Raw genomic sequence first — 228,836 nt, forward strand, 5'->3', positions numbered from 1 at the left:
AGGGCGTTCCGGTGGGATGAACTACGCCGCGCTGGCCTCCCTCGGCATGGCGGCATTCCAGGCTTATCAAGCCTGGCAACGCCAGCAGGCCACCGCCCCGCAACAAGCCTTGCAGACGGTGGATCAGCTTGACGGTCCCGCAGCAGAGGCCCACAGCTACGCGGTATTGCGTGCCTTGATCGCCGCCGCCAAAGCCGATGGGCGTATCGATGAAAATGAGCAACAACTGATTTCCAGTGAGCTGGGCCGCCATACCGACGACCCGCAACTACAACAGTGGCTCGACGCCGAAGTCGCCAAGCCTCTGGATGCTGCGGACTTCGCCGAGTTCGCTAGTGATCCGGCCATGGCGGCCGAGGTGTACCTGGCCAGTGTGATGTTGGTGGACGATCAGCAGGACGCCGAGCGCAACTACCTGGATGCCCTGGCGGCGCAGTTGCAAATCGACCCGCAATTGCAACTGCACCTGGAACAACAAGCCAAGGCCTAGAACCGTAAGGTGGCCCCGGTGGTGAGCCATTGCGCGCGCTCGCCGATCAGGCTACGCCCGACCACCAGGTCCACGTCGACAAATTCGCCGACGTGAAACCTGGGCCCGGCCTGCCAGGCCTGGTCACCGCCGTCCTGGCCGTAACGCTCGGCGACCAGCGTCAGTGAGTGTGCCACTTGGTACTCAAGGCCGGTGCCCCAGGTCAGGCGGTGTTTTTGGTCGCCGTCGTTGTAGATGTGGGACCAACCGGCATTCACGCTCATGCGCAGGGGCTCAAGCGGCTGCCACGTCAACGGAATATTGAAGTCGGTGCCATCAAAGCCGTGCCGACGACCGTGTGCAAAGTGCGCACCGGCTGACACGGCCATTTCCAGTCCCAGATCTTCCCGCGACCATATTTGCGCCTTGACCTGCGGGTTCACCTGGGTTTCGCCCTTGTCTGCGCTGGTAGCGCGGGACAGGGCTGCGCCCCATTGCACCGAAGGCAGCGCGGCGAAGGTGCAGGCAGGCGACAGCGTTTCAGTGTGAGTGCTGCCATCGTGGCGGTTGGCGGTGTGCCAGGCGTCGACATTGCATTCGCCCGGCGCATTGATCGCGCCGTCATCGACCACGTACGAACCACCGGCCGCATTGGCCTTGGACAGCAAGGCAATCGTCAGCAGGATGCCCAGGGTCAGCCCGATAAAGATCAGGTTGCGCTGCAACGCGCGACGCTTGGCCGGTGGCAGCAGCAACAGAGTATGACGCGCACCTCGGTAGTGACGCGCACGGTATTTGGCGAATCCGTCCTGGCGTTGTGGGGTGTGTTTTTTGTGCATGATGCACCTCGCATGAATTCAGCTTTCTACGGTCAGCACCGAAATGCCGCTGGCTTTGGCCTGGCAGACCAGCTCAGAGGTGTCGTCCCCGCCGGGCAGGGCGATGACCACGTCTGGGCGGCTGTCGGTCAGCATGAAATGGTTGCGCTGGCGTTCCGCCTGCTTGCCGTGGCGTTGCCAGTTGGGCGGGTAGCGCACCACGTCGATGCCCAGTTCCCGTGCCCATTCCTCGACGTCGCTGCCGAGGAATTGGTTGCCGCCGTGGATCAATACCTGCACCGGGCGCAGGCGGTGGTAAGCGTCCAGCACTTGGCGGGACATTTTGGTGTCGGCGTAATGACGACCTGCACAGATCAAGACGCGCATAAGGTGATTCCTTGTGTTGCACGGTGGCGGCCGGGCGACCGCCACCGTTTAAACGGCGGGGGAGATCAGTACCACTGCTTGAAGCGGCGGATGTAGATCGTCTTCATAAGTTGGGCCACGCAGCAGTAGCTGAGCAGGGTGCCCACCAGCCATGGGAAGTACGCCAGCGGCAGCGGTTGCAGGCCCACCAGAGTACCCAGTGGCGAGAACGGCACGTAGATCCCCAGCACGATCACCACGCAGGTCATCATCAACACCGGCCAGGCGGCAGTGCTCTGGAAGAACGGGATCTTGCGGGTCCGTAGCATGTGCACGACCAGGGTTTGCGAGAGCAGCCCCTCGATGAACCAGCCGGACTGGAACAGGGTCTGCACTTCCACACTGTTGGCGGCGAACACGTACCACATCAGCGCAAAGGTGGTGATGTCGAAGATCGACGACGTCGGCCCGATCCAGATCATGAACCGGCCGATGTTCTTCGCATCCCACTTACGCGGCTTGGCCAGGTACTCCTTGTCCATCTTGTCCCACGGCAAGGCCAGTTGGGAGATGTCGTACATCAGGTTCTGCAGCAGCAGGTGGATCGACAGCATCGGCAGGAACGGAATGAACGCACTGGCCACCAGCACCGAGAACACGTTGCCGAAGTTGGAGCTGGCGGTCATGTTCAGGTACTTCATAATGTTGCCGAAGGTTTCGCGGCCCTTGAGCACGCCTTCTTCCAGCACCATCAGGCTCTTTTCCAGCAGGATGATGTCGGCCGATTCCTTGGCGATATCGGTGGCCGTGTCGACCGAGATACCCACGTCGGCATCGCGCAGTGCCGGTGCATCGTTGATCCCATCACCGAGGAAACCCACAGTGTGTCCGTTGGCTTGCAGCGCCTTGAGCACTCGGGACTTCTGCAGCGGTGTCAGCTTGGCGAACACGGTGCGTTCTTCCACACGGCGCAGCAGGGTGGCGTCGTCCATGGCTTCGATTTCAGCCCCCAGCAGCGGCTGGCCTGGATCGAGACCGACCTGACGGCAAATCTTGCTGGTGACCACAGCGTTATCGCCGGTCAGCACCTTGATCGCCACGCCGATCTGTTGCAGTGCAGCAATGGCAGGGCCTGCGGTTTCCTTCGGTGGATCAAGGAAGGTCAGGAAACCCTGGATCACCAGGTTGCGCTCATCGGCGGTGGTGTACTGCTGGCGCGCCATGGATTTAGGGATGTGGCGGGTGGCGACCACCAGCACACGGAACCCGTCTTCGTTGTAGTCGTTGGCAATCGCCAACAGCTCTTCACGGCGACGATCATCCAGCGGCACGGCGGCACCGGCCTCCATGACGTGGGTGGAAATGCTCAGCATCTCTTCCACAGCGCCTTTGCACACCAGCAGTTGGTCGTCGGCGGCATCCTTGACCACGATCGACAGGCGACGGCGCACGAAGTCGAACGGCAACTCATCGACCTTGCTGTAGGCGAACGGTTTCTTGAACTTCGGGTTCTGCTCCGAGAACTCCACCACCGCCTGATCCATCAGGTTCTTCATGCCGCTCTGGTGATGGCTGTTGAGCCAGGCCAGGGACAGCACGGCATCGTCACGTTGACCAAAGGCGTTGACGTGATGTTCGAGGATGATCTTGTCCTGGGTCAGGGTGCCGGTCTTGTCGGTGCACAGCACGTCCATCGAACCGAAGTTCTGGATCGCGTTGAGGCGCTTGACCACCACTTTGCGCTTGGCCATGGCGGTGGCGCCCTTGGCCAGGTTGGCGCTGACGATCATCGGCAGCATTTCCGGAGTGAGGCCGACGGCCACCGCCAGGGCAAACAGGAACGCATCGCCCCAGTCGCCCTTGGAGAAGCCGTTGAGCAGGAACACGATCGGCACCATCACCAGCATGAAGCGGATCAGCAACCAGCTGACGCTGTTCACCCCACGGTCGAACGCAGTTTGTACACGAGAGCCGACAATCGCCTTGGCCAGGGAGCCAAAGTAAGTGCGCGGCCCGGTGGCGACCACCACGGCTTTGGCGCGCCCGCTGACCACGTTGGTGCCCATGAAGCAGATGTTCGGCAGGTCCAGCAGGTTGCCCTGGTCGGCCACCACCGGTCCGGCGGATTTCTGCGTGACATTACCCAGGGTGTCGTACTTCTCCACCGGCAAGGCTTCGCCGGTCAGCACGGCCTGGCTGATGAACAGGTCGCGGGATTCGATCAAGCGGATGTCCGCCGGGATCATGTCGCCGGCCGACAGCTGCACGATATCGCCGGCCACCAGTTCGCGCATCGGCACTTCGCGCAGGGTGGGTTGCGAACCTACCTGCTCACGGCGCAACACGGTGGCCGTGGTGCGTACCATGGCTTTCAGGGCTTCGGCAGATTTGGCCGAACGGTGTTCCTGCCAGAAGCGCAACAGGCTGCTGAGCATCACCATGGTCATGATGATGATCACTTTGGTCGGGTCAGCGTCTTCGCCCTCCTGCATCGGCAGCCAGCAGTCGGTGAAGAAGCTGATGCCGCCCAGGGTCAACAGCACATAAATGAACGGGTTGTTCAGTGCGTGCAGGAACTGGACGATAGCGTGAGGTGGCTTGTCGTGGGCGACTTCGTTGTAGCCTTCGCGTTGCAGGCGAGCGGAGGCGTCCAGTTCGGTCAAGCCGTCCTGGGTGGCACGTACGTTCGCCAGGGTGGCCGACAGGCCGTTGTGGGCTTCGCGGGCGGCACGCATCGACAGTTTGGTGTCGGCGTCGGTGCCATTCTTTTTGTGCAGAGGCGGGTTTTTTACGGCGCTCATTGTCTGTACTCCTGTCGCCAATTTTCGACAAAACATACCCGGTACTTACCTGAAGACAGGCGAGCGAAAGCATGCCGAGTCGCTAACTTCGCGATCGGTTTAAATAAGGTGTTCACATAACTTCTACAGTGCCCGCTAACAGCGCGTTAGTTAACTAGCGCGCAGCGGGCTACTACTGGACGTGTTCATAAAGAACTCCAGAACATGGATCAGGAAGTTGCTGTTTCCAGCCGGGTCAGGCGGCGCGAGCGCTCACATAAAGACCGAGCATCAAGCTGGCCTGTGCCAAGCTGGAAACCTTGGGTCTCTGCGGGTCTTGAGGGTCGGCGTGATCCCAGTGCTGCACCAGTTGGCCGCTTTCCGGGCAGATACGCCAATGCGCCAGCGGGTAGGCTGGGCGCACTTGAGGGGAGGGTGCAGCAAACGCTGAGCGGGTAGGCGAAAAGCCTACGGGCTCACGGCACAGTTTGGCGCGCAGGGCGGCCGCTAGTGTGCGTACATCAGGCAAAACAAGGGCTTGGAAGGTCATAACACACCTCGGGACCGGACAGGCGACCGGCGAGGCAGTTACGGTGGAGCATCGAGCTCTAGCGCAGCTTACCGGACCGGGGAGGCGAGTCCTGTCATATTCTGGGTTTGGCGCCCGATGCCCGCGTAAGCGGTGCTCGGACAGCGACTAGATACTGTGTCCATTGGCTTCTTTTGTGAGGTTTAAAAAAGGCCCCAGTTGCGGGCATGGGCAATCTACTCAGACGGTTACAAAATGTCAACGCATGATTAATTAAATTGTCCGGTGTTCAGAGTTCATTCAGACAAGAGGCACTCGGAAGTTAGTGGGTATATAACTTCATATACCCTGTGCGGCCAGAATTGCCAGATAGATCAATACCACGCCGCACGCGCCATAACTGATACGTTGCCACAGCGGTGAAGCGTTCTGGCGCAACAGGTTGACCAGCCCTGCAATCAAAAAGCACGACAGCACCGAAGCGAGCATGAACCCGGCAAAGAACATCAGCGTCTGCCCGTGGCTGGGCGTGGTGCCGACGATGCCTGACAGCGCGCTGCCCAGCGCACCCCAGTAAACGATGTTTTTCGGGTTGGCCAGTGAAATCGCTGCGCCAACGGCGAGTGCATTCTGCCGGGTGCTGGCGGGCGCATCGTCTGATTCAGGTAGCTTCCAGGCGTCGATCAGGCTGCGAATGCCGAGCCAGGCCAGATACACCGCACACACCACCGTCAGCGGCACGCGCACGGCATCATGCTGGATGAGCAGGGCGATGCCGGTCAGGCCAATCACCGCCCAGACAGCGTCGCCCACCAGGGAGCCAAACTGCACCAGCAAGGCCGGTGTGAAGCCATGCAGCAAGCCACGGCGCAGGGTCTCCGCCAGCACCGCGCCGGGGGATAGACAAAACACAAAACCGAATACCAGCGCGTAAAAGAAGATCGTCAGCATGCCCGCGTCCTTTCAGGAAAGTGCGAGAGCATACGCTGGCAAGCAGGCTCAGATCGACCGTTGATTGACGCGGTGCGAAAGTTCGTCGGCACTTTCCTTGCGCTCCGAATAGCGGTCCACCAGGTCGGGGCGCTCGCGCAGCAGCAGGGTGAACTTCACCAGTTCCTCCATCACGTCGACCACACGGTCGTACAGGGCGGAAGGTTTCATGCGGTCCTGGTCATCGAACTCCATGAAGGCCTTGGGCACCGAGGATTGATTGGGGATGGTGAACATGCGCATCCAGCGCCCCAGCACGCGCAACTGGTTAACCGTGTTGAACGACTGCGAGCCGCCGGACACTTGCATCACCGCCAGGGTTTTGCCTTGGGTCGGACGCACCGCGCCAAGGGCCAGCGGCACCCAGTCGAGCTGTGCCTTGAACACCGCTGACATCGAGCCGTGGCGCTCGGGCGAGCACCACACCTGGCCTTCGGACCATTGCATCAGTTCCAGCAGTTCCTGGACTTTGGGGTGGTCACGCGGCGCATCGTCGGGCAGTGGCAAACCGCTGGGGTTGAAGATGCGCGTTTGCGCGCCGAAGTGCTGCAACAGGCGTGCGGCTTCTTCCACCAGCAGGCGGCTGAACGAGCGCTCCCGGGTCGAGCCGTAAAGCAGCAGGATGCGCGGTGGTTGTGCCGAGCCGTCCGGTTTTGACGGGAACAGGGACGGGTCCAGGTTGGGCAGGGTGGTCATGGGGCCTCCGATTACAGCTCGGCAATTCGAGCGAGTTCTGCCTTGAGTTCAGTTGGACTGAGCTCGGCAAACGGCAGGATGAAAAACGCCCTGCAGCGAGTGGCAATGGTCTTCAGCGTGGCGTCGAATGCCGCCTGCACGCGTGCATCGTCACCCTGCATATCCGATGGGTCTTCCAACCCCCAGTGCGCCTTTACCGCTGGCCCGAAATACACCGGGCAAGCTTCGCCGGCCGCCTTGTCGCACACGGTAATCACCACGTCCGGCGGGCTGCCTTCGAACGCGTCGTTGCCTTTGCTGTACAAGCCTTCGGTGCTGATACCGGCGGCCTGCAAGGTGCTCAGGCTGCGCGGCAGGACCTGGCCCTTGGGAAAGCTGCCGGAGCTGATCGCCTCGAAACCTTCCGGCGCCAGGTGGTTGAACATCGCTTCGGACAAGATGCTGCGGCAGCTGTTGGCGGTACACATGAACAGGACTTTCATGGAACGATCTCCTTTAGATACTCAGGCGTAAGGCAAGGGCGGCGAGGGTGATGAACAGCACCGGCAGGGTCAGCACAATGCCGACCTTGAAGTAGTAGCCCCAGGTGATGGTGATGCCCTTGCGCGCCAGGATGTGCAGCCACAGCAAGGTGGCTAGGCTGCCGATGGGGGTGATTTTCGGGCCCAGGTCGCTGCCGATCACGTTGGCGTAGATCATCGCGTCCTTGACCACGCCCACGGCATGGCTGGACTCGATGGACAGCGCGCCGATCAACACCGTCGGCAGGTTGTTCATTGCCGAGGACAGCAGCGCCGTCAGCACGCCGGTGCCCATGGCCGCGCCCCAGACGCCGTAAGTGGCGAAGGTATCGAGCCAGGTGGCCAGGTAGGTGGTGAGGCCAGCGTTACGCAGGCCGTAGACCACCAGGTACATGCCGAGGGAAAAGATCACGATTTGCCACGGTGCTTCTTTGAGCACTTTACGCGTGGAGATCTTGTGGCCCTTGGCGGCGATCACCAACAGGAGCACGGCGCACACGGCGGAAATCGCGCTGATCGGAATGCCCAACGGCTCCAGGGCAAAGCAACCTACCAACAGGATGCCCAGCACCCACCAGCCGGCACGGAAAGTCGCACGGTCGTGGATGGCACTGGCAGGGTCTGCGAGGTCGGCGGGGTCGTACGTCTGCGGGATATCACGGCGGAAGAACCACAGCAGCACCGCCAGCGTGGCCGCGACGCTGACGAAGTTCACCGGCACCATCACGGCGGCGTATTCGTTGAAGCCGATCTTGAAGTAATCCGCCGAGACGATATTCACCAGGTTCGACACCACTAGCGGCAGGCTCGCCGTGTCGGCGATAAAGCCCGCGCCCATGACGAACGCCAGGGTCGCCGCCGGGGAAAAGCGCAGCGCCAGCAGCATCGACATTACGATGGGCGTGAGGATCAGTGCCGCGCCGTCATTGGCGAACAGCGCCGAGACCAAGGCACCGAGCAGCACCATATAGGCAAACAAGCGTCGGCCACGCCCGCGTCCCCAACGCGCGACATGCAGCGCAGTCCAGGCGAAGAAGCCGGCTTCGTCAAGCAACAGGCTGATGACGATCAGCGCGACAAAGGTCCCCGTGGCATTCCAGATGATGTGCCACACCACCGGAATGTCAGCCAGGCTGATCACGCCGCAGGCCAGCGCCAGGACCGCGCCCATCGTGGCGCTCCAGCCAACGCCCAAACCTTTGGGCTGCCAGATGACCAGGACGATGGTGAAGATAAAAATGGCAATTGCGACAAGCATGAATAAAGGCTCCGATGGCTCAGCAGCAGGCGCTGGCCCGTTGTGGTCTGTCGCCCATTGCATCCAGACGCTGTGCGTCGCTGTGCAACCATGGCTGGTTGGCTTGCAGGGTGGTGTGCAGCACCTGCGTCACCCACTCGGGCAGCGCAGGATTGATGCGGTAGTAGATCCATTGACCCTGCCGACGGTCCTGGAGCAACCCGCAACTGCGCAGTTGCGCCAGGTGGCGGGAGATTTTCGGCTGGCTGTCATCCAAGGCATGGATCAGTTCGCACACGCAAAGTTCGCCTTCACGCAGGATCAGTAACGTCAGGCGCGCACGGGTGGCATCGGCCAGGCATTTGAAGAGGGTGGGTGGGGAGATGAGGTCCGACATGGCCAAGGCCTTTGTATATATGGTTATCCGAATATACGTATTTCCATATGTGTCAGTCAAACCCTGTTTCAATTGATATGGATCAAATGCCTTGAAATCCGCCACAAGTGTTTGAAATTAAAATGAAACACGAATGTCCTAAAGTGCCTGCCCATTGCTGATGAAGGAAGACCCCGCGTGACCCGTGCCACTCGCAACCTGCGCAAGACCCTCGATTCCGTCGCGGAAAATAACGAAACCGCTGCGTTCGACCTGATGCGCGCCGTCGAAAAACTCGGCGATGAAGTGCTGCGCCAGCGCTTGCTCAATACGATTCACCGGCTCAATCAGGATGCCTATGAGTTACGCGAAGCGCGTGATTCGGTGGAGCAGGTGTCGGTCAGGCTCGCCTGAGCAAGATCGTTCAAGACAAGCCCCTTATTGCGCTGGCATGCTTGTCGACTGTCTGTCGATGAGCCGTTTCCATGCCTACCGCCTTACCTCATTACGCCTTCGCTCGCGGCGCCATTGCCGTTATTCCTTTGTCCCTGGCCTGCGCGCCTTGGGGTCTGCTGGCCGGCTCCATGGCCATCGATGCGCAATTCAGCCCGTTGGAAGCCCAAGGCTTATCCGCCATCGTGTTTGCCGGTGCGGCGCAACTGGTCGCCATTGGCATGGTCAAGAGTGGCGCCAGCCTGATTTCCATCGTGCTGACCACGTTGCTGCTGACCTCCCAGCATCTGTTGTATGGCATGCATCTGCGGCCGGTCCTTTCACCCCTCAAGACCCGCTGGCGCATCAGCCTGGGCTTTCTGTTGACCGACGAATTCTTCGCCCTGGTCAGCCACTATGACCGCGAGACGTTCAACCGCTGGTATGCCCTGGGTGTTGGCCTGACGTTCTATATCGCCTGGAACCTGTTCACCCTCGCGGGCATCGTGCTCGGCAAAAGCATCCCCGGCCTCGATCAACTCGGCCTGGAGTTTTCCATTGCCGCCACCTTCATCGCGCTGATTACGCCCGTGGTACGGGATATTCCGACGGTGGTCTGCGTGGCCGTGTCACTGCTGTTTTCGGTGTGGTTGAGCTTCCTGCACTGGGAATCGGCGGTAGTGGTGTCCGGCCTGTTGGGCATGAGCGCGGGTTACGCCTGCAAGCGGTTGGGAGTAGGGCAGCCATGATTTTCCTGATGATTGTGATAATGGGCCTCGCGGTCTTTCTCAACCGCTACCTGTTTATCGAGCCGCGCCTGCCGGTGCGCCTCAACCGTGGCGCACGGGAGTTTCTTGGGTTTGCCGTGCCCGGCATGCTCACGGCGATTTGCGGGCCGATCATTTTCCTGGCGGACCATCATCTGAACCTGAGCCCGGCCAACCCTTACCTGTTGGCGGGTATCAGCGCAGTGGCGCTGATGTTCTGGACGCGCAATGTGCTGGTCACCGTGTTGCTGAGCATGGCGTTGTTCTATCTGTTCCGCTGGTTGCTCTAAAGCCCAGGCGAAAAAAAGCCCGCGGGAGGGCGGGCCGAAGGGAGACTTCTAAAAATGAGCGTGGCCACTATAGGCCGCGCCTTCTCCCTTTACAGTGAAACAAAGTTTATGCAGCCGTCGGTCCAGCCCGCGGCAATGGTACAGTCGCGTTTTTTTCTAACGGAGCAATGGCATGCACAAGGTGGTAATTGGCGCACTGGTACTGGCGGCCCTGGCCGGTTGCGCGGGTTCGAAGATGAAAGAAGCGCGCGCAGGCACGCCCTACAAGACCCTGGCTTCGGACAAGGCCACCTTGGTCGTTGCCGAATGCGTGCAGTTCGGCTGGCAGGACGAAAGCGTGTTCGGCGTTGATGCCGGCGGCTTCAAAGAGCCGATCGCGGCGGGCGGTTACACGGTCTACACCACTGCTGGCGATTACTTCGTCGACGTGCAAAGCGCGGGTGCCGGTTCTTCCATCAAGTACTATGCCGCAGAAGACAACATGCCCGCCAAGCGTCGTTTGGCCGCACTCGCGACCTGCCTGTAATCCATTGCCTTAGTCGATTTAGGAAATGCCTGGCACGACAGCCGCCGGGCATTAGCTTATGATTCACCCGCTCGCCCGGCATGATGGCTCTTTACCAGTACACGGACGTCGAGGCTTAAACGTCGGGCGAGCATCCTTCCTTTTCTTCAACGCGGCATGTAACCCAGGTGCCAGCGACGGGGAATCTTCAGTGACACCAACCCCAACAACCCCGCCAGCACGCCGCTGACCATCAGCGCCTTCAAGCCCATCTGCTGCTCCAGCAATGCGCCAATCACCGCCCCCACGAACATGCCTGCCCAAGGGATCAACTGCACGCGCCAGCCACTGCGTCGCTCTCCGAGCAACCAGCGCCCCAGCCCACGACCAAAACGCGAAAGTGCGCCAGTGACGTAAGTCAGCCCCACCGGCAAACCGTTGACCTCTTCCACAGCCGCATTCAGCATGCCCATCGCAATGATCGCCGCCAGCAGCGCGGGCAGCGCATCCGCGAAAGGCAGCCATGCCGCGCCGCACAACAACGCCGCAATGCACAGCAGCAACGGCAAGGCGTGACGACGGCTCATTCGACTGACCACCACCCCCAACGCGTTGCCGACCACGAATGTCGCGACCAGCAGCAACAGTCGCCCGGTCAGCCCAAGATCACCCGCGCTGATCGCCACCGCCAGACGCGTGGTGTTGCCACTCATGAACGAAACGAAGTCACCGCTCGCCATGAAGCCGATGGCATCGGTCATCCCCGCCAGCACCGACAGACTGGCCACCAGCATCAGCCCGACCCGGCCACGCCAGCGTTGCCGGTGGGCGAGTGCAGCATTGGCGTAAGGCTTGCGGGGCGAAGGCAGCATAGGGCCGGGTTCCTCGATGAGATTATCCGGCCACTACCGTAGGACGCTTTACGCGCCAGTGCAATGACCTCAGACAGGCTCCAGCGACCAACCTGTGTCGTGCCAATCCAGGAAGTGGGTGGGCTTGATCGATTGAATGAACGCCGCGTCATGGGAGACCACCAGCATCGCCCCGTTGAAACCTTGCAGCGCCTGCTCGAAAGCCATCACCGACTCCAGGTCCAAGTGGTTGGTCGGTTCGTCCAGTAACAGCAGTTGCGCCGGCACGTCGCGCCACAAGGCAATTGCCATCGCGGCCTTCAAGCGTTCGCCACCGCTGAGTTGCCCGGTGGGTTGGGTGACGCGCAAGGCATCCAGTTGCAGCAAGGCCAGGCGTGTACGCAATTCGGCTTCGGCCAGGGGAGTGTCGAGCAGGTTGAGTTGTTCGACGATGGAGCGCTGATCGTCCAGCAGCGCAAGGTGCTGATCAATGTAGGCGCAGGGCAGATGCACCCTGCATTCACCCGCGACGACCTGCCATTTACCGGCCAGCACCTTCAGCAACGTGGACTTGCCGCAGCCGTTCGGCCCACGCACGGCAACGCGCACCGGACCTGCGAGATGCACATTCAGACAGGTCGACGGCAGCCACGGCAACTGTGCGTCCACCAACGACAGCACCTGTCGCCCGTTGGGCACCGCTGAGGCGGGCAATGCCAACAAGGTCGGCGTTTCATCTTCGACCCGTTCATAAGCCTGGCGCACCTGGGCATCCAGTTCGTGTTTATGTTGCCAATGCGCGCTACGCACGGTGCTGACGATCTCGGTGGCGGCACCTTTCCAGCGCGCCTTGGTGAAGCGGTCGACGTTGGCGGTTTCTGCTTGCTTGCGTGAGCGCGCGGCGTTGCGTTGCAGGCTGTCGTGGTCTTTTTGCAGGCGGCGCCGTTCGCGGCTGCGCTCCAGGCGTGCATGATCCAGCGCGGCGATGGCGGCCTGTTGTTCGGTATCGCGCTGCAGGCGGTAGGCATCGTAGTTGCCGCCATAGACGTTCACGCCGAGGGGCGACAGTTCAATGATGCGCGCCATGGCATTGAGCAATTGCCGATCATGGCTGACCACCACCAGGCCACCACGCCAAGCGCCGAGCACACGCAGTAGCCAGGCGCGGCCTTCGCTGTCGAGATGGTTAGTGGGCTCATCGAGCACCAGCAGCGGCGGCGCGGCCAGCAGCGCGCCGATGATCGCGACCCTGGCCAACTGGCCACCGCTGAGTTGGTCGGCCGGGGAGTCAAAAGCCAGCTGCGACAGCCCTGCGCCGTCCAAGGCACTGCGCAAGCGTTCGGCCAGGTCCCAGCGGTCGTCGATCAATTCCAGGTCTTCGACCTGTGCGGCGCCTCGGGTCATGCGTTCAAGGGCGGACAATATCACTGCGGTGCCGGTGAGATCGGCGACCGTTTCCCCTGGCGCAACCGCGATGATCTGGGCAACGTAGATCACTCGGCCCGGGCCATTCAGCGAGCCAGATGAGGGCGCCAGCAGCCCAGCGATCAAGCGGGCGAGAATGCTTTTACCTCGACCATTGCGCCCCACAATGCCGGTAGGTGTGTGATCGATGGACAGGGTCAAGTCATCCAGCAGGGTTTCGCCATTGGCGAACTGGAAGCTTAGGTGTTGCAGGGAAACAAGGACGGGCAGCCGGTTGACGTCAGTCATCAGCACCTCCAAAAAAATGTCGGACAGGCCAACAAGCGCGCCAGGCGGCTCGTTGCAGATACATTTTGGAAGGCTTAGTGGTTCACGTCGGCGGTCGTCCTGCGGATCAGAAGGGAGGCAAAGCCTAACCCGTCTTGGCTTTTTTCGGCAAGTCTGCCGCCAGTTGCTCCAGGAACATCGCCAGGGCTACTTCTTCGGCCTTGAGCCCTTTGCGCAGGCGCGGCTTGGGCAACCTGGAAAGTTCGCCGAGGCTGAAATGCTCCAGCACGGCAGGGTGGATGTAACACTTGCGGCACACCGCCGGGGTGTTGCCCAACTGCTTGGCGACATCCTTGACCATTGCCACCACGTGCCGTTTGGCATCGGATTCGGGCTGCCACTCCAATTCGCGCAACACCGCCAGAGCCATGGCGGTGCCGGCCCAGGTGCGGTAGTCCTTGGCGGTGAAGTCGGCGCCGGTGAGGTTGTGCAAGTAGTCATTCACGTCGTGGGAGCTGACGGTGTGCCGCTCGCCATCCTCATCCAGGTACTGGAACAGGTTCTGGCCCGGCAATTCCAGGCAGCGTTTGACCACTGTCGCCAGTCGTCGGTCCTTAACGCTGATTTGGTGCTCGACGCCGCTCTTGCCGCGAAACTGGAACTTGATTTCGCTGCCTTTTACATCCACATGACGGGTGCGCAGGGTGGTCAGCCCATAGGACTTGTTGTCGCGGGCATACTGGGTATTACCGACGCGGATCAGCGTAGCGTCCAGCAGCGTCACCACGGTGGCCAACACCTTTTCGCGGGTAAATCCGGGCTCGGCTATTTGCGCTTCGAGCTGTTTGCGCAATTTCGGCAGTGCACTGCCAAATTCCTGCAGCCGCGAGTACTTGTCCGTGTCCCGCACTTCGCGCCAGCGCGGGTGATAACGGTACTGCTTGCGGCCACGGGCATCGCGGCCGGTAGCTTGCAGATGGCCGCGCGGGTCGGCGCAGATCCACACATCGGTGTAGGCCGGCGGGACGGCGAGGGCATTTAGGCGCTTGATCTCGTCGGCATCCGTGATGCGTTCGCCCTTGGGGTCGACATACTGGAACTTGCCGCGCAGCGTCTTGCGGCGGATGCCGGGCTGGGTGTCGTCAACGTAATGCAGGTCGCGGGGCAGCGCAGAGTCGGACATGGGGCGGGTTCCTTGGCAACAAATCAGGCCGGTATGTCTGATGGACCGCAGCGGTGTGCGGTCGTGCCAAAAGGTTGCTCACGCCAGTACTGCGACCGCCTTGATCTGTGCCCACAGGCTCTGACCGGGGTGCAGTTGCAACTGGTCGCGGGAGAACCGCGTGATGCGCGCCAGCAATGGCGTACCACCCGCGTCCAGGCGCACCAGCACATGCGCGCTGTTGTCCGCCGAGATTTCCTGGGTGACCGTCACCGGCAGGCGGTTGAGGATGCTGCTGTGTTCCTCCGCTTGCAGGCTGAGGCTCACATCCCGCGCCTGCACCTTGATACGCAACGCTTTGCCCACGGCCAACGGCGCATGGGCTACACGCATGTGCAAGGCGCTGGCGGGCAATTGCAGGGTCAGCAACTGATAGTGATCGTCATAGGCACTGACGCTGCCGTTGATCACCACGCCGGCATCGTCGCCCAGCGCCAGGGGCAGGTCGAGCCGCGCCAGCGTTTCGCCGATGGGGCCGCTGGCCAGGGCCTTGCCGTCGCTGAGCAAGACGATGTGATCGGCAAGGCGCGCCACTTCATCCCTGGCATGGCTGACATACAGCACCGGGATATCCAGTTCATCGTGCAGGCGTTCCAGGTACGGCAGGATCTCGCTTTTGCGCTGGCTGTCGAGGGCGGCCAGGGGCTCGTCCATCAACAACAGACTGGGGCTGGTGAGCAAGGCGCGGGCGATGCCGATGCGTTGGCGCTCACCGCCGGAAAGATGCTGGGGATGGCGATCCAGCAGGTGGCCGATGCCCAGCAACTCGGTGGCATGGGCCATATCCACATGGCGCTGCTGACGGGGAATGCGCTTGAGGCCGAACTCCAGGTTGGCCCGCACCGACAGATGGGGGAACAGGCTGGCCTCCTGAAACACGTAGCCCAGCGCGCGTTTATGGGGCGGTACGAACAACCCTTTGCGGCTGTCTTGCCAGACTTCATCATTGATCTGGACAAAGCCGTCTTCGGCGCGCTCCAGCCCGGCGATACAGCGCAGGCAGGTGGTCTTGCCTGAACCGGAATGCCCGTACAGCGCCGTCACACCGCGACCGGGCAAGTGCAGGTCCACGTCCAGGGCAAAACCCGAATACTTGAGTTGCAGACGTACATCAATCATCGACTCAACTCCAGCCCATCTTGGTTTTACGGCTGGAATACAGCGCCAGCAACACCAGGAACGCGAACACCACCATGGAGCCGGCCAGCCAATGGGCCTGGGCATATTCCATGGCTTCCACGTGGTCGTAGATCTGCACGGACACCACCCGGGTCTTGTCCGGAATATTGCCGCCAATCATCAGCACCACGCCGAATTCACCGACGGTGTGCGCAAAACCCAGGATGGAGGCGGTGATAAACCCTGGTCGCGCCAGGGGCAAAATAACGGTGAAGAACGTGTCCCAAGGATTGGCACGCAAGGTCGCGGCCACTTCCAGCGGGCGCGTGCCGATGGCGGAGAAGGCGTTTTGCAACGGCTGCACCACAAACGGCATGGAATAGATCACCGAGCCAATGACCAGCCCGGCGAAGCTGAAGGTGAGGGTGCCCAGGCCCAGCCATTGGGTGAACTGGCCGAAGTAGCCATTGGGCCCCATGGTCAACAGCAGGTAAAAGCCGATGACCGTCGGTGGCAACACCAACGGCAAGGCGACGATGGCACCAATGGGGCCGCGCCACCAGGATCGGGTGCGTGACAACCACAGGGCAATCGGAGTGCCGATGATCAACAGGATCACGGTAGTCAGTGACGCCAGTTTGATGGTCAACCAGATGGCGGAAAAATCGGCACTCGATAACGGCATTTACTTGGCCAGCTCGTAACCATAGGACTTGATGACGGCAGCGGCTTTAGGCCCCTTGAGGTAGTCGACCAGCGCCTTGGCTGCGGCGCTGTCCTTGCCCTTGTTGAGGATTACCGCGTCCTGTTTGATCGGGTCATGCATGGCGGCGGGAACGATCCAGGCCGAACCGCTGGTGACTTTGCCGTCTTTGTAGATCTGCGACAAGGCCACGAAGCCCAGCTCGGCGTTGCCGGTGGACACGAACTGGTAGGCCTGGGTGATGTTCTGGCCTTCGACGATCTTGTCTTTGACCTTCTCGGTCAGACCTTCCTTGGCCAGCACTTGGGTAGCGGCAAGGCCGTAAGGCGCGGCTTTCGGGTTGGCGATCGAAAGGTGCTTGAATTCGTTTTTCTTCAACACCTCGCCTTTGGCGTCGACGTAACCTTCCTTGGCCGACCACAGCGCCAGGGTGCCGACGGCGTAGGTGAAGCGCGAGCCTTTGACGGTATCACCTTCGGTTTCAAGTTTTTGCGGGGTAGTGTCGTCGGCGCTCAGGAACACTTCGAACGGCGCGCCATTCTTGATCTGGGTGTAGAACTGGCCGGTGGCACCGTAGGCTGCGACTAGTTTGTGGCCGGTGTCTTTTTCGAAGTCGGCGGCAATCGCCTGGATCGGTGCGGTGAAGTTGGCGGCGACGGCCACCTGGACTTCATCGGCATGGGCCGAACCGAAGGCGAGGGCAGCGACCAGGATGGCCAGGCGTGAGGCGTGAATCTTCATGAAGCAGCTCCTTTGAGGGTGTACGGCTTGTTATAGGTAGAAGGCTTAACCGCTATGTATGGGAATATATAGCGGTTGGCCATTGCCGGTACAGTGCAAAGTTGCCACAGGTTCTACGGGTTGAGTTTGGCCAAGGCCTGCTCCGCCAGTTCGCGCGTCAGGTCATAGGTGGTGGTGTCTTTGCCCAGGCGCAGTGCCTGGCCAGACCATAGGTTACTGAAACCCGCTTCATCCTTGGCCTTGAGCGGTATCAATGCGCCGCCGGAGGTGGGGAAGGCCGGAGCTGCTGGGTTGATTGCACCCAACTCACGCATTACGCGGTTGACGATGCCCCGTGCCGGGCGGCCGGTAAACAGGTTGGTCAGCGCGGTTTCGCTGGCCTGGGCATGGCGCAGTGCGTGGTGGTGCGAAGGCGTGACATTGGCTTCAGGCGTAAACAGGTAAGCCGTGCCGATCTGTACCGCCGAGGCGCCCAGGGCAAAGGCCGCGACAATCCCGCGTGCATCGCCGATCCCCCCGGCGGCAATCACTGGCACGCTGACGGCGTCGACCACTTGCGGCAGCAGGGCGAACAGGCCGATCTGGGTATTGAGGTCATCGCTGAGAAACAAGCCACGATGCCCGCCCGCTTCACTGCCCATGGCGATGATCGCGTCGCAGCCGTGCTGTTCCAGCCAGATCGCTTCTTCCACGGTGGTGGCCGAGGACAACACTTTCGCACCGGTGGCTTTTACCCGATCCAGCAGGGCTTTTTCCGGTAGGCCAAAGTGAAAACTGACGACTTCGGGACGGAATTCCTCGATGACTTCGCACGCCGCTTCATTAAACGGTTCACGGTTGGACACGGGCGTCGGCGCCTCAAAATCGGCACCCAATTCACGGTAGTAGGGTTCCAGCAAGTCCTTCCAGCGCCGATCACGCGCCGCGTCGGGGGCTGGCGGCTGGTGGCAGAAGAAATTGACGTTGATCGGGCGTGGGCTGGCCGCACGGATGGCGGTCAGCGCTTCGCGCAGTTGCGCAAGACTCAGTGCAGCCGCCGGCAATGAGCCCAGCCCGCCAGCTTTATTGGCCTCGATGACCATGGCCGTGGTGGTGCCCACGGCCATGGGCGCCTGGATGATGGGCAATTCGATCCCCAGCAGGTCGATAATGCGGGTGTCTGGCCAGGTGCTCATGGGATGTCTCTCCAGCGTTAGTGAGGCTTTGCCCTGTTTTAACAGGGCCCATGACACCCGGCCACTCTGTTTTATTCACTGGACGAACGGCACGTTTCGTGGTGTGCCATCAGTTGATGGCGTCCCCCAGCACCGCGTGAATCCGCTCGGCGATATGGGCCGCGTGGGTTTCCAGGGCGAAGTGGCCGGTGTCGAGCAGTTCCACCACCGCGTTAGGGTTGTCGGTTTGATAGGCGTGTGCACCTGGCGGGATGAAGAACGGATCGTTCTGGCCCCAGATCACCAGTGTTGGCACTTGCTTGGCCTTGAAGAAGGCCTGGAACGCCGGGTACAGCGTCAGGTTGTTGCGGTAGTCGAGGAACAGGTCCAACTGGATCTCGTCGTTGCCGGGCCGTTGCATGAGCAGTACGTCGAGCATGTAGGACTCCGGCGCAACCCGTTCGGGTTGATTCACGCCGTGCAGGTACTGGTAGCGCGTGCCTTCCAGGCTGATCACCGCGTTGCGGATCACCTCGCGGTTGGCCTGGCTCGGTTCGGCCCAATAGGCGCGAATCGGTGCCCAGGCGTCCCCCAGACCTTCCAGGTAGGCGTTACCGTTTTGCGAGACCAGCGCGCTGACGCGTTCCGGGTGTGCCACTGCCAGGCGTAGACCTACGGGTGCGCCATAGTCGAAGACGTACAAGGCGTAACGCGTCAATTCCAGCGCATCGACAAAATGTCCGACGGTGATCGCCAGGTTATCGAAGCTGTAGGGGTAGTCGCGTTCGGCCGGTACCTCGGTAAAACCGAAACCCGGCAAATCCGGCGCGATCACCCGAAAGCGCGTGGCGAGCAAGGGGATCAGGTCTCGGTACATATGCGACGAACTGGGGAAGCCGTGCAGCAGCAAGATGACCGGCGCCGAGGGGTCGCCGGCTTCGCGGTAGAACATGCGTACGCCGTCGGCATCGACATGGCGGTAGTGAACGACGGAGGTTGGAAGGGTCATGATAAAGTCGCCTTTGTAACTTGATTGAGTTCGTATACGGGTTACCGTTTTCAAAAACTGCGCCGAAAAAAGTAACCTGTCAAATTATTTATAACGGTTTCAAATTCATTTCTTGTAACTATCCATATGGCTGGATAGCGGTTACTATATCGACGCCCTGAAGAGGAATGACCATGACTATCCCAGCTCCGCTTGAGCCTTATGTACTCGCCGATGATCCGGTGTTGGACATGCTTAACACGCGCGCCAATGTTGACGCGCAACCCCACGACTTCTGGCAGTCCGATGCCGATGTCGAGCGTTGGCTGGTGCGCCTGGGGTGGGTAGAGGAGGGGCAGGTGCCGGCATTTGAACCGGGTGCGCTGCTGCGGGCGGGCAGGGAGCTGCGCGAGGTGATCCGTGTGTTGCTGGAAGCGCGCAAGGACGCAACCCAGGGTGATCCAACCGCCCTCAATAGCTTTTTGCGCAAGGCGGTCAGCCACACGCAATTGGCTTGGCTGGCACCGGGTGAGTTACGCATCGACCGTCAACGCAAGCAGCAAACTCCGGAGCAATTTCTCTCGATGATCGCTGAGGCTGCAGCGCGTTTACTGGTGGAGGGCGATTTCAATTTAATCCGCACCTGCGAACATCCCGAATGCGTGTTGTGGTTCTACGACCGCACCAAGGCTCATAAACGTCGTTGGTGCAGCATGGCGCTGTGTGGCAACCGGCATAAAGTCGCCGAGTTTCGCAAGCGCAAGCTGGGTTAAGCCTTGTTTTCCCGCTCCAGCAACTGCTGTTTGCGTTCCACACCCCAGCGGTAGCCTGAGAGCTCGCCATTACTGCGCACCACCCGGTGACAGGGGATCGCCACCGCGATGCTGTTCGCGCCACAAGCCTGAGCCACCGCACGGAATGACTTCGGCGCGCCGATTCGCTCGGCAATCTGCGCGTAGCTGGCCGTGCTTCCCGCTGGAATTTCGCGCAAGGCTTGCCACACCCGTTCCTGAAATGCAGTGCCGCGCAGGTCCAGAGGCAGGTCCAGGCCGAGCCCAGGCGCTTCGATAAAGCCCACGACCTGCGCGACCAATTGCTCGAAGCGCTGGTCGGCGCCGACCAGTTCGGCCTTGGGAAATTGATCCTGAAGATCGCGTACCAGCTTGTCAGGGTCGTCCCCCAGCAGAATAGCGCACACGCCACGAGCGCTTTGCGCCACCAGAATCGCCCCCAGCGAGCACTGCCCGACGGCGAACAGGATCGCCGAGTTAGTCCCTCCGGCTTTGTAGTCGCTGGGTTTCATGCCGAGAAGTTGGTCAGCTGACTCATAAAAGCGGCTGTTGGAGTTGAAGCCAGCGTCATACAACGCGTCCGTCACCGAGTGCGAGCCTTTGAGCCCATCGCGAACCTTGCGTGAACGGTGCGCGGTGGCGTAGCCCTTGGGCGTCAGGCCGGTGACGGCTTTGAACACGCGGTGAAAGTGGAACGGGCTGAGGCTGGCTTGCGTGGCCAGCGCGTGCAGGCTGGGCGCAGTGTCAGCCTGTTCGATATATCGACACGCGTCCGCCACCAGTTGCGCGTGGTGCGCAACCAACTGGGTCTGGTCTGCGGACGCGCGTTTGCTGGCGCGATACCCTGCGGCTTCGGCCTGCGCTGGCGTGTCGAAGAACTCGATATTTTCCGGGCGTGGCAAGCGCGAAACGCTACTGGCGCGGCAGTACACACCGGTGGTTTTCACACCGTAGACGAACAACGTATCGGCCTTGGGGTCTCGGGCGAGGACGGCTGCCCAGCGAGGATCTTGTTCGGTAGTCATGGTCGGCACTCTTGACGGATCCAGGCCAGATTAATCGCGCGACACGCGCCTGACACTCTGAAGCTTGCGATCAAATCAGCCAGCGGCGCGAAACGTGAGATTAATTCGTTGCGGGCCCATGACCGGATGTACGCCTTCCTTGATCGGCATCACCCCGTGAAAGCGCAGGCGATCCACGCCGCCCCAGACCACTACGTCGCCATGGAACAGCGAGACTTTACGGGTTTTGTCACTGCGTTCGTGCCCACCAAACAGGAAGATCGCCGGCAGGCCAAGCGACACTGACACAACCGGTTCGCTATACCGGCGTTCGTTTTTGTCTTGATGCAGGGACATTTTGGCGCCGGGAACATAGCGGTTGATCAGGCAGGCGTCGGGGGCAAAGTCGGCAAAACCGGTCTCTGCCGCCGCCAGTACAGCCAATTGACGCAAGATGTCTGGCATTTGCGGCCACGGCTGCTGGCTGCGTGGGTCAAGCGGGGAGTAGCGGTAACCGGACGTGTCGGTGGTCCAGCCCAAGTCGCCGCAACTGCTCAATGCCGCCGACATGGTAAAGCCGCCAGGTGTGACCATTTGCCGAAACGGTGATTGAGCCAGCACCCGTCGCAGCTCCGGCAGAAGGCGCTCGATCCAGGGCAGGGCGTAGCCCCGTAATACGTAGGACTGTTCGCCAATCTGCTCACGCCCTGCGGGTTGTTGCAACGCGTCGTCGGCGAACAGGTCAGCGGTGGGGCCGGGCATTGGCTTACAGCGCCTTGCTCACATTGATGTCGGTGATTTCATCACTAGCATCATGAATTTTCGCCAGGGCTTGTTTAGCTTCTTCCACACTGTTGGTCTGCAGTTGAGCGAACTCAAAGCGGCGTTCACCGTTGAGTTTGTACTTGATCACGTATTTGGTAGTGGTGTTCACGGCTATTTCCTGTGAAGTGTGCGGATCAGCTCAGCTTGGAGCTGGTACGACGCACAATGCGGATCTTGTGGGACAGCGCGGGTTTGCGGGTCACGCTGATTGCGCGACGCGTGACCACGTCCAGTGTGATGTTCCAGAACCCAGTGCTCGGTGCGGTGATTTTGGCGGGGAACTTGTCGAAGGCGCCGCCGTGATAGGTGTGACGGCCGCCATTCTTGAAGCTGCGAAAATTCGCATCGCTCATCAGACGGATATTACAAGTCTGCGAGCATTCGATGACGACAATATCGCCCTCGTTGAGGTGCTCACGCTGGTGGATGAATTTCATGGGTGGGGACTCCAGAAGGGCTTTTTCTGAAAAATCAGAATGATACGTAGGTTAAGATGGAGTTTATCAGCCCCAGCGCGTTTATTATCGGCCCGTCTTCAACGACGTCGACAATTTAAAACAGTTATTTACCGAGTTATCAGGGATAAATCCTACGTGGGCGGGAGAAAATTACCATCCCCGCTGTCGTAGGGTCTTTATCGGAGGTTTTAGTATGAAATGGAGTGTGTTGGTTCTGGCCCTGGCGATTGGTGGGTGTGCTTCGGTTGCAGATATCAAGCAGACCCCTCCGACTTTGGCGGTCATTTCCGGGAAAAAACCCCAGGAATACGCCGCATGTGTGGTGAAAAAGTTGTCGACTACCCGCCGGCCACCGCAGATCGAGCCGCATAAGGACGGCGGCGTGCAGGTGATTGTGCCGCAAAAATTTTCGGCTGACCCTTCGGCGATCTTCGAGATCGACGAGCGTTCCAGTGGCAGTAGCATCAAGCTCTACGAGAGCATGTCCAATGTGCCGATCCGTCCGGGTGACGTGAAGAAGGCTGGCGAGGACTGCATTTCCGGCTGAAATGGCCCGCTTCATTTTGCGACCTCCAATCCGATAAAAAGCCTGGTCCCGTCATTGCACAGCCGGGCTTTTTTTGTGGGGACGCGACGATGCGGGGCATACAGCCTACCCTTTGGAATGCGTGCCGAATGGGCAGGGCATCCGTTAAACTGTTACCCGATCAATGCAAAAATGCCGCGCAAACCCTCGGTTTGTGCGGCATTTGTCTTTTTGGGAAGTCTTTCATGAAGCGTGAACACGTCAGGGCTCGCCAGGCCGAAGGCCAGATAACGGCGACGCACATCATCCAGAACCCGGCTGACTTGGGTGAGTGGATCGTATTTTTCAAGAAAAGCGGCGGCCGCAGTTTTTTCCTGGTGGACGATCAGGACGAAGTCGAGTCGTTCGCGCGCCTGGATGATCTGGTGGAGACCATTCGCAGTCTGGGTATCAAGTTTGCTGACATTCAGTTGTAAGCCTGAAGCTTACTTGCAAACCACCACGACGCTGCGACTCTTGTAGTTGCCCACGTCCTGCCCCAGGGTCTTGTCGCTTTCCTTGAGCGACGGTGTTCCTTCGGTACCGACGATGCGGTAGCCGGTGCCGGCACACGAGGCGTCAGCCTTTTCGTAACAGTTGGCCCAGGAATTGGCTTCGCCTGAGCAATCGATGGTCAGACCTTGTTCACCGTTTTTCAGGTAGACGTCAGAAGTGGTAGTGCAGCCGGCGAGCGCCAGTACCGCAGTCAGTGCCAGAATCTTGTTCATGTGTGTTCATCATCGAGGGTGTTGGAAGGGCGCTGACACTGTCGTGGGGCGTTTCGGCGAGATTATAGCGATCTGCCATGTACGTACAGACAAACACAAAAAAGCCCCGATCAACCGGGGCCTTTGCGCAGCGCTTGGACGCTTACTTGCCTTTCGGCCGTTTGCTCGATGCGTGGCCCGCTTCATCCACAAACACTTCAGCCACCGCGATAGCCTGGCTTTCGCTCTCGAATACCCCGGCGACGCTGTCACCGTGGAAGTTGATCAAGTGCCAACCGTCCGCTCGTTTGGTGATCAGGTAGCCGTTCACGCCTTTTGGTTCTGACATCTATCAAGTATCTCGTGGTGTGGTTCAAGGCCCTTATGATAGCGCCAAACACCTCGATCCAGCGCAAGTTATTCCAGGTCAGTGTTCTCGTTGCCAAAGCGTGCTAAAAAGGGTCCAGCCCTTTGAAACGTTGAGGCGCAGACGTTTTTTGCCATGGCGGCCGGAGCTCGCTCCGTAAGACCAGCGGAACTTACGCCGAGATTTTTTCTCTATGATGACATCGCAACGCCAGCAGGACCCATTGTAAGGTGACTGCGGCCTGATTAGACTGCGCCGAATTCCGTACGCACAGCCCTTTGTAAGGACTCATATGATCAAGAAATGCTTGTTCCCAGCAGCCGGTTACGGCACTCGCTTCTTGCCAGCGACCAAAGCCATGCCCAAAGAGATGCTGCCGGTGGTGAACAAGCCACTGATTCAGTACGGCGTCGAAGAGGCTTTGGATGCCGGTCTGAACGAGATCTCAATCGTCACTGGTCGTGGTAAGCGCGCGCTGGAAGACCACTTCGACATCAGCTACGAGCTGGAAAACCAGATCAAGGGCACCGACAAGGAGAAATACCTGGTCGGCATCCGCAAACTGCTGGACGAGTGCTCGTTCTCCTACACCCGTCAGACCCAAATGAAAGGCCTCGGCCACGCGATCCTGACTGGTCGTCCACTGATCGGTGACGAACCGTTTGCCGTGGTACTGGCGGATGACCTGTGTGTGAACCTGGAAGGCGACGGCGTGCTGACCCAGATGGTCAAGCTGTACCAGAAATACCGTTGCACCATCGTTGCCGTGATGGAAGTGAACCCGACTGAAACCAACAAGTACGGCGTTATCGCCGGCGACGACATCGGCGATGGCCTGATCCGCGTGCGCGACATGGTTGAGAAGCCGGCTCCGGAAGATGCGCCGTCGAACCTGGCGATCATCGGTCGTTACATCCTGACGCCGGACATCTTCAAGCTGATCGAGGAAACCGAGCCAGGCAAGGGCGGCGAAATCCAGATCACCGACGCCTTGTTGAAGCAAGCCAAAGACGGTTGCGTGATTGCCTACAAGTTCAAGGGCCAGCGTTTCGACTGCGGCGGCGCTGAAGGCTACATCGAAGCGACCAACTTCTGCTACGAGCACTTCTACAAGACGGGCAAGGCTTACTGATTCATGCGGTAAGCGGCCTGTTCCAAAAAAGCCACCTTCGGGTGGCTTTTTCGTTTTTCAGCCCCACGTAAGTCGGTATGCTGATGTCCTGCCGAGGAGAGTGAAATGGCCTACGATTTTGACCTATATGTGATTGGCGCCGGTTCCGGCGGTGTTCGTGCGGCCCGTTTTGCCGCAGGCTTTGGTGCCAAAGTGGCCGTGGCGGAAAGCCGCTACTTGGGTGGCACCTGTGTCAACGTCGGCTGCGTGCCGAAAAAACTGTTGGTGTACGGCGCACACTTTGCCGAAGATTTTGAGCAAGCCAGCGGGTTTGGCTGGTCTCTGGGCGAGGCTGATTTTGATTGGGCCACCCTGATCGCCAACAAGGACCGCGAGATCAATCGCCTCAATGGCATTTACCGCAACCTGCTGGTCAACAGCGGTGTGACCCTGCATGAAGGGCATGCGCGCCTGGTGGATGCGCATCAGGTCGAGATCAATGGCGAGCGCTTTAGCGCCAAGCACATCTTGATCGCAACGGGTGGCTGGCCGCAGATTCCGGAGATTCCAGGGCGTGAACATGCCATTGGCTCCAATGAGGCGTTCTTCCTCAAGGAATTGCCGAAGCGTGTCCTGGTTGTCGGTGGAGGCTATATCGCGGTCGAATTCGCAGGGATCTTCCATGGACTAGGCGCACAAACCACGCTGTTGTATCGCGGTGACCTGTTCCTGCGCGGCTTCGACGGTTCGGTGCGTACGCACCTGAAGGAAGAACTGACCAAGCGCGGCCTGGACCTGCAATTCAATGCGGATATCGAGCGCATCGACAAACAGGCGGATGGCAGTCTCAAGGCCACGCTGAAAGATGGTCGCGTGCTGGAAGCAGACTGTGTGTTCTACGCCACTGGCCGTCGTCCGATGCTGGACAACCTTGGGTTGGAGAACACGGGCGTGAAGCTCGACAAGCGTGGCTTCGTCGAGGTGGACGATCTGTACCAGACCGCCGAGTCGTCGATCCTGGCCATCGGCGACGTAATCGGGCGCGTGCAACTGACACCGGTTGCGTTGGCCGAAGGCATGGCTGTAGCGCGTCGTCTGTTCAAGCCTGAGCAGTATCGTCCGGTAGATTACGCCATGATCCCGACGGCGGTGTTCAGCCTGCCGAACATTGGTACTGTTGGCCTGACCGAAGAGGAAGCGAAAGAGAAGGGTCATAAGGTGCAGATCTTCGAAAGCCGTTTCCGGCCAATGAAGCTGACCCTGACGGAGTGTCAGGAAAAAACCCTGATGAAGCTGGTGGTCGACGCTGACACCGACCAGGTCCTGGGTTGCCACATGGTCGGTCCGGATGCTGGCGAGATCGTCCAGGGCTTGGCGATCGCGCTCAAGGCGGGCGCGACCAAACAGCATTTCGACGACACTATCGGCGTGCACCCCACGGCGGCGGAAGAGTTCGTCACCATGCGCACGCCAGTGGCGGGCTGATCAGCTCTCGGGCGTTGCCTCTGGCGCCGTTGCAACGGCGGCCGCCAGTCGCAATGCCTCGACGCTGGCCTGGGCTTTGATCAGCTCCAATTCCAGGGTTTTGTTGGATTGCTGGTGTTCGGCCAGCGCTTCCTGGCGTGACTGGCTCTCCAGCACCGCCACTCGCAGGCGTTCCTGAAGCAGGGTGCGTTCGCTGTCGATCACGCCAACCTGTTCGCTCAACTTGAGTTGCTGGGCCTGATCCTTGCGAGATTGTTCCTGCAGTGCCGTCAGTTCTTTCATCGTTACCCGATGCTCGATCAACAGTCGCTCATTGTCGCGATGCAGTTGGGTGATTTCATCCTGACGCACCATTGCGCTTTGCTGTGCCTGGCGCAGTTCTGCCTGGACCTGTTGCAGTTGGCCTTCGTGACGACGCTGTTCCTGCTCACGCTGCTCCTTGATCGCATTACGGTAATGCTCCAAGGCATCCCTTGCGTGCAGGTGCTTTTCTTCCAGCGAGCGAATCTGTTCGTCCTTGTCGTTGATCCGTAATTCGTAATCGCTGCACGCCTGGCTCAGCCCGGCGTTACGGGTTTGCTCGGTCTGCAGGCTGGTGCTGGCTGTTTGCAGGGCCGCGCTTTCTTCTGCCAGGGCGGCGGCCTGGATATCAAATTGTTGCTTGAGTTGACCGTGTGTTTCCTCAAGGGCTTCCACTTGGGCGAGCAGGGCGGCTTTCTGTTGCTCGAACTGTGCCAGGGCCAGGTCGATAGGCTCCTGGGCTTTCTCCTTCAAACGTTGCGCCAGGCGCGCTACCAGTTCGCCAAGTTCGTCGTCGATCGGCGCCTCGGTGATGGTGACTCGGGTTTCGCTCTCATCCAGCTCCTTCAGATAGCGATGAATCGTGGTTTTCGAGCCGGTATTGCCCATTTCGATGCGTACGGCATCGATGCTGGGGTTTTCGCCGCGAGCGAGGATTGCCAGGCGTGCTGTTTGAACGACTGCTTTGTTGATGCCGCCACGAGCCATAGGGTCTCCGTCGATTTCATAATGTGGTACGTAACACGTATATACATACTATATCACGAATAAAAATTCGTTCAAATTCACGAATTAACAGATGGGATATTGGCGTATTATCCCGTGTCATAAGCATTTAATCCGCGAAAGTAACTGCCCGCAGTACGAATAGGCCTTTCATGAGTGATTTGGATCGTTACCTCAACGCCGCCACCCGCGATAACACGCGACGTAGTTATCGTGCGGCCATCGAGCATTTCGAAGTGAGCTGGGGAGGGTTCCTGCCCGCGACCAGCGACAGCGTGGCGCGTTATCTGGTGGCGCATGCTGGAGTCTTGGCGGTCAACACGCTGAAGCTGCGGCTGTCGGCACTGGCGCAGTGGCATACGAGCCAAGGTTTTCCCGACCCGACCAAGGCGCCGGTGGTGCGCAAAGTGCTCAAGGGCATTCGTGCCGTGCACCCAGCGCAGGAGAAGCAAGCCGAGCCTTTGCAACTCAAACACCTTGAGCAGGTGGTGGCTTCTCTTGAGAAGGAGGCGAAAGACGCAGCCCACGACCTGTCTCGGCTACTGCGCGCCAAGCGCGACACTGCATTGATCCTGCTGGGCTTCTGGCGCGGCTTTCGCAGCGATGAGCTGTGCCGCCTCGAGATTGAACATGTGCAAGCGACGCCCGGCGCGGGCATCAGCCTGTATCTGCCGCGTAGCAAAAGCGACCGCGACAACCTCGGCAAGACCTTTCACACCCCAGCGCTGCTGCGCCTGTGCCCGGTGCAGGCCTACAGCGAGTGGCTCAGCGCCTCGGCCTTGGTGCGTGGCCCGGTGTTTCGCGGCATCGATCGCTGGGGCAACCTGGGGGAGGAGGGGCTGCACCCCAACAGTGTGATCCCGCTGCTGCGCCAGGCGCTGAAGCGCGCCGGCATCCCCGCCGAGCAATACACCAGCCACTCATTGCGCCGAGGCTTCGCCACCTGGGCCCATCGCAGCGGCTGGGATTTGAAGTCATTGATGAGTTACGTCGGCTGGAGCGACATGAAATCCGCCATGCGCTATGTTGAAGCGACGCCCTTTCTTGGCATGACCCTGGCGACGCCACCGCTGCTTTGAGATTTCTTCTATTAATACAGTCACCTGATAGGGAAAACCAATCGTCAGCATCAGGTTTGCCAATGAGCCATCGGTCGAGAGAGTGGGTAGGATTCACTTCATCAACTTGCTAAGCCCTTCTACAAACCTGACGGAGAGTCAACGATGCCTATCATCAACAGCCAAGTAAAACCGTTCAAAGCTACCGCCTACAAAAACGGCAACTTCGTAGACGTGACCGACGCTGACCTGAAAGGCAAATGGTCCGTGGTGTTCTTCTACCCAGCCGACTTCACTTTCGTTTGCCCAACCGAACTGGAAGACCTGGCTGACAACTACGCCGAATTCCAGAAGCTGGGCGTCGAGATCTACAGCGTGTCCACCGACACCCACTTTGCCCACGCTGCCTGGCACAACACTTCGCCAGCTATCGGCAAAATCCAATACACCATGATCGGCGACCCAACCCTGACTATCTCCCGCAACTTCGACGTACTGATCGAAGAAGCTGGCCTGGCAGACCGCGGTACTTTCGTGATCAACCCAGAAGGTCAGATCAAGATCGTTGAGCTGAACGACGGTGGTGTTGGCCGTGACGCTTCCGAGCTGCTGCGCAAAATCAAAGCGGCTCAATACGTTGCTGCCCACCCAGGCGAAGTGTGCCCAGCCAAGTGGAAAGAAGGCGAAGCCACCCTGGCTCCGTCCCTGGACCTGGTCGGCAAGATCTAAGTCTGTGAAGTCTCAAGGGCGGTATTCCGCACTTAAGTAAGCTGCATCCGCCCCCAAAACGCCCGGGCGAGATTCGCTCGGGCGTTTTTTTGTCTGCAATAAACCGAATGAACAGGAAATCGCCCGTATGTTGGACGCCAATCTTAAAGCTCAGTTGAAGTCATACCTGGAACGGGTCACCCAGCCGATCGAGATCGTCGCCTCCCTCGATGACGGCGCGAAATCCCAGGAAATGCTTGCCCTTTTGCAGGATGTTGTCAGCCTCACGACGCTGATTACCCTGAAAACCGATGGTGATGATGCGCGTAAGCCGTCGTTTTCCATCAACCGCCCGGGTGCCGAGATCAGCCTGCGTTTCGCCGGCATCCCCATGGGCCATGAATTCACTTCGTTGGTGTTGGCCTTGCTGCAAGTCGGTGGCCACCCGTCGAAGGCCAGTGTCGAAGTGATTGAACAGATTCGCGCCCTTAAAGGCGAGTTCAGCTTCGAGACTTACTTCTCGCTGTCCTGCCAGAACTGCCCGGACGTGGTCCAGGCGCTGAACCTGATGGCCGTGCTCAACCCGAACATCCGCCACGTCGCCATCGACGGCGCGCTGTTCCAGGCTGAAGTCGACGAGCGCCAGATCATGGCGGTGCCCAGTGTTTACCTGAACGGTGTGAACTTCGGCCAGGGTCGCATGGGCCTGGAAGAGATCCTTGCCAAGCTCGACACCAGCGGCATCGAAAAAGCCGCCGAGAAAATCAGCGCCAAAGACGCCTTTGATGTACTCGTCGTCGGCGGTGGCCCGGCCGGTTCCTCAGCTGCGATCTACGCCGCACGTAAAGGCATCCGCACTGGCGTCGCTGCCGAGCGTTTTGGCGGCCAAGTGCTGGACACCATGTCCATCGAGAACTTCATCTCGGTACAAGAAACCGAAGGGCCGAAACTGGCCAGCGCTTTGGAAGCCCACGTACGCCAATACGACGTGGACATCATGAACCTCCAACGCGCCAGTAGCCTGGTGCCTGCGAAAAACGTCGGCGACTTGCACGAAATCCGTTTTGAAAGCGGTGCGACCCTCAAGTCCAAGACCGTGATCCTGGCCACCGGTGCCCGCTGGCGCGAAATGGGTGTGCCGGGCGAGCAGGAATACAAGGCTAAAGGCGTGTGCTTCTGCCCGCACTGCGACGGTCCGTTGTTCAAGGGCAAGCGTGTGGCGGTGATCGGCGGCGGTAACTCCGGCGTTGAAGCGGCCATCGACCTGGCCGGTATCGTCAGCCACGTGACCTTGCTTGAGTTCGACAGCAAGTTGCGCGCCGACGCCGTTTTGCAGCGCAAGCTCTACAGCCTTCCGAACGTTGACGTGATCACCAGTGCGTTGACCAGCGAAGTGAAAGGCGATGGTCAAAAGGTCACCGGCCTGGCGTACAAGGACCGTGACAGCGGCGAGTTCAAGACCATCGACTTGGAAGGGATCTTTGTACAGATTGGTTTGCTGCCCAATACCGATTGGCTCAAAGGCACGGTAGAACTGACGCCACGCGGCGAGATCATCGTCGATGCGCGGGGTGAGACTTCATTGCCGGGTGTATTCGCCGCCGGTGATGTGACAACGGTGCCGTACAAGCAGATCGTGATTGCGGTGGGCGAGGGCGCCAAGGCTTCCCTGAGTGCTTTCGATCACTTGATCCGGACTTCCGCCCCGGCGTAAATCCGCAGGCGGAAATGAAAAACCCCATGAGCAATCATGGGGTTTTTTCGTTACAGCGGTGCGGGCTGGATAATCTCGACCCAGTACGCGTCCGGGTCCTTGATGAAGGCCAGGCTCTTCATGCGGCCATCGCTCAGGCGCTTCTGGAAGTCGCAGCCCAGGGCTTCGAAACGTTCGCAGGCAGCGACGATATCCGGTACCGAGATGCAGATATGGCCAAAGCCACGCGGGTCGGTATTGCCATTGTGGTAGGTAAAGTCGGCGTCGTTTTCGGTACCGTGGTTGTGGGTCAGTTCCAAGATGCCTGGGATCGACTTCATCCACTGAGTGCGCTCGGCGGCGTCGGCCGGGATCTGGGATTTGTCCACCAGGGCCAGGAAGTACAGGCTGAATTCGGCTTCCGGAAAATCGCGTTTCTCAACCAGGGAAAAACCCAGGACGCGGGTGTAGAAGTCCAGCGACTTGGTGATGTCCTTGACCCGCAGCATGGTGTGGTTGAACACGAAGTTCGTGGTGGCGGTGTCAGGTTGGGCGGTAACGCCCGGGAAAGTGTTCAGTTCGTGCAGGCTCATGGGCCCTCCAGAAAAAATGGGGCAAACGCGGCTCTGAAATGTGAGCGGTTCCTTGGCTTGCGGCTGGCATCCGTGCAGCCGGCCCATGATACGCAAGGCTCGCCCCAGGCGCCAAATGAAAAAGCCCATGCAGGCCTTGCGACACAGGGGCGCCGAGGCTCAAACTTTGGCGCTTGAACCTTGGATATTTTTCGCAATGATCGCATTTCGTAAACCGCTGTTGAGCGCTGTGTGTTTGCTGGTGGGCAGTTCCTGCGTACTGGCGGCCGACCCCGAAATTCACTGGCCCAGTGGCTGGCAGGTAGAAGAGATTGTGCCGGATGGCGAAGCGCCTGCCAAACCCCAGGCGGTGTCGCGCCAGCGTGCAATCAAGAATGATGAAAATGGCACGACCTTGATGGTGATGGAGTTGACCGGTACGCCGATTGAAGCGGGGCATAAGGTTAATCTACAAGGCGTACTGCTGGAGATGCGCAAGTCCATCCAGAAAGATTTTGCCCTGGGTGGTTATCAAAGTGTGTGCAGCAAGATGCGCCCTACAACATTGAGCCGTCTTGAGGCGCTGGAAACTACTTGCGTGATAACCGAAAACGGGCGCCACGTGCTTTCGCAAACATTGGTGGGCGCGGTTGATGTCGATAAGGCGTATGTTTTTTCATACGCGGGGCAGGCGGATGCGTACGAAGCAAGCAAGGACGAAGTCAGCTCGGTGCGCGATAGCCTCAAACTTTAAGTGTGTAATCTTCGACGATTCTGAACATTATGAAACGTTATTTAAGTTCGATTCCGAACCGCCGAACTAAAAAAGCCCCGCATAAGCGGGGCTCTTTGTTAGTGCGGTGTGATCAGCCGCGAAGCCAGGAATCTACAGTGGCAGCGCCGTACTGTTCTTTCCAGGCCTTGAGGCCGCGGTGATTGCCGCCTTTGGTTTCGATCAGCTCACCGGTGTGCGGGTTATGGTAAACCTTGACCACGCGTGCGCGGCGCTGTTTTGGTGCGGTAGCGGCAGCAGCGCCGGACTTGCCCGGGTTTGGATCAAGGATCGAAATGATGTCGCGCAGGCCTTTGCCGTAGGTCTTCATCAGGCCCTGGAGCTTTTCTTCGAATTCGATTTCTTTCTTCAGGCCGGCATCGTTCTTCAGGGATTCCAGCTGGGCAAGCTGCTCTTGAAGGGCTTTTTCGGCTGCGCGAAATTCGGCGAGTCTGGACAAAATAGGTACTCCAATAGTGTGTTTGGCTGATATCAACTGCAGACAAAGCTATAAGCCAAGCGCTTTAAGGCGACTCAAGAAAGAAGCCGTCCCGCGAGTTCTGCACAGGCTGGAAAAATTGTAGTAGTTAATTTGCCACGAGTAAATCATGTCTTTTGGCTAAATAACATTATTTCAGCACAGGTAGTGCATGGCTATTCAATGGCGGGCCAGTGACTTAATAAATTCATCGCACGGCAACGGTTTTCCAAACAGGTAGCCCTGCAGGAAATCCACGCCTTGAGCGGCCAGGTAATCGGACTGTTCAGGCGTTTCCACACCTTCTGCAACGATGCCCAAATCGAGTTTGCCGGACAGTTCTATGATGCTGTCGAGAATATGCCGTGATAGTGCATCGGCACCGATCATGGCGACAAAACTCTGGTCGATCTTCAAGTAGTCGACATTGAAGTTACGTAAATAGCCCAGGCTGGAGTGCCCAGTACCAAAGTCATCAATCGCGATCATTACCCCCAGTTGATGCAGGGCGTCGAACAACTGGCGGGTGATGTCGCTGGGCACGATCAACTCGCGCTCGGTCAACTCCAGCACCAAGGTCACCTGGCCCACGGGAAACGCGGCGAGAAACTCACGGCAGTCATCCACCAAGGCCAAATCCTGGCAGTGGCGTGCGGTGATATTGACGCCGATATGAAACCCAGGGCTGAAGCGCGCCGCATGGGGCGCCAGCTGTGCGGCGGTCTGGCGCAACAGAGCGCGGGTCATCGGTACGATCAGGCCCGAATGCTCGGCCAGGGGGATAAACAGGTCGGGCCGCACCAAGCCTTCTTTAGGGTGTTGCCAGCGCATCAGCACTTCACATCCCGCCCACTCGCGAGTGTCACCCCGTACCACCGGTTGGAAGTACGGGATGAATTCATTGGCGCCCAACGCCCGCTGTAATTCGTGAGTCGGTGCCGAGGAGCGCTTTTGCAGCCAGTGCGCCAAAAGACCCGCCAGCACACCAAAAAACACGATCAGGCTGAACAGTGCCGGGTATCGGGCCTGCATGTAGCGCCACACCTCACCGACCGGCATACCCGCGTCGACGCTGTAGTGATAGCGTTCGGACGCCAAGTGATGGTGCGCGACTGCGAACGTCGGCACCACAGTGTCGTGTACCTTGCCATCAGCCCCAAGCCAGTTCGGACCCACTTGCAGCACCAGATGGGCGTATCGGCTGATCAGGCGCAGGGCGTTGGTCAGGTGGTAGCCATCAATCGACGCAAAAGCTGCTTTGTCGCCGTCAACCAATCGGTAGACCAGCAGCGCGGTATCCGGTGTCACTGGGTTGCCGTTCATCAGCCATAACCGGCCATCAACATAATCATCCGGGTTGACCGGCGATTCGTAGTTGCTGCCAAACAACGAGCTGCAATAGATGTTTTTTTGCCAGGACAGGGTGGTCGCACGCACAAACGGGCGCCGCGTGACTTGTTCGCGCAGGGCCAGTTGTGCGCCGTTATCACAGGGCAGCCCCGCCAGTGGCAGCAAGGCCTGGGCGGCGAGGGCGGTATTGTCGAGCATCAGGTCGAACTGGCGCACTGCCTCCTGGGCGGTCTGGGCTGTGCTTTGCTGCAGCGTGCGTTCGGCCTGCCAGTGCAGGATCACGACCCCGAGCGCAATCGGCAGCAGCGTACTCAAGGATGTGATCAGGTAGCGAGTGGCGCGTTTTCGCGGGCCGTTGACGGTCAGGGGCATGGAGTAAACGGCCTGTTGCAGGGGGCGGATATCAGTCGATGATAGATGGCCCGCCCGAAATAAGCTCGCGGCACCTGCCCATTTGGCCAGTACGCGGCATTATAAATCCACCCCCTGGGCAATTCGGATAAAGGCGAGCGCCGCCGGGGAAGACAGGCGCCGGTCCAGTACGGCAAGGCCAACCTGGCGTGGCACTTGTGGCGATAACGCCCGTTGCACGTAGCGAGGATCGCCCCCTGCGGGCAACGACGCCTGCGCCACCACGCTCACGGCATCGCCCCGACTGACAGTTTCCAGGGTGCTCAGCAGTTGCGAGCAGCGATAACGCACAGTCGGGGTCAGACGCGCCTCGTTGAACAGTCGCATCACCAGCTCAGTGGAACCGGCTTCAGTCAGCGCAAAAGGGTCGTTGCACAAATCCTTGAGACTAACGTGTTCACGGGCGGCCAGCTGATGTTCAGCCGGCAGCAGCGCCACCATCTGGTCCTCGAACAGTGGGAACGTGTCGAAGCGCTCCTGTTCCAGCACCACAAAGCCGATATCAATCCGGCGTTCGTCGAGCCATTGGATGACTTGCCTGTCCGGCCCTTCATCAACGTGTACCTCGATACCCGGATACTCCTGGCGGAATCGGTTGAGGATCTTCGGCAGCAGGTAGTTCGATGAGGTCGGGCCGAAGGAGCCGATGCGCAGCGTCCCGCGTTTCATGCCGCGGGCGTCTGCGGCTTCCTGTTGCAAGGTGTTCGCCAGGCCCAGCATGGCCCGAGCGCGCCCCAGTAACTGCGTGCCGATATCGCTCAGCTCGACCTGCGCCTGGTGGCGCCTGAACAACGCCACCCCCAGCTCCTGCTCCAGGCCTTTAATCGCGTGGGACACCGCCGATTGACTGATGCCGAGGCGGTGAGCGGCGCTGGTAAAGCCTTGCAGCTCGGCCACCAGTGAAAAGATTTCGAGTTGGGTCAGGGTCATGAGTAATCACTCATTTTACGATGACACCGTATTACCAGAAGAATGCGCACATCCTCAAGCCATTCGAGTTTTATCCCGTGCATTCCAGCTCAGATCGCATCACTTATATGAAGTTGGCCGCCGTCACCATGATCTGGGGCGGCACGTTCGTGGCCGGTCGCTATCTGGGCGGGACGCTCGACCCGTTGCTGGCAGCCAGCCTGCGGTTTGCGCTGGCCAGCCTGGCATTGCTGGTGTTTCTAGGATTGGCACGCATTCCGTTGGTCCGACCAAACCCGCGCCAGCTACTGCAACTGACGATGCTGGGTTTCTTCGGCATCTTTTTCTACAACCTGTGTTTCTTCTACGGATTGCAGTCTATCAACGCATCGCGCGCCTCATTAATCGTGGCGCTGAACCCGGCCGTGATCGGCCTGGCGTCCTGGTGGTTGTTCAAGGAGCGTCTGGGTGCCAGCAAGGTCGCGGGGATCGTGCTGTGTCTGGCGGGGGCCGCCATGGTCATCGTCAGTCGCAACCCCCAGGTATTGAGCGAAGCAGCCAACACGTGGCGTGGGGATGTGCTGATCTTCGGCTGTGTAGTGGGGTGGGGCATCTACTCACTGTTTTCCCGTGGTTTGAATCAGAGCCTGGGGCCGCTGCAGACGGTCACTTGGTCGATACTGCTGGGAACGTTGATGCTTACCATCACCACACTGATCATGGGGCGCTTTTCGCCGGAGGCGATGGGCCGCGTGCATCTCGCGCAAGGACTGAGCTTGATGTACCTCGGAGTATTGGGGTCGGCGCTGGCCTATATTGGTTATTACGACGGTATCCGACGAATCGGCGCGACACGTTCCGGCGTATTTATCGCGCTTAACCCACTCACCGCCGTGATCTGTGGCGCTCTGTTGCTGGATGAAACGTTGAGCCTGCCCATGCTCGCCGGCGGGGCAGTGATCCTGCTCGGTATCTACCTCTGCAACAAACCCCTTGCACGCGCCAGGGCAATGGGGATTTGATAAGAGTACGGACAAATACGGTTACGCTGTGTAGAATCGATTTACGCATACAAGAATATGGACTTGCGCTCACGCAAGCCTAAGCCGTCAGAGACTGATGACATCATGAAGCTACTCGGCTCCCCCCTCATCTTTGGTGACTTCCTCGCCCGCAGCGTGCGAGGGCTTTCCTGCGCGCCACCCTGCAACCTCATCCTTGCTCGCCACTAATACTGTGTCTATTACAAAAATGATGAGGTGCCACCATGGCAGATCTATACGAAAACCCAATGGGCCTGATGGGCTTTGAATTCATCGAATTCGCGTCGCCGACGCCGGGCACCCTGGAGCCGATCTTCGAGATCATGGGCTTCACCAAAGTCGCGACCCACCGCTCCAAGAACGTGCACCTGTACCGCCAGGGCGAGATCAACCTGATCCTCAACAATGAACCCAACAGCATTGCCTCCTACTTTGCGGCCGAACACGGCCCGTCGGTGTGCGGCATGGCGTTCCGCGTCAAGGACTCGCAAAAAGCCTACAACCGCGCCCTGGAACTCGGCGCACAGCCGATCCATATCGAAACCGGGCCGATGGAGCTGAACCTGCCGGCGATCAAGGGCATCGGTGGTGCGCCGCTGTACCTGATCGACCGTTTCGGCGAAGGCAGCTCGATCTATGACATCGACTTCGTGTACCTCGAAGGCGTGGAGCGCAACCCGGTCGGTGCGGGCCTTAAAGTCATCGACCACCTGACCCACAACGTTTATCGCGGCCGTATGGTCTACTGGGCCAATTTCTACGAAAAACTGTTCAACTTCCGTGAGGCGCGCTATTTCGACATCAAGGGCGAATACACCGGCCTGACCTCGAAGGCCATGAGCGCGCCAGACGGCATGATCCGCATCCCGCTGAACGAAGAGTCGTCCAAGGGCGCGGGGCAGATCGAAGAGTTCCTGATGCAGTTCAACGGCGAAGGCATCCAGCACGTGGCGTTCCTCACCGACGACCTGGTCAAGACCTGGGACGCATTGAAGAAGATCGGCATGCGCTTCATGACCGCACCGCCGGACACCTATTACGAAATGCTCGAAGGCCGCCTGCCGAACCACGGCGAGCCGGTGGATCAATTGCAGGCACGCGGCATCCTGCTGGACGGCTCTTCAGTGGCAGGCGACAAGCGTCTGCTGCTGCAGATCTTCTCGGAAACCCTGATGGGCCCGGTGTTCTTCGAATTCATCCAGCGCAAGGGCGATGATGGGTTTGGCGAGGGCAACTTCAAGGCGCTGTTCGAGTCCATCGAACGCGACCAGGTGCGCCGTGGTGTGTTGACGACTGACTGATCATTACAGCGTATGGCCAAGCCCGGTAGGACACTGTTTTACCGGGCTTTTTATTGTTAAGGGAATGGAACGGGACGTCAATCGAAGTGCACATAGAGGGCAAGGCAACAGGAATCCTCCTGCTTGCTGATGCAGTGAATGCCCACGTTGGGCCTTTGAAAAGGTACGTTCTATGCGAATCGATACATTGCATTCCCAAAACACGATTATTGGCGCAAATGCCGACCAAACTTCATCCGTACGTAGCGTGCGGTCAGCCGACAGCTGGGATCCCATTGACCGGGCGCGCCATACGTACACTCAGCGGGCGGAAGAGGAGTTTCTGGACGGTTCATTGAGTAAAGAAGGGCTGAAGCTGGCAAAGGCGACAGTTGCGCCGAACAAAGCCGGGGCGCCGGGTGTACAGGTTTCAACCTTTGCAGTCGACGGCATCCAGAGCAGTGACATCGTGCTGACCAAGCGTGTACCCGCTACGGACGAAGGGCCAAATTTTTTGCTGTATGTACCCGATGCCGATGGCCCGTCCTTCCATGAGTTCACAACCGCTGAGGAACTGACCGCCTGGGTCAAGGAGCAAGCCAGTGATCCAGAAAAACGTGACACGTTTGCTGCGCATTTCTCCCATGAGGCTATGCCCAATGGAGAGGCGAGAGTCAAGGACACGCTCGAACGGTTTGCCGAAGGTGATATCAACGCTGTGGTCGGCAGTTATGGTTACGAAAAGGGGGATATTTTCACGCGGTTGGGCAAAGATATCACCCGTCCACCTGTGCCCGTAAACGGTTTGACCGATACACACTTTTTCGGGTTCGACCGCCAGGGCAACCCCACCTATAAAGGGTATATGGCGGATGGACAGCAGATGCTTTACAAGTACGATGCCTACGGAAACCTGCACGGAGCCAGCGATAAAGACACCTTCTATTTTGTGCGAAACGGCCTGAACAACCATGAACCGCTCGTGCCGATGACATTGAAGCAATTCACCCGAGAAACGGCAGCCCAGAGCCTCGACAACGTCGGTGCCAATAACCGGAGTGGACTCTTTCACGAATTTATCCGGCACCTGCGAAACCCAGGGGAGGGGCTAGCAACTGCGTTGATGGTGTTTGGGGTGCCCTCCGACGTGGCGTATTCCGTCGAAGAAATTGCCAAAAACCCCGTCAAAGGCACCTTGGTGCAGTTGAACCATGACAACCGACTGGGCAAGGTTTTTGGCGTCGACAAGGAAACGATGGATCAGTACCTTGAAAAGGTTGGTGATGAGCTGCAAAGCCGTATATCCAATTACGGTACTACCAGGGAACGGTTGGATACCCTTGCAGACATTCTGGAGGAGTTCGGCCCGCCAGCGCCTGACACCGATACTCAGGTGACCGCGCGCTAAGTCCCGGGCTATTCACCCAGCGGGGTATGGACGCCCCCACGACAACCGCCTATCACGTCCTGCGCTGACGCACCAAGTGCTTGAAACCTTCGAATACCAGCACCATCACCGCCAGCCAGATCGGGATGTAGGTGAACCACTCGCCACCCTTGATCCCTTCCCCCAGGATCAATGCCACACCCAACAGCAGCACAGGCTCTACATAACTGAGCAGGCCAAACAGGCTGAAGGGCAGCAAGCGGCTGGCAACGATATAGCTCACCAGCGCCGAGGCACTGATGACCCCCAGTATTGGAATCAACGTATACAGTTTCGGATGAGTGTCCATGACGGCAAAGCCTTGTTCGCCGTGCTGCACAAACCACCAGGCTACCGGCAGCATCAGCGCCATATCCAGCCACAGGCCGCCCAAGTGATCAGTGGCCAGGTGCTTGCGCACTACAAAATAGATCGGGTAACCGATGATCACCACCAGTGTCGCCCAGGAAATACCACCCGCCTGGTACAACTCGTTGAGCACACCGAGCGCGGCAAAAAATACCGCGATCTGCTGCAGCCGTGACAAACGGTCGCCGTAAACCAGACGTCCGGTCAGCACCATGGTCAGCGGCAGCAGGAAGTAGCCCACCGACACATCCAGGCTGCGCCCATTCAGCGGTGCCCACATAAACAACCAGAGCTGCACACCGAGCAAGGCCGACGACAGCAACACACCGCCGATCAGCCGAGGTTTGGCCGCCAGTATGCTCAGCAGCTCTGCGACCCGCCGCCATTCGCCACTCACGATCATGAACACCGTCATGCACGGCACGGTGAGCAACATGCGCCAGCCGAAAATTTCCAGGCCGCTCAAGGGCGTGAGCAATGATGTGAAGTAATACATCACGGCAAACAGCACCGAGGCCAAGACCGATAAAACAACACCTTTAGACACACTGTCCTCGCGAAAATCGTTGATACAAAAGATGAGGGGATTATGGAGCTTTTGGCGGGAGAGGGTTGCGCTGTTTTGGGGCGTTTTTCAGGAAAATCCTGTAGGAACGAGCTTGCTCGCGAAGAACGTCAACGATTACGCAGCGCTAACAGGTAGCCCGTGGTGTCCTTGCGTTCTTCGCGAGCAAGCTCGCTCCTACAGGGTGGAGGGGTTATGCGCGTGGCACGCGACCGGAAACAAAGTGCCCCACGTCATTGAACCCCGGCGTAGACGAATGTCCCGGCGTCACCAGTGAATCAATAAACGCCTCATCGTCCGCGGTGATCTTCACCTCCAGCGCGCCAATATAGGCATCCCACTGCGCCTCGGTACGTGGCCCGACAATCGCCGAGCTGACCGCCGAGTTGTTCAGTACCCAGGCAATCGCAAACTCGACAATCCCCACACCACGCCCTTGGGTGTACTGCTGGATCTGCTGGGCGATGCGCAGCGATTCCACGCGCCATTCGGTTTCCAGGATGCGTTTGTCCTGGCGCGCCGCGCGGCTGCCGGCTTCGGGGGTAACGTCCGGGGCGTATTTACCACTAAGCACGCCACGGGCCAGTGGGCTGTAAGGCACCACACCCAGGCCGTAGGCGGCTGCCGCGGTGATCTGCTCCACTTCGGCCTGGCGGTTGACGATGTTGTACAACGGCTGGCTGATCACCGGCTTGTCGACGCCCAGGCGCTCGGCGACGCGAATCACCTCGGCGATGCGCCAACCGCGATAGTTGGACAGGCCCCAGTAGCGGATCTTGCCCTGGCGGATCAGGTCGCCAATCGCCGACACCGTCACTTCCAGCGGCGTGTTGTGGTCTTCACGGTGCAAGTAGTAGATGTCCAGGTAGTCGGTATCGAGGCGTGTCAGGCTGGCCTCCAGCGCGTTGAAAATGCGCTTGCGGCTCAAGCCGCTGCGGTTGGGCAAGCCGTCCACCGGGCCGATGCCAACCTTGGACGCCACCACCCAATCCTGGCGATTGCGCACAATGGCTTCGCCGACGATTTCCTCGGAGCGGCCGCCGGTGTAGACGTCCGCCGTGTCGATAAAGTTGATGCCCTGGTCCCAGGCCTTGTCGATGATGCGCAGCGAGTCCTCGGTGTTGGTCTGTTCGCCAAACATCATGGTGCCCAGGGTCAAGGCGCTGACCTTCAACCCGGACTGGCCCAATGTGCGGTAAATCATGGATAACTCCTCAAGGCGGGAAACGTCCCCATGCAATACCAGACTCAGCCGCTCTGGGACAAGCCCTGCGCGCGTTTCTTCACCTACTCAGTAACGTCTGGCAGCGCTGCTGTAAAAAACGGTGCAGCACCTTCACCCGCTCCGACACCTGCAAGCGGTGAGGGCACATCAGGTTGAACGGCGCCGGCTCCCCTTGCCAGTCTTCGAACAGGGGCACCAGGCGGCCGGCGGCGATATCGCCGATCACGTCGAGCCTGGCTTTATAGGCGATGCCGTGCCCGCCAAGCGCCCAGCGGCGGACGATTTCACCGTCATTGCTGAGGAAATCACCGGTCACTTCAACCTCCTGTAGCTGATCACCCTGGCGAAACCGCCACGTCTTGCTTACCTGGCCCTGGCGCATGTACCGCAGCGCACTGTGCGTGGACAGTTCCATCGGCTCGCGCGGTGTGCCGTGGCGCGCCAGGTAGGCGGGGCTGGCGCAAGCGACGCGATGGTGATCAGGCGCGATGGGCAGTGCCACCAGGCTGGAGTCCTGGGGCACACCGAAACGCAGGGCGATGTCCACGGTTTCGCGGAATAGATCGGCGTTACTGTCGTTCAACATCAATTGCAGGCGGATATTCGGGTGTTCAGCCCTGAATTCATCCAGCCAGCCCAGCACCACATTGCGCCCGAAATCCGACGGTGCAGCCAGTTGCAGCAACCCACTCAAGCCCTGGCTCTGCTGTTTGAGCGCTTGTTCGCCTTCGCTCAACGCCGCCAGTGCCACGCGCACGCTGTCGAGGTAACGCTGGCCTTCCTCGGTCAGGCGCATGCTGCGCGTCGAGCGTGCCAGCAAGCGGATACCCAGGCGGGTTTCCAGGCGTTTGAGGGCGATGCTCGCTGCTGCTGGGGTCAGGCCCAGGCCACGGGCGGCGGCGGACAGGCTCCCGGTATCGGCGGTGCGCACGAAGACTTCAAGGTCGAGGATCGAACTCATTTGTAAAAATCCTTTAAAGATCTTGTCGTTTTACCGGGATTTTTCGCGGATTGCCAAGCTGGGAAGATAAACGCTCACTTTTTCAAACAGGACTCTTCCCCATGACTTATTCCCTCAACGGCAAAACCGTCATCGTGATCGGCGGCAGCAGCGGCATCGGTGCCGCCGTGGCCAAGGCCGCCGCTGCGCGGGGGGCGCAGGTGGTGCTGGCTGGGCGACGCCTGGTGAGCGGCGTCGATAACGGCCTGCGCAGCGAGCCCGTCGACGTCACGGATGCGGCCTCCTTGCAACGCCTGTTCGAAGCTGTCGGGCGCTTTGACCACTTGGTCTACACCTCGGGGCCAAGCGTTCGCGCCAAAACCCTGATCGAAACCGACCTGGTCGAAGCCCAAGAAAACTTCAACGTAAAACTGTGGGGCTCACTGCGGGCGATCCAGTTGGCGCTGCCATTTTTGAACGAGCACGGCAGTATCAGCCTGACTTCTGGGCAATTGGGGCGTAAATCCGTGGCGGGGCAGTTCATCAAGACGGGCATCAACGCCGCGACCGAAGCGCTGGTCAAGCAATTGGCCAAGGAACTGGCGCCGCGTAGGGTCAATGCGATCAGCCCTGGCGTGATTGATACACCGGCCTATGCGGGGCTTGCAGAAGATCAGCGCTTGGCGATGTTTGCCAAGGCCGGTGGCGCGCTGCCGGTGGGGCGAGTGGGGCAGGCGGAGGAGGTTGCGGCGGGGTATGTGCTGGCGATGGAGAACGGCTTTATGACCGGCGCCGTCATTGATATCGACGGCGGCGGTCTGCTCTGACGGGATCTGTAGGAGCCGGCTTGCCGGCGATGGCGCCCGTTGGAGCGCCGTAAGGCTTCTGGGCCTCATCGCCGGCAAGCCGGCTCCTACCGGTGGCGGTTTAAGCCTTCAGGGTTCGCGTCATTCGCAGCGCCAACACACTGCCGGCAACGATCACCGCTGCCAGCAGGTACAGCGCCACATCCGTAGACCCGGTGGCATCCTTCACAAAGCCGACGATATACGGGCTGAGGAAGCCGGCCATCTGGCCCATGGAGTTGATCAACGCCAGCCCACCTGCTGCCGCGCCGGCACTGAGCATCGCGGTGGGCACTGGCCAGAACATCGGCAGGCCGGTGAGGGCGCCCATGGTGGCGATGGTCAGGCCGAGAATGGCAATGGCCGGGGTGGTGGCGAAGTTCACCGCGATCACCAGCCCGACAGCGCCCATCAACATCGGCACCACCAAGTGCCAGCGACGTTCCTTGCGCAAGTCGGCGGAGCGGCCTACCAGCAACATAAACACTGCCGCCAGCAGGTAAGGGATCGCACTCAACCAGCCGATCACCAGGTTATCGCTGAAACCCAGGTTCTTGATGATCGACGGCAACCAGAAGTTGATCGCATACACGCCGCTCTGGATGCAGAAGTAGATCAGGCCGAACGCCCAGATCGCCGGGTTCTTGAACACTTCCGCCAGGGAGTCGGTGGTGGTCTTTGGCTTGTTCGCCAGGTCGGTGGCCTGATCGGCTTCCAACACCGCACGTTCGTGGGGCTTGAGCCACTTGGCGTTGGCAAAGCTGTCGCTGAGCAGAAAGTAGGCGAGGGCGCCCAGCACGACAGTCGGGATGCCTTGCAGCAGGAACATCCACTGCCAACCCGCGAGGCCACCTTGGCCAGCGGCGAAGTGGTTGAGGATCCAGCCGGAGAACGGGCTGCCGAGCAAGCCGGAAACCGGGATCGCTGACATGAACAGCGCCATGATCCGCCCACGGCGGAAGGTCGGGAACCACTGCGAGAGGTACAGCACCACGCCGGGGAAGAAGCCCGCTTCGGCGGCACCGGTAAACAGGCGCAAGGTGTAGAAATGTGTCGGCGTGGTGACGAACAGCAGGCAGGTGGACAGCGTGCCCCAGACGATCATCATCAATGCGATCCAGCGCCGTGGACCGAACTTGGTCAACGCCAGGTTGCTCGGTACGCCGCACAGCACGTAGCCGATGAAGAAGATCCCGGCGCCGAGGCCGTACACGGTTTCGCTGAATTTCAACGCATCGAGCATCTGCAACTTGGCAAAGCCAACGTTTACCCGGTCGAGGTAATTGAACAGATAGCAGATGAAAATGAAGGGGATCAGGCGCAGGGTAATGCGCTTGTAGATGGCGTATTTATCGTCATCGTTGGCCAGTGGGGTCGTGGCGCTCTGTGACATGGCAGTCTCTCTTTATTATGATTTTTCGCGATGCGAGGGTAACGTTGATCGCCCACTGAGTCTCGGCCACCTGGCAGGCCGCTGTCTTTGTGCTTGCGCACAGCGAACCCGGCTTTGCGCTGTGCCGATGAACAACCGCGCTTTTTAAGGAATTTAACCCCATGTTCGAGCTGGATCATGACCTGGCGCAGGATATCGTCGATCGAACCATGGCGATCCTGCCTTATAACGTCAATGTCATGGACAGCCAGGGCCTGATCCTCGGCAGTGGTGAGCCCGAGCGTATCAACACTCGCCATGAAGGGGCACAACTGGTGCTCGCCAACGGCCGGGTGGTGGAAATCGACGGCCAGACCGCCAAGCACCTCAAGGGTGTACAACCGGGCATCAACCTGCCGCTGCTGCATGACGGGCGCCTGATCGGTGTGCTCGGCATCACCGGCGAACCGGAAGGCCTGCGCACCTACGCTGAACTGGTGCGCATGACCGCCGAAATGCTGGTCAGCCATCGTCACCAGCAGGCCGAGCAACAGTGGCGGCGCCAGCGCTGTGATGATTTGCTGGCCTTGCTGCTCGCTGAAAGCGGCGATTCGCCGCGCCTGGTGGACGAAGCCCAGCAACTGGGGCTCAAGCCGCAGCTGCCGCGCACACCGTACCTGTTCGAACTGGGCGCGGGGCAATCGGCGGAAGCCCTGAGTACGTGGCTGACCTCGCGTTATCCGGACAGCTGGTGTGTCAGCTCGGCGCAATACTCATTGCTGTGGTGCCGGCCGGCATCCGTGCAGGTCGACAACCCGCGCTTGCTGGAAAAACTCGACGGCCTCGGTTGGAACATCCTGCGCGTTGCCGTGGGTGGGCAAGCGGACGGTCTGGCGGGGCTGCGCCGTTGCTATCGGCGTGTCGGTGATCTGCTTGCCTATGGTCGTGATGTGTTGCCGCAGTCGCGCCTGCTGACCCTCAATCGCTATCGCTTGCCCGTTATGCTCTGGCGCCATCGCAATGACGACGCGCTCGATGAACTGCTCAACCCGCTGCGTAAAGTGCTGGCCAAGGACAGCAATGGTCAGTTGCAGGCGACGCTGCGCAGTTGGTGCGAATATGACGGGCAAAGCCAGGCCTGTGCGGACGCCTTGGGTATTCACCGCAACAGCCTGCGTTACCGCATGGAGCGCATTGCCGAACTCAGTGGCGTCGACCCACTGACTCTGGACGGCATGCTCGCCCTCTACCTGGGCGTACAGCTACTGCCCCAGGCTTTGTCGGAATGAACAACAAAGCGCCGCCGCACTTGTGCATCTGACCGGGGTCAGCAGCCCTGCCAACTGGCAGCATGGGCATCATAAAAACCGGAGAAAGCCCATGAAAATCATCATCGCCCCCGACTCGTTCAAGGACAGCCTGAGTGCCGAAGGCGTCGCCCAGGCCATTGCCGAAGGGTTGGCCCAGGTTTGGCCGGATGCACAGTTGATCCAGTGCCCGATGGCGGATGGCGGTGAAGGCACGGTGGATTCGGTGCTGGCAGCCTGCAATGGCGAGTTGCGTCACCACAGTGTACGCGGCCCGCTTGGCGCAGCCGTCGACGCACATTGGGGCTGGTTGGCCGACAGCCACACTGCAATCATCGAAATGGCCGAAGCCAGCGGTTTGCAGTTAGTCCCGCCGGGCCAGCGCGACGCCTGCAAGACCACCACCTATGGCACCGGCGAACTGATCCGCGCCGCTCTGGATGCTGGCGCCCAGCGCATCATCCTGGCGATTGGCGGCAGTGCCACCAACGATGGCGGCGCAGGCGCAATGCAGGCGCTCGGCGCGCAACTGTTCGACGCCGAACATCAAGCGCTACCCGCCGGCGGCCTGGCCCTGGCCCGGCTGGCGCAGATCAGCCTTGAACATCTGGACCCACGCCTGGCCCAGGTCCGCTTTGAAATCGCCGCCGACGTCAACAACCCGCTGTGCGGCCCCCACGGTGCGTCGGCGATATTCGGCCCGCAAAAAGGCGCAAATCCCGAGCAAGTCCAACTGCTGGACGCCGCCCTCAGACACTTCGCCGACCACTGCGCGAAGGTGCTGCCTAAAGATGTACGCGACGAACCTGGCAGCGGCGCTGCGGGTGGGCTGGGCTTTGCCGCCAAGGCCTTCCTGGGCGCGCAGTTCCGTGCGGGTGTCGAGGTAGTGGCCGAACTGGTTGGCCTGGACGCAGCCGTGCGCGGCGCCGACCTGGTCATCACCGGTGAAGGCCGCTTCGATGCCCAGACCCTGCGCGGTAAAACCCCGTTCGGCGTGGCGCGCATCGCCCAGCAACACAACGTGCCAGTCATCGTGATTGCCGGCACGCTGGGCGAGGGCTATGAGCAGATGTACGCCCACGGCGTGGACGCAGCGTTTGCCTTGCCTTCCGGGCCGATGAGCCTGGAACAGGCGTGCAGCGAGGCGCCACGCCTGCTCCGTGAGCGGGCCTCGGACATTGCGCGGGTGTGGCGACTGGCATCGTCCAAAGGCTAGTCAAGCATCTCGCTTGCCAGATGGTCGATCCATTGCTTCTGAAACGCCAGCAGCGCGGCCTTGGGCTGCTGCAGCTCGACCAGTGCGAGCATCGGATCGTCCACCGCCGTGCGCACACCCGACAACTCTTCCAGCGTCGCCAACCCGCAAAACGGTACATAGGCTTCGCTGTAGCCGCCTTCGTGCACCAGCACCAGCCGCCCCTGGCACAGGCGCTCGGCCGCCAGGCGTACGCAGCGTGTCATCAGGCGGAAGGATTCGCTGTGCAGCAACATGCGCGCCAGCGGGTCGACAGCGTTGGCGTCAAAGCCACAGGCGACAATGATCAGTTCCGGCTGGAAACGCTCCAATGCCGGGACCACGATCCGTGTCATCGCGTGCAGGTAAGCGTCGTGTCCACTGCCCGGTGGCAAGGGGATATTGATATTCGTCCCCAGCCCGGCGCCACGGCCACGGTCCTGCTCGCCGCTGTAACCGGGCGGATAGCAACCGTCCTGATGCAGCGAGATCGTCAGCACATCCGCACGCGCCTCGAAGATCGATTGGGTGCCGTTGCCATGGTGCACATCCCAGTCGATCACCGCGACCTTGCCCAGGCCGTTGCGCGCCTTGGCCGCTTCGATGGCGATGGCAATGTTGGCCAGGAAGCAGAAACCCATGGCGCTGTCCGCCAGGCAGTGATGGCCTGGTGGGCGTGACAATGAGTAAGCGTTATCCGCCAGGCCCTTGAGCACGGCGTCGACGGCGGCCATCGCCAGGCCGGCCGAAAGCCGGGCGATTTCATAGCTGCCCGGGCCTATCGGCGCCTGCGGCCCGAGGTCGCCACCGCCGGCATCGCTCAACGCCTTGAAACGCTGCAGGTACGCATGGCCGTGGACGCGCAGCAAGTCGGCTTCGCTCGCTGGCGCAGCGCTGTGCATGTGCAGGTGATGACCCAACCCGGACACATCCAGCAGGCTTTTCATGCGCCGCTTGGTTTCGGGTGATTCGGCATGCCCGCTGCCGGCCGGTGGCTGTACCCAACCGCCCACGGGCAAGGTCAATGCATGGGCGCTGGCGCTGTGCCAAAGGCTCATTTCATCAAAGAAAAACGCGGTGGTTCGGTTCATACAGGCTCCATTTCAACGACAGGTCCAGGACGGCTGGCAAGAATCAATACCAGCGACAGAAGGGTGATCACGGCGCCACCGACCAACAGCACGGCGAAGCCGCCGCTGGCCTCGATCAGCCGGCCGGCTATCGCCGGACCGATGGCCAGGCCACCGCCGATCACCAGGTTCGACGCGTTCATCAACTTGCCGCTGTGATCAAGGTCGGCCAGGCAAGCAAGGATCAGCGGCAAGATAAAAGTCCAGGCGAATTTGAACAGCAGCGCCGCCAGGGCAAAGCGCACCAGTGTGGGCTGGCCCAGCAGAAGCAGCACCGCTGCCGCCATTAACGCGTAGCCCGCCAGCAGCAATGACAGGCGCGGCAGGCGGGCGCCGATCAGTGACGCGCAGGCTGCGCCGGCGATGCCCATCACGGTCGCAATCGCCAGTATCTCGCCACTGTGTTGCGCGGAAATCCCGGCGCTGGCGCCGAGGGCACCGATAAACGTCCAGACCCCACCAAGGCTGATGTAAAAAGCCAGCACCGCAGCGACACCGAGCACGGCTTTCACTCGTGTGCCAGTCACTGCCGTCCTGATGGCCTGTGGCGCGGCGTGCGCGCAAGGAAAACCGCGTACCAGCGGCAGCAGCAGCGCCATCATTCCCGCCAAGATCAGGTAGCCGCTCTGCAGTCCATAACGTTCGAATAAACCTGGTAATACCGCGAGGCCCACGGCACCGACGATCAGCTGCCCCATCACCCACAAACCGTAGACACGGCTGGGGTTGGCGGTGGTTGCCGCGCTGGCCAGGCAGATGATCATCAACGAACCGCCCGCCAACGCACTGAACAAGCGCAGGATCAGCAGCTGGACGTAGGTGTCGGCCAGCGTCGACAGCAGGTTGGCGGCAATGAACAGCACGGCCGCGGCCAAGGCTGCCACTCGCCAGTTCACGCAGCGCAGCCACCAGAAGGCCGGCAGGGTCGCCAGGCTCATTGCGCCCAGTTCGACGGAAAACAAGTCGCCGATCTGCGCCGGGCTCAGTTGCCATTGGACGGCCAGTTGCGCGCCCACGGCTGGGGCGGTCATCAGGATGGTCGGCGTGATCGCGGCAAACAGCACGATAGCCGTCAGCCGCCGCCAGGGTGTAGGGGAGGAGTCGTGCATATTCAAGCTCCAAGACAGAGGTCAGAACACATGGACCAGGCGCAACAACGCGTCGGTTCCTGCGTAACCGTTGGTGGTGGCGACGTTTTGCGAAAGGCTGAACATCACTTGGTTTTGCTTATCGAGCCAATGCCCGACCTCGAACCCGACCTGGGTGTAGCGCTTGCGGGTGTCGTCGATCGACCGATTGTTGATACGCAATGCGCCGCCCGTGGCCTGGATCAGGCGCAGTGCGCCATAGGTGGCGGGCGTGAAGTCGTAGGAGGCAAAGGCTTGCAGGCGATACAGCGGGTCTTGCTTGAGCTCGCTGCCAAAATAATCGTCATTCTTGCCATACAGCTGGGCTTCGAGGTTGGCTTCCAGCACCCAGTTCTCACCGATGCCCTGGGTGTAGTTGTAGACAAAGGTCGCGCCCCAGCGATTGGCGCCGGGGGATACATCGGGGTTTGTGCTGTGGTATTCGCCCACCGGCAGGGTGATCAGGCTTAACAGGCCGCTGTAAGTGCGCGACGTCGGATCGTTGATTAAAAACAGCGTGCCACCCACTTGAGGGTCGCCAAACCCGCTTTCGCCGGTGCGCCGGCTCGCCCCTGGCAGGCGCGCATCAATGTCGGCAAAAGGCAGGATCAATTGTGGGGTGCACAGGGTGCCGCACGCGTCGGTGAAATACACCTGGCGGTAGGCCATGGCATTGACCTTGAGCTCGGCCTTGCCCGTGCTGTCGGCCGGGCCACGGAAGTCTTGGGCGCGCGTGGCCGGCAGGTACAACACGCCGAGGCTGGTGCCGGACGGTGCGCCGAAAAAGTCGCGGGCGTTAAGGTCGGCGGCCTGGCTGTCGAGGCACAGCAGCGTGCCCCCCAGCAGCAGCGGTAGATGACGCAGATGGGTGTAGGTCATGGCAAGGCGTCTCTTGTTATGGCGCAGCTGAAAACGGGCAAAAGCTGCCCGTGACCGTCAAGACGACGGTGTTAGAGCCAACGGGAAAAGCGCGGCGGGTCAGTCGGGCGGGGCGTGCATCAAGTGCGCGATATGCGCTTTGTCCTTGACCCCGAGCTTGCTGTAGATGGCGCGCAGGTGATGGCGCACCGTATTGGGCGACAAGCCCAGGTCGCGGGCGACTTCCTTGTAGGTCTTGCCCTCGCCAAAGCCTTGGGCGACGTCGTTTTCCCGCGGGCTGAGCTGGTGCAGTACACGCTGGCCCCGTGCCGCGAGCAGCCATTGATCACCCACCCCCCAGACCTGGAGATGGATGCGCTTGCCTTCATAGCCACGCTCGTCCACGGGCACGGGTAACGTCGGGCCACTCCAGCCCGGCCATTCACTGAGCAACAAATCGACAAAGCCGCGCTCGGTACATTGCAACACTCCCCGTGCATCGCAGACCGCCAGCGCCAGGTTTCGCGGGTGGGTAAGGGTTTCACGCATGGCCACCAGCGTGCGGATCTGGTTCGCCGACACGGCCGCCACCAGATGCAGCATCAGGTTATCGAGCAGCAGGCAGTCTTGCGCGGTAAACCCCAGGGCCCCCGGCTTGCGGTACAGGGTCAAGTGATCACTGAGGCAGGTGTGTGGGGCGATATGGATTACGCACAACAACTGACCGATTCCATGACGCTCTGCCAGCCAATTCAAACCCGCACCGTTGCCGGGGTCGCGCATATCAACGATCACAGCCTGCCCGGGCGTCGCATGGGTACGGCCGAAGGTCACATCCAGATGGCGGATCGATTGCCAGTCGGTCAGATAACCAGGCGGCAATTGATACAAGCAACTGCTGTGTTCTTCCGGCAGGTTATCGATCACCGCAGAGCGCCCCCACCAGGCGCAGTCGAAAGGCAATACCTGGCTGATACGCGCCAGAGCTTGCGGTTGGAAATGTTCGATCTCCTGGTGCTGGGCCAGTCGGTGCAGATCCAGGATCAACGTGCTGAAGGCCTGCAACAGACTTGTGGGTTCAAGACGGCGCATGAGCGTTCCTCTGTGGGACTTTCTTATTGTTGTGGTCACCGGGTTAGAGGCCGGTCGCAGGGCCCGGCCCAAGTATCGGTGCAGCAGAGGCTGGCCGCTATCGTTCAGATGCAGGATGCAGCCGATTGATAGGTGGGACGTTTCCGGGGTCGTCAGCGCGATGCTATTCCTCCTACACTGGCCGGCCACTTGTCTTTCAAAGGATGAAACACGATGCACACACCTGAACCCCATATCGTGATCCAGCGCTTCACCGAGGCCCACCTTGAAGGCGTCGCCGCGCTCTATAACGAACCGGCCGTGTGCCGTCAGGTGCTGCAAATGCCTTTCCAGTCGGTCGAGGCGTGGCGTAACAAGCTGGTGCAGGACAACGAGCGGCGGTTGCAGCTAGTGGCTGTGCACGGCGGTGAAGTGATCGGCCAGCTCGGACTGGAACAGTACCTGCGGGTACGCCAGGCACATGTCGGTTCATTCGGCATGGGCGTGGCGACCGCGTGGCAGGGCAAAGGGGTGGGCTCGCGTTTGTTGACGGCGGCGCTGGACGTGGCCGATAACTGGATGAACCTGCGCCGTGTGGAACTCACGGTGTACGCCGACAACGAAGCGGCACAGAGGCTGTACCGCAAGTTCGGCTTTGAGGTCGAAGGCGTGTTGCGCGATTACGCCCTGCGTGACGGCCAGTTTGTCGACACCGTCAGCATGGCGCGCCTGCGCCAGTCGGCTTAGCCCAGGGCAAACGCCACCGCAGCCTGCGCATGCAGCTCGGTGGTGTCCAGCAACGGCAGGTCGCTGTGCTCGGGCTTGATCAACAGGCTGATTTCCGTGCAACCGAGGATGATCGCCTGGGCGCCGCGTGCGGCCAGGGACTCGATCACGCCTTGGTAGACCTTGCGTGACGCATCGCTGATCACGCCGACGCACAACTCCTCATAGATGATCCGGTGCACGGCCTGGCGCTCGTCCGCCTCGGGCACCAGCACGGTCAAGCCCTGAGCCGCCAGGCGCGACTTGAGGAAGTCCTGCTCCATGGTAAACGCAGTGCCGAGTAGGCCGACCGTGAGCGTGCCGGCTTCCACGGCCGCCGCACCCGCGGCATCAGCGATGTGCAGGAACGGAATCGACACCGCCGCTTCAATGCGCGGCGCTACCAAATGCATGGTGTTGGTACACAGCACCACACACTCGGCGCCACCGGCTTGCAGACGGCGCGCGGCATCTTCGAGGATCAGCGCGGTGTCATCCCAACGGCCGGCGTGCTGGGCCTGTTCCACCGGGCCGAAATCCACGCTGTACATCAACAGTTGCGCCGAGCGCAGCGGGCCGAGCTGATCGCGCACGCGCTGGTTGATGATGCGGTAATACTCGGCGCTGGACTCCCAGCTCATGCCGCCGATAAGGCCGATGGTGCGCATGCGATGCTCCTGACAAGGAAAGTCGCTTCACCTTACCCATCGGCCAGGGATTAGTCATACGCAGTTGGCCGCGAAATGACCGGTGCAGTTTCACATGTCCAGGTTGACCCAACCCGGCTTGGCTTCCTCCGGCGCCACCGCGTTGATCCGCTTGCCAGTCGCCTGCTCCACGCGCCGCGCCACCTCCGGGTCATCGGCAAAGGGCATCAGGCTGGCGTCGTCCAGGCTTTGGTTCGACTGCCCGCGCAGGCAATACTCCACCGCGCCGTACAGGCACACCACCATCAGCAGGCCCCACACTTCAGGCGATCCGCGCATCGAGCTGCGCCATTTTCAAGTCCGCGACCCGCACAGTACGCCAGGTGTTGTAGGCCATCAGCACCATCCCCGTGAGAAAGAACACACCCCCGGCAAACCGCACCACAAACCCCGGGTGACTGGCCTGCAAGGCTTCGACAAAGGAGTAGGTGAGGGTGCCGTCATCGTTGACCGCCCGCCACATCAGGCCTTGGGTAATGCCGTTGACCCACATCGACGCGATGTACAGCACGGTGCCGATGGTCGCGAGCCAGAAGTGCAGGTTGATCAGCGGCACGCTGTGCATCTGCTCGCGCCCGAACACTTTGGGGATCATGTGGTACAGCGAGCCAAAAGTGATCATCGCCACCCAACCCAGGGCGCCGGCGTGTACGTGGCCGATGGTCCAGTCGGTGTAATGGGAGAGGGCGTTGACAGTCTTGATCGCCATCATCGGTCCCTCGAACGTCGACATCCCGTAGAACGCCAGGGACAGCACCAGGAACCGCAGGATCGGGTCGGTGCGCAACTTATGCCAGGCGCCGGACAAGGTCATCATGCCGTTGATCATCCCGCCCCAGCTCGGTGCCAGCAGAATCAGCGACATGGCCATGCCCAATGACTGCGCCCAATCCGGCAGGGCGGTGTAGTGCAGGTGATGCGGACCGGCCCAGATATACAGGGTGATCAACGCCCAGAAGTGCACGATGGACAGGCGATAGGAGTACACCGGGCGTCCGACTTGTTTCGGCACGAAGTAATACATCATCCCCAAAAAGCCAGTCGTGAGGAAAAACCCTACCGCGTTGTGCCCGTACCACCACTGCACCATGGCATCGGTGGCTCCGGAATACACCGGGTACGATTTGAACCAATCCACCGGGATCGCCAGGTGATTGACCACATGCAACATGGCGATCACCAGGATAAAGGCGCCGAAAAACCAGTTGCCGACGTAAATGTGTTGGGTTTTGCGCCGTACCACGGTGGTAAAAAACACAATGGCATAGGCCACCCACACCACGGCCATCCACACCGCGCCGGAGAACTCGATCTCGGCGTATTCCTTGGTGGTGGTGTAGCCCAGCGGCAAGCTGATCAGCATGATCATGATCACCGACTGCCAGCCCCAGAAGGTGAACGCCGCAAGGCCATCGGAAAACAGCCGTACCTGGCAGGTGCGCTGTACCGCGTAATAGCTGGCGGCAAACTGCGCGCTGCCGGCAAAACCGAAGATCACCAGGCTGGTGTGCAAGGGCCGCAAGCGGCCAAAGGTGGTCCAGGGCAAGTCCAGGTTCATTTCCGGCCACACCAGTTGCGAGGCGATCCACACGCCCATGGCCATGCCCACCACACCCCAGACGATAGTGGCGATAACGAATTGGCGGACGACTTTATAGTTATAGGCCTGCCCGATTGTTGCTGTGCTCATGCTCAGTCCTCCCACGGTTCCAAGTGGCGGCACTGTAGGAAGCGTGGGCAAAACAAAACAGGCTCAGAAAAACCTCATTGTTGCGGATCAGTTTTAAGCCGTACGTGCAGCGGCCGCATCTGCCATGATCGGGCTTCGCAACCTGGCTCACCCAAGGAGATCCGCAATGGACGATGTACAGCAACTGGGCGAGATGCTTCGTCATTACGCCGACAGCGAAGCGCATAAAAAACAGCAATTCGATCTGCAATCGTCCCGTTGGGCGCAGAAGCTCAGTGAATTGTTCGGCCAGATCGAGCAGTGGCTTGAGCCGGTAAAGACGATCGGGTTGCTGGAGGTGCATCGTGAAGCCTATGTCGCCAGCGGCCCCAGCGTGCCGGTGGAGACATCGACGTTCAAGACCGAGAAACTGACGGTGCAGATCACCGGCAAACCGGTGGAATTCGTGCCGGACGTGATGGGTGTGGGTGGATTGATCTCTGTGTCAGTCATGGGCTTGACCGCCGCACGGCACGGCAGTGTTTCGCTGGTGCTGCCGGCGGATAAAAACGATTGGCTGTGGAAGAAGACCAATGGCCTGAAAGACCCGGACACCTTTGGTTTCGACGCGAATTTCCTGGCGTCGCAGTTGCAGAGCCTGATTCCACGCGAGCGCATTTGAAACACACCTGTAGGAGCCGGCTTGCCGGCGAAAAATGCAAGGACGCCGCCGTTATCCTGATTTCTCGCGTTATCGTTGACGGCCATCGCCGGCAAGCCGGCTCCTACAGGGCTGGGTCGCTTGGGTTGAGCGCTTTCCAGCTCTGCATCACCTTCTGCGCCTTGGGCTCGTGTCCGTTTTCCAGGTAATACTGGATCAACGACAACCGCGCATTGCGGTTATACGGTTGGCGCTTGAGCAGGTCTTCCAATTGCTGGCAGGCTTCGTCGACATGGCCACTGTCATGCAACGCCACCGCCAGTACAAAAGCGAACTGACCGTTGGCAGGCTCCATGCGGGCGGCGTTGCGCAGATGGGGCATGGCTTTTGCCGTGTCGCCCGCGCGGATCAGCATCAAGCCTTGGGTGTGCTGCAATAGCGCGGCGTCTGGGTGCCGGGCCAACTCATCAGCAATCAGGCCGCGTGCTTCTGGCGTGCGGCCGTTGGCTTCCAGCCACTGCGCCAGGGTGACCAGCGCCGGGAAGAAGTCCGGATCGCGCAGCAGGGCCGTGCGCAATTGCGCTTCCACTTTGTCGCCACGGCCGCTGGCCTGGTAGAGCATCGCCAGGTTGAGGTTGGCTTCGGCGCGTTCCAGCAGGCTTGATTGCACCTGTTCGTATTCAGCGATGGCGCTGTCCCAGGCGGAGCCCTGGCCGGGGACGCTCAACAGGTCACGCGCGGCAAGGATCCGCACGGCGCGCACGGGATCACGGAGCAAGGGCGTGTAGAGGGTGACGCGTTCCGCTGGCGGCAGCAGGGCGCTGATGGCACGCACTGCACTTTCGCGCACTTGCGGGGCAGGGTGAGTGAGATCCTTTGTCGCCAGTTTCAACGCCTGTTCACTCGGATAGTTGGGCAGTTCCACCAGCAACGTCGCGCGTTGGATCGGCGGCAGATTGCTACGCGCCAACTGCTCATACAGCGCCTGGGCCGCACCGGCTTGGCCGCCGCGAATCAACACCATGCTCTCGGCGTAAGTCGGCGCTTTCAGCACATCGCGTGCCCCGGCGGGGATGCTGAAGCTGTGGTCATGGCGCAAGTCATTGCCCATGTAGACCTTGCCCGGCATGTGGCAGTCGACGCAGAACGAACCCGGCTGGCCGACAGGTTTGCCGGTGTGTTCAGGAGCATCATAATTTTTGGCCTGTAGCCCACGGCCATCCACCGTGGTAATCGGGGTTTTGCCTGCGGTGTTGTGGCATTGCAGGCACACCGCATTGCCCGGCGCCTTGAGTTCATTGCTGTGGGGGTTGTGGCAGTTGCTGCAACGCACGCCTTTTTCGGCCATTTTGCTTTGGGCGAAGGAGCCGTGTTCAAACACCTCATCCTTGATCTTGCCGTCCAGGGCATACAGCTCGCGGGTGAGCACGCTGGGCAGGTAGTCGTCCATCAGGCGTTTACCCACGGTAAAACCATCGCCCAGGGGCGCGCGCCGTGCGTGGCAGCGCGCGCAGGTTTCCAGTTCGACGGTGGCGTCCTTGTCTTTGAGGTCCACGGCAAAGCCTGCGTGCAACAGGTCGCCTTTTTTCGCCGCCCATTGCAGGTGGTTGGAGGCCGGGCCATGGCACGCCTGGCAACCGACGCCGAGGCTGTTCCATTGGCTGTCGAAAGTGTTGTTCTGCGCATCGAAGTTGCGCTTGTAGCCGGTGGTGTGGCATTCCACGCACATGAAGTTGGCGTTCTGGCTGGGGTTGCTCCAGTGCAGCGGGTTCTTGAAGTTCACACCTTGGCCGGGATACAGGTGAAACCAGCGGTTTTGTTGGGTATCCCAAGCCAGGCCGAGGGCTTGCAGGCGACCGCCACCGACGTCGATCAGGTACTGCTGTAACGGCGCGATGCCAAAGATGTAGGTCACCTTGAAATCGGCCACTTGGCCGTCACTGCCGGGCGTGTTGACCCAAAATTCATCGCCCCGGCGAAAGAACCGCGTGGTTTCGCCTTCACCGGCAAAGCTCGCGTCGTTGAAGTCCGCCGGTACGGTCTGCGGTGTGGCCAGTTGCATCGCCAGTTGATGGTGGGAGCCCTGCCAATCCTTGACCTGGGCTTGATGGCAGCCCTGGCACTGCTGCTCATCGACCATAGTTGCCGGGGGCATGATGACCGGCTTGGCGACCACCACCGGCGCCGGCAACCGAGGCGTACTGGCCTGCAGGAAGAACCAGGTCCCGGCCATGGTCAACAACAGCAACACAATCAAAATGGGGTACAGGTAGCGACGGGGTGAATCACGGTGAGGCGCGGCGTGTTCTTTTTTGGGCTTGGGCATTCCGACTTCCGTTGTCTTGATGCGTGGACGCTCTATTGGCGCGCTTAAGCTCTGTGCAGCTTTGACGCTGAGGGGAGGTCTGTCAAACAGGCCGCACAAATGAGGTTAATTCCCCAGGATTGGCTATACCTACAGCTCACTGTTTCGATGATGATCGCCAGGGAGTTCAATGATGAAACTAAGGCTAATGATCAGCACGCTGTGCGTGGCGTCGGTCGCCATGGCAGGTTGTGCCAGCAAGGTCACTTCACCGGATGAGTATTCCGGCTTTCTCTCGGACTACAGCCAGCTCAAGCAAGCCAAGTCGCCTTCGGGGGCCGAGGTGATGCGCTGGGTCGATCCCAAGCTGGATCTCAGCCGCTATCACGCGGTGTTCGTCGAACCGACCCAGTTCTACCCCAAGCCCCAGGCCACGGCGAAAATCCCGGAAAGCACCCTGAACGGCATCAACACCTATTACAACCAGGCGCTCAAGCGTGAGTTGGAGAAATCCCTGCCGCTGGCCAATGCGCCCGGGCCGGGTGTGATCGTGGTGCGGGCGGCGATCACCGCCGTGAGCAGCAAGACCGAAGGTCTCGCGCCGTATGAATACATCCCCGTAGCGCTGGTCGTCGCGACGGTCAGCACTGCGTCCGGCCATCGTGACCAGGAAACCACCTTGGGCACCGAGGCGCAGTTCCTCGACGGCGCAAACGGCAAGGTGATCGCTCAGGTGGTGCGCAAAGGCACTGGCAAGCCGCTGGCCAATGAGTCCCAGGTGATGAAGGCCGACGATGTGAAAAGCGTGATCGACGGTTGGGCGTCGGACCTGCATCAGTCATACGTCAAGCTCAAACACTAGAAAGTCCTTGAGGGGTGAGGGCCTACGCGCCCTCACCACCGCTTCACTGACCGCCAAACCAACGGAAATAGGGATTGGCGCCGTCCCCGCGTATGACCTCTCGCATATCCCGCCCCCAGGCATCCCGGTCGCCGTCGTAGGCATGCAGGCTGGCACGGTAGAACTGCATCAGGCGTTGTTGCTCGGCAGCCAGTGTGCGAGCGAAAGTCTCATCCGCATTGATCAGCGGCACGGGCACCCGCAGATCGAGCAAGGCCGGCAGTACACGGGTGATTTCCTTGCTGCGCACCCAGGGCGCGTATTCGATACGCGGTTGATCGTCGGTGACCGGTAATGCATCTGCGGCAAACCGCTCAAGGCCCTGGCGATCGGTGACCCAGGTCGCCAGCAAGGTCGCCGCCGAGTCGATACCAACGTCTGCCAAGGCGCCGCTTACGCCAGGTTGCTCGAAGCGCTGACGAATGCGTTCGGCATCCAGGCTGATCGGCTCAAGGGAGCCCACCAGCAGCATCTCGTGGAACTCGCTGGTCCACAGCGACGCGTACGGGAACACGTTGAGGAAGCTGCGCACCAAGGCGCGAGAGTCGTCGATGTTTTGCGTCGGCAGCGGTAACCATTGCGCGAGCAAGCCGTTCTTTTCCAGGCGCGAGGCCGCCAGTTGATAGAAGTCCTGGGAATACAGGTTCACCACGCCGGCAGCGGAGGGTGGCGGGGGTTCCAGGGTGATCAGGTCGTAGGCTTGCGGGTTGCGGAGCAGTTCCTGGCGACCGTCGCGCAAGCGCAGGTCAATACCGGGATCGCCAGCGGCGTTGTAGTTGCCTTTGAACAAGGGCGCGGCTTGCACCACCGCGGGCAACAGTTCAGCCACCACTCGATGTTCCAGGCCTGGATAGCGCAATAACGCGCCCGCCGTGATGCCAGTGCCAAAGCCGATCACCAGTGCGGACTTGGGCTCGGCGTTGTGAATCAGCAGCGGCAACAGCGCCTGGATCCGCATATAACGCAGCGACGGCATGGCGTCGCCGGTGTTGGAGACGCCCTGGATATACAGACGCTGAAAGGCCCGTACGCCCTGGCCTTGGGTAACCACCGCCACCGTCGCACCACGGCCTTCCTGGTAAAATGCCAGGCTGGCGTTGCGCGCACCGGGCAGCAACTTGGCCAGGCGATCCACGGGGGTCATCAGTGCGACCGCCAGCGACACCAGCCCCAGTGTAATCACTGCCTGACGCCGACCTTTTTTAACACCCTGGCCACGGCGTACCGCCAGATACCCGACGACGCCAGCCACCACGGCCAACACGCCCAAGGTCCGTACCAACCCCAACCACGGGATCAATACGAACCCGCACAGCATCACCCCGATAATCCCGCCCAAGGTATTGAATGCCACCACCGCGCCCACGTCACGGCCAACATGCCGATTGCCCACACTCAAGCGCAACGCCACGGGGAACGCCGCGCCCAGCAGTAAGGTCGGCACAAATACGATGCACAATGCCGCCACTGAAAAACGTGCGCTCATCCCCGGCAGCTCGCTTGCGCCCAGGCCCAGCACCAGCGCTTCGGCCTGGGTTTGCAGCAGTACCAGCCAGCGCCCCAACAGCGCGACTTCCAGCAACGCCACCAAACCTGCGCCCGCAATCAGCAGGCCGAACACGCCCCAGGGATCGCGAAGACGTTCTACACGACCTGACATCAACTGGCTGCCGATGAACAACCCGGTGAGGTAGGTGGCAAGTACCACGGCGAACGCATACGTGCGGGTACTCATGAATTGCACGATGGACTGCGACCACACCACCTCATAGCCGAGGGCAACGCCACCGGCGATGGCGTACAGCACCAACGCCAGTCGCGCCGGTTGCACAGGGCGCGTCGGCGCGATCTCAACAGGCGCTTGATGACGCACCGCCAACACTGCCCCCACCGCAGCGAGCAGATTCAGCATCGCCGCCACCAGCGCACTGCCGCGCACGCCAAACTGGGCAATCAATACAAATGCCGTGAACAACGTCCCGACAATCGCCCCGGCGGTGTTGGCCGCGTAGAGGCGTCCACCTGCCTGGCTCAAGCCCTTGGCGTCGACGCCCAGCGAGCGCACCAGTACCGGCAACGTGCCGCCCATCAACACCGCCGGCAGGCCGACCAGGGCAAACGGCAACGCCCAGGCCAGCAGGCCAATGCGGTGTTCCAACCAGGCAAACGGTTCGGCCGCCACGCCCAGGGCCAGCGTCGCGCCAACCCCGAGCAGGGCAACCAGTAATTCCAGACCTGCATACAACAACAGCGGCCGCGCAAAGCGGTCCGCCAACCGTCCGAACAGCCAGCCTCCCACTGCCAGCCCGGCAAAAAAGGCGCTGATACCCGTGGTAATTGCATACACCTCGACGCCCACCACCAGGGACAGCTGCTTGATCCATAGCACCTGATACACCAACGCCGCGCCGCCGGAGAGGAACAGGAGGAGGGCGGGGATCAGGATCGAGAAGGTTGCAGTGGTTTCAATGGGCTTGCTGGCGGTGCGTGAGGTCATTACCAAATTCCAGAGCATGCAGAGAACCGATGTAGGAGCCGGCTTGCCGGCGATCGCGGTGTATCAGATCAATCGCTATCGCCGGCAAGCCGGCTCCTACAAGGGATAGGTTGTGGTCGTTATGACGCGGGGTCTGCCTTCATCTTCTCTTCGATTTTCTTGTCCACCGCCTCGCGAATCTGGTCGATGCTGAAGCTGGCCGGTTTCTGACTGGGCGGATACTCGATAAAGGTTTCGAGGAATTTGGCCGATTTGGTCACCGCCACCGCGACCAGATAGACGTTTTTAGTGCTCCAGTCGTAATACTGATCGGAGACCACGTCAGCCCGCTCATAGGGGTCCATGCGCAGGTTGAGGATCTTCGGCACCCGCAGGCACACGAATGGCTCACTCCACACCTTGAACCCACCCGGTGCCCGCTGTTCGCAATACACCGCCTTCCAGTTGCCAAAACGCGCGGACACCAAGACCCCGTCATCGTTGAAGTAGTAGAACTCGTCGCGCGCCCCCTTCGGTTGCTGCCCGGTCAGGTAGGGCAGTTGGTTGAAACCATCCAGATGCACCTTGAAGTTGCTGCCTCCGGTCACGGGCGCCCAGCCTTTGAGCAGTTTGCTTTTCACGTCACTGTCACCGGCTGCGGCCAACAGTGTGGGGAACCAGTCCATGCCCGAGAACATCTCGTTGGACACCTCGGCGGGCTTGATCTTGCCCGGCCAACGAATCATCGCCGGCACACGATAGGCACCTTCCCAGTTGGAGTTCTTCTCGTTGCGAAACGGCGTGGTCGCCGAGTCCGGCCAGGAGAACTGGTTCGGCCCGTTATCGGTGGTGTAGACCACGATGGTGTTGTCGGCGATCTTCAGGTCGTCGAGGGTTTGCAGGAGTTTGCCCACGTCACCGTCGTGCTCCAGCATGCCGTCCGCGTATTCGTTGCCGGGCATGCCGCTCTGGCCCTTCATCGATTCGCGCACATGGGTGAACAAGTGCATGCGCGTGGTATTCATCCACACGAAGAACGGTTTGTTGGCTTCGGCCTGTTTCTTGATGAAAGCCTGGGCCGCCGCCGTGGTTTCATCGTCGATGGTCTCCATGCGCTTGGTGGTCAAGGCGCCGGTGTCTTCGATCTTGCCATCGGCAAAGCTATGGATCACCCCGCGCGGGGAGTTGGCCTTGACGAACTCCGCGTCGTCCTTGGGCCAATAGGGCCGTTCCGGCTCTTCCTCGGCGTTGAGGTGATAGAGGTTGCCAAAGAACTCGTCGAAACCGTGGTTGGTCGGCAGGTATTCGTCCTTGTCGCCCAGGTGGTTCTTGCCGAATTGCCCGGTGGCATAACCGAGGGACTTGAGTGCCTGCGCAATGGTGATATCGCGCTTTTGCAAACCCACCGATGCGCCGGGCGCACCCACCTTCGACAGGCCCGTGCGCAACGGCGTCTGGCCGGTGATGAAGGACGAACGCCCGGCGGTGCAGCTGTTCTCCGCGTAGTAGTCGGTGAACATCATGCCTTCTTTGGCGATACGGTCGATATTCGGGGTCTTGTAGCCAACCACGCCCATGGAATAGGCGCTGATATTGGTTTGCCCGATGTCATCGCCGAAGATCACCAGGATATTCGGCTTTTCGGCCGCCCAGGCGGATGCCGAGGCGCCGATCACCGAAACCGCCACCAGGGCGAGTTTCGGCAGCCACTTACGTATGCGAGTCATAAGACTTGCTCCTTTTAGGGCTTGAGTCGCATTGCCTGCGACCAACGTTTTTAACAGTCCATCGCGACGTCTTTTCTTATTGCACCTTCACTTGCACCGCTGGATCGAACGGATAGATACGGCCCCAGTCGCTTGCCATATCCACCACGGTCCAGTTCTGTTGCTTGGCCAGGTCCAGTGCCTTGTCCAGGTGCCCCACCTGAGAGTTGCGGTCGTAGGCCCATTCGCGCTGGGCGTCGGTGTGGTGCACCAGGCCCATCAAGCGTTTGCCAGGGCCGGCGGCGGTCCACTGCAGCATCTGCAAGTCGCCGTCAGAGTTGCCGAAAGCCAGGATCGGCCGACGCCCGATGATGGCGTCGATGCTTTCCGGTTTGCCTGGGCCGTCATCGTTGTGTGCCAGCTTGGCGGTGCGCAGCACGTGCGGCTTGCCGTCCTTGAGCTGGAATTGGGTGACGAAGTTGGAGCCGATCACCTGCTCGGGCGGTACGCCGTACACCTCTTCGGCGAAGGCACGCATGAAGGCGGTGTCGCCCCCGGAGACGATGTAGGTCTTGAATTGCTGGCTGCGCAGGTAGTCGAGCATTTCCAGCATGGGCTGGTAGATCATCTGGTCGAACGGCTTGCCGGTCTTGGGGTGACGGGCCTGTTTGAGCCAGTTCTTGGCGTTGTCGATAAAGGCTTCGGTGCTGACCCCAGTGTGGGTGGCGCCGATGATTTTCAACAGGCCGTCCATGCCGCTGGCGGCAAGCGCCTTGTGGTCGCCTTCGAGCACGGCCTGGAATGGCTGGGTGGTTTTCCATTCCGGGTGCTGTGGCGCCAGGCGCTTGACCTCGTCGAAGGCGAACAGCACTTCGAAGTACGCCGGTTGCTCGGTCCACAGCGTGCCGTCATTGTCGAACACGGCGATGCGTTCGGCGGGCTTCACGTAGTCCTTGGAGCCTTCGGCGGTCACCGCCTGGACGAACTCGATGATCTGCTTTTTGTTCGGGCCTTCGTTCCATGACGGCAGCGGATCGGCCGCCAGGGCAGGCAGGCTCAGGAGGAGGAGAAGGGGCAGGGCAGAACGCAGCGACGTCATGGGAAGTCCTTTTCGTGACGAGGGTTCAGTGGATTCAAGCGTAGTTGACGACAGGCCCAGCGCAATGCTGGCCATGCCTTTCGCCACCATGACCGCAGGCGCGGCCACAGGGCACGGATCAGATAGGCCGCCAGGATCAGAACGACGATGGCCACTATCCAACCCAACACATGCCGTGAGAGCTGCCAGCGCGCGTGCTGCCCGAGCGCCTTGAGATCGTCGGCGACGGAAAAGGTCGGCGTGTAGGCGCTGGTGACCTGGGCCTCAAACGTGAGTGCGGGCAACTGCGCGATTTGCAGGCGATGGTTGCGGCTGTCCCACCATTTCACCTGGAGGGCGGGCAGGGTGTAATGCCCGCCTTTTTCCACGCGATACACCAGGTGATCGATGCGTTGGCCACCCGTGACGGTGCCGCGACCGTCATCCAGGTTGCTGATGGCAGGCACCTGCGCATAGAGGCGCAACCCGTTTACCTCGGCGGTTGCCGGCGGCGGCAGTGACAGCCCTGGCGTGTTATCGGCTTGCAGGGTCACTGTCCGCGTCAGGCTGTCGCCAACCTTGAGGTCGCCGGCCGTTACGGTCTGGCTCAGGCGTAAGCCGCTGGCAACCAGCGCGGGTTCACCGGGCGCAAACCCCGGCGGCTGAGAGGCCTCAAAGGTCAGCGGCGCACTCTGCGCACTCAACGGCGCGCTGGCCTGGCCCGGTTGGGCACTGACCGTCAGCGCGGGCACGCTGAAGTGTTGCGCCATCGTCGGTGTGATCAGATAGGCGTAGCGCATCCCGTAGAAGGTTTGCCCGTCGATTACCTGAGTGGTGTGCTCGGCCTCGCCACCCGGTTGCTGTATGCGTGCGCCAGCCAGTTTCAGGTCCGGCAATGTCGCGGCGGCGGTGAACCAGGTGTCGGTCAGCACGTCCACTTGCACCTGCAATTGTTCACCCACCACCACTGAAGCGCCGGGGATCAACTGCACGTTCACCCGTAATTGCGGTTCGGCCGCCCATAACGGCCCCGACAACAACAGCAACACGCCCCAGTAGCGCTTCATGGTCGCGCCTCCTGGTCTTGCAGGCTGAATTTGCGGCGCAGGAAGTTGGCCGGCGACGTGGTCAGGTTCTGCAACCACAGGGCGTCATTATTCGCCTGTTGAGTCTGAATCGCTTTGCTCTGGCCCTTGCCTGGTGCCTTGTCGAAATTGATTTCGTCGGGCTTGACCTCGGGTGTGTTGTTCGCGGCGCTTTCGGTGTCTTTTTTCAGCGCAACCGCCAGGGCCAGGTTGGCGGTGGCTTCAGGGAAGTCGGGTTGCAACTGCAAGGCCTGTTGATAGGCCGCGATGGCGTCATCGAACTTGAAGCGACGCACATGGATGTTGCCCAGATAGAAGGCTGCTTGCGCGGTATGCATGGCGGCGAAGGTGGTTTGGGCCAGGTCGTAATCGGCGGCGTTGTAGGCGGCGATGCCTTTCCAGTAAGGCTCGGCGAACAACGCGGCGGCTTGCGGGTAATGATGGTGTTCGAAAGCCCAGCGGCCTTGCTGATCGGGCGTCATGAACGGGTTGGCCTCAGCCTGCGTCGGCGGTAGCAGCAGGCCGAGCAGCACCACCGCCGTCCAGTTCAAGCTCCAACCCTTGCGCACACCGAACAGCGCCAACAGCAGCAACGGCCAGCACAACCAATAGCCGGCGTCTTTCCATTGCAACAGGCGTTGCTGCTCGTCGACGTCCTGAAAGTGTTGCTGGGCGTGGAGTTCAATCCAGTCCAGGTCGTCGTCATTCAGGGTCAGGCTACCCAGCGGCGCCTCCAGGGCTGAGGCCAATGGTTTGAGTGTGGGACTGCTGCCGAGGGCCAGTATCAGGATTTGCAGCGCGTTGTCCTTGAGGCCGGGCAGTTGGGCGACATCGGCGCCGTCCGTCACCAGCAGCAAGGTACCGGGCGATTGCTGCAGCAGGCGCTTGGCCTGATCGATCACGCCGGCCACATCCTTGCCCGTCTTGCTGATCAAGTCCGTGCCGAGCGCCTGGATAAAGGTATCAAGCAAGGCCGGATCATCGGTGGGCGGCAACACCAGATGGGCACTGCCGGCATAGACCAGCAACGCGGTGCGTGCGCCTTTGCGGCGCTGGATCAGGTCGTGCAACTTGTGTTTTGCGGCAGTGAGGCGCGTGGGAGGCACATCGGCGGTGTCCATGGACGCCGACAGGTCCACGGCGATGATCAGCGGTGCACGGTTCTCCAGGAAGTCCGGACGGTCCTGCTCCCAGGTGGGTCCCGCCGCGGCGAAGGCACCGACCACCCATAACGCACTCACCAGGTGCACCGGCCGCAGGCGATGGGGATCGGTCGGCGTCAGCAGCAAGTACGGCAACAGATGCGGGGCGATAGTGCCGCGCAGGCGGCGCTGAAGGTCACGGCTGCGTTGCCACACCCACGGCAGCACCACGCCCAACAGCGCCAATAACAGCCAGGCAGGACGCAGAAAGTGGAAATCACTGAAGTCCATCTGCGTGCTCCCGTTTCCATCGATGCGGCCAAAGCGCAGCGATCAAGTGGTACAGCACCAGCAACGTCAGCGCCGCACACAGCGGCCACCAGAACAGGTCGCGCTTGGGTTGATGACTGAGAGTCTTCACTTGATGCGGTGTAATCTTGTCGAGCGTGGCGTAGACCTGATCCAGGCTGTTGCGGTCCTCGGCACGGAAATAACGCCCGCCCGTGGCGCTGGCAATGCCTTGCAAGGCGCTGAGGTTGACCTTGGCTTCGCCGCTGGCCTGCGGGTCGCCGATGCCGATGGTGTGGATGATCACGCCCTTGGCGGCCGCCATGTCGGCGGCGTGGTCCGGGGTGATGGCGCTGCTGGTGTCATTGCCGTCAGTGAGCAGGATCAACACTTTTTCCGGTTCATGGGCCTGGTCCAGCAGCTTGAGGCCAAGGCCAATGGCGTCGCCGATGGCGGTGTTCGGCCCGGCCATGCCGATGCCGCTGTCGTCCAGCAACAGCGACAAGCTGGCATGGTCGAGGGTCAAGGGTGCCTGGGGGTAGGCGCCGCTGCCGAACAGGATCAAGCCGATACGATCATCTTTGCGCTGCTGGATAAAGCCGTGCACCACCTGCTTGACGGCGGCCAGCCGGTCGATCTTGTGGCCGTTGGCGTCGGTAAAGTCCTCGGTTTCCATGGATTGGGAGATATCGATGGCCAGCATGAGGTCGCGCACCGGTTGTTGGCGTTCGAGGGGTTTTTCCACCCAGACCGGCCGGGCGACCGCCAGCACCAGCAACGCCCATACCACCAGATTGAGCAGCAACTGGCCGCGATTGCCACGGGCGCCGTCGGTAGACGATGAACCACCGACCGCCTGGCGCATGCCGCCAAAAAACGGCACCCGCACCGCACTGCGCGCTTCGTGATACACCGGCAGGTAGCGGTAAGCCAACCACGCCAGCGGCAGCATCAACAGCAGCCAGGGGTAGTCAAGCTGCCACATGGTGTTGCTCCACCCAGACCTTGCACTGGGCCAGTAGTTGCGGGTCCTGCGGCGCCGCGCCGTAGGCCAGTTCGGCCAGCCGTTGAGCGAGGTCGTCGGGAATCGGACCTGTGGCGTGACGTTGCAGGAAGGCTTGCCACTCGACGCCACGCAAGGTCGGGATACGTTGCTGTTCTTCCATGGGAAGTGGCATCGACAGTGCGACGCGCTTGAGCAGTTCGGGCAACTCGCGCAGGTCTTTCAAGGTGTCCAGACGGGCCAACGCCTCGCGCCGGTAGGCATCACGTCGCCAACGCAGCCACTTGCGGCCTGCCAGCACCAGCAGCGCCACCATCAAAACACCCAGCAACACGCCCCAGCCCCAGGTCTGCGGCCAGTAGCTGACCGGCGCGGGTAAGCTCAACTCCTTGAGTTGCTCGATGCTTGGCACATGACTGCTCACCGACGTTTCCCCAGTTCACTGCGCAACTGGTCGGCGGCGGGCAGGGCGGTGCTGATCATCAGCAGTGGCACTTGGCTGCGGCGCAGCAGCTTGGCGACATCCTTCAAACGTCCGCCGAGAAAATCCCCCAGGGGTTGGCGCACCTGACGTTTGTCCACCGCCAGTTCCACCTGCAACTGGCCTTGGGTAACCCGCAATTGCCCACGGCTGGGCACGTTGAGCGCCAAAGGGTCATACACCTGCAACGCGATCACGTCGTTGTGCGCTGACAGTTGCTGCATCAATTGCAACGTCCGTGACCCGGCACCGGCAAAATCACTGACCAGGCAGATCAGGTGATCGTGGCCTGCCACGGCCAGGCATTGCTGCAAGACTCTGTCCAACTGACCGTCGCCTTCGTAGTCGGGGTTGCTCGCCGTCAACGCGGCATTTTGCTGAACGATGCGACTGCACAAGGCTTCCACCCGTTTGCGGCTGCGCAAAGGCGCGACGCTGTCGATGCGTTGATCGTTGAACACCAGGCCGCCGACGCGATCCCCGGCGTTGAACACCATCCACGCCGCCAGCGCGCCCAGCTCTGCGGCCACGGCGGACTTGAAGCTGCGCACTGAGCCGAAAAACATCGACATGCGCTGGTCCACCACGATCAGCGCCGGGCGATCGCGCTCTTCGGTAAAGGTACGCACCACCGGTTTGCCAGTGCGCAGCGACGCACGCCAATCCAAGTGGCGCAGGTCATCGCCCGGCTGGTAGCGGCGTAGTTCATCGAAATTCAGCCCACGGCCGCGCAGGCGTGACGCATGGTTGCCAGCCAGGATGCTGCCCTGGGGCTGGCGCGCGACAAAGCTCAAGTCGCGGGCCTGGAACTGCAAGGCCATCAATTGCGCCAGGCTGACGTAGACAAAACCGTCGGTGTTCATGCCGGAATCGCTACTTTGCTGAGCAGCCGGTCGAGCACCTGATCAGCCGTCACGCCATCCGCCACCGCGTCATAACTCAATTGCAGGCGATGGCGCAGCACCGGATGGGCGACGGCCTGCACGTTGCTCGGCGTGACAAAGGCCTGGCCTTGCAACCAGGCATCGGCCCGCGCGCAGCGGTCCAGGCCAATGCCGCCACGGGGGCTGGCGCCTAGGCTGATCCAGCGTGCCAAGTCGGCGTCGTAGTCGGCGGGGTGGCGGGTGGCGTTGATGATGTCGATCAGGTAACGGTCGATAGCCGGCGAAACCTGGATCGCGCTGACTTCCTTGCGTGCGGCGAAAATCACCTCCTGCGCCAGGGTAAATCCCTGAACCGCTTGGGTAACTGCCGCCTGTTCTTCTTCACGCAACAGGCGCAACACCTGGCTTTCGTTGTCGGCGCTGGGGTAGTCCAGCAACAGCTTCATCACGAAGCGGTCCATCTGGGCTTCCGGTAGCGGGTAAGTGCCTTCCTGTTCGATGGGGTTTTGCGTGGCCACCACGATAAACAGTTCCGGCAGCGGGTGACTGGCGCCGGCCACGGTGATTTGCCGTTCTTCCATGGCTTCCAGCAAGGCCGCCTGGACCTTGGCCGGGGCGCGGTTGATTTCATCGGCGAGGATCAGGTTGCCGAACAGCGGGCCGGGTTGGAATCGGATCTGGTTCTGGCCATCGACCTGGTGCAGTACTTCGGCGCCGGTGATGTCGGAGGGCAGCAGGTCCGGAGTGAACTGGATGCGACTCATCTTGGCGTCCATGTGCCGGGCCAAGGCCTTGACTGTGCGGGTCTTGGCCAGCCCAGGGAGGCTTTCCAACAGCAGATGGCCGTTGGCCAGAAGGCCCAGCAGGATCTGGCGGATCACCTGGTCCTGGCCGAGCACGCTTTCGGCCATGCTCGCTTGCAGGGCGGTCAAATCGTTGAGTGCGGTCATGCCTTTCCTCCTTGAAGGGCATGAACGCACGCCCTTCGTTCCATGAAAGTCGGCCTGAAATCGAGGTTACGCGCCCGCGGGCACGTGGTGTTACTTGAGCGGGGTCAAGGGTGGCAGTTTCCATTGACCATTACCGACCTCAGGCTTGGGCAGGTAAATGCGCAATACCGCGTAGAACGGGCCCGGTGGGGCCGGTAACCAGTTGCTCTGTTCGGCTTTCGGTGGCTCGTGGTGCTGCAGCGCCAGAGTCAGGCCGCCATCGGCGTCACGCTTCAGGTGGGGCAGCATCCGTGAGTTGATCAGGTAGCGCTTCTTGTGGTTCGGCACCAGCAGTTTGGTCTTGGCGTCGTACATGGTCAGCGACCAGAACGCATCGGCGGGCGGCAGTTGGTCCTTGGCAAAATGCACGGTGTAGCTGTGGCGCGCGCCATTGGCCGGCTTGCCTTCGCTGTCGACGAAGTAGCTCAGGTAAGCGGCTTCATCGGTGGAGTTGCCGAAAATACCCATGTCCGCACCGGCGTAGCGGTACAGGTAGTTGTTTTTCAGGCGATCGCGACTGCCGAACAGGTCACCGCTGCTGACCTGGTGGGTGTCGACCTTGTCCTTCTTGAACGCGGCAAACTCAGCGCGGGCATCGGAGATACCGTCTTCCAGGGCTTTGCGTTGCTCGGCGGTCAAGTCCTTGAGCTTGAAGGGCGCGCCTGGGGCGATACCGATCTTGGCAAAACGCGCCAGCAGGTCTTTTTCGCTGTCCTGGGGCGCGGCGAAGGCCAGCATGAAGTTCAGGTAACGGAATAGCTGCGGGCCTTCGGTCATGGTTGCCATCGGCTTGGGCCATTCGATCTTCGGCGCCTTGGCCGGTGCCGCCTGCTTCACGTAGCTGCTCAGCGACTGCACTTTGTAGCCGCTCTGGATCTGCTTGACCTTGCCCAGGTCTTTGTCATCGAACAACTGCGTGCGGTACAGGGCGTAGGCGATATTGCTTTCGCTGTAGACCACGCGATCCACGTCCACCGGCTGCTGACCCTTCCAGTCCGGGCCGGCGATCATGTAGTGGCCGCCGTTGTTGCCGGTGCTGCGGGTGCCCAGGTAGGCGAAATTCTGCGTGTACAGGTCGATCAACTGCACCGAGTAGTAGCGGTTGTCCTCGATCTTGGGCAGGGTCAACACCAGCGGTTCGCGGCGCAGGTCCATCCAGACAAAGGAGTAGGGCGTGTCGGAATTGGGTGTGACGAACGCCGTGTCCTTGGGGGTGAACACTTGTGCGGTGTTGCCGATCTGGTTGAACGGCGCCTTGAAATTGGCACCGCCTTTGTCAACGGCCTGGGTGTAGAGCGTCTTGTACATCGCCACCACCGGAAAGCCGTACAGATAGGCTTCCTTGGCAATCGCCCGGGCCTCGCTCGGGGTGGCCGTGAAGTCGGCCCAGGCGCCGGTGCTCATGAGTATCGAGAGGCTCGCCAACAGCAGGCGCGTCGGTTTTCCAATCATGTTGTTGCGTCCTTCCAGAGATCTTTTTTGAGGGCGTGGGGTGAAACCGCCGAGTTAACCGGTTTATTTGCTGAACGTCACGTTAATCCCTGCGAACAAGGTGAACTGGGGCAAGCCGTCACCTTTGCGCGCTACCGTCCATTGTGGCTCGACAAAGGCATTGACGATGTTGCTCCCGGCTTTCCAGGCCTTGCCCGCACCCAACCCGATGGGAATGTAGTGGGTGTCGCTCTTCAAATCGAAGGTCCAGGTGCCCGTGGAACGCAGGTACCAGCCTTTCGGCAGGTTATGAATGATAAACGGCTGGAAAGTTGCACTCTCGACATGCGGGCGGTCGCGATCGCCGGCAAATGAGCTTTGGTATTGCACCAGCGCGCCCAATAATCCCCTGGGAGAAGCGTCGATGGCGATTGCCGCCAGGCCGGCATGCCATTTGCCGGTGCCGAGTTCGTCATGTTCAGCAGTGGGTGCGGTGATTTGCGGGCCGATGCCCAACTGCACGCCTTCGGTCTTGAGCAGGAAGATATCGAACAGGTTCAGGTCGCCAATGCCCGTGCTATAGCCGGTGTGGGGATCGGGGCGGGTGCTGAGGGGGAGTGTGGCGCGCAGCAACTGTGGTACGCCGATGAAGTCCGACGGTGCAATGGGCAGGGTGCCGCGCAGCAACAGGTCGTTGGTGTGGGCGTTGCTGTCGTACAGGCGCGGCGTGAAGTAGTTCTGCAGGTTGGCGCCTGGCGCCAAGTTAAGCGGGTTGTTGCTCTTGTTGGCCGTCTCGGCGTTGTCCGCCAAGGCTGGCATTGCGATAACAGCCAGCATCAATGCCGACGCGTACGGTGACCCGAACATGTGCGCTCCCCCATACCTGGGTGACTATCCCTTGTGATTAATACCTACAGGGCATGTCGGTTGAAGCTAGCAGCTAAATCCAGACGCGCTAGCCATCCAAACGAATTAGTTGCGGGGAGCGGGACGTTTCAGATGTGTGTAAAAGGCCGCAAATGGCCGCCCTGGCTGGGCGGCAGTGCGCGAAAGAGGGATCAGGCAGTGGGCAACATCGATTTGACTTTGTCGCGTAATTGATCGATCGAGAAGGGTTTGGCGATCACCTGCATGCCCGTAGGCACGTCGATGTTCTCGGCATAACCGCTGGCGAACAGAATGGGCAGCGCAGGGCGCAGTTCTCGCACCTTGGCCGCCAGTTGCTTGCCGTCCATGTCCGGCAGGCCGACGTCGGTCATCATCAGGTCGATCACCTGCGCGGTGTTTTGCACCCGTATCAGCGCCTCTTCAGCGTCGGCGGCCTCCAGGACGCTGAACTCCAACTCTTCGAGTACATCGACGATGAGCATGCGCACGATGGCGTCGTCTTCGACTACGAGGATGGTGGAGGAGGTGGCGGACATAAAGAAAATTCCCGAGAAGTGAAGGTGCAGGTCTTGTTCAGTTAAAAGACTGTCCTCTACTGAGTTGTCTCTTTCTCGGCAAGTTCCCGATACAGGAGGATATTGTGCAGGCAAAGGGGGGGAATGTCTTGTGATAGTACGAAGTCACCTTCAGGCACGCTTGCGTTGGCTACTTCAGGCTCTGGTTGGTTATCGCTGAAGAAACGACAGCCAACCAGACACCGATTTGGCCTGTTGTTGACCTAGATCTCCACTCGGTATAGATCGGAAACGTCGATGCCGGACGCCCGAGTCGACGCGTTCAGGTCCGCCGGATCAAACACCGAGATTTTATATTCGGGCACATTAGGGGTGTCGCCATAATGCTTGAATAGGTTCTTGGTGCGGCCGCTGTTCAAGGTGCTTTCCAGTGCAGAACGCATCTGCTGTTCGGTGGTAAACGTGGCTTTTCCAAAATTGGGGTCGAAGTAAAACCATTCCTTGTGATGTTTTATCGTTTCGATGCCGGCGACAGTCACTTTATAGGGCGTCACGATAATGCCTGCTGTAATGCCATGTTCAGGGCCGCGAATCAGAAGGGTTTTTGAACTGTTGGCCCTGGCAAGCTCGGTCAGTATATCGGTATAGGGAACTTGCCTTGCCTGCACACCATTGTGAAAATTGCTGCCTAATAGGCCCTGCAGTTTATCCAGCTTGTTGCGGAATCCGTTGATTTTATCTGCCTTGCGTTGTTCGAGAGTGGCTTTGACCGGATCAATTTTACGCAAGTCGTTAATCTCGTTGACACTCAGTGGAGAGTCCATCGAGGCGTACAGATTTTTGATAAACGTCTCTTGCTTGCCTGCTTGGGTAGCGGCGGCCATGACATTGGAGAGCGCCGCACACTCGCCTGCCGATAGCAACGAGGCTTGACTGAGGTAGAAGCCTTGCGGAAGCGCTATTGCCTTGCCGCCCGCAGCCGTTATCTCTGCGCTGAACACCCTGAAGTTCTCCTGGCTGACGGTAACTCTACGCCGCTCCATATACTTGACCAACTGACCCACCTCTTCGGGTGTTCGTCCGCGGATGATGGCAAGTTCTGCCAATTCGTTGAGCGTCAACGTGGGCGAAAACCCAGCGATGTTTTCTGGGTTTCCACCGCTATAGCCTTTTTTATAGGCATCAAGGTCAGCGGCTTTAGCAATCTCGCGTGCCGAGTTGAATCGTTCCGGAAGAACCTCCAGTTCATCTATTCGTTTGACCAGGCTTCCGAGTTCGGCGGGGCTACGGCGTTCGGCTACGGCCAGGCGTTTGAGATCATCAATATTCAGTGCCGTGGAGTAACCGTAGATCGCCTCTGGCCTGCCTGTGTTCTGACCTCGAATGTAGGCGGCGTTGTCCTCGGCTTTTACCCGGCTGATTGCATCTATAAAGTCTTTGCGGAACTCTGGATTGTCTGCTGCAGGCGCCAACACCGAACCGATCATCTTTCCTATCCAGCTATCAGTAAACGCTCGAACCTCCCCCTCCAAGGCCACGACCTTTGGCGTAAAGCCTACAAGTGGCGAGCCGTAAGGCCGCATTTTGTCGGCATCGAACGCAAACCATTTGCCATTTTTCAGGACGGCTGCGGATTCGATACTGTGCTCGCCAAGTTTCAGGCTACCCGTCGCGGCGGCGGTGTTGTTTAGGCTGACGGCTTTCAGTAGGTCATAACTGCCGGTAGCCCCCCTGAGTTTGTTGACCCCCTCAGCGAGCTTGTTGACCCCACTACCGATAAGCTTCCCACCGCCCCCGAGGAAACCAATCACACCATCCACGGGGTTGAGTTGCCCGAAAACAGCCGCGCCAATGACTTTGGTTGCCCGTGCCACTTTGGTCGCGGTGGACACCGCGCTACCGGCGATCTTCGTCAGCTTTCCGGCCGCGCCCACACCGGCGGTCAGGAAACCAAATATGTCCAGTCCGAGATCGACAATACCCTCGCCAATTTTTCCCTGACTAAAGTTCTTGACTGCCGAAACAAAAGGGATCAAGTCCAGCATGAAATGACCGACGGAATTGGCGGCTCCGCGATATTTATCGCCCGTGGTCTGCCCAAGCGCCTGTTTATGGATAGCGGGGTCATCGAGATTGATATGTTCAACAAAAGCGTCAGCGATAAGTTGAGTGCGCGTCGAAGCGAAGCTGTCCAGCCGCGGGTCGTTGGGCACTGATTGCTCGGTGCTCAGGCTGGCAGCGTTTAAAGAGGGCGTGAACGCTTTCTTTTCATACTCGATATTTGCCGTTTGCCAGGAACCCGTTGTTGCGTTACTTGCCGGCACCTTTCGGATAGCGCCCCCATTGAAGTCAATTTCATACGCAGCAGGCACCCCGTCACGCTCAATTCTTACCAGCAATTTCGGGTCTTTTGGTAGCTGCGTCTTATCAAAGAAACCCGTTCCCAGTTTTTGGGAGTGGGTTTGATAAAAACTGACCTTGCCATATTCAAAGTTTTCGCGATCTTGCAGAGGTAATTGAGAAATCAGGTGCTTGATGGAGGTACCGACCGCGCTCTTCTTTTCTTCGATGGTGTTTTTGAATTGCGATTCAAACGCAGCGAACACTCCAAACCCTGGGTTCTCGTTCAGTTGCGCCACGGGGGTGCGGGGGTCGGTAGAGGTGTACGTTGAGTTAGCGTCAGCGTACATCATGGTGACATCCAACAGCGAGTGTGGGCCGAACTCAGTGACCGCCCCATGAGGGAGCGCTGTGATCACTTTTTGTTCAAACATTGATTCCTGGCCCGGGAAGCGTTTTTTAAGCTCCGCCAGCGCCATTTCTTTACGGGAGGGGATGTCCTTCTCAAAGGCCTGTGCTGCCTGCGCCATTGACGATTGGCGGGTATTGAAGGTGGTCAGCAGCGTATTTAGTTCATCGGCTGAGTATTGATGGTCGTCTTTTTTTTCCAGCACACCATTGGCAACGCCCCAATCAATCAGTGCGCTACGTTGTGCTTCTTCAGTGACAGCAGGGTTTGCCAGGCTCGCGCCTTCGGCCTCAAGCATGACTTGGGCATAGGTCATGCTGGCCACCCGTCCAGGCGTTGCGGCTTCTATTGTTGCAGCAGCCACCGCGAGGTTGACCCAGGCCGGGCTGCCGTAGGTCACCCTGTCCGGGATGTCCTTGATCAGAAAAACCGGCGCGCGAGCGGCCAATAACAAGTGTGTAGCAGCATCCGCCATCTCGGGGCCAGCCTTGAGCGGGTCCGATAAGTGCGTTTTCAGGCCATTCACTATCTCGGACGCGGGCTTGCCCCAGTGGTTTTCGCTGGCCAGATCGAACCCGCCGAGGGTGTTGCGTTTAGGGACTCTGCTGGAGCCCGGATCGGGGTCATGGTCCAGTTGCAGTACCAGTGCAGCCAGCAGGTAGTCCAAGGTGCTTCTATCTGTAGGAACCCCCTTCATGTGGTCCCGAAATAATATACCCGCCTGTTGCGCCGTTGGAGAACTTACAAGCGCGTTCAGCGTGCTGACCGGGTCCCTCAGTGTCTGCGCGGTAAGCGTCATGTTGTCCCTCAAGTACTCCAACAGTCGTCCGCGATACCCTTCACTCAGCGCAAGCCGGCGGCCTATAGTTCGTAACGTTTTCTGCTCACCTTTGCTCATTGGCACCGGCCAACCAAGTGCTCCGTCCAAACTTCCCAGTGGGTGTTCCTGCGACCGGTTGATCACCGAGTCCGAAAGCCCGCCCAGAGAGAAGTGGTCGTGAGGCATACGCAAGCCAAGGTGGTTGATAAATGATTCAAGCGTAGTGTTCTCACCCAGCGCCGTGAAACCTGCCGAATCTGAATGAAGCGCCATGGGCGTTGTTTTCAGCGCGTGAAGGACTGCCGTTGAGGACGCGTCAGGGCCTAAACGATCAGCCACCTGGGCAAGCTTGCCTCCAAGAACCTTCAAGTTATGGTTATGACCCAACGCCTGGTTGAGATTGAAGGGGCGACCGAGTGCGCTGACGGCGAGTGGTTGCTCCGTTTGTTCAGACGCCTTGTCGCTAGACACTGGAGGCGCGGCTGGCGGAAGTTGGGCAGGTTCCGACGTCTGCAAGGAGAGGGCTGTGGGTGATGAAACGTGACGGGATTGCGAAGGAATAGTCATGCGCGTGCACCATGTAAGAGTAAAGGTGTGCGTCTATCACGCGGATCTTCCTTTTTCCCAGACGCCAAAGGTCTGTGGGAAAACGGTACTCTCGGGTTCCGAATGCGGTGCGGGCTAAATATAAGCAGATAAAACAGTGACTAAGTGTGATCGGTTCACTCAGGAACGATTCATCTCACGCGGACTTATGTGGCATAAAAATAGCGTTCAACAGCACCTTTGGGGCAAACTCCCGGTTTTTCCACACTTGGCCAAGGCATGCCCATGACTCCTGCGTCGTCCGTCGATGAAAAGAGCTTTCGTAACCTCCTGAGCCGAAATGTCGCGCTGCCCTTGGGTGTGGGCGTGCTCAGCGCGGTGTTTTTCGTCTGCCTGATCACCTACCTGCTGACGGTGATCCAGTGGGTTGAACACACCGACCGGGTGATCAACAACCTCAATGAGTCGTCCAAGCTGACGGTGGACCTTGAGACTGGCATGCGCGGCTTCCTGATCACCGGTGACGAGCATTTCCTCGACCCTTACGAAGTGGCCAAGCCGCGGATCATTGCGGATTTGCGCAACTTGCAGGAACTGGTGGCGGACAACCCACAACAGGTGGATCGCCTCAAGCGCCTGGAAGCCTTGCAAATCGAGTGGAACAAGTACGCCCAGTCGATGATTGATATGCAGCGTGAGAGCGGCGACTACCGGAGCGCAGTCAAGGCCGGTCGTGGGAAGCGCCTGACGGATGAGATTCGCAAGGAATACGACGACGCGGTGGCGATGGAGCAGCAGTTCCGCATCACCCGCAATGAAGAAGTCACCCGCACTACCGTGATCAGCGTCACCCTGTACCTGGCATTTGTGCTGGGTTTGAGCGGTTTCCTGGCGTATATCGGTCGTAAGAATTTAATTTCATTATCAGAGAGTTACAGCGAAAACCTCGCGTCGCAGCAGAAGATTGCGCGACGTCTGGAGCAACAGGCCTGGCTGCGTAACGGCCAGACTGAACTGGCCGAACAAGTGCTCGGCCAGCTCACCCTGAACATGCTCGGCCGCAATATCCTGCAATTCTTTGCCCAGTACATGGGCTCGGCCGTAGCCGCGCTGTACGTGCGTGAAGAGCATGGCGGCCTGAAGCGGGTCGCCACCTATGGCTTCTCCCGCGAGCAGGAGCAGAAGGAGCAATCGATCTACAGCGACGAGGGCATCGTCGGGCAAGCCGCCCAGCTGGATCGCCTGATTCGCCTGGACGACGTGCCGGTAGACTACTTCAAGGTCAGCTCCGGCCTTGGCGAAGGTTCAACCCGCAGCGTGCTGGTGATGCCGACCAGCGACGATGACCGCGTCAACGGCGTGATCGAGCTGGGCTTCCTGCGCCCACTGGAAGAGCGTGACGTCGAGCTGCTGGAGCTGATCGCCGGGAATATCGGCACCTCCATCGAGGCCGCCCGCTATCGCCAGCGCCTGCAGGAAGTGCTGGCCGAGACCCAGCAGCTCAACGAAGAGCTGCAAGTGCAGCAGGAAGAGCTCAAGACCGCCAATGAGGAGCTCGAAGAACAGTCGCGCATCCTCAAGGAATCCCAGGCCCACCTGGAAACCCAGCAGGCGGAGCTGGAGCAGACCAACGAGCAGTTGGCCGAACAGACCGAAACCCTGGCCGAACAACGTGACGCCATGGACCGCAAGAACGTTGAACTGAACCAGGCTCAACTTGAGCTTGAAGATCGCGCTGAAGAACTGCAACGTTCCAGCAAGTACAAGTCAGAATTCCTCGCCAACATGTCCCACGAGCTGCGTACACCGCTGAACAGCTCGCTGATCCTGGCCAAGCTGCTGGCCGAGAACCCCCAGGAAAACCTTAGCGCTGAACAGGTCAAGTTCGCCGAGTCGATTTACTCCGCCGGCAATGACCTCCTCAACCTGATCAACGACATCCTGGATATCTCCAAGGTCGAGGCCGGCAAGCTGGAAATGCGCCCGGAAAACTCCAGCGTGGCACGCTTGGTCGACGGCCTGCGCGGCATGTTCGAGCCGCTGGCGGCCGATCGCAAGCTGGGCTTCCAGGTGGAGGTGCAGGAAGGCGCGCCGGGCATGCTGTTTACCGATCGCCAGCGCCTGGAGCAGATCCTCAAGAACCTGCTGTCCAACGCGGTCAAGTTCACCGAGCAGGGCGAGGTCAGCCTGTCAGTGTCCCGCGCACCGGGGGAGGGCATTGCCTTTACCGTGCGCGATTCCGGCATTGGCATTGCGCCGGATCAGCAGGAAAGCATCTTCGAGGCATTCCGCCAAGCGGATGGCACCACCAACCGCCGCTACGGTGGCACTGGCCTCGGCCTGTCGATTTCCCGCGACCTGGCGACCCTGCTGGGTGGTTACATCAGCGTGACCAGCGAGCCGGGCAAGGGCAGTATTTTCACGCTGGTCCTGCCAGAGCAGTATGTCGAGCGCGAAGAAGACGCTGCACCCATCGAACAACCGCGCCAAGTGGTGGTTGCGCCTGCGCCGACGCCCGCAAAGGTGTCGCCATTGCCGATAGCCGACGCCACTCTGATCCCGCGCTTTGCCGATGACCGCGACAAAGCACCGTTCACCACACGCTGCATCCTGGTGGTGGAAGACGAGCCAAACTTCGCCCGCATCCTGTTCGACCTGGCCCATGAGCTGGGCTACAACTGCCTGGTGGCTCACGGCGCGGACGAAGGCTACAGCCTGGCCGAGGAATACGTACCCGATGCGATCCTGCTGGACATGCGCCTGCCGGACCATTCCGGGCTGACCGTGCTGCAACGCTTGAAAGAACACGCCAGCACCCGGCATATCCCGGTGCATGTGATTTCCGTGGAAGACCGCGTCGAAGCCGCCATGCACATGGGCGCCATCGGCTATGCGGTCAAGCCGACCACTCGCGAAGAACTCAAGGACGTGTTCGCGCGCCTGGAAGCCAAGCTGACCCAGAAGGTCAAGCGGGTGCTTCTGGTTGAGGACGATGACTTGCAACGCGACAGCATTGCCCGCCTGATCGGCGACGATGACATCGAAATCACCGACGTCGGCTACGCCCAGGCGGCCCTGGACTTGCTGCGCACGAATATCTACGACTGCATGATCATCGACCTCAAGCTGCCCGACATGCTTGGCAACGAGCTGCTCAAGCGCATGGCCACCGAGGACATCTGCTCGTTCCCGCCAGTGATCGTCTACACCGGGCGCAACCTGACCCGCGACGAAGAGGCAGAACTGCGCAAGTATTCGCGCTCGATCATCATCAAAGGTGCACGTTCGCCGGAGCGCTTGCTGGATGAAGTGACACTCTTTCTGCACAAAGTCGAATCCCAGCTGTCCCATGACCGCCAGAAGATGCTCAAGACCGCGCGCAGCCGCGACAAGGTCTTCGAGGGGCGTAAAATCCTGCTGGTGGACGACGACGTACGCAACATCTTCGCCCTGACCAGCGCCCTGGAGCACAAAGGTGCTGTGGTGGTGATCGGGCGTAACGGCCGTGAAGCCATCGACAAACTCAATGAAGTCGAGGATATCGACCTGGTGCTGATGGACGTGATGATGCCGGAAATGGACGGTTACGAGGCTACCGCCTTGATCCGCCAGGACCCGCGCTGGAAAAAGCTGCCGATCATTGCGGTGACGGCCAAGGCCATGAAGGACGATCAGGAGCGCTGCCTGGCAGCGGGCTCCAATGATTACCTGGCCAAGCCGATTGATCTGGACCGTCTGTTCTCACTGATTCGCGTCTGGTTGCCAAAGATGGAACGCATTTAAGTGGAGCGAAGTTTTTTGGAAAAAAGCAGCGATATTGAGCTGCGCCTGTTGATCGAGGCGATTTACCTCAAGTACAGCTACGACTTCCGCGATTACTCCGGGGCGTCGGTGAAGCGGCGCGTGGCCCACGCCCTGCGCCAGTTCGATTGCGCGACCATCTCCGCCTTGCAGGAGCGTGTGCTGCACGACCCGGCGGCGTTCATGCAGTTGCTGCAGTTCTTGACGATTCCGGTGAGCGAGATGTTCCGTGACCCGTCGCACTTCCTGGCGATCCGCCAGGAAGTGGTGCCGCTGCTCAAGACCTACCCCTCGATCAAGATCTGGATTGCCGGCTGCAGCACGGGCGAGGAGGTGTACTCCATGGCCATCCTGCTGCGCGAGGAGGGGTTGCTGGAGCGTACGATCATCTACGCCACCGACATCAACCCGGCGTCGCTGGACAAGGCCAAGCAGGGCATCTTTTCCCTCGAGAACGTACGCGCCTACACCGCCAACTATCAGCAGGCCGGAGGCCAACGTTCATTTGCCGACTACTACACCGCGGCTTACGATTACGCGATATTCGATAAAACGCTGCGCGAAAATGTCACCTTTGCCGATCACAGCTTGGCGACCGACAGTGTATTCTCAGAAACTCAATTAATTTCGTGTCGTAACGTACTGATTTATTTCAATAAAAAATTACAGGATCGCGCGTTTGGATTGTTTCATGAGTCGCTGTGCCATCGCGGCTTCCTGGTGCTGGGCAGCAAGGAAACCCTGGATTTCTCCGCGTACGGCAAGCAGTTCGAACCCTTGGTCAAACAGGAACGGATCTACCGCAAACTATGAATCAAGCGGCTGCCAGCCCGGCATCGGTCCGGGGCATAGAAGCAATCGTCATCGGCGCCTCCGCCGGTGGCGTAGAGGCGTTGCTGACGATTTTCGCTGAACTGCCTGCCGATTTCGGCTTGCCGATCATCACCGTGCTGCACTTGCCGGACGAGCGTCGCAGCCAACTGGCTGAAGTGTTCGACCGCCGCGTCGCGATGCCCGTGGTGGAAGCCCGTGACAAGGAAGTGATCAGGCCGGGCACCCTGTATTTTGCCGGCCCTGGCTATCACCTGTCGGTAGAGCATGACCGAAGCCTGTCCTTGAGCCAGGAAGACCGTGTGCACCATTCGCGGCCGGCGATTGACTTCCTCTTCGAATCCGCCGCCGATGTCTATGGCGCTGGCCTGCTGGCCATTCTGTTGACCGGCGCCAACCATGACGGCGCGCGCGGCCTGGCCCATGTCAAGCAACAAGGTGGAACCACTGTGGTGCAAGAGCCTACAGAAGCACGCGTTGCCGTCATGCCCCGTGCAGCCCTGGCGCTGCACACACCCGACCACATTCTGACGCTGAGCCACATTGGCTCATTGCTGGCTTCCCTGGAATATTCCCCATGTTAAGTACTGTCCAGGCCAAACTGCTGATCGTCGATGATCTGCCGGAAAACCTGCTGGCCCTTGAAGCGCTGATCAAGCGCGAGGACCGCCAGGTGTTCAAGGCATTGAGCGCCGACGAGGCCTTGTCCCTGTTGCTGGAGCACGAGTTCGCCATGGCGATTCTCGATGTGCAGATGCCCGGCATGAATGGTTTCGAGCTGGCCGAGTTAATGCGCGGTACCGAAAAGACCAAGAACATCCCCATCGTGTTTGTCAGCGCGGCCGGCCGCGAGCTCAATTACGCCTTCAAGGGCTATGAAAGCGGCGCCGTGGACTTCTTGCACAAACCGCTGGATATCCATGCGGTAAAGAGCAAGGTCAACGTGTTCGTCGACCTGTTCCGCCAAAGCAAGGCCATGAAGCAACAGGTCGAGGCGCTGGAGCGCAGCCGTCGCGAGCAGGAACTGCTACTGACGCGCCTGCAGGCGACCCAGGCCGAGCTGGAACAGGCCGTGCGCATGCGTGACGACTTCATGTCGATCGTCGCCCACGAAGTGCGTACGCCCCTCAACGGCCTGATCCTCGAGACCCAGCTGCGCAAGATGCACCTGGCCCGGGACAATGCCGCCGCGTTCACCCTGGACAAGATGCACGCCATGGTCGACCGCGATGAACGCCAGATCCAGAGCCTGATCCGCCTGATCGAAGATATGCTCGACGTCTCGCGCATCCGCACCGGCAAGCTGTCGATACGCCCGGCCCACTTCGACCTGACCCAATTGGTGAGCAATCTGGTGGAGAACTTCGCGCCCCAAGTGGCCGCGGCGGATTCGTCCATGACACTGGTTGCCGAAGGCCCGGTGGAAGGCAACTGGGATGAGTTCCGTATCGAACAGGTGGTGACCAATCTACTGACTAACGCCCTGCGCTACGGGGCCAAGAGCCCGGTGACGGTGCGCGTATACACCGAGCATGGCGAGGCGCGGGTGGAGGTGCGCGACCACGGGATCGGCATCAGCGAAGAAAACCAGAAGCGTATTTTCCAACAGTTCGAGCGCGTGTCCGCCAGCCAAGTGGCTGCGGGCCTGGGCCTCGGGCTGTTCATTTCCGAGCAGATCGTTGCAGCCCATGGCGGCACCATCGAGGTCGAGAGCCAGATAGGCGAGGGCGCCTTGTTCCGGGTATGCCTGCCATTACAGGCCGCGGCATGAATTCAATCGTCACCTCGACGCAACCTCTGCGTGACCCCATGGTCGTAATTGCAGCAACTGACCGGACTAAGGCTTCCCATGAGTGAAGATGCACAAGATGTCGTACTGATCGTCGAGGACGACGAATCCATTATGTTTGTGCTGGGTGAATACCTGGCTGGCCTGGGCTATCGGGTGTTGAAAGCGATCGATGGGGAGCAGGCCTTCGAAATTCTAGCGACCAAGCCGCACCTGGATTTGATGGTGACGGACTATCGTTTGCCGGGCGGGATTTCCGGCGTGCAGATTGCCGAACCGGCGATCATGCTACGACCGGAGTTGAAGGTTATTTTCATCAGCGGTTATCCGCAGGAAATTCTCGACTGCAACAGCCCGATCACGCGCAACGCGCCTATCTTGGCCAAGCCGTTTGACCTGGATACGTTGCAGGAGCACATTCAGCGGTTGTTGGCGTGACACGTCCTTGTGTCAACCCATGGACTCAGTCCGCGCGGTCAAATACCTCGGCCTTGGCGCGCGAATCAAGTACCTGAGGCAGATGCCCGCCTTCGATCAGGTCAAAAGTGCCATCCGGTTTGATATCAATGCCGGACGCGGTGGCGATCGTCGTGGAGGCGGGTTGTCGCTTCATGATATTCAGTAACACCGTCTCACCGTTATGACTTTGCCCTAGCGCACTGGCTAACCCGGTGGTTGACCGGCTGAGATCGCCTCCCACGAAAATTACCTTTCCGCCACCCGCCAAGGCTGCATCCAGTTCTTTGAGTACACGATATTGTTCTGTGCTGGGAACTCCACCTTGAAAGTGCATCAAGGTGCGCTTGCCGTAGATACCTTCCTTGAGGTCTGTAAGCACGGCAATTGCCGTGCAATCACTGATCCCCCTGGTGCGGATTATCGAGCTGGGATCGGTGGCTGTGACATTCGTATAGTCCGACATATGGACTTCGTGGAATGTGGCGGCGGGCGGAGTGTCACCTTGGGGCTTCGTAATCGCCGCGTCCCTTGTAGGGAGCCCATCCGGGGTGCTGGCCGGTTTCAACCCGATGATATGTTTGTCATAGAGCCCTTTGACGTTACGGGTGTCAAAGGTTGCCGCTCCTTTCCACGACGCGTCAAACTCACTGATCTTGAATTCAAGTTTGTTCTGATCGGCACTCTGGGTTTTATAGGGCGCCGGCAGTTTCTTGTCATTGAAAATTTTATCCAAGCCGCGACGCATCATCTTTTCGCTTGAGAACTCGGCAACGCCATAATTGGGATCGTAAAAAAAGAACGTTTTATTTGCTCCATCCGACCTTACACCGGCCAGCATTGCATGGTCAGGCGTCTCGATCATGAAGGTCTTATTACCGTCAGCGCTCGCCAGGTCTTTAACCATGTCTTGGTACGATACTTGGCGCGGTGCCTTGCCGATGTGGATCTTGTCCGGGTGGCCTACAGCCTGTTGTAGTTGAGCCAGCGAGCGTTTGAGTGTTCTTGATGCCTCTTCTGTGGGGTTGGCGGCTGCCGCATACAGATTGTCCAGGAAAATCCGCTCTTTTCCCTCTGCCTTGGCGGACGCGAAGGCGCGTGACATGCCTGCACACTGGCCTTGGGAAAGTGGGTTGGTCTGGCTGAGGTAAAGCGTTTGGGGAACCGGCGTGAATGTACCGCCAACAGAATTTACATGCGCGTCAAAGATCGGTGCCCCCTTGAACCCGTGCTGGACCGCCAATCTTTCCTGTTGTCGCACTAACGTACCGACTTCCTCTGCCGTTCGGCCGGGCCGTATTGCCAGCTTCATGACGTCTTCTGACTTCATGCCTCTGGTATAGCCTTCAATCAGTTCCGGATTGCCCTGATCGTATCCGCGCTTGAAGGCTACGGTTGGAGTCCCATTGCCTTGATGAGTATCCAGCAACCTGGCCCATTCTCTACGTGTTTGAATAGAAGCCGCTGAGGGGGTAGTCACTCTATTTTCCCATTCGCCAAGTTCACGTGCGCCCCCTTTAACGGACGGTTGGAAATCATCCAGCGCTTTGCCATAAGGACGTAGGGACTCTGTATCAAAGGCATACCATTTGTTGTCTTGCAGCACTGCGGTGCCCTTCGACACTGACCCGCCTGACGTGTAAGTTCCCATCGCAGCGGCATCAAATTTTTTGCTGGCGGCCACCAGGTCGTAGTTTTTCATGCCCCTGAGTTGCCGAATATCGTGGACCGCATCAGAGACGGCCCGTTTGCCGGCGCTTACCACGCCACGTCCACCGGCTCGCACTAAATCCACAGAACCGTCCAATGGGTTCAACAGGCTGACCGCGCCAAGTCCAACGGTTTTTGTGATGCGCAGCGCCTTGCCGCCCACCGAGGCGGTACTGGAGGCCACTTTCGCGACTTTTCCAACCGTGCCGGCCCCGACGGTCAGCAAGCCAAATATATCAAGGGACAAATCAATGATGCCTTCCCCGATATTGCCATTGCTGAAGTTCTTGATAGCTGAGGCGAACGGAATCAAGTTAAGCAGCATCTCACCCAGTTTTTTATAAAAGGGCACCTCGGACTCAAAGGTCGTGAGCCCGCGCGCTTCGGTTTCCAGTGTTTGCCATGCGCTGGTGTGTTTGGCCACCGTCGCGCCGATCAGCGAAGTTCTTTCGCTGGAGAAGCTATTCAAGGGGCCTCCCGAATCTGTGGTTTCCTGCCTCAAATCGTCGCGAATGGAAAGGGCGATGGGCTCCATGGACCGGTAAGGCGTATTAACGTTGAGTGGCTTGCCGTCATCAATATCAGGCCCGGGTTGAATGCCGGATGGAAAGTCACCCAGGTCCCGGCGTTTTTCGAGGGTGTTCTTCTGAACGTTGAGTTCATACGTATGGGACTCGCCATCGCGCATGACTTTCAACAGAACAGGCTTGCCTTCCTTGACAGGGGTTGGGACAGGCGTCCCTCCCATCAGTGTGGGCACACTTTTCATTTCCCGGAACGCCGAGATACTGCCGTATTCAATGTTCTTGCGGTCGTCCAGAGGCAACTGTGCAATCAACTGCTTGACCTGTGTGGCGACACTGCTGTCCAACGCGTGGCCAAAGGTTTTGAATTGATTCGAAAATTCGGTGTTTATGTTTTTCAGGGAGCTTGTCTTGCTCAGTACATCGTCAAGCGTGAAGTTGGGTGCGTTGGCCTCAGACCGGCCAGGGCCACGCCGTGGCGGAGTGTAGGGCTCTAGCATCCATTGGTTATAGCCGCGTGACTCATTGCCGCGCCGGGCAGGCTGGTAGGGCACCCGCGGCGGACTGTGCAACAGGTTTTCCATGTACAAGTCGAGTATCGAGTAGGGGCCTGGTCGATCCTTGTCGTAGGTGCCCAGCACGATGCATTTCAACTCCAGGCGTATGTCATCCCCCAGTACCTTGCGCAACTCTGCCAGTGCGATGTCCTTGCGAGAAGACGGCGCAAGCGTGCGCCGTGCTTCGGAGGCAGACCGTAACTCGGTGACTTGCTGGTTGTAGGCATCGGAGATGGTGTTCATGTCCGCCGGTGAAGTCACGCTCGTGACAATGCTGTTGGTGAGTCCCCATTCCTTGAGCGCCTCGTGCTGGGCGACATACTCGATCTTGCGCTGAGCATCAGAGACGGGCGCAATGTCACCCTGCATCATCACGTCGGCATAACTCATTGTCGCCGTTACACCAGGCGCCTGCGCCTCAAGGCGGGCCACCGCCGTGCTGAAGCTCACGTGAGCAGGGGAGCCGTGGGTGAGCGTCGGTGGAATGTCCTTCATCAGTAGCTCCGGCGCCTTGGAGGCCAACCGCAAATGCGCTTGGACCAGTGCCCGTTCGGGAGATGAGGCCTCACGTACGCTGAAGTACAAGTGATCGGCCACACGCTGAAGCGTTTCCGATAACGGCTTGCCCTTGAGTTGTTCGCCAGCCAGGTCAAAGCCCGAAATGTGTTTTTGCGGTAAAGCGCGCTGGGTAAGCGTATCGCCTGGGTTCAGGTTCAAGGCGGCCAATAACCAGTCATTGATGCTGCCTTTGACTGACAGTGCCTCGAACTTGGCCTGGATCGCAGCGCCCAGTGCCTGGCCTTTGGGTGACTGGATCAGTCGATCAAGCAGTTGTCGCGGGTTACGCAGCTCGGACGGTTCTATCGCAACGCCCCGCATCAATGCCTCCAGCACGCCGCCGGTGACCCCGATGTTCAGCTCACCCACATTGCCGTGCAGCAAGAAAGCCAACAACTGGCGCTGGTTGTCCGCATCAAGTGGCTGAGGCCAGGACATGGCACCCCCATAGTTGCCATTGACCGGGCCTTGGGGCGCAGGTGTCAGCAGGTACATTTTGAGGTTTTCTACTTCCTCAGCAGTGCCTGGAATGTTGATCCCGTGATACTCAAGAAAATCTTTGAGAGTGTTCAAGCCTGCGTCCGCGCGCGCCCAGTCCTGGGTGTATGAGGAGTCGGGATGAGCCTTGAAAGGGGTCTCACTCAAATACTGGGAAAGTGTGGATGCATCCTGCGTGCCTGACTTCATGTCTTCACTTAGCGCCCCTAACCCCTTGGCGGCCTCATGACGGTCGTGGGTATTACCCAACAGCGTTTTCTGGCGATTGAGTGCGTCCTCGCTGCGTTGCTCGTGGACGCTGGAAAACGTGGGCGGTTCAAGTGCCGAAAAAGTCCTGTCCCGTTCAAGTTCGGCGGCGCGTTGTTGGAACGCGGAGGGTGAGAGAAGCATCTGCTCAAAGTAAAACTGGCCAACCAGCCTGGCCGGCGCGCGGTTGATCTCCATGGGGTTGGGCGGACTGAAAGGCACGCCTTTATTGGAGATGATGCCGCCGGCGTCCATTAACGGCCCTCTGACCGCGCGCCACTTTGAACTCTCGTCTCCAGCCACATCCAGTGTCGCGATACCTGTGCCAAGGACCTTGATTTGAAAATTGATTTGCCCTGCACTCGGCAGTATTTTGATCGAATCGATCGCATTGTTGTCACGTCGCCACGCAATAAAATCCGGAGATTGCATGGCGTCACCCAACTGCTTCCACCACTGGCCGAACGTGGAGTGCGCCGGGACATCAACCATAATCGCATTGTCGTTGGCGGGGACGCCTGTAAAACCGCTCAACGCCTTGCCATAGTTTTGTGCCAGTAAACTATCGCCGTTGGCACGAGACGACCCATCGCCAGCCTGAGAGGGTACGTCTGCGCGTCTGGCTTCAGAGCGTGCTTGTGTTACGGGCGCCTCAGTATGAGTGGAGAGAGGCAACAGCGAGGTGCGCGATAAACTACTCGTAATCGTCATGGCATTTGGGCTCGAATTTGGGAACTGAGGTCCACTGGGTACAGATTCTGATTACCCGTGGTAATCCTGCGTACCGCTATCCCCTTGATCGATTCCGTTCCAATACGAAAACTCTATTACTCGTTGTTGCTTGGCGCCTGCAGAGGATCTGCCTCGGTGTTGTGCGCCCGTATCATTTCCCGCACCTTCGCCGTCAACAAATCAAAGGTAAACGGCTTGGTGATCAACTGCATCCCAGGGTCCAGAAAACCACCACGCACGGCCGCGTGTTCGGCATAGCCGGTGATGAACAGCACCTTAAGGTCAGGGCGGATCTGCCGGCCTATTTCGGCGAGTTGCCGACCGTTCATTCCGGGCAGGCCGACATCGCTGATCAGCAGGTCGATGCGTTGATCCGATTCGATGATCGGCACCGCAGTATCGGCGTCACCGGCCTCGACAAAGCCATAGCCCAACTCTTTGAGCACCGCGCTGACCAATACCCGCACGGCCGGGTCGTCTTCGACGATCAACACTGTTTCTCCTGCATTGGCGAAAGGCAGCAACGCCGCGTCAGCCGTCACATCGGCCACGATTTCCCCAATGAACCGAGGTAGAAACAGGCTGACCGTGGTGCCTTTGCCGACTTCACTGTGAATGGTCACGTGGCCGTGGGACTGACGGGCGAACCCATAGATCATCGATAACCCCAAGCCTGTGCCCTGGCCTATGGGTTTGGTGGTGAAAAACGGATCGAATACACGCCCCATCACACTTTCCGGAATACCGCAGCCCGTGTCGCTGACACTCAACTCGACGTAGTCACCGGGTTTCAAGGTGCCATAAGCCGCCGTGAACACGCTGTCGAGGTGGCGGTTGGTGGTTTCCACGGTGAGGCTGCCGCCGTTGGGCATGGCGTCTCGCGCATTGATCACCAGGTTGAGCAGGGCGCTTTCCAATTGATTGGGGTCGGCTTCGGCGGTCCAGAGTTGGCCGGTGAGGCGCATGTCCAGGGCGATGCTTTCGTTGATGCTGCGTTGCAGTAGCTCACCCATCGAGGTCACCAGATGGTTGATCTCCACGGGTTTGGAATCAAGGGATTGGCGACGGGAAAACGCCAGCAACCGGTGAGTCAGGCCGGCGGCACGGTTAGCGGAGGTAACGCCGAGGTCGATCAGGCTGTCGAGGTCGTCCAGTTTGCCCCGGGACACACGCCTTCGTAGCAGCTCCAAGCTGCCGATGATACCGGTCAGCATGTTGTTGAAGTCATGGGCGATGCCGCCGGTCAACTGGCCAACCGCTTCCATCTTCTGGGATTGGCGCAAGGCATCTTCGTTGTGTCGCAGTTGGGCCGTGCGTTCTTCGACCTGTTGCTCAAGGGTCTCCAGCGTGCGTTGCAGGCGCAGTTCACTTTCGCTCAGGTCGATCAGGCGGTCGCGTGCTTCGTATTGCCGACGACGCCCGCGCAGGGCGGTGCTGACCAGGCTGATCAGCGTCACCGGATGGAACGGGCGCTCCAGGAACGTCACGTTGCCCAGCAAGCCGCTGAACCGGGATGAACCGTTCTGTTCGCTGCCGCCGTGGTGGGTCATCAGCACGATAGGCAAGTCTGACCAGGCGGGTTGTTGGTGCAAATGCTCCAGCAGGGGGTCAAGGTCAACGCCGCGCAGTGCTTCGGCGGCGATGATCAGCAAGCCGCTGCCGTGCTCCAATGCCTCGCACAGTGTGCCCAGATCGCTGGCAATGATGCCACTGTAACCGGCCTCATTGAGCATCATCAGCGCCAGCGAACTGTCACGTCCCAGCGGCGCGAGGATGATCGCGCGCTCGGACACAGGTGTAACGACCGTCACTAGCCCATGTCCTTGAGCAGGGGCGAGCCGGCGCCCATGTAGGTGGGAATGCCGCGCAGGACACCCTGGAAGTTGTTCAACGGCTCGCCGACGGTCATGCCACGGCTGCCGATGCGGTACTCACGAATCGTCGACTCATGGGAGCCGGTACGTTTCTTGATAATCGAGATGGCGCGGCGCACCTCGCCGATTGCCTCGAAGTAACGCAGCAGAATCACCGTATCGGCCAAGTAAGTAATATCGACTGGCGCCTGCATGTCACCGACCAGGCCGTGCTGGGCGACGGTCATGAAGGTGGCTGCGCCTCTACGGTTCAGGTACAGCAACAGCTCGTGCATATGCAGGATCAGTGCGTTCTCTTCCGGCATTGCAGCCTGATAGCCGTTGATGCTGTCGATGACCACGGTCTTGATCCCGCCATCATCCACACAGCGCCGGACGCGGTGGGAGAACTCGCCGGGAGACAGCTCAGCAGCGTCCACTTGCTCGATCAGTAGATTGCCGGTGGCTTGCAAGGCTGCCAGGTCGATGCCCATATTTTTCATGCGCTCGAACAGCAGGCCCAACTCTTCATCGAAGATGAACAATGCAGCCTTTTCGCCACGGGCCACGGCAGCAGCGGCGAAAATCATCGAGATCAGCGACTTGCCTGTACCGGCCGGGCCGAGGATCAGGCTGCTAGAGCCGGTCTCGATGCCACCGCCCAACAACGAATCCAGCTCGCGGATGCCACTGGTGAGCGTCTCGCGGTTGTAGCCGCCACGGTGCTCGGCCGCCACCAGGCGCGGGAACACGTGCACGCCGTCTTGCATGATGGTGAAGTCATGGAAGCCGCCACGATATTTTTGCCCGCGGTACTTCACCACGCGTACCCGACGACGTTCAGCGCCGTAGTTGGGGGTCAGTTCCTCCAGGCGAATCACCCCGTGCGCGACGCTGTGCACGGTTTTATCCAGGGACTCTGTGGTCAGGTCATCCAACAGCAGTACAGTGGCGTCATAGCGCACGAAGTAGTGCTTGATCGCCAGGATTTGCCGGCGATAACGCAACGAGCTTTGTGCCAACAAACGGATTTCGGAGAGGCTATCGATCACCACGCGGGTCGGTTTGACCCGTTCGACCACTTCGAAAATCTGCCGCGTGGCTTCACCCAACTCCAGGTCGGAGGAGTACAGCAGGCTCTGCTGGTGCTCCGCGTTGAGCAGGCTTTCAGGCGGCGTCAGTTCGAAGATATGGATATTGTCGTCCAGGTCCCAACCGTGGGACTTGGCACCCTGGCGCAATTCTCGTTCGGTCTCCGACAGGGTGATATACAACGAGGTTTCGCCGTTTTTCGCGCCCGCTTGCAGGAAATGCAAGGCGACGGTGGTTTTACCGGTGCCGGGTTCACCTTCCAGCAGAAACAAGTGGCTGCGCGATAGCCCGCCCGAAAGAATGTCATCCAGACCTTCGATGCCGATGGCCGCTTTTTCACTGAACAGCTCGTTGGATGTAGACAAGGAGTGCCCTCAGGTCACGTACAAATAGAAGAGCGCGCCGCCTCGGGCGCGCCATATTCACTTGACCGTAGTGGCCTTTAGCGGTTCAACGTTTCGTAAAATTTGTACAACGGTGGCTTGGGTTTACAAGTTTTTAGCCTGGATCTACAGACCCTGTTGCAACGCCGGATCATCCGGATTCTGTTGCTCAAGCTGCGCCAGCAGGACCTGGACGTTCTGCAACTGACCGCTTTCCTTCCAGTAATTGATCAGCAACACCCGCGCTTTGCGATTGGCGGGGTGGCGCTGGATGATTTCTTCCAGTTGGCGCTGGGCCGCCTCCAGTTCTTCCTGGGCGTGCAGGGTGGTCGCGAGGTCGTAGCGATAATCCTGATTGTCCGGTTCAAGCTCTACCGCCTTGGACAGGCCGAGCAAGGCGTAGGGGCGCTCGCCGTGGTGCAGCAGCCACATGCCCAGGGCGTGTTGCAGGTAGGCTGACTCGGGGTGCGCAGCCAATTGGCGTGCCAGCAACTGGCGGGACTCATCGGTCTTGCCTTGTTTATCCAGCAACTCAATCTGCGCGACGACGGCTTGCAGGTTGTCTGGTTGCAGATGCATGGCTTGTTCCAGGGCATTCTGCGCTTCTGGCAACAGGGCGCTGTGGATGTACAGGCGCGCCAGTTGAATCCAGCCTTCGGCCGATTCGGGCTGGGCCTTGAGTTTCTTCACGAATTCGTCGAGGACCTGCTGCAAGGGCCCGAAGTACAGGCCCAAGGTATCGGGCGACAGGCCAAGCAGGGCATTGGCCGCGGCAAACCGCACGTCCTGCTCGGGATCGTCCAGTACCGGCCCGAGCAACAGCGTGCGTTGGCCGGTGGGCACCAGGCCGACAATGCTATGGATGGCGGCCTCACGTACCAGGGGCGACTCGCTGGCCAGGTCTTTGTCTGCCAGCTTCAGCGCTTGCGGGCTGGGATAGTTGGGCAACTCAGCATGCAACGCAGCGCGACGTTCTGGCGACAGGTCCGGTCGGCCCAGTTGCTGGTACAGCACACGCGCAGCACCCGGCTCGCCGTTACGCGCCTGTTTCAGGGCCTTGGAGTAACCATGGGCAATAGCGGGCGCTACCGCCACCGGGGTGGAGCGAGAGAAATACCAGGTGATCAGCACAATCAACAGCAGGGCGCACAGGCCGACGAGGGAGTAACGGCGTGACTTTGACATGCAGGCGTCCGAAAGCGTGGGCAGCAAAGTCGTCAGCTTCGGTCAGACCACGGCAGGTGTCAAACCCGCATCAGGTCAGTACGTATTCCACAGGCTCCAGGGGCGGCGGCAGGTCGGTTTCGCCGAGGGCCGCCAATACTTCACGCTCCAGGGTGCGCAGGAGGGCATTGCAGGGTAGGTCGTTTTCGTCAAAGCCGAACGGGTCTTCCAGGTCATCACCGATTTCATCGAGGCCGAAAAACGTGTAGCTCACGATGGCGGTAAACACCGGCGTCAGCCAGCCCAGTGGTTCGGCCATGGCAAATGGCAGCAAGATGCAGAACAGGTAAATGGTGCGATGCAGCAGCAGCGTATAGGGGAAGGGCAGCGGCGTGCTCTTGATCCGCTCGCAGGACGCCTGCACCTGGCTGAGGCTGACCAGGCGCGCCTCCCACTGTGTGTAGCGCCATTCACTGATCACGCCTTGCTCAGCTAATACGGAAAATCGAGCACCGACCTGTTGCAGCACGTTATCGGGCAAGTTGGGGTGGCTGGCCTGGACCTGACTCCACGGCTTGATGGCCAGGGCTTCATCTTCATGGCGCAGCCGGGCGACCAGGCCATGGGCGAAGCCGCACACGCTGCGCAGCAAACCCGCACGCTCGGCCGGATCCTGCAGCACCTGGGTTTCGCGAATCAACGAGCGCACGTCGATGATCATCTGCCCCAGTTGCTTGCGGCCCTCCCACCAGCGGTCATAGCAGGCGTTGTTGCGAAAGCTCATGAAGATCGACAGCGACAGCCCGAGCAAGGTGAACGGCGTGGCATTGACCTTGGAGAAATACGCCGGGTGCAGGGTTTCCACCAGCACAATCACCGAGGCCAGCAGCGTAACCAGCAAACTGCGCAGGGCGATGCGTTTGGCTATCGAACCCTTGAGGGAAAACAGGATACCCAGGAGGTTGGGTTTGGGTCGGACTATCATTCAGGGGCGGGCTTCTGGGATGGCGCAGCCCATCAGATTAGAAGCCTGCAGTGTGCCCGTCCAATCGCTTAGGCTGACCGGTTGATCGGCGGAGTCGATGACTGGCCAAACCAGTCAGGCAGGTTGAGGGCTTTGACCATTGCCGCGGTGGTGCTCTGGGGCGACTATTTCGACGATTCGGACTGTTAAAGAGAATAACAATGCAGATTGAAAACAAGATCTTCCTGGTCAGCGGCGGCGCTTCCGGCCTGGGTGCGGCCACCGCTGAAATGCTCGTAGCGGCAGGCGCCAAGGTAATGCTGGTAGACCTCAACGCCGATGCCGTGGCGGCCAAGGCCCAGCAGTTGGGCGAGAATGCCCGCAGCGCCGTGGCGGACATCAGCCAGGAAGCGGCTGCCGAAGCCGCCGTACAAGCCACCGTTGCAGCCTTTGGCGGGTTGCATGGGCTGGTGAACTGCGCCGGCGTGGTGCGTGGCGAAAAAATCCTCGGCAAGAACGGCCCCCACGGCTTGGCCAGCTTTGCCCAGGTGATCAACGTCAACCTGATCGGCAGCTTCAACCTTTTGCGCCTGGCGGCTGCCGCCATTGCCGAAACCGAGGCGAATGCCGACGGTGAACGCGGTGTGATCATCAATACTGCCTCTGTCGCCGCGTTTGACGGGCAGATCGGTCAGGCCGCGTATTCCGCGTCCAAGGGCGCTATCGCCAGCCTCACCCTGCCGGCCGCACGCGAACTGGCGCGGTTTGGTATCCGCGTCATGACCATCGCTCCAGGTATTTTCGAGACGCCGATGATGGCCGGCATGACCCCTGAGGTCCGCGATTCCCTGGCGGCTGGCGTGCCATTCCCGCCACGCCTGGGCAAACCTGCCGAATACGCCGCGCTGGTGCGGCACATCATTGAAAACAGCATGCTCAATGGCGAGGTGATCCGTCTCGACGGCGCCTTGCGCATGGCCGCCAAGTAAGGAGAACTTTCCATGACCGATCCCATCGTTATCGTCAGCGCCGTGCGCACGCCCATGGGCGGGTTCCAGGGCGACCTCAAGGGCCTGACCGCGCCGCAGTTGGGTTCCGCCGCGATTCGTGCGGCCGTCGACAGGGCCGGTATCGCCACCGATGCCGTGGATGAAGTGCTGTTCGGCTGCGTACTGCCCGCAGGCCTCGGCCAGGCACCCGCACGCCAGGCGGCGTTGGGCGCCGGGCTGGACAAGGCCACGCGCTGCACCACCCTCAACAAAATGTGCGGCTCGGGTATGGAAGCGGCGATCCTGGCCCATGATTCGCTGCTGGCCGGCAGCGTCGACGTGGTCATCGCCGGTGGCATGGAAAGCATGTCCAACGCGCCTTACCTGCTCGACCGCGCCCGCAGCGGCTACCGCATGGGCCACGGCAAGGTGCTGGACCACATGTTCCTCGATGGCCTTGAGGATGCCTACGATAAAGGCCGCTTGATGGGCACCTTCGCCGAGGACTGCGCCCTGCACAACGGTTTTACCCGCGAGGCCCAGGACGCGTTTGCCATCGCGTCGCTCACCCGTGCGCAGGAAGCGATCTCCCATGGCAGCTTTGCCGCCGAAATTGTCCCAGTGCACGTCACCGTGGGCAAAGAACAGAAAACCATCCTGCATGACGAACAGCCACCCAAGGCCAAGCTGGACAAGATCAGCAGCCTGAAACCGGCGTTCCGCGAGGGCGGTACGGTGACGGCGGCCAACTCCAGCTCGATTTCCGATGGCGCGGCGGCCTTGCTGCTGATGCGTCAGTCCGAGGCCGAGAAACGTGGCTTGAAGCCCCTGGCCGTGATCCATGGGCATGCGGCGTTTGCCGATGAACCTGGGTTGTTCCCGGTGGCGCCGGTGGGCGCTATCCGCAAGTTGATGACCAAGACCGGCTGGAACCTGAGTGAAGTGGATCTGTTCGAGATCAACGAAGCCTTCGCCGTGGTCAGCCTGGTGACCATGAGCAAGCTGGAAATTCCCCACGCCAAGGTCAATATCCACGGTGGTGCCTGTGCCTTGGGCCATCCGATCGGCGCATCCGGTGCGCGGATCCTGGTGACCCTGCTTTCGGCATTGCGCCAGAACGGCCTCAAGCGTGGCGTCGCAGCCATTTGCATCGGCGGTGGTGAAGCCACGGCCATGGCTGTTGAATGCCTCTACTAAGGAGTGACCATGCTGCCCAATGACGAACACCTGCAAATCAGCGACGCGGCCCGGCAATTTGCCCAGGAGCGCCTGAAACCCTTTGCCGCCGAATGGGACCGCGAGCATCGCTTTCCCAAGGAAGCCATCGGCGAAATGGCCGAGCTGGGGTTCTTCGGCATGCTGGTGCCGGAACAATGGGGCGGTTGCGACACCGGCTACCTGGCCTACGCCATGGCCCTGGAAGAAATCGCCGCCGGTGACGGCGCCTGCTCCACCATCATGAGCGTGCACAACTCGGTAGGCTGTGTGCCGATCCTCAAGTTCGGCAACGACCAGCAGAAAGAACAGTTCCTCAAACCCCTGGCCAGCGGCGCCATGCTCGGGGCCTTTGCGCTGACTGAACCCCAGGCCGGCTCCGACGCCAGCAGCCTGAAAACCCGTGCACGTCTGGAAGGTGACTATTACGTGCTCAATGGCTGCAAACAATTCATCACCTCCGGGCAGAACGCCGGGGTGGTGATTGTGTTTGCCGTGACCGACCCGATGGCGGGCAAACGCGGAATCAGCGCGTTCATTGTGCCGACCGATTCGCCGGGCTACAGCGTGGCGCGGGTCGAGGACAAGCTCGGCCAGCATGCGTCCGACACCTGTCAGATTCTGTTCGAGGATGTGAAGGTGCCGGTCGCCAACCGTCTCGGGGAGGAGGGCGAAGGCTACAAGATTGCCCTGGCCAACCTTGAGGGCGGCCGCGTGGGTATTGCGTCACAAGCGGTGGGCATGGCCCGCGCCGCCTTTGAGGCCGCCCGCGACTATGCCCGCGAGCGTGAAAGCTTCGGCAAGCCGATCATTGAACACCAGGCCGTGGCCTTCCGCCTGGCGGACATGGCGACCCAGATCGCGGTCGCCCGGCAAATGGTGCATTACGCCGCCGCCCTGCGTGACAGCGGCAAGCCCGCCTTGGTGGAAGCCTCGATGGCCAAACTGTTCGCCTCGGAAATGGCCGAGAAAGTCTGTTCGGCCGCCTTGCAAACCCTGGGCGGTTACGGTTACCTGAGCGACTTCCCCCTGGAGCGGATCTACCGCGACGTGCGGGTCTGCCAGATTTACGAAGGTACCAGCGATATCCAGCGCATGGTCATTTCACGCAATCTATAAGGAGCCGCTACATGAGTTACGAAACCATTTTGCTCGAAGTCCAGGGCCGCGTCGGGCTGATTACCCTCAATCGCCCGCAAGCCTTGAACGCCTTGAACGCGCAACTGGTCAGTGAATTGAACCAGGCGCTGGATGGCCTGGAAGCCAACCCGGAAATCGGCTGCATCGTGCTGACCGGTTCCAGGAAAGCCTTCGCCGCCGGTGCCGACATCAAGGAAATGGCCGAACTGACCTACCCGCAGATCTACCTTGACGACCTGTTCAGCGACAGCGACCGCGTGGCCAACCGCCGCAAGCCGATCATTGCTGCCGTCAACGGTTTTGCCCTCGGCGGCGGCTGTGAGCTGGCGCTGATGTGCGACTTCATCCTGGCCGGCGACGGCGCCAAGTTCGGCCAGCCGGAAATCAACCTCGGCGTACTGCCGGGCATGGGCGGCACCCAGCGCCTGACGCGCGCCGTGGGTAAGGCCAAGGCCATGGAAATGTGCCTGACCGGGCGTTTTATCGACGCCGTGGAAGCGGAGCGCTGCGGGATCGTCGCGCGCATCGTGCCGGCTGATGAGCTGCTGGAAGAAGCCCTGAAAGTCGCCACCCTGATCGCCGGCAAGTCGGTGCCGATCAGCATGATGGTCAAGGAAAGCGTGAACCGTGCGTTTGAAGTGAGCCTGTCGGAAGGCGTGCGCTTTGAGCGCCGGGTGTTCCATGCAGCGTTCGCAACGCAGGATCAGAAGGAAGGCATGGCAGCGTTCGTGGCCAAGCGCGCACCGGACTTCAAAGACAAATAACCCGCTCTCCCACCCGCCACAAACCTGTAGGAGCTGGCTTGCCAGCGATAGCCTCACCTCGGTGTAACAGATAAACCGAGGTGGCTGCATCGCCGGCAAGCCAGCTCCTACAAGTCGGATTTACAGTTGGTAGTGCTTGAGTTCCCTGGCAATCACCATCCGCTGAATCTCGCTGGTCCCCTCGTAAATCTGCGTGATCCGCGCATCCCGGTAGTAACGCTCCACCGGGTAATCCTCCAAGTACCCATACCCGCCATGAATCTGCATCGCTGACGAGCAGACCTTCTCCGCCATTTCCGAGGCAAACAGCTTCGCCTGGGAGGCTTCCGACAGGCAGGGCTTGCCGGCGCTGCGCAGTCGCGCGGCGTGCAGGATCAGCAAGCGTGCGGCATTCAGCTGTGTTTGCATGTCAGCCAGCAGGTTGGCCACGCTCTGATGTTCGATGATCGCCTTGTTGAACTGCACGCGATCACGCGCATACGCCAATGCTGCCTCAAACGCTGCACGGGCGATGCCCAGCGCCTGGGCGGCAATGCCGATGCGTCCACCTTCCAGGTTGGAGAGGGCAATCGCCAGGCCTTTTCCGCGCTCACCCAACAGGTTGGCCTCGGGCACTGTGCATTGGTTGAGGGTGACAGCGCAGGTGTCGGAGGCGCGAATGCCCATTTTGTGTTCGGTGCGGTCCACCACAAAGCCCGGTGTTGCGGTGGGCACCAGGAACGCCGAGATGCCTTTCTTGCCCAGTTCGGGGTCGGTGACGGCAAATACGATCGCCAGTTTGGCGCGCTTGCCGTTGCTGACGAATTGCTTGGCGCCGGTGATCACCCACTGGCCATCGCGCAGCTCGGCGCGGGTGCGCAGGTTGTGGGCTTCGGAACCCGCCTGGGGTTCGGTGAGGCAGAAGCAGCCAATCGCCTGGCCGCTGGCGAGGTCCGCCAGCCAAGTCTGTTTCTGCGCTTCGGTGCCGTAGTTGAGGATCGGCCCGCAACCCACTGAATTATGGATACTCATCAGCGCGCCTGTGGCGCCGTCACCGGCAGAAATCTCCTCCACGGCGAGGGCGTAGGCGACGTAGTCGACATAGGTACCGCCCCATTCCTCGGGCACGACCATGCCCAGCAGGCCCAGTTCGCCCATCTTGGCGACCAGGGCATCGTCGATCCAGCCGGCTTTCTCCCAGGCTTGGGCGTAAGGCGCAATTTCGCCACGGGCAAAGTCGCGCGCCATGTCGCGAATCATCACTTGTTCTTCAGTGTATTCAATGTCTTGCATGGCTTAGTTCGCAACCTTCTCGAAGTGATGAAAGAAGCTTTCCACATGGCTGAGGGCCAGCCCATGCAGGGTGGGTGGGTTCCAGCGCGGGGCTTTGTCCTTGTCGATGATCAGGGCGCGCACGCCTTCGATCAGGTCGCCACGTTCGAACCATTGGCGGTCCAGGTGCAACTCCAGGGCAAAACATTGCTCAAGGGGCAGGCGGCGGCCACGGCGCAGCATTTCAAGGGTAACAGCCATGGCCAGGGGAGAGCGGGTCTGCATCAGGTTGGCGGTGGTTAGCGCCCATTCGTGGCTGTCAGCCACGGTGACCTGTTGCAGTTGCTCGACAATGCTCGGCACATCCGGCAGCGCGAAGAAGTGGTCGATGGCGGGGCGCAAGGCGGCCAGGGGCGCATCGGGCAGTTGTTGCACGGCCAGTTTGGCGAGCACACCCTGCAGGTCCTTGAGTGGCGAGTCGTGCCATTGCAGGCGGTCAAGCTTCTGGTCCAAGTCGGTGAGCTTGTTGCTTTCGAGGTACCAGTCCGCCAAACCGCAGTAGAGGGCGTCGGCTGCGCGGATCTGCACCCCGGTAACGCCCAGGTAAATCCCCAGTTCACCCGGAATACGCGGCAGGAAGTAGCTACCGCCCACGTCAGGGAAGTAGCCGATGGCCACTTCCGGCATCGCCAGGCGGCTGCGCTCGGTGACCACGCGCAAGTCGGCGCCTTGCACCAGGCCCATGCCGCCGCCCAGGACAAACCCGTCCATGAGTGCCAGTACCGGTTTGCGGTAATGGTGGATGGCCAGGTCCAGTGCGTATTCCTCGACGAAAAAGTCCTGATGTAGCGTGTCGCCGTTCTTGAAGCTGTCGTACAGCGAACGGATATCGCCGCCGGCGCAGAAGGCTTTTTCACCGGCGCCGCGCAAGACCACGGCGTACACCAGCGGGTCGTCGGCCCAGGCCTGCAGTTGGGCCGTCAGGCCGCGCACCATGTTCAAGGTAATAGCGTTCAAGCCGGCGGGGCGATTGAGGGTGAGGTGGCCGATGTGGTTACGGACCTCAGCGAGGACTTCGTCCTGAAGTGTTGCTGCGTGGCTTGCCTCGGATGAAACCTGAGCAGTCATCGATAACTCCCTGCTTTTATTGTTCTTTATCAAGATGTTCGCGGACGAACCATCTCGCGATCGTACCAGTGCAAATTTGCCCAGTACAACCGTGAATCATGCAGGTTGTTTTTGCATTTATGCAGGGAGTGGAGGATGGCCTCAAGGCACCTGGCTGGCCAGGACCTCACCGATGCTGCGGCGTCGCGCGTGGGTTTCTGCGGCGTGGATCAATTGTTCCAGCGCCGTGGGCTCCACATCGTAGAACTGCTCCATTTCGGCCAGCGCCAGCTTCAAATCGGCGGCGGTGATTGCAGGGTCTTGAGCGGCCTTGGGGTTGCTCAAGATCGGAGCGGATGTTTCAGCCGCACCTTTTGGATAACGCGTGCGCGTCGCGTTGTTATAAACCAGTGCGCAGGCGAGCAAGGCTCCAGCACCGAGCAAGACCGCGCCCAACTCATACCACCCAAGCGCGGCAGAAGCAGGGTCGGCCAACACCAGCGTCATGGCCAGGCCACCAGCCGGTGGATGCAGGCAGCGCAGCCAGCACATCAGCACGACGGTCATACCCGCGGCCAGGCAGGCGCCACCCAGGGAAGGGCCAAGGACACGGGCGACGAGCAAAGCCACCACGCCCGCGCACAGATAGCTGCCGATGATAGACCAGGGTTGCGCCAGAGCGCCCGATGACACGGCGAACAACAACACGGCCGAAGCGCCCAGTGGACCGAGCAGGTGCAGTGCGACGTCCATGCCAAACACTTGTGAGCACAGCCAGACACTGAACAGCGTGCCCAGGGCCATGCCGATGGCGGCACGGCTCCATTCGGTAGGGCGGGTGTTTATAGCAGCGGGGAACCAGCGAGCGAGCATTGAAAGGGGATCCATAAACAGCGGGCAAAAAAAAGGCTTGTCTGGTTGCCCGGAAAAGCCCTTTGAAAGTTCCAACATTTGGGGGAAGGAACGCCTGCAGTGTGCCGCGCCCGAGAACAGCGCGCCAATGCATATTAATGAGGCTTGAGTGCAAAAAAAATGAAGTTGAGCGATCAGGGTTGTGGGCTTTTTTCCAAGTGCAGCAGCACATAAGGGTTGCGATCAAACTCACCGGCCAGGGTCGGGGTGATGGAGCGCAAGCGTGGGTCGGTCAAGCTTTCATAGTCCGACTCGCTCATCACCAGCCACGCGGGCCCCTGGAGTGGCTTGAGGTCGCCCGCATGCTGGGTGAACAACGGCACCTGGTCGCAATTGAGGTTGACCATGTACTTGATGGCCTTGGCGTCTTTGCCCAAGCCGTGCAACACCACCGGCGCCTTTTGCTGCATCACTTGCTCATGCACTTGCAGGGTAAAAGTACGGGTGTCGTAGACACTGCGCTCCAGCGGCTCGACCACCATGATGTAGGTGGCCCATACCGCCAGTACCGCGGCAAAAGCCGGCCCGACCGTACGCAGTTGCGTCTTGAACAGCGCCAGCAGTGCCACGACTTGCAGCCCCCCGAGCACAGCGAACACCCAGCCCAGATGGCTCAATTGCTCCGGATAGCGTGGCCGTGCGAACAGCAAACCGGCGATCAACAGGGTCGGTAGAAGGGTCCAGATGCCCAGCATCAACCCACGCAGCCCGGCAAACAGCCGACCATGCGCCACTTTGAACGGATACGCCGCAATGATCGCCGCCATGGGCAGCATCGGCAGTATATAGCGCGCCTTTTTGGCTTGAGGGATCGACAGGCCCAGCATCACCAGCAAACCTGCGGCGGCGCAGTACCACACCAGTTGCAACGCCGGCCCCGGCGCCCGGCGCCCACTGATCAGCATCGCCAGCAGCACCAGCACGGCCATCGGATACGCCAGGGCATAGTTGCCCAGGGAACTGGTGAAGTAATACAGCACGCCGCTGGAGCCTTCGCTGCCGTCCATGCGCCCGAGAAACTGCATGCGGATCACGTCCTGCATGAAGGTCTCGCCACCGCTTAGCTTGGCCATCAACAACAGCAAGCCGACACAGGCCACCAGTAACGCCAGCGCGAGCAAGCCGAAGCTGAACAGTTGCCGCCATTGACGGTTGATCAGGTAATAGCTGCACAACACGCCAGTGGGAATGACCAGGCCGATTGGCCCACGCACGGCAAAGCCGACGATCAGTAGCAGGTACAGCCAATGCAGGCGTTTTCCGGCGCCGAAGTGGTCATGGGCATACCCCAGATAGAACACCGCCAGGGCGATCGCGGCCAACATCTGGTCGAGGGACACCGCGCGGGTTTCGCTGATGAAGGTGCTGCTCAGCAACAGAATTGCAATGCTCAGCAGGCCCCAACGTTGCGAGTATGGCGCCGTCAGGCGATACACCAGCATGACGATCACCGCCGAGGCCATCGCCGTGGGCAACCAGGCCGTGAGGCTAGTGACCTGGCCGAACGGCAAGGACAACAGCCACGTCAGCAGTGTTGAAGTCGCCAGGTAATCCGCATAAGGCTGGCCGTAGGTGGTCGGGAAGAAACCAGGCCCGTGGCGCAGCATTTCCTGGGCAAACAGCACGAATCGGGAGTCGAAGCCGATGATTGCCTGGTGCCAACTGCCGGCGATGAACAGCAACAACGCCAGCAATCCCAAACCGAGGGATTGGCGGCGGACCGTTGGATTTAACAGGGACGGTTGAGCTTTGTTCACGTATCAGGCTTCCACGACCTGCGGCAACCATTGTTGCTGCGGAATCGGCAACTGGCAGGAGTCGCCACGGCCGATCGGGTAGTACTGGAAGCCTTTGCGCGCCAGGCGCTCGCCGTCGTAGAGGTTGCGGCCGTCGAAGATCACCGGGGTTTTCAGGCGTTGGTGGATCAGGTCGAAGTCCGGCGCCTTGAACTGCTGCCATTCGGTGCAGACGATCAGCGCATCGGCGCCGCCCAGGGTGGATTCCGGCGTGCCCATCAGCATCAGGCGTGGATCATCGCCGTAGATGCGCTGGGTTTCCTGCATGGCTTCGGGGTCGAACGCGCGCACGTTGGCGCCAGCGGCCCACAAGGCTTCCATCAGCACACGGCTGGGCGCATCACGCATGTCATCGGTGTTCGGCTTGAACGCCAGGCCCCACAGGGCAAAGGTCTTGCCGCGCAGGTCGCCCTTGAAGAACGCGTTGATGCGCTCGAACAGCTTGCTCTTCTGGCGCTGGTTGATGGCTTCCACCGCTTCCAACAGGTCGCTGGAGCAGTTGGCCTGCTTGGCGCTGTGGATCAGGGCACGCATGTCCTTGGGGAAGCACGAACCGCCATAACCGCAGCCGGGGTAGATAAAGTGGTAGCCGATGCGCGAGTCGGCGCCGATGCCAAGACGCACGGCTTCGATATCCGCACCCAGGTGTTCGGCCAGTTCGGCGATCTGGTTGATGAAGCTGATCTTGGTCGCCAGCATGCAGTTGGCAGCGTATTTGGTCAGCTCGGCGCTGCGCAGGTCCATGAAGATGATGCGGTCATGGTTGCGGTTGAACGGGGCGTACAGGTCGCGCATCACCTCGCGCACTTCTTCGCGCTCACAGCCGATGATAATGCGGTCCGGGCGGCGGCAGTCGGCCACGGCCGAGCCTTCCTTGAGGAATTCCGGGTTGGAGACGATATCGAACTCCAGGTGGCGCCCCGCCAAATGCAAGGCTTTTTCGATATGCGCGCGCAGGGTATCGCCGGTGCCGACAGGTACGGTGGATTTTTCCACCAGGATCACCGGCTCCTTGCGATGACGGGCCACGGCATCACCTACCGACAGCACGTACTTCAGATCCGCCGAGCCGTCCTCATCCGAAGGCGTGCCCACGGCGATAAACAGCACTTCGCCGTGCTCGACCGCGAGTTTCTCGTCATGGGTAAAGTGCAGTCGACCGCTTTCCAGGTTTTCCTTGACCATCGCCGCCAGCCCCGGCTCGAAGATCGTCACATGGCCTTTCTGCAAAGACTCGACCTTGTTTTTGTCAACGTCCATGCAGATGACATCGTGACCGACTTCGGCCAATACGGTGGCCTGCACCAGACCGACGTAACCACTACCAAATACACTGATTTTCATGGGGCATTCCTGGGACTTGTGGTGCTAGCACGACGAGAGTTGATAACCAGTACACCGAGGATGACCAAGGCCACCCCCAGGGTTTTTGAAACGGAAAAATGTTCGTTGAACACCGGCAGGCTGGCCGCCAGCAGGTACACCAGCGCGTAGCTGATGCTCAACAGTGAGTAGGCACGGCCCAGCGGCAGGTGCTTGAGCGCACCCAACCAGCAGAGCATCGACAGCGCGTAGGCCAGGATCGCCAGGCTCACCACGCCAAGGGCGCCGAGATCAATGCTGTTGTTGTTGAAAGCACTCAGCCATTCACTGGGCAGCGGCAAGCGCGTCATGCTCCAGCGCATGCCCAACTGGGCAGCACTGACCAGGCCGACACTGCCCAGGGCCAGGGCAAACCCTTGAACCCGGCTCATACGTGGCGCCCCAACAACACGACACCACCGATCACCAGCGCCACGCCCAGCCAATGACGGCTGTCGATGGGCTCATGAAAGACAAACCGTGCCACCAGCGTGACCAGCACGAAGTTCAGGCTAAGCATGGGGTAGGCAATGCCCACTTCCAGGCGCTGCAACACCAGCAGCCACACCAACAGGCCCAGACCCAGGCACATCAGCGCCGACCACAACCACGGTGAACGCAGTTTCAGCGCCCAGCCTTCGGGCAGGTCGCGCCAGCTTTCCACGGCAAATTTCTGCGACACCTGGCCCATGCAGGTCAGCAGGCAGGCAGCCAGTAACAGCAGCAGGGTGATCAAGGCGTCACCTGCGGGAAGATCAGGATCACGATATTGCCTTGCTCATAGCGCTTGCCGTCATTGGGCAGCAGCGCCACTTCAGCGATTTCGTCGTCACCTTTGACACGCATCACCACGCCGACCGGGCCTTTTTTACGCGCCTCGCTCATCCACTGCTGGACTTGGGTGGTGTCAATCTTGTGATGCGTGGCATCCGGGTAGGCCAGGCCGTATTTGACTTCGCCAACGGTGTTGTAAAGCGTCACGTCCGGGCGTGCCAGGCGCCACGACAGGGCAGATGCTGCGCCGAGATCGTTGCTCAACAGGGCCGTGGCCGGTTGCAGTTCCTGGAGGTGATCGATGATGAATTGGTCAGGCGTCTTGTTGTAGACCACCGAATGCGGCAAGGCGGCTGGCAACAAGGCAACCATCAGCCAACTGCCGAATACCGGCGCGGCCCACAGGCGTAGAGGTCGCGCGGCTTGCAACAAGTTGACCAGGATCCAGGCAAACAGGAAGGTGAACACCAGCACCAGGCTGAGGGTTTCCTGGCCGTGCTCATATACCGGCTTTTTCAGTTGGAACCAGCTCAGCGCCAGCAACATCACCACGCCCAGGAGCAGGTTCAACCAGCCATTGATACGCAATGCCCGATAGCGACCCTGCGCCAATTTGTCGGCCAGGGTATTGCCCATCAACAAGGCCAATGGCAGCAGGCACGGCACGATGTAGGAGGGCAACTTGCCCTTGGCCAGACTGAAGAACGCCAGGGGCATCAGCAGCCACAACAACACAAAGCCGACTTTTGCGCTGCGCTTGTCCTGCCAAGCCTGTTTGAGCGTGGACGGCAACAACGCCACCCACGGCAGACAGAACGCAACCAGCAGCGGCAAGTAATACCAGAACGGCTCCGCGTGCTGGGCATCGTCGCCGGCAAAGCGCTGGATATGCTCATGCCAGAAGAAGAAGTTCCAGTAGTCGGGCTCTTGCAGGTGCACGGCCAGCGCCCACGGCAGGCTGACGACAATCGCTACCACCACCGCCACCAGGCCGTAACCCAGTAATTCACGGAAACGCTTTTGCCAGATCGCATAGGGCAGGGCGATCAACACGGGGAGCAGCCACGCCAGGAAACCCTTGGTCATAAAGCCCATGCCGCAGGCAAACCCCAACAGGGCCCAGGCGCCGAGTCGCCCATTGCGGGTGTTGCTGTCGAAGCAAAACCACAAGGCCACGCCGGTCAGATTCACCCAGAAGGTGAACTGCGGATCGAGGTTGGCATAACCGCCCAGGGCCGCCACGCTGACAAAACTCATGTACAGCACGGTGCTGATCAGGCTCTTCTGAGGGGCATTCCACAGCCGACGTGACACCAGGTACACCAGCAGGATGCTCAACCCGGTGCTCAAGGCCGACGCAAAGCGCACGCCGAAGAGGTTCTGCCCGAAGATTGCCTGGCCCAGCGCGATCATCCAGTAGCCCGCTGCCGGTTTCTCGAAGTAGCGAATGCCCATGAAGTGCGGCGACGCCCACTTGCCGGTCAGCAGCATTTCCTGGCTGATCTGTGCATAACGGGTTTCATCCGGAATCCACAGGCCGTGAGTGGCCAGCGGCAGCAGGTAAAACACGCCGAACGCCAACAGGAGCAGGGGCAGGGCCCAACGGCGGATCATGCCTGCTGCACTCCGAGCCAACCCTCGCGGCCGGGCAAAGCGCCGCGCACCAACTGTTGCTGGGGCAGGGTGGTCAGGTCCGAGGGTAGCAAGTCGCCCAGCGGTTTGAAGTCGATGCCGCGCTGCCCTGCCTGGGCGAGCAACTGGCGGAAATCATTGGCCATCAGAATCCCTTCTACTTCAGCGTGGATCGTATAGACGTTGAGCTTCGACGCGGCAAAGCGGTCGAGAATGAACGTATTGAAGTCTTTGGCAGCCACCACCGGCCCGACGACTTCGTCGAAGGTCGGCAGGTCCACCGGAATTTGTGGGGTGCCCGCGGTGCCATCGGCCAAGGTTGGACGAAACAGGCTGGTGCCCCGGCAATCACTGTTGTAGCGGAAATTGAAGCCTTGCTTGGCTTGCACCACGCGCTCGTCGGCACGCCAACCGGCGGCAGCCGAACAGTCGATGCGCTCGCCGAGAATGTCATTCAGGGTGTCGACGCCACGGCGGATCTGTTCGACCAGCTGTGCCTCGCTCCAGCGGCCGGTGTTGGCCTGCCAGCCGTGGTGGTCCCACGCGTGCAGGCCCACCTCATGCCCGGCGGCCTTGGCCTGGCGCATCAAATGCCCCAGGTCACGGCCGATCGGCTTGCCCGGCCAGGCGGTGCCGGCCAGCAAGATATCCAGGCCATACAGCCCGACGGCGTTGGAACGCAGCATCTTCCACAGGAACTGCGGGCGGATGAGACGCCACAAGTGACGCCCCATATTGTCCGGCCCAACGCTGAAGAAGAACGTCGCTTTCACCCCCGCTTCATCCAGGGATTCGAGCAGCCGTGGCACACCTTCACGGGTGCCACGGTAGGTGTCGACGTCGATTCGCAAGCCTGCCTGCATTACTTTTTGTCCGCTATTTCGAGCATGGCTTCACGCAGGAAGAAATCCAGCGTGTTGCCAATGGTTTCGCTCATTTCCACGGTCGGCTCCCAGTTCAGCAGGCGCTTGGCGTTTTCGATGCTTGGCTTGCGGTGGGCGACATCCTGGTAACCGGTGCCGTAGAACGCCTTGCTCTCGACGTCGCGGAAACCAGCGAACGGCGGGAAGTTGCCACGCAGCGGGTGCGCTTCGAACTGACGCAGCAGCTCTTCACCCAGTTGACGGATGCTGGCTTCGTTTTCCGGGTTACCGATGTTGATGATCTGGCCGTTGCACGCGTCATTGTCGTTATCAATGATGCGCGCCAGGGCTTCGATACCGTCAGCGATGTCGGTGAAGCAACGCTTCTGCTCGCCACCGTCGAACAGGCGGATCGGCGTGCCTTCCACCAAGTTGAGGATCAACTGGGTGATGGCGCGGGAGCTGCCGATACGCGCCGAGTCCAGGCGGTCGAGGCGCGGGCCCATCCAGTTGAACGGACGGAACAGGGTGAAGTTCAGGCCTTTGGCGCCGTAGGCCCAGATCACGCGGTCCAGCAGTTGCTTGGAGACCGAGTAGATCCAGCGCTGCTTGTTGACCGGACCGACCACCAGGTTGGAGGTGTCTTCGTCGAAGTACTGGTCCTGGCACATGCCATAGACTTCGGAGGTCGACGGGAAGATCACGCGCTTGTTGTACTTGACGCAGTAGCGCACCAGCTTGAGGTTTTCTTCGAAGTCCAGTTCGAACACGCGCAGCGGGTTGCGGGTGTATTCGATCGGGGTGGCGATGGCCACCAGCGGCAGGACCACGTCGCATTTCTTGATGTGGTACTCGATCCACTCGGTGTGGATGCTGATGTCGCCTTCCACGTAATGGAAGTTCGGGTGGCTGCGCAGGCGCTCGATGGCATCGGAGCCGATGTCCAGGCCATAGACTTCGTAGCGGTCGTCACGCAGCAGGCGCTCGGACAGGTGGTTACCGATAAAACCGTTCACACCCAGGATCAGTACGCGGGTACGACGCGGCTTGCGGCCGGACTCGGCGCCGCGCAGCACGGAACCGTCGACCAGGCCCAATTCGTTGGCCAGGGAAGGACCGGCCAGATACAGACCGTTGTCGTTGCGCTGGCCGAACTTGACCACCAGGGAGTCTTCACCGCAGGCAATGCGCAGCGGGTTGACGCTGATCACACGGCCCGGCGCCAGGCCTTCGTTGCCCTTGACCACTTCGGCTTGCCACACGATCAACTTGTGCTCGCCCACGGCGCAGAAGGCACCCGGGTACGGCTGGGTGACGGCGCGGACCAGGTTGAACAATTCTTCAGCCGGTTTTTTCCACTCCAGCTTGCCATCGGCGGCCGTGCGGCGACCGAAGTAAGTGGCCTGGCTTTCGTCCTGGGCGGTTTCAGCCAGCTTGCCTTGGGCCAGTTGCGGCAGGGCGTCGCGCAGCAGGTTGCTGGCGGCGTCGCGCAGTTTGGCGTGCAGGGTCAGGCCGGTGTCGTTGCGCTCGATGATGACTTTCTGCTGGGCCAGGATCGCGCCGGCATCGGCACGCTTGACCATGCGGTGCAGGGTCACGCCGGTTTCGGTTTCACCGTTGACCAGTACCCAGTTGGCCGGGGCGCGGCCACGGTATTTCGGCAGCAGCGAGCCATGCAGGTTGAACGCGCCTTTGAGCGCAGTGGCCAACAGGGGCTCGCTCAGCAGGTTGCGGTAGTAGAACGAGAAAATGTAGTCAGGGTTCAGCTTGGCGATGCGCTCGATCCACAGCGGGTGGTTGGCGTCTTCCGGCGCGTGCACGGGGATGCCGTTACGTGCGCACAGTTGGGCAACGGAACCGTAGAAGTTGTTTTCCTTCGGGTCGTCGGCATGGGTGAACACAGCGGCAATTTCGTAACCAGTGTTGAGCAGCGCTTCAATGCCTGCACAACCAATGTCGTGGTACGCGAATACAACAGCTTTTGAACTCATGATTGGACCTGATCAGCCGAAGAAGTAGAGGTATGGGAAGACACCAGGCCGTCGACGACGACCACGGGAGCCGGTGCTGCCGGTTGGTTGCGCAGCACTTTTTCGATAAAGAAGCGTGGGCGGGCGCGCACATCGCTGTACATGCGGCCCAGGTATTCACCCAAGAGGCCCATGCCGATGAACTGGCCGCCAGTGAACACAAACAGCACCGCGAACAGCACGAACAAGCCGTCGCCGGCCCAGTCGGCACCAAAGGCCAGGCGCATGACGATCAACGCCAGGGCAAACAGAATGCCCAGGGCCGCCAGGCTGAAGCCGACGATGGAGAGCAGACGCAGCGGGGTGGTGGTCATGCACGTCAGCAGGTCGAACATCAGGCTGATCAGGCGCATGGCGCTGTATTTGGATTCGCCGTGTTCACGCTCGGCGTGGTGCACCAGGATCTCGGTGGTATGGCGGGCAAAGCCGTTGGCCAGGATCGGGATAAAGGTGCTGCGCTCGCGGCAGGCCAGCATTGCGTCGACGATAGTGCGGCGATAGGCACGCAGCATGCAGCCGTAGTCGGTCATGGCCACGCCGGTGGAGCGCTGCACGGCCAGGTTGATCAGGCGCGAAGGCCAGCGGCGGAAGGCCGAGTCCTGGCGATTGTTGCGCACGGTGGCCACCACGTCGTAGCCGAGGGCGGCTTGTTCCACCAGGCGCGGGATTTCTTCGGGCGGGTTTTGCAGGTCAGCGTCGAGGGTGATCACCACTTCGCCCCGGCACTGCTCGAAACCGGCCATGATCGCTGCATGCTGGCCATAGTTGCGGTTGAGGATCACCGCGACCACGTTGCTGCCGTCTTCAGCGGCGGCGTCTTCCAGCAGTTGGGCCGAATTGTCGCGACTACCGTCATCCACCAGGATGATTTCGTATTCGTAGGCCAGTTGCTTGCACGCTGCAGTGGTGCGACGCAGCAATTCAGGCAGGCTCTCTTGTTCGTTGTAGACCGGGATAACGATCGACACGCAATGAATAGGGTAGGGTTTCAAAGATTCATGACCTCGGGGTTAGAGCAACTTGGCGCGTGAAAACAGCAGCAATCATTAGGCGAAAGTCCAGGCCGCAGGCTAAAAAACGGTACCAAAGGTGAAGCGTAATCAAGAGGTTAGACGATATAGCGCGGTTTGCTATGAAGTGCTGTGTTCAAGATTAAGCGTAAAAATGTGGAACAGATATGAAAGGCAGATGAAAAACTCGTTTATTTGACAGGTAGACAGCTAGGGTTCAGCTAAGCAACTAACGGCCTCCCGGCTTTAGTTGGTGGGCGAAATAGGAACTGTTTGTAGGGCGTTTGGTTCAACTTGCCTGCCTACGTTCCACCCTCGAATGTTAGTGAAGAATCTTCTCTGCAATGCGCCCCAAGTGCCGGTAAAGTAAGCCGTCTCTTGCCAGGGTGATCGGATGAATAGCGTGCAGCTTTTACGTGGCCAGTTGCGGCCAGTGTTGATGGGGTTGTTGATGAGCGTGGCCTGTGTCACCACCGTGCAAGCCGATGACGGGGTGGCGCTCACGAGCATCGACCAGGTGCCGGACGGTGTCGAAGTGCGCGGCAAGCAGATCGCCGCTTACACCTGGGATGACAAGCAAGGCAAGAACCTGCTGGTGCTCGCCGAGCAGGTCAGCGAGCGTGACGACGACGGCACTCAATCTGCATTTGTGTACGCGGCCCAGTACCTGATCGATGGCAACCGCCCCAAACGCGTGTGGATGCTCTACGACGATGTACAGCACTGCGAATTCGACGCCTCGTTGCGCTTCGACCGCGCTGCGACCAAGGTCACCGACCTGACCGGCGATGGCATCACCCAGGCCACCGTGGGCTATTCGCGCACCTGCACCAGTGATGTCAGCCCCAATGAATTCAAGCTGATCATGCATGTCGGCAAGTCGCAGAAGTACCGTTTGCGCGGTGTCGACCGGGTCGGTGCGGCCTGGTGGGACGAGGAGGCCGGCGCCTTGCGCGGCATGCCGTTGCCCAAGGATTGCAGCGTGGCCGGGCAGCAGGCGCTGGTCAGCCAGTACAAGGAGCAGGGCACCGAGTTGCCGTTGCCCGGTTGCTACGGCGACGAGAAGGACTTTGCCAAGGCCCCCGAGGCCTACCTGACGTTCATGCGCCAGCATTGGTTCGCGCTGATGCAGAAGCAGGACAGCGACTGGAGCCAGGCCCAGGTCCAGCCGCAGGACGCTACCGAAGATGACGACACCGCCCCGTGATTTTGTGCCAGGGCCGGTCCTGGGTTAGACTCGGCCTTCGCCAATTCACTAAATACCTCGATTAATCAAAGGCTTGTTCGAGGTATTTAAGCCAAAGGCTGACATACCTTGACTGAGTCTATTCGCAACCCGCTGACCCTTTACCTCACCCGCCTGGCGCCCTCCAGCCAACTGACCATGCGCTACGTGCTGCAAGATGCGGCCGACCGCCTGGGCTTCGAGGACGTCAACCTCGAAGACATCGACTGGCACCTGCTGCAACCCGAACACGTGATCGCCCTGGTTGCCGCCTTGCGCGAGGATGGCTATGCGCCGAACACCTCATCGCTGTACGTCAATGCGGTGCGTGGCGTGATGAACGAAGCCTGGCGGATGAACCTGATCAGCCAGGAACACCTGTTGCGCATGCGTACTGTCAAGGCCGCACCGGGAACGCGCCTGAGCCAGGGCCGCAACCTGCGGCGCAGTTTGATTCGCGAAATGATGGAAGTCTGCGCCGCCGACCCTCGCCCGCAAGGTCTGCGGGATGCGGCGGTGATTGGCATTCTTTACGGTTCCGGCATGCGCAAGTCGGAGTCGGTCAACCTCGACTTGGCCCAGATCAATTTCGAAGAACGTAGCTTGCGAGTGATCGGCAAGGGCAACAAGGAGTTGATCAAGTACGCGCCGGATTGGGCATTCGCCAAGTTGCAGGCGTGGCTGGCGTTTCGCCGCGAACAGCTCAAGGAAGGCGAGCAGGACGACAGTTTCCTGTTCAACCGCATCCGCCGTGGCAGCCATATCACCCGCGAACGCATCACCAAGCATGCGATCTACTACATCGCCCGTCAGCGCGGTGAACAGGTAGGGGTAAAGATCATGCCCCATGACTTCCGCCGCTCGTTCATTACACGGGTGATCGAGGAGCATGACCTTTCGATTGCGCAGAAGCTGGCACACCACACCAATATCCAGACCACCGCCAGCTATGACGTGCGTGACGACAATGAGCGGCGGCGTGCCGTGGATCGGTTTGACCTTTAGCAGCCGGCTTGCCGGCGATGCTCGCCAACGATGACGCAGGGCATCAGGTTAAATGCGGCGGCCGTGCGTTTTTCGCCGGCAAGCCGGCTCCTACAGAGGGTCGGTGCAGGTTCAGAGGATCGGTTTGCCGCCGGTTACCGCATAGCGCGAACCCGAGATGTAGCTGGCTTCATCCGAGGCCAGCAGCACATAGATCGGTGCAACTTCCACAGGCTGGCCCGGACGGCCAAGCGGGGTTTCGCTGCCAAAGCTCTTCACGTCCTCATCCGTCATAGTCGCCACAATCAGCGGTGTCCAGATCGGGCCCGGCGCAACGCTGTTTACGCGAATGCCCTTGCTGCCAAGCAACTGCGCCAAGCCACCGGTGAAATTGGCAATTGCACCCTTGGTGGCGGCATAGGGCATCAATGTCGGCTTGGGCATATCCGAGTTGACGGACGATGTATTGATGATTGAACTGCCCGCCTTCATATGCGGCACGGCGGCCTTGCAGATGCGAAACATTGCCGTGATGTTGATATCGAAGGTCTTCACCCATTCTTCGTCTGAGATTTCTTCAAGGGTTTCATGGCTCATCTGGAACGCCGCGTTGTTGACCAGCACGTCGATACGGCCGAATTGCTCCACTGTCTTATCGACCAGCGCCTGGCACACGCTTTTCTGTGCTATATCACCGGGCAGCAGCAGGCATTGGCGACCGGCTTCTTCGACCCAGCGTGCGGTTTCCTGAGCGTCCTCATGTTCATCCAGATACGCGATGGCCACATCGGCGCCTTCACGGGCAAACGCAATCGCCACAGCGCGACCGATGCCGCTGTCTGCACCGGTAATCAGCGCGATCTTGTTGGCCAACCGCCCTGAGCCTTTGTAACTCTGCTCGCCGCAGTCCGGGTAGGGGTCCATTTTCTTCTGCGAACCCGGTACGTTCTGCGCTTGTGGGGCGAAGGGTGGGCGAGGGTAATCAGTCATCTCAATCTCCATAGATTTCCAAAGGGTCTATGGGGTTAGTAGTTGCCTGTCAGAACTTAGTTGTAGCGAATGCCCCTCAAGTCCGACGAATGGTTTGCCTTAAGCTTATGCATAAACAGTATTTCCACTCCCGCCGTTAGACTTCTTAAGATCACGTCATAACTCGTTATGACAAGTGGTCTTGATGAACGATTCCAGCCTTTCCCCCCTGTCCAGCATCCCCTTGCATGCGCAACTGCGTGACCTGTTGCGCAGCCGCATTCTCGATGGTGAATACGCGCCCAACACCCAGATGCCTTCCGAAAGCGAGCTAGGTGCGCGCTTCAAGGTCAGCCGCATTACCGTGCGCCAGGCCCTGGGCGATCTGCAGAAAGAAGGGCTGATCTATAAGATCCATGGCAAGGGCACCTTCGTGTCCAAACCCAAGGCCTACCAGAACGTCAGTACCTTGCAGGGCTTGGCCGAATCTATGACCGAACGCGGCTACGAAGTGATCAACCGCTTGCGCAGCTTCCGCTTCGTGCCGGCCGACAAGCAGGTGTCCGAGCGCTTGGGCGTGGAGGAGGGCACGGTCGTTGCGCAGATCAAGCGGGTGCGCCTGATCAACCGGGAGCCGGTGTCGCTGGAAATCACCTACCTGCCGCAACCCCTCGGCGAGCGCCTGGAAAAAGCCGACCTGGTTACCCGCGATATCTTCCTGATCCTGGAAAACGACTGCGGCCTGCAACTGGGGCATGCGGATGTGGCCATCGACGCCGTGCTGGCCGACAGCGACCTGACCCAGGCGCTGAATGTAGAGCCAGGCTCGCCGATCATGCATATCGAGCGCCTGACCCACACCGCCGACGGCCAGCCGGTGGACTTTGAACACCTGTATTACCGTGGCGACGCCTTCCAGTATCGCCTGCGCATCGACCGTGAACGAGGAAGCCGCCCGTGAGCCGCACAACCCTGGAGCTGGAATACGACATCGTGGTGATCGGCGGCGGTACGGCCGGGCCGATGGCGGCGATCAAGGCCAAAGAAGCCAACCCCGCGTTACGTGTGCTGTTGGTGGACAAGGCCAATGTGAAGCGCAGCGGTGCGATCAGCATGGGCATGGACGGGTTGAACAACGCGATCATCCCCGGCCACTCGACGCCGGAGCAGTACACCAAGGAAATCACCATCGCCAATGACGGCATCGTCAATCAGGCGGCGGTGTACGCCTACGCTACCCACAGTTTCGAGACCATCGAGCAACTGGACCGCTGGGGCGTCAAGTTCGAAAAGGACGAGACCGGCGACTACGCGGTGAAAAAGGTCCATCACATGGGCGCCTATGTGCTGCCGATGCCTGAGGGGCATGACATCAAGAAAGTGCTGTACCGCCAGCTCAAGCGTGCACGGGTGACCATCACCAACCGCTTGGTGTGCACGCGTTTGCTGACCGACAGCGAAGGGGCAGTCAACGGCGTGATGGGCTTCGATTGTCGCACGGCCGACTTCCAGGTGATCAAGGCCAAGGCCGTGATTCTGTGCTGCGGGGCGGCGGGCCGGCTGGGCCTGCCGTCGTCGGGCTACCTGATGGGCACCTATGAAAACCCCACCAATGCCGGCGACGGCTACGCGATGGCCTATCACGCGGGCGCCGAACTGGCGAATCTGGAGTGCTTCCAGATCAACCCGTTGATCAAGGATTACAACGGCCCGGCCTGCGCCTATGTTACCGGTCCGCTCGGTGGCTACACCGCGAACAACAAGGGCGAGCGCTTTATCGAGTGCGACTACTGGAGCGGCCAGATGATGTGGGAGTTCCACCAGGAGCTCGAAAGCGGCAATGGCCCGGTGTTCCTCAAGCTCGACCACCTGGCCGAGGAAACCATCCAGAACATCGAGACCATCCTGCACAGCAATGAACGGCCGAGCCGTGGCCAGTTTCATGCCAATCGCGGCACCGATTACCGCAGCGACATGGTGGAAATGCACATCTCCGAAATCGGTTTTTGCAGCGGGCATTCGGCCTCCGGCGTGTGGGTGAACGAGCGCGCGGAGACGTCGGTAAAGGGCCTGTATTCAGCCGGGGACATGGCGGCGGTGCCGCATAACTATATGTTGGGCGCCTTTACCTACGGCTGGTTCGCGGGTACCAACGCCGCCCAGTATGTGGTGGAAAAAGACTTCAGCGCGGTGAATGCCGAGCAGGTCGCCGCCGAACAGGCCCGTGTCTACGCGCCGCTGGACCGTGAAACCGGCCTGCCACCGGCCCAGGTCGAATACAAGCTGCGCCGCTTCGTCAACGATTACCTGCAACCGCCCAAGGTCACCCGCAAGATGGAAATCGGCTTGCAGCGCTTCAGTGATATCGAGCGCGACCTCGACCAGATGAAAGCCCATAACCCCCACGAACTGATGCGCGCCATGGAAACCAGCGTGATCCGCGACTGCGCCGAAATGGCCGCGCGCGCCTCGTTGTACCGCGCCGAAAGCCGCTGGGGCCTGTACCACCACCGCGTCGACCACCCGCTGCGCAATGACGCCGACTGGTTCTGCCATTGCCACCTGAAAAAGGGCGATGACGGGCAGATGGTCAGCTTCAAGAAACCCGTGGAACCCTACGTAATTCCGCTGGACGCCGAAGAAATGCAAGCCTACGACCGCCTGCGCGTCGGTGCTGATGCTGCCTGACCGCTCACTACAAAAATGCCCAGGACACCGTGAAATGGCCTACCAACCCCAGGAAATATTCTTTCGTTCCAACGCGCCGGTGACGATAGACGAAGACAAATGCATCGCCGAAAAAGGCTGCACGGTGTGTGTCGACGTATGCCCGATGGACCTGTTGGCGATCAATCCCGCGACGCAGAAAGCGTACATGGCGTTCGACGAATGCTGGTACTGCATGCCCTGCGAAAAGGATTGCCCCACCGGCGCCGTCAAGGTCGAGATCCCGTACCTGCTGCGCTGAGCGTATCGATCCAAAGCCATCCGCCATCACCGGACGCCACTGCCGTACCCCCTCGTTTCCCACCGTGCCTGATCACGGCGGAGACGATCCTATAACCATGATTCGAGGGGAAACACCCAATGTTCTTGCGCGCAACCTTCGCCAGCCTGGTGCTGGCTTCCATCAGCCTGTCGGTACAGGCACAAACCATCCGCGTCGCCATCGGCACCCAGGACACCACCATCAACTGCGCCGCCGGCGGCTTGCTGATCCGTGAGCTGGGCCTGCTGGACAAGTACTTGCCCCACGATGGCAAGTACAAGGACGCCACCTACGATATCCAGTGGAAGAACTTCACCAGTGGGGCACCGCTGACCAATGAAATGGTGGCCGGCAAGCTGGACTTCGGTGCCATGGCGGACTTCCCCGGCGCGTTCAACGGCGTGGCGTTCGAGGGGGCGGGTAAGCACAGCCTGTTTATCAGTGTGCTGTCGGGCAATATCAAGGGCAGCGGTAATGGCATCGTGGTGCCGACCGAGTCCAGCGCCCAGTCCTTGGCGGACTTGAGAGGCAAGACCATTTCGGTGCCATTCGCGTCCACCGCGCACGGTATGTTGCTGCGGGCCGTCGCCGCCCAGGGCTGGGATCCGCTCAAGGATGTAAACATCATCGCCCAGGCGCCAGAAGTGGCCGGATCGGCGTTGCAGGCCAATAAGATCGACGCGCATGCCGACTTCGTGCCGTTTGCCGAGCTGTTTCCCAACCGTGGTTTCGCCCGCAAGATCTACGACGGGTCGCAGTCCAACACGCCCACCTTCCACGGCGCCCTGGTGGATGAACGCTACGCCCGCCAGTACCCTGAAGTGGTGGTTGCTTACCTGCGAGCCAGTATCGAAGCCAATCAGTTGCTGACGGCAGAGCCTGAGAAATACAGCGAGCTGATCGAGAAAGTCACCGGCGTCGAGGCTGAGGTCAACTACCTGTTCCATGGCCCGCTGGGCGTGCAAACCCGTGACCTGAGCTGGAAACCTGAGTATCGCCAGGCCGTTGGCACCGCCATCGACACCCTCAAGCTGCTGAAAAAAGCCGACCGTGGCCTGGACCTCAATACCTTTATCGACGACCAGTACCTGCGCGCCGCCTTCAAGGCGTCCGGCCTGGACTATCAGGCACAGCTGGGCAACTACGCCCAGAGCCCGCTCAAAGCCAACGACGCGTTGACCGGCAAGCCGATCACCGACTGGAAACACGTGGCGCAGATCTGGGTGAAAGGCGAGCCCAAGGTGCGTGACTACGCGTCGGCTGAATCAGCCTTCAGTGCGTTGGCCCGGTTGAAGAAGGACGGCAAGGACGTGCGTGCGGTCTACGCCCAGGCCGAAGACAGCGGCATCAAGCTGCTCGCCAACCAGGCCTGGTTCGCCACTGATCGCCAGGGCAAATTGAGTGCATTCCTGCTCAAGGGCCAAGCCCAGCAATTCGCGGAGGCCCAGGGCGGCCAAGTGTTCGATTTCACCAACGCCGGCGCCCAGGCCGTGGCCGGTCGCTGATATGTCGACCTCTCGCTGGCTGCCGCGCGCGGTCTCATTGCTGGTGTGCCTGCTGTTCTGGCAACTCGCTGCCAGCCATCACTGGAACCTGTGGCTGGTGACCTTTGCCAACGTGCCGACGCCGGGCGCCGTGGTCTCGGCGGCGCTGGGCCTGGTGGATTCGGGCAAGCTGGCCCAGCACCTGAGTGCCAGCCTGACCCGGGTGTTCGAAGGCTACCTGGCGGCGGTACTGGTGGGCGTTGGCCTGGGCATCGCCATCGGCCGCTCGAAATGGGCTGAAGATGTGCTGCTGCCGCCCCTGGAAGTGATCCGCCCGATTCCGGCGGTGGCCTGGATACCTTTGGCAATCCTGATGTTTCCGTCGTCAGAGCTGTCCATGGTGTTCATCACCTTTACCGGCGCGCTGTTTCCGATCCTGCTCAACACCGTGCATGGCGTCGAAGGCGTCGATCCCCGGCTGATCGCGTCGGCGCGCAGCCTGGGGGCAGGGCGCGGCGCGATCCTGCTGGAGGTGATTGTGCCGGGGGCCGCGCCGAGCATCATCACCGGCCTGGCCATCGGCATGGGCACGTCCTGGTTCTGCCTGGTGACGGCGGAGATGATCTCCGGGCAGTTCGGCATCGGCTATTACACCTGGGAGTCGTACACCATCCAGAACTATGCCGACATCGTGGTCGGCATGTTGTTGATCGGCGTGCTGGGCATGGGCAGCAGTTGGCTGGTCAAGTGCCTGGGCGCCGTGTTCACCCCTTGGCATCGCCCGCGAGGTAAAGCCTGATGGAAGGTCGTATAGCAATCAGCGGATTGTCCATTGTGCTCGGCGAGCGTGATCAGGCATTCGAGGCGGTCAAGGCGTTGGACTGCAGCATCGAGCCGGGGCAATTTGTGTGCATCCTGGGGCCGTCGGGCTGCGGCAAGTCGACCTTGCTCGGCGCGTTGGCCGGGCATCTGGTGCCGAATCAGGGCAGCTTGCAGATGGATGGGCAGGCGGTGGCCGGTCCGTCCCCGCAGCGCGGCATGGTGTTTCAGCAGCACACGCTGTTCCCGTGGCGCACCGTGCGTGAGAACGTCGCGTTTGGCTTGAAAATGCGCGGCGTGAGCAAGGCTGAACGGCTGGCAGCGGCGGATGAGATCCTGGCGTTGGTCGGGCTGGAAGGCTTCGTCGAGCGTTGGCCGAACCAGCTTTCCGGCGGCATGCAGCAGCGGGTGGAAATCGCCCGTGTGCTGGTCAATCGACCGAGCCTGCTGCTGATGGATGAGCCGTTCGGCGCACTGGATGCGCTGACCCGCATGAAGATGCAGGCCCTGTTGCTGGATATCTGGACGCATATCCGCACCACCGTGGTGTTTGTCACTCACGATATCGATGAGGCGCTGTTCCTGGCCGATCGCATCCTGGTGATGAGCCCACGGCCGGGCCGCATCATCGAGGATTTCCAGCTGGATTTCCCACGCCCGCGCCACACTGAACTGATGACCACCCCCGAATTCACTCACCTCAAGCGTCATTGCCTGGCACTGCTGCACCATGAAGATGGCCGCCAGTTGCCACGCCTGAACCCGCTCGGGTTGCCCACCGATCATTCAACACCGCGATTTGCCATATGACCTATAACCTGGAAATAGAAGCCCTGCGCCCACGTCTGCAAGCCTCGGACGCCGGCATGCGCCGCATTGCCCTGATTGACCTGGCTGATCTTGAAGACCCCGACGGTGTGCAATGGCTGGTGGACAGCCTGCGCAACGACCCCAGCGTAGAAGTGCGCGCCCAGGCCGCGACCTTGCTCGAAGCCTGGGAAGACGGCGAAGTGGTACAGGCCTTGTGTGAAGCCCTCACAGATTCCGAGTACGCCGTGCGCGGCGCCGCGGCGCAAAGCCTGAGCGTATTGAAGACCACCGAGGCGGGCAGGGTGTTACTGCCCTGGACCGGGCACACCGATGTCAGCGTGCGCACCGCCATCTTCCGTGCTCTGCGCGAATTGCGCCTGGAAGCCGCTGCGCCGGCGGCCTTGCTGGCCTTGGTGGATGCTGATGCGGGTGTCCGCCGTGAAGCGGTGGGGGTGCTGGGTTGGCTCAAACATCTACCCGCGCTTGAGGCGTTGGCCGCCTTGGCCAGCAGTGATCCCGACACCGAAGTCCGCCGCGCGGCTACCGGCGCACTCGGCTTGGCGAGTGATGACCTGGTCTTACCGGCGTTGCACCAAGCGTTGCTGGACCCGGCGTGGCAAGTGCGCGAAGAAGCCGCGACCACCTTGGGCAAAGTCGGTAGCCGCAAGGCTGGAAATGCGCTGGTCGCCGCGCTGGCCGATGAGTATTGGCAGGTTCGTCTGCGTGCGACTCGCAGCCTGGGCCGGTTACGGTATTTACCCGCGCTGGACGCCTTGATCCAGACCCTGGGCCATAGCATCAGCAACCTGCGCAAGGAAGCAGCTCTGGCACTGGGTGAACTGGGTGATCGTCAAGCGCTGACAGCCTTGCGCAATGCCGCCGACGATGGCGATCCGGAAGTGCGCAAGGCCGTGCGGATTGCCTTGGCGCAACTACAATGACCGCCGCGCCGCACGCCATCGGCAAAGGCCGCGACGGCCGGTTGCGCCTGGAATGGGCGCAAGGCGCGCAGTGGATTGATCACGCACGCCTGCGTCGCGAATGCCCGTGCTCCCAATGCCAGGCGTTGCGGTTGCGGGGCAGCCAGCCGTTGGTGTCGGAAGCGGTGAGGGTGGTGCAAATCCACCCTCAGGGTTATGGCGTGCAACTGGTGTTCAGCGATGGCCACCAGCGCGGGATTTATCCCTGGGCGTATCTGGCCGCCATGGGCAATGATCAGGAGGAGGGCGGGGCGCTGGCCAAGTGAGCCGGCAGGCGCCTCAAGGTCCACAGCGTGGTGAGCATTGCGGCGATGGCGCACAACGCAATGCCAATCAGCATCGGCGCTGGCGTGTGATCGGCGAACACACCGATCACCGTCATGGACACGGCCGCCGTGATCATCTGGATCGCCCCGAGCAAGGCTGACGCAGAGCCGGCCACCGCGCCGTGGTCCTCCAGCGACAAGACACCCGCCGCCGGTAACAGCAGACCGAGAAAACCGAAGCCGATAAACAGCAACGTCATCATCAAGGCCAGGCTGTCGACCCACAACGTCGTGACCGCCAGCACTGCCATAACCGCCGCCACGGCCACCACCGACCAACGAATCAGCGGCGCCAGGCCAAAGCGTGCGCTGAGGCGTGCCGTGAGTTGGCTCATGGCGAAGAACGACGCGGCGTTTACGGCAAAACCCAGGCTGAACTGCGTGGGCGTCAGGCCGTAATGTTCGATGTACACGAATGGCGCGCTGCCGATAAACACGAAAAACGTAGCCAAACCGAACCCGCACACCACCGACAAACCGATAAACACCGGGTCACGCAGCAACGCGCCGTAGCTGCTGAAGGCGCTGCCCAGGGTCTTGCCCAGACGGCGTTCAGCCGGGTGAGTTTCCGGCAGTTGTACGATGGTCATCACCAGGCATGCCACCGCGAGCACCGCCAGCACGGCAAACACTTCACGCCAGCTCCACAGCGAGATCACCAGGCTCCCGGCCAACGGCGCGAGAATCGGCGAGACACTCATCACCAGCATCAGCAACGCCATGAGTTTCGCGGCTTCATGCCCGGTGTACAGGTCACGCACGATGGCGCGCGGAATCACCATCCCCGCGCACGCACCGAACGCCTGCAGGGCACGAAAGGCGATCAGTGATTCGATGGTAGGCGCCAATGCGCAACCGACACTGGCCACGGCAAAAATCACCAGGCCGGCATAAATCGGCGGCTTGCGCCCGAACACATCGCTGATCGGGCCGTAGAACAATTGGCAGACGCCGACGATGACAAAAAACACCGTGAGGCTCATCTGCACCAACGCTGGCGAGGCGTGCAGGCTCGTGCCCAGGGTCGGCAAGGCCGGCAGATAAATGTCGATGGCGAAGGGGCCGACGGCGGTGATCAAGCCCAGCAGCAGGGCCAGGCGGGCGATACTTCGAGACATGGGCAATTCCGGGCGGAGCAAACAAAGGTCGGCCAGCTTAAGGGATCTGCGCAGATCCGCAAACTTAGGCTTCAATAAGCAGTATGGATGGCCGATAACATGAGCAGCGGGGCTTCTACGGTTGGGTTCTCAACCGGCTGACCAGGCACGGGGATACCAGCATGACGATCAAACTGCGCTTGATGCTGTTGATAGCGACCGGATTGCTCACTGCCTTGATCATGAGCCTGGCCGGCTACCTGGGAAACACCCGGATGGGCAGTGCCGTACAGGACAACGAAGTGAGCATGACGGTGCTGCGCAACCACATGGAAGCCGACATGATGCACGACGCCCTGCGCGCCGATGTGTTATCGGCGATGCTGGTGGGCCTGGGTAAAAGCACCAGCAGCAAGGCCGAAGTCGACAGTTCTTTGAAGGAGCACGCCGAGCACTTTCGGCAGGTGCTGGCAGACAACCTCAAGTTGCCGCTGGACGATTCGCTCAAGGCAAGCCTGGAAAAAATCAAACCCAGTCTGGATAACTACATCGCCACCGGCGAGCGAATCGTCGCGCTGGCACTGGACAATCCTGAGGCTGCGCGCGGGGAACTGGGCACGTTCAATGCCGCCTTCAGCCAGTTGGAAGATCAAATGGCGGGCCTGAGCGAGTTGATCGAAACCAATACCCAGCAGACCAGCGTGGGTACTCGGCAGGCCATCAGCAACGCCAACTTGACCTTGGGCGCGGTGTTGATCGCCAGCCTATTACTGCTGTTGGCCCAGGGCCGCTGGGTGATCCTCAGTATCATGGGGCCCCTACAGGCGGCCAGCCGCATTGCCGCCAGCATCGCACGTGGCAACTTGAGTGAACCCATCATGGAACCCCGGCGCAAGGACGAAGCCAGCGCCCTGATCCGCAGCCTCGCGACGATGCAAAAGGACCTACGCGGCATGATCGACGTGGTGCGCAGCAACGCCCATGGCGTCAATGGCATGAGCGAGCAACTGAGCCGCGGCTGCCATGAAGTGGCCGGCAGCAGCCAGCAACAGAGCGCCGCCGCCAGCACCATGGCCGCTGCCGCGAGTGAAATGACCGCAAGCATCGAGGAAATCACCCGGCACGCCGGACGCGCACTGGACATGGCCAACCAGGCGCAAATCTTGGCCAAGGACGGCGGCCGGGTGATTCATCAGGTGGTCAATGACATGGATGGCATTGCCCGTTCCGCGCAGCAATCGGCCCACGTGATCCGCACGCTGGACAAGGAGTCCGAGGCCATTTTCAGCATTATCCAGGTGATCAAGGGGATTGCTGACCAGACCAACCTGCTGGCCCTGAATGCCGCGATCGAGGCCGCCCGTGCTGGCGAGCAGGGGCGCGGATTTGCGGTGGTTGCTGATGAAGTGCGCAACCTTGCTGGACGCACCAGCGCATCCACCCAGGAAATTGCCGCCATGGTCGGGCGTATCCAGCAGAACACCCGGGAAGCGGTGACCAGCATGGAGGAGGGCGTTGCTCAGGTGGACAAAGGCATGGCGGTCACCGCCGAGGTGGAGCGGGCGATTCGCGAGATTCTCCAAGCAACATTGAACACCACGGAAATGGTCAACGATATCTCCCGGACCATCGGCGAGCAGAGCCTGGCCAGCAATGAAATTGCGCACCAGGTGGAGATGATTGCGGGGATGTCAGAGAGCAATAGCCGAGTGATCGGGCAGACGGCGTCGACCACCGATGAACTGTCCAACCTGGCAGGAAAGCTGTCGCAGTCGGTTGATCGATTTCAGATGTAACTAATTGATTTAACTCAACTAAATAGTCATTTAGTTGAGTTGGCTCTCAGGGCAGGGGACTCAAGACTGGGAGAGGGTGGTCATACGCCGCTCGGCGATACGCTCAACGGTTTGCATATGCTCCGTGCCCCATTGGCACAGCGCGCCCAACGCAGTCGCCAAGGATCGCCCGAACGGTGTCAGCGAGTACTCGACCTTGGGCGGTATTTCCTGGAAATCCACCCGGAAAATGATCTCGTCACGCTCCAATTCCTTGAGTTGCTGGATCAGCACCTTATCGGTCACGCCGCCAATCGCACGCCTTAATTCCCCATATCGATGAACATTTTGCGCCAAGTTGAACAGCACCAGCGGCTTCCATTTACCGCCAATCACCGCCAGGGCGGCCTCGAGCCCGCAATTGAATGAGTGGTTGGCCATGATCCAGAGGACTCCGCATAGGGTACTTACTAAAAGGTGCATACTATTCAAAAGAATAGCGCAGATCTACAGTTGGGCCTCAACCTTATTCATCGGAGTTCACCATGAGCAGGCTCAACGGAAAAATCGCAGTCATTACCGGCGGCAACAGCGGCATAGGCCTGGCAACAGCCATTCGCTTTGCGGCGGAAGGCGCACACGTCGTCATTGTAGGACGTCGACAAGAGGAACTGGACAAGGCGCTGCAACTGATAGGTCCTGAAGCCATCGCCATACAAGGCGACATTTCAAAAATGGACGACCTTGATCGCGTGTTCACCCAAGTCAAAGCCGCCAAAGGCCGGGTCGACGTGCTGTTCGCCAACGCAGGCCTGGGGGATTTCCAGCCGATCGGCTCGATCACCGAGGAATCGTTTGACCGTACCTTCGGCATCAACGTCAAAGGCACGCTGTTCACCGTACAAAAAGCCTTGCCACTGATGAGCGCCGGCAGCTCGGTGATCCTCACAGGTTCGACCACAGGCACCATGGGCACACCGGCATTCAGCGTGTACAGCGCAACAAAAGCGGCGCTGCGTAATTTTGCCAGGAGCTGGGCGCTGGATCTGAAAGGTACGGGCATTCGCGTCAACGTACTTTCACCAGGGCCGATCTCGACACCGGGCTTGGACCTGGCGCTTTCAGGTACAGGCCAGAAAGACGCAATCATCGACGACATGACCGCGCAGGTTCCGTTGAGCCGAATTGGCAAGCCCGAGGAAGTTGCAGCGGCAGCGTTGTTCCTGGCATCGGATGAGAGCAGCTTCATGACCGGCAGTGAGATGTTTGTCGATGGAGGCTTTGCTCAGGTTTGAGTGAGATAGGGGTTTTGCCTGTTGAAATCTGATGGGCACTGCCCCTGATTACGCAATACGATATTACGCATAATGTATATTATGTTAAATCATATATTGCGCCTATCCTCCCCATGACCTCTCTAAGCCGCAGATTTGACAACATTGAGCCTGATCACTTCGCTGAGTGTGATCCTCTCCAAGCTACGGGAGCTACCTTCAAAAACTGCCGGAGTTCCACCAGCAGTGTTTCCATCGAATAGCCACTCGAACCTGATCCCTCGTATTTCAAGGCCGGCATGATGTTTTCAACGCCGCCGTAGCGCCACACACCCTGTTCTTTCTCATCCTGCTGCAATGCCCGAGCAAAGATCGACAGATCTCTGCGTGCCCGCGCAATACCCGAGATGCGTTCGACCCAACTCTCGTAACGCTGGCGAACTTCGAGGACAGTGCCGTGAACAATCGCGACGACGCCACATCGTGTTCTGTTGTGAAACGCAATGTTCGACAATCCCAAGTAAGGTCGTCGATGGTTCAATGGCGCGTGATTGATCTCGGCTGGAAGATGGAAAACCGCCAGGTCGATCTCCGGGTACTCCACCAGCATCATGTCCGGATGGCTCAACAATCGCTCGCTGCGCGCAAGATGATCCATCCCCTCGAGATAACAAGGCTCGTAACGCTCGGTGTGGTCCAGGACCTGCTCGACCATGGGTAAAACCGCTCTGTAACGATGCAACAACGCGGTGTCAGTATCGATCGTTCCTGGCAGTTTCACCTGTGCTGCCAAGCTATTGAATGCAAAGGCCGCTTTTAATGCTTGGGCTGATACCCCTCGCGAAAAGTCACCCAGCCTGGCGATGTCGATCAACAGTTGCTGATGCCGCATCGCATGGGACGGCGATAGAAAGGCATAAATCGAGGCCAGCCCATCCAGGTCAAAGTGGTCGCTGGTGACGATCTTTGCGCCTTCGACGATATCGCTTTGCTTGAGAAAACTGAAAACACTTTGCGTTGACAGATTGGCTTTGTAGGGCGCAGGTGTCTTGTTGGAAGGCCAGTGCGACAGCGTCAATAATGTTGAAGCATTATCAATGGAGTCCAGGGACACATTCGGCACTTGCGCGGTATGGCCTAACGGCAAGTACCCGTAGGGGCTCTCGCGGTTGATACGGACGGCCTCATTTTCGTATGAAGCAGGTGAAGCAGGCTTGCGCGGTGAGTGATCGCTCAGCGCCAGGTGGCAATCACCCGCCTGAATCGGTACATAGGCCAGTTCCCCACCGGTGTCCAACCCATAGCTCAAACGGCAAAGGTTTTCGCGACGGATGTCGGTGGGTTCTCCATTGATCAGGACTGCGCCCGGTCCTGCAATCGCACTCATCAAATCGATGAACTGGTTGTTGATAATCCCGATGGGACGCCCGCCCAGCACTTTTATCTCGAGATCTCCCACCTGTTTCTCAACATCGGGGTCAGTCAGAAACTCAGTGGCGCGCTGTGGCAAAACGGACAGTAGATTCATCGTCGGCTTCCCTTCGAGATCATGCAGGGTCAAACGTTGGTTGCTCGGCTTTTTTTCGAGTGACCGGCCTGACGGAGAAGAAGATCAATACCGACAGCGCCGCGTACACACCGAAGAGCCACGCTGCAGCGCTCGATGCACCGACGGCACCACCGGGTGAAGAGAACCCACCCAGATTGACGATCATGCCGGCTAATGCCGCGCCAATGGCTGTCGCGATCAGTTGTACGGTGGTGATCGACGCCCCCGCCAGCTCCTTCTCATCTTCGGACACACTTTCAAGTACGCGCGTCAGCAAATGCGGCCATGCCAGCCCGATCCCGGTACCGATCACCAACATCCCGGCACACACCCCCACGACATTGATGATTGACGGGCCGAACCGCGGTACGAAGATAAACGCCAGGATCAACCCACCGACAATGAAGAACGGCGCAATGCCAATTGCGCGGATCGCTGGGTTGGGCTTGAGCCCAGAGCTGTACAGTGCTCCCAAGGTCCAGCCTGCCGCCATCAACGCACTGATGTAACCCGCCAGCAGCGGTGTTTGCAGGTGCAGCACTTGCAGGAAGTACGGCACGAAGACTTCGCTGGTCATTCCGACCACCATCAAACCCATGGAGAAATACAACGGCAGCAGCGCACTGCGGGCAGTCAGCGCGCCCTTGGGTAATAACCGCAACGTTGAACGGACTTCCACCCGGTAAACGAAGTACAACAGTAAAAGGCCGACCGCCAGGCCCAGGACGCTATAGACCGCATCCGGCTTGATACTGCCGACGGATATCGCCAATACGACGCCACTCAAAAGCACCAGTTGCGCCAGCGGGACACCCATACGGCGTGGAGCCTCGGTGCTTTTCTTCGGCAGCAGTGCCCAGGCCAGCAACATGAATAATACGGTGACCGGGATGAGTGCCCAAAAAGCTGCGCGCCAGGCGTCGTACTCAGCGAAAACGCCACCCACTGCCGGCCCGATCAGCGTTGCCGCCCCCCACATGCCAGAGATCAGCGCCATGGCTCGCGGCCACAAAGGTTCGGCGAACACCAACCGAATCATGGCGTAGGGCAATGCGAACAAAAGCCCCCCACCCAGCCCTTGAATCGTTCGGCCCAGGATCATGACCGCCATGTTCGGCGACAGACTGCACACCGCGCTGCCGGTAGCGAAGATCACCCCCGCCCAGACGTAGGCGCCCCGCGCGCCCAAGCCGGTCAGGCATTTGGTCGACAGTACGGAGCCGATGATGGAGGCCACCACGAACAACGTGGTGTTCCAGGCGTAATAGTCGAGGCCGCCGATGTCCGCGACCACGGAGGGCAAAATCGTCGTCACCAGATAGACGTTGATTGCGTGCAGCGCAACGCCGCCCGCCAAGGCCGCAGATCGCAATCCGTTCCTTCCAAGTAGTAATGCCGACCACCCTGTCGTAGATCTCATCTCGATACACCAAGTCTGATTAACGTAAAACCACTCTATTATAAAAGCATTTACTTGTGTAATTATTTGTCCCCTATATTGCCTCTTCAACGACAGCCGATAACGCTGACTCACCGCCTAGGGGTTTTAACCGCAGGCGCAGGTCTCCACCCACCAGGCATTGCTCCACAATCGACAATTGCCGGGCCTCGGCCAATGACGTGAGCCCATTGATTCCCAGCAATGGGCGGGCATCACTGCCCAACAACAGGGGGGCGATATAGATCAGCCACTCATCCACCAGGCCCGCAGCCGCTAAAGCGCCGCACAACACCGCTCCGGCTTCGACCTGGACTTCGTTGCACCCCTCCTCCGCCAGGCATGCCATGACCTGATGCAGGTCCAGGCGCCCGTCCGACAACCCAACCTGGCGAAAGCGCACGCTGTCTGGCGGCACGCCCGGTGGTGTGACAGCCGGGCCATGAAAGATCAGGGTGGGCGCCTCGCCATCCCATACATGGGCGTCGGTGGGGCCTTTGAGATCCTGGTCCAGCACCACCCGCAGCGGCGCGACAAACGCCATCTGCGGATCCGCCAGGCGCACCGTCAAACGCGGGTTGTCCGCGTGCAGCGTGCCGCTGCCGGTGAGTACGGCGCAGGATCGGGCGCGCCAGGTTTGCACGTCCTCCCGGGACTGCGCCGAGGTGATCCACTTGGACTCCCCGGTGGCCAGGGCTGTGCGCCCGTCCAGGCTCATGGCCAACTTGATCCGCACCCAGGGCCGCTGACGCTCGATGCGTGAAAAGAACCCTTGGTTCAACTCCCGCGCCTCGGGACACGGCAGGTGTTCAACCACCACCCCTGCCGCCCTGAGCCGCTCGACGCCCTGATTCTCGTGCTGGGAGCGGTCGACACTGGCGACCACCACCCGCGCTATACCTGCATGGATCAACGCATCGACACAGGGCGGGGTACGCCCATGACCACCGCAGGGTTCCAGGGTGACATAGGCAGTGGCACCCCGCGCCTGATCGCCCGCTTCGCGCAACGCATTGACCTCGGCGTGTGCCTGCCCTGCCCTTGCATGCCAACCCTGTCCAAGCACTTCGTCGTGTTTGACAATCACGCAACCAACCCTGGGATTAGGCGCCGTGGTGTAGGCGCCTCGATCGGCCAATGCCAGGGCGAGCGCCATGAAATGGCGGTCGCACAACGGCACCCGGCTCATGTGCGAAGCAGCGCCAAGAGATAAACCGCGTCCCCATGTTGACGCTCGATCACCACCAGTTCCTGCCAGGTGAAGCCAAACCCTTCGAAGGTTTCGCGCACACCTTGCTCAGTGAAAAAGTAACCTTGACGCTGGTTGTCCATTGCTCGCCACCCTGGCGTCGGGTTGCTCGCGTCGACACCAAACACATTCAGCCCGATCAAGGCGCCCGGCCGGGCGAACTGTCGGATGTTTGCGAGGTAGGCCTCCCACTCGTCAGGGTGTTGATGATGAAAACAACCGTTGTCCAGCACGGCGTCGAACAGCTTGCCCGCAGGCGGCTGCCAGTCCTGCAGCGCACTGCATACCAGTTGCAGGCGCTCGCCCCAACGCTTGCGCAGCAGCGGCCAACTCGAGTTTTCGACAATATCCAGCCCCGTCACACGATGCCCTGCCTGGATAAACTCCGAGGCGTCCCGTGCCCGGCCGACGCCCACGTCCAGAATATGCTGATCCGGCGTCGCCCCCAGTAACTCGAGAAACACCCGGGCCGCCTTGGCCATGCCAATGTCCCACGACCATTCGTCTTCGCCATGACTGTAGCGGTGCACAAACGAGGTATTGAGTGCCCCGCGGTACGACGGTACGTCCATGAATTTCGCTGGTTTGCTCATGTCTGGAGATCCTTGGTTCAAGAGGCGCGACGGGTGGCGATACCGTAGATATGGCCGTCATAGGAGCTGGCCAGGAAATCATCGCTGGCAAGGCTGTGGGTGATACAAGAGATGCCGCTGGCCGTGGGACGCTGCACCTGCTGCCAGGAACGGCTGGGCAAGTCAAAGAGCGCGATGGTGCCGCTGTAGTTGGCGGTGGCAATGACCTCGCCGTCGGCGGAGGCACAAATGCACTTGATGGAATTGCGGTGTGGCGTGTCGTAGACCTCGTCCCCGCTGTCTAGCCACAGGCGCAACTTCAGGTCGCGGCCAATACTGGCAAAACCGCCTTCGACCCGGCAGCAACCGTTGGAGATACGCGTGTGGGCATTTTCGATATGCCGCGAACAGCTGAAGTCCTCGATCGAGTGCAGGGCTGCGGCCGCCGACGCGCACACGCTGAACAAGTGATGCTCATTGGCGGCCACGCCCTTGATTGCGTTGTCGTGCATCGGGATCGAGGCCACCCACTTCAGGCTGTTATCGCCATCGATGACAAAGACCAGGCCTTCACCCGTGTAGGTTCCGATCAGCGCATGGAGTTGGCCGTTGCGTTGGAAGGTGGTGCCACAATTGAGTGGCGAACGGTGCTGATACAGCAGGCGCCCGCTGAGGGCATCGAAGACCTGCCCCATCTGCCCGCCGGTCAGCAGCAACGGCCCGAACGGCAACAGGAAGTTGCAAAGGCTGCCAACGCCGCTCAATGGTTGGTTGTCGCGAAACAGCAAGCCGGCGTCACCGATGCTGTACTGTTGGCCATCGCGGGTGACCACGGCATTGATGCTTACCGCCGGCTGGATCCCTTCCACGGTCCACTGGTCGGTTTCATAATCCCAAGTGGCATAGCGTGAACCGAAGGTTGCGAACACCAGCGCATCACTGCCAACGAACGCGCAACTGCGCGGCCAGACAATGCTGGGCAGATTGGTGCTGCGCAGTTGCTCCAGTTGGATGCCATCAAAGCGCCAGAGGATCGCCAGGCGGTCATAACTCAAGGTCACCAGCAGTTGCTTTTCATCGTTCCAGACGATCCGTTTGATCCCCGCATCATGTGCGGCAATGGAGCGGATATCGCCCTGATGGATAATCGAGATGCGCCCTTCATCATCCCCGGCAAACACCACGCCGGCGCGAGTAATGGCAACGGTATCGGTCTCGACCCCACCGATATCGACCTCATCACATTGCTTGAAACTGGCGGTATCCCACTGGCGCACGGTGCCGTCGTCGCTGCTGGAAATCAGCCGCTTGCCGTCCGGCGACCAGACCACGGAAATCACATCAGCCTGATGCCCACGGCACGTGCCCTTGAGGTTGCCGTCCAAGTCGAAGAGGCGCAGTTGATGATCGCGTGAGCAGGTTGCGATCGACGTTCCGTCCGGTGAAAACACGGCCATTTCCACATCGTCGTCATGCCCCGATAGCACGGCCTTCAGGCGCATGCTCGGCACTTCCCAAACTCGGGCGGTGTAGTCGCTGCTGGCGCTGACAAGGAATTGGCCATCGGCACTGAACGCGCACTGGTTGGCCAGGTGGTCATGGCTGACACGGTGGATCGAATGCCCGGTGCGGGCGTTCCACAAGATCACTTGGTTGTCGTAGCCGGCGGTGGCGATGAACTCACCCGCATGGGCGGCGACACCACTGATAGGGCCTATATGTTTCATCGAAAAATCCTTTTCCTGGAGAATGAAATCAAAGCTTGATGGTGTGCCGCGACTTGCTGACTTTCGAGCGCAAGTAGTTGTGGTTCTGCTTGGTCAGGAACACCCCGGTGGGCACGGAACTGACCACGTCGATCCCGCCGTCGCGCAGTTGCTTGACCTTGTCCGGATTATTGGTCAGCAGCCGGCAGCGATTGACGTCCAGGGCACGCAGCATGGCGACCGCAGGGGCAAAACTGCGCGAGTCTTCCGGATGGTTGAGCTCCAGATTGGCCTCGTAGGTGTCCATACCCGCGTCTTGCAGCAGGTAGGTTTCAAACTTCGAATACAGGCCGATACCGCGTCCTTCCTGGCGCAGGTAAATCAAGTAGCCGCCTTGGGCATTCAATGCCCTGAGTGCTTCCTGCAACTGCGGGCCGCAATCGCAACGTTGGGAGCCGAACACATCACCGGTGATACATTCCGAATGCACCCGAACCAGCGGTACTTCGGTATCCGGCCGGCCCGCCCTGACGGCAAAATGCTCGTTGTGTTTGTCAAAGCCTTTGAAGCCGAAGAACTGTGCATTGACGGACCCACCAAGAATCGAGATGGGGACTTGCGTATGCAGCGTTACTGGAGTGTCCATGACTAAGCCTCTATGTGCGTGAGACGTTCTGGTCAACGTTGTTTTCCACTAAACGGAATCCCATGACATAGATGGGCCTTGGATAACGTCCATGTCGGCGCTGATTGCGCGCAAGATCCCTGAAACGGGTGAAGCTGCCTCCACGGGCCACACGGTGCCGACCGACATCCAGCACCAGGTCATCACTGATCACAGGCCCGCCCGGGTACGCCTGATAATCGTCGGCAACGTACTCTTCCACGTTGCCGGCCATGTCGAGCACGCCAAAGATCGAGGCTCCTTCAATAAATACCCCGACGGGTGTCGTGGTCAGCAGCCCCAATTCGAGGGTGTTGGCGTACTCGACATTGAATGTTTCGCCCCACGGAAACTGCGCGCGCTGCAGCCCTGCCGCGGCGTACTCCCACTGCGCTTCGCTGGGCAAGGCGAACGCGCGCCCGGTGCGAAGGCTCAACCATTGGGCGTAGGCGTCGGCATCGGCGTCACTGACGCTGTACACCGGGTGGTTGGCCTGGTGCTGGGGGAAACGGCCAAAGGCCCAACTGGTCGGCAAGAACGGATAACCGGTATCCAGCAGGAAGGCGCGGTATTCACTGTTGGTCACCGGGTACCGAGCCATGCGAAAACTCGCGAGGCTGACCCGATGGTTGGGGGTTTCCTTCTCGATCCAACTGCGGTCCAGGCCCAGACCCGCGTAGGTCTTCATGACCGTGTCGACGCGTTGCGGCTCCAGGCCAATTTCCACTTGGGCGGCGGGAATGTCGCGCAGGCTGGGATTGAATACATCGATACGCGGGTCGCCCTTGCAGCCCAGCACCTCACCGGCGGCAATTCGTCGGACCAAGGGTTCGGCAGCGGACTCGACCATCCGCAACAGTTGCTCGATGGGAGCACTCATCAACTGTCCGGTGGCGTCGGCGATCTGCCGGGTCAGTTCATATTCCACGTAAGCCGGCGGGTAGCCCATCAATTCCCGGTCAGACGTGTTTTTCGGCAAGGGGCTCGGTAGCGTTGGCCAATGCCAACCGTATTGATTTGTCATAGGTACACCTTTATTCCGAGCGAACAAATCCGCGACCGAGCGCAAATCCGCTCGGCGTGCGTTGATCAGTCAGGTATCAGAGTCGGTCGAGCAGCAACCTTCGATTGGTCTCGAGCATTTCGATTTCGGTGGAATACACTTCAACCACCAACCCATCGGGATCTTCGAAATACACGGCAGTGCGGACATTGTCCGGACCCTGGTGATAACCCGGGGATGGGCCATTGCCCTTGACCAGGGTAATAGTGTCGTCGGCAGCGACCTTGTCGGCGATGCGCCGGACATCCTCCGGCAGCGCCCGGATACCGATGTGATAGCCTTGCGGGTAAGAAAAATCGCTATTGTGCTCGATAAAGAAGTCGAATCCGTTCAGCTCCATGACCACTTTGCGCGGCCCCAGGTTGTAGCAATACCGCGCGCCGAAGATTTCGCGGTAGAACGCCTGGGAGGCCTCCAGGTCACGGGTCAGGATATTGATATGGGCCATTTGCGGCCGTTGGGATTCCTGGGCGGCCGCCGCGATGGACACCCCTTCCAGGGCACGCCACATCTTGATCGCCGCGGTGAATTTGGAGAAGCCGGCCAGCCAATGCTTGACTGTTTCCTGGGACACGTCCGCGTCATTATTGAGCGCAAGCGCATGGGGATAGACGAAACACGCGGCGTGCTGCAGCCATATCGCGCTCAGCGGTTCAGCAATCGGTTTGACCGCCGTGCCTTCGTGCAGGCGAATGACGCTGACCGCTTTGTTACGGTAGACGTCCACCAACGCCTTGAGGCGAGCGTCCAGTGCATCAGGGCTATCAGCGGCTGACACCAGCAGGATTAGCCCGTCAGCCTCAGGTAGCCGGGCATTCTCTACGGCAGCGCACAGTTCAAAGCCGGCAGTCTTGGCGCAGTTGTTCAATGCCCCAAGAAACGCGCTCATGCGTGCCGCCGTGTCAGCGGAGTACAGGGTGATAAACCGCAACATCAGCCTACCCTCCTCTCAGCACGACGACCCATCAGCAGGCTGTAGCGCCCGATAGGCTCTTGAGTCACCTCGAAACCCTGGGCAGCTATCTGCTCGGCGATCCAACGGGTGGGGTGCAATTCGCCATGCACCGTATTGACCATCATGTGCAAGGAGAAGTCTGCCGACAGTGCCGGATGAATCTCATCACTGTCCAGGGTCATGCTCAGCACCAGCAGTGAACCACCGTCATTCACCAGTTGCGCGGCCGAACGCAGCAACGCTTGGGTTTCTTCGCGAGTGAAGTAGTGCAGGCAGTCATTGACCATCACCACGTCTGCACGCTCGCCTTCGTAACGTGCCAGATCCAGCAAGTTGCGCTCCTTGAACGTAAGGCGCCCCGCCAACTGGTATTTTTCGAGGGTGCTTTCAGCCGACTGGCGTGTGGCTGCCAAGTCCCAGATCTCACCCTGGACCTGGGGGTGACGGCGTGCAATTTCAGCGATATAGGTGCCGTGCCCACCGGCCAGGTCGATGACCTTTTTAGCGCCGGCGAAGACCGGCAATGCTTTGAGTACATCGACCATGGGTTGGCTGAAGCGCACCATCGCATCGTTAAAGGCATCGCGGGCGGCGATGTCGTGCTTGAAGCGATTCTCTTGTTGGAAATCCATGGACTCGGCGCTGCTGAGGATCTCCCCCAGGCGCGGCCAGTTCTGCCACTGCAAGCGCTGGTGGTCAATAATCGGGCCGATGAACTCAACGCTGTGACTGACCAGAAAGCGCTGGGATAGAGGCTGATTGACGTAGGTGTCCTGGTTTTTTTTCAACAGGCCCAGGGCAACCAGGCCATTGAGGAAAATCTTTGTCTTGTTGGTGACCCAACCCATTTGTTGGCTGATGGCGAGGGCGGTGGCGGGTTGGGCTGTTTGATCGAAGATCCGCTGCGCTACGGCGAAGTGGAGGATGGCGGACTGCCGATACTGGTCGGAAAGCTTCACCAGATCGACCACGCTGTTGAGGGCCGTAATCTCTTCCGCGTGCTCATAAATAGTTGTCGGTTTTTGCACAGTCATACTGATTCTCTTCCTTGGGTATTGTTATTTTCACTGACGTCGGCAAGCGTTGGCGGCTTGGGCGCAGTGTGTATTTAACGGTCCGGAGTCGTATGCAACTGAACGTGTAGCCAGAGGCTTCCAAAAGCTCGCTACCAGCCTAGCCCTAAGAAACACAAAAGCAAGGAGAACCTTTTATAATTATTCGGAATCAGCAAGATAATACTTATTCTATTTATTAGTTATTTTCCTCGTCCGCAAAACTGACTATGCTCATCCCCTCTACCCTTACGCAATGGATGGCGCCAAAGGTCGACAAACTTCAGTGACGCGCTCACTCCCCATGGTTACACGCAATTTATGACCTCCAGACCCACTGACGACACCCAGTCATCCACTGCTGATCGCATTCTGTTTTTGCTCAAAACCCGTGGCCCGCTCAAAACCACCGAACTGGCTTCCTTGCTGGAGCTCACCTTTGAGGCCGCCCGGCAGCAAATCCAGAAATTGCAGACATCGGAGCTGATCGTCGGTGTTTCGGCGCCCACCCAAGGGGCAGGTCGCCCCTCCTTGAAATGGGCGCTCACCGACACCGCGCAAAACAAGTTCCCCGACTCCCACAGCGTCTTGACCCTGCACTTGATCGAGTCCATCGAGGGCGTTTTCGGCAGTGACGGTGTCGAAAAAATCATCACCAGCATGGAAGCCACCAATCGCCAGGAGTATGTCCAGGCGTGTTCGCACGCTTCGACTTTGGAAGAAAAGGTCGGCATTCTGGTGCGTATTCGCGAACTGGCTGGCTACATGGCGCATATGGAGCCCGAAGGCAAAGGATGGTTGCTCATTGAAAACCATTGCCCGATTTGTGCTGCGGCGCGTAAATGCCAGGGTTTCTGTCGCTCGGAGTTGCAGATATTCCGTGCAGCGATGGGCGATGACGCGAGTGTCGAGCGTTGCGAGCACCTGATCTCTGGCGACCGACGCTGCGTCTATAACATTCAGCCACTCACTTGAACTCGCTTGTTCTTAACGCTTCAGCAGCCCTTAAAGGAATAAGGCATGACGCCAACTCTCGACTTGCTCGCCAGCCATCGAAGTGAACGCAGCTACCACGCAACGCCCATCAGTGACGAGCATCTGAACGCTATTTTGCGCGCGGGCCACCAAGCCCCAACGTCATTCAATGCCCAGCATATTTCGGTGGTCGTCGTGCGCGATGCGCAGACTCGCCAGCGCATCGCAGACGTGGCCGGCGGCCAGCCCTGGATCGCCGCGGCGCCGGTATTCATCACCGTGGTGGTGGATTTTCACAAGACCGCCGTCGGCGCCGCACTCAATGGAAACGAACAGCAGATCCAGCGTCATCTCGAAGGCATGATCGCCGCCAGCACCGACGGCGGCATCGTGCTCAGCACCATGATGATCGCTGCACGCTCGCTGGGGTTGGGCGTAGTGCCCGTCGGAGGTATTCGCGCCAACGCCCTGGAAATGATCAAGATATTGGACCTCCCCCAGGATACCTTTGCCCTGTGCGGCATGGTCCTGGGGCACGTACGTGTACCCGCAACACAGAAGCCACGGATGTCCATCGACACGTTTTGTCATTATGAGCGTTACAATGGCGCTGCGCTGGGGCCGGCCATTGTTGCTTACGACCAACATCTCATGCGCCACTGGCAGATCATCGGGCGTGCAGAGGGTCAGTCCTGGTCCAGTACCATTGGCCGCACTTACGCGCGTAATTACCGTGCCGACCTCAAGGCTCAACTGCTCACCAACGGTTTGGCGGCAGACTGAGGCTCTTTGCGTCCCTTAACGACGGCGCCGATATGTGCGTTGTGCATACGCCATTCTCAAACGTCATAATCCTACGTTTTCCTACATGGTAATCTCACAAGCCTATCAATAGGCATTGATCGTATGTCGACAATGGCCCCAACCAGGAAAGATCATGCCAAAAAAGTCCCACAGCGCCCTGCGTCGTAGTTTCCGTGAATTGCTTGCAACGCCTGCATGTGTTGAAACCGCCTCCGTTTTTGACCCGATGTCCGCGCGTATCGCCGCAGACCTGGGTTTTGAAGTCGGCATCCTCGGCGGCTCCGTTGCATCGTTACAGGTACTGGCCGCGCCCGATTTCGCACTGATCACCCTGAGTGAGTTCGTTGAGCAAGCCACCCGTATCGGCCGTGTTGCCCAGTTGCCGTTCATTGCCGACGCCGACCACGGCTACGGTAACGCGCTGAACGTGATGCGCACCGTCGAAGAACTTGAGCGTGCCGGTGTGGCCGCGTTGACCATTGAAGACACGTTGCTGCCCGCGCAGTTTGGCCGCAAGTCCACCGACCTGATCTCCATCGAAGAAGGCATCGGCAAGGTCCGTGCTGCGCTGGAGGCTCGTGTTGATCCGGAGCTGTCGATCATTGCGCGGACCAACGCCGGCGTGTTGCCGACCGAAGCGGTTATCGAGCGCACCCTGGCGTATCAGAAAGCCGGCGCCGATGGCATTTGCATGGTGGGTGTGGCGGATTTCGAGCATCTGGAGAAGATCGCGGAGAACCTGACCGTGCCACTGATGTTGGTGACTTACGGCAATCCCAAGCTTAACGATGCCAAGCGCCTGGCGAGTCTTGGCGTGCGCGTGGTGGTTGCCGGTCACGGCGCTTACTTTGCCGCAATCAAGGCGACCTATGACAGCCTGCGTGCCCAGCGCCAGTTGACCCACAGCACCGATAACCTCAGCGCCACAGAGCTGACGCACACCTATACCCTGCCGGAAAACTACGTGGCGTGGGCTGAAGAATTCATGGACGTTAAAGAGTAAGACTCAATCCTGAAGAGGGGGATCCTCTCCCCCTCTTCACCTCATCACTGCCCCAGCGATGTGTAGTGCCGTGGCAGTTGCGTGGTGACGATCAACCATGAACCCAAAGCGCATAACACGATAACTATTGAGTGGATTATCCAGGGTAATGATTCGCCGTAACCTGTGCCCCTAGCGCAAGCACATTGCCTTGCGCAGCACATGAACGGAGCTTTCCATGACCTTATCCACTCCCCGCCAACTCGAAGGCAAAGTCGCACTGATCACCGGCGCCAGTTCTGGCATCGGCCGTGCGACCGCGATTGTCCTGGCGCAACGCGGCGCCAGGATCGTCGCCGCTGCCCGTCGCCAGAGCGAGCTGAACGAGGTGGTAGCCGAGATCACCGCCCAGGGCGGTATCGCTTCCTCCATCGTGGTCGACGTGACCCGCGAAGCCGACATCATTGCCATGGTCCAGTTTGCCGTGGACACCTACGGCCAGCTGGACATCGCCTTCAACAATGCCGGCACCGAAGGCGTGTTCGCGCCGCTGATCGAGCAGGACAACGCACGCTTCGACCTGGTGTTCGAACCCAATGTGCGCGGCGTCTTCAACTGCATGAAGTACGAGGCCAAGGTGATGCTGGAACAGGGTTTTGGCAGCATCATCAATAATGCGTCCATGGGCGGCGTGATCGGTTTCGAGAATGCCGCGCTGTACATCGGCACCAAGCACGCCGTGGTCGGCATGACCAAGACCGCGTCCATCGAGTGGTTCAAGCACGGTGTGCGGGTGAATGCGCTGTGCCCTGGGCTGATCGAAACGCCCTTCCACCATCGCGGGATCTGGCCGTCGGTAGACGCCCAACAGGCGTTCGCCGCCAGCACCCCGGCCAGCCGTTTCGGCACGGCTGAAGAAATGGCGACTGTCGTGGCGTTTTTGGGCTCGGAAGATGCCAGCTACGTGTCCGGTCATGCCCTGCTGGCCGACGGCGGCTACTCGGTGGCCTGACGGTTACGCGCCTGGAAGAAGTCGATAAATGCCCGGAGCTTTCCGGGCATTTGCGCACGGTTGGCGTAATACAGGTGGAAGGTCTCGGCGGGCGCCGCGTATTTTTCCAGCAAGGCTACCAACGCGCCGCTGGCGATGTCCGCCTGAGCAAATGGCCGGAACACCAGGGCCACGCCACAGCCCAGGCGCGCCGCCGACAAGGTGGTGCGCATTTCATCCAGTACCAGGCGTCCCTTCACCTGGATCTCGACATTGGCCTTGCCGATGCGAAACGTCCAATCCATCAGCGGCCCGCGACTGCTCAAGCGCTGGTGGATGCAGTCGTGGGCCAGCAGGTCTTCGGGTGTGTCCAGCGGCGCCGAGCGTGCCAGGTAGTCGGGCGTGGCCACGGCCACCATCGGCTGCGACGCCCCCAGCGGCACCGCGATCATGTCACGTTGCAAGGCCTGGCCCAGGCGGATGCCGGCGTCGAAGCCTGCACCGATGATGTCGCTCAAGCCATTGTCCATGGCGATATCCAGGGTGATGTCCGGGTACTGCGCGAGAAAGGCCGCCACATGCGGTTCGATCAGCGAGGCGTAGGCCACGTAGGAGCTGTTGATCTTCAACGCGCCATACGGGCGGCTGGCGGTGTCGTGTACCTGCTGCACCGAGAAGCGGATCTGCTCGAGGGCCGGGGCCAAGGTGTCGAGCAGTTGGCTGCCGGACTCGGTCAATGCCACGCTGCGCGTGGTGCGGTTGAACAGACGCACACCCAATTGCGCTTCGAGTTGCTTGATGGTCTTGGACATCGCCGTGGGCGTGACCTCCATCTCCGCCGCCGCCCGCGCGAAATTCATATGACGGGCCACGCATTCAAACGCGATCAAGGCTGGCAGGTGGGTGGATTTCGGGCTCATGCAGCGTCTCGAAGGGTGGATGCCAATGGTGTGGCGCAGCATAGGTGAGTTCAACTAACCCGGCCACGCAAAAAAATCCGCCGCAGAGTCTGCGGCGGCAACCAAAGGATTTTGTCGAAGCAGAGCGGCTAAGACAGCGTCTACGCTACACCCGCCGGCCATTAAAAATAGTGAAGTTTAATTAATCGAGTTTCATCCGGTAGCCCGCTGCAGGCCACGCAGACTGTGCTTAGAATCAACCCCGGCAACCACGCCGAACACAATAAAAAACCGTAACAGCTCACCTGCAAACATCTGCCCATTCAACTTTATGCGCCATCCAATCAGTGCGGTGTTTCTGTGCGCGCGTTCATTCTTCCGGGGAAGTCACAACATGATTAAACAGTCGAGTCTGTTAGCACTGGCGGTGTGTGCCGGTATCAGCCAGCTGGCGTTTGCCGAATCGGTCACCGACCAGGCGGACTCCAAGGGGTTTATCGAGGGCAGCAGCGTCACCGGGTTGTTGCGCAACTACTACATGAACCGTAATCGCCAAGGTGGCCGGGCCGATAACATCGACTGGACCCAGGGCGCGATGCTCAACTACACCTCGGGCTTCACCCAGGGCACCCTTGGTTTCGGCGTGGATGCCTACGCCTACGGCGGGCTGAAACTGGACGCCACCCACGCAGACGCTGGCACCGGCAACCTGCCGACCGACCGCCATGGCGACCCCGAAGATGCCTACGGCTCCGTGGGTGCGGCGGTGAAGATCAAGATCTCCAAGACCCAACTGAAATTCGGTGACATACAACCCACCGCCCCGGTCTTCGCCACCGGCGGCACCCGCCTGTTGCCGCAGACCGCCACCGGTTTCGACCTGACCAGCAGTGAAATCGCCGGCCTGGACCTGGAGGCTGGGCATTTCACCAGCACCAACAGCGGCATGACCAGCAACCATGACCACGATATCTATGCGACCTACGCCAATATCGCCGCCAACAGTGCAAGCTTTGTCGGTGGCAAATACACCTTCAGCCCGTCCCTGAGCGCGACCGTCTACGCCGGTGAACTGGAAGACATCTGGCGCCAGTACTACACCAACCTCAACTACGTGATCCCGCTGGCCCATGACCAGTCACTCGCGCTGGACGGCAACCTCTACCGCACCCTCGACACTGGCAGCGCCAAGGCCGGCGCGATCAATAACACCACCTACTCGCTGGCGGCGGCGTACTCGTTCCTGCAGGCGCACACGTTGACGCTGTCGTTTCAAAAAGTGCATGGCGACACGCCGTTTGACTACATCGGCACCGGCAACAATGGCGCGGGCGAAGGCGGCGATTCGGTGTACCTGGCCAACTCGGTGCAGTGGGGGGACTTCAACGGGCCGGGCGAACAGTCCTGGGGCATTCGGTATGACCTGAACATGGCCAGTTACGGCGTGCCAGGGCTGAGTTTCATGGGCCGCTACATCAACGGCTCGGACATCAATGGCACCCACACACCGGATCACAGCGCCTATGTGGGCGACTACGGTGCCGATGGCGCGCACCATGAAACGGACCTGGAGGCCAAGTACGTGATCCAGAGTGGCCCAGCGAAAAACCTTTCGCTGCGTGTACGCGATGCGATCGTGGCGTCGAACGCCGACCAACGCGATGGTGACCTGAATGAGTTGCGGCTGATCGTCGACTATCCGTTTACCTTGCTCTAGTCATTCCGGCATAGCCCCCAACCGCTGGCGCATCCCCGCGCTGGCGGCTGGGCCGGCTTGGATCGTGCACTGGTCCAGCGGCACGCACTGGCCTGCCGCGTTCGCCATCGTCGGTTGTACCGGCAGCCCTGTGGCGCGCTCCACCACTTCCACACTGTGGCCTTCTTCTGCGAAATGCCGGTTGCCCCAGGCCACCAGCGACATCAGCACCACGCTGAAGTCCTCGCCCTTGGCGGTCGGCACATATTCGTAGCGTGGCGGTCGCTCGCTGTAGGGCCGCCGCTCCAACATCCCCGCCTCCACCAGGCCATTCAGACGACGGGTCAGCATATTCGGCGCGATGCCCAAGCTGCGCGAGAACTCGTCGAAGCGGCGCAGGCCGTGCAAGGCGTCACGCATGATCAGAATGCTCCACCACTCCCCTACCCGCTCAAGGCTGCGGGCGATCGGGCATTCGTCGCTGATGAGGGACTTGCGTTGCATGGGGATTCCTGTGGGTCGGTGCAAATGTGCGTGGCGCCATGTTACTTTCATGATGATAGTGACGTCCATAGGGTCTGTTCCCTCACCGCAACCGGAGTCGATTGATCATGAGTAAACGCATCGTTGTGACAGGCATGGGCGCGCTGACGCCGTTGGGCGCTGACGTGGAATCCACCTGGCGCCGCCTGTTGGCCGGACAATCGGGCATCCGTCGCCTGCCGGAAGACTTGATCGGGGATTTGGCCGTCAGCATCGGTGGCCAGGTGCAGAGCGCTATCCAGGATCCTGAAGCCGGATTTGACCCGGACCGCCTGCTGGCAGCCAAGGAACAACGCAAGATGGACCGCTTTATCCTGTTCGCGCTGGCGGCGGCGGATGAAGCCTTGAAACAGGCGGGTTGGGCGCCGAACACAGTGGAACAACAGGAACGCACGGCGACCATTATTGCGTCGGGTGTCGGCGGTTTCCCGGCGATTGCCGATGCAGTGCGCACTACTGACAGCAAAGGCCCGCGCCGATTGTCCCCGTTTACCATCCCGTCCTTCTTGAGCAACATGGCCGCCGGGCATGTGTCGATCAACTACGGCTTGAAAGGCCCGCTGGGCGCGCCGGTGACGGCCTGTGCCGCGGGTGTGCAGGCTATCGGCGACGCGGCGCGGATGATTCGTGCCGGGGAAGTCGATGTAGCGGTGTGCGGCGGCGCCGAAGCGGCGATTCATCGGGTCAGTCTTGCCGGTTTTGCGGCAGCGCGAGCCCTGTCCAGCGACTTCAATGACAGCCCTGAGCGGGCTTCGCGGCCATTCGACCAGGCGCGCGACGGGTTTGTCATGGGCGAAGGCGCTGGCATCCTGGTCATCGAAGCACTCGAACACGCCCTGGCCCGTGGCGCGCAGCCGATTGCGGAGTTGGTGGGCTACGGCACCAGTGCCGACGCCTTTCACATGACGGCCGGACCGGAAGATGGCGATGGTGCGCGACGCGCCATGCAGCAAGCCTTGCGCCAGGCAGGAATCGAGGCGGCCCAGGTTCAATACTTGAACGCTCACGCAACTTCCACACCGGTGGGCGATAAAGGTGAACTGGCGGCGATCAGGACGGTATTTGGCGCTGACGGCAGCCCGGCGATCAGCTCGACCAAATCCGCCACCGGTCACCTGTTGGGCGCTGCGGGCGGTATCGAAGCGATCTTCACCGTTCTCGCCCTGCGCGATCAGGTCGCCCCGGTCACCCTCAACCTGGAAACCCCCGACGCGCTTGCAGATGGCCTGGACCTGCTGCGCGGTGCAGCCCGGCCGATGCCCATTGAATACGCGCTGTCCAACGGCTTCGGCTTTGGCGGCGTGAATGCCAGCGTGCTGTTCCGCCGCTGGGCGTAGTTTGCCCCTGCGGTATTTTTCGGGGACCATGGGCGCCTTTCTGAACCTGCCAACGAGAGGCGCCCATGGCTAACCACGACCTGCACTACACCCCGGATCCCGATGCTGACTCGATTTCTTCGGATGTGATCGGCTTCAACGGCATCCTGGTGTCCACCCAGATCCCGACCCGCGCCGATGGCAGCCTGGAGCTGGGCGATATCACCCTGCAAAGCGAATGCACCCTGCAAGCCTTGAAAGTCGCCCTGGAAAAGGCCGGCAGCTCCATGGACCGGGTGATGCACCTGACCATTTATCTGACGGATATGGCCGATCGCGCCGCCTTCAACGAGGTCTACAAGCGCTTCTTTGCCAAGCCCTGGCCCGTGCGTGCGGCGGTTGGCGTGGCCGCGTTGGCGGTAGAGGGCATGCGCGTGGAAGTCACTGCGATGGCCGCTCAAGCCTGAGTGGGTGCCGGTCAGGCATTTCACAGCTACAATGCGCGCCTCAACCGTGACAAGCCTGACTAAAAAAACTATGTCCTTGCCCAAGCATCACCTGGAATTGCTCAGCCCTGCCCGCGATGTCGCCATCGCGCGCGAGGCGATCCTGCATGGCGCCGACGCCGTGTACATTGGCGGCCCGAGCTTCGGCGCGCGCCATAACGCCTGTAATGACGTGAGCGATATCGCGTCCCTGGTCGAATTCGCCCGCCGTTATCACGCGCGCGTCTTCACCACGATCAACACCATCCTGCATGACAACGAACTGGAGCCCGCGCGCAAGCTGATCCATCAGCTCTACGACGCCGGCGTCGACGCGTTGATCGTGCAAGACCTGGGCGTGATGGAGCTGGATATTCCGCCCATCGAGCTGCACGCCAGCACCCAGACCGACATTCGTACCCTGGGCCGCGCCAAGTTTCTCGACCAGGCCGGTTTTTCGCAGTTGGTATTGGCCCGTGAGCTGAACCTGCAGGAAATCCGTGCCATTGCTGACGAAACCGATGCCGCCATCGAGTTCTTCATCCACGGCGCCCTGTGCGTGGCGTTTTCCGGGCAGTGCAACATCTCTCACGCACAGAACGGCCGCAGCGCCAACCGGGGTGATTGCTCCCAGGCCTGCCGTTTGCCGTACACCTTGAAAGATGACCAGGGCCGCGTCGTGGCCTTTGAAAAGCACCTGCTGTCGATGAAAGACAACAACCAGAGCGCCAACATTCGCGCGCTGGTCGAAGCCGGCGTGCGTTCGTTCAAGATCGAAGGCCGCTACAAGGACATGGGTTATGTGAAGAACATCACCGCCTATTACCGACAGCGCCTGGATGATGTGCTTGAAGACCGCCCGGACCTGGCGCGTGCTTCCAGCGGCCGTACCGCGCACTTCTTCCTGCCGGACCCGGAAAAAACCTTCCACCGTGGCAGCACTGACTACTTCGTCACCGACCGCAAGGTCGACATCGGCGCCTTCGACACTCCAACCTTCACCGGCCTGCCGGTGGGTGTGGTGGAAAAAGCCGGCAAGCGTGACCTGCAAGTGGTCACCCATGAGCCGCTGTCCAATGGCGACGGTCTGAACGTGCTGATCAAGCGCGAAGTGGTGGGTTTCCGCGCCAACATCGCCGAGCCTAAAGGCGAGTTCGAGGAAGATGGCGAGAAGCGCTATCGCTACCGCGTCGAGCCGAACGAAATGCCGGCCGGCCTGCACCAGCTGCGCCCGCATCATCCGCTGAACCGCAACCTGGACCACAACTGGCAACAGGCGCTGCTCAAGACTTCATCCGAACGCCGCATCGGCCTGACCTGGACCGCTCGTCTGCGCGAAGCACAGCTGGAAGTCACCGCCACCAGTGAAGAAGGCATCAGCGCCAGCGTCACCCTGCCCGGCCCGTTCGGCGTAGCCAACAAGCCAGAACAGGCGCTGGACACCCTGCGCGACCTGCTCGGTCAACTGGGCACCACCGAATACCATGCGACCGACATCCAACTGGATGCGCCGCAGGCGTTCTTCATCCCCAACTCGCAGCTCAAGGCCTTGCGCCGCGAAGTGATCGAAGCGCTGACCGCTGCCCGTGTGGCCGCGCACCCGCGTGGTGGTCGCAAAGCCGAAACCTCGCCGCCGCCGGTGTACCCGGAAGCGCATCTGTCGTTCCTGGCCAACGTCTACAACCAGAAGGCCCGTGATTTCTATTACCGTCACGGCGTGAAGCTAATCGACGCCGCCTTCGAAGCCCACGAAGAAACCGGCGAAGTGCCGGTGATGATCACCAAGCACTGCCTGCGCTTCTCGTTCAACCTGTGCCCTAAACAGGCCAAGGGTGTGACGGGCGTGAAGACCAAGGTCGCGCCGATGCAACTGATTCACGGCGATGAAGTGCTGACTCTGAAGTTCGACTGCAAGCCGTGCGAAATGCACGTGGTGGGCAAGATCAAGGGCCACATCCTTGGCTTGCCGCAGCCAGGCAGCGCAGTGGAGCACTTCAACCCGGAAAACATCATTTTCCAGGGTACGCACTGAGCCTCCGGGAGCGGGGCCACCACCAGCCCCGCTGCAACCCCGCCGCCGCCAGCAGAATTGCCGCCACACCCAGCCATTGCAGCCAGCCCAGGCGGTGCCCAAAGGCGATCCAATCGACGAAGATCGCCGCAATCGGGTATATGAATGACAGCGCGCCGGTAATGGCCGTGGGCAGTTTCTGGATCGCGCCGTACAGCAACACGTACATCAAACCGGTGTGCACCACGCCGAGGGTTACCAATGCCGCCCAGGCATTGGGGGTGGCCGGCAGACTGTTCCAAGGCACCATTGGCGCGAGTAACAGCGCGCCGGTGGTCACCTGGATCAACGCCATCAAATGCGGCGGTACTTCTTTCAAACGCTTGATGATCAGCGCCGCAATCGCATACAGGAACGCCGCGCCCAGCGCCAAGGCGATGCCGGTCAGGTAATCGTCGCCGGTCTGCTGGTCGCCATGGGCGGTGACAATCGCGAGCATGCCCAGGAACGCCACGCTCAGCCACGCCAGTTTCTGCACGGTGATTTTTTCGCCCAGGAACAGCGCCGCCAGCATTACCAGCATGAACGGCTGCACGTTATACACCGCCGTGCTGATGGCGATGGACGCGCGGGAATAGGATTCGAACAGCAGCAACCAATTGCCGACAATCGCCACGCCACTGAGCATCGCCAGGCCGAGCTTGGCCCAGGTCAGCAGGTCCAGGCGCAGGTAACCCAGCAGTGCGCAGACCAGCAACAGCGTCAGCCCGCCGATCACACAGCGCCAGAACACCACTTCGATCACCGACACGCCAGAGACCAGTACAAACCAGCCAATGGTGCCCGAGATCAGCATAGCGGCGACCATTTCCCACGACCCGCGACGGATGGATGTGTCCATGATTGAAGCTCCTCAAGTGAGGCTCAATTATGGCAATCTGCTCAGCAGCGGCTCCAGCGCCTAAAAAAGGCCAAACCGCTGGATTGCCTTTACTTATTAGGTGGACACCATGATTGACACCATCGACCAGCAACTCATCGCCGCCTTGATGGACGACTCGCGCCTGTCGCTCAAGGCCCTGGCCGGCATTACCGGGCTGTCCTCGCCCAGTGTCGGCGAGCGTCTGCGCCGTCTCGAAGAACGCGGCGTACTGACCCACTACACCGTCACCATAGACCCCAAGCATTTCGGCTACCTGCTGCAAGCCATCGTGCGCATCCGCCCCCTGCCCGGCAAATTGCAGGAGGTGGAGCGACAGATCCAGGCGATTCCCGAATTCACCGAGTGCGACAAGGTGACGGGCGATGATTGCTTCATCGCGCGCCTGCATGTACGCACCATGGATCATCTGGACAGCCTGCTCGATAGGCTCAATGCCTATGCCGAGACCAACACCGCCATCGTCAAGAAAACCCCGGTGAAACGACGCTTGCCGCCGCTGGGCGATTCGTGATTTTGAGTCAACAGCGCAATGCCTGGGATCAACAGGTGAAACGCTCATGTACGACCCATCGCTGATAACTGTGGGAGCTGGCTTGCCTGCGATAGCGGTGGATCAGCGACGCAAGTGTAAGCTGACAGTCAGCCATCGCAGGCAAGCCAGCTCCCACAGTGGGTCCGCATCGCCTATCCGTGCAGCGCTTTTGCCGCTGCCAGCAAGCCCTGGAACTTGCCGTATCGCACTGCAAGCACCGCCTGTTGCGAGGGATCCGGCGTATACCGTGCCTTCACCGGTATCCCCGCTTGCAACAACCCATCCCCCTGCCCGATCGACAGAAATCCTAGCTTCGCGGCACCGATACAGGCACTCAACTCACTGCCGTGCAACGTGAAGATCTCCCGCTGCAGGATATTGGCCAGCAGCTGCGCCCAGTATTCACTGCGCGCACCGCCACCCACCAGTGCACACGCACCGACGCGGGCACCTGCTGATTGCACTGCGTGCATCGCATCACGCAAACCGAACCCTACCCCTTCCATCACGGCATAACCAAGCATTGCGGGGGTGCAGTCGTGGCCCAGCCCCATAAAGCCGCCGCGCAGCAAAGGATCGTTATGCGGTGTGCGTTCACCCGCCAGGTACGGCAAAAACAACGGCGTGGCCACTGGCACCGGCTGCTCGATCGGCAGTTGCGCCTGCACCTGGTCCAGCAACGCTTGCTCATCCGCAGTGCCCGTCAGCCGTGTGACCCAACGCAGGCAACTGGCCCCGGCCAGCATGGCGCCCATGGTGTACCAACGGTTCGGCAGCGCATGGCAGAAGCTGTGCACGGCACTGGCCGGGTTCCCGGCGGCGTGGTCGGTAATTGCCACGATCGCTGCGCTGGTGCCAAGGGTGATGAATCCATCGCCTGCGTTGATCGCGCCGATACCGACGGCGGCCACCGGATTGTCGCCACCGCCGCCGGCAATCATGACGTCAGTCGACAGCCCCAGGTCAGCCGCCGTCAAACGCGCACTTGCTGCGCCGCCTTCAACCAGCCTGGGCATCTGTTCTGGCGCAAGGCCCGTAGCGCGCAGCATGGGGCCGAACCACTCACGGTGCGCCACGTCCAGCCACAACGTGCCGGCGGCATCGGACATCTCGCTGATGCGCTCGCCACACAAGCGCAAACGCAGGTAATCCTTGGGTGACAGCACACAATCGATGGCGTTGAATACAGCAGGCTCATGCTGCTTGAGCCACAATAATTTGGGCGCCGTGAGCCCGGCCATCGGCAAACTGCCGGTGACCTCGGCAAACTCCGCTCCCAGCAGTTGCGCCTGAGCGACAGCTCGAGAGTCGTCCCACAGAATTGCCGGATACAACACGCGGTTGTCAGCCCCCAGCAGCACCGCGCCGTGCATTTGCCCGGACAGGCCGATACAGGCAACTCGAGCAAATGCCTCATGCGTGCGCAACTGGGCCAGCGCTTGCAAACACGCCTGCCACCAATCCTGGGGGTCTTGCTCGGACCAGCCGCTATGACGCCGCGACACACTCAGGCGCACGCCGGCATGGGCCAGCACTGTGCCGTCGAGGTCCATGAGGATGGCCTTGAGTTCCGAGGTGCCGAGGTCGATGCCGAGGGAAACGGGGTTGCTCATACGGGGTCATTCCACTCCATTACAGCCACATGAATGACGCCATTGCAGCGTCGGCGCCAGGCGCACACTCTGGGTCGGTGCGCCGGGTGAAGCCATGCGTTGCAACAACAGGTTCACCGCCTGTGCGCCGAGTGCCTGCACCGGCTGCGCGATCAAGGTCAGGCGCGGCACGAAGAAATCCGCCCAGTCGAAATCATCAAAACCCACCAGCGCCATCTGCGCCGGCACGTCGATCTGCGCGTCACGCAGGGCCTGCATGGCGCCCAGGGTCATCAGGTTGTTGCCGGCCATGATCGCCGTCGGCGGTAACGCCAAGCCCAGCAGCTGCACCGTGGCCTGGCGTGCCGGCTCAGTGTTGGAGCCGCCATTGACCAGCAGATCCGGATCAAACGTCAGCCCCGCTCCCTGCAATGCGGCACGGTAACCGGCGACACGCTCATCGGTGGTGCTGAACCCCTCGCGACCGGCGATAAAGCCGATCCGCCGATGACCATGGCCGATCAGGTGTTCAACCAGCACTTGGGTAGGCTGGGCATTCTCCACCCCAACCTGATCGAAGTGCTCACTCATCATGCGGTCCACCAGCACCGCTGGAATTTCGTTGGTGCGCAGATAATCCAGGGCCTTTGAGCCGTTCGAAGGCGCCAGCACAATCCCATCGACCCGCCGATGATGCAGCGCCGTGACCACTTTCAGCTCCTGCTCCGGATCATCATGGGTGTCGACAAACAACATCATGTAGCCGTGTTGGGCGCACGCGGTTTCAATCGCGTGCACCGTCTCACTGAAATAGTGGTTGGACAACGCCGAGATCGCTACACCAATGGTGTTGGTACTCGACCGGGCCAGCGAGCGCGCCAGGGTGTTGGGGATGTAGCCCAACGCCTGGATCGCCTGCTGCACCGCCAGCACGGTGGCCGGGCTGACCTTGCGGGTGCCGTTCAACACGTGGGACACCGTCGACGTCGACACCCCCGCCCTGCTTGCCACGTCATCCATGGTGACCACGACGCTGTTCCTTCTCAGTGGATCAATGTTTGCTCGACCAACCGCTGTACGTAGCGACGTTGTCACGGGTGATCAGTTTGGGCGTGAGCAGGGTAACCGCTTCGGCCGGGGCTTTGTCATTGAGAATGTCATTGCCCACGTTCACCGCGGTCTGCGCCATGGCCCACGGGGCCTGGCTGGACGACGCCTGGATCTGCGAGTCGGTCTTCAGTGCGTTCTCGATATCCGGCGCGCCGTCCACCGAGGTGATGATGATGCCGCTGCGCTTGAGCTGCTTGGCGGCCAGGTCGCTGCCGATGGCTTGTGGGTCATTGATCGCGAACAGGCCGTCGATTTTCGGGAAACGCGTAAGGTAACCCTGCATCACGTTCAGGCCACCTTCGCGGGAGCCTTTGCCGTCCTGGTCGTCGGACAGCACCTTGATATCCGGCGCGGCGGCCAGTGCGGCCTTGCAGCCTTTGACGCGGTCAGTCACGGCGGTGACTTGCGGGCCATTCTGGATGATCACATTGCCCTTGCCAGAGAGCTTGTCCACCAGGTATTGGCAGGCCAGCTTGCCGGCTTCGACGTTGTCGGTCTGCACGGTGGCGTTCACGCCCTTGGCGTCCACATCTACGGCGACGACGACGATGCCGGCGTCACGGGCCTTCTTGATGGCCGAGGCCATGGCAGAGGGGTCGACGGCGTTGATCAGGATCAGGTCGACCTTGGACGAAATGAAATTGTCGATCTGCGAAAACTGCTTGCTCAGGTCGTAGTCAGCCGACACCAAGGTGACCTTGACGTTGGGGTTCAACTCCTTGGCCCTGGCGGTTGCGCCGTCGGCCAGGGTCACGAAATACGGGTTGCCCAGTGAGCCCATGCTGATGCCCAGGGCCTTCAACTCACGGGCTTCGACGGCCTGGGACATCAGGGCAGCCAAGGCAATGACGGGAAAGATACGTTTAAGGTTCATGCGGGTCTCTCTTGTGATTGTTGTAGGAATCAGGTCCGCGCACCGGACTGGCGATAACGATCCAGCGCCACCGCGCCAATGATCACGATGCCCTTGATGATGTATTGCCAGATATCCGACACACCCAGCAGCACCAGGCCGTTGGTGAGCACGGCGATGATCAGCGCACCGATCAACGTACCGCCGATGGTGCCGACGCCGCCGGTAAAACTGGTGCCACCGAGAATGACTGCCGCAATCGCATCCAGCTCGTAGGATTGCCCGAGTTGCAGGCCGTTGGCGGCGAACAATCGCGAAGCGCTCATCACCGCGCCCAATCCGGCCAGCGCACCGGACATGGCGTAGACGAACAGCAGCACTTTCCACACCTTGATACCCGACAACCGCGCCGCCTCCGGGTTGCCGCCCACCGAGTAGATCTGCACGCCCATCACCGTGCGGCGCAGGATGAACCACGACAGCGCCACCACGGCCACGGCAATGATCACCAGCCAGGGCACGCCGAGTAACGAGTCATTGCCGATAAAGGCAAACGGCAGGTCCGGGTTGAACACCGTCTTGTCATCCGCCAATAGCCGCGCCAAACCGCGCATGGCCGTCAGTGCGCCGAGAGTGACGATAAACGGCGGCAGGCGCATGAAGGCGATCAAGCCGCCATTGACCAGGCCGAGCAACAGCCCGAAACCGATACCGGCAGCAATCCCGAACATGCCGAACTGCGGCGACATCGACGCCTGCAATGCCACCACGGCTGAAGCGGCCAGGATCGCGCCCACCGACAAGTCGATGCCGGCAGTGAGGATCACAAAGGTCATGCCCGCCGCCAGCACCACATTCACCGACGCCTGCTGGGTGATGATCGACAGGTTCTGCACCGTCAGGAAGTTCTCACTGGCCAGGGCGAAGCCCACCAGCAGCAGGATCAGCACCGGCAACATGCCGACCGTGCGCATCAACTCGCGCGCGCGTTCCGCTTTACCTGTTGTTGCGATATTCAACTCAGCCATGGGCAACCACCTGATCGCCACCGGTGGCGAGGTCAATAATGCGTTCCTGGGAAATAGCCTGGCCGGAGGCGCCGCCGACTTCAGCGACGAGCTGGCCTTCGCGCATGATCAGCACGCGGTCGCAGGTGCCGATGATTTCCGGCAGCTCGCTGGAGATCACCACGATGCCGACACCGGCCTGGGCCAATTGATTGATGATGCGGTAGATCTCGGATTTGGAGCCGATGTCGACGCCACGCGTGGGTTCGTCGAGGATCAGCACGTGCGGCTTCACCTCCAGCAGTCGCGCCAACAGCACTTTCTGCTGATTGCCGCCGGACAGCGCGCCGACATTGACCTTGCCCGACGCCACGCGAATCGACAGTGACTTGATCGCATCGTTTGAACGCTGCAAGGCATGCCCGCGATCCAGCACGCCACCGGCATGGGCATCCGGCACACAGGCGCAGACGTTGATGTTGTCCGCCACGCTCATGTCGAGGAACAGGCCCTGGGCCTTGCGGTCTTCGGTGAGGTAGACCACGCCTGCGCGGATCGCGTCCGCCGGGGTGCGCAGCTGGGTGACGGTCTTGCCGACCACTTCCAAGGTGCCCGAGGTGCGGGGGTCGGCCGCAAAGATCAGCCGCGCCAGCTCGGTGCGCCCTGCCCCGACCAGCCCGGCAATGCCCAGCACTTCGCCGGCATGCAGGTCAAAGCTGCACTGGCGCACGCGCTTGCCGTCGGCCATGTCGCGCACGCGCATCACCACGTTGCCGGGGTTGTAGGCGGCGTGTTCTTTCTTGTAGAAGCCTGACAGGTCGCGGCCCACCATCATTTTCACCAGCACTTCGGCCGACAACGCGTCGCGGGTCAGTTCACCGATGTATTGGCCGTCCCGCAGCACCGAAACACGGTCCGACAGCTCGTAGATCTCGGCCATGCGGTGGCTGATATAGATGATCGCCAGGCCTTGGCTGCGTAGTTGCTTGATCAGCGCAAACAACCGGTCGGTCTCGCGGGATGACAACGGTGTGGTCGGCTCGTCCATCACCAGGATCTTGGCGTGGGCGTGCAGGGCGCGGGCGATCTCCACTAACTGGCGCTCGGCAATCGACAGGCTGCTGACCCGTGTCGCCGGGGTGAATTCGGCGCCGAGGCGTTGCAGCACCTCGATGCACCCCGCTTCCATGCCCTTGCGATCGATGGTCCAGCCACGCCGCAGTTCGCGGCCCAGGTAGATGTTCTCGGCCACGCTCAGGTTGGGGCACAGGCTCAATTCTTGATAGATAACGGCGATGCCGAGGGTTTTCGCGGTGGCGGGGTCGAAGCAGGCTACCGTTTGACCGGCAATGCGGATTTCACCGCCGGGGTCGGCTTGATAGGCGCCGGAGAGGATTTTCATCAGCGTGGACTTGCCAGCGCCGTTCTCCCCCATCAAGGCATGGATTTCGCCGGGGTAGACCTTCAGGCCGACATTCTTGAGCACGCGCAAACCGTTGAAGGTTTTGCTGATGCCCTGCATTTCAAGCAAGGGTTCAAGGCTCATGAATGAGCTCCTGGTTTTATTATTTTTGTCGTCAGTGGGCCGACTCTAATGTAGAAACATTTCTTTACGCAAGCGCTTGCCTACCTGTTTTTGTGCGTGAAGAAACGTTTCATCAAGCCAATTTATTGAATAGGCACACAAAGCATCGGTTTTACCGTTTGTCTGCTATTGTCCAAGTACCTCATCTCCTCCTCATCGCCCCCCAAGCGATCTTCTGTGAGCATGCTCTGCGCCCTTGTCGGCTGACGACGGCGGGCCTGAACGTCACGGAACGCACAAGCGATGGACACACCGTTACCCGAACAACCGCAATCGCGCGCCGAGAAAATCGTCGAGTTCAAACGGCAGAAAACCCTGCTCAAGACCGGCGCGCTGCAAGACGCCATCTTCAACAGCGCCTACTTCTCCAGCATCGCCACCGATGAAAAAGGCGTGATCCAGATCTTCAACGTCGGCGCCGAACGCATGCTCGGTTATGCTGCCGCCGATGTGGTCAACCGCATCACCCCCGCCGATATCTCAGACCCCGTCGAGCTGATCACCCGCGCCGCTGCCCTCAGCCTGGAACTGGATACGCCCATTACGCCGGGTTTCGAAGCCCTGGTGTTCAAGGCTTCCCGCGGCATCGAAGACATCTACGAGCTGACCTACATTCGCCAGGACGGCAGTCGCCTGTCGGCCATGGTTTCGGTGACCGCCCTGCGCAACCGGCATGACACCATCATCGGCTACCTGCTGATCGGCACCGACAACACCGCGCGCAAGCAGGAAGAAGCCGAGCGCAAAGGCTTCGAGCGTGCGTTGGAAGAAAAGAACCTGGAGCTGGAACACGCCAGCCACATGAAGTCCGAGTTCCTCGCCACGATGTCCCACGAACTGCGCACACCGTTGAATGCGGTGATCGGCTTTTCCGAGGCGCTTAAGGACGGCTTGGTCGGTGAAATGAGCGAGACCCAGCGCGAATACATCGGGGACATCTTCACCAGCGGCCAGCACTTGCTGTCGTTGATCAACGATATTCTCGACCTGTCCAAGGTCGAGGCCGGGATGATGGAACTGGAGCTGGAAAGCGTTGAACTGGCGGGCCTTTTGGCCAACAGCCTGCTGATCGTGCGGGAGAAGGCCGCACTGCAACGTATCCAATTGAAGCTGGAATGCCCCGACGACCTCGGCCACCTGGAACTGGACCTGCGCAAGACCAAGCAGATCGTCTACAACCTGCTGGCCAACGCGGTGAAGTTCAGCGAACACGGTAGTTCGGTAACACTGACGGTGCGCCAGGTCACCCGCGAACAGGTCGGGCAGATTCCCGGCGATTGGCCGGTGTATCGCTTTGCCTTGCCCGCGAGCCCTCAGCAGCAATTCCTGGAGTTGAGCGTCAGCGACACCGGTATCGGCATTGCCGAGGACGATATGGGCAAGCTGTTCAAGGCCTTCAGCCAGATCGACAGCAGCCTGGCGCGCAAATTCGAAGGCACGGGCCTGGGGTTGGCGATGGTCAAGCAACTGGCGGACTTGCAGGGTGGCAGTGTCGCGGTGGCCAGTCGCGAAGGCTGTGGCGCGCGGTTTGTGGCGTGGTTGCCACTGCACCGCGCGGCGGAGGCTCCATGGCCCACATCCTGATCGTTGAAGACAATGAAGCCAATATGCGCCTGGCGCGCCTGTTGCTGGTGAACGCCGGTCATACAACCGTGTGGGCGCCCGATGCCGAGACCGGCCTGACCCAGGCCCGCGAACAACAACCTGCGCTGATCCTGATGGATATCCAACTGCCCGGCATGGACGGCCTGGCCGCCACTGCTCTGCTCAAGCAGGACCCGCTGACGGCGCACATTCCGGTGATCGCCCTGACCGCCATGGCAATGAAGGAAGACCGTGAAAAGACCCGGCTGGCCGGCTGCGACGCCTATGTGATCAAACCCCTGCGTTACAAGGAGCTGTATCAGGTGATCGATACGCTGCTGCAAACCCACAACGACCCTCTCAGATGAGAATGCACCCATGGCCACGCTGCTGATCGTTGATGATGAACCTCAGGTGCGCAAGCTCCTGGAAACGCTGTTGCACCACGAAGGCTACCAGACCGTCAGCGCGAGCAGCGGCGAAGAGGCGCTGCAGGTCGTGGTGCAACAGGCGCCCGATCTGATCCTGCTGGACATCATGATGCCGGGGATGGATGGGTATGAGGTGGCCAGCCAACTGAAAAGTGACGACGCCACGGCGGGTATTCCGATCATCATGCTATCGGCCCTCAGTGATGCTGGCGCGCGCGTCAGCGGCCTGGAAAGCGGTGCCGAAGAGTTCATCAGCAAACCGATCGAGCGTATCGAACTGTCCCTGCGTGTGCGCAACCTGCTGCGGCTCACCGCCCACGGCGAGCGCGCAGATAGTCTGCGCCAAGCCCTGCAACCCGACGTCGACCGTCGGGACCTGGAAACCGCCCTGCGCCAGGCCGTGGAACGCAATGAATTCATCGTGCATTACCAGCCAAAAGTCGAGCTTGCGACGGGCCAGCTTTGCGCGCTTGAGGCCCTGCTGCGCTGGGACCGGCCGGGGCATGGCGCGGTGTCCCCGGCGGTGTTTGTACCGGTATTGGAAAGTCTGGGGCTGATCGTAGCGGTAGGACGCTGGGTGATCGAGGCCGTTTGCCAACAGATCGCGACCTGGCAACGCAGTGCCATTGGCGCTGTGGAGGTGTCGGTCAACGTGTCCGGCCATCAATTGATCGAGGGCGACCTGATTGCCGATATTGCGCGCATCCTGGCGCAAACTGGCGTCGAGCCGCACTGGCTGGAAGTGGAGCTGACCGAAGGCTCGTTGATGGAGAACACCCAGCACACCATCGCCAGCCTGCAACGTTTACATGCCATGGGCGTGAAAATCTCCATCGACGATTTTGGCACCGGCTATTCAAGCCTGGCGTACCTGCGGCGTTTTCCCATCGACACGCTGAAGATCGACATCGCGTTTATCCGCGAAGTCACCAGCAACCCCCAGGACGCCGCGATTACCCGCACCATCATTGAACTGGCCCACAGCCTCAACCTGCGGGTGGTCGCCGAAGGCGTAGAAACCCAGGCGCAATTGGCGTTCCTGAAGGACGCCGGCTGCGATCAGATCCAAGGCTACCTGTTCAGCCGGCCATTGCCGGTGGCCACCCTGGAACGGCTGCTGCTGGAGCGTTCAGAGACTCCGTGAAATCTCATCGCGCAGGCACTCGATCAATCCACGGTGAGTCGCGCTCAGGCGCTCGGCGCCGCTGACCAACGCCAGTTCCGACGGCGGCACAGGAGGAAGCTCGGTGCAGATGCGGTGGCTGGGCAGCACGGCACTTATCGGCAAGATACTGACTCCCAGGCCTGATGTGACCGCCGCCTGGATCCCGGTGAGGCTGTGGCTGCCAAACGCCACGCGCCAACTGCGCCGGGCCTTGTCCAAGGTACGAATGGCGCGCTGGCGGTAGATGCAGCCTTGGGGGAACAGGGCCAGGGGCAAGGTGTCGAGTTGCATATCCTGGCCCTGGCCACACACCCACACCAAGGGCTCCGGCCAGCTGGCGTGGCACTCACCGCTGCCGGCTTCGCGCTTGACCAGGGCGATGTCGATTTCTCCGCTGTCCAGTTGCCGACGCAGGTCGGTACTCATGCCGCTGACCGTCTCCAGTCGCGCCTCGGGGCGGGCGCGTACGAACCCCGAAAGCATTGACGCCATGCGCCTCGCGTCGAAATCCTCCGGCACGCCCAGGCGCACCGGCACTACGCTGGCCTCGGTATCCAAGGCATCGCGGGCTTCACGGGACAGGTTCAACAGGCGGCGCGCGTAATGGGTCAGCAGTTCGCCGTGTTCGGTGGCGCTGACTTGCTGGCCCGAGCGGTCGCGCACCAGCAACACCTGGCCGACGCTTTCTTCCAGCTTGCGAATCTGCTGGCTGACCGTGGACTGGGTGCGGTGCACGCGCTCGGCGGCACGGGTGAAGCTGCCTTCGTCGACCACGCAGACCAGGGTATGCAAGAGTTCCAGATCAAACATGGCGGCGGCCTTCTTATCGACAATTCAACTGTGATGCAGAGGTTAATTTAATTTCCTACTAAGAGCCAGGTTTCCTATGCTGCATCGACCACCCACTTTCCTGCAGGTGCACCATGCCGCTCGAACACTCCCCTCGCCCGCTGTGGCTGACCTTTGATTGCTACGGCACTTTGATCCAATGGGACGAAGGCCTGCGTGCCGCTGTCGACCACATCCTGGATCAAAAAGGCGAGCATCAGGTCGATAGAGAAACGTTGATCAGCGTGTACGACCATCACGAACATGCCCTGGAGCAAACCCCACCGCACCGCAGCTTCCGCACCCTCGCGGGGCTGAGCCTGCAACTCGCGCTCAAGGAGCTGGGCTTGCCTGCCAATGACCAGGATGGCGCAATCCTCACCGACAGCATCAGCGCCATGCCACCGTTTCCCGAGGTGGTGGGTACGCTCAAGCAATTGAAGGACCTGGGCTACAAACTGTGCATCGTTTCCAACACCGACGATGACGTGATCGCCGGCAATGTGGCGCAACTGGGTGGCCACATCGACCGGGTGATCACCGCCCAGCAAGCCGGTGCCTACAAGCCCAATCGACGCCTGTTCGACTACGCCCATGAACAACTGGGCGTGAACCTCGACGAGGTGGTGCACATCTGCGCCAGCCCGCACCTTGACCATGCGGCCGCGCGGGATATCGGCTTTCGCTGCATATGGATCGACCGCGGCACCGGTCGCCAATTGCTGGCCGACTACACACCCGACGCGATCCTGCCAACCCTCGACGGCGTTCCCGAACTGTTCAAGTCCTTGGGGTGGTGAACCATGGCCCATACCTTCACGCCGTCCTCCCTTGGCCCGCGCGCCGGGCACTTGAACCTCGATAGCCTGGCCGCCATCGAAGCCCGTGTAGAACTCGCAGCTTGCCTGCAACTGGCGGCGCTGCATGGCATGGAAGAAGGCATCTGCAATCACTTTTCGGCGACGGTGCCGGGGCATGACGATCTGTTTTTCGTCAATCCGTTCGGCTACGCCTTCGAGGAAATCACCGCCTCCCGTCTGCTGGTGTGTGATTTCCACGGCAACGTGATCGACGGCGACGGCACGCCGGAAGCCACGGCGTTCTACATCCACGCCCAGCTGCATCAACAGCAGCCGCGCATCAAGGCGGCGTTCCATACCCACATGCCGAATGCGACGGCACTGTGCCTGCTGCAAGGCCCGCCCTTGTTGTGGCTGGGGCAGACGGCGTTGAAGTTCTATGGGCGCACGGCGGTGGATGAGGATTACAAAGGCCTGGCGTTGGATAACGGTGAAGGTCAGCGTATCGCTGCAGCGTTGGGCGATGCTGACATTCTGTTCCTGAAGAATCACGGGGTGATGGTGGCCGCGCCGAACATCGCCGAAGCCTGGGATGATCTGTATTACCTGGAGCGTGCGGCCGAGGTGCAGTTGAAAGCCATGGCCAGTGGGCAGCCGCTCAAGCCGATCGACCCGGCGGTGGCGCAGGTGGCGTATGAGCAGATGCGTGAAGGCGACCCGGCGAGTGCGCGGGCGCATCTGGACAGTGCGATGCGGCGGTTGAAGCAGCGCGGTTCAGCGTTCGATCAATAACAAAATGGGGGCCTGGGCCCCCACTCTTTTGGTTACTGCGCGTTAGCCTTGGCCGCATCATTGATGATCGCCACCACCCGCGCCGGGTTCGACACCATCACCACGTGGGAAGCCCCCTTCACGTCCACGGTTTCCTTGGAGCCCGCACGGTCAGCCATGAATTTAAGCGCGGCCTCGGGAATATTTTTGTCCGCTGAACCGTATATGAAGTAGGACGGCACAGTTTTCCAGGCCGGGTCACCCGACGGTTCCTTCAGCGCGGCTTCGGTGATCGGGCGTTGGCCCGCCGCCATCAACTGGGCTTCCTTGGGCGCCACGTCGGCGGCGAACTGGCTGTTGAACTTGTCTTGCTGGATGTACAGGTCGGTCACGCCGTCCTTGGAGATCACGGGTTTGTCCAGGGTCGGGCCGAGGGTGCCGCCAGGGTAGCGGCCGGACAGCTCAAACGCGGTCTCGCCTTTTTCCGGGGCGAAGGCGGCGACGTAGACCAGCGCCTTGACCTTGTTGCTGCCGTGCACGGCGTTGGAGATCACCGAGCCGCCGTAGGAATGGCCGACCAGGATCACCGGGCCTTGGGTGTGCTCGACGATATCGGCCACATAGTCCGAGTCAGTCTTGACGCTGCGCAGCGGGTTGGCCACGGCGACCACCGGGTAGCCTTCGGCCTTGAGCCCGGCGATCACGCCGTTCCAGCTGGAGGCGTCGGCGAACGCGCCGTGCACCAGTACCACGGTGGCTTTCTGTGGGGCGGCAACACTGGCGGTGGCGACACCGAGGGCGAGTGCGCCGGTGATCAGGGCGGCGGCGACGCGGGAGAACTTGAAGGTTTTCATGAACGTTTGCTCCGTTGGGGTGGGCGCTCAAGGCGTTGAACGTGAGGCCATGATGCCGAAACGTGTTTTACAAATGGAGGCTAATAGTCGAAAATATGGCGCAGATCGTCTAAACAGATCGTTAATTGAAATCAGGTGAGTCATGGATCGTTTGTCCACACTGCTGGTGCACTTCGGCATCGATGCCGAGACCTTTCACAGCGGGCCGCTGCACGGCGCCCTCGACACCCGCGATCTGCAGCAGCGCGGCCGGGTCTACCTGCTCAAGGACGGCCAGGCCAGCCTGGAAATGCCCGACGGCACCCTGCGCATTCCCGAACCCAGTTTGGTACTGGTGCCGCGTCCCCTGCCTCATCGGCTGGTGGCGGCAAAGGCCGATCGCGCCGAGGTGGTAGCGGCTTCGTTGCGCTTTGATGGGGGCATCGATAACCCGTTGTCCGTGGCGCTGACCGACACCATCGTGATGCCGCTCAAGCAGATCCCGATGATCGCCGGCACGCTGGACTGGCTGTTCGATGAAGCCTTCGCCGAACACTGCGGACGCGAGGCAGTGATGAACCGGCTGTTCGAGCTGATGGTGATTCAGTTCCTGCGCCACATGATGGCCTATCACAGCATGACCACCGGCATGATGTCGGGCCTGGCTGACCTGCGCCTGGCGCGGGCCATGACCCTGTTGCACAACAACCCCGAACGCCCATGGACTGTGCAGGAAATGGCGATAGAGTCGAACATGTCTCGGGCCAGTTTCGCCGCGCACTTCCATAAAGTGGTCGGCCAGACACCGGCCGACTATGTGCTGAGCTGGCGCGTGAGCCTGGCGCAGAAACGTCTGCGTGAAGGTCGCCCCATCGCCCTGATCGCCGATGAAGTCGGTTACGAAAGCCCCTCAGCGCTGGCCCGTGCGTTCCGGCGCAAGATCGGCACCAGCCCCCGGGAATGGCTGCAGTTGCAGGCGCCGCTACGGGTCCAGCACGCCGCCGCTGTAGCTGTCGGATAAACGTGTACCGGTGAACTTGGCGACCACCGAGCCTTGCGCCACCAGGCGTTCGCGGTGGCGTGTGACTAGCCGCCCGGCCTGGGCGGCGTGCAGGGTCACTTCGGAGGTCGGGTCACCGAGGCGGCCGATAATGCGTGCGAAACGCTGGCCTTCTTCCAGGTCATCGCCCAGGCCCTTTTCGAACACCAGTACGCCGGCGCAAGGGGCAAGGACGGTTTCCATGCAGCCCATGTCAACCACGTCGCCTTGCCATTCAGCAATGTCGGCCACCTCGTCGATCACACCGTTGATGCACAGCCAGGCCCACAGCCCATCCGCGTCCTGTTGCGCCAGGGCGTCACTGACGTCTGCCTGCCCGCGCAGTTCAATAGTGGCGGCCAGTTGCGGTGAAGCGTGGTTGATGAGGGTTTCTTCAAAGGAGCCATCACCGCCTTCATCCCAGACAATCACCAGGTCCACCTGCAATGCTGCCGCCAGTGCCAGACCTTGTTCGGGCCAGAATCTGCGGTGGATGTAGAGGTAGGGCAGCGCCTCGTCGTCGGTGTGCAGGTCTAGAATCAAGTCGGCATCGGCGGCCAGTTGCACCAGGCGTTTCTGCCATTGCGCCAGGTTGCTCGCCGGGCGCGCCATGGCCAGCGAACAATCGAAAGCACGGTTGAAGTTCTGCCCGGTGGCTTCGTGGAAACGCCCGAGCAGGCGGCCCTGGCGAAACTGGCCGATGCCAAAGGGATTGGCTTGGGGCACCACCGTGACCGTGCCCTTGAGTCGGCCCTGCTCGGCGCACGCCTGCAAGCGCGGCAGCAGTTGATGCAGCACCAGCATCCCGGCGATTTCGTCGGCGTGCACACCGGCCTGCAGGTGCACCTTGGGCCCGCAGCCGTCGCCGTCGAAACGCCAGGCGCCGATGTGCAGCACATTGCCGGAATCGCCCGTTACCTGCCACGAAAGGTCTTTCGCCATGCCTTGCCCTCCTCTGATCAATTAATCGGTAGAGATTGAACACATGTTCAACTAACCTGAGCGCTGTGCTGTTCCATCCAAGGCCTGCCCATGACCCCCGAGCTGCCCAAACTGCGCCGTGCCGATCCCGACGAACGCCGGGACCTGCTGATTGCTGCCACCCTCACCTGCCTGGCGCGCGATGGGCACGCGGGGATTTCCGTGCGCCGTATCGCTTCCGAGGCCGGGGTGTCGGTGGGGTTGCTCAACCACCATTTCGGCAGCATCGACGCGCTGATTGCCGAGACCTACCACAAGCTGGCCAACGAACTGACCAGTGCCCTCTGGGCGCACGTGGAACAGGCCGAAGGCCCTGCTGCGCGCCTGGATGCATTCCTCAGCGCCTCATTCTCGCCCCGGGTCATGGACCCCGACCTGCTGGGCGTGTGGGTGGTGTTCTGGAGCCTGATCCGTCACTCGCCCCATGTGAACCAGTCCCACGAAAACAGCTACCACGCCTACCTGGCATTAATCCAACAACTGCTGGACGATCTGGCCCGCAGTGAAAACCTGGTGATCCACGACAGCCACCTGGCCGCCATCGGCTTATCGGCGATGCTCGACGGACTCTGGCTCGAGGGGTGCCTCAACCCCGGCACCTTCAGCCCCGCCAACGGCCTGCACATCTGCCGCTGCTGGGTACAGGGGTTGCGTCAGGGTGCATTCGGCGCCGACCACGTCCTGTGACACCGGATGCCGTGCGCTGAGCATGGCCAAGGTGCCGCTGATGGCGATCAGCACCGCGCCGATGATCAGCGAGCCATCCATCAATGTGCCCCACACCAGGCTCGACAGGAGGAACGCCCAGATCAGCCCGGTGTATTCGAATGGCGCGAGTAAGGTTGCCGTGGCGCGGCGAAAGCTGGCAAACAGCAGGAATTGCCCGATGCCGCCAACCAAGCCGGCCGCCAACATGCCCAGCCAGGCCGGCGCGGGCGCCGGTGTGTGAGTCCAAGGCAAGGTCACGCCCATGCACAGCACAAACACCACGTTGGTGATCAGCATTTGCTCCAGCACCGAGCTGCTCGGGTCGACCTGGCGCAACTGGATATAGGTAAACGCCCAGCACAACGCCGCGCCCAACGTCAGGGCGATGGGCCACGGGTCGAGCATATGCGTGGGACGGCAGGCGATGACCACCCCGACAAAGCCGATGATCAACGCGATCCATTGGCCCCGGCTGGCGCGCTCCTTGAGGATCAGCGCAGCCAGCAGCGTGACCATGATCGGCGCAGAAAAGTACAGCGTGGTCATTTCCGCCAGGCTCAGGTCCTTGGCCGCTGTGTAATACAGCAACCACGCGAGCAACGACAACAGCCCGCGAATGATCAGCAAGCGCCGGCTCACCGACGTCCAGGCACTGCGCACCAGGCCTATGCGCCCAGCGATCAAGCACGCGACCACTACCACCAGGCTGCGCCAGAACAGAATGGTGAACACCGAGTAATCGGCCACCAGCCACTTGACCACCGCGTCCTGCAACGCCAGGAACAAATAGGCCAGCGAACACAGGGCAATCCCTTGCAACGAGCGGTCCTGTTTCATCCGGCCGACCTGCGCAGCGGCGTACCGCGCCGTTCGGCGATGGCGTAGACCCCTTCGATGAGGAAGGTCAGGCACAGGTAGACCGCCGCCACCAGCAGCAACGGCTGGTAGATCTGCAAGGTCTGCGCGCGGACCACGTTGGCCGCGCCCAACAGGTCGACCACGGCAATGGTCGAGGCCAGCGCGGTGGACTTGAGCAACATCACCGTCTCCCCCGCCAGCGTTGGCAACAGCAAGCGCATCGCCCGAGGCAAACGCACGCGCAGCAGCGCCTGGCGTGGCGTCATGCCGAATGCCGAGGCGGCTTCCATTTCGCCCTTGGGCACCGCCAGCAGGCCACCGCGAATCACTTCGCCGACGTAGGCACCCACCGACAACACCAGGGCAAACACGATGTACCAGTAACCGTCACGCAAGTACGGCCACAGAAAGCTGCCGCGAATCATCGGAAACTGCGCAAACAGGCTGCCCAGCCCGTAGTAGAAAATGTAGATCTGGATCAGCAGCGGCGTGCCGCGCAACACGCTGGTGTAGGCCAGCGCGCCACGGGCCAGCCATTTGCGCCGCGACAAGCGCGCCAGCGCCACCAGCACCGCCAGCGCGAAACCCAACACCGCCGAGATCACCAGCAGCGACAAGGTGGTCTGCAAGCCTTTGGCGATCAGGCCGGCGTAGTAACTTATCCATTCAGGCATGGCTCGCTCACTCGACAACCGGCATCCAGCGACGGATACGTCGCTCCAGGCGCCCGGACAGGTAGTTGGAAGCCAGCGTCACCAGGTAATACAAGGCGGCGGCCGTGAGGTAGAACAGCAAATACTGACGGGTCGAGCCCGCCGCCTGCTTGGCGGTGTACAGCAACTCGTTGGTGCCGACCACGCTGATCAAGGCGCTGTCCTTGATCAGGTTGATCCACAGGTTGGACATACCGGCCAGGGCGAATGGCGCCATGATCGGCAAGGTCACGCGGCGGAACAGGCCAAACCCGCTCAAGCCAAACGCCCGAGCCGCTTCGATCTGGCCGTGGGGAATTGCCAGGATTGCCGCGCGGAAAATCTCCGAAGCGTACGCGCCCTGCACCAGGCCCAACACCAGGATCGCCACCAGCGGGCCGCTGATGTTCATCTGCTCAAAGCCCAGCCACAGCATCAGCGCATTGAGGCCCATGGAACCGGCGTAATACAGCAGCAGGATCAGCAGCAGTTCCGGCACCGCACGAAACACCGTGGTGTAGCCGCGCATCAGCAGCGCAATCGGGCGTGGCGCACTGAGCTTGGCGCAGGCCACCACCAGGCCGATCAGCAAACCCACCGCAAACGAGCCGGCGGATATTTGCAGGGTCATCCATAACCCTTTGAGCAACGCATTGCCCCACCCTTGTTCGCCGAAGCTTAAGAGGTCGAGCATTATTCGGTCTTCTGGGCGACTTGTTGATAGGGGGTGTCACAGGTCTTGCTGACAAACGCCGGGGTGTCGCCGCGCTTGCACGGGCTGACCGACAGGCCGAAATAGTGCTGCGACAGGTCGTCGTAGTCCTTGCTCACCAGCAATTCGCCGATGGCTTTATCCAGCCGGGCCTTGAGCGCAGTGTCTTCCTTGCGCAAGCCGGCGCCGACGCCACGGCCGATGATCGGGTCGTAAGGCACGCTGGCAATATGCGCCAGGCCGCTGGCTTCCGGGGTCTTGACCATCATGGCGATGGCGGTGTCGTCGGCCATCATGTAGTCGATACGCCCGGCAATCAGGTCGGCGTTGGCCGATTCCTGGGTGTCGTAGTACTTCAGGTCCGCGATGTTTTCGTAGTACTTCTTCAGGTAGTTGGCACTGACCGTGGAGATCTGCACGCCGATCAACTTGCCCTTGAGGCCCGCCGGGGAGATCTCGACTTCGCTGCCTTTAGGCCCGGCGACGCCTAACAGGGAATCATAGTAGGCGCGGCTGAAAGCGATCTGTTTTTCACGCTCATCGGTCACTGACATCGATGAAAAAATCACGTCGATCTTCTTCGCCAGCAACGAGGGAATAATGCCGTCCCACGCCACTTCCTTGATCTGGCACTCGGCTTTCATGCCTTCGCAGAGCTTGTGGATCAGGTCCACTTCAAAGCCGGACCATTGGCCGTTGCCGCCTTTAACGGTGAAGGGCGGATAGGGTTCCGCGGCGACCGCAAACACGATGGGCTTTTCCGCCGCCTGGGTGAAACCTGCAGCCAACATCAACACAGCACTGCTCAACCACGTTGCCATACGCTTGGATTTCATGATTTTGCCCCGTCTTTTTATGGAGTTAGCGAGTTTGATGCGCGTTGACGAACTGTCGACAACGTTCACTGCGTGGGTCGATAAACACCGCATCCGGCGAGCCGGTTTCTTCGATCATGCCTTGGTGCAGAAACGCCACTTTCGACGACACGTCCCGGGCGAACGCCATTTCATGGGTGACCAGGATCATGGTGCGGCCCTCTTCCGCCAGGGAGCGGATAACGCGCAGCACTTCGCCCACCAGTTCCGGGTCGAGGGCCGAGGTGGGTTCGTCGAACAGCATGACTTTGGGACGCATGGCCAACGCACGGGCGATCGCCACCCGCTGCTGTTGGCCGCCGGAGAGGAACGCCGGGTATTCGTTGCGCTTGGCGGCCAGGCCGACGCGGTCGAGCAAGGCTTCGGCGCGTTCGATGGCCTCGGCGCGGCTTTCGCGCAGGACCTGGGTGGGGGCTTCGATAAGGTTTTCCAGAACTGTGCGGTGCGGCCACAGGTTGAAGTTCTGGAACACCATGCCCAGGGTCGAGCGGATGCGTACCAGTTGTTTGGCATCTGCGACCAGGGGCGCGCCGGGCCGGCCGTAGTTGAGCTTGATGCTTTCGCCGTCCACATGGATGCTGCCCTGGTCCGGCACTTCGAGCATATTGATGCAGCGCAGCAAAGTGCTTTTGCCCGAGCCGCTGGCGCCGATCAGCGAGATCACGTCGCCTTCGTGGGCCGTGAGGGAAATGCCTTTGAGCACTTCGATATTGCCGAAGCGCTTGTGCAGGTCGATGACCTCGATCATCTTTTTGGCTGGGGCTGGCTGCACCACTTCGATCCTGGGCGTCGCCGCACTTCGCGGTTCACCGGCCAGCTTGGCGACAAATTGCACGATGCGTTGGCAGGCTTCGCTCAGGCGCTCTTCACCCAGGGTGAACGACAAGCGCACGAAGCCCTGGGCCGGCTCGCCAAAGGCGGCGGCGTCGAGTACCGAAACCCCAGCTTCCCGAAACAGGCGCCAGGCAAAGTCGAGGGAGCCCAAGCCGGTGCCGCGCACATCCACCAGCACAAACATCCCGGCTTGCGGCGTCTGCACCGTGATGCCAGGGCATGCACTGAGCCCCGCTACCACCAGGTCGCGTCGGCGCCGATAGATCTCGCGCATGCCCTGTGTCACCTCGTCATGGGCCAGCACAGCGGCAGTCGCGGCTTCCATTACGAAGCCCGGCAGCCCGTAGAGCATGCTGAGCACCAGGGTCTCGGCGTGGGCGACCATCTGCGGCGTGGCGATGATCCAGCCGATGCGCCAGCCGGTCATGGCATGGGACTTGGAAAGGCTGCCAATCACCACGCAACGCTCGGCCATGCCCGGCAACGCCGCGAGGCTGTGGTACTCACCGTCGAACACCAGGCTTTCATAGACCTCATCCACCACCACCCACAGGTCGTGGGCGATCGCCAGGTCGGCAATGACTTGTAGCTCGTGGGGGTTGAGCACCACGCCGGTGGGGTTGTTCGGGTTCGAGAAGAATATCGCCCGCGTACGCGGTGTGATGGCTGCGCCGAGCAACTGGGCATCCAGGCGAAAGCCGGACTCAGGCGAACAGGGCACACGGACCAGTGTCGCGCCGCTGGCCTTGAGCGTGGCCTCGTAGGTGACGTACATCGGGTCGAGCACCAGCACTTCATCGCCGGCCTGCAGCAGGCACAGGGAGGTCACGAACAAGGCGTTCTGTGCACCGGCCACGCTGATCACGTTTTCGACATTCAGTGGACGGCCCAGGGTCTGGCTGTAGCGTGCCGCAATGGCATCGCGCAATGCCGGGCGACCGGGAATTTCGGTGTAGTGGGTGTCACCTTCGCGCAAGGCACTTATGGCCGTGTCGGTAATGAAGGATGGCGTGGCAAAGTCCGGATCGCCAACGCTGAGGATGATGATGTCTTCGCCCTGGCTGGCCGCCTGGAACGCGGCGTGGTGGATGTCCCAGGCGGCTACGCCCTGCCCTGCAATTCGTTCGACGAAGGGGGAAAACCGCATGCCAGAGCCTCTCGTTCAAGAAGAAACAGCGCGAACCCGTTACGTGACAAACGGGTGGATGCGGTCAACATAGTTCAAACTGAACAGTCGTTCAATGGGTAAATCCACGGCCGTGTCGTTTATGCTCCAAAGAGGTCGTTGTGGTGATTTTTGTCGGTTTACAGTTGGCTCATCAGGCCGCAGCGATAGTCTTGCAGTTCGCCGGCTGAGCCGAGGTTCAGCTCGCTCAACGTGACATGGGTGCTCAGCAGCACAAAATTGCCATCGGCACGCGCTGCCATCAGCAGGCTGTACTGGCTCATCGAGTCGCCCTGGGCGTCTACGTAATCACGCAACACTGCCAGCGGATCACGCAGCCCGGCCTCGGTTGCCGACAGCAGCCGGGCGCTGTAGGTGTGTCCCATCAGTTGCACCGGCAGCGTCCGCCATTGCTCATCCAGCACTTGCTGATTGAGGGCGATGTAGACGTCCGGGCGCAGGCAGGCGATATGCACGTGCAACTGGTTCTGGGAGCGGCCATAGCGAGAGTTGATCGCCACCGACACGAACTGATCGTCAATCGGTTTTTTCAAGCCGTCAGACAACACCCGGCGATGTTGCCAGGCCTGGGTGAAGTAATGCGGCAGCAGTTCGCGGCCGAGAGCCGGGTCTTCAATACCGGTGACCTTGTCCGCCGGCATCAGCAGGTCATGCAGCGGGCCGTTGCGGTCTTTGTACAGGACGTACCCCCGGTCCAGGTCCACCGTCAGGCAAGGGTCGGGCTTGAGCTGCTGTTGCTGGTTGGGCACGCATTGCTGGCTGACGGTTTGCCACAAGGCATCCGGGTTGCCCCGCCACTTCCAGGCCCCCACGAGCACTAACCCACAGAGCAAACCACCAGTGATCGTGAATACGGAACCGCGTTTCATGCAAAACCTCGACGTACAGGGATGTTGTGTGTGTTGCTGGCGACATCCCTGTCGCAGGGTTAACGCTTGGGCGGGGCCATAAATTCCGGGCCGATCGGATCTTTTATCGTGTTGGCCAGGATACGGTCGATATGCGTCAGGTCTTCGGGCGTCAGGTGCCAACCGAAGGCTTCTTCGTAGCCCTTCAACTGCTCCGCCCGCCGGGCACCCCACAGGGCGATGGTCGGGCCTTGATCAAGCACCCAGCGCAGGGCCAGGGCCAGCACCGATTTGCCGTGGCACTCGCGGGCATACATATCCAGTGCGGCCACGGCGGCCAGGTAGTGTTCAAAACGCGGCGCCTTGAACTTGGGGTCAAGCGTGCGCACATCATCGCCGGCAAAGCGCGTGGCGGAATGCATGCTGCCGCTGAGCAACCCTCGGCACAGCGGACCGTAGGCCAACACCACCAGCGAATGCTGTTTGGCATAGGGCAGGATGTCGCTGTCGATGGCCCGTTCGAACAGGTTATAGGGCGGCTGCACCGTAGCCAGCGCGGTGTGCTGGCTGAAATCGTCCATCTGCGCGGAAGAATAGTTACTCACGCCGACCGCGAGGATCTTGCCTTCCCGGCGCAGGCGTTCCAGTTCATCGGCGGTTTCTTCCTGGGCCACCAGCGGGTCGGGCCAGTGGATCTGGTACAGGTCGATATAGTCGGTTTGCAGGCGTACCAGGGAGTCCTCGACTTCTTTGCGGATGCGCTGGGCCGTGGCGTTGCGCCGGGGGGTGCCGGTGTCCCATTGCAGCCCGGCCTTGGTCGCGATCACCGCGCTGTGGCGCACGCCACGCAGGGCTTTGCCGATCAGCTCTTCGGACAGGCCAAAGCCGTACACCGGCGCGGTGTCGATCAGGTTGATACCGATTGCCAGGGCATGGCGCAGGGTGCGGATGGCTTGTTCATTGTCCGCCCCACCCCACAGGTGCCCGCCCATGGACCAGGTGCCGAGGGCAATCCGCGAGACCGCTTGGTCGATGCCGACAATTCTGATGGTCTCAACGTGCATAAAAAAATCCCGTAGCGCGCAATAATGCTTAGAAAAACAATTACTCTAAGTCATCCACGGTTGAATCGGGCTCAACGCCGCATGCAGCCGAATTCCTGCTCAAGAGACTTGAAATGGCTGCTTTCAACCGTTCCGAATTGGCTGATCTCAACGTGTTCATGGCGATCATCCGCCGCCGCAGCTTCCGCCACGCCGCCCATGAACTGGGCGTGACCACCTCGGCGTTGAGCCACACCATGCGCAACCTGGAAACCCGCTTGGGCGTGAAGCTGCTCTACCGCACCAGCCGCGCGGTGGAACCCACCGATGCCGGCACGCTACTGGCGGAAAAACTCATCCAGGGGTTTGCCACCATCAAGGACGGCCTCGACACCCTGGAGCTGTACCGCGAGGCACCGATCGGCCGGCTGCGCCTGAATGTGCCACGGGACGCGGCGGTCTTGCTGTTGGCGCCGATTCTTGGGGATTTTTGCGCCGCCTACCCGCAACTGCGCCTAGACCTGATCGTGCAGGACCAGATGATCGATATCATCGCTGAAGGTTACGACGCGGGTATCCGCTACGGCGCCACCGTGCCCCAAGACATGGTCGCCGTGCCGCTGACCGGCGAGCTGCGCTGGATCATGGTCGCCTCCCCCGCCTATCTTGCTCGAAGCGCAACGCCGCAGGAGCCCAAAGACCTGCTGCAACACAGTTGCATCCGCATGTACCTGGGGGACAAGACCACCTATAAATGGGAATTGGGCAACGGCGCACGGCAACAACGCATCGACGTGCCCGGCCACTTCAGCGCGGCCGACACTGAAACAATCGTCAATGCCGCGCTGCAAGGGGTGGGGATTGCCTACTGCCTGTCCAACCGCGTGGAGCTGGAACTCAAGGAGGGGCGCTTGCTGGAAGTCATGCCCGACTGGGCCTGCATGGGCGAGCCGTTGTGCATGTATTACCCCAGCCGGCGCCAGTCACAGCCGGGGTTACGGCAGTTGATGGATATGATTCGCCTGAAGACCATCGGTTCGCAATTGATCCAATCACATTGAACCGGTGACGCGCCGCAGTCCTCCAAGCTGAACAGACCACGGCCCGGTACACGTTCGATGACTTTTATTTTGTGGATGGCCGTACTGGGCGCCGTGTTGCTCACGCTCGCCCTCACCTCTTCCTATCTGCGCTGGATGCCGGTCACGACCTCGGCGGTGTGCCTGCTGCTGGGCGTGGGAATTGGCCCCCTTGGCGTAGACCTGCTGCACCTGGACATCCAGCACTCCGCACGCTGGATGGAGCACCTCACGGAAGTCGCAGTGCTGTTTTCGCTGTTTGTCAGCGGCTTGAAACTGCGCCTGCCGCTCAAGCACCGTACCTGGCGCATCGCGTTTGGCATGGCCGGGCCGGTGATGCTGCTGACCATCCTGGGGATCAGCCTCGCGCTGCATTACCTGTTTACGCTGTCGTGGGGCGTGTCGCTGCTGGTGGGCGCGATACTGGCGCCAACGGATCCGGTGCTGGCAGGCCTGGTGCAGGTCAATAACGCTCAGGATTACGACCCGCTGCGCTTCGGATTGTCCGGCGAAGCGGGCTTGAACGATGGCACCGCCTTTCCCTTTGTGATTTTTGCCCTGATGTTCATGCAACACGGCGGGTTTGACGGCGATTGGCTGGGCGGTTGGGTGTTGAAGAACTTGTTGTGGGCGGTGCCCGCCGGGTTGTTGATCGGCTACTGGATGGGCCGGGGCATCGGCCGCGCGACGTTGTGGCTGCGCATCACCAACAGTGACAGCACGCTCTCGCCCAATGACTACCTGACCCTCGCTCTGATTGCGCTGGCCTATGTGGTCGCGGAGGCAGTGGGCGGTTATGGCTTTCTGTCCGTGTTTGCGGCCGGACTTGGTTTGCGCCAGGCGGAATTCCGCTCCACCGGACACTCAAAAACGCCTTCGGAGCATCTGGCGTTGCCGGTGGTGGGCCATTTGGAAGTCGAGCCGGACCGCGCGTTGCAAGGGGATGTGAGCGAACTGAAGGACACCCAGATCGCCGCTGGCGTCATGATGGGCGACATGCTGTCATTCGGCAGCCTGGTGGAGCGCTCGATGGAGGTGTTCCTGGTGACGGTACTGGGGATCGTGCTGATAAGCCACTGGGATTGGCGCGCATTGCCGATGGCGGCGCTGTTGTTTTGCGTGATTCGGCCGATCAGTGTGCTGGCGATGCCGTGGGGTCGCCTGATTGATCGTCAGCAGCGCAGCCTAATGGGATGGTTCGGCATTCGCGGGATAGGCAGCATTTACTACCTGTTTTACGCGCTCAATCACGGACTGATTGGCACCAGCAGCGCCGTGGCGGTGAACCTGACCTTGTCGGTGATCGCCCTGAGCATCGTCGTTCATGGCCTGAGTACCCAGCCTATGCTGATGTGGTATGAACGACGTGCTCGGGTGAATACTCAGTCTTGACGCTCGGTGTTACCCACATCCGCCGCTTCATCCAGATCGTTGAGCGGCACTTCTGCATCGTCCATCAATGAACCAGGGTCTTCATTACCGGGATCGTTGAGTTCATCGTCGAGTTCTTTGGACATGACCGTCTCCTCTAACCGCCTTGGGTGTCGATATCGGCATCGGTTTCAGGCTTGGGCTCAGGCTTGGGCTTGAAGTCTGGACTGTAGTCGTTTTCCTTGGCCTTGGGATCTTTTGCTGGCACCGGGTCTTTGGGCGCATCGGCACCGGTGGCGGGTTGTTTGTCTGTGCTCATGGCTTACCTCTCGGAAAATGTCGCCTGGGTAGAGTTAAGGTCATGCCCGGGGTGATGAAGTTCCATCGGCTTACGACCCTGGATTGTCGACCTGGATGTAGAACGAATAAGTGGCGAGCAATACCCAGAACACCATGAACAGCCACGGCGCGCGCATGGAGAACAGCAGCGACTTGCGGTAGCCCTTGTGCGACGACTCCATCTCGGAAAACAGCGGCGATTCGTCGTACGCCATGCCCATCACCGGCTCGCTGCGCAACAGCTCGCTTTGCTTGAAGTGCCAGTGATCGATGATGTCATACGCCGCGCGGATCCCTGGCCAGGCGTTGAGGGAGCTGAGGATGCCCAGCGCCGCGAGGAAGATCGGCACCACCACCGTGAACAACTTGCCCCACTCGGGGTTGAGGTTGCCCATGCCCGACACAAAGGCGATCACCAGGAACGACTGCGCGGTGAGGTAGGCGTCAGTGCGGTTGGCGAGGATGGTGGTTTCGTACTGGATTTCGCGCCGGTAAAAGTCGAGGCGGTCCTTGGGCGAGCCGAAGATCTTGGCGTTGTGCTCGCTGTGATCGGTCAGGCTCGATTCCGGGGTGTGCGGTGAGATGATTCTGGGCACGGCGGTGCTCCATGCGGGTTCGTGTGCCGTTAGAAGAATCAGGGGCGGTTGAAGTTCAAGTTTGTTCATGCACCAAATTGGAGCACGGGTAGCCCCATGAATGGGAGCACTGGCCTGTTTGAATGGGCCCCTGCCCAACAAATGGAGGGTTTGCGGTATTCCGGCACAAGCATTGCTTTATCCATTCATCTGCCCGGATACAGGAGCATTGGTTACCCCCCGACCCAGAGCCGACCCCATAAGAAAGTAAGGACCAGGCCCATTGGCACCCACCGCCACGGGCTCATAAAAAATGCGTTTTTTGAAACGGCAGTGCCACCCCTGTTCCTCTCGGCACTGACAAGGTACTGGAATGGCTCGATCTTTCTTTGATGAAATGAATGACGCAAACGGCGTATGCCGTGCGCATTACCAGGATTTTTCCCGCTGGCTGGCGAATACGCCGCCGGAACTGCTGGCCCAGCGTCGCCGTGAAGCCGATTTGCTGTTCCACCGCGCCGGAATCACCTTCACCCTGTATGGCGACGAGCAAGACACCGAGCGCCTGATCCCCTTCGACATCATCCCCCGCAGCATCCCCGCCAGTGAGTGGAGCGTGATCGAACGCGGCTGTATTCAGCGCGTCAATGCGCTGAACATGTTCCTCGCCGACATCTACCACGACCAGCGCATCATCAAGGCCGGGATCATTCCGGCAGATCAGGTGCTGGGCAACGAGGGTTACCAGAAAGCCATGGTCGGCCTGGACCTGCACCGCGACATCTATTCGCACATTTCCGGCGTGGACTTGGTGCGCGACGGTGACGGCACCTACTACGTGCTGGAAGACAACCTGCGCACCCCCAGCGGCGTGAGCTACATGCTCGAAGACCGCAAGATGATGATGCGCCTGTTCCCCGAGGTGTTCGCCAAGCAGCGCATCGCGCCGGTGGACCACTACCCCAACCTGCTACTCAAGACCCTGAAAAGTTCAAGCCGCCTGGACAACCCCAACGTGGTGGTACTGACGCCGGGCCGCTTCAACAGCGCGTTTTTCGAGCATGCGTTCCTGGCCCGTGAAATGGGCGTTGAGTTGGTGGAAGGCGCGGACCTGTTCGTGCAGGACCTCAAGGTGTTCATGCGCACCACCGACGGCCCCAAGCCGGTAGATGTGATCTACCGGCGTATCGACGACGCTTTCCTCGACCCCAAGGCCTTCAACCCGGAGTCGATGCTCGGCGTTCCCGGCCTGGTCGCCGCCTATTGCGCCGGCAATGTGGTGCTGGCCAATGCCATCGGTACCGGCGTGGCCGACGACAAGTCGATCTACCCCTATGTGCCGGAAATGATCCGTTTCTACCTGGATGAAGAACCGGTGTTACAGAACGTACCGACTTTCCAGTGCCGCAAGCCGGATGAACTGTCCCACGTGCTGGCCAACCTGCCGGAACTGGTGGTCAAGGAAACCCAGGGCTCCGGCGGCTACGGCATGCTGGTCGGTCCGGCCTCCAGCGCCGCCGAGATCGAGGATTTCCGCCAACGCATCAAGGCCAGGCCCCACGCCTACATCGCCCAGCCGACCCTGAGCCTGTCCACCTGCCCGACCTTTGTCGAAAACGGCATCGCCCCACGGCATATCGACCTGCGGCCCTTTGTGCTCTCAGGCAAGGAAACCCGCCTGGTGCCCGGTGGCCTCACCCGCGTGGCGCTGAAGGAAGGCTCGTTGATCGTCAACTCGTCGCAAGGCGGCGGAACCAAGGACACCTGGGTGGTGGAGGGCTGAGTATGTTGAGTAGAACCGCCGCAGATTTGTACTGGATGTCCCGTTACCTGGAACGCGCCGAGAACCTGGCGCGCATGCTTGAAGTCAGTTATTCCCTGTCGTTGATGCCCCAGGCCGGGCGCAGTGATGGGCTGGATGAGCTGGCCATGTCGTTGCTCAGCAGTGGCACCCTCGACAGCTACCTGGAACGTCATAAACAGCTGGACGCCGAGCGCATGCTGCACTTTTTTGCCCTCGACGAAGAGAACCCCGCCAGCATCTACAACTGCCTGCGTGCCGCCCGCGGCAATGCCCATGCGGTACGCGGGCGCATCACCGCCGACATGTGGGAAAACCTCAACGCCACCTGGCTCGAAATGCGCAGCATCGCTGCCGGCGGCTTGGCGCGGCATGGCATCAGCCACTTCTGTGATTGGGTCAAGCAGCGCTCGCACCTGTTCCGGGGAGCGACGTCGGGGACGATCATGCGCAATGACGCCTATCGGTTTATCCGCCTCGGCACCTTTGTCGAGCGCGCCGACAACACCCTGCGCTTGCTGGATGCGCGCTACGAAATGTTTGGCGAGGAGTCGGAAGAAGTCAGCGACTTGTCGGCACGCGGTTATTACCAGTGGAGCGCCCTGCTCCGCGCGTTGTCGTCGTTCGAGGCGTATACCGAGCTGTACCCCAACGCGCTGAATGCCCGCTCCGTGTCCGAGTTGCTGCTGCTGCGCAGTGATGTGCCGCGTTCGTTGCACGCCTGCATTGAGGAATTGAGCCATATCCTGGCCGACCTGCCCGGCAGTTATGGGCGTACGGCGCAGCGTCTGGCCGCTGAGTTTGAAGCGCGGCTGAGGTATACCGGGATCGATGAGATTCTTGAGGAGGGATTGCACGCCCGTCTAACGGACTTTATCGACACCGTGCGCGAGTTGGCGCGGGCGATTCACAGCTCATACCTGGAGATGGTCTAAGTGCGTTTAGGTCACTTATCTGTAATTTAGGGTGATTGACCCTGTTTGGATACCGCTCTTATGTTGGGCAGGTGAAATGCCTTCCCATCATAAGAACAGGTACAGAACATGTCCGAACTCACGCTCAACCCTGCGGCTGCACACACCCTGCAACGCTGGCACGCCATGTTGGCCAATCGTGACCTCAAGGCCCTGCCCGAACTGTTGGCGCCCGACGCCGTCTTCCGCTCGCCTATGGCTCATACGCCCTACCCCGGCGCGCCTGTGGTGTCGATGATCCTCAATACGGTGATCAACGTCTTCGAAGACTTCACCTATCACCGTGAACTCGCCACCGGCGATGGGCTGAGTGTGGTGCTGGAATTCAGCGCGCGCGTGGGCGACAAGCAGCTCAAGGGCATCGACCTGATCCGCTTCAACGAACAAGGGCAGATCATCGAGTTTGAAGTGATGATCCGCCCGTTGAGCGGGCTGCAAGCCCTGGGTGAGGAAATGGGCCGCCGCCTGGCGCCTTACCTGGCCAAGGCCAAAGGCTGATTACTGGTTTTTCACCAGCACCGGCTCGGCGCTGTATTGCTGTGGGAACAGCTTTTTCAGTTGCGCCACTTTTGGCAGGTCGTTGATCACGATGTAGGGGTAAGACGGGTTCTCGGTGAGGAAGTCCTGATGGTAGGACTCCGCCGGGAAGAACGCCTTACCCATTTCGATCTGGGTGACGATGGGTTTGTCGAAGGATTTAGCGGCATCCAACTGGGCGATGTAGGCCTGGGCGACTTTTTGCTGCTCGGCATTCTGCGCGAAGATTGCAGATCGGTATTGGGTGCCGGTGTCCGGCCCCTGGCGGTTGAGTTCGGTGGGGTTGTGGGCGACCGAGAAGTAGATCTGCAGCAGTTTGCCGTAGCTGACTTTACTCGGGTCGTAGGTGACGGACACGGACTCGGCGTGGCCGGTATCGCCTTCACTGACGGCCTCATATTGCGCGGTACTCGCCGCCCCACCGTCGTAGCCGGACACGGCGTTTTTTACCCCTTGCACGTGCTGGAATACCCCCTGTACACCCCAGAAGCAGCCGCCGGCGAACACGGCGGTTTGCAAGTTGCCTGAGGTTGCAGACAGGTCCAGGGCCGGTGGCGCGATGACGACGGCATCGTCGGAGGCGCCGAAGGAGAAGGCTGAGCTTTGGCCGACGAAGGCAGCGAAGGCCAGTGCGGGCAGGTATTTGAATACATTCATGACAGGCACTCCGGGTTAACCAAAGGTGAAGGCATACGCCGACACGTTGGGGTCGAGGAATTCGATGGTGAAGGTGCGGTCTTGCACGGCGCCCGGCTGACGCACAAGCTGATACAAGCGCTGTTCGGTGACGGTGCCGCTGCCATCCGGGGCCACGTCGGTGCCATGGGCGTCGGCTGGGGCCTGGCCATCGATCGTGACTTTGAAGCGCACCGGTTTTCCATCGGCGCCAGGACCGAGCACCAGATGCAGGTCACGGGCATGGAAGCGGTAGGCGATGCGCCCGCCGGCCTGGTCGAGGGTGGCTTGCTGACCACCGACGTTCCATTGGCCTTCCAGGGTCCAGTTGTTCAGGGCCAGGGGGCCGGATTTGACGAAGTTTTCGGCGCGCTGGGCGCCCAGGTAGGTTTCCGGCGACTGCACTTCGTTCATGTCCGGCGCTTGCTGCACGCCCTTGGCGTCGGCTTCGATCAAACCACCTGCAACGTGCTGGGCACCAGCTTCACGCAGCAACTGCTGGATCACCCGCTCCGATTCGGCATAGTCGCCTTCGCCAAAATGGTGATAGCGGATCTGCCCCTTGGCATCGGCAAAGTAATGGGCCGGCCAGTACTGGTTGTTGAACGCGCGCCAGACCTTGTAGTTGTTGTCGATGGCCACTGGGTAGTTGATGCCCAAGTCCTTCATGGCCTTGGTCACGTTGTTCACGTCGCGTTCAAAGGCGAATTCCGGCGCATGCACGCCAATCACCACCAGGCCCTGGTCGCGGTACTTGTCGGCCCAGGCTTTCACGTACGGCAAGGTGCGCAGGCAGTTGATGCAGGAGTAGGTCCAGAAATCCACCAGCACCACCTTGCCCTTGAGTGCTTCGGCGCTGAGTGGCGGGCTGTTGAGCCATTGCACGGCGCCGTCCAGGGGCGGCAGCGCACCTTCGATAGGCAGGGTGTCGCTGTGGTTGGCGGCGGCCATCATTGCGCCCCCCGCCATCATCGCCCCACCCTTTTGTTCCGGTTTGGTGCTGAACCTGTCCACCAGGCGCTGTTCCAGGCCACCGGTGGACGCCGTCGACAGCCGCGACAGCACGCCGGTGTCCAGGCCCAGCGCAATGGCGGCCACCCCGGCCAGCATCAACGCACCCAGGCCCCGGCGCAGCCATTCACCGGCGCCGAGGGACTTCTTCATGAAACCGAAGACTTTACCGCCGACCAACAAGGCCAGCGCGAGGGAGGTCGCAGCCCCGGCGGCGTAAGCCAGCAAGAGCAAGGTAGTACCGATGCTGGCGCCCTGCAGTGCAGCGCCGGTGAGCACCAGTCCCAGGATCGGCCCGGCGCACGGTGCCCACAGCAACCCCGTGGCGACGCCGATCAGGAACGAGGCGCCCGGACGCGGCCTGACGTCGGCCCCGGCGGCTTGCGACAAGCGACTGCCGGCGGCCACCAACGGACGCGTCAGACGTTCCGACAGTTGCGGCAACAACAGCGTTAAGCCGAACAGCGCAACGCACAGCAACGCGAGCCAGCGACCGTATTGATTGACTTGCACCACCCAGCCGCCGCCCACCGCCGCGAGCGTTGCCACCAGGGCGAATGTCACCGCCATCCCCGCTAACAGCGGCAAGCCACTGCGCAAAAACGGCTGCCCGGTGCGAGCGAAGACAAAAGGCAGAACAGGCAGGATGCACGGGCTGACGATTGTCAGCACGCCGCCCAGGTACGCGAGAACCAGAAGCCACATGGCAGGGAACCTTATAAGAGAAAGACATCGGCTTAAGCCGCCGTGAACGTCATGGCGGCGCCGTTCATGCAGTAGCGCAGGCCGGTGGGTTGCGGGCCGTCATCGAACACGTGCCCTTGGTGACCGCCACAGCGACGGCAGTGGATTTCCTTGCGCACCACGCCGTAGGACGTGTCCCTGCGACTGGCAACGGCGTTATCCAGCGGCTGCCAGAAACTTGGCCAGCCGGTGTGGCTGTTGAATTTGGTGGTCGAGGAAAACAGCGGCAGTGCGCAGCCGGCACAGGCGAAGGTGCCAGTACGGTGTTCGTCGTTCAGCGCACTGGTGTAAGGGCGTTCGGTGCCCTCCTCGCGCAGGATTTCGTATTGCTCGGCAGTGAGCAGGCTGCGCCATTGCGCGTCGGTGTGGCTCACTTCGAAGGTTTCGGCCGCTTCGGCTTCGGTGACCAGGTCGAGCTGTTTGAGCAGGCCACCGGCCAGGACCGCGACCCCCAGGCCGCCACCGGCCAGGAGTAATTGTCGGCGTGAGTACATGGGGCATTCCTCCATAAGCTTTGAACCCATGCTGAGCCCTGGCCGGTCGCGGAATCCTCACGCAGAGTTAAACAATTCGTGATAACTACACTGTTGCAAAACCCGCACAATGCGCGGACTACAAGCGAAGGTTTCTCTTACATGGATCAGCCAAAACGTGTCCTGGTGGTCGAGGACGACGCCCATATCGCCGACCTGATCTGCCTGCACCTGCGTGATGAACAATTCCAGGTGGTGCACAGCGCCGACGGCACCGAAGGCCTGCGTCTGCTGGAGCAAGGCGGCTGGGACGCGCTGATCCTCGACCTGATGCTGCCCGGCGTCGACGGCCTGGAGATCTGCCGCCGCGCCCGCGCCATGACGCGCTACACACCGATCATCATCACCAGCGCGCGCTCCAGCGAATTGCACCGCATCCTCGGCCTGGAGCTGGGCGCAGATGACTACCTCGCCAAACCCTTTTCCATGCCGGAACTGGTTGCGCGGGTGAAGGCATTGTTACGCCGGGTCGACGCCATGGCGCGCAACCTGAAGATGGATGCTGGCAGCCTTGATCTCGGCCAATTGTTCATCAACCCGCTGACCCGTGACGCTACCCTGCAAGGCCAGCGCCTGGACCTCACGCCACGGGAATTCGACCTGCTGTACTTCTTCGCCCGCCAGCCGGGCAAGGTGTTCTCACGCATGGACCTGCTCAATGCGGTGTGGGGCTACAGCCATGAGGGTTATGAACATACGGTGAACACCCATATCAATCGCCTGCGCGCCAAGGTCGAAACCGACCCGGCCAACCCGGCGCGCATCCTCACGGTGTGGGGTCGCGGCTACAAGTTTGCCGAGAGCCCACCATGAAGCTGACACTGACCCAACGCCTGTCGGTGGTGTTCGCCGTGTTGTTGCTGATCTGCAGCGGCACCTCGGCCTGGCTGCAAGTGCGTTCCAACCACATGCATGAACTGGAGGTGGTGCAAGGCCTGTCCCGCGACCTGGCGGCGCACATTGCCCGCGACACGCAGTTGATGGATGCCGATGGCCTCAAGCCCGACGCGGTGCGTAATCTGTTCAGCCAGTTGATGCTGGTCAACCCGAGTGTCGAGGTGTACTTGCTCGACATCGACGGCCGTGTGGTCGGCAACGCCGCGCCCAGCGGGCATTTGCTGCGCGAGCAGGTTGACCTCGCACCCGTGCGGCGTTTTCTTGCCGGGTTCATGCTGCCGATCCTCGGTGACGACCCGCGCAGCCTCGATGGGCGCAAGGTGTTCAGCGCGGCGCCCCTCATGGCCGGCGGCCAGCAGACCGGTTTCCTGTACGTGGTGCTGCTCGGTGAGGCTCATGACGCCTACGACGCCAAGGACGCCACCGGCATGGCGTTGAAGATCGCACTGTGGTCCATCGGCCTGGTCGCCCTGCTCTGCTTGATGGCCGGCCTGATTGCGTTCGCCTGGATCACCCGCCCGCTGCGCCAGTTGACCGATAAAGTCGGCCAATTCGACATCAATGGCGCACCCAAAGCGGCTGAACCCGCTGCGTCGGAACTCACCAGCGGCGATGAAATTGCCGTGCTCGACCATGCCTTCGTGCAAATGGAAAACCGCCTGGGCGAACAGTGGCGTGCCATCACCCATCAGGACCAGGAACGCCGGGAAATGGTCGCCAATATCTCCCACGACCTGCGCACGCCATTGGCCTCGCTGCATGGCTATCTGGAAACCCTGTCGCTCAAGGATGCCAGCCTCAGCCCCGAAGAACGCCGCCGTTACCTCGGCATTGCCCTGGACCAGAGCCGCAAGGTTGGCGGTCTGGCCCAGTCATTGCTGGAGCTGGTGCGTCTGGAACACGGTTTTGTCCAGCCGGTGATCGAAGGGTTTTCATTACCTGACTTGGTGCAGGACATCTTCCAGAAATTCGAACTGACCGCCGAAGCACGCGGTATTACGCTCACCGCGACCTTGCCGCCGCAGGTGCCCAGGGTGCTGGCGGACCTGGGCCTGATCGAGCGAGTGCTGACCAACCTGCTGGATAACGCCCTACGCCATACACCGGTGAACGGCGAAATTGAGGTGACGTTGTCGCCGGAACCCAGCGCTGTCGCCGTCACGGTCAGCGACAGCGGCCCAGGCATCGACGCCGAGCTGCGCGAAGGCTTGTTCCTGCGCGCCTTCACCATCGGCGGCGCCCGTCGTGACGGCGGCCTGGGCCTGCGTATCGTGCACCGCATCCTGCAATTGCATGGGCGCAGCATTCGCCTGGTGGATCAGCCCGGTCGAGGGGCGACCTTTACGTTTTCCCTAGAAAGCCGAGCATCAGTGCGTTGACCTGTTGGGCTTGTTCGTTCTGGATCCAGTGACCACAGTTGGCCAGCACGTGCGGCTCAAGCTGCGGCACTGAATCCGGCATGCGCTTGAGCGTGTGGGCTTCGAAGACCCCGACCGGGTCGCGGTCGCCGATCAGGAACAGTGTGGGTTGCAGCACTTTCTGCCCAGCGAGGAACTCGGTGCGTAGCCAGTTGCGTTCGAAGTTGCGATACCAGTTCAGTGGGCCACGAAAACCGTGCTCGGCGAAGGTGTTCACATAAACGTCCAGATCCGCCTGGGAACACCATTGCGGCAATGCACCGGGCGCTGGAACACCTTCAAGCAAGGTCGCGCTTGCCGGCTTCTGCTGTAGAAACACATCCTGGTCCTGCATGAATAAACGCAAGGTGCGCTCGATATCAGCCTCCAGCTCCTGTTCGGCAACGCCGGGTGCCTGGAAGTACAGGATGTAGTTGAAGCGCTCGGCGTACAGCTCGCGCATGATTTCGATCACCGGCCGACGGGCGCGCCCAGCGAACGGCACGGACATCGTGATCAAGCGTGTGACACGCTCAGGCTCAAGCAAGGCCAGGTGCCAAGCCACCACGGCGCCCCAGTCATGGCCGACCATCACCACCTGCGTATGGCCGAAATGGTCCATGGCCTGCTGGATATCGGCGCATAGCGTCAGCAGGTCATAGTCGGCAATTTCAGCCGGTGAACTGCTGCCCCCGTAACCGCGCATTTGCGGGGCAAACACCCGATAACCCGCCGCCACAAGCGCGGGAATTTGCTCGCGCCACGAGTGCCAGCATTCCGGGAAACCGTGAAGCAGCCAGATCGGCGCACCCTGTTCGGGGCCCGCAACATGAACACTTAACTCAATACCGTTGACGCTGATGAGGTGCTGGCGCATGGGCATGGCCTTTTGAAGGTTTTTCCCAGCGTGGACCATGGCTGCTCAAGCCGCCAGCATCATTGACGACAGGAATGACTCAAGCCATCGCCCACCAGCGCGGCAACAATTGACGTACCCGAGCTTCGCCAAATCGGTCATCGATCAGCATCACCACACCCTGGTCCTGCTGGCTGCGGATCACCCGACCCGCCGCCTGCACGACTTTCTGGATGCCAGGGTACAGGTAGGTGTAGTCGTAGCCCGCACCGAAGATCGCGCCCATGCGCACTTTCATCTGCTCATTGATCGGGTTCAACTGGGGCAGGCCAAGGGTGGCAATGAATGCACCGATCAAGCGGGTGCCGGGCAAGTCGATGCCCTCACCGAATGCGCCGCCCAATACAGCGAAACCGATGCCCTGGCTGTGCTCGGTAAACTGGTCGAGAAAGGCCTGGCGCTCGGCCTCGGCCATGCCGCGTGACTGTTGCCACAGCGTAATGTTTGGATGTTTCTCAGCCAGCAACTGCGCCACTTGTTGCAGATAATCGAAACTGCTGAAGAACGCCAGGTAATTGCCAGGCTGCAGGGTGTACTGGCGAGCGATCAGCTCGACAATAGGCTCCAGCGAGGCCTCGCGATGCACGAAGCGCGTGGAGATTGCATCGACGATGCGTACCTGCAATTGCTCAGCCTTGAACGGCGACTCCACATCGACCCACGCCGTATCCGTCGGCAGGCCCAGCAAATCCGCATAGTAATGACGAGGGCTCAGGGTCGCGGAAAACAGCACGCTGCTGCGGGCGGCGGTCAATCGTGGGCGGATGAACTCGGCAGGCACCACGTTGCGCAGGCACAGGGTCGAGCTGCTGCGTTTACCGCTGAACTGCCGCTTGCTGATATCGAAAATGAAGTGTTCGTTGAACAACTCGGCGACCTTGCCGAATTGCAGTACCTCGAAATAAAAGCTTTGCAGGTCGCCGCTCAGAGACTCTGGGTGATCGTTGAAGTATTCGCCCATGGCGCTGGCGCACAGGCTCAGGGCCTGCAGCAGTTTTTCGGGGCGAGCAGAGTAGGCCTGGTACGGCGCAAGTTGGTCCTTGTGCAGCGCGTTCCACTCACGGTTGAGGCGCTGCAAGGGTTTCTTCAAAGGTTCTGGGGCCGTGTCGCGCAGGGTCTTGAGGTGGTACTGGTCGAGGCTGGCGCTGTACATCGAACGGGCCCGTTCGACCAGGTTGTGCGCCTCGTCCACCAACACCGCCGCGCGCCATTGGTTGAGCTGGGCCAGGCCGAACAACATGGCGCCGAAATCGAAGTAGTAGTTGTAGTCGGCAACCACCAGGTCGGCCCAGCGCGCCATTTCCTGGCTCAGGTAATACGGGCAAACGTCATGGGCCAGGGCCACGTCGCGCAGGTTGCGTTGGTCCAGCAGCCGCACCTTGGCGGCGGCGATGCGGGCGGCGGGCAAGCGGTCGTAGAAGCCCCTGGCCAGAGGGCAGGATTCGCCGTGACAGGCTTTGTCCAGGTGCTCGCAGGCTTTGTCCCGCGCCACCAACTCCAGCACACGCAAAGGCATGTCGGGACTGCTGGCATGCAGCACTTGAGCGGCATCCAGGGCGAGCTTACGACCGGGGGTCTTGGCGGTGAGGAAGAACAGCTTGTCCAGTTGCTGGGGGCCCAGGGCCTTGAGCAACGGGAAGATCGTGCCAATGGTCTTGCCGATGCCGGTCGGCGCCTGGGCCATCAGGCAACGGCCGGTGCTGACCGCCTTGTATACCGATTCGGCGAGCGAACGCTGGCCAGGACGGAAACCGGCATGGGGAAACGCCAGGGTTTGCGCGGCGCTGTTGCGCGCTTCGCGGTGCGCCATTTCCTGCTCGGCCCAGCCGAGGAACAGCGCGCATTGCTGGTTGAAGAAGGTTTCCAGCTCGGTCGCTTGAAAGCGTTGGTTGAGCACCGTCTCGCCTTCGCCGACGATGTCGAAGTAGACCAGCGCCAGGTCGATTTCCGAGAGGTTTAGCTTCTGGCACATCAGCCAGCCATACACCTTGACCTGGGCCCAGTGCAGTTGCCGGTGGTTGGCGGGCTGGGCGTCGAGGTCGCCGCGATAGGTCTTCACTTCCTCCAGACGGTTGGCATCCGGGTCATAGCCGTCCGCCCTGCCCCGCACCTTGAGCTGCTGGTATTCGCCTTCAAGCGCGACTTCATTCTGGTAGTGGGCGCTGCGCCGTGAGGCGACGGTGCGGTGGCCGACAATGCCTTCCTGGGCGCTGGGCGACGGTGTGAAGCGCAGGTCGAGGTCACCAACCTTTGCCGTGAACTCGCACAGCGCCCGCACGGCAACGTTGTAGCTCAAGCGGATTCTGCCCAGCGCACATAGCAGACGGTCACCGGCATCTGGTATTCGCCGCAGAATTCCAGCCAGCGCAACTGGTTGTCCTGCAAGCGATCGCCAGGCCCTTTGACCTCGATCATGCGGTAGGTTTTTTGCGCCGGCCAGAACTGGATCAGGTCGGGCATACCGGCGCGGTTGGCACGGATGTCCAGCAGCAGCCGTTCAAACCAATAGCGCAGGTGTTCGGCGGGCAGGCAGGCCAGGGCCTGCTCCAAGAGTTCTTCGCTGAGCAGGTTCCAGAACACGAACGGTGACTGGATCCCCCACTTGTCGCTGTAACGCTGGCGAATGGTGGTTTTGTAGCGTTCGTCCTGCAATTGCTCGAAACACGCAGCGAACAGCGGTGCACGGCGTTGATGGAAGTCTTCGCTGTGCAGGTCCGCCGGGCCGCGTTGGAACGGGTGGAAAAATGAACCCGGCAGCGGTGTAAAGATCACGTCCCAGCACAGCAGGCCGAACAGTGAATTGATCAGCCCGTTTTCAACGTAGTGCACCGGCCCATCGGGCTCGCTGAGGTGAGCCTGCACGCAATACTCCACCGACATCAGCGGCTCGGGTAGCGCAAGGGCAAGGTCCAGGCGGGTGACCGGGCGTGGCTTCACTTTCGGCAAGGCCGGTACACCCAGTTTGCGGCGCAGGCGTGGCACGACACGCAATAAGTGCTGCTGCTCGGCGGCGCTTTCCGGCGCCTGTTGGGCGGCGCTCGCCAGGGCCATGGCTTGGCCGTAGTCCTCTTGACGTTCCAATACCCGGATCAACCGTGAGCGGGCACCGGGGTAGGCACAGTTGCGATAAATCTGTTCCGCCAACGCCAATTCGGCAATGCGCTCGCAATATTGACCGACCTGAAACAACAACTTGGCCCGGCGTTTTTCCAGCCAGGGGTTGTCGGTACTCAGGGTTGCGACCCGGGCCAGCACCGCCTCCAGCACTTCACCGGTTTCAAAGGCCTGCTGGCACTGGTGCAGGAACAGAAAGCCATGCACATCATCACGGCTGCGCAGGCCACGGGACTCTGCGCAGAACTCGACTTTTTCATAGGTGTAGATGCCCAGGTCAGCCAGCACGAATTCCGACCAATCCTGATGCAGGTTGCCAAAAAACATCAGGCGCAGGCGGTCGCACAACTCCATGACGGTAAGGCTGTACAGCGTGTCGGCAAGGTCGGGGCACCAACCGGCAAAACTGCGGCTATCGGTGAATTGTGCCGCCAGCCCGTCCAACCAATCGGCCTTCCTGCCCTTGGGCTGGTGGATCCAAGGCTTGAACGCGCCGAATATCTCGCCTTTTTGCAGCAAGCCGAACAGCGCTTCAAAGGCCAGCAGGGATTCATTGTCGACCCAGCCCAATGCAAGCAATGGCGCGGCAGCGGTGTGCGTGCAGCCGATCTCCACGTAATTGAGTTTGCTCGTCCGAAAGTGCACACCCTTGCGCATCACCATGCGCACCAAAAGCGCCTGGGACGCCTGCGGCAACCTGTCAAATTGCTGAATGAAATGCTGTTCGTCTGCATCGAGCAGATCGGCATAGCGTTGCCCCAGCCAATGCAGGACCTGGCGGAAGTTATGCAGGTAATAGAGCGGGTCTTCGAGGGTATTGGCCATGGTGTACAGCGATCAAATACTGGTTATGCATACAGAGTGCCGTCGCCAAGGCGAGGTTGCAATCGCTAATAGATAAATGGCGCCTGCAACTTTTTGCATAAAAGTGATCAGATGGTGAAGTCGATGGCGTAACATTTGTCGCCCGCGCCTCTGGCGTGGGACTTTTCAAGGTTAAGGTAAGGGTTATGAACATGAAGAATTTGGGTCTGCCGCTGGTTGCACTCACTTTTCTGGTATTGGCCGGTTGCGCGACGCAAACCGTAGTGACGCTGCAAAATGGCACACAGTATTTGACCCAGGACACCCCAAAAACCAAGACTGCCGATGGCTTCTACGAATTCACCGATATTGCCGGCAAGCGTGTACGGGTCAAGGCGGCTGACGTGGCCACCGTGCGCAAGGAAAACTAATGAATAATGGTGTGGGGGCCAGGCCCCCACACACCTCCCTCATGCGATAACCATCCCCTCCCCCGACCAGCCACTCACCCCCACAAGCGTTACCGAATCCCCGCCAACACTGATCACCGTATCCCCACCGTGCTCACGGTAGTCCACACTCCCCTGCACATCCTTGAACACCAGCTTGTCCGTCGGTTGATAGCCAATCACCCGGTCCTGGCCAAAATGCCCGCTGAACAGAAAGGTGTTGTGCCCGCTGTTATCGCGGATCGTGTCATTGCCCTTGCCGCCCTCGATAAAGTCCGCGCCCTTGCCGCCCTGGATCAGGTCATTGCCGTCGCTGCCGATGATGAAGGTGTTGCCCTTGTGCGGCTCGGCATTGCGGTTGAGGTCCTGCACCCAAGTGTTGGCCCGCGCCGGGTCGGACAGGTTGGCGACGATCACGGTGGAATCACGGGTCATCTGCTCGTAAAAACCCGATTCGAGCACCCGCGTCAGACCGTCGCCATAGCCCGTGGGCAGATGGGAAACCCAGGTCGGCAGGTTGACGATGGAGAACGGCAACACATTCCACAGCGTTGAGGCGTAGTGGTCGTTGAAGCTGACGATGTTGTCGGTGGTCGACTCATGGGGTTTGTCGTGCACGCCCAGGGACGACAGGTTGAAGGACGAACCATCCAGCGCACGGAACACCGGGTCATTCTCGTAGCCAATGTTCAGCACCTTGTCGCCGGCGCTCTGGGTCGGCGAGGCGTAGGCCACGTAGTTGGCGTCCTTGTAGAACCCCGCCCACTTGTTGTTGCTCAGGTCGGCCATGCTGTTGACGGCCAGCCCGCCCAGGCTGTGGCCGCTGACCACCACATCCTTGCCGGTCAAGCCGTGCGCACTGGCGTAGTCGGCGACGCTCTTGAGCAAGCCGCCAAAGGCCTCTCCAGCGTAATTCTTCGCGTAATCCTTGGGCCCAAGGGCCGCCAGCAGATCGCTGACCAGATCGCCGATGGAGTCGCTGATCAGGCTTTCACGAGGCCCTGAGGTACCGCGAAAACCAATGCCGATTTCCAGCAACTTGCCGGCGTCATCGTACTTGCCCAGCACCTCGACCTGGGCCGTGGTGTAGCCCGCCTTTTCGCCGAAAAACGTGCCCCGCGCATCGACCTTGCCACCATAGCCCAGCGCGCTGGCACTGATGGGCGTCCAACCGGCCTTTTGCACGGCCTCCAGGGCGGCCTTTTCTGAGTCCGGGTTCCAGGGAATGCCGGGGATCACGCCCTGGGAGTTGGTGCTGCCCAGCAGCGCACCGACCAACGTCGCCGGCAAGCCCAGCCCCAGGCCGTTATGTTGGTAACCCACGGCAAAGCCGTTATCCAGGTTGTGGTAGGAATACAGCGTGATCGCCATGGCATCGGCGAACAACGCTTTGGAGCCCTCGGTGCCGAGGTTTTTATAGTCAAAGATACCCATCGGTAGTGCCTCTCTGTTGTTGGACTTGTCGAGAAAGCCAAACCTGCGGGCACCGGTGGCGCCGACACCCGCAAAGGTCGCTAATCCATCAGAACGCCCAGTCCAGGCTCAAGCCCACCCCATGGACTTTTTCTTTGCTGGCCAGCAGGCCGTTGTAGTCGAAATTGACCCGCGCTTCCTTGCTCAACGCGAGGCTGACCCGTGCGCCAACCAAGGCCGCGTCACGCACCATCGGCGCACTTTCCACCGTAAACGACGGACCGCCCGAGGCAAATGCCAGGTGTTGCTCCGCGTCGGTGCTGCTGAGGTTGTGCTGCCAGCCGAGGGTGCCGGATACCTCCAGTTGCTGGTGGTCGTTCACGTTGAAGGTTTTCAAGGCACGCATGCCCAGGGTGCTCAGCACCAGGTCGCGGGTGTCATCACGACTTTTCAGCGCCGCAGCATCGCCTTTTTCGGTAAACCCATCGCTGTCCAAATGCACGTAGGCCAGGTTGGCGAACGGCTCCAGGGCCAACGGTTGCAGGTTGATGCGGTAGGCCGCTTCGGTGAACACCTGGGTGCTGCGCGCATCAACCTTGGCTTTTTGCTTGCCGGAGACGTCGCCGTATTGCAGGTCGCGTTTCACGTCTGCGCGGTGCCAGCTGTAAGTGGCACCACCGCTCAGGCGCCAGGCGCCGATCTCATGCCCGGCATAGGCGCCGAAGTGGTAGCTGTCGACCGAAGCACGGGAATGCGTGCCGCTGCCCATGTTCAGTGACGTGTCGCTGTACCCCGCGACCAGGCCGATGCGCGTGGACTCGTCGAGTGCACCGTCCACCCCGGCGAGCATGCCGCCGATGGACGTGGTGTAGCCGGCGGTATCGCTGCGGCTGTCAGTCTTGCCCCAAGCGCCCAGGGCCTTGACCCACACGTTGCCACGGCTGTCGAGCGTCTCGCTGGAGGCGCCCATCTCGCCATTGCGCAGGCGCTCGCCCACCGCTTCGCGCACGTACCGGCTGTCATTCACCAGAGCGGTTTCCAGGGCCGGGTAGATTTCCCCCGACAGTTGTTGGAAAGCACCTTGTGCCGACGCCGCATTCGGCGCCAACAGCAGGCTTTCATACACCGCGTTGCCGGCGCCCAATTGCTCGGCGGCGGCGGCCACGGCGCGCTGGTTGTCGGTGGCGCCCGCGCTGGCAAAACTGTTGGCGTTGCGCGCCACGTCCAGTTGCACGCCGTTGGCCGCGTAGTTCAGGTTGCCGCCGAGGAACAGGTAGTTGGGCAGCACCGCACCAAAGCTGCCGGTAATGCCACCTGCGGCTTGCAGGATGTTGTACTGGCGCCCGATCAGGCTTTGCGCCTGTGCGCCACTGAGCAGCGTCGGGCTGTTTTCCAGCGCGAGGGTCACCGTGCCGCCGTTCAAGGTGGCAGTGCCTCCCGCCACAATGCGGTCGCTGCTGGTGGGCGACAGCTCCACGGCATAGGTCGACCCGGCCTCAAACGTCACATCCCCTGCGACGTTCAAAGTGCCGATGGAGTTGCCCGGTGCCACGGTGCCGCCGTTTTTCGCCAGCAACGAACCGATTCGGCCGGAACCCCCGACTACCCCGCTCTGGCTGACGGTCACCTGCGAAGTGAGCGAGCCATTGATGGCCAGCAAGCCCTGATTGACCATGGTCGGGCCGCTGTAGGTGTTGGCGCCGGTGAGTACCAGCGTGCCGATGCCCTGTTTGGTCAGGCCGCCGTGCCCGGAAATGTCATTGCTCCACAGGTCCAACCCGCAGTGCACATCGTTGCAGAGGCGCTGCGTCGGCTTGCCGGCATCGACCACCGCGCCCACGCCCGGTAAATCCGCGACAAACTGCCCGCTGCCATAGGCGCCGTCGATGCGGAACTCGGCCGGAATATCCTCGGCCGTGACGAACATCCCCGGGCCATTGATCGCCTTGCCCAGGTTGATCATGCCCCAGCCGTACAGCGAGTCGATGCCCGGCGCGCCGAGGTCCGTAGCGGTGGTCTTGAGCAGTGTCGAGATCTGGTCGCCGCTCATGTACGGGAAGCGCTGCATCAGCACGGCCGCACTGCCTGCCACGTGGGGCGCGGCCATGGACGTGCCGTTGAAGTTGGCGTAGTCGCTGGTGAGGTTGTCCAGGTTGGTGCCATTGATGACAGAACTGTAGATCTTGGTGCCGGGCGCCGACACGCAAAAACTCGCCGCATAACCGCAACGTGAGGAGAACGTACTGATCACGTACGGATTGGCACTCGCGGTGTCCGGGTTCTGCTGCAACGCCGCGACGGAGAGCCAGTTGGGTGCGATCTCTGGCACAAAGTACGCCAGCCCGGAAATCGCGTCCGGATTGTTGCGGTTGTAGTCGTTGCCGGCGGCGAAGATCGTCAGCACGCCGCTGCGGGCCGCATCGATCGCTCCCTGGTAGGCGCCACCGGCAAGGGTTCCGAGGATCGGCCGGATGTTGTTGAACTGTGCCTGCGCTTCGTTGACCGTGAAATTTGGAAACGCTGGGTCGCGCCCGCCCTTGGCGTACTGCTCACCGATGCCGATGCCCCAGCTGTTGTTGATGATCCGCGCGCCGCTGGCGACCAATGCGTCCCAGCCGGCCTTGTACACCGCGCCATCGTTGCCGAGGATGATGCCGTCTTCGGGGCCCGGGTCACCGTTCTCGGCGCTGATGATTTGCGCATCGAAAGCCACGCCGTGCATGGGCCCGCCATCGCGATTGCCCGCTGCAATCCCGCCGACATGGGTGCCGTGGTTGCCCAGCTTGCCGTTGGAACCGAGCGACGGCGTGCCGTCGTAACGAAACGCATCGCCGGCCTTCACCGGAATGTACGGGTCGGTGTACTGACGGATGCCCTCGGTGACAATCGTCACCACCTTGCCGGGGCTGGCGAACTCCGGGTGCTGGGCGTACACCGGCTGGTCAAAGATCCCCAGCTTGACGCCCTTGCCGGTGTAGCCGGCGGCGTACGCGGTATCGGCATGCACGGCGCCCAGGCCCCAGTCGGCCTTGAACTCATTGCTGCGCCAACTGGCGGCATCGCCCAGTTTGCCGGTTTCCACATAGGGTGCGGCCTGGGCGGTTCCCAGGCTTGCCAGGCAACACAGCAACGCGCCGTATGGCGCGCTGCGGCTGGCCTTTAGCGGGTAGCCCAAGGCGGTGTGGATGGCGGTAGTTAACCCTGACTTGCGTGTTTTCACGGTGACCTTCCTTAGTTTTCTTATTGCACAGGTGTAAATCGCTTCAGAACTGCCAGTTGAGACTCAGCCCCACCCCCTGGGTTTTCTCGCGTCCGCCCAATTGGCCGCTGTAATCAAGGTTGACCCGTGTGGCCGGGCTCAGCGCCAGGCTGGCCTGCACGCCGACCAGCGCGGCATCGCGTAGCAACGGCGAACTGCGCACGGCAAATGACGGCCCGCCTGCGACAAACGCCAAGTGTTCTTCGGATTCAACAGCGGTGAGGCTGTGTTGCCACCCCAGCGAGCCGGAAAGCTGCAGTTGCTGGTGGTCATTGAGGGCAATGGTTTTCAGGGCGCGCATGCCAAGGGTGCTGAGCACGGCGTCCCGCTGATCGCTGCCACGTTCCAGGGCCGCGGCTTCGCCTTTTTCATGGAACCCATCACTGTCCAGGTGCACATAGGCCAGGTTGGCGAAGGGCTCCAGTGCCAACGGTTGCAGGTTGATCCGGTACGCCGCCTCGGTGAAAAGTTGCGCGGTGCGCGCCTCCAGCTTGGTTTTTTGTTTGCCACTGACAGCGCCGTATTGCAGGTCGCGCTTCACGTCACCGCGATGCCAGCTGTAGGCGCCACCGGCACTGACACGCCAATCGCCCAGCTCGCGCCCGGCGTACGCACCGACGTGATAACTGTCGATGGACGCCGAGGAATGCGTGCCGCTGCCCATGTTCAATGAGCTGTCGCTGTAACCGGCGACCAGGCCCACACGCGTTTGCTCGTCCAGCGCGCCATCGACGCCGCCCAACAGACCACCGAGGGATGTGGTGGAACCCGCCGTCTCACTGCGGCTGTCGGTCTTGCCCCAGGCGCCGAGTGCCTTGAGCCACAGGTTGCTTTCAGCGGCGACCGGCACCTGGCGCAAACGCTCGCCCACCGCGTCGCGCAGTTGCAGGCTGTCGTTGATGAGCATGGCGCCGATCGCCGGGTAGATTTCACCGGACAACTGCTGCAAGCCTTGTTGCGCGACCGCAATGGAATCCGATTGCAGCAGGCTTTCGTACACCGGGTTGCCCGCGCCCAATTGCTCGGCGGCCGCGGCTGCGTTGCGTTGGTTGCGCGTCGCCGCGACGCTGGCGAAGGTGGCGTCATTGCGGACCACGTCCAACTGCACGCTGTCGGTGGCATAAGCGAGGGTGCCGCCAAGGAATAGATAGTCGGGCAACACCTGGCCAAACTGACCCTGGATGCCGCCAGCCGCCTGGAGGATGCTGTACTGGCGACCGATCAGGCTTTGTGCCTGTGCGCCGCTGAGCAGGGTCGGGCTGTTTTCCAGTGCCAGGGTGACGTTGCCACCGCCCAGGATCGCCTTGCCGCCGGCGACGATACGGTCGCTGCTGGTAGGCGTAAGTTCCACCGCATACGTCGAACCTGCCCCCAGGTTCACGTCGCCCGCCACCTGCAAGGTGCCTACGGAATTGCCCGGCGCCACACGGCCGCCTTGGTTGACCGACAGCGCTGCAATCCGCCCGGAACCGCCCAGGGTGCCGCTGCTGTTGACGGTCACCGCAGACGCGAGCGAACCGTTCACCGCCAGCAGCCCGCCGTTGACGGTGGTCGCCCCGCGATAGGTACTGTCGCCGCTGAGTACCAGCGTGCCCGCGCCGGACTTGATCAGGCTGCCTGCATAGATCCGCGTCGCGGCCGCCTGATCGCGTGCCGTGCCGATGGCGTAGTCCGTTTGGTCTTGCTGGCTGGCAGTGGCGCCCACGCCGTTTTGCCAGCCCTTGTCGATCAGGGTCTGCTGCCAGGCGCTGTGCTCGGCAGTGTCTTCGGCCTGGCGCTGCAGCAAGGCCTGGTCGGAGATGCCGTTACTCCAGACATCGCCCTGCCCGGCCGCGAGGCTGACGTTCATCGGTCCGAGTAACTGCCCCGGGCCGTGCATCGCCCGTCCCAGGTCCGGTACGCCCCAGCCTATGCTGGTGGTGGGCGCCTGGGTGATGGAACCATCAAGCTGCGTGGCGGTGGTCAACAACACCTGCAATGCCTGCTCGTTGGTCATATAGGGGTAGCGCTCCATCACCAGTGCCAACGCGCCGGTAGCATGGGGCGCCGACATCGAGGTGCCGGATTTCACGCCGTAGCCGCCGTCGGGAATGGTGCTGTTGATCAGCGCGCCCGGGGTGGAAATGCACCAGTATTTGGCAATGCCGCACTGGTTGTATTTCTGGTTGTTGGCCTTGTCCAGCCCCGACACCGCCAGCCAGTGCCCTTCCAATTCCGGCTGGAAATACGGCAACGCCGAGCGCACGCTGGCATTCGCGTAACCACTGTTGCCGGCGCTGAAGACATTGATCACACCGGCCTTGGCCACGTCCGCCGCCGCATCCAGCCAGGTGCCCTGGTTGTAGTGCTGGGCGTAGGCCGCGTGCAGGTCGCCGAGGGTCCGGTAACTGACGTCCTTGGGCTGGCTGCCCCAGCTGTTGTTGATCGCCCGCACACCGGAGTCCACCAGGGCGCTGTACACCGCCTTGAAGTATTTGGGGTCGGGCGTCGGGCCAAACAGGAAGCTGTCGTTGGCGTTGGTATTGCCCACGTAGAGTTGCGCGTTGTACGCCACGCCGTGCATGCCCACGCCATCGCGGGCGGCGCCCATGGTGCCGGTGACATGGGTGCCGTGGGAGTCATTGTTGGGGTTCAGCGCACCGGTGGTGCTGAAGGGACGGCCATCCACGTAACTGCCGGTGGCGGTGACGGCGTGATAGCGGTCTTTGGAGGCTTCCGGGTGGTTGGGATCGAAGCCTGAGTCCAGCGCACCGATCTTTACCCCGCTGCCGGTGATGCCGGCGGCGTAGGCTTCATCGGCCTTCATGCGCCCCAATCCCCAGTCACTCTGGAATTCGGCGGAACGCCAACTGGCGGCGTTCCCCGGTTGACCGGTCTCGGTATAAGCCGCCTGCGCCGCAACGGACAACAGCAGCAAGGAACCCGCGGTAAAGGGTTTGAAACGGAGCGAATCGGTGATCATCGAAACCATCCTTATTGTTGTTATAGCGGCTTATTTCATGGGGCCAAAGGCCTCATCGACTTTTGCCAGGTCGGTGTCCCGCAGGTTGCCGGCGTAGTAATGCAACTTGGTCCAGGCCATCAGGTAGTCGTAGCGCGCTTGCGCGAGGTCGCGGCGGGTGCTGTAGAGCTGCTGCTCGGCGTTGAGTGCATCGAGGTTGACCCGCTCGCCGCCGAGGATGCTCTGCTTTGTCGACACCACCAGCGCCTCGGCCGATACCAGCGCCTTCTGGTACGCACGCAGCTTGCTCACCCCCGACAGGCAGGCACTGAACTGCCGACGCAGTTCGATCAGGGTTTCGCGGGTCTTGCCCTCCAGTTCGTACTCGGCCTGCTCCATGGCACGGCTGGCCTGGCGGGTGGATGCGGAGATGCCGCCACCGGCATACAGCGGCACGCTCACTTCAACGCCGATGGTGTTGGTGTCGTAGCGCTGGTTGTAGGTGTTGCCGCTGTCGGATTCCTGCTGACGGGAACTGGCATAGGCCGTGACCTTGGGCAAATGCCCGGCGCGGTTGCGCTCCACTTCATAACGCGCCACTTCCAGGGCCTGGCGCTGCGAGGCCAGCGTGGGGTTGTTGCTGATCGCCAGTTCGTGCCAGGTGTCGTAGTTGGCCGGGGTCAGGGTGAAGGCGGCAAAGCCCTGGTTCAGCGGGGCCAGGTCGTGGATGTTGACGCTTTGCACGCCGATCAGTGCGCCCAGCTCCCGCAGGGACGCGTCCTGTTCATCCAAGGCCTGGATCTCTTCGGCGGTGGCCAATTCGTAACGGGATTCGGCTTCCAGAATATCCGTACGAGTGCCCTCGCCTTGCTGGAACAGATGCTGGTTCTGCTGGAACTGCTGTTCGAACGCCTTCTTCTTCGCGCGGGCGATGTCGATCTGGTCCTGGGCGAACAATGCCTGGGTGTAATACGTCAGCACCCGCACCAGCAGTGCCTGGCTCTTGTCGCGAAAGCTTTCATCGGCAAACAGCGCCTGGGCCACGCCTTTGCGGTAGTTGGCGTAGGCCTCATAGTCGAACAGCGGCTGTTGCAGGCTGAAGGTGGAGCCATAGCTGTTGTAGTTGCGGTCGTCGCGATAGCTACCGCCGCGCCCATCGGGCAAGTGGGCCTCGGAATTGTTGCGCCCCTTGTTGTAGTTGTACGACAGCCTGGGCAGCAGGCCGGCGCGGCCGATGGCGCGGTTTTCCAGGCCGGCGTCGCGCTCCTTGATGGCGCCGAGGAACACCGGATCGTTGCGCAAGGCTTGCTCATACACATCGAAAGGGCCCATGGCGGCCTGGGCCGTGGTGCAAGTCAACAGCAAGGCGATAAACACAGGTTTCATGTCTATTCCTCGGTCAACGCGGAGCCGGCGCGGTCGAGCAGCGGCTTGAACAGGTAATTGAGCAGCGAGCGCTCGCCGGTGCGCACGAACATCTCGGCGGGCATGCCCGGCTTGATCACCAGCCCGTGAAGTTTTTCCAACGCCGCTTCGCTCACCGTAGTGCGCAGCACGTAGTAGGCCGCGCCGGTTTTTTCATCGAGCATCTGGTCGGCAGAGATCAGGCTGACCTCCCCCGGCACACGCGGTGTGCGGCTTTGGTTGAAGGCAGTGAACAAAATGTCGACCGGCAGGTGCGTGCCGACCTTGTCGACCAAATGCACCGGCAAACGCCCTTCCACTTCCAGGCGCGTGTCTTGGGGCACGATCTCCAGCAGGGTTTCACCCGCGCGGACCACGGCGCCTTCGGTGTGCACGCTGAGATTGACCGCAATGCCATCCGCCGGGGCGTTGATTTCGCTGTGTTGCAGGTCGAATCCGGCCGAGGTGAGTTGTTGTTCCAGAGTCAGGCTACGCAGCTGTGCGTCGGCCAACTGGCTGCGTACTTCCTTCTGGTACTCCTCACCATGCTGTTGCAGTTTCAGCCGCGATTCGAGGATGCCTTGTTCGACACGGCCACTTTCGCCGGTGTTTTGCGCCAGGTCCTGTTGCACCTGGGACAACTGCCGTTGGTAGTCCATCAGCCGGTTGCGCGGGATGTAGCCGTTGTCGGCCAAGGGTTGCAGGTTGCTCAGTTGATCACGCAGGGACTGGGCCTGGGCGGTCAAGTCGCTGCGGGCGCGGCGCATGCCGCCCAACTGCGCAGAGGCACCGTCGATATTGGCGCGGATTCCGGCCTGTTCGCGGGCAAAGGCTTCGCGACGGCTGCTGAACAATTGGCGCTGGCCTTCCAGCACCATTGCCAGGGCCGGGTCGGGATTGGCGCTGAGTTCGGTGGGAAAGGTGATGCTGGCCTGGTTGTCACGCTCGCTCTGCCAGCGCGCCACGCTGGCCCAGGCCATGCGGTATTGGGCTTGCAGGGATTGCACGTCGGCCTGGTGCTGGGTCTGGTCGAGGCGGAACAACGGCTGGCCTTGTTTTACAAGCTCGCCCTCCTTCACCAGAATCCGGCTGACCACGCCGGGGCTGAGGGTTTGCACCGCCTTGCGCTTGCCCGACACCACCACCGTGCCTTGTACGGGAATGCCCTGGTCCAATGGCGCCAGGCTGGCCCACAGGAAGAAGCCGCCAGCACCGACCACCGTCAGCAACCAGCCCATGCGAGCGAAAAAATTGGCGTCGTGTTCTTTGAAGCGGGGTTCAACAGTGATGCTGCTCATGCGCCTGGATTCCTTGCGGCCTGATACTGACGACTGAAACTCACGCCCGGTTTTTCCTTGGGAGCTTCCTGCTGACCGGACAACGCCCGCAGCACTTCCTGGCTCGGCCCGAATGCCTGCAGATGCCCTTCGCTGAGCACCAGCAGCTTGTCGGCCTGGGCCAGCGCCGACGAACGATGGGTGACCAACACCACACTGCTGCCCTGGGCTTTCATCTGCACGATGGCACTGGCCAGGGCGGCTTCGCCGACGGTGTCGAGGTTGGAATTGGGCTCATCCAGCACGATCAGGCGCGGCCCGCCGTACAGGGCCCGGGCCAACGCTACCCGCTGTTTCTGGCCGCCGGACAGGCCGCCGCCGTTGTCACCCAGCACCGTGTCGTAGCCCTGGGGCAAGCGCAGGATCAGTTCATGCACGCCAGCCTGCTGCGCGGCCTGCACCACCTGCTCAGGGTCGGCCTCGCGAAAGCGGGCGATGTTGTCGGCAATGCTGCCGCTGAACAGCTCGATGTCCTGGGGCAGATAGCCAATGTGGGGGCCGAGGTCATCGCGGTCCCAGCGATGAATGTCCGCGCCATCCAGGCGCACCGTTCCCGCCAGCGTCGGCCAGACGCCCACCAGCACACGGGCCAGGGTGGATTTACCGGAGCCCGAGGCGCCGAGCACACCGAGCACTTCACCCGCGCCCAGGTTGAAATTGACCTGATGCAAGGTCGCCACCCGCCGCCCTGGCGGGCCTGCACTGACCTGTTCGAAGCTGACCTGGCCTTTGGGCGCCGGCAGCTTCATCTGCTCCACCTCCGGGGGAAACTCGCGCAACAAATCATCCAGCCGCTGATAGGCCAGCTTGGCCGAACTCCATTGTTTCCACACCGCAATCAACTGGTCGATGGGGCTGAGCACCCGGCCCATCAGAATGGAGCCGGCGATCATCATCCCGGCGGTCATATCGCCTTTGATCACCAGCAACGCCCCCAGGCCCAGCACCAAGGATTGCAGACACAACCGCAGGGATTTGCTCAGGGAAGTCACCACGGAGCCGGTGTCACTGGCCTGGTTTTGCAAGCCGAGAAACTGTGAATGCACCGCAAACCAGCGCTGGCGCAGCGCACCAAGCATGCCCATGGCCTGGATGGTCTCGGCATTGTGCAAGTGGCTGGTGGCCAGTTGCGTGGACTGCTGGGAATAACCACTGGCTTCGCCCAACGGCTTTTTGGTCAGGTATTCATTCAGGCATGCGAGGGCGATCAACAGCACCGCGCCCGCGGTGGCCAGCACACCGAGCCACACGTTGAACAGGAAGATCACAAACAGATAAATGGGAAACCACGGCGCGTCGAAAAACGCGAACAACGCAGGCCCGGTGATGAATTGGCGAATATGGGTCAAATCGCCCAAGGACTGCCCGGCATGCCCTTGCCCGCGTTGCAGGTTGCGTTCAAACGCGGCCTTGTACACGCGCAAGTTGAAACGCCGCTCCAACTGGCTACCGATGCGGATCACGATAAAACTGCGGATCACCTCAAGCGTGCCAATAAACGCAAAGAAGCCCACCACCATCAGCGTCAACATCACCAGGGTGGTTTCATTCTGGGAGGACAGCACGCGGTCATACACTTGCAGCATGTAAATCGACGGCACCAGCATCAGCAGGTTAATCAATGCCGTGAAACAGCCAACACTGATCAAAATACTTTTGTACTCACCCAGCGCCTTGAATAACGGCGCGACGGCATGGGACTTTGCCATGGTTTCTGATCTTCCTTGAAGCAAATTGCGCGCAATAGTTGCCCCAGCCCCGAACAACGGAGCGGCCAACTAATACATTCAGTTATTAACTTATAACGACAACTAAGGTGTGCGTTGCAATACAACTTCCAGTCCCGTCGGCGTGCGGCCTTTATATTCGCCCGGCTGCTCTCGGTTGAGGTGGGTTATCCCGCTGCCCTCGGCATTCATCAGCCAGATGCCATCCGGTGTCGGCGTCCAGGTCAGGGGTTTTTCGCCGAGCCACTGTGCGACACAAGCGATGTCGCCGCCCACAGCATTCGCCTGCTCCAGCAGCTCCAGCGCGCACACCTGATCCTGCTGGTGCAACTGCCAATGCCCGGCCAACTGGGCGGTGGTGGGTAATACAAGACTGCTCGCCATGACGTGGGCTCCTGCCGACACGAACATCACCTGCAAGGCGCGGGTGATCACTGTGATAAAACGCTGCATCTTCACGCTCCATCGGTAAAGCGCGGCGCCGAAACGCCGCGCCCGTGCATTACGCCACGATGTCGCTGACGGCTGCCTGGCCGACGGTGGTGACGAGGAAGTCCGCCACGCCGTGCCCGGAGAAGTCCACTGCCAAGGTGCCCAGGTTGGTACCTGCGGCGTAGGTCAGCACAGCATCGCCGGCATGCCCGGTGAAGGCATTGACGAAGGTCAGGCCTGCGCCCTTGGTAATGCCCGACAGGTCGATCTTGTCCGAACCCGAAGTAAAGTCAAAGATCTTGTCCGCAGCGCCCGGCTTGGAGTCGGAACTGGCACCGAACACAAAGGTGTCGTTGCCCGCGCCGCCCCACAGTTGGTCCGCACCGCCGCCACCGTAGATGAGGTCGTTGCCGGCCCCACCCTTGATCACGTTGGCCGCGTTGTTACCAATGATCAGGTCATTGCCCGAGCCACCGAAGGCATTCTCGACAGTCACGCCCTTGGCGATGGACACGTTGCCCACCAGGCCGCCAACGTCGGAGAACGACGTTTCATTGAGGTTGATCTTCTGGTTCTGGGTGAAACCGGAGAAGTCCAGGGTGTCGTTGCCACCCCCGTCCCACACCGAGAACACCAGCTTGTCGGCGTTCGAGGTGGCGCTGAGGAAGTCACGCCCGGTGTTGGAGTTGAAGCCGTAGGTGGTGTCGCCGGCGCGGGTGTTGTAGTTGGCGCCGTAGAGCTTCTGGATCGCTGCGATGTCGTCGATCAGCGGGCCGGACGCGTAAGCCTCGACGCCGCCCTTGCTGAAGTTCTGGTTGGTGTTGCTCTCGCTCCAGTAACTCATGACGCTGTAGCCACGCGTGTCCTGTCCATAGTCCGCGTCTTTGTAGGAAGGGTTGCCGGTCCCGGCGTTGTAGTCGCCAGGGTGGTCCAGGCCCAGGGTATGCCCGATTTCGTGGGTCAGGGTCTGCCGGCCGTAGTTGTTCAGGTCCGGGGTCTTGTTCGGCGTGTAGCTGCTGTTGGTCAGGTACCAGGAGGTGCCGTCCAGGCCACTCTGGTGGTACTTGTCGTTGGTGCCCGGCAGGTAGGCAAACGCGGCCGCGCCGTCCTGGCCCCCGCTGTAGTTGCCAAAGGTCATGTGGAAGTCACCGCCCGAGGCTTTCTCGGTGAAGGTCACATTGGCCACATCCGCCCAGGATTGCATGGCCAGTACGGCCTGTGCTTTCTGCTGGGTGTTGAACTGGCTGAACCCGGTGATGCCATGTTTGTTCATGGTTGCCGAGGACGCCGAGGTGAGGAAGGTGTAGGTCAGATCGATCTTGCCGTTGCCATCCAGGTCACGATAGGCCGCATTTTCACGCAACAGGTGGTCAGCCGCCTGGTCCACGGAAAACGAGGGTTTACCGTTGACCGTGAGGTTGCCGCCACGGTCATACAGATGGCTGAAGCTATCGATTTGCGAGTAAGCGGTACTGGCTTGCGCCGCCGACACGATAGCCTTGTCTTTAACTTTTGACATAAACGTACTTCCTTGTTTGCAAGTGCATCAGTCTTTGTTCGATAGGAACCTCGCGGGCGAGATCGTCCTATCACTCGCCTCTTTTGAAGGCGTAAGAAAACTGACACAACTTGAAATCTTTCGTCTACATCTTTTCCTGCACTATAAGCGTGCAAATAAACAACTGAAACAAGTTCAGTGCCGTATTTATTGGCCGACATTGGCTTTCGCCCAGCAAAAAGGCTGCGCGATTATTTAAATATTAAATAGGACTAACGCCGCTCAAGTTGAGCGGCGCGGTTAATTAATGGATCCAATATATTGGCAGGGTGTCATTGGCAACATTAAACAGCCACTACTTGTATTAATAACTTCGCTTGCCCCCTATTGCCGGGACACACTCCAGCCAGTCTTGCGCAATACCTCCAGCACTGTTTCGCCCTTAAGGCCGGGTACCAGAACGCCGTGGTCAGTGAGCATGTCCTCTCCCGCCAGGATGGCATTGATGATCGCCTCTTCCACCGCTTCCGCCGCCGCGCTGAACAGCGGCGAAATGTGGTCGTTGTTGACCATCTGCAAGGTGCTGCTGAACGGCAGGCCCTTGCGCCCATAATCCGCTGGCGGCAGATCCTGGTTACCCGTGGCAAAGGCCAGGAACAGGTCACCACTGGAGTCCTCGGTGCCGCCACCGGTACGTGCGATGCCGATGGACGCACGTTGCGCCAGGCGCTGGCATTGGTGCGGCAACAGCGGTGCGTCGGTGGCCAGGATTACCACGATCGAACCCATGCCCGGCGTGCCTTGCTCGGCGAACGGTGAAGGAATCTCCATCAACTGGCGCCCCACCGGGTAGCCATCCACCCGCAGCTCCTGGCGTTTGCCATGGTTGGCCTGCACCAACACGCCGACGGTCCAGCCGCCCTGCTCGGCCGGCAGGCGCCGCGAGGCCGTGCCGATGCCACCCTTGAACTCATGGCAGATCATGCCGGTGCCACCGCCGACCGCGCCTTCCTGCACCGGGCCGGTTTCGGCATTGTCCACGGCTTCGCGCACATGCTCGGGGCCGACGTGCTGGCCCCAGATATCGTTGAGCAGGCCGTCATAGGTTTCCATCACCACCGGCATGCACCAGTACACCGCCGGGTCCGCCAGGCGCTCGCGCTCCAGGGCGATCAGGCTGTCGCGCACAATGCCGATGCTGTGGGTGTTGGTGATGGCCAGCGGCGTGGTCAACAGCCCTGCTTCGTTGATCCACTCAAGGCCAGTGGCGTCACCATTGCCATTGAGCACGTGGTAGCCGGCGAAGCACGGTTGCTGGCGGGCTTCTCCGGCGCGTGGCTGGATGACGCTGACGCCGGTACGCACGTGCTTGCCGTCGATAAGCGTCTTGATCGTGCTGTGCCCGACCCGAACACCGGGCACATCGGTGATGGCGTTCCACTCACCGGGCGTACCCAGCCCCAACGTGATGCCCAATTGACGTGCGCGCATAACCACTCCTTACAATTTCTGGAAGACCGGACTCAACCGGCCACTGATGCAATACAGAATCACCGACAGGGCCAGCAAGCCGATGATGATCATGATGTCGCGGATCGAAGCCGCCGCCACCAGCGTGACCAACAGATAACCCGCGCCCAGTACCGCAACCAACGCCGGCAGCGGCCACAGCGGCATGCGATAGGGATGCTCGCGATCACGCAGCAGCACCCGGCTCATCAACGCGCTCAACGCCACCACCAGATACACCAACATGATCAGCAACACGCTGAACGAGGTCAGGTCGGCGAGGTTGGAGCTGAAACTCAACAGCGCCGAAGGAATCGCCAGGAACAGCGTAGCCAACCAGGGCGAATCCCAGCGTGGGTGAATACGCGTAAACAGTTTGTTGATGCTCGGCGTCCACAGCGCATCACGGCCGCTGCTGAACACCACGCGGCCGATCTGGATCACGATGGCGACAATGGCATTGAACACCGACAGGAAGATTCCGGCGCTGACCAAGCGCGAGAGGGTTTCATTGCCATGGCTGGTCAACAGATAACCGATGGGGTCCGGGCTGCTGATCATCTCACTGAGCGATGGCGCACCGATCAACAATGCCGTGATCGGCACCAGTTCGATGATTACCACCAGCCCCAGGGACCACAGCACCGCCTTGTGCACGCCTTTGCCGCCGCATTTCATGTCTTCGGCCAGCAACACGGCTGGGCCATAGCCGTTGTAGGAAAACAGGCCGATGCCCACCGCGCCGATCACCAGGGCCCAGGGTGCCAGGTGCAGCACGCCGTTTTCGACGATCTGCGGCTGGAACAGCACGCTGGCCGGCTGTACCGGATTGCCGAAGCCGATCACTACGATCACCAGTAACGCCGCCACTTCAAGCAGCAGGCAGGTGCCGGTGATCCAGGCATTCAGCTTGATATTGAGGATGCCCAGGGCGTAGCTGCACACCACGATTACCAGGGCGACGGTCTGGGAGTCGAACTTCGTGCCCAAGGCGTTATTCAGATAAGTCGCCGCGCCTGTGGCGAGCACCGGCGGGATAAACAGCAACATCACCAGCACGGTCAGGAACGTCGCATAGCCCGCCATGCCACCAAACACGCGCTTGGCGTACACATACTCGCCACCGGCGCTGTTGTGGGCGCGGCCCAGTTCGGCGTAACAGAAGGCAAACATCAGAGCTAGCAGGCCGGCCATTACAAACGCCAGGAATACGCCGCTGCCAGCTTGCTGGATGGCAAATGGCGCGATCACAAATACGGAACTGGCCGGCGTCACCGCTGACACGGTGATGGCGACCACATCGAAGACACTCAAGGTGGGTTTCAGCACGCCGTCGGGCGTGGGGGAAGTGCTCATATCGTTATCCTCTGTCGTTGTTCTTGGTGTGAGGCAGAAACGAAAAATCTGATCATCGCGGGATATGTTTCCCGCTGAATGATGAGGACAATAAACACGACGTTCATGTCAGCCAATTCCCCTATTGGCGTACTCCCCTTGACGCCACCCGGCAAAAGCCGAACCCTTGGCCGATCTTTTGCGGTGGGAGCCTGTCATATGAGCCTGTTTCGAGAAGTCGGCATGCACGCCGGCCTGGGCCGCACCGTCGCGCACATCGGCACCGAGCGTTTCTGGAAACAGTTGGTGTTGTTGCTGCACCAGTGTCTGCCGTTCGATAACGCCCTGGCGATCTTCTACCCATTGGAGGGGCCGCCCCAGGCCCTGGAAGAATACGACGCCCAACCCAGCAGCAAGCCGGCGTCGATGCTGGTGTACCTCAATGGTTTGTATTTGCTCGACCCGTTTTTCCAGGCCTGTCGCGAAGGCTATGCCAGCGGCGTGTACCGCCTGGAGGAAGTGGCGCCGGATCATTTTCGCCAGAGTGAGTACTTCCTCAACTACTTCCACGACAACGTGCTGGAGGATGAGGTGCAGTTCATTCTGCAAGTGCCGGGCGCGGGGACGTTGTCACTGTCGTTGGGCATGCAACGGCGCTTCAGCGTTGAAGAGACTGGGCTGATGACCCTGCTGGCGGCCTGGGTGTTGCCGTTGATGCAGCAGCATTGGCAGCAGACTACACAACGTGCGGCACCGGCCATGGATAGCCAGATCCGCGATGCGTTGAGTCATTTCGGCAGCGGCGTGCTGTCGGAGCGTGAGCTGGAAATCGCCCGCTTGGTATTGCGCGGATTTTCGTCCAAGGCGATGGCTGAGCGTCTGAAGATCTCGCCGGACACAGTGAAGGTGCACCGGCGACATTTGTACGCGAAGCTGGATATCTCGTCACAGCCGGAGCTGTTTTCGTTGTTTATCCAGTCGCTGGGGCATGACCTGGAAAATCCATGAGCCCGAGGTTGTACTCGGTTTAAATATGGGAGCGGGCAAGCCCGCTCCCACAGGGGGGCGTGCGTCGCACTTACTTACCGGTGCGAATGGTGTTCCACACGCGCGTACGCACCCGGTCGATATTCAACGGCATCGCTTCCAACGCAAACAACTTGCCCATCATTTCCGGGCTCGGATAGACCTTGGTGTCAGACTTGATGGCTGGGTCTACCAGGCTGTCGGCGGCTTGGTTGCCGTTGGCGTAATGCACATAGTTGGTGATGCTGGCCATTACTTCCGGGCGCAACAGGTAGTTCATGAACGCATACCCGGCTTTTTCATCCGGGGCGTCAGCAGGCATGGCGACCATGTCGAACCAGATCGCGGCGCCTTCCTTGGGAATGTTATAGCCGATGTTCACGCCGTTTTTGGCTTCCTTGGCACGGCTTTCGGCCTGCAGGATGTCGCCGGAGAAGCCCACCGCCACGCAGATGTCGCCGTTGGCCAGGTCTGCGGTGTATTTCGAGGAGTGGAAGTACGCGACGTAAGGACGCACTTTCATCAGCAAGTCTTCAGCCTTCTTGTAGTCCTCAGGCTTCTTGCTGTGGTGCGGCAAGCCCAGGTAGTTCAGCGCAGCCGGCAGCAGCTCCGGGCCGTTGTCCAGAATCGCCACGCCGCACTTCTGCAGCTTGGCCATGTTCTCCGGCTTGAAGATCAGGTCCCAGGAGTCGACCGGTGCGTTGTCGCCCAGTACCGCCTTGACCTTGTCGATGTTGTAGCCGATGCCCGTGCTGCCCCACAGGTACGGGAAACCGTGGGCATTGCCCGGATCGTTGTTTTCCAGGGCCTTGAGCAGCACCGGGTTAAGGTTCTTCCAGTTGGGCAACTGGCTCTTGTCGAGCTTCTTCAGCGCGCCACCCTGGATCTGCCGGGCCATGAAATGGTTGGACGGAAACACCACGTCGTAGCCGGATTTACCGGTCATCAACTTGCCGTCGAGGGTTTCGTTGCTGTCGTACACGTCGTAGGTGAAACCAATGCCGGTTTCTTTCTGGAAGTTCTTGGTGGTGTCCGGCGCAATGTAGTCCGACCAGTTATAGATTTTCACCGTTTCGGCGGCCTGGCCGATAGAGGCCACCAACATCAAGGGCAACAGGGCAATGGCTTTCATGGTTCGATTTCCTGGCGGTTTTAGGGCTGTTTTTATGGCAGGCGATCAAGGATCAAAGCGTTACAGGATCAATACGTAGGTCTTGCGCACGGTTTCCTGGATGTCCCAGATGCCGGTGCTGTTGGCCGGCAACATCAGTGCATCACCGGCTTGGATGTGGACGATTTCACCGTTGTCTGGGGTGAAGGAGCAGCGGCCCTGGATAAAGTGGCAAAACTCCTGGGATTTGATCTGTCGACGCCAGACACCTGGGGTGCATTCCCAGATGCCGGTTTCGACGCCATCGTTGCGCTCGACGCTGAGGGTCGAGGCCACGGCAATGGGCTCGCCCAAGGGCACGGCGACGGGCGACGAGTCCGGCAAGTGGGCGTTCAGCGTGTCTTTGAATTGCGTGATGCTCATGGGGTTTTCCCGTGTGAGTGAAACGACTTAGTGCATGAAACCTTCCATGAACCCGGCCACGCCGGTCGCCAACTTGCGGCGCCAAGGGGCGGTATTGGGGTTGGCCAACACCTGGTCTTCATGGACGAAACTGCGAATGATCGCGTTGTAGCCCAGCCAGCGGCAGGGTTCGGGCTCCCAGGGCTTGAGCGCGTCCAGGCCGCGCTCGCGGATCACCCAGGGTTGATGGGTCAACGGCGTGTCGCGGCCCAGGATCAGGTCGGCCAGGGTACGGCCACCCAGGTTGGTGGCGCCAACGCCCTCCCCGCCATAACCACCGGACAATGCGATGCCGGTCTTGTGGTCACACAGCATGTGCGGTCGGAAACTGCGCGACATGCCCAGGTTGCCGCCCCATGAATGGGTAATCTTCACGTGCTTGAGCTGTGGGAAAAGCTCACCGAACAGGTAGCGACGCAGCTCCACTTCGCTGTCGGTCAGATCGAAGTTGTGGCGCAGTTTCCCGGCGAACTGGTAGCCACCACGGGCGCCGAACACCAGGCGGTTATCCGCCGACCGCTGGCCGTAGGTCACCTGGCGGCTGCTTTCGCCAAAGGCTTGGCCATGGCTCAGGCCGATTTCATCCCAGGTGCTGCCCGGCAACGGCTCGGTGGCCACGATCAGGCTTTGCACCGGCAGTTGATAACGGCCCAAAGGCGGCAAGGTGTTGGCGTAGCCCTCCACGGCCGGCACCACCCAGGCGGCACGAACACCAGCCTTCGCCGTGCGCAGGCCGCCGGATTGCCACTGAGTCACTGGGCTGTTTTCGTAGATCGCCACGCCCATGCTTTCCACTACGCGCGCCAGGCCGCGCACCAACTTGGCAGGGTTGATGGTCGCCACGTGCGGCGCATAGATACCGCCATAAGGCTTGGCGATACGAATCTGTTCGGCCAGTTGCTGCGGGGTGAGCCAGCGATAGTCGGCTTCGGTCAGGCCCTGGGCGTAGAGTTTGTCCAGGTAGCGACGCAGGCTGCCCTCCTGCTCGGGGTAACGCGCGGCGCAGTACAGCGCGCCGCCCTTGCGGTAGTCGCAGTCGATGCCTTCACGCGCCAGCACTTGGGCCACTTCATCGGGAATGGCGTGCAGCAGATCAAACGAGGCGCGCCGTTGTTCGGGGTTCAGGCCGGCCAACAGGCGGTCCTCGCCCAGCAGGTTGCCCATCAGCCAGCCGCCGTTGCGGCCGGAGGCGCCGAAGCCGGCGGTTTGCGCTTCGATGATCGCGATGTTCAGTTCGGGCGCCTGGCGCTTCAGGTAATACGCGGTCCACAGCCCGGTATAACCGGCGCCGATGATAGCCACGTTGACGTCCAGGTCATGTTCCAGCGACGGCCGCGCATGCAGCGGGTCATCCAACTGGTCCATCCATAAGCTGATGTTGCGCCATGCCGGCATGCCGGGTTCCCCTACCTCGTTTCGATAGGGTGGATCCTAGAGCGCAGTGTCAGGGGCTGTCTTGCGCGCGTGCACGCAGGGAAATTTGTTTGACGTAGGCCTTGGGTGACTGCCCTGTGTGCTGGCGAAACGCACTGTAGAACGCCGAGAGCGAGTTGAAGCCGGCGGCAAATGCCAGGTCATCGACCTTTATCGGCGGCAAGGCCTTGTCCAGCGCGGCCAGCAAGTGGTGAAGCCTGGCCTGGTTGACATAGCGATAGAAGCTTTGCCCCAGCACCTGGTTCAGTAAATAGGAAATCTGATTGCGACTGTAGCCACACTCCTTGGCCACCCGCTGCAAGTCCAGCTCCGGGTCCAGGTAAGGCTGCTTGCGTTCGAAATACTGCTGCAGGTCATTGGCCATATGCCCCAATTGCTGGGGCGACAAGCCTAAACGGCTAACCGAAGGCCGCGCGGCCTGGACGGGTTGCTCATGCACCAGGGAGGCGTACTCATTGACCCGCCAAATCAGCCCGTCGCGTACCGTGATGGCTTCGCTGGTGCGAAATGACACCAAACCGTGGCCGCCACGCAAGGTGATGCGGTACTGGATGAAGGCCGTATCGCCATCGGCGCGGATGCGATCGCTGTGTTCAATCGCTTCATCGGCCTCGCGCGGCATGCTGGCTTGCAGGTAATCACGCAGCTCGGCGTAACCGACGACACGGTTCTGGAAAAAGTCGTGGTACTGGATGTCCGGATGGTAGTAGGACATTACGCCCTCCAGGTCCCGATGGCGCCAACACAAGTGGTGGCGCAGCACCAACTCGCGGGTGGCGTGGGATTGCTGAGGCTCATCGTCTTGGGCGATGTCGGGCATGGAGGGGCTCTGCGGCGGGTAAACCCTGGAGATTGCCGAATTTTATCGGGGTCTTCAATGGCGAATTGGTACTTCTGACTAATGGCCTATTGCCCAGTCTTCAGTAGGACATGACCTACATCAAACTTATGAAAGACAACCGCCGAACGGGGCTCAAAAAGTCACCTTGCCTTTGCGAACGGATGCTATTTTTAAGCTCTTCGACGCCATGACCAGTGAAGGTCCTGGCCCCTGCCGCGAGCTAAAGGAAGCGCTCAATGAACAAGGTGGGCAACATGAACAAAGTGACGTTCCCCAACGCCTGCCAGCTGATGCGCTGGCATTTTCACCCGATGGGTTTCGAGGGCAGCATGGATGCGCCTGGCAGTATGATCGCCCGATTGTTCGACCGAGCCAGTGGCGAAACGCTGATCGCCATCGCCGGCATTCCTTGCGCCACCGTGATGAATGCCGCCGATGTGGAGCGCATCATCGAGGCCGTGGAGGATGAGCTGGAGTCGTTTGTGCCGCCGCAGTCCCTGCGGGCTTAAACACAATCTGTAGGAGCCGGCTTGCCGGCGATGAGGCCCATGGGTGTATCCGCGCCTTTGGACGCCATCACCGACAAGCCGGCGTCTACACAGAATCGCGTTGATCATCAAAGAAGGCTTTCTTGCCATCCACCCGCTCCGACGCTTTCGGCACATTCAGGGCCTGACCTTCGGGCTTTTCCACGTACCAATAGCAATGGCTCACGGCGCGGGTAATGCCCACATAGGCCAGGCGCAACACTTCGTCCTTTTGCGCATTGTCATAGGGCTCGCTGTCGCCAGCCTTGCCCAGACCCGCCATCCGGTACACCTGGTTTTTATACGGCGAGCTAGTGACATGCTGGCAATCCCCAAGCAGAAACACCGCGTCAGCCTGCAGGCCTTTGGCACTGTGATAGGTCAATTGTTTCAGCCTCCGCGCCTGGGGCGGCAAGCTAGAATCCACATTAACTACCGATTGAATATGCTCTTGAATCAATAGCTTATCGCTACCTTTTCGATAAAGCATCAATATCGAATCACCCTTCTGATAATGCTCCGACAACCGCCGCCCCAATGCCGCGTCGTCCCGCTCCAGCACCGCGACTGGTACCAACGCCTTGGGCGCGCCACTGGCTTTGGCTTTCTTGCCAGCAATCGCCGGCGCGGCGCGCACGATGTGCTCGGCCGCATCGATGATGTGCTGGTGGCTGCGGTAGTTCTCGCCCAACATCACGCGGGTGGTCGATGGCGATGGGAACTCCTTGTCGAATTCCATGAAGTACTTGGGCGAACTGCCGCGCCAGCCATAGATCGACTGCCAGTCATCCCCCACACACAACAGCGATGAGCGCTGGGCGCCGCGCCCCACATGCATGGCCGGACCACGGCTGCGGATCTCGCGCAGGCTGGCACGGATCCACGAGACGATCTGCGGCGAAACGTCTTGGAACTCGTCGATCATCAGGTGCGACAAGGGGCGCAGCAACGGATCGCTGAGCAGCTTGAGGTTTTCCGGGGTGTTTTCGCCAAACAGCGAGAACATCCGGTTATAGGTCATGATCGGTGGCGATTGGTCCAGCAGGTGATCTTCCAGGGCTTTCCAGAAGATGCTCAGGGCTTCGAAGAAGAAGCGGTCTGGGTCATCCTTGGCAAAGCTCATCTGCCCGACAGCGGTAGGCACGTCCAGGCCGAGGTTTTCGATGAATCCGGCGGCCATCACGAAACTGTCCAGCAGCGGCGCTGATGCCAACTCGCCTTTGACCTTGTAATCAAAGCCGGGGCCGGCCGTAGCATCACCGGCCAAACTGCTTAGCAAGCGCTTAGATGACTCGTAACTATCTAGCCATATCAATGGCTTACGACAGAAAGCTTGAAACAAGGTGCGCTTCACCGCCCATTCTGCGCGTACCGACAGCTTTGAGTGAGGTCGGCTGGTCTGCGCGTTTTCCCGCGAATCGAAGCCCAGTACCACCCAGGCGTCCAGTTCGGGAATGTAGCCATGACAGTGAAATTGCGCGCCGTTGATTTCCACGGTCTGGCGGCTGGGTTCAATCCCTTTGATCGGCCACGCGCCCGCGCGAAACCACAGGTCCTCGATCACATCGCAGAGTTCTTCATCACGCTTTGCGGCCAGCTCGGTCACGGCCATCCTTTTTTGCACATCCGGGTGGTCGCGCTCCAGCTCCTTGAGCTGCAAGCCGTGGCGCGCCAGCGGCGCAATCAGCTCACGGAATCGCGGGTGCTGCCCCTGCAGACGGTGATAGCAGGCATTCATCTGCTGGCGCTGGGCTTCGTTGATACGCAGGTCGAAGGGGTTACTGTCGGCGTCTTCAAAACCAGCATTCAGGTTCTCGAACGCTTGCAAGCGCTCAAAGCCCGGCAGGCTGCGCACCATGGGCAGGATGCGCGAGTGAAACGTACGCACCACGGCTTGCGCTTCTTTCATACCAAGGGGTTGGCCCCAGAGGTTGAGAGTTTCCATGAGCTTGTTGATGAAGTCCTTGCGCGACTCTCGGGTGAAGGTCACCACCGTCATCGAGCTCAGCTCAAAGCCCAGGTAATGGGTGAGCAGCAAAATGCGCAGTACCAGCGACGTGGATTTGCCGGCCCCGGCCCCCGCGATCACTGAGGTCGAGGGCGTCTCGCTGAAAATCATCTTCCATTGCGCCGCGCTCGGCTGGGCATGAGCCGGCAGCAATCGCGCGACATCGACCTTGATGCGTTTCTTCAGCTCGACGGTGAGCGGCAGGCGCCAATCATCGAACAGGCTGTCATCAACCCCCGGCGCACGGTGTTCATCCGGACGGAAGTCACGAATCAACAGCACCTGGCGACCTTCTTCGATGCCATCCGCCTTGCCTTCGCGATAGCCATACTCCACACCCGCCTCATGCCCACTGCGAAAACCGTCAGCCTGCCCGTGCAACCAGGAAAACCGATGCTGGGCGCGCAAACGGGTCAAGCCATGACCAAACAGGCGCGCAGCCAGGCGTTTGAATAACGGCATTTCAGCCAAAGGGCGCAGTTCGGGAGGAAGATCAGGCTTTTGTTGCGACACGCGGACTCCTGCGATGAGCTTGGATCAGACAAGTGCGCCATGGTCGCCGGAATCGTCGCTCAGTTCCAGCCAATTGCTTTGCCGTCATGCAGTTAGACGATGAACTGAAAGTCAAAACGCCACCAATCAATCTAATCGACTGATAGGAATCAGGCAGTTTTTACGCTTTTTATCGATCATGAGCTGCAGGATCATAGGGCCATTCACAGGAGACGATCATGCTTGAACTTCGACCTTTCAACTCCCTGGGCGGCGCCCACCACGGCTGGCTTGACGCTCATCACCACTTTTCGTTTGCCGAGTACCACGACCCCAAGCGCATGCACTGGGGCAACCTGCGGGTATGGAACGACGACATCATCGCGCCGGGCACGGGTTTTCCGCAGCACCCGCATCGCGATATGGAGATCATTACTTATGTGCGTGAAGGTGCGATCAGCCATGCCGACAACCTTGGCAACAAGGGGCGCACCGAGGCGGGTGATGTGCAAGTGATGAGCGCAGGCACCGGGATCGCCCACAGCGAGTACAACCTAGAAGACATGCCGACCAAGATTTTCCAGATCTGGATCATTCCGAACGAGGCAGGTTTACCGCCTTCCTGGGGCGCCAAGCCGTTCCCCAAGGGTGATCGCGAAGGTTTTGTGACGCTGGCGAGTGGCAAGGCTGGGGACACCGAGAGCCTGCGCATTCGTGCAGATGCACGACTGGTAGCGGCGAACCTGAAGGCTGGGGAAAGTGCCGAGTACCAGCTGGACAGCGGGCGTCGGGCTTATCTGGTGCCGGCGACTGGCATCATTGAAGTCAACGGCTTGCGTGCACAAGCTCGAGATGGTGTAGCGATTGAAGATGAGCAGGTGTTGCGGGTGACGGCGGTTGAAGACAGCGAGATTGTCTTGGTTGACCTCGCTTGACTTTGCAGGGGCCCGGCTTATGTGGCGAGGGAGCTTGCTCCCGCTGGGGTGCGAAGCGCCCCCCAACAGCCGACTCCAGCTGCGCTGTCGAGCGGGAGCAAGCTCCCTCGCCACAAAAGCCCGCCCCCCCCCCATTGTATACAGCGGGTTTTCAGTTAACGCTGATAGCACCGTCTACCAGCACCTGCGCCTCTTCCACCAATTGCTTGAGGTGATCCTCACCGATAAAGCTCTCGGCGTAGATCTTGTAAATATCCTCGGTGCCGGATGGCCGTGCGGCGAACCAACCGTTTTCAGTCATCACTTTCAGCCCGCCGATCGCCTGGTTGTTGCCCGGCGCGTGACTGAGAATCTGCTGGATGCTTTCCCCGGCCAATTCGGTAGACGTGACCTGATCTGGCGACAGCTTGCCCAGCAGGGCTTTCTGCGCCGGAGTGGCCTTGGCATCTACTCGAATCGCGAACGGTTCGCCCAATGCGTCGGTCAGGCCACGGTAGATCTGGCTGGGGTCCTGGCCTTTGCGTGAGGTCATTTCGGCCGCCAACAACGCCGGGATCAGGCCATCCTTGTCCGTGCTCCAGACACTGCCGTCTTTGCGCAGGAACGAAGCACCGGCGCTTTCTTCGCCGCCAAAGCCCAGCGAACCTTCGAACAGGCCATCGGCAAACCATTTGAAGCCCACGGGCACTTCGTACAGACGACGGCCAATGCGTGCGGCGACGCGATCGATCAAGCCACTGCTGACCACGGTCTTGCCCACGGCAGCGTCTGCGCGCCAGTCAGGACGGTTCTGGAACAGATAGTCGATGGACACCGCCAGGTAGTTGTTCGGCGCCAGCAGGCCACCGGACGGGGTGACGATGCCGTGGCGGTCGTGGTCCGGGTCGCAGGCGAAGGCCACGTCGAAACGCTCTTTGAGACCGATCAGGCCTTGCATGGCGAAGCTGGAGGATGGGTCCATGCGGATCTGGCCGTCCCAGTCAACACTCATGAAGCGGAACGTGGAGTCGACCTCAGTGTTCACCACCTCCAGGTTCAGGCGGTAATGCTCGGCAATTGCCGACCAGTAGCGTACCCCTGCTCCGCCCAGCGGATCCACGCCCAGCCGCAGGTCGGCGCTGCGGATGGCGTCCATATCGATCACGTTGACCAGGTCAGCCACATAGCTGTTGAGGTAGTCATGGCGATGAGTGGTATCGGCCTTGAGGGCCTGGGCGTGGCTGATGCGCTTGACCCCGGCCAGTTGGTTGGCCAGCAGTTCGTTGGCCTTGGCTTCGATCCACTTGGTGACGTGGGTATCAGCCGGGCCGCCATTGGGTGGGTTGTACTTGTAGCCGCCACTCTGCGGCGGGTTGTGCGACGGCGTAATGACGATGCCGTCGGCCAGGCCGCTGGTGCGGCCACGGTTGTAGCAGATGATGGCGTGGGAAATCGCAGGTGTCGGCGTGTATTCGTCGCCTTCGGCCAACATCACGTGCACACCATTGGCGGCCAGTACTTCCAGGGCGCTGGCACCAGCAGGCGTCGACAGCGCGTGGGTGTCCAGGCCGACGAACAGCGGGCCGTTGATGCCTTGGGCTTCACGATACAAACAAATGGCCTGGCTGATGGCGAGTACATGCCATTCGTTGAAGCTCAGTTCAAACGAGCTGCCACGGTGCCCAGAGGTACCGAACGCCACGCGCTGGGTGGAGATTGCTGCATCAGGCTGGCCCGTGTAGTAGGCCGTGACCAGTCGCGGGATATCCACCAGCAACTGGGCTGGCGCCGGCTTGCCCGCAAAAGGACTGATTGTCATGCATAAACCTCGGAAAGAAAGATTCGGGATAAAACGGCAGTTTACTGAGAGTTGGACTACTGCGCGACGTTATCGATCCTACAACAGCAAGAGAAACTTCATGCACTCATCCCGTCTGCGCCTGATGCAACGCTTCACCTAGCGCCGCCAGGAGACTGTCCAAATCCTGTTGCCCCTGAAAAGTGTGGCTCAGACGCAAATGTTGCTGATGCAGGCCGCTGACACTGAACAGTTCGCCAGGAGCAATCACCACTTGCCGGGCAAGCAGGCGCTGGAACACCTGGCGCATATCCACTGTTCTTGTGGAACCCAACCAGAACGCTGCACCGGCAGCGGGTGCACGATAGGCCACTTGGTCTCCCAGATGCCGGTCCAGGCGCTCGCACATTTCGTCCGCCCGCTCGCGTAACTGCAGGCGCAGCCCACGCAGGTGCAGGTCAATTCGTCCGCTGTGATAAAGGCGCGCAATGGCGCGCTGGCGGATCGGTGACAGACGAAACGAGCGCAACAGGAAATGGCGCTGCAGTTCGCTGCTCATACGCCGGGACAGCAGATAGCCATAGGGCGCTTCCGAACCCAGCACTTTCTCGAAAGAGGAAAACACTATCAGTCGTTCAGGGTTCACCAGCTCCCGCAGTGCGGCCTGCGGCTCGTCGAAACCCAACTCGCCAAAGGTGTCGTTTTCCAGCAGCCAGCAACCGTATTGGTCCAGCATTTGTGCCAGGGCCAGGCGATCCTGAAGGGGCATGGAAATCCCGGCCGGCACGCTGGCCCTTGATGACAGTAACACTAGATGCACCGACTCGACGCCCAGCAACTGGTCAAGGGTCACCAGGTCCAGGCGCCCCTCCGCTGTCCAGGGCAGCTCAAGAATACGCACCCCGGCATCCTGAAGCAGGCGCAGGACCAACCAATCGCAAGGTGATTCCACAATCACCGACCTCCCCCTCAGCCCCAAAACTTCGATGAGGATGTCCAGTACACTGCGCAGATCAGCACCGATGTAGACATTATCGGCCTGCCAGCAGCGAGTAGGCGACGACGTGTAACGCGCCGCCAGCGCTGCGCGCAGCTCCCAGACGCCGCAAGGCTGGGACCAGGGCTGCAGATACCGCGGATACTGGCGGACCAGCTCACGCTCCAGGCGCAACAGCGTGCCATCCAGAGAAGCCAGCAGCGCGGGCTCATCCCCGCTGAGCACCACCATTCCTGGACTTCGTGCCGCGGCGTAGAGCCGATCCAACAGATCACCGCTGGCACCTGCCAGCGGACTTGCGGAGAGTGGCCAGGCGTAATAGCCCGATTTGGCCACCGAATAGACCCTGCCCTCTTTTTCAAGCAACGAGTAGGCATATTGGACCGTCGAGATCGACACGTTCAAGCGCCCCGCCAATTGCCGCAGGGACGGCAGTTTTACCCGTGCGTCGGTACTGACCTCGTTGATCAGGTTGATCATGTAGCGATAGACCGCCTGATACGCGAAATCCGCCTGCCGTTCGCCGCGCAGTGTCATCGCCCGGACAATTGACAGGCTTGCGCACTGTCATAGGCCATGGCGCCAGCACTGTGCTGTTCGCCACTCGAGTAGCTCAGCGGGCGTTTGCGATAAAGGTGTTGCAACAAAGGCATGGATAAACCGCTGGTATCGGTGAGCCACTGTTGCAGCATGTCGGCGGACAGCTTGCCCTGCAGGGCTTTGTGCAGTTCCGGCAAGGCCACCAGCATGCCCGGATGACACTGTCGCAAATAGCCTTCCAGCCGTTCACCATGATGGATAAACGGGGAGAACAGCAGGCAAATCAACTGAGTCTCGTCCAGCCCAAAGAACTGCTGGGCATAGGTGCTCGACAGGGTGCGGCTTTCACGGGTTCCCAGCTGTTCGAACACGGCCTCGGACACGCAGCGTGTGGCCTGTCGGATAAAATCTTGCACGCCTTGCTCATAATCCAGGTCCCGCAGGCATTGGGCCTGCAGCCCACGCAGGTGGGCCATCAGCAGCGGGTTGGAATAGGCGGGATGACTGAAGCGAAAACCCTGCGGGTCAGGCGAGAGGGCCATGAACGCGTTGAGCATGGATGAGGATGGCAGGTCTACGTCGTCCAGCAAATCGGCGATACCGATGTAGGCCAAGTGACGATGGCTGGCCTTGCTAGGGTTTTGACTCGCTGCATACTGGTCTCCGTATACATCGCGGTAATAACCGGTACTCCATTCGTCCATGCGTGCGAACAGTCCGGTGAGCGACGACGGCCAATTCTCCGGTATCGCGATACCCGCACCGCGTGCTGTGTTCTTGAGCCAGGCGAGAAGCTGAGTCTGCTTGCGTGGCGAGTCACCGCTGACCAGCGCATGCACTCCGCCATTCCAGGAGGCGACGCGCTGGTAGAAATCCCCAAGCGCCAGGTAGGTATCACTGCACAACGTGGCGCGGCAGTCACCGGAACTCAGGTGACCGACCATTAACATGTTGCGCTGGCTGATTTCTCGTCCAAGGGTAGACGCGGGTCGCAAGTGGTTGAAAGGTATCACTTCCTGGTTTTCCACCATCAACAGCTCAACCCTTGGATCATCGTGTAGAAACAGCCCCCCATAACCCCGATTGAGATCCTCAAGCATGCTTTCGGTCATTCCGGCATGCCGCAATGTCGCGACGCGCAAATGAAAGGTTCGTGGGGCTCGTCCAGCGATGGTCAATTGAGCAGCCCGCAACAAGGCCAAGGTGTAGCTACTCACTTTGCCGCCGCCATGGGCCACCAGCACTTTGTAATCCCCCACTTGCTCCATGCCGCCTGCCGCCACCACGATCCGCTGGACCAATAACTGGAGTGCCGTTCGCTCTTCACGAGCAAAGTGCCCGATCAAGCGCTGTAAAACTTGCTGATAAACATAAGTCATAGCCTGTTCGTGAATAGTGCTCATCATTCTATTACCTGAGTTTGGATATCAGTTTCAAGCAACTGTTGGCAGTATTTGCTCGACCTGTTGCGCGTGTAAGAAATTCGCGCGCGGCCCCGTACGCCAATGACTAAACATTAGCACCACGAAACAAAATGACATCAGTTACATCGTAATGGGCACACGTCCTGAAAACGCAAAAAACGCCGTATGTACTGGCTTCCAGCAAGCAGGATCACGTCCCTAGGATGTTTCTGACAAACTCTTACACGCATCTGAACGACCACTTAAGGAAGGTTCTTACAAATGCCTACGACCAACTTTCCAACTTATTGTATTGAAACTTCTCGTGAGCACCTGAGTTTCCCTGGTGCCCTGCGCTGACCGCGCAATCAGTTTCAACTACTCGCGATAGTGGTATCGGATATTCAATCATTGCTCAGTCCTTGAGATGAAAGTGACGGCGCAATTATCAGTGCTGGAATAATGATTAATAGATACAGAACCCTGCCGAAAACCAGTGCAGATGAATAACAACAGGCCTATAAGTCACGCGCACACAAAGACGCCGCACTGGAATTCAGGGCGGCGTCAGGAAAAAGATCAGGTTTTAGGGGTTAAAGCGCCAATCTGGCAGCGGGTGGGCAGCACCCTTGCAGCCCTGTTAAATGGCGCTTTTGTCCCATGCAACAAGTGTAAGAAATGTTCTTTTTGAGAATATTCCTACACCCTAAACAGCTTCAACCTGCAATGCAACGCGCTCGCGGCACGGGCATTCGTCCATGTAGCGATGCGCTTCCACGAACTGATTGAACGGAAACACCGTGGTTTTCAGCGGCACCAGCACGCGGTCGGCGGTGAGTTGGTTGATATCCCTGAGCGCCCGCTGCAAGGCGACCTGGTCCTGGATGATGCCCAGCTCAGGCTTGCCAGTGAAGTTGCCGATGCAGTGCACAAAGAACTGAATGTTCTTCTGAAACGCTGCACAGGCCGGGAACGGTGTCTGGTTGCCGCCCTGCAAGCCATACAGCACCAGGCTGCCACGCGGCGCCAATACATCGCCGAGCAACGACATCTGCGGGCCGCCCAAACCGTCGAACACCACGTCGACACCGCGGTTATCGGTGAACTTGTTGATTTGCATCAGCAGGTCCTGTTCTTCAGTGACGATGACTTTCTCGGCACCAAGGGACAGCAGGTATTCACGCTCATCACTGTCTTTGGTCGCGGCAATCACCCGAACACCCAGGGCTTTGCCCAGTTGCACAAAGGATGGGCCGGCGCAGTGGCTGGCGTCAGTCACCAAGGCAAACTGCCCAGGTTTGACCCGCGCCAGATCAACGTAGGCAAAGTAGGCAATCAGCAGCGGCGTGTAGTGCACGCTCGCCTCGATAGGGCTCAACACATCCGGATAACGGGTCAGGGCCGAACGGGGCAGGACGATCTGTTCGCCATACACCGGATAATCATTAGGGCTCTCGGCCGGAAAACTGGCCACCTTATCGCCCACTGCCAAATCATCCACGCCATCGCCTACGGCGACCACCACACCGGCCATTTCATGGCCAAGGCCGGACGGCAAGCGTGCATGGGAAGACGCCAGGTTCTGGCGCCACAGAATGTCATACCAGCTGATGCCAATCGCTTCGACACGCACCTGCACTTCGCCCGGTGCGGGCTGCGCGGCTGCATGCTCTTCGCATTTGAGCACCTCGGCCGGACCAAACTTGTGAAAACGGATCGTGCGGGACATCGCAAACCTCGTCAAAGTAACCTCTAATGCCATGAACTCTATCTGGGCTTTCCGGGTAAGACCACCGGTCGCCATTAATAGTCGACATGCCTGTCATTGATTCCGCATGTGAGGAATAGACCTCAGCTATCGTAGGAAAACTCAATTATCCTGTGCAGAGTACCAGCCTTTCCCCGTAAGATTCATGCCGGTCATTGTTTACATATGGCCGCTCTCGTCAAGTTTGCTGACTCTTCCAGGACACAAGATGAACCGTAACGACCTGCGTCGTGTCGACCTTAACCTCTTGATCGTATTCGAAACCTTGATGCATGAGCGCAGCGTGACCCGTGCCGCCGAGAAATTGTTCCTCGGCCAGCCGGCCATCAGCGCAGCGTTGTCACGCCTGCGCGGGCTGTTTGATGATCCGCTGTTCGTGCGCACCGGCCGCAGCATGGAGCCATCGGCCCGGGCGGTGGAAATCTTCGCCCTGCTCTCCCCGGCCCTGGACTCCATTTCCACCGCCGTCAGCCGCGCCGCCGAGTTTGACCCGGCCACCAGCACCGCCGTGTTCCGCATCGGCCTGTCCGATGATGTTGAATTCGCGCTGCTGCCCCAACTGCTCAAACGCCTGCGTGCCGAAGCCCCGGGGATTGTGCTGGTGGTGCGTCGCGTCAACTACATCCTGATGCCAGGCCTGCTGGCTTCCGGCGAAATTTCCATCGGCGTCAGCTACACCGCCGACCTGCCGGCCAACGCCAAGCGCAAAGTGTTGCGCCGCAGCCTGCCAAAACTGCTGCGCGCCGACAGCGTGCCGGGCTCCCTGAGCCTCGACGACTTCTGCGCCCGCCCCCATGCGCTGGTGTCGTTTGCTGGTGACTTGAGCGGGTTTATTGACGAAGAACTGGAAAAACTCGACCGCAAACGCCACGTGGTACTGGCCGTGCCCCAGTTCAACGGGTTGGGTACCTTGCTGGCAGGCACGGATATTCTGGCGACCGTGCCGGACTATGCGGCCGAGGCGCTGACCTCGGCCGGTGGCTTGCGTGCGGAGGATCCGCCGTTGCCGGTGCGCAGCTTTGAGCTGCATATGGCGTGGCGGGGGTCTCAGGATAATGATCCGGGTGAGCGGTGGTTGAGGTCGCGGATTCAGATGTTTTTCGGAGACCCCGATAGCCTCTAGTAAATGCTTGACCTCAGCTCCATGCCGCACCCACCTGTGCGTCCAACGAAATCAGAGCGCTTAGGCACATCTTCGTTTACGACGCATTAATACCCAGTGATTTGCTCCTCCCGCCGTGCTTGAGCGTCGACGGGTTGATTCCGAACTGCTTACGAAACGCCGTCGCAAAATGACTGGCATTGGCGTAGCCCAGGTCCGAGGCGATGCGCATCACGGATTCATCGCCGCTCATCAAGCGGCTGCGTGCCTGGATCATGCGTGCTTGCTGGAATACGCCGTAGACACTGTTGAAAAACAGTTGCCGAAACCCGCGCGTCAGCTTGGGTTGGCTCAACCCGGACTCACGCGCCAACTCAGACAGGCTTGGCGCCTTGCCCAGGTCTTCAAGCAGACGCTCACGGGCACGCACCAGCCGTTGGCGGTCGGTGTTGCTGACGCGGCAGGTGCATTCGGCGTCCTGGCGTACTTCCAGGAACAAGCTCACCAGCGTAACGCTCTGCCCGTAAAGCCACAGGTTGCTGCGCGGCTGAGCTGTTGTCAGGCCAGCACCTTGGTCCATGGCGGCGCCTAGCAGGTGCGCAGTCGCGCTCATTTCGCCACTGCGGTGACCATCGAGAAAGCAATGGTCACACGCCAGTGCTTTGTTTAGCAGTGGGTCGAGTTTCAGTTCCCATTGCTCAAGCACTTCAGGACGAATCATCACGGTGATGTTATCGATCTCGCCGTGCTGGTGGTAAAGACCGTGGCGGCAACGACCAAAGCTGATGCTGCCCGCGCCCTCGTCAATCGCATAGCGCCGTTGCCGACGCCCCTCTTGAAAGCTGCACGAGGCCTTGCCTTTGAGCAGGTTGGTGAAGCTGAAATGGATGCAATCGCTGTCGTCCTGCAAGGGTAATTCGATTGGCTGATCGAAGGTGCTTTGCCACCGCACGATGTCCAGCCCGTCCTGCAGCGACACGCGGGTGACGCGACAGTGCGCCCCTGGCCCGAGGTCGCATCCATATCCTCCCGTAATGATTCGCGAGACCGGCATCGGCTCCCCTGCGCCTCCTTGAACGGCTGACATCGTAAATCTCCTGGCTGACCGGATACGGCTCGAATCAGATCACATCGGGGTGGAAGTGTGCAATTGATAATTATTAGCATCTGGCGCGCTGCACAGGCTCCGCCAAATCGCCGCTGCCACCCCGCAACGCGCGCCGATCAGAATCCTCAGTCAAGGTCCCATCATGTCTGCACGATGCAACACGACGGCTACCCGCCAATCTTGCTACAAACGTAATACTATAACAATAGCCATGAGTTTGACACTGGCCAATTCGGCGCTCGCCACCGCCACCAGCGAGCCTGTGCAACTGCCGGCCTCGACGGTGACTGCGCGCATGGAGCAGGAAGACCCGAAGGAAGTGCCCATCAGCCTCAGCGTGATCAGCGGCGAGCAACTGCGCACCCAGCGGCTCGACACGCTGGAAAGCGCACTGCGCAACACGTCCGGGGTCAGCGTCAATTCGTCCGGGGGGCCGAATGACTTCAATGTACTGATCCGTGGCGTCGGCTCGCTGTACCAGATGTCGATGGATGACAGCTCGGTGGCGTTCAATATCGACGGTGTGCCCGTGTCGTCGCGAAGCCTCGGTTTCGGCACCCTCGACGTCGATCGTATCGAAGTGCTCAAGGCGCCTCAGGGCACGTTGTCCGGTGCGATTGGCCAGGCGGGCGCGGTGAATATCACCACGCGCCAACCTACCCGCGAACTCGAAGGTTATGTGCGCGGCGAAGTGGGCCAGGAAGGCCAGTTCCTCACTGAAGGCGCCATCGGGGGTCCGATCAGCGACAGCCTCAGCGGTCGCCTGGCTGTGCGTCGTGCCGGCTATGACAGCTGGATCGACAACGACCAGACTAACCACCCCATCACCAAGCCGCGTAACGAAGCCTACCGAGGCAGCCTGCTGTGGGACCTCAACGATGACACCCATGTGTTAGTCAGCGCCGAACGCCAGAAAACCGAGCGCGCCACCAACTCCCTGGTGTTGCGCCCTTACGGCAGCGACCCCAGCCTGGACCTGACCCCAGGCCTGTTCGACGACAACTACAAGACCACCGAGCGCTATACGCTCAAGGTCGATCACGACTTCGCCAACAGTCGCCTGACCTCCACCACCGCCACCGGCACCGCCGACTTCGAAGGCCTGATCGCCTACGACAGCAAACTCATGGGCGCCCTGTACGGCACTCCCAGCGAATTCTGGGTGGTGGACAAATCCTTCGAGCGCAGCTGGAGCCAGGACCTGCACCTGAGCTCGCTGCCCGACTCCGAGGTGTTCTGGGTGGCGGGCCTCGCCGCCAGCCGCAACGAGCGCAGCTACGACACGCCGCGCAACACCTACGGCACCTCCGGCGCCAAATACCGTGACTTCACCACCACCACCTACGCCGGCTACGGCGAAGTCACCTTTCCCCTCACGGAGCGTCTGAAACTCACCACCGGCTATCGCCACTCCTGGGACCGCAAGACCTACGACGGCCAGTACTTCTCTGGCAGCAGTGCGGTGCAAGACTCCCGCAAGCTGACCGACGACTATGGCACCGGCCGCGTCGCCCTGAGCTACGCCGTCACGCCGCAAACCAACGTCTACGTACAACTGGCGCGGGGCTATAAATCCGGTGGTTTCAATGACTATGCCTCGCAGGTCACCGACAGCGAGCCCTACAAGGCCGCCGTCAGCAAAGCCGCGGAACTGGGCTTCAAGAGTGAAACCGAAGACCGTCGCGGCAGCCTCAACGGTGCCCTGTTCTTCACCCGCGTACACGACGATCACCTGCTCGGCTACGACGCAGCAACCTTCGCCACCAATGCCTTCAACGCCGACACCCGCACCCGTGGTGCCGAATTGGAAGGCAGTTGGCGCTTCGATTACGGCCTGACCCTGGCCGCCAGCGCCACCTACCTCGATGCCAAGATCACCAGCGGCGTGCAAGGCATCCAGGCCGGTGACGTGGCTGCCGGCAACCGCACCCCGGATGTTCCGCGCTGGAGCGGCAACTTCAACGCCAGCTGGAAACACCCACTGGGCACCTTCGCCAGCCTCGGCGAAACCACCCTCAACACCAGCCTGAACTATCACTGGGTGGGCGAGCGCGCAGCCGACCCGCAAAACCATTTCAACCTGGACAACTACGAGAAACTCGACCTGCGCGCGGGCCTGGAAAGCAAGTTCGGCGAAGTCTATGCCTTCGCCGACAACCTGCTGAACCAGACCTACGACACCTACGGTTTCTACAGTGACCCGGTGGCCTACGGTGCACCGGCACGCCGCCGTACCTTGGGCGTGGGCTACACCTATCAGTTCTGACCCCACCCCTCACTGTAGGAGCGAGCTTGCTGGCGAAGAACGCTCAGACACCGCATTTGTTCTGGATGCGTGCGTCATCGTTGACGCTCTTCGCGAGCAAGCTCGCTCCTACAGGGTCGGGACATATCTGGTACTACTGTTTAAACGGCAATAGACGCTGATGGCTCCTACCGTTTCTCTTCCATCCACAGAAGAGGACGAAGGAATGTCCACCCAGCAAAACGCACATCGCCTGCGCTTAGGTCGCTACTCCGAAAATGGCCGTATTTACCTGCTTACCGCTGTTACCCACCAACGACAACGAATCTTTCAGGATTGGCGCATCGGTCGGCTACTGGTCAGCGAATTCAGGCGAGCCCAAGTAGACGGCGAGGCAACTTCACTGGCCTGGGTCATCATGCCGGATCATTTTCACTGGCTGGTCGAGTTGCACAACGGTGATTTGCCGAGGTTGATGCGAATAACCAAATCGCGAAGTGCACGAACGATCAATGCAGTGAGGGGCTTCCATGGAGCGCTTTGGCAGAAGGGCTACTTTGATCGGGCATTACGTCGAGAGGACGACATGAAGGCCATGGCCCGCTATATCATCGCCAATCCTTTGCGCGCTGGTCTGGTCGAGCACATCGGTCAGTACCCATTGTGGGATGCGATCTGGCTCTAGGCGCGAGCTTGCTAGCCGGACAACCTGATATATCTTGGTGCCTGGGCGCTCTTCGCGAGCAAGCTCGCTCCTACAGTGTGAACGGGCAGCTCCCCTCTTGTAGGAGCGAGCTTGCTCGCGAAAAACGTCAACGTTCACGCGGGCAGCCAGATTACTAGCGGAGCCTGGGCAATCTTCGCGAGCAAGTTCGCTCCTACAGGTCGGTCAGAACTGGTAGCTATACCCCACGCCTGCCGACCGCCCGCGCCCCGGCATGCCAGTCAACACCTGGTCGGTGGAGTACGAGCCGTACAGGTCGTAGCGTGCATCCAGCAGGTTGTCGCCCCACAGGTAGACCTCCGAACCGCCACTCTCCAGGCCCAGGTGCAGGTCCAGTTTGGCGTAGCCCTTGAGGTCGTAGTGGTTCTGCGGGTCGGCCGGGCGATTTTTCTGTACGCGGTAATTGAGCAAGGTGTTCAGGCGTGGCGCCGGCAACCCGAGCAAGGCCCCCAGGTTTTTTTGCCAGGCGACGCTGAAGTTGCCGCTCCACAGCGGCACATCCGGCACGCGGCTGCCCGCTGCCACGTCACCGCCGGACACGCCCGGCGCATCCGACGTCACCACCGCATTGGTGTAGCTCACGGCACTGCCCAAGGTCAGTTCATCGGTGACGTGCCAGGTGGTCGACAGCTCGGCGCCCTTGCTGCGGGTGTCGGCATTCACCGCGCTGACCGCCAGGGTGTTGAAGTCGTAGCCCAGCAGGTGGTCGTCCTGTACACGTGTGATGAACAACGCGCCTTCCAGGCTCAACTCGCCCCCGGGGCTTTCATGCTTGAAACCCAGCTCGGCGGAATTCACCTTGGCGGCCTTGTAGGGCTCGCTGTCCTTGATCGACGTGGCGTAGTCGTTGAACCCCGCCGATTTGTAGCCCCGTGACAGCACCGCATACACATTGGTCTGCGGCGTCAGCGCGTAGCTCAGCGCCACGCGCCCGGTGCTGTAGTTGTCCTGCAAACGCCGGCTGTCGCTGACCTGTGCGCCACCACTGGAATAATCGGCACCATAGGTCTTGCGGTCCCAGGTGTGGCGCAGGCCAGTGGTGAGCTTCCAGTCTTCGGCAATCGGGTACGTCACCTCGCCATAGGCCGCATAACTGTTGGTGCTGAAATCGCGCATCTGCTGCGCGCCATTGGTGAAGTTGTTGGAATCGAAACTGCGCTCGGAGCGCGACAAGTTGAGCCCCGTCACCCAAAACACATCGGCATCCGCCAGTGATCCCAGACGCAGGTCCTGACTCCACACGCGCTCATGGGCCGAGTCTTCGATCAGGTATTCGAACGGGGAACCATACAACGCCCGCGTGATGTTGCGATCGTAGCCTTTGACGGCATTGAAGTCGGTGCTGGTGTAGGCGCTGATCGAGGTGATGCGCGACTGCGCCAGATCGTGGTTGAGTTCGAAGGAGTAACGCTCGTTGGTCTTCTGGTTGCCATCGAAGGTACCAGGCGTGTAGTCCAGGCTCGGGCGATTGCCAAACGGACGCAACAGCTCCAGGCCCGCATAGTGCTCGGCGCGCTGGCGCTCGGCGGTCAAAAGGCCGGTGGTGCCCTGGTCGTTGTCCCACAGCAGGCTGCCGCGCAGAGCGAGGTCCCGGGGTTTGGTCAGCGGGTCGCCGTCCTGTTGGTCATCGACCCAGTTATCAAAGCCGCTGCGCCGTACCGCGATACGCCCGGCCAGCGCGTCAGTCAACGGCCCGCCCACGGCGCCTTCCGTCATGAACTGGCCTTGGTTGCCGACTTCGCCGCGCACATACCCCTCCAGCTCGCGCGTCGGTTTGCGGGTGGTGACGTTGATTGCGCCTGCCTCGCTGTTGCGCCCCAGCAAGGTGCCCTGCGGGCCCTTGAGCACCTCCACCTGCTGCACGTCGAGCGTCGCCAACGCCGCATTGCGCACTGACATCGGCACGCCGTCCACATTCAACACCACCGAGCCGTCATCCATGCTCATCTGGTTCAGCGACCCGACCCCGCGAATACGCACATTGGCGTCATTGGCACCGCCCCAGGAGTTCATATCCACCCCCGGCGTGGTGCGCAGCGCGTCTTCCAGGGTGCGTAGGCGCCGGGTCTCGAGGGTTTTCCCATCGATTACCGAGAGGCCAAAGGGGATGTCCTTGGCACTCTCCTGACTCAGGCGCGCGCTGACCGTCAGCGGTGCCAGTTCGATGGCCTCCGCGGGGGCCTGCGGCTGATAGTCAGCGGCATAGGCCGTACACATCTGGCTGGACAAGCCCAGCGCCATGGCCTGGGTCAGGACGTTGGCCCGCCAGCCGAGGGGACGGCGCAGCGGTTGGATAAACAGTGCAGATGACATGACAAAGCTCCAAAAGGCAGGGATGGTTCGAATTCATTGCGCAGGGCCCCAGCGCTCAAGCGCAGCGGCAATCGCGTGAGGATCAGGCGCGCCCAACAAGGGCTGGATCGCAGCCGGCCATCCCTGGCCGTTTCGGATGGCGGCGGTCATTGCCGTCAGTTGTTCGGGGCTTTGTTCGGCGGTCCATGCCAGGCTTGCCAGCGCTGCATAGGTGGCGGCCCAGCCGTGTTCGCGGGCATCGGCCAGGGTGCCGACGGGTTCGCCGTCATTGCCCAGGGCACGGGTCAGGTCATCGGCCATGAGTTTCACCAGTGCCGCGCGCGCCTCAGGACCGTCTACATCCGCCACACACAGCAAGCCGATCGCGCCCGCCACGCCCTGGTTCAACCACAGGTAACCCGGCACTTGGCGCAGGTCGCTGGCGTCAATCAACACCCGGCGGGCAAGCAGTTCGGCAATATGCGCACGGCGTGCCGAACGCCCGACGCCGGTCGCGGCCACGTCCCAATCCGGCGATTGGGCGAGCAACAGCTGACCGTGGCTCAAGCGGCTGTCGCCCATGCCGGTCGGCCACTGGCTCACGCCCTCCACCACCGGGCGACTGCCCAGGCGTCGCGCCACACAGGCGCTCATCAGGTCCAGGTCTTCGCGCACTTCAACAGCCGTTTGCTGGCGACTGGCATCCGCCTTTGCCTGCACGCTGTAGGCAAAATCCAAGGGCGCCGCGCTGTGGCCGTTGAAGTCCTGTCCATCAATCTCGACCTGCCATTGCCAGTCGCCCGCCGGCGCGATGGCCTCCACGGCGACGGCGGAACCTGCCGCCAAGGTGGGCACGTCGGCTGCCAAACCGACCTCGCTGCGTTGCACCGGCGCACGCAGCAGCCGCTCGCTGTCCAGCCCCAGGCGCGGCATAACGCGGCGCGCTTGCAGCCACACACCGTGCGGCCCCAACCAGAACGCTTCGCCTTCCGACGGCCAGCCGTTGGCGCTGACCGTCCAGTTCAACTCCACAGTGCAGGCGTTCGTCGCACACGGTGCCAGAGGCACCCGCAGGTGCTCGGTCGCCTGTTCGAACGTGACCGGTTGCCCCATCACGCTCACCGCGGTCACCTGCAAGCCTGGCGGCAGCTCAGCATCCAATTGGCTGGCCAGCACGGCGTCAAGCGTCCACTGGCCCTCAACCTGACGCGCAGCAGAATCCACGCGCAGTTGCACGCGCCCGCCCGCCACCTGCCAGGCCGTTGCGCCGGGCAGCCAGCGCTGTTCCCAGGCGGCGCGTTCAATACGCTGCTCGGCCACCGATTGGTAGTCGCCCTGCTCCACCAGGTGATGGTGCAAAGACACGCCACTGCCCAGCAGACCCAAGGCGCCCAGGGCCAACACGGCGAGCGGCAACGGCTGGCCCACGTCAGCGAAACGGCGGCGCTCGGGACCGCGAGGCAACACCAGTGCCGCCACGCCGACCATCACCGCGCAACCCGCGAGTTTCCAGCCTGCCAGGGTGCCGAGATAGGGTAACCAGGGCGCCCAGCCGGCGAGTTGCGACAACGCCACATGCGCCGGTATCCCCATCGCATAGGCGGGGTAACTGACCAGCCCCAATTCGTGGTTGAGCACCAGGAAAAACGTCAGCAGCATCGACGTGGCGTACGCGAGCCCCGAGCGGCGAATCAACGCGTGCACCAACACCGTCAGCGCGGCCAGCTCCAGCAGCGGCGGCGCGAACACCAGCACTTGGTAGACCAGTACAAAGCCCGGCGCCAGGCTGTCGGGCGCAGCGATGGCACTGATCAGCAGGCTGGCAATGCCTGGCACCAGCGCCAAGGCCAGGGTCGCCAACAGCACACAAGCCGTGCGACCGAACAATCGCAGCCAGGTCGGTGCGGGGGTCGCCTGCAACATCGCCCCGAGGCCTTCGACGTCATCACGCCGACACACCAAGCCCACCAGCGCCGCGATAAGAAAGGCGATCACCAGGAACAACGCGCTCGACAACAGCGGCAGGGTCAGATCCGCCCGTGGCACCATCGGCCCGCGCGC

Annotated in this window: 203 protein-coding genes and 2 pseudogenes (2 of these 205 cut by a window edge); 75 read left to right on the plus strand and 130 right to left on the minus strand. The window is 60.6% G+C overall.

All coding sequences use genetic code 11. The annotated features are described in order from the left end of the window. A protein-coding gene (locus tag HX868_RS17620; protein WP_177003768.1) for a tellurite resistance TerB family protein crosses the window boundary here: on the plus strand, positions 1 to 490 show its 3' portion. 200 nt of this gene lie to the left of the window's left edge; 490 of the gene's 690 nt are visible here — the last part of the coding sequence; the start codon falls outside the window, past its left edge; its stop codon occupies positions 488 to 490. On the opposite strand, the gene HX868_RS17625 is transcribed toward HX868_RS17620, so the two are convergent. The 9 genes from HX868_RS17625 to HX868_RS17665 form a co-directional block, all read right to left on the minus strand. Next, positions 487 to 1,308, minus strand: coding sequence for a hypothetical protein (locus HX868_RS17625; RefSeq protein WP_177003769.1), 822 nt, complete (start codon positions 1,306 to 1,308; stop codon positions 487 to 489). The two genes, HX868_RS17620 and HX868_RS17625, sit on opposite strands and share 4 nt — an antisense overlap. Positions 1,309 to 1,326: 18 nt before the next feature. Further along, positions 1,327 to 1,674 (minus strand): DUF2493 domain-containing protein, encoded by a 348-nt coding sequence (locus HX868_RS17630; protein ID WP_025999705.1) that lies wholly within the window; start codon positions 1,672 to 1,674, stop codon positions 1,327 to 1,329. Positions 1,675 to 1,739: 65 nt separating this feature from the next. Next, positions 1,740 to 4,454 (minus strand): magnesium-translocating P-type ATPase, encoded by a 2,715-nt coding sequence (gene mgtA, locus HX868_RS17635; RefSeq protein ID WP_177003770.1) that lies wholly within the window; start codon positions 4,452 to 4,454, stop codon positions 1,740 to 1,742. Positions 4,455 to 4,689: 235 nt separating this feature from the next. After that, a complete protein-coding gene (locus HX868_RS17640) occupies positions 4,690 to 4,983 on the minus strand; it encodes a hypothetical protein (RefSeq protein ID WP_016975784.1) in 294 nt (97 codons plus the stop codon). A 318-nt stretch (positions 4,984 to 5,301) separates the two neighbouring features. Next, positions 5,302 to 5,913: a LysE family transporter gene (locus tag HX868_RS17645; protein ID WP_177003771.1), complete on the minus strand. Its 612-nt coding sequence runs from the start codon at positions 5,911 to 5,913 to the stop codon at positions 5,302 to 5,304. Positions 5,914 to 5,961: 48 nt separating this feature from the next. Beyond that, positions 5,962 to 6,648, minus strand: a complete 687-nt coding sequence (arsH, locus tag HX868_RS17650; protein WP_177003772.1) for an arsenical resistance protein ArsH — start codon at positions 6,646 to 6,648, stop codon at positions 5,962 to 5,964. A gap of 11 nt (positions 6,649 to 6,659) precedes the next feature. Continuing rightward, a complete protein-coding gene (locus tag HX868_RS17655) occupies positions 6,660 to 7,130 on the minus strand; it encodes an arsenate reductase ArsC (RefSeq protein WP_177003773.1) in 471 nt (156 codons plus the stop codon). A gap of 13 nt (positions 7,131 to 7,143) precedes the next feature. After that, a complete protein-coding gene (locus HX868_RS17660) occupies positions 7,144 to 8,427 on the minus strand; it encodes an arsenic transporter (RefSeq protein ID WP_177003774.1) in 1,284 nt (427 codons plus the stop codon). 19 nt (positions 8,428 to 8,446) lie between these two features. Further along, positions 8,447 to 8,803, minus strand: a complete 357-nt coding sequence (locus HX868_RS17665; protein WP_095016351.1) for a metalloregulator ArsR/SmtB family transcription factor — start codon at positions 8,801 to 8,803, stop codon at positions 8,447 to 8,449. A gap of 177 nt (positions 8,804 to 8,980) precedes the next feature. On the opposite strand from HX868_RS17665, the gene HX868_RS17670 reads away from it, so the two are divergent. From HX868_RS17670 to HX868_RS17685, 4 genes are all read left to right on the plus strand, one after another. After that, entirely contained in the window at positions 8,981 to 9,196 is a 216-nt protein-coding gene (locus tag HX868_RS17670; RefSeq protein WP_005788169.1) for a hypothetical protein, read from the plus strand. A 71-nt stretch (positions 9,197 to 9,267) separates the two neighbouring features. Further along, a complete protein-coding gene (locus HX868_RS17675; protein WP_177003775.1) occupies positions 9,268 to 9,963 on the plus strand; it encodes an AzlC family ABC transporter permease in 696 nt (231 codons plus the stop codon). After that, positions 9,960 to 10,271 (plus strand): AzlD domain-containing protein, encoded by a 312-nt coding sequence (locus tag HX868_RS17680; protein ID WP_016974806.1) that lies wholly within the window; start codon positions 9,960 to 9,962, stop codon positions 10,269 to 10,271. Before HX868_RS17675 ends, HX868_RS17680 begins: the two co-directional genes overlap by 4 nt. A gap of 172 nt (positions 10,272 to 10,443) precedes the next feature. Then, positions 10,444 to 10,797: a hypothetical protein gene (locus HX868_RS17685; RefSeq protein ID WP_061437008.1), complete on the plus strand. Its 354-nt coding sequence runs from the start codon at positions 10,444 to 10,446 to the stop codon at positions 10,795 to 10,797. Positions 10,798 to 10,943: 146 nt separating this feature from the next. Here the strand turns inward: HX868_RS17685 and HX868_RS17690 are convergent, their stop codons facing one another. The 8 genes from HX868_RS17690 to HX868_RS17725 form a co-directional block, all read right to left on the minus strand. Continuing rightward, a complete protein-coding gene (locus tag HX868_RS17690; protein WP_095016350.1) occupies positions 10,944 to 11,648 on the minus strand; it encodes a YoaK family protein in 705 nt (234 codons plus the stop codon). A 69-nt stretch (positions 11,649 to 11,717) separates the two neighbouring features. Next, positions 11,718 to 13,340: an ATP-binding cassette domain-containing protein gene (locus HX868_RS17695; protein WP_177003776.1), complete on the minus strand. Its 1,623-nt coding sequence runs from the start codon at positions 13,338 to 13,340 to the stop codon at positions 11,718 to 11,720. 124 nt (positions 13,341 to 13,464) lie between these two features. Next, positions 13,465 to 14,502: a DNA topoisomerase IB gene (locus tag HX868_RS17700; RefSeq protein ID WP_177003777.1), complete on the minus strand. Its 1,038-nt coding sequence runs from the start codon at positions 14,500 to 14,502 to the stop codon at positions 13,465 to 13,467. Between the two features lie 78 nt (positions 14,503 to 14,580). Continuing rightward, a complete protein-coding gene (gene modC, locus HX868_RS17705) occupies positions 14,581 to 15,660 on the minus strand; it encodes a molybdenum ABC transporter ATP-binding protein (RefSeq protein WP_177003778.1) in 1,080 nt (359 codons plus the stop codon). 4 nt (positions 15,661 to 15,664) lie between these two features. Next, the gene (gene modB / locus HX868_RS17710) at positions 15,665 to 16,345 is read right to left on the minus strand and encodes a molybdate ABC transporter permease subunit (RefSeq protein WP_016974800.1); all 681 of its coding nucleotides are present in this window, start codon (positions 16,343 to 16,345) and stop codon (positions 15,665 to 15,667) included. Continuing rightward, positions 16,346 to 17,104: a molybdate ABC transporter substrate-binding protein gene (gene modA / locus HX868_RS17715; RefSeq protein WP_068933083.1), complete on the minus strand. Its 759-nt coding sequence runs from the start codon at positions 17,102 to 17,104 to the stop codon at positions 16,346 to 16,348. 113 nt (positions 17,105 to 17,217) lie between these two features. Next, positions 17,218 to 18,279, minus strand: coding sequence for an NAD(P)H-dependent flavin oxidoreductase (locus tag HX868_RS17720; RefSeq protein WP_177003779.1), 1,062 nt, complete (start codon positions 18,277 to 18,279; stop codon positions 17,218 to 17,220). 109 nt (positions 18,280 to 18,388) lie between these two features. Further along, complete coding sequence (locus HX868_RS17725; RefSeq protein ID WP_177003780.1) at positions 18,389 to 19,267, minus strand: alpha/beta fold hydrolase; 879 nt, start codon at positions 19,265 to 19,267, stop codon at positions 18,389 to 18,391. Between the two features lie 173 nt (positions 19,268 to 19,440). On the opposite strand from HX868_RS17725, the gene HX868_RS17730 reads away from it, so the two are divergent. Further along, positions 19,441 to 20,019, plus strand: a complete 579-nt coding sequence (locus HX868_RS17730; protein ID WP_177003781.1) for a CGNR zinc finger domain-containing protein — start codon at positions 19,441 to 19,443, stop codon at positions 20,017 to 20,019. Here the strand turns inward: HX868_RS17730 and ada are convergent. The 4 genes from ada to HX868_RS17750 form a co-directional block, all read right to left on the minus strand. Continuing rightward, positions 20,016 to 21,062, minus strand: coding sequence for a bifunctional DNA-binding transcriptional regulator/O6-methylguanine-DNA methyltransferase Ada (gene ada / locus HX868_RS17735; protein WP_177003782.1), 1,047 nt, complete (start codon positions 21,060 to 21,062; stop codon positions 20,016 to 20,018). The genes HX868_RS17730 and ada overlap by 4 nt on opposite strands. A gap of 75 nt (positions 21,063 to 21,137) precedes the next feature. Continuing rightward, the gene (alkB, locus tag HX868_RS17740) at positions 21,138 to 21,803 is read right to left on the minus strand and encodes a DNA oxidative demethylase AlkB (protein ID WP_177003783.1); all 666 of its coding nucleotides are present in this window, start codon (positions 21,801 to 21,803) and stop codon (positions 21,138 to 21,140) included. A 4-nt stretch (positions 21,804 to 21,807) separates the two neighbouring features. After that, positions 21,808 to 21,975 (minus strand): hypothetical protein, encoded by a 168-nt coding sequence (locus tag HX868_RS17745; RefSeq protein ID WP_016974793.1) that lies wholly within the window; start codon positions 21,973 to 21,975, stop codon positions 21,808 to 21,810. Between the two features lie 25 nt (positions 21,976 to 22,000). Beyond that, a complete protein-coding gene (locus tag HX868_RS17750) occupies positions 22,001 to 22,303 on the minus strand; it encodes a DUF1883 domain-containing protein (protein WP_003191319.1) in 303 nt (100 codons plus the stop codon). Positions 22,304 to 22,517: 214 nt separating this feature from the next. On the opposite strand from HX868_RS17750, the gene HX868_RS17755 reads away from it, so the two are divergent. Continuing rightward, the gene (locus tag HX868_RS17755) at positions 22,518 to 22,871 is read left to right on the plus strand and encodes a hypothetical protein (RefSeq protein ID WP_016974792.1); all 354 of its coding nucleotides are present in this window, start codon (positions 22,518 to 22,520) and stop codon (positions 22,869 to 22,871) included. A 224-nt stretch (positions 22,872 to 23,095) separates the two neighbouring features. Beyond that, the gene (locus HX868_RS17760) at positions 23,096 to 23,326 is read left to right on the plus strand and encodes a hypothetical protein (RefSeq protein ID WP_016974791.1); all 231 of its coding nucleotides are present in this window, start codon (positions 23,096 to 23,098) and stop codon (positions 23,324 to 23,326) included. Positions 23,327 to 23,335: 9 nt separating this feature from the next. Here the strand turns inward: HX868_RS17760 and HX868_RS17765 are convergent, their stop codons facing one another. Together HX868_RS17765 and HX868_RS17770 are read right to left on the minus strand one after the other, a co-directional pair. After that, positions 23,336 to 23,617 (minus strand): hypothetical protein, encoded by a 282-nt coding sequence (locus HX868_RS17765; protein WP_177003784.1) that lies wholly within the window; start codon positions 23,615 to 23,617, stop codon positions 23,336 to 23,338. A gap of 142 nt (positions 23,618 to 23,759) precedes the next feature. Beyond that, positions 23,760 to 23,945 (minus strand): hypothetical protein, encoded by a 186-nt coding sequence (locus HX868_RS17770; protein WP_016974789.1) that lies wholly within the window; start codon positions 23,943 to 23,945, stop codon positions 23,760 to 23,762. 310 nt (positions 23,946 to 24,255) lie between these two features. Here HX868_RS17770 and galU point away from each other — a divergent pair, with 310 nt between their 5' ends. Beyond that, a complete protein-coding gene (gene galU / locus HX868_RS17775; RefSeq protein ID WP_003173830.1) occupies positions 24,256 to 25,095 on the plus strand; it encodes a UTP--glucose-1-phosphate uridylyltransferase GalU in 840 nt (279 codons plus the stop codon). Positions 25,096 to 25,200: 105 nt separating this feature from the next. Continuing rightward, positions 25,201 to 26,559: a glutathione-disulfide reductase gene (gene gorA / locus HX868_RS17780; RefSeq protein WP_016974788.1), complete on the plus strand. Its 1,359-nt coding sequence runs from the start codon at positions 25,201 to 25,203 to the stop codon at positions 26,557 to 26,559. Here gorA and HX868_RS17785 read toward each other — a convergent pair whose 3' ends face one another. Next, the gene (locus HX868_RS17785) at positions 26,560 to 27,567 is read right to left on the minus strand and encodes a DNA-binding protein (protein ID WP_177003785.1); all 1,008 of its coding nucleotides are present in this window, start codon (positions 27,565 to 27,567) and stop codon (positions 26,560 to 26,562) included. It abuts the gene before it with no gap. Between the two features lie 170 nt (positions 27,568 to 27,737). Between HX868_RS17785 and HX868_RS17790 the strand changes: the two genes are divergently transcribed. The 3 genes from HX868_RS17790 to ahpF all read left to right on the plus strand — a co-directional run bounded on the left by HX868_RS17790 (position 27,738) and on the right by ahpF (position 31,065). After that, complete coding sequence (locus HX868_RS17790) at positions 27,738 to 28,664, plus strand: site-specific integrase (protein WP_177003786.1); 927 nt, start codon at positions 27,738 to 27,740, stop codon at positions 28,662 to 28,664. 144 nt (positions 28,665 to 28,808) lie between these two features. After that, positions 28,809 to 29,372, plus strand: coding sequence for an alkyl hydroperoxide reductase subunit C (ahpC, locus tag HX868_RS17795; RefSeq protein WP_003173835.1), 564 nt, complete (start codon positions 28,809 to 28,811; stop codon positions 29,370 to 29,372). A gap of 127 nt (positions 29,373 to 29,499) precedes the next feature. After that, complete coding sequence (gene ahpF, locus HX868_RS17800) at positions 29,500 to 31,065, plus strand: alkyl hydroperoxide reductase subunit F (RefSeq protein WP_177003787.1); 1,566 nt, start codon at positions 29,500 to 29,502, stop codon at positions 31,063 to 31,065. 50 nt (positions 31,066 to 31,115) lie between these two features. Here ahpF and gloA read toward each other — a convergent pair whose 3' ends face one another. Then, positions 31,116 to 31,637: a lactoylglutathione lyase gene (gene gloA, locus HX868_RS17805; protein ID WP_177003788.1), complete on the minus strand. Its 522-nt coding sequence runs from the start codon at positions 31,635 to 31,637 to the stop codon at positions 31,116 to 31,118. A gap of 196 nt (positions 31,638 to 31,833) precedes the next feature. Here gloA and HX868_RS17810 point away from each other — a divergent pair, with 196 nt between their 5' ends. Continuing rightward, positions 31,834 to 32,370 carry a DUF4946 domain-containing protein gene (locus HX868_RS17810; protein WP_177004057.1) on the plus strand — a complete coding sequence of 179 codons (537 nt, stop codon included), beginning with the start codon at positions 31,834 to 31,836 and terminating at the stop codon, positions 32,368 to 32,370. 112 nt (positions 32,371 to 32,482) lie between these two features. On the opposite strand, the gene HX868_RS17815 is transcribed toward HX868_RS17810, so the two are convergent. The 3 genes from HX868_RS17815 to HX868_RS17825 all read right to left on the minus strand — a co-directional run bounded on the left by HX868_RS17815 (position 32,483) and on the right by HX868_RS17825 (position 35,557). Beyond that, positions 32,483 to 32,848, minus strand: coding sequence for a histone-like nucleoid-structuring protein, MvaT/MvaU family (locus HX868_RS17815; RefSeq protein WP_016974782.1), 366 nt, complete (start codon positions 32,846 to 32,848; stop codon positions 32,483 to 32,485). Between the two features lie 198 nt (positions 32,849 to 33,046). Next, positions 33,047 to 34,588, minus strand: coding sequence for an EAL domain-containing protein (locus tag HX868_RS17820; protein ID WP_177003789.1), 1,542 nt, complete (start codon positions 34,586 to 34,588; stop codon positions 33,047 to 33,049). Positions 34,589 to 34,687: 99 nt separating this feature from the next. After that, positions 34,688 to 35,557: a LysR family transcriptional regulator gene (locus HX868_RS17825; protein WP_177003790.1), complete on the minus strand. Its 870-nt coding sequence runs from the start codon at positions 35,555 to 35,557 to the stop codon at positions 34,688 to 34,690. Positions 35,558 to 35,634: 77 nt separating this feature from the next. Here HX868_RS17825 and HX868_RS17830 point away from each other — a divergent pair, with 77 nt between their 5' ends. The 3 genes from HX868_RS17830 to HX868_RS17840 all read left to right on the plus strand — a co-directional run bounded on the left by HX868_RS17830 (position 35,635) and on the right by HX868_RS17840 (position 39,267). Beyond that, positions 35,635 to 36,558 (plus strand): EamA family transporter, encoded by a 924-nt coding sequence (locus HX868_RS17830; protein WP_177004058.1) that lies wholly within the window; start codon positions 35,635 to 35,637, stop codon positions 36,556 to 36,558. A gap of 245 nt (positions 36,559 to 36,803) precedes the next feature. Beyond that, positions 36,804 to 37,880, plus strand: coding sequence for a 4-hydroxyphenylpyruvate dioxygenase (gene hppD / locus HX868_RS17835; protein WP_177003791.1), 1,077 nt, complete (start codon positions 36,804 to 36,806; stop codon positions 37,878 to 37,880). A gap of 172 nt (positions 37,881 to 38,052) precedes the next feature. After that, positions 38,053 to 39,267, plus strand: a complete 1,215-nt coding sequence (locus HX868_RS17840) for a dermonecrotic toxin domain-containing protein (protein WP_246355544.1) — start codon at positions 38,053 to 38,055, stop codon at positions 39,265 to 39,267. 52 nt (positions 39,268 to 39,319) lie between these two features. Here HX868_RS17840 and rarD read toward each other — a convergent pair whose 3' ends face one another. From rarD to HX868_RS17855, 3 genes are all read right to left on the minus strand, one after another. After that, complete coding sequence (rarD, locus tag HX868_RS17845; protein WP_177003792.1) at positions 39,320 to 40,201, minus strand: EamA family transporter RarD; 882 nt, start codon at positions 40,199 to 40,201, stop codon at positions 39,320 to 39,322. Between the two features lie 211 nt (positions 40,202 to 40,412). After that, complete coding sequence (locus tag HX868_RS17850; RefSeq protein ID WP_177003793.1) at positions 40,413 to 41,423, minus strand: aldo/keto reductase; 1,011 nt, start codon at positions 41,421 to 41,423, stop codon at positions 40,413 to 40,415. 79 nt (positions 41,424 to 41,502) lie between these two features. Then, the gene (locus HX868_RS17855; protein ID WP_177003794.1) at positions 41,503 to 42,405 is read right to left on the minus strand and encodes a LysR family transcriptional regulator; all 903 of its coding nucleotides are present in this window, start codon (positions 42,403 to 42,405) and stop codon (positions 41,503 to 41,505) included. Between the two features lie 101 nt (positions 42,406 to 42,506). Here HX868_RS17855 and HX868_RS17860 point away from each other — a divergent pair, with 101 nt between their 5' ends. Further along, the gene (locus HX868_RS17860; RefSeq protein WP_177003795.1) at positions 42,507 to 43,211 is read left to right on the plus strand and encodes an SDR family oxidoreductase; all 705 of its coding nucleotides are present in this window, start codon (positions 42,507 to 42,509) and stop codon (positions 43,209 to 43,211) included. 100 nt (positions 43,212 to 43,311) lie between these two features. Here the strand turns inward: HX868_RS17860 and HX868_RS17865 are convergent, their stop codons facing one another. After that, positions 43,312 to 44,622 (minus strand): MFS transporter, encoded by a 1,311-nt coding sequence (locus HX868_RS17865; protein WP_177003796.1) that lies wholly within the window; start codon positions 44,620 to 44,622, stop codon positions 43,312 to 43,314. Between the two features lie 161 nt (positions 44,623 to 44,783). On the opposite strand from HX868_RS17865, the gene HX868_RS17870 reads away from it, so the two are divergent. Then, positions 44,784 to 45,890 (plus strand): sugar diacid recognition domain-containing protein, encoded by a 1,107-nt coding sequence (locus HX868_RS17870; protein ID WP_177003797.1) that lies wholly within the window; start codon positions 44,784 to 44,786, stop codon positions 45,888 to 45,890. Positions 45,891 to 45,981: 91 nt separating this feature from the next. Continuing rightward, positions 45,982 to 47,124 carry a glycerate kinase gene (locus HX868_RS17875; RefSeq protein ID WP_177003798.1) on the plus strand — a complete coding sequence of 381 codons (1,143 nt, stop codon included), beginning with the start codon at positions 45,982 to 45,984 and terminating at the stop codon, positions 47,122 to 47,124. On the opposite strand, the gene HX868_RS17880 is transcribed toward HX868_RS17875, so the two are convergent. The 4 genes from HX868_RS17880 to HX868_RS17895 form a co-directional block, all read right to left on the minus strand. Then, complete coding sequence (locus HX868_RS17880; RefSeq protein WP_177003799.1) at positions 47,121 to 48,233, minus strand: class II histone deacetylase; 1,113 nt, start codon at positions 48,231 to 48,233, stop codon at positions 47,121 to 47,123. The genes HX868_RS17875 and HX868_RS17880 overlap by 4 nt on opposite strands. Continuing rightward, positions 48,230 to 49,381, minus strand: coding sequence for an MFS transporter (locus HX868_RS17885; protein ID WP_177003800.1), 1,152 nt, complete (start codon positions 49,379 to 49,381; stop codon positions 48,230 to 48,232). The genes HX868_RS17880 and HX868_RS17885 overlap by 4 nt, the downstream gene beginning before the upstream one ends. A 21-nt stretch (positions 49,382 to 49,402) precedes the next feature. After that, positions 49,403 to 50,278: a transporter gene (locus HX868_RS17890; protein WP_177003801.1), complete on the minus strand. Its 876-nt coding sequence runs from the start codon at positions 50,276 to 50,278 to the stop codon at positions 49,403 to 49,405. 99 nt (positions 50,279 to 50,377) lie between these two features. After that, positions 50,378 to 51,349 (minus strand): helix-turn-helix transcriptional regulator, encoded by a 972-nt coding sequence (locus HX868_RS17895; protein ID WP_177003802.1) that lies wholly within the window; start codon positions 51,347 to 51,349, stop codon positions 50,378 to 50,380. Positions 51,350 to 51,562: 213 nt separating this feature from the next. Here HX868_RS17895 and HX868_RS17900 point away from each other — a divergent pair, with 213 nt between their 5' ends. Continuing rightward, positions 51,563 to 52,075 (plus strand): GNAT family N-acetyltransferase, encoded by a 513-nt coding sequence (locus tag HX868_RS17900; RefSeq protein ID WP_038851527.1) that lies wholly within the window; start codon positions 51,563 to 51,565, stop codon positions 52,073 to 52,075. Here the strand turns inward: HX868_RS17900 and HX868_RS17905 are convergent. The 3 genes from HX868_RS17905 to ccoN all read right to left on the minus strand — a co-directional run bounded on the left by HX868_RS17905 (position 52,072) and on the right by ccoN (position 54,490). Then, the gene (locus HX868_RS17905; RefSeq protein WP_177003803.1) at positions 52,072 to 52,761 is read right to left on the minus strand and encodes an aspartate/glutamate racemase family protein; all 690 of its coding nucleotides are present in this window, start codon (positions 52,759 to 52,761) and stop codon (positions 52,072 to 52,074) included. The two genes, HX868_RS17900 and HX868_RS17905, sit on opposite strands and share 4 nt — an antisense overlap. 90 nt (positions 52,762 to 52,851) lie before the next feature. Continuing rightward, positions 52,852 to 53,079, minus strand: a complete 228-nt coding sequence (locus HX868_RS17910) for a cbb3-type cytochrome c oxidase subunit 3 (RefSeq protein WP_177003804.1) — start codon at positions 53,077 to 53,079, stop codon at positions 52,852 to 52,854. Further along, on the minus strand, positions 53,063 to 54,490 hold the full coding sequence (gene ccoN, locus HX868_RS17915) for a cytochrome-c oxidase, cbb3-type subunit I (RefSeq protein WP_177003805.1): 1,428 nt from the start codon (positions 54,488 to 54,490) through the stop codon (positions 53,063 to 53,065). Before ccoN ends, HX868_RS17910 begins: the two co-directional genes overlap by 17 nt. Positions 54,491 to 54,656: 166 nt before the next feature. Here ccoN and HX868_RS17920 point away from each other — a divergent pair, with 166 nt between their 5' ends. Continuing rightward, positions 54,657 to 55,151 (plus strand): hypothetical protein, encoded by a 495-nt coding sequence (locus tag HX868_RS17920; RefSeq protein ID WP_177003806.1) that lies wholly within the window; start codon positions 54,657 to 54,659, stop codon positions 55,149 to 55,151. A 103-nt stretch (positions 55,152 to 55,254) separates the two neighbouring features. Here the strand turns inward: HX868_RS17920 and HX868_RS17925 are convergent, their stop codons facing one another. Beyond that, positions 55,255 to 57,456, minus strand: a complete 2,202-nt coding sequence (locus HX868_RS17925) for a tetratricopeptide repeat protein (RefSeq protein WP_177003807.1) — start codon at positions 57,454 to 57,456, stop codon at positions 55,255 to 55,257. 172 nt (positions 57,457 to 57,628) lie between these two features. On the opposite strand from HX868_RS17925, the gene HX868_RS17930 reads away from it, so the two are divergent. Then, the gene (locus HX868_RS17930) at positions 57,629 to 58,297 is read left to right on the plus strand and encodes a DUF3313 domain-containing protein (RefSeq protein WP_177003808.1); all 669 of its coding nucleotides are present in this window, start codon (positions 57,629 to 57,631) and stop codon (positions 58,295 to 58,297) included. A 43-nt stretch (positions 58,298 to 58,340) separates the two neighbouring features. Here the strand turns inward: HX868_RS17930 and HX868_RS17935 are convergent, their stop codons facing one another. The 13 genes from HX868_RS17935 to HX868_RS17995 all read right to left on the minus strand — a co-directional run bounded on the left by HX868_RS17935 (position 58,341) and on the right by HX868_RS17995 (position 76,438). Further along, positions 58,341 to 60,833 (minus strand): fused MFS/spermidine synthase, encoded by a 2,493-nt coding sequence (locus HX868_RS17935; RefSeq protein WP_177003809.1) that lies wholly within the window; start codon positions 60,831 to 60,833, stop codon positions 58,341 to 58,343. Positions 60,834 to 60,952: 119 nt separating this feature from the next. Further along, complete coding sequence (locus tag HX868_RS17940) at positions 60,953 to 62,539, minus strand: arylsulfatase (protein WP_177003810.1); 1,587 nt, start codon at positions 62,537 to 62,539, stop codon at positions 60,953 to 60,955. A gap of 76 nt (positions 62,540 to 62,615) precedes the next feature. After that, positions 62,616 to 63,617, minus strand: coding sequence for an HAD family hydrolase (locus HX868_RS17945; protein WP_177003811.1), 1,002 nt, complete (start codon positions 63,615 to 63,617; stop codon positions 62,616 to 62,618). Next, the gene (locus HX868_RS17950) at positions 63,614 to 64,663 is read right to left on the minus strand and encodes a BatD family protein (RefSeq protein WP_177003812.1); all 1,050 of its coding nucleotides are present in this window, start codon (positions 64,661 to 64,663) and stop codon (positions 63,614 to 63,616) included. Before HX868_RS17950 ends, HX868_RS17945 begins: the two co-directional genes overlap by 4 nt. After that, positions 64,660 to 66,114, minus strand: a complete 1,455-nt coding sequence (locus tag HX868_RS17955; RefSeq protein ID WP_177003813.1) for a VWA domain-containing protein — start codon at positions 66,112 to 66,114, stop codon at positions 64,660 to 64,662. The genes HX868_RS17950 and HX868_RS17955 overlap by 4 nt, the downstream gene beginning before the upstream one ends. Beyond that, positions 66,101 to 67,096 carry a vWA domain-containing protein gene (locus tag HX868_RS17960; RefSeq protein ID WP_177003814.1) on the minus strand — a complete coding sequence of 332 codons (996 nt, stop codon included), beginning with the start codon at positions 67,094 to 67,096 and terminating at the stop codon, positions 66,101 to 66,103. Before HX868_RS17960 ends, HX868_RS17955 begins: the two co-directional genes overlap by 14 nt. Continuing rightward, positions 67,083 to 67,538: a DUF4381 family protein gene (locus HX868_RS17965; RefSeq protein ID WP_177003815.1), complete on the minus strand. Its 456-nt coding sequence runs from the start codon at positions 67,536 to 67,538 to the stop codon at positions 67,083 to 67,085. Before HX868_RS17965 ends, HX868_RS17960 begins: the two co-directional genes overlap by 14 nt. Beyond that, a complete protein-coding gene (locus HX868_RS17970; RefSeq protein ID WP_177003816.1) occupies positions 67,535 to 68,458 on the minus strand; it encodes a DUF58 domain-containing protein in 924 nt (307 codons plus the stop codon). Before HX868_RS17970 ends, HX868_RS17965 begins: the two co-directional genes overlap by 4 nt. Then, positions 68,455 to 69,429: an AAA family ATPase gene (locus HX868_RS17975; protein ID WP_177003817.1), complete on the minus strand. Its 975-nt coding sequence runs from the start codon at positions 69,427 to 69,429 to the stop codon at positions 68,455 to 68,457. The genes HX868_RS17970 and HX868_RS17975 overlap by 4 nt, the downstream gene beginning before the upstream one ends. A 90-nt stretch (positions 69,430 to 69,519) precedes the next feature. Then, complete coding sequence (locus HX868_RS17980) at positions 69,520 to 70,920, minus strand: DUF1254 domain-containing protein (RefSeq protein ID WP_177003818.1); 1,401 nt, start codon at positions 70,918 to 70,920, stop codon at positions 69,520 to 69,522. Between the two features lie 63 nt (positions 70,921 to 70,983). Next, entirely contained in the window at positions 70,984 to 71,766 is a 783-nt protein-coding gene (locus HX868_RS17985) for a hypothetical protein (RefSeq protein ID WP_177003819.1), read from the minus strand. Positions 71,767 to 71,957: 191 nt separating this feature from the next. After that, positions 71,958 to 72,323 carry a response regulator gene (locus HX868_RS17990; protein ID WP_177003820.1) on the minus strand — a complete coding sequence of 122 codons (366 nt, stop codon included), beginning with the start codon at positions 72,321 to 72,323 and terminating at the stop codon, positions 71,958 to 71,960. Positions 72,324 to 72,565: 242 nt separating this feature from the next. After that, a complete protein-coding gene (locus HX868_RS17995) occupies positions 72,566 to 76,438 on the minus strand; it encodes a hypothetical protein (protein WP_246355545.1) in 3,873 nt (1,290 codons plus the stop codon). Between the two features lie 264 nt (positions 76,439 to 76,702). Between HX868_RS17995 and HX868_RS18000 the strand changes: the two genes are divergently transcribed. The 5 genes from HX868_RS18000 (at position 76,703) to HX868_RS18020 (ending at position 83,276) form a co-directional block, all read left to right on the plus strand. After that, positions 76,703 to 80,200, plus strand: a complete 3,498-nt coding sequence (locus tag HX868_RS18000) for a response regulator (RefSeq protein ID WP_177003821.1) — start codon at positions 76,703 to 76,705, stop codon at positions 80,198 to 80,200. Further along, positions 80,201 to 81,031, plus strand: coding sequence for a CheR family methyltransferase (locus tag HX868_RS18005; protein WP_012724198.1), 831 nt, complete (start codon positions 80,201 to 80,203; stop codon positions 81,029 to 81,031). Next, positions 81,028 to 81,633 (plus strand): chemotaxis protein CheB, encoded by a 606-nt coding sequence (locus HX868_RS18010; protein ID WP_177003822.1) that lies wholly within the window; start codon positions 81,028 to 81,030, stop codon positions 81,631 to 81,633. Before HX868_RS18005 ends, HX868_RS18010 begins: the two co-directional genes overlap by 4 nt. Then, the gene (locus tag HX868_RS18015) at positions 81,627 to 82,820 is read left to right on the plus strand and encodes a hybrid sensor histidine kinase/response regulator (RefSeq protein ID WP_177003823.1); all 1,194 of its coding nucleotides are present in this window, start codon (positions 81,627 to 81,629) and stop codon (positions 82,818 to 82,820) included. The genes HX868_RS18010 and HX868_RS18015 overlap by 7 nt, the downstream gene beginning before the upstream one ends. Before the next feature lie 78 nt (positions 82,821 to 82,898). Continuing rightward, the gene (locus HX868_RS18020) at positions 82,899 to 83,276 is read left to right on the plus strand and encodes a response regulator (RefSeq protein WP_016974745.1); all 378 of its coding nucleotides are present in this window, start codon (positions 82,899 to 82,901) and stop codon (positions 83,274 to 83,276) included. A 25-nt stretch (positions 83,277 to 83,301) separates the two neighbouring features. Here the strand turns inward: HX868_RS18020 and HX868_RS18025 are convergent, their stop codons facing one another. The 5 genes from HX868_RS18025 to HX868_RS18045 form a co-directional block, all read right to left on the minus strand. Further along, positions 83,302 to 88,098, minus strand: coding sequence for a YopT-type cysteine protease domain-containing protein (locus HX868_RS18025; protein ID WP_177003824.1), 4,797 nt, complete (start codon positions 88,096 to 88,098; stop codon positions 83,302 to 83,304). A 116-nt stretch (positions 88,099 to 88,214) separates the two neighbouring features. Continuing rightward, positions 88,215 to 89,930, minus strand: a complete 1,716-nt coding sequence (locus tag HX868_RS18030) for an ATP-binding protein (RefSeq protein WP_177003825.1) — start codon at positions 89,928 to 89,930, stop codon at positions 88,215 to 88,217. Continuing rightward, entirely contained in the window at positions 89,930 to 91,429 is a 1,500-nt protein-coding gene (locus tag HX868_RS18035; protein WP_177003826.1) for an ATPase domain-containing protein, read from the minus strand. The genes HX868_RS18030 and HX868_RS18035 overlap by 1 nt, the downstream gene beginning before the upstream one ends. Positions 91,430 to 91,573: 144 nt before the next feature. After that, positions 91,574 to 92,632: a tetratricopeptide repeat protein gene (locus HX868_RS18040; protein ID WP_095016297.1), complete on the minus strand. Its 1,059-nt coding sequence runs from the start codon at positions 92,630 to 92,632 to the stop codon at positions 91,574 to 91,576. A 70-nt stretch (positions 92,633 to 92,702) separates the two neighbouring features. Next, positions 92,703 to 93,596, minus strand: coding sequence for a bestrophin family protein (locus HX868_RS18045; protein WP_177003827.1), 894 nt, complete (start codon positions 93,594 to 93,596; stop codon positions 92,703 to 92,705). A gap of 200 nt (positions 93,597 to 93,796) precedes the next feature. On the opposite strand from HX868_RS18045, the gene HX868_RS18050 reads away from it, so the two are divergent. From HX868_RS18050 to HX868_RS18065, 4 genes are read left to right on the plus strand one after another with little or no spacing between them, the layout of a single operon-like run. Further along, a complete protein-coding gene (locus tag HX868_RS18050; RefSeq protein WP_095016295.1) occupies positions 93,797 to 94,564 on the plus strand; it encodes an SDR family NAD(P)-dependent oxidoreductase in 768 nt (255 codons plus the stop codon). A 12-nt stretch (positions 94,565 to 94,576) separates the two neighbouring features. Then, positions 94,577 to 95,761 carry an acetyl-CoA C-acyltransferase gene (locus HX868_RS18055; protein ID WP_177003828.1) on the plus strand — a complete coding sequence of 395 codons (1,185 nt, stop codon included), beginning with the start codon at positions 94,577 to 94,579 and terminating at the stop codon, positions 95,759 to 95,761. Between the two features lie 9 nt (positions 95,762 to 95,770). Further along, the gene (locus HX868_RS18060) at positions 95,771 to 96,898 is read left to right on the plus strand and encodes an acyl-CoA dehydrogenase (RefSeq protein WP_177003829.1); all 1,128 of its coding nucleotides are present in this window, start codon (positions 95,771 to 95,773) and stop codon (positions 96,896 to 96,898) included. 11 nt (positions 96,899 to 96,909) lie between these two features. Further along, positions 96,910 to 97,683: an enoyl-CoA hydratase gene (locus HX868_RS18065; RefSeq protein ID WP_177003830.1), complete on the plus strand. Its 774-nt coding sequence runs from the start codon at positions 96,910 to 96,912 to the stop codon at positions 97,681 to 97,683. A gap of 120 nt (positions 97,684 to 97,803) precedes the next feature. On the opposite strand, the gene HX868_RS18070 is transcribed toward HX868_RS18065, so the two are convergent. The 11 genes from HX868_RS18070 to arnC form a co-directional block, all read right to left on the minus strand. Further along, a complete protein-coding gene (locus tag HX868_RS18070; RefSeq protein ID WP_028616177.1) occupies positions 97,804 to 98,955 on the minus strand; it encodes an acyl-CoA dehydrogenase family protein in 1,152 nt (383 codons plus the stop codon). Positions 98,956 to 98,958: 3 nt separating this feature from the next. Continuing rightward, positions 98,959 to 100,062, minus strand: a complete 1,104-nt coding sequence (locus HX868_RS18075) for an enoyl-CoA hydratase/isomerase family protein (RefSeq protein ID WP_177003831.1) — start codon at positions 100,060 to 100,062, stop codon at positions 98,959 to 98,961. 141 nt (positions 100,063 to 100,203) lie between these two features. After that, positions 100,204 to 100,914 carry an HPP family protein gene (locus HX868_RS18080; RefSeq protein WP_177003832.1) on the minus strand — a complete coding sequence of 237 codons (711 nt, stop codon included), beginning with the start codon at positions 100,912 to 100,914 and terminating at the stop codon, positions 100,204 to 100,206. Positions 100,915 to 101,087: 173 nt separating this feature from the next. Beyond that, positions 101,088 to 102,710 (minus strand): glycosyltransferase family 39 protein, encoded by a 1,623-nt coding sequence (locus tag HX868_RS18085; protein ID WP_177003833.1) that lies wholly within the window; start codon positions 102,708 to 102,710, stop codon positions 101,088 to 101,090. Between the two features lie 3 nt (positions 102,711 to 102,713). Continuing rightward, positions 102,714 to 104,093, minus strand: coding sequence for a UDP-glucose dehydrogenase family protein (locus HX868_RS18090; protein WP_177003834.1), 1,380 nt, complete (start codon positions 104,091 to 104,093; stop codon positions 102,714 to 102,716). Further along, the gene (arnF, locus tag HX868_RS18095; RefSeq protein WP_177003835.1) at positions 104,090 to 104,503 is read right to left on the minus strand and encodes a 4-amino-4-deoxy-L-arabinose-phosphoundecaprenol flippase subunit ArnF; all 414 of its coding nucleotides are present in this window, start codon (positions 104,501 to 104,503) and stop codon (positions 104,090 to 104,092) included. The genes HX868_RS18090 and arnF overlap by 4 nt, the downstream gene beginning before the upstream one ends. After that, positions 104,500 to 104,847 carry a 4-amino-4-deoxy-L-arabinose-phosphoundecaprenol flippase subunit ArnE gene (gene arnE / locus HX868_RS18100; RefSeq protein ID WP_028616171.1) on the minus strand — a complete coding sequence of 116 codons (348 nt, stop codon included), beginning with the start codon at positions 104,845 to 104,847 and terminating at the stop codon, positions 104,500 to 104,502. The genes arnF and arnE overlap by 4 nt, the downstream gene beginning before the upstream one ends. Further along, a complete protein-coding gene (gene arnT / locus HX868_RS18105; RefSeq protein WP_177003836.1) occupies positions 104,844 to 106,499 on the minus strand; it encodes a lipid IV(A) 4-amino-4-deoxy-L-arabinosyltransferase in 1,656 nt (551 codons plus the stop codon). The genes arnE and arnT overlap by 4 nt, the downstream gene beginning before the upstream one ends. Continuing rightward, positions 106,496 to 107,380, minus strand: a complete 885-nt coding sequence (arnD, locus tag HX868_RS18110) for a 4-deoxy-4-formamido-L-arabinose-phosphoundecaprenol deformylase (RefSeq protein ID WP_177003837.1) — start codon at positions 107,378 to 107,380, stop codon at positions 106,496 to 106,498. The genes arnT and arnD overlap by 4 nt, the downstream gene beginning before the upstream one ends. After that, a complete protein-coding gene (gene arnA, locus HX868_RS18115) occupies positions 107,380 to 109,371 on the minus strand; it encodes a bifunctional UDP-4-amino-4-deoxy-L-arabinose formyltransferase/UDP-glucuronic acid oxidase ArnA (RefSeq protein WP_177003838.1) in 1,992 nt (663 codons plus the stop codon). The genes arnD and arnA overlap by 1 nt, the downstream gene beginning before the upstream one ends. After that, positions 109,368 to 110,402 (minus strand): undecaprenyl-phosphate 4-deoxy-4-formamido-L-arabinose transferase, encoded by a 1,035-nt coding sequence (gene arnC / locus HX868_RS18120; RefSeq protein WP_028616167.1) that lies wholly within the window; start codon positions 110,400 to 110,402, stop codon positions 109,368 to 109,370. The genes arnA and arnC overlap by 4 nt, the downstream gene beginning before the upstream one ends. Before the next feature lie 412 nt (positions 110,403 to 110,814). Between arnC and HX868_RS18125 the strand changes: the two genes are divergently transcribed. Together HX868_RS18125 and HX868_RS18130 are read left to right on the plus strand one after the other, a co-directional pair. Further along, positions 110,815 to 111,627 (plus strand): M949_RS01915 family surface polysaccharide biosynthesis protein, encoded by an 813-nt coding sequence (locus HX868_RS18125; protein WP_016975661.1) that lies wholly within the window; start codon positions 110,815 to 110,817, stop codon positions 111,625 to 111,627. 108 nt (positions 111,628 to 111,735) lie between these two features. Then, complete coding sequence (locus tag HX868_RS18130; protein WP_177003839.1) at positions 111,736 to 112,650, plus strand: site-specific integrase; 915 nt, start codon at positions 111,736 to 111,738, stop codon at positions 112,648 to 112,650. Between the two features lie 111 nt (positions 112,651 to 112,761). On the opposite strand, the gene HX868_RS18135 is transcribed toward HX868_RS18130, so the two are convergent. Next, positions 112,762 to 113,619, minus strand: a complete 858-nt coding sequence (locus HX868_RS18135; protein ID WP_177003840.1) for an SDR family oxidoreductase — start codon at positions 113,617 to 113,619, stop codon at positions 112,762 to 112,764. A 184-nt stretch (positions 113,620 to 113,803) separates the two neighbouring features. Here HX868_RS18135 and HX868_RS18140 point away from each other — a divergent pair, with 184 nt between their 5' ends. From HX868_RS18140 to HX868_RS18175, 8 genes are all read left to right on the plus strand, one after another. Next, on the plus strand, positions 113,804 to 114,559 hold the full coding sequence (locus HX868_RS18140; protein WP_177003841.1) for a GntR family transcriptional regulator: 756 nt from the start codon (positions 113,804 to 113,806) through the stop codon (positions 114,557 to 114,559). Beyond that, complete coding sequence (locus HX868_RS18145) at positions 114,556 to 116,286, plus strand: fumarate reductase/succinate dehydrogenase flavoprotein subunit (RefSeq protein WP_122685052.1); 1,731 nt, start codon at positions 114,556 to 114,558, stop codon at positions 116,284 to 116,286. The genes HX868_RS18140 and HX868_RS18145 overlap by 4 nt, the downstream gene beginning before the upstream one ends. A gap of 34 nt (positions 116,287 to 116,320) precedes the next feature. Further along, positions 116,321 to 116,566: a 4Fe-4S dicluster domain-containing protein gene (locus HX868_RS18150; protein ID WP_028616162.1), complete on the plus strand. Its 246-nt coding sequence runs from the start codon at positions 116,321 to 116,323 to the stop codon at positions 116,564 to 116,566. Between the two features lie 119 nt (positions 116,567 to 116,685). Further along, positions 116,686 to 118,092 carry an ABC transporter substrate-binding protein gene (locus HX868_RS18155; RefSeq protein ID WP_177003842.1) on the plus strand — a complete coding sequence of 469 codons (1,407 nt, stop codon included), beginning with the start codon at positions 116,686 to 116,688 and terminating at the stop codon, positions 118,090 to 118,092. A gap of 1 nt (position 118,093) precedes the next feature. Continuing rightward, positions 118,094 to 118,870, plus strand: coding sequence for an ABC transporter permease (locus HX868_RS18160; RefSeq protein ID WP_177003843.1), 777 nt, complete (start codon positions 118,094 to 118,096; stop codon positions 118,868 to 118,870). Continuing rightward, positions 118,870 to 119,700: an ABC transporter ATP-binding protein gene (locus HX868_RS18165; RefSeq protein WP_177003844.1), complete on the plus strand. Its 831-nt coding sequence runs from the start codon at positions 118,870 to 118,872 to the stop codon at positions 119,698 to 119,700. Before HX868_RS18160 ends, HX868_RS18165 begins: the two co-directional genes overlap by 1 nt. Then, positions 119,697 to 120,641 carry a HEAT repeat domain-containing protein gene (locus HX868_RS18170; protein ID WP_177003845.1) on the plus strand — a complete coding sequence of 315 codons (945 nt, stop codon included), beginning with the start codon at positions 119,697 to 119,699 and terminating at the stop codon, positions 120,639 to 120,641. Before HX868_RS18165 ends, HX868_RS18170 begins: the two co-directional genes overlap by 4 nt. Next, entirely contained in the window at positions 120,638 to 120,946 is a 309-nt protein-coding gene (locus HX868_RS18175) for a DUF971 domain-containing protein (protein WP_177003846.1), read from the plus strand. Before HX868_RS18170 ends, HX868_RS18175 begins: the two co-directional genes overlap by 4 nt. On the opposite strand, the gene HX868_RS18180 is transcribed toward HX868_RS18175, so the two are convergent. Beyond that, entirely contained in the window at positions 120,916 to 122,124 is a 1,209-nt protein-coding gene (locus HX868_RS18180; protein ID WP_177003847.1) for a multidrug effflux MFS transporter, read from the minus strand. The two genes, HX868_RS18175 and HX868_RS18180, sit on opposite strands and share 31 nt — an antisense overlap. A 161-nt stretch (positions 122,125 to 122,285) precedes the next feature. Here HX868_RS18180 and HX868_RS31265 point away from each other — a divergent pair. Next, positions 122,286 to 123,041, plus strand: a pseudogene (locus tag HX868_RS31265) (MCP four helix bundle domain-containing protein); the annotation flags it as partial. 132 nt (positions 123,042 to 123,173) lie between these two features. After that, a complete protein-coding gene (locus tag HX868_RS31270) occupies positions 123,174 to 123,899 on the plus strand; it encodes a methyl-accepting chemotaxis protein (protein WP_425504232.1) in 726 nt (241 codons plus the stop codon). A gap of 60 nt (positions 123,900 to 123,959) precedes the next feature. Here HX868_RS31270 and HX868_RS18190 read toward each other — a convergent pair whose 3' ends face one another. Then, the gene (locus HX868_RS18190; protein WP_177003849.1) at positions 123,960 to 124,319 is read right to left on the minus strand and encodes a winged helix-turn-helix transcriptional regulator; all 360 of its coding nucleotides are present in this window, start codon (positions 124,317 to 124,319) and stop codon (positions 123,960 to 123,962) included. Positions 124,320 to 124,423: 104 nt separating this feature from the next. Between HX868_RS18190 and HX868_RS18195 the strand changes: the two genes are divergently transcribed. Further along, positions 124,424 to 125,173: a glucose 1-dehydrogenase gene (locus HX868_RS18195; protein ID WP_177003850.1), complete on the plus strand. Its 750-nt coding sequence runs from the start codon at positions 124,424 to 124,426 to the stop codon at positions 125,171 to 125,173. 154 nt (positions 125,174 to 125,327) lie between these two features. Here HX868_RS18195 and HX868_RS18200 read toward each other — a convergent pair whose 3' ends face one another. From HX868_RS18200 to HX868_RS18240, 9 genes are all read right to left on the minus strand, one after another. Continuing rightward, positions 125,328 to 126,680: a DUF6687 family protein gene (locus HX868_RS18200; protein ID WP_177003851.1), complete on the minus strand. Its 1,353-nt coding sequence runs from the start codon at positions 126,678 to 126,680 to the stop codon at positions 125,328 to 125,330. 19 nt (positions 126,681 to 126,699) lie between these two features. Further along, on the minus strand, positions 126,700 to 128,121 hold the full coding sequence (locus HX868_RS18205; RefSeq protein WP_177003852.1) for an MFS transporter: 1,422 nt from the start codon (positions 128,119 to 128,121) through the stop codon (positions 126,700 to 126,702). A gap of 73 nt (positions 128,122 to 128,194) precedes the next feature. Next, the gene (gene ribD / locus HX868_RS18210; RefSeq protein WP_246355547.1) at positions 128,195 to 129,328 is read right to left on the minus strand and encodes a bifunctional diaminohydroxyphosphoribosylaminopyrimidine deaminase/5-amino-6-(5-phosphoribosylamino)uracil reductase RibD; all 1,134 of its coding nucleotides are present in this window, start codon (positions 129,326 to 129,328) and stop codon (positions 128,195 to 128,197) included. Beyond that, the gene (locus HX868_RS18215; protein WP_177003853.1) at positions 129,325 to 129,981 is read right to left on the minus strand and encodes a class I SAM-dependent methyltransferase; all 657 of its coding nucleotides are present in this window, start codon (positions 129,979 to 129,981) and stop codon (positions 129,325 to 129,327) included. The genes ribD and HX868_RS18215 overlap by 4 nt, the downstream gene beginning before the upstream one ends. 17 nt (positions 129,982 to 129,998) lie before the next feature. Then, positions 129,999 to 131,687: a WD40 repeat domain-containing protein gene (locus HX868_RS18220; RefSeq protein ID WP_095016253.1), complete on the minus strand. Its 1,689-nt coding sequence runs from the start codon at positions 131,685 to 131,687 to the stop codon at positions 129,999 to 130,001. Between the two features lie 28 nt (positions 131,688 to 131,715). Further along, complete coding sequence (gene ribA / locus HX868_RS18225) at positions 131,716 to 132,312, minus strand: GTP cyclohydrolase II RibA (protein ID WP_177003854.1); 597 nt, start codon at positions 132,310 to 132,312, stop codon at positions 131,716 to 131,718. A gap of 10 nt (positions 132,313 to 132,322) precedes the next feature. Next, a complete protein-coding gene (locus tag HX868_RS18230; RefSeq protein WP_343048288.1) occupies positions 132,323 to 133,354 on the minus strand; it encodes a formylglycine-generating enzyme family protein in 1,032 nt (343 codons plus the stop codon). 76 nt (positions 133,355 to 133,430) lie between these two features. Then, a complete protein-coding gene (locus tag HX868_RS18235) occupies positions 133,431 to 134,327 on the minus strand; it encodes a VOC family protein (protein ID WP_177003855.1) in 897 nt (298 codons plus the stop codon). After that, positions 134,327 to 135,382: a methyltransferase gene (locus HX868_RS18240; RefSeq protein WP_177003856.1), complete on the minus strand. Its 1,056-nt coding sequence runs from the start codon at positions 135,380 to 135,382 to the stop codon at positions 134,327 to 134,329. The genes HX868_RS18235 and HX868_RS18240 overlap by 1 nt, the downstream gene beginning before the upstream one ends. Positions 135,383 to 135,721: 339 nt before the next feature. Here HX868_RS18240 and HX868_RS18245 point away from each other — a divergent pair, with 339 nt between their 5' ends. The 4 genes from HX868_RS18245 (at position 135,722) to HX868_RS18260 (ending at position 139,173) form a co-directional block, all read left to right on the plus strand. After that, positions 135,722 to 136,375, plus strand: coding sequence for a helix-turn-helix transcriptional regulator (locus HX868_RS18245; RefSeq protein WP_095016248.1), 654 nt, complete (start codon positions 135,722 to 135,724; stop codon positions 136,373 to 136,375). A gap of 45 nt (positions 136,376 to 136,420) precedes the next feature. Further along, entirely contained in the window at positions 136,421 to 137,158 is a 738-nt protein-coding gene (locus HX868_RS18250) for a nitroreductase family protein (protein WP_177003857.1), read from the plus strand. Between the two features lie 154 nt (positions 137,159 to 137,312). Next, entirely contained in the window at positions 137,313 to 138,182 is an 870-nt protein-coding gene (locus HX868_RS18255; RefSeq protein WP_016975727.1) for an isocitrate lyase/PEP mutase family protein, read from the plus strand. A gap of 217 nt (positions 138,183 to 138,399) precedes the next feature. Beyond that, positions 138,400 to 139,173 carry an SDR family NAD(P)-dependent oxidoreductase gene (locus HX868_RS18260; RefSeq protein ID WP_177003858.1) on the plus strand — a complete coding sequence of 258 codons (774 nt, stop codon included), beginning with the start codon at positions 138,400 to 138,402 and terminating at the stop codon, positions 139,171 to 139,173. Here the strand turns inward: HX868_RS18260 and HX868_RS18265 are convergent. Further along, positions 139,158 to 140,072 (minus strand): LysR family transcriptional regulator, encoded by a 915-nt coding sequence (locus tag HX868_RS18265; RefSeq protein WP_177003859.1) that lies wholly within the window; start codon positions 140,070 to 140,072, stop codon positions 139,158 to 139,160. The two genes, HX868_RS18260 and HX868_RS18265, sit on opposite strands and share 16 nt — an antisense overlap. A 373-nt stretch (positions 140,073 to 140,445) precedes the next feature. Between HX868_RS18265 and HX868_RS18270 the strand changes: the two genes are divergently transcribed. Beyond that, complete coding sequence (locus HX868_RS18270) at positions 140,446 to 141,768, plus strand: OprD family porin (protein WP_177003860.1); 1,323 nt, start codon at positions 140,446 to 140,448, stop codon at positions 141,766 to 141,768. Here the strand turns inward: HX868_RS18270 and HX868_RS18275 are convergent, their stop codons facing one another. Further along, entirely contained in the window at positions 141,769 to 142,251 is a 483-nt protein-coding gene (locus HX868_RS18275) for a winged helix-turn-helix transcriptional regulator (protein WP_177003861.1), read from the minus strand. 107 nt (positions 142,252 to 142,358) lie between these two features. On the opposite strand from HX868_RS18275, the gene fabF reads away from it, so the two are divergent. From fabF to HX868_RS18290, 3 genes are all read left to right on the plus strand, one after another. After that, positions 142,359 to 143,627 carry a beta-ketoacyl-ACP synthase II gene (gene fabF / locus HX868_RS18280; RefSeq protein WP_177003862.1) on the plus strand — a complete coding sequence of 423 codons (1,269 nt, stop codon included), beginning with the start codon at positions 142,359 to 142,361 and terminating at the stop codon, positions 143,625 to 143,627. Between the two features lie 65 nt (positions 143,628 to 143,692). Beyond that, a complete protein-coding gene (locus HX868_RS18285) occupies positions 143,693 to 144,073 on the plus strand; it encodes a RidA family protein (protein WP_025854722.1) in 381 nt (126 codons plus the stop codon). 70 nt (positions 144,074 to 144,143) lie between these two features. Further along, complete coding sequence (locus HX868_RS18290; protein ID WP_177003863.1) at positions 144,144 to 146,123, plus strand: peptidase U32 family protein; 1,980 nt, start codon at positions 144,144 to 144,146, stop codon at positions 146,121 to 146,123. Here the strand turns inward: HX868_RS18290 and HX868_RS18295 are convergent. Further along, complete coding sequence (locus tag HX868_RS18295; protein WP_177003864.1) at positions 146,101 to 147,003, minus strand: DMT family transporter; 903 nt, start codon at positions 147,001 to 147,003, stop codon at positions 146,101 to 146,103. The two genes, HX868_RS18290 and HX868_RS18295, sit on opposite strands and share 23 nt — an antisense overlap. A gap of 109 nt (positions 147,004 to 147,112) precedes the next feature. On the opposite strand from HX868_RS18295, the gene HX868_RS18300 reads away from it, so the two are divergent. Then, positions 147,113 to 147,556 carry an Lrp/AsnC family transcriptional regulator gene (locus tag HX868_RS18300; protein WP_177003865.1) on the plus strand — a complete coding sequence of 148 codons (444 nt, stop codon included), beginning with the start codon at positions 147,113 to 147,115 and terminating at the stop codon, positions 147,554 to 147,556. Between the two features lie 173 nt (positions 147,557 to 147,729). On the opposite strand, the gene xylB is transcribed toward HX868_RS18300, so the two are convergent. The 5 genes from xylB to HX868_RS18325 are packed head-to-tail and all read right to left on the minus strand — an operon-like array spanning position 147,730 to position 153,685. Next, the gene (gene xylB, locus HX868_RS18305) at positions 147,730 to 149,190 is read right to left on the minus strand and encodes a xylulokinase (RefSeq protein ID WP_177003866.1); all 1,461 of its coding nucleotides are present in this window, start codon (positions 149,188 to 149,190) and stop codon (positions 147,730 to 147,732) included. A 6-nt stretch (positions 149,191 to 149,196) separates the two neighbouring features. After that, the gene (locus tag HX868_RS18310; RefSeq protein ID WP_177003867.1) at positions 149,197 to 150,198 is read right to left on the minus strand and encodes a substrate-binding domain-containing protein; all 1,002 of its coding nucleotides are present in this window, start codon (positions 150,196 to 150,198) and stop codon (positions 149,197 to 149,199) included. A 22-nt stretch (positions 150,199 to 150,220) separates the two neighbouring features. After that, positions 150,221 to 151,153, minus strand: a complete 933-nt coding sequence (locus HX868_RS18315; protein ID WP_177003868.1) for an ABC transporter substrate-binding protein — start codon at positions 151,151 to 151,153, stop codon at positions 150,221 to 150,223. Positions 151,154 to 151,182: 29 nt separating this feature from the next. After that, complete coding sequence (locus HX868_RS18320) at positions 151,183 to 152,160, minus strand: ABC transporter permease subunit (RefSeq protein WP_177003869.1); 978 nt, start codon at positions 152,158 to 152,160, stop codon at positions 151,183 to 151,185. Beyond that, the gene (locus HX868_RS18325) at positions 152,153 to 153,685 is read right to left on the minus strand and encodes a sugar ABC transporter ATP-binding protein (protein ID WP_177003870.1); all 1,533 of its coding nucleotides are present in this window, start codon (positions 153,683 to 153,685) and stop codon (positions 152,153 to 152,155) included. Before HX868_RS18325 ends, HX868_RS18320 begins: the two co-directional genes overlap by 8 nt. A 282-nt stretch (positions 153,686 to 153,967) precedes the next feature. Here HX868_RS18325 and HX868_RS18330 point away from each other — a divergent pair, with 282 nt between their 5' ends. From HX868_RS18330 to HX868_RS18340, 3 genes are read left to right on the plus strand one after another with little or no spacing between them, the layout of a single operon-like run. Then, the gene (locus HX868_RS18330) at positions 153,968 to 155,308 is read left to right on the plus strand and encodes a sensor histidine kinase (RefSeq protein WP_177003871.1); all 1,341 of its coding nucleotides are present in this window, start codon (positions 153,968 to 153,970) and stop codon (positions 155,306 to 155,308) included. Next, positions 155,293 to 155,676 (plus strand): response regulator, encoded by a 384-nt coding sequence (locus HX868_RS18335; RefSeq protein WP_177003872.1) that lies wholly within the window; start codon positions 155,293 to 155,295, stop codon positions 155,674 to 155,676. The genes HX868_RS18330 and HX868_RS18335 overlap by 16 nt, the downstream gene beginning before the upstream one ends. Positions 155,677 to 155,686: 10 nt before the next feature. Next, a complete protein-coding gene (locus tag HX868_RS18340) occupies positions 155,687 to 156,883 on the plus strand; it encodes an EAL domain-containing response regulator (protein ID WP_177003873.1) in 1,197 nt (398 codons plus the stop codon). Here the strand turns inward: HX868_RS18340 and HX868_RS18345 are convergent. After that, a complete protein-coding gene (locus HX868_RS18345; protein WP_177003874.1) occupies positions 156,869 to 157,714 on the minus strand; it encodes a LysR family transcriptional regulator in 846 nt (281 codons plus the stop codon). The two genes, HX868_RS18340 and HX868_RS18345, sit on opposite strands and share 15 nt — an antisense overlap. Positions 157,715 to 157,827: 113 nt before the next feature. On the opposite strand from HX868_RS18345, the gene HX868_RS18350 reads away from it, so the two are divergent. After that, positions 157,828 to 158,532: a haloacid dehalogenase type II gene (locus tag HX868_RS18350; RefSeq protein WP_177003875.1), complete on the plus strand. Its 705-nt coding sequence runs from the start codon at positions 157,828 to 157,830 to the stop codon at positions 158,530 to 158,532. A 3-nt stretch (positions 158,533 to 158,535) separates the two neighbouring features. Continuing rightward, complete coding sequence (locus HX868_RS18355; protein WP_177003876.1) at positions 158,536 to 159,324, plus strand: aldolase; 789 nt, start codon at positions 158,536 to 158,538, stop codon at positions 159,322 to 159,324. A 32-nt stretch (positions 159,325 to 159,356) separates the two neighbouring features. Here HX868_RS18355 and HX868_RS18360 read toward each other — a convergent pair whose 3' ends face one another. Further along, a complete protein-coding gene (locus tag HX868_RS18360; protein WP_177003877.1) occupies positions 159,357 to 160,157 on the minus strand; it encodes an alpha/beta fold hydrolase in 801 nt (266 codons plus the stop codon). A 142-nt stretch (positions 160,158 to 160,299) separates the two neighbouring features. On the opposite strand from HX868_RS18360, the gene HX868_RS18365 reads away from it, so the two are divergent. Beyond that, positions 160,300 to 161,157 carry an AraC family transcriptional regulator gene (locus tag HX868_RS18365; RefSeq protein ID WP_177003878.1) on the plus strand — a complete coding sequence of 286 codons (858 nt, stop codon included), beginning with the start codon at positions 160,300 to 160,302 and terminating at the stop codon, positions 161,155 to 161,157. Here HX868_RS18365 and HX868_RS18370 read toward each other — a convergent pair. Then, positions 161,119 to 162,117 (minus strand): M14 family metallopeptidase, encoded by a 999-nt coding sequence (locus HX868_RS18370; protein WP_177003879.1) that lies wholly within the window; start codon positions 162,115 to 162,117, stop codon positions 161,119 to 161,121. The two genes, HX868_RS18365 and HX868_RS18370, sit on opposite strands and share 39 nt — an antisense overlap. 90 nt (positions 162,118 to 162,207) lie before the next feature. Here HX868_RS18370 and HX868_RS18375 point away from each other — a divergent pair. Next, a pseudogene (locus HX868_RS18375) lies at positions 162,208 to 162,747 on the plus strand (TetR/AcrR family transcriptional regulator); the annotation flags it as partial. Here HX868_RS18375 and HX868_RS30820 read toward each other — a convergent pair. From HX868_RS30820 to HX868_RS18405, 7 genes are all read right to left on the minus strand, one after another. Then, positions 162,703 to 163,701 carry a DMT family transporter gene (locus HX868_RS30820; RefSeq protein ID WP_246355548.1) on the minus strand — a complete coding sequence of 333 codons (999 nt, stop codon included), beginning with the start codon at positions 163,699 to 163,701 and terminating at the stop codon, positions 162,703 to 162,705. The pseudogene HX868_RS18375 and the gene HX868_RS30820 overlap by 45 nt on opposite strands. After that, positions 163,698 to 164,396, minus strand: a complete 699-nt coding sequence (locus HX868_RS18380) for an ABC transporter permease (protein ID WP_028616125.1) — start codon at positions 164,394 to 164,396, stop codon at positions 163,698 to 163,700. The genes HX868_RS30820 and HX868_RS18380 overlap by 4 nt, the downstream gene beginning before the upstream one ends. A 7-nt stretch (positions 164,397 to 164,403) precedes the next feature. Beyond that, positions 164,404 to 165,108 (minus strand): ABC transporter permease, encoded by a 705-nt coding sequence (locus HX868_RS18385; protein WP_095016212.1) that lies wholly within the window; start codon positions 165,106 to 165,108, stop codon positions 164,404 to 164,406. Continuing rightward, on the minus strand, positions 165,108 to 165,962 hold the full coding sequence (locus HX868_RS18390; RefSeq protein WP_177003880.1) for a transporter substrate-binding domain-containing protein: 855 nt from the start codon (positions 165,960 to 165,962) through the stop codon (positions 165,108 to 165,110). Before HX868_RS18390 ends, HX868_RS18385 begins: the two co-directional genes overlap by 1 nt. A 25-nt stretch (positions 165,963 to 165,987) precedes the next feature. Then, positions 165,988 to 167,982 (minus strand): aminotransferase class I/II-fold pyridoxal phosphate-dependent enzyme, encoded by a 1,995-nt coding sequence (locus HX868_RS31035; RefSeq protein WP_177003881.1) that lies wholly within the window; start codon positions 167,980 to 167,982, stop codon positions 165,988 to 165,990. Between the two features lie 158 nt (positions 167,983 to 168,140). After that, the gene (locus HX868_RS18400) at positions 168,141 to 168,890 is read right to left on the minus strand and encodes a CDP-diacylglycerol diphosphatase (RefSeq protein ID WP_177003882.1); all 750 of its coding nucleotides are present in this window, start codon (positions 168,888 to 168,890) and stop codon (positions 168,141 to 168,143) included. A 59-nt stretch (positions 168,891 to 168,949) separates the two neighbouring features. Further along, entirely contained in the window at positions 168,950 to 169,933 is a 984-nt protein-coding gene (locus tag HX868_RS18405; protein WP_177003883.1) for an aldo/keto reductase, read from the minus strand. A gap of 113 nt (positions 169,934 to 170,046) precedes the next feature. On the opposite strand from HX868_RS18405, the gene HX868_RS18410 reads away from it, so the two are divergent. Together HX868_RS18410 and HX868_RS18415 are read left to right on the plus strand one after the other, a co-directional pair. Beyond that, positions 170,047 to 170,973: a LysR family transcriptional regulator gene (locus HX868_RS18410; RefSeq protein ID WP_177003884.1), complete on the plus strand. Its 927-nt coding sequence runs from the start codon at positions 170,047 to 170,049 to the stop codon at positions 170,971 to 170,973. 57 nt (positions 170,974 to 171,030) lie between these two features. Next, positions 171,031 to 172,383, plus strand: coding sequence for a cation:proton antiporter (locus HX868_RS18415; RefSeq protein WP_177003885.1), 1,353 nt, complete (start codon positions 171,031 to 171,033; stop codon positions 172,381 to 172,383). Here the strand turns inward: HX868_RS18415 and HX868_RS31040 are convergent. The 3 genes from HX868_RS31040 to HX868_RS18425 form a co-directional block, all read right to left on the minus strand. Next, positions 172,374 to 172,508, minus strand: coding sequence for a hypothetical protein (locus HX868_RS31040; protein ID WP_256578575.1), 135 nt, complete (start codon positions 172,506 to 172,508; stop codon positions 172,374 to 172,376). The two genes, HX868_RS18415 and HX868_RS31040, sit on opposite strands and share 10 nt — an antisense overlap. Positions 172,509 to 172,519: 11 nt before the next feature. Continuing rightward, complete coding sequence (locus tag HX868_RS18420) at positions 172,520 to 172,681, minus strand: hypothetical protein (protein WP_010210501.1); 162 nt, start codon at positions 172,679 to 172,681, stop codon at positions 172,520 to 172,522. A 70-nt stretch (positions 172,682 to 172,751) separates the two neighbouring features. Beyond that, positions 172,752 to 173,297 carry a hypothetical protein gene (locus tag HX868_RS18425; protein WP_177003886.1) on the minus strand — a complete coding sequence of 182 codons (546 nt, stop codon included), beginning with the start codon at positions 173,295 to 173,297 and terminating at the stop codon, positions 172,752 to 172,754. A gap of 352 nt (positions 173,298 to 173,649) precedes the next feature. On the opposite strand from HX868_RS18425, the gene HX868_RS18430 reads away from it, so the two are divergent. From HX868_RS18430 to HX868_RS18440, 3 genes are all read left to right on the plus strand, one after another. Beyond that, entirely contained in the window at positions 173,650 to 175,059 is a 1,410-nt protein-coding gene (locus HX868_RS18430; protein WP_028616117.1) for a circularly permuted type 2 ATP-grasp protein, read from the plus strand. A gap of 2 nt (positions 175,060 to 175,061) precedes the next feature. After that, positions 175,062 to 176,012, plus strand: a complete 951-nt coding sequence (locus HX868_RS18435; RefSeq protein ID WP_016975680.1) for an alpha-E domain-containing protein — start codon at positions 175,062 to 175,064, stop codon at positions 176,010 to 176,012. Between the two features lie 108 nt (positions 176,013 to 176,120). Further along, complete coding sequence (locus HX868_RS18440; protein WP_177003887.1) at positions 176,121 to 176,549, plus strand: nuclear transport factor 2 family protein; 429 nt, start codon at positions 176,121 to 176,123, stop codon at positions 176,547 to 176,549. Here HX868_RS18440 and msrA read toward each other — a convergent pair whose 3' ends face one another. Genes msrA through msrB form a run of 3 tightly spaced genes read right to left on the minus strand, consistent with a single transcriptional unit; the run spans position 176,550 to position 179,512 of the window. Further along, positions 176,550 to 177,245, minus strand: a complete 696-nt coding sequence (gene msrA / locus HX868_RS18445) for a peptide-methionine (S)-S-oxide reductase MsrA (protein WP_177003888.1) — start codon at positions 177,243 to 177,245, stop codon at positions 176,550 to 176,552. Between the two features lie 15 nt (positions 177,246 to 177,260). Continuing rightward, a complete protein-coding gene (locus HX868_RS18450) occupies positions 177,261 to 178,979 on the minus strand; it encodes a cytochrome c biogenesis protein DipZ (RefSeq protein WP_177003889.1) in 1,719 nt (572 codons plus the stop codon). 32 nt (positions 178,980 to 179,011) lie between these two features. Next, positions 179,012 to 179,512: a peptide-methionine (R)-S-oxide reductase MsrB gene (gene msrB / locus HX868_RS18455; RefSeq protein WP_016975676.1), complete on the minus strand. Its 501-nt coding sequence runs from the start codon at positions 179,510 to 179,512 to the stop codon at positions 179,012 to 179,014. Between the two features lie 141 nt (positions 179,513 to 179,653). Between msrB and HX868_RS18460 the strand changes: the two genes are divergently transcribed. Continuing rightward, the gene (locus tag HX868_RS18460; RefSeq protein WP_016975675.1) at positions 179,654 to 180,364 is read left to right on the plus strand and encodes a response regulator transcription factor; all 711 of its coding nucleotides are present in this window, start codon (positions 179,654 to 179,656) and stop codon (positions 180,362 to 180,364) included. Next, complete coding sequence (locus HX868_RS18465; RefSeq protein ID WP_177003890.1) at positions 180,361 to 181,827, plus strand: sensor histidine kinase; 1,467 nt, start codon at positions 180,361 to 180,363, stop codon at positions 181,825 to 181,827. The genes HX868_RS18460 and HX868_RS18465 overlap by 4 nt, the downstream gene beginning before the upstream one ends. Here the strand turns inward: HX868_RS18465 and HX868_RS18470 are convergent. From HX868_RS18470 to HX868_RS18480, 3 genes are all read right to left on the minus strand, one after another. After that, positions 181,790 to 182,722, minus strand: a complete 933-nt coding sequence (locus tag HX868_RS18470) for an alpha/beta fold hydrolase (RefSeq protein WP_177003891.1) — start codon at positions 182,720 to 182,722, stop codon at positions 181,790 to 181,792. The genes HX868_RS18465 and HX868_RS18470 overlap by 38 nt on opposite strands. Before the next feature lie 79 nt (positions 182,723 to 182,801). Continuing rightward, positions 182,802 to 185,057, minus strand: a complete 2,256-nt coding sequence (locus HX868_RS18475; protein WP_177003892.1) for an ATP-dependent DNA helicase — start codon at positions 185,055 to 185,057, stop codon at positions 182,802 to 182,804. After that, a complete protein-coding gene (locus HX868_RS18480; RefSeq protein ID WP_177003893.1) occupies positions 185,054 to 186,700 on the minus strand; it encodes a VRR-NUC domain-containing protein in 1,647 nt (548 codons plus the stop codon). The genes HX868_RS18475 and HX868_RS18480 overlap by 4 nt, the downstream gene beginning before the upstream one ends. 185 nt (positions 186,701 to 186,885) lie before the next feature. Between HX868_RS18480 and HX868_RS18485 the strand changes: the two genes are divergently transcribed. Next, positions 186,886 to 187,110: a YgdI/YgdR family lipoprotein gene (locus HX868_RS18485; RefSeq protein ID WP_177003894.1), complete on the plus strand. Its 225-nt coding sequence runs from the start codon at positions 186,886 to 186,888 to the stop codon at positions 187,108 to 187,110. 39 nt (positions 187,111 to 187,149) lie between these two features. On the opposite strand, the gene HX868_RS18490 is transcribed toward HX868_RS18485, so the two are convergent. From HX868_RS18490 to HX868_RS18535, 10 genes are all read right to left on the minus strand, one after another. Further along, the gene (locus tag HX868_RS18490) at positions 187,150 to 188,562 is read right to left on the minus strand and encodes a polyurethane esterase (protein ID WP_177003895.1); all 1,413 of its coding nucleotides are present in this window, start codon (positions 188,560 to 188,562) and stop codon (positions 187,150 to 187,152) included. A gap of 88 nt (positions 188,563 to 188,650) precedes the next feature. Next, the gene (locus tag HX868_RS18495) at positions 188,651 to 191,761 is read right to left on the minus strand and encodes an autotransporter domain-containing protein (RefSeq protein WP_177003896.1); all 3,111 of its coding nucleotides are present in this window, start codon (positions 191,759 to 191,761) and stop codon (positions 188,651 to 188,653) included. A gap of 43 nt (positions 191,762 to 191,804) precedes the next feature. After that, positions 191,805 to 194,762, minus strand: coding sequence for an autotransporter serine peptidase EprS (eprS, locus tag HX868_RS18500; protein WP_177003897.1), 2,958 nt, complete (start codon positions 194,760 to 194,762; stop codon positions 191,805 to 191,807). 30 nt (positions 194,763 to 194,792) lie between these two features. Continuing rightward, positions 194,793 to 196,127 carry a TolC family outer membrane protein gene (locus tag HX868_RS18505; RefSeq protein WP_016977612.1) on the minus strand — a complete coding sequence of 445 codons (1,335 nt, stop codon included), beginning with the start codon at positions 196,125 to 196,127 and terminating at the stop codon, positions 194,793 to 194,795. A gap of 2 nt (positions 196,128 to 196,129) precedes the next feature. Further along, on the minus strand, positions 196,130 to 197,443 hold the full coding sequence (locus tag HX868_RS18510) for an HlyD family type I secretion periplasmic adaptor subunit (RefSeq protein ID WP_177003898.1): 1,314 nt from the start codon (positions 197,441 to 197,443) through the stop codon (positions 196,130 to 196,132). After that, the gene (locus HX868_RS18515; protein WP_177003899.1) at positions 197,440 to 199,191 is read right to left on the minus strand and encodes a type I secretion system permease/ATPase; all 1,752 of its coding nucleotides are present in this window, start codon (positions 199,189 to 199,191) and stop codon (positions 197,440 to 197,442) included. Before HX868_RS18515 ends, HX868_RS18510 begins: the two co-directional genes overlap by 4 nt. A gap of 102 nt (positions 199,192 to 199,293) precedes the next feature. Further along, a complete protein-coding gene (locus tag HX868_RS18520; RefSeq protein WP_177003900.1) occupies positions 199,294 to 199,662 on the minus strand; it encodes an AprI/Inh family metalloprotease inhibitor in 369 nt (122 codons plus the stop codon). Positions 199,663 to 199,711: 49 nt separating this feature from the next. Then, positions 199,712 to 201,160, minus strand: coding sequence for a serralysin family metalloprotease (locus HX868_RS18525; RefSeq protein ID WP_095016189.1), 1,449 nt, complete (start codon positions 201,158 to 201,160; stop codon positions 199,712 to 199,714). Positions 201,161 to 201,523: 363 nt separating this feature from the next. Next, positions 201,524 to 202,630 carry a DmpA family aminopeptidase gene (locus HX868_RS18530; RefSeq protein ID WP_177003901.1) on the minus strand — a complete coding sequence of 369 codons (1,107 nt, stop codon included), beginning with the start codon at positions 202,628 to 202,630 and terminating at the stop codon, positions 201,524 to 201,526. 9 nt (positions 202,631 to 202,639) lie between these two features. Beyond that, positions 202,640 to 204,004: an APC family permease gene (locus HX868_RS18535; protein WP_038850497.1), complete on the minus strand. Its 1,365-nt coding sequence runs from the start codon at positions 204,002 to 204,004 to the stop codon at positions 202,640 to 202,642. Between the two features lie 198 nt (positions 204,005 to 204,202). Here HX868_RS18535 and HX868_RS18540 point away from each other — a divergent pair, with 198 nt between their 5' ends. Next, entirely contained in the window at positions 204,203 to 204,991 is a 789-nt protein-coding gene (locus tag HX868_RS18540) for a helix-turn-helix transcriptional regulator (protein ID WP_177003902.1), read from the plus strand. 70 nt (positions 204,992 to 205,061) lie between these two features. On the opposite strand, the gene HX868_RS18545 is transcribed toward HX868_RS18540, so the two are convergent. From HX868_RS18545 to HX868_RS18560, 4 genes are read right to left on the minus strand one after another with little or no spacing between them, the layout of a single operon-like run. Beyond that, positions 205,062 to 206,141 (minus strand): polyamine ABC transporter substrate-binding protein, encoded by a 1,080-nt coding sequence (locus HX868_RS18545; RefSeq protein WP_177003903.1) that lies wholly within the window; start codon positions 206,139 to 206,141, stop codon positions 205,062 to 205,064. A 60-nt stretch (positions 206,142 to 206,201) separates the two neighbouring features. Beyond that, a complete protein-coding gene (locus HX868_RS18550; RefSeq protein WP_177003904.1) occupies positions 206,202 to 206,543 on the minus strand; it encodes a cupin domain-containing protein in 342 nt (113 codons plus the stop codon). Between the two features lie 27 nt (positions 206,544 to 206,570). Further along, complete coding sequence (locus tag HX868_RS18555) at positions 206,571 to 207,977, minus strand: NAD(P)/FAD-dependent oxidoreductase (RefSeq protein WP_177003905.1); 1,407 nt, start codon at positions 207,975 to 207,977, stop codon at positions 206,571 to 206,573. Between the two features lie 49 nt (positions 207,978 to 208,026). Beyond that, positions 208,027 to 208,836, minus strand: a complete 810-nt coding sequence (locus tag HX868_RS18560; protein WP_016975814.1) for a helix-turn-helix transcriptional regulator — start codon at positions 208,834 to 208,836, stop codon at positions 208,027 to 208,029. A gap of 257 nt (positions 208,837 to 209,093) precedes the next feature. Here HX868_RS18560 and HX868_RS18565 point away from each other — a divergent pair, with 257 nt between their 5' ends. Next, on the plus strand, positions 209,094 to 209,366 hold the full coding sequence (locus tag HX868_RS18565; RefSeq protein ID WP_058425948.1) for a DUF1652 domain-containing protein: 273 nt from the start codon (positions 209,094 to 209,096) through the stop codon (positions 209,364 to 209,366). Between the two features lie 85 nt (positions 209,367 to 209,451). Here the strand turns inward: HX868_RS18565 and HX868_RS18570 are convergent, their stop codons facing one another. Further along, positions 209,452 to 211,905 (minus strand): UvrD-helicase domain-containing protein, encoded by a 2,454-nt coding sequence (locus HX868_RS18570; protein WP_177003906.1) that lies wholly within the window; start codon positions 211,903 to 211,905, stop codon positions 209,452 to 209,454. 218 nt (positions 211,906 to 212,123) lie between these two features. Here HX868_RS18570 and HX868_RS18575 point away from each other — a divergent pair, with 218 nt between their 5' ends. After that, entirely contained in the window at positions 212,124 to 212,819 is a 696-nt protein-coding gene (locus HX868_RS18575; protein ID WP_177003907.1) for a pirin family protein, read from the plus strand. A 151-nt stretch (positions 212,820 to 212,970) separates the two neighbouring features. On the opposite strand, the gene pgm is transcribed toward HX868_RS18575, so the two are convergent. From pgm to HX868_RS18595, 4 genes are all read right to left on the minus strand, one after another. Further along, positions 212,971 to 214,617 (minus strand): phosphoglucomutase (alpha-D-glucose-1,6-bisphosphate-dependent), encoded by a 1,647-nt coding sequence (gene pgm, locus HX868_RS18580; RefSeq protein WP_177003908.1) that lies wholly within the window; start codon positions 214,615 to 214,617, stop codon positions 212,971 to 212,973. Between the two features lie 106 nt (positions 214,618 to 214,723). After that, positions 214,724 to 216,130: an aminotransferase-like domain-containing protein gene (locus HX868_RS18585; protein ID WP_177003909.1), complete on the minus strand. Its 1,407-nt coding sequence runs from the start codon at positions 216,128 to 216,130 to the stop codon at positions 214,724 to 214,726. Continuing rightward, a complete protein-coding gene (locus HX868_RS18590) occupies positions 216,127 to 217,536 on the minus strand; it encodes a hypothetical protein (RefSeq protein ID WP_177003910.1) in 1,410 nt (469 codons plus the stop codon). The genes HX868_RS18585 and HX868_RS18590 overlap by 4 nt, the downstream gene beginning before the upstream one ends. A gap of 706 nt (positions 217,537 to 218,242) precedes the next feature. Then, positions 218,243 to 219,265 (minus strand): zinc-dependent alcohol dehydrogenase family protein, encoded by a 1,023-nt coding sequence (locus HX868_RS18595; RefSeq protein ID WP_025854663.1) that lies wholly within the window; start codon positions 219,263 to 219,265, stop codon positions 218,243 to 218,245. 247 nt (positions 219,266 to 219,512) lie between these two features. On the opposite strand from HX868_RS18595, the gene HX868_RS18600 reads away from it, so the two are divergent. Beyond that, positions 219,513 to 220,427, plus strand: coding sequence for a LysR family transcriptional regulator (locus HX868_RS18600; protein WP_028616088.1), 915 nt, complete (start codon positions 219,513 to 219,515; stop codon positions 220,425 to 220,427). Positions 220,428 to 220,503: 76 nt separating this feature from the next. Here the strand turns inward: HX868_RS18600 and HX868_RS18605 are convergent, their stop codons facing one another. Beyond that, the gene (locus HX868_RS18605; protein WP_246355550.1) at positions 220,504 to 221,493 is read right to left on the minus strand and encodes a helix-turn-helix domain-containing protein; all 990 of its coding nucleotides are present in this window, start codon (positions 221,491 to 221,493) and stop codon (positions 220,504 to 220,506) included. Positions 221,494 to 221,725: 232 nt separating this feature from the next. Here HX868_RS18605 and HX868_RS18610 point away from each other — a divergent pair, with 232 nt between their 5' ends. Beyond that, the gene (locus HX868_RS18610; RefSeq protein ID WP_177003911.1) at positions 221,726 to 223,780 is read left to right on the plus strand and encodes a TonB-dependent receptor; all 2,055 of its coding nucleotides are present in this window, start codon (positions 221,726 to 221,728) and stop codon (positions 223,778 to 223,780) included. A 205-nt stretch (positions 223,781 to 223,985) separates the two neighbouring features. Next, positions 223,986 to 224,444, plus strand: coding sequence for an REP-associated tyrosine transposase (locus HX868_RS18615; RefSeq protein ID WP_177003912.1), 459 nt, complete (start codon positions 223,986 to 223,988; stop codon positions 224,442 to 224,444). Between the two features lie 204 nt (positions 224,445 to 224,648). Here the strand turns inward: HX868_RS18615 and HX868_RS18620 are convergent, their stop codons facing one another. Together HX868_RS18620 and HX868_RS18625 are read right to left on the minus strand one after the other, a co-directional pair. Further along, on the minus strand, positions 224,649 to 226,796 hold the full coding sequence (locus HX868_RS18620) for a TonB-dependent receptor (RefSeq protein ID WP_177003913.1): 2,148 nt from the start codon (positions 226,794 to 226,796) through the stop codon (positions 224,649 to 224,651). A gap of 33 nt (positions 226,797 to 226,829) precedes the next feature. Further along, positions 226,830 to 228,836: the 3' portion of a hypothetical protein gene (locus HX868_RS18625; protein WP_177003914.1), read on the minus strand. 1,047 nt of this gene lie beyond the right edge of the window; 2,007 of the gene's 3,054 nt are visible here — the last part of the coding sequence; the start codon falls outside the window, past its right edge; the stop codon is at positions 226,830 to 226,832.

The organism is Pseudomonas reactans, assembly GCF_013385825.1.
GTDB classification, from domain to species: domain Bacteria; phylum Pseudomonadota; class Gammaproteobacteria; order Pseudomonadales; family Pseudomonadaceae; genus Aquipseudomonas; species Aquipseudomonas reactans.

What these genes read in the sequence shown, in the direction of transcription:
- HX868_RS17625 (WP_177003769.1), bottom strand. Translation starts at nt 1,308, where the DNA reads ATGCACAAAAAACACACCCCACAACGCCAGGACGGATTCGCCAAATAC.
- HX868_RS17630 (WP_025999705.1), bottom strand. Translation starts at nt 1,674, where the DNA reads ATGCGCGTCTTGATCTGTGCAGGTCGTCATTACGCCGACACCAAAATG.
- mgtA (WP_177003770.1), bottom strand. Translation starts at nt 4,454, where the DNA reads ATGAGCGCCGTAAAAAACCCGCCTCTGCACAAAAAGAATGGCACCGAC.
- HX868_RS17640 (WP_016975784.1), bottom strand. Translation starts at nt 4,983, where the DNA reads ATGACCTTCCAAGCCCTTGTTTTGCCTGATGTACGCACACTAGCGGCC.
- HX868_RS17645 (WP_177003771.1), bottom strand. Translation starts at nt 5,913, where the DNA reads ATGCTGACGATCTTCTTTTACGCGCTGGTATTCGGTTTTGTGTTTTGT.
- arsH (WP_177003772.1), bottom strand. Translation starts at nt 6,648, where the DNA reads ATGACCACCCTGCCCAACCTGGACCCGTCCCTGTTCCCGTCAAAACCG.
- HX868_RS17655 (WP_177003773.1), bottom strand. Translation starts at nt 7,130, where the DNA reads ATGAAAGTCCTGTTCATGTGTACCGCCAACAGCTGCCGCAGCATCTTG.
- HX868_RS17660 (WP_177003774.1), bottom strand. Translation starts at nt 8,427, where the DNA reads ATGCTTGTCGCAATTGCCATTTTTATCTTCACCATCGTCCTGGTCATC.
- HX868_RS17665 (WP_095016351.1), bottom strand. Translation starts at nt 8,803, where the DNA reads ATGTCGGACCTCATCTCCCCACCCACCCTCTTCAAATGCCTGGCCGAT.
- HX868_RS17675 (WP_177003775.1), top strand. Translation starts at nt 9,268, where the DNA reads ATGCCTACCGCCTTACCTCATTACGCCTTCGCTCGCGGCGCCATTGCC.
- HX868_RS17680 (WP_016974806.1), top strand. Translation starts at nt 9,960, where the DNA reads ATGATTTTCCTGATGATTGTGATAATGGGCCTCGCGGTCTTTCTCAAC.
- HX868_RS17685 (WP_061437008.1), top strand. Translation starts at nt 10,444, where the DNA reads ATGCACAAGGTGGTAATTGGCGCACTGGTACTGGCGGCCCTGGCCGGT.
- HX868_RS17690 (WP_095016350.1), bottom strand. Translation starts at nt 11,648, where the DNA reads ATGCTGCCTTCGCCCCGCAAGCCTTACGCCAATGCTGCACTCGCCCAC.
- HX868_RS17695 (WP_177003776.1), bottom strand. Translation starts at nt 13,340, where the DNA reads ATGACTGACGTCAACCGGCTGCCCGTCCTTGTTTCCCTGCAACACCTA.
- HX868_RS17700 (WP_177003777.1), bottom strand. Translation starts at nt 14,502, where the DNA reads ATGTCCGACTCTGCGCTGCCCCGCGACCTGCATTACGTTGACGACACC.
- modC (WP_177003778.1), bottom strand. Translation starts at nt 15,660, where the DNA reads ATGATTGATGTACGTCTGCAACTCAAGTATTCGGGTTTTGCCCTGGAC.
- modB (WP_016974800.1), bottom strand. Translation starts at nt 16,345, where the DNA reads ATGCCGTTATCGAGTGCCGATTTTTCCGCCATCTGGTTGACCATCAAA.
- modA (WP_068933083.1), bottom strand. Translation starts at nt 17,104, where the DNA reads ATGAAGATTCACGCCTCACGCCTGGCCATCCTGGTCGCTGCCCTCGCC.
- HX868_RS17720 (WP_177003779.1), bottom strand. Translation starts at nt 18,279, where the DNA reads ATGAGCACCTGGCCAGACACCCGCATTATCGACCTGCTGGGGATCGAA.
- HX868_RS17725 (WP_177003780.1), bottom strand. Translation starts at nt 19,267, where the DNA reads ATGACCCTTCCAACCTCCGTCGTTCACTACCGCCATGTCGATGCCGAC.
- HX868_RS17730 (WP_177003781.1), top strand. Translation starts at nt 19,441, where the DNA reads ATGACTATCCCAGCTCCGCTTGAGCCTTATGTACTCGCCGATGATCCG.
- ada (WP_177003782.1), bottom strand. Translation starts at nt 21,062, where the DNA reads ATGACTACCGAACAAGATCCTCGCTGGGCAGCCGTCCTCGCCCGAGAC.
- alkB (WP_177003783.1), bottom strand. Translation starts at nt 21,803, where the DNA reads ATGCCCGGCCCCACCGCTGACCTGTTCGCCGACGACGCGTTGCAACAA.
- HX868_RS17750 (WP_003191319.1), bottom strand. Translation starts at nt 22,303, where the DNA reads ATGAAATTCATCCACCAGCGTGAGCACCTCAACGAGGGCGATATTGTC.
- HX868_RS17755 (WP_016974792.1), top strand. Translation starts at nt 22,518, where the DNA reads ATGAAATGGAGTGTGTTGGTTCTGGCCCTGGCGATTGGTGGGTGTGCT.
- HX868_RS17760 (WP_016974791.1), top strand. Translation starts at nt 23,096, where the DNA reads ATGAAGCGTGAACACGTCAGGGCTCGCCAGGCCGAAGGCCAGATAACG.
- HX868_RS17765 (WP_177003784.1), bottom strand. Translation starts at nt 23,617, where the DNA reads ATGAACAAGATTCTGGCACTGACTGCGGTACTGGCGCTCGCCGGCTGC.
- HX868_RS17770 (WP_016974789.1), bottom strand. Translation starts at nt 23,945, where the DNA reads ATGTCAGAACCAAAAGGCGTGAACGGCTACCTGATCACCAAACGAGCG.
- galU (WP_003173830.1), top strand. Translation starts at nt 24,256, where the DNA reads ATGATCAAGAAATGCTTGTTCCCAGCAGCCGGTTACGGCACTCGCTTC.
- gorA (WP_016974788.1), top strand. Translation starts at nt 25,201, where the DNA reads ATGGCCTACGATTTTGACCTATATGTGATTGGCGCCGGTTCCGGCGGT.
- HX868_RS17785 (WP_177003785.1), bottom strand. Translation starts at nt 27,567, where the DNA reads ATGGCTCGTGGCGGCATCAACAAAGCAGTCGTTCAAACAGCACGCCTG.
- HX868_RS17790 (WP_177003786.1), top strand. Translation starts at nt 27,738, where the DNA reads ATGAGTGATTTGGATCGTTACCTCAACGCCGCCACCCGCGATAACACG.
- ahpC (WP_003173835.1), top strand. Translation starts at nt 28,809, where the DNA reads ATGCCTATCATCAACAGCCAAGTAAAACCGTTCAAAGCTACCGCCTAC.
- ahpF (WP_177003787.1), top strand. Translation starts at nt 29,500, where the DNA reads ATGTTGGACGCCAATCTTAAAGCTCAGTTGAAGTCATACCTGGAACGG.
- gloA (WP_177003788.1), bottom strand. Translation starts at nt 31,637, where the DNA reads ATGAGCCTGCACGAACTGAACACTTTCCCGGGCGTTACCGCCCAACCT.
- HX868_RS17810 (WP_177004057.1), top strand. Translation starts at nt 31,834, where the DNA reads ATGATCGCATTTCGTAAACCGCTGTTGAGCGCTGTGTGTTTGCTGGTG.
- HX868_RS17820 (WP_177003789.1), bottom strand. Translation starts at nt 34,588, where the DNA reads ATGCCCCTGACCGTCAACGGCCCGCGAAAACGCGCCACTCGCTACCTG.
- HX868_RS17825 (WP_177003790.1), bottom strand. Translation starts at nt 35,557, where the DNA reads ATGACCCTGACCCAACTCGAAATCTTTTCACTGGTGGCCGAGCTGCAA.
- hppD (WP_177003791.1), top strand. Translation starts at nt 36,804, where the DNA reads ATGGCAGATCTATACGAAAACCCAATGGGCCTGATGGGCTTTGAATTC.
- HX868_RS17840 (WP_246355544.1), top strand. Translation starts at nt 38,053, where the DNA reads ATGCGAATCGATACATTGCATTCCCAAAACACGATTATTGGCGCAAAT.
- HX868_RS17850 (WP_177003793.1), bottom strand. Translation starts at nt 41,423, where the DNA reads ATGATTTACCGCACATTGGGCCAGTCCGGGTTGAAGGTCAGCGCCTTG.
- HX868_RS17855 (WP_177003794.1), bottom strand. Translation starts at nt 42,405, where the DNA reads ATGAGTTCGATCCTCGACCTTGAAGTCTTCGTGCGCACCGCCGATACC.
- HX868_RS17860 (WP_177003795.1), top strand. Translation starts at nt 42,507, where the DNA reads ATGACTTATTCCCTCAACGGCAAAACCGTCATCGTGATCGGCGGCAGC.
- HX868_RS17865 (WP_177003796.1), bottom strand. Translation starts at nt 44,622, where the DNA reads ATGTCACAGAGCGCCACGACCCCACTGGCCAACGATGACGATAAATAC.
- HX868_RS17870 (WP_177003797.1), top strand. Translation starts at nt 44,784, where the DNA reads ATGTTCGAGCTGGATCATGACCTGGCGCAGGATATCGTCGATCGAACC.
- HX868_RS17875 (WP_177003798.1), top strand. Translation starts at nt 45,982, where the DNA reads ATGAAAATCATCATCGCCCCCGACTCGTTCAAGGACAGCCTGAGTGCC.
- HX868_RS17880 (WP_177003799.1), bottom strand. Translation starts at nt 48,233, where the DNA reads ATGAACCGAACCACCGCGTTTTTCTTTGATGAAATGAGCCTTTGGCAC.
- HX868_RS17885 (WP_177003800.1), bottom strand. Translation starts at nt 49,381, where the DNA reads ATGCACGACTCCTCCCCTACACCCTGGCGGCGGCTGACGGCTATCGTG.
- HX868_RS17890 (WP_177003801.1), bottom strand. Translation starts at nt 50,278, where the DNA reads ATGACCTACACCCATCTGCGTCATCTACCGCTGCTGCTGGGGGGCACG.
- HX868_RS17895 (WP_177003802.1), bottom strand. Translation starts at nt 51,349, where the DNA reads ATGCGCCGTCTTGAACCCACAAGTCTGTTGCAGGCCTTCAGCACGTTG.
- HX868_RS17900 (WP_038851527.1), top strand. Translation starts at nt 51,563, where the DNA reads ATGCACACACCTGAACCCCATATCGTGATCCAGCGCTTCACCGAGGCC.
- HX868_RS17905 (WP_177003803.1), bottom strand. Translation starts at nt 52,761, where the DNA reads ATGCGCACCATCGGCCTTATCGGCGGCATGAGCTGGGAGTCCAGCGCC.
- HX868_RS17910 (WP_177003804.1), bottom strand. Translation starts at nt 53,079, where the DNA reads ATGCGCGGATCGCCTGAAGTGTGGGGCCTGCTGATGGTGGTGTGCCTG.
- ccoN (WP_177003805.1), bottom strand. Translation starts at nt 54,490, where the DNA reads ATGAGCACAGCAACAATCGGGCAGGCCTATAACTATAAAGTCGTCCGC.
- HX868_RS17920 (WP_177003806.1), top strand. Translation starts at nt 54,657, where the DNA reads ATGGACGATGTACAGCAACTGGGCGAGATGCTTCGTCATTACGCCGAC.
- HX868_RS17925 (WP_177003807.1), bottom strand. Translation starts at nt 57,456, where the DNA reads ATGCCCAAGCCCAAAAAAGAACACGCCGCGCCTCACCGTGATTCACCC.
- HX868_RS17930 (WP_177003808.1), top strand. Translation starts at nt 57,629, where the DNA reads ATGAAACTAAGGCTAATGATCAGCACGCTGTGCGTGGCGTCGGTCGCC.
- HX868_RS17935 (WP_177003809.1), bottom strand. Translation starts at nt 60,833, where the DNA reads ATGACCTCACGCACCGCCAGCAAGCCCATTGAAACCACTGCAACCTTC.
- HX868_RS17940 (WP_177003810.1), bottom strand. Translation starts at nt 62,539, where the DNA reads ATGACTCGCATACGTAAGTGGCTGCCGAAACTCGCCCTGGTGGCGGTT.
- HX868_RS17945 (WP_177003811.1), bottom strand. Translation starts at nt 63,617, where the DNA reads ATGACGTCGCTGCGTTCTGCCCTGCCCCTTCTCCTCCTCCTGAGCCTG.
- HX868_RS17950 (WP_177003812.1), bottom strand. Translation starts at nt 64,663, where the DNA reads ATGAAGCGCTACTGGGGCGTGTTGCTGTTGTTGTCGGGGCCGTTATGG.
- HX868_RS17955 (WP_177003813.1), bottom strand. Translation starts at nt 66,114, where the DNA reads ATGGACTTCAGTGATTTCCACTTTCTGCGTCCTGCCTGGCTGTTATTG.
- HX868_RS17960 (WP_177003814.1), bottom strand. Translation starts at nt 67,096, where the DNA reads ATGTGGCAGCTTGACTACCCCTGGCTGCTGTTGATGCTGCCGCTGGCG.
- HX868_RS17970 (WP_177003816.1), bottom strand. Translation starts at nt 68,458, where the DNA reads ATGAACACCGACGGTTTTGTCTACGTCAGCCTGGCGCAATTGATGGCC.
- HX868_RS17975 (WP_177003817.1), bottom strand. Translation starts at nt 69,429, where the DNA reads ATGACCGCACTCAACGATTTGACCGCCCTGCAAGCGAGCATGGCCGAA.
- HX868_RS17980 (WP_177003818.1), bottom strand. Translation starts at nt 70,920, where the DNA reads ATGATTGGAAAACCGACGCGCCTGCTGTTGGCGAGCCTCTCGATACTC.
- HX868_RS17985 (WP_177003819.1), bottom strand. Translation starts at nt 71,766, where the DNA reads ATGTTCGGGTCACCGTACGCGTCGGCATTGATGCTGGCTGTTATCGCA.
- HX868_RS17990 (WP_177003820.1), bottom strand. Translation starts at nt 72,323, where the DNA reads ATGTCCGCCACCTCCTCCACCATCCTCGTAGTCGAAGACGACGCCATC.
- HX868_RS17995 (WP_246355545.1), bottom strand. Translation starts at nt 76,438, where the DNA reads ATGACTATTCCTTCGCAATCCCGTCACGTTTCATCACCCACAGCCCTC.
- HX868_RS18000 (WP_177003821.1), top strand. Translation starts at nt 76,703, where the DNA reads ATGACTCCTGCGTCGTCCGTCGATGAAAAGAGCTTTCGTAACCTCCTG.
- HX868_RS18010 (WP_177003822.1), top strand. Translation starts at nt 81,028, where the DNA reads ATGAATCAAGCGGCTGCCAGCCCGGCATCGGTCCGGGGCATAGAAGCA.
- HX868_RS18015 (WP_177003823.1), top strand. Translation starts at nt 81,627, where the DNA reads ATGTTAAGTACTGTCCAGGCCAAACTGCTGATCGTCGATGATCTGCCG.
- HX868_RS18020 (WP_016974745.1), top strand. Translation starts at nt 82,899, where the DNA reads ATGAGTGAAGATGCACAAGATGTCGTACTGATCGTCGAGGACGACGAA.
- HX868_RS18025 (WP_177003824.1), bottom strand. Translation starts at nt 88,098, where the DNA reads ATGACGATTACGAGTAGTTTATCGCGCACCTCGCTGTTGCCTCTCTCC.
- HX868_RS18040 (WP_095016297.1), bottom strand. Translation starts at nt 92,632, where the DNA reads ATGTCAAAGTCACGCCGTTACTCCCTCGTCGGCCTGTGCGCCCTGCTG.
- HX868_RS18045 (WP_177003827.1), bottom strand. Translation starts at nt 93,596, where the DNA reads ATGATAGTCCGACCCAAACCCAACCTCCTGGGTATCCTGTTTTCCCTC.
- HX868_RS18050 (WP_095016295.1), top strand. Translation starts at nt 93,797, where the DNA reads ATGCAGATTGAAAACAAGATCTTCCTGGTCAGCGGCGGCGCTTCCGGC.
- HX868_RS18055 (WP_177003828.1), top strand. Translation starts at nt 94,577, where the DNA reads ATGACCGATCCCATCGTTATCGTCAGCGCCGTGCGCACGCCCATGGGC.
- HX868_RS18060 (WP_177003829.1), top strand. Translation starts at nt 95,771, where the DNA reads ATGCTGCCCAATGACGAACACCTGCAAATCAGCGACGCGGCCCGGCAA.
- HX868_RS18065 (WP_177003830.1), top strand. Translation starts at nt 96,910, where the DNA reads ATGAGTTACGAAACCATTTTGCTCGAAGTCCAGGGCCGCGTCGGGCTG.
- HX868_RS18070 (WP_028616177.1), bottom strand. Translation starts at nt 98,955, where the DNA reads ATGCAAGACATTGAATACACTGAAGAACAAGTGATGATTCGCGACATG.
- HX868_RS18075 (WP_177003831.1), bottom strand. Translation starts at nt 100,062, where the DNA reads ATGACTGCTCAGGTTTCATCCGAGGCAAGCCACGCAGCAACACTTCAG.
- HX868_RS18080 (WP_177003832.1), bottom strand. Translation starts at nt 100,914, where the DNA reads ATGCTCGCTCGCTGGTTCCCCGCTGCTATAAACACCCGCCCTACCGAA.
- HX868_RS18090 (WP_177003834.1), bottom strand. Translation starts at nt 104,093, where the DNA reads ATGAAAATCAGTGTATTTGGTAGTGGTTACGTCGGTCTGGTGCAGGCC.
- arnF (WP_177003835.1), bottom strand. Translation starts at nt 104,503, where the DNA reads ATGAGCCGGGTTCAAGGGTTTGCCCTGGCCCTGGGCAGTGTCGGCCTG.
- arnT (WP_177003836.1), bottom strand. Translation starts at nt 106,499, where the DNA reads ATGATCCGCCGTTGGGCCCTGCCCCTGCTCCTGTTGGCGTTCGGCGTG.
- arnD (WP_177003837.1), bottom strand. Translation starts at nt 107,380, where the DNA reads ATGCAGGCAGGCTTGCGAATCGACGTCGACACCTACCGTGGCACCCGT.
- arnA (WP_177003838.1), bottom strand. Translation starts at nt 109,371, where the DNA reads ATGAGTTCAAAAGCTGTTGTATTCGCGTACCACGACATTGGTTGTGCA.
- HX868_RS18125 (WP_016975661.1), top strand. Translation starts at nt 110,815, where the DNA reads ATGAATAGCGTGCAGCTTTTACGTGGCCAGTTGCGGCCAGTGTTGATG.
- HX868_RS18135 (WP_177003840.1), bottom strand. Translation starts at nt 113,619, where the DNA reads ATGACTGATTACCCTCGCCCACCCTTCGCCCCACAAGCGCAGAACGTA.
- HX868_RS18140 (WP_177003841.1), top strand. Translation starts at nt 113,804, where the DNA reads ATGAACGATTCCAGCCTTTCCCCCCTGTCCAGCATCCCCTTGCATGCG.
- HX868_RS18150 (WP_028616162.1), top strand. Translation starts at nt 116,321, where the DNA reads ATGGCCTACCAACCCCAGGAAATATTCTTTCGTTCCAACGCGCCGGTG.
- HX868_RS18155 (WP_177003842.1), top strand. Translation starts at nt 116,686, where the DNA reads ATGTTCTTGCGCGCAACCTTCGCCAGCCTGGTGCTGGCTTCCATCAGC.
- HX868_RS18160 (WP_177003843.1), top strand. Translation starts at nt 118,094, where the DNA reads ATGTCGACCTCTCGCTGGCTGCCGCGCGCGGTCTCATTGCTGGTGTGC.
- HX868_RS18165 (WP_177003844.1), top strand. Translation starts at nt 118,870, where the DNA reads ATGGAAGGTCGTATAGCAATCAGCGGATTGTCCATTGTGCTCGGCGAG.
- HX868_RS18170 (WP_177003845.1), top strand. Translation starts at nt 119,697, where the DNA reads ATGACCTATAACCTGGAAATAGAAGCCCTGCGCCCACGTCTGCAAGCC.
- HX868_RS18175 (WP_177003846.1), top strand. Translation starts at nt 120,638, where the DNA reads ATGACCGCCGCGCCGCACGCCATCGGCAAAGGCCGCGACGGCCGGTTG.
- HX868_RS18180 (WP_177003847.1), bottom strand. Translation starts at nt 122,124, where the DNA reads ATGTCTCGAAGTATCGCCCGCCTGGCCCTGCTGCTGGGCTTGATCACC.
- HX868_RS31270 (WP_425504232.1), top strand. Translation starts at nt 123,174, where the DNA reads ATGGCCGCTGCCGCGAGTGAAATGACCGCAAGCATCGAGGAAATCACC.
- HX868_RS18190 (WP_177003849.1), bottom strand. Translation starts at nt 124,319, where the DNA reads ATGGCCAACCACTCATTCAATTGCGGGCTCGAGGCCGCCCTGGCGGTG.
- HX868_RS18195 (WP_177003850.1), top strand. Translation starts at nt 124,424, where the DNA reads ATGAGCAGGCTCAACGGAAAAATCGCAGTCATTACCGGCGGCAACAGC.
- HX868_RS18200 (WP_177003851.1), bottom strand. Translation starts at nt 126,680, where the DNA reads ATGAATCTACTGTCCGTTTTGCCACAGCGCGCCACTGAGTTTCTGACT.
- HX868_RS18205 (WP_177003852.1), bottom strand. Translation starts at nt 128,121, where the DNA reads ATGAGATCTACGACAGGGTGGTCGGCATTACTACTTGGAAGGAACGGA.
- ribD (WP_246355547.1), bottom strand. Translation starts at nt 129,328, where the DNA reads ATGAGCCGGGTGCCGTTGTGCGACCGCCATTTCATGGCGCTCGCCCTG.
- HX868_RS18215 (WP_177003853.1), bottom strand. Translation starts at nt 129,981, where the DNA reads ATGAGCAAACCAGCGAAATTCATGGACGTACCGTCGTACCGCGGGGCA.
- HX868_RS18220 (WP_095016253.1), bottom strand. Translation starts at nt 131,687, where the DNA reads ATGAAACATATAGGCCCTATCAGTGGTGTCGCCGCCCATGCGGGTGAG.
- ribA (WP_177003854.1), bottom strand. Translation starts at nt 132,312, where the DNA reads ATGGACACTCCAGTAACGCTGCATACGCAAGTCCCCATCTCGATTCTT.
- HX868_RS18230 (WP_343048288.1), bottom strand. Translation starts at nt 133,354, where the DNA reads ATGACAAATCAATACGGTTGGCATTGGCCAACGCTACCGAGCCCCTTG.
- HX868_RS18235 (WP_177003855.1), bottom strand. Translation starts at nt 134,327, where the DNA reads ATGTTGCGGTTTATCACCCTGTACTCCGCTGACACGGCGGCACGCATG.
- HX868_RS18240 (WP_177003856.1), bottom strand. Translation starts at nt 135,382, where the DNA reads ATGACTGTGCAAAAACCGACAACTATTTATGAGCACGCGGAAGAGATT.
- HX868_RS18245 (WP_095016248.1), top strand. Translation starts at nt 135,722, where the DNA reads ATGACCTCCAGACCCACTGACGACACCCAGTCATCCACTGCTGATCGC.
- HX868_RS18250 (WP_177003857.1), top strand. Translation starts at nt 136,421, where the DNA reads ATGACGCCAACTCTCGACTTGCTCGCCAGCCATCGAAGTGAACGCAGC.
- HX868_RS18255 (WP_016975727.1), top strand. Translation starts at nt 137,313, where the DNA reads ATGCCAAAAAAGTCCCACAGCGCCCTGCGTCGTAGTTTCCGTGAATTG.
- HX868_RS18260 (WP_177003858.1), top strand. Translation starts at nt 138,400, where the DNA reads ATGACCTTATCCACTCCCCGCCAACTCGAAGGCAAAGTCGCACTGATC.
- HX868_RS18265 (WP_177003859.1), bottom strand. Translation starts at nt 140,072, where the DNA reads ATGAGCCCGAAATCCACCCACCTGCCAGCCTTGATCGCGTTTGAATGC.
- HX868_RS18270 (WP_177003860.1), top strand. Translation starts at nt 140,446, where the DNA reads ATGATTAAACAGTCGAGTCTGTTAGCACTGGCGGTGTGTGCCGGTATC.
- HX868_RS18275 (WP_177003861.1), bottom strand. Translation starts at nt 142,251, where the DNA reads ATGCAACGCAAGTCCCTCATCAGCGACGAATGCCCGATCGCCCGCAGC.
- fabF (WP_177003862.1), top strand. Translation starts at nt 142,359, where the DNA reads ATGAGTAAACGCATCGTTGTGACAGGCATGGGCGCGCTGACGCCGTTG.
- HX868_RS18285 (WP_025854722.1), top strand. Translation starts at nt 143,693, where the DNA reads ATGGCTAACCACGACCTGCACTACACCCCGGATCCCGATGCTGACTCG.
- HX868_RS18290 (WP_177003863.1), top strand. Translation starts at nt 144,144, where the DNA reads ATGTCCTTGCCCAAGCATCACCTGGAATTGCTCAGCCCTGCCCGCGAT.
- HX868_RS18295 (WP_177003864.1), bottom strand. Translation starts at nt 147,003, where the DNA reads ATGGACACATCCATCCGTCGCGGGTCGTGGGAAATGGTCGCCGCTATG.
- HX868_RS18300 (WP_177003865.1), top strand. Translation starts at nt 147,113, where the DNA reads ATGATTGACACCATCGACCAGCAACTCATCGCCGCCTTGATGGACGAC.
- xylB (WP_177003866.1), bottom strand. Translation starts at nt 149,190, where the DNA reads ATGAGCAACCCCGTTTCCCTCGGCATCGACCTCGGCACCTCGGAACTC.
- HX868_RS18315 (WP_177003868.1), bottom strand. Translation starts at nt 151,153, where the DNA reads ATGAACCTTAAACGTATCTTTCCCGTCATTGCCTTGGCTGCCCTGATG.
- HX868_RS18320 (WP_177003869.1), bottom strand. Translation starts at nt 152,160, where the DNA reads ATGGCTGAGTTGAATATCGCAACAACAGGTAAAGCGGAACGCGCGCGC.
- HX868_RS18325 (WP_177003870.1), bottom strand. Translation starts at nt 153,685, where the DNA reads ATGAGCCTTGAACCCTTGCTTGAAATGCAGGGCATCAGCAAAACCTTC.
- HX868_RS18330 (WP_177003871.1), top strand. Translation starts at nt 153,968, where the DNA reads ATGGACACACCGTTACCCGAACAACCGCAATCGCGCGCCGAGAAAATC.
- HX868_RS18335 (WP_177003872.1), top strand. Translation starts at nt 155,293, where the DNA reads ATGGCCCACATCCTGATCGTTGAAGACAATGAAGCCAATATGCGCCTG.
- HX868_RS18340 (WP_177003873.1), top strand. Translation starts at nt 155,687, where the DNA reads ATGGCCACGCTGCTGATCGTTGATGATGAACCTCAGGTGCGCAAGCTC.
- HX868_RS18345 (WP_177003874.1), bottom strand. Translation starts at nt 157,714, where the DNA reads ATGTTTGATCTGGAACTCTTGCATACCCTGGTCTGCGTGGTCGACGAA.
- HX868_RS18350 (WP_177003875.1), top strand. Translation starts at nt 157,828, where the DNA reads ATGCCGCTCGAACACTCCCCTCGCCCGCTGTGGCTGACCTTTGATTGC.
- HX868_RS18355 (WP_177003876.1), top strand. Translation starts at nt 158,536, where the DNA reads ATGGCCCATACCTTCACGCCGTCCTCCCTTGGCCCGCGCGCCGGGCAC.
- HX868_RS18360 (WP_177003877.1), bottom strand. Translation starts at nt 160,157, where the DNA reads ATGAAAACCTTCAAGTTCTCCCGCGTCGCCGCCGCCCTGATCACCGGC.
- HX868_RS18365 (WP_177003878.1), top strand. Translation starts at nt 160,300, where the DNA reads ATGGATCGTTTGTCCACACTGCTGGTGCACTTCGGCATCGATGCCGAG.
- HX868_RS18370 (WP_177003879.1), bottom strand. Translation starts at nt 162,117, where the DNA reads ATGGCGAAAGACCTTTCGTGGCAGGTAACGGGCGATTCCGGCAATGTG.
- HX868_RS30820 (WP_246355548.1), bottom strand. Translation starts at nt 163,701, where the DNA reads ATGAAACAGGACCGCTCGTTGCAAGGGATTGCCCTGTGTTCGCTGGCC.
- HX868_RS18380 (WP_028616125.1), bottom strand. Translation starts at nt 164,396, where the DNA reads ATGCCTGAATGGATAAGTTACTACGCCGGCCTGATCGCCAAAGGCTTG.
- HX868_RS18385 (WP_095016212.1), bottom strand. Translation starts at nt 165,108, where the DNA reads ATGCTCGACCTCTTAAGCTTCGGCGAACAAGGGTGGGGCAATGCGTTG.
- HX868_RS18390 (WP_177003880.1), bottom strand. Translation starts at nt 165,962, where the DNA reads ATGAAATCCAAGCGTATGGCAACGTGGTTGAGCAGTGCTGTGTTGATG.
- HX868_RS31035 (WP_177003881.1), bottom strand. Translation starts at nt 167,982, where the DNA reads ATGCGGTTTTCCCCCTTCGTCGAACGAATTGCAGGGCAGGGCGTAGCC.
- HX868_RS18400 (WP_177003882.1), bottom strand. Translation starts at nt 168,890, where the DNA reads ATGAAACGCGGTTCCGTATTCACGATCACTGGTGGTTTGCTCTGTGGG.
- HX868_RS18405 (WP_177003883.1), bottom strand. Translation starts at nt 169,933, where the DNA reads ATGCACGTTGAGACCATCAGAATTGTCGGCATCGACCAAGCGGTCTCG.
- HX868_RS18410 (WP_177003884.1), top strand. Translation starts at nt 170,047, where the DNA reads ATGGCTGCTTTCAACCGTTCCGAATTGGCTGATCTCAACGTGTTCATG.
- HX868_RS18415 (WP_177003885.1), top strand. Translation starts at nt 171,031, where the DNA reads ATGACTTTTATTTTGTGGATGGCCGTACTGGGCGCCGTGTTGCTCACG.
- HX868_RS31040 (WP_256578575.1), bottom strand. Translation starts at nt 172,508, where the DNA reads ATGTCCAAAGAACTCGACGATGAACTCAACGATCCCGGTAATGAAGAC.
- HX868_RS18420 (WP_010210501.1), bottom strand. Translation starts at nt 172,681, where the DNA reads ATGAGCACAGACAAACAACCCGCCACCGGTGCCGATGCGCCCAAAGAC.
- HX868_RS18430 (WP_028616117.1), top strand. Translation starts at nt 173,650, where the DNA reads ATGGCTCGATCTTTCTTTGATGAAATGAATGACGCAAACGGCGTATGC.
- HX868_RS18435 (WP_016975680.1), top strand. Translation starts at nt 175,062, where the DNA reads ATGTTGAGTAGAACCGCCGCAGATTTGTACTGGATGTCCCGTTACCTG.
- HX868_RS18440 (WP_177003887.1), top strand. Translation starts at nt 176,121, where the DNA reads ATGTCCGAACTCACGCTCAACCCTGCGGCTGCACACACCCTGCAACGC.
- msrA (WP_177003888.1), bottom strand. Translation starts at nt 177,245, where the DNA reads ATGAATGTATTCAAATACCTGCCCGCACTGGCCTTCGCTGCCTTCGTC.
- HX868_RS18450 (WP_177003889.1), bottom strand. Translation starts at nt 178,979, where the DNA reads ATGTGGCTTCTGGTTCTCGCGTACCTGGGCGGCGTGCTGACAATCGTC.
- msrB (WP_016975676.1), bottom strand. Translation starts at nt 179,512, where the DNA reads ATGTACTCACGCCGACAATTACTCCTGGCCGGTGGCGGCCTGGGGGTC.
- HX868_RS18460 (WP_016975675.1), top strand. Translation starts at nt 179,654, where the DNA reads ATGGATCAGCCAAAACGTGTCCTGGTGGTCGAGGACGACGCCCATATC.
- HX868_RS18465 (WP_177003890.1), top strand. Translation starts at nt 180,361, where the DNA reads ATGAAGCTGACACTGACCCAACGCCTGTCGGTGGTGTTCGCCGTGTTG.
- HX868_RS18470 (WP_177003891.1), bottom strand. Translation starts at nt 182,722, where the DNA reads ATGCGCCAGCACCTCATCAGCGTCAACGGTATTGAGTTAAGTGTTCAT.
- HX868_RS18480 (WP_177003893.1), bottom strand. Translation starts at nt 186,700, where the DNA reads ATGGCCAATACCCTCGAAGACCCGCTCTATTACCTGCATAACTTCCGC.
- HX868_RS18485 (WP_177003894.1), top strand. Translation starts at nt 186,886, where the DNA reads ATGAACATGAAGAATTTGGGTCTGCCGCTGGTTGCACTCACTTTTCTG.
- HX868_RS18490 (WP_177003895.1), bottom strand. Translation starts at nt 188,562, where the DNA reads ATGGGTATCTTTGACTATAAAAACCTCGGCACCGAGGGCTCCAAAGCG.
- eprS (WP_177003897.1), bottom strand. Translation starts at nt 194,762, where the DNA reads ATGATCACCGATTCGCTCCGTTTCAAACCCTTTACCGCGGGTTCCTTG.
- HX868_RS18505 (WP_016977612.1), bottom strand. Translation starts at nt 196,127, where the DNA reads ATGAAACCTGTGTTTATCGCCTTGCTGTTGACTTGCACCACGGCCCAG.
- HX868_RS18510 (WP_177003898.1), bottom strand. Translation starts at nt 197,443, where the DNA reads ATGAGCAGCATCACTGTTGAACCCCGCTTCAAAGAACACGACGCCAAT.
- HX868_RS18515 (WP_177003899.1), bottom strand. Translation starts at nt 199,191, where the DNA reads ATGGCAAAGTCCCATGCCGTCGCGCCGTTATTCAAGGCGCTGGGTGAG.
- HX868_RS18520 (WP_177003900.1), bottom strand. Translation starts at nt 199,662, where the DNA reads ATGCAGCGTTTTATCACAGTGATCACCCGCGCCTTGCAGGTGATGTTC.
- HX868_RS18525 (WP_095016189.1), bottom strand. Translation starts at nt 201,160, where the DNA reads ATGTCAAAAGTTAAAGACAAGGCTATCGTGTCGGCGGCGCAAGCCAGT.
- HX868_RS18530 (WP_177003901.1), bottom strand. Translation starts at nt 202,630, where the DNA reads ATGCGCGCACGTCAATTGGGCATCACGTTGGGGCTGGGTACGCCCGGT.
- HX868_RS18535 (WP_038850497.1), bottom strand. Translation starts at nt 204,004, where the DNA reads ATGAGCACTTCCCCCACGCCCGACGGCGTGCTGAAACCCACCTTGAGT.
- HX868_RS18540 (WP_177003902.1), top strand. Translation starts at nt 204,203, where the DNA reads ATGAGCCTGTTTCGAGAAGTCGGCATGCACGCCGGCCTGGGCCGCACC.
- HX868_RS18545 (WP_177003903.1), bottom strand. Translation starts at nt 206,141, where the DNA reads ATGAAAGCCATTGCCCTGTTGCCCTTGATGTTGGTGGCCTCTATCGGC.
- HX868_RS18550 (WP_177003904.1), bottom strand. Translation starts at nt 206,543, where the DNA reads ATGAGCATCACGCAATTCAAAGACACGCTGAACGCCCACTTGCCGGAC.
- HX868_RS18555 (WP_177003905.1), bottom strand. Translation starts at nt 207,977, where the DNA reads ATGCCGGCATGGCGCAACATCAGCTTATGGATGGACCAGTTGGATGAC.
- HX868_RS18560 (WP_016975814.1), bottom strand. Translation starts at nt 208,836, where the DNA reads ATGCCCGACATCGCCCAAGACGATGAGCCTCAGCAATCCCACGCCACC.
- HX868_RS18565 (WP_058425948.1), top strand. Translation starts at nt 209,094, where the DNA reads ATGAACAAGGTGGGCAACATGAACAAAGTGACGTTCCCCAACGCCTGC.
- HX868_RS18575 (WP_177003907.1), top strand. Translation starts at nt 212,124, where the DNA reads ATGCTTGAACTTCGACCTTTCAACTCCCTGGGCGGCGCCCACCACGGC.
- pgm (WP_177003908.1), bottom strand. Translation starts at nt 214,617, where the DNA reads ATGACAATCAGTCCTTTTGCGGGCAAGCCGGCGCCAGCCCAGTTGCTG.
- HX868_RS18585 (WP_177003909.1), bottom strand. Translation starts at nt 216,130, where the DNA reads ATGACACTGCGCGGCGAACGGCAGGCGGATTTCGCGTATCAGGCGGTC.
- HX868_RS18590 (WP_177003910.1), bottom strand. Translation starts at nt 217,536, where the DNA reads ATGAGCACTATTCACGAACAGGCTATGACTTATGTTTATCAGCAAGTT.
- HX868_RS18595 (WP_025854663.1), bottom strand. Translation starts at nt 219,265, where the DNA reads ATGTCCCGCACGATCCGTTTTCACAAGTTTGGTCCGGCCGAGGTGCTC.
- HX868_RS18600 (WP_028616088.1), top strand. Translation starts at nt 219,513, where the DNA reads ATGAACCGTAACGACCTGCGTCGTGTCGACCTTAACCTCTTGATCGTA.
- HX868_RS18605 (WP_246355550.1), bottom strand. Translation starts at nt 221,493, where the DNA reads ATGTCAGCCGTTCAAGGAGGCGCAGGGGAGCCGATGCCGGTCTCGCGA.
- HX868_RS18610 (WP_177003911.1), top strand. Translation starts at nt 221,726, where the DNA reads ATGAGTTTGACACTGGCCAATTCGGCGCTCGCCACCGCCACCAGCGAG.
- HX868_RS18615 (WP_177003912.1), top strand. Translation starts at nt 223,986, where the DNA reads ATGTCCACCCAGCAAAACGCACATCGCCTGCGCTTAGGTCGCTACTCC.
- HX868_RS18620 (WP_177003913.1), bottom strand. Translation starts at nt 226,796, where the DNA reads ATGTCATCTGCACTGTTTATCCAACCGCTGCGCCGTCCCCTCGGCTGG.